186 protein-coding genes, 4 tRNA genes and 2 pseudogenes (1 of these 192 running past the window's edge) are annotated in these 230686 nt (G+C 36.1%); 106 read left to right on the top strand and 86 right to left on the bottom strand.

Going from position 1 to position 230686, the window contains the following annotated elements:
• A protein-coding gene (locus ES765_RS02620) for a superoxide dismutase (protein ID WP_138111037.1) crosses the window boundary here: on the bottom strand, nucleotides 1–431 show its 5' portion. The gene continues 172 nt to the left of window position 1, outside the view; only the first 431 of its 603 coding nucleotides appear in the window; the start codon lies at nucleotides 429–431; its stop codon lies off the left edge, out of view.
• A 196-nt stretch (nucleotides 432–627) separates the two neighbouring features.
• Between ES765_RS02620 and ES765_RS02615 the strand changes: the two genes are divergently transcribed.
• Nucleotides 628–1353 carry a metal-dependent transcriptional regulator gene (locus ES765_RS02615; protein WP_317131386.1) on the top strand — a complete coding sequence of 242 codons (726 nt, stop codon included), beginning with the start codon at nucleotides 628–630 and terminating at the stop codon, nucleotides 1351–1353.
• Nucleotides 1354–3293: 1940 nt separating this feature from the next.
• Here ES765_RS02615 and ES765_RS02610 read toward each other — a convergent pair.
• The 13 genes from ES765_RS02610 to ES765_RS02555 all read right to left on the bottom strand — a co-directional run bounded on the left by ES765_RS02610 (nucleotide 3294) and on the right by ES765_RS02555 (nucleotide 15484).
• Nucleotides 3294–5180 carry a hypothetical protein gene (locus ES765_RS02610; protein ID WP_138111036.1) on the bottom strand — a complete coding sequence of 629 codons (1887 nt, stop codon included), beginning with the start codon at nucleotides 5178–5180 and terminating at the stop codon, nucleotides 3294–3296.
• 331 nt (nucleotides 5181–5511) lie between these two features.
• On the bottom strand, nucleotides 5512–6372 hold the full coding sequence (locus tag ES765_RS02605; protein ID WP_138111035.1) for a universal stress protein: 861 nt from the start codon (nucleotides 6370–6372) through the stop codon (nucleotides 5512–5514).
• A gap of 49 nt (nucleotides 6373–6421) precedes the next feature.
• Nucleotides 6422–6805, bottom strand: coding sequence for a hypothetical protein (locus ES765_RS02600; protein ID WP_138111034.1), 384 nt, complete (start codon nucleotides 6803–6805; stop codon nucleotides 6422–6424).
• Nucleotides 6802–7221, bottom strand: coding sequence for a GreA/GreB family elongation factor (locus ES765_RS02595; RefSeq protein WP_138111033.1), 420 nt, complete (start codon nucleotides 7219–7221; stop codon nucleotides 6802–6804). The genes ES765_RS02600 and ES765_RS02595 overlap by 4 nt, the downstream gene beginning before the upstream one ends.
• Nucleotides 7222–7390: 169 nt before the next feature.
• The gene (locus ES765_RS02590; RefSeq protein ID WP_138111032.1) at nucleotides 7391–8683 is read right to left on the bottom strand and encodes a Glu/Leu/Phe/Val family dehydrogenase; all 1293 of its coding nucleotides are present in this window, start codon (nucleotides 8681–8683) and stop codon (nucleotides 7391–7393) included.
• A 308-nt stretch (nucleotides 8684–8991) separates the two neighbouring features.
• On the bottom strand, nucleotides 8992–9354 hold the full coding sequence (locus tag ES765_RS02580) for a hypothetical protein (RefSeq protein ID WP_138111030.1): 363 nt from the start codon (nucleotides 9352–9354) through the stop codon (nucleotides 8992–8994).
• Nucleotides 9355–9356: 2 nt separating this feature from the next.
• Nucleotides 9357–9845 carry a GreA/GreB family elongation factor gene (locus ES765_RS02575; RefSeq protein WP_138111029.1) on the bottom strand — a complete coding sequence of 163 codons (489 nt, stop codon included), beginning with the start codon at nucleotides 9843–9845 and terminating at the stop codon, nucleotides 9357–9359.
• Between the two features lie 273 nt (nucleotides 9846–10118).
• Complete coding sequence (locus ES765_RS02570; protein WP_138111028.1) at nucleotides 10119–11444, bottom strand: sigma-54-dependent transcriptional regulator; 1326 nt, start codon at nucleotides 11442–11444, stop codon at nucleotides 10119–10121.
• A 2-nt stretch (nucleotides 11445–11446) separates the two neighbouring features.
• Nucleotides 11447–12535 (bottom strand): sensor histidine kinase, encoded by a 1089-nt coding sequence (locus tag ES765_RS02565; protein WP_138111027.1) that lies wholly within the window; start codon nucleotides 12533–12535, stop codon nucleotides 11447–11449.
• Between the two features lie 187 nt (nucleotides 12536–12722).
• A complete protein-coding gene (locus ES765_RS02560) occupies nucleotides 12723–13109 on the bottom strand; it encodes an outer membrane beta-barrel family protein (protein WP_262710653.1) in 387 nt (128 codons plus the stop codon).
• Nucleotides 13110–13562: 453 nt separating this feature from the next.
• Entirely contained in the window at nucleotides 13563–13685 is a 123-nt protein-coding gene (locus ES765_RS22550) for a hypothetical protein (protein WP_262710652.1), read from the bottom strand.
• A 240-nt stretch (nucleotides 13686–13925) separates the two neighbouring features.
• Nucleotides 13926–14054, bottom strand: a complete 129-nt coding sequence (locus tag ES765_RS22545) for a hypothetical protein (protein WP_262710651.1) — start codon at nucleotides 14052–14054, stop codon at nucleotides 13926–13928.
• A gap of 191 nt (nucleotides 14055–14245) precedes the next feature.
• Nucleotides 14246–15484, bottom strand: a complete 1239-nt coding sequence (locus ES765_RS02555) for a 3-deoxy-D-manno-octulosonic acid transferase (RefSeq protein ID WP_138111025.1) — start codon at nucleotides 15482–15484, stop codon at nucleotides 14246–14248.
• A gap of 90 nt (nucleotides 15485–15574) precedes the next feature.
• Between ES765_RS02555 and ES765_RS02550 the strand changes: the two genes are divergently transcribed.
• The 4 genes from ES765_RS02550 (at nucleotide 15575) to ES765_RS02535 (ending at nucleotide 19551) form a co-directional block, all read left to right on the top strand.
• Nucleotides 15575–16729, top strand: coding sequence for a DegT/DnrJ/EryC1/StrS family aminotransferase (locus ES765_RS02550; protein ID WP_138111024.1), 1155 nt, complete (start codon nucleotides 15575–15577; stop codon nucleotides 16727–16729).
• Nucleotides 16730–16767: 38 nt separating this feature from the next.
• Nucleotides 16768–17784: a UDP-glucose 4-epimerase GalE gene (gene galE, locus ES765_RS02545; RefSeq protein WP_138111023.1), complete on the top strand. Its 1017-nt coding sequence runs from the start codon at nucleotides 16768–16770 to the stop codon at nucleotides 17782–17784.
• Between the two features lie 76 nt (nucleotides 17785–17860).
• A complete protein-coding gene (locus ES765_RS02540; protein WP_138111022.1) occupies nucleotides 17861–19132 on the top strand; it encodes a metal-dependent hydrolase family protein in 1272 nt (423 codons plus the stop codon).
• A 65-nt stretch (nucleotides 19133–19197) separates the two neighbouring features.
• Entirely contained in the window at nucleotides 19198–19551 is a 354-nt protein-coding gene (locus tag ES765_RS02535) for a hypothetical protein (RefSeq protein ID WP_138111021.1), read from the top strand.
• A gap of 43 nt (nucleotides 19552–19594) precedes the next feature.
• On the opposite strand, the gene ES765_RS02530 is transcribed toward ES765_RS02535, so the two are convergent.
• Nucleotides 19595–20698: an acyltransferase family protein gene (locus ES765_RS02530; RefSeq protein WP_138111020.1), complete on the bottom strand. Its 1104-nt coding sequence runs from the start codon at nucleotides 20696–20698 to the stop codon at nucleotides 19595–19597.
• Between the two features lie 218 nt (nucleotides 20699–20916).
• Nucleotides 20917–21255 (bottom strand): hypothetical protein, encoded by a 339-nt coding sequence (locus ES765_RS02525; protein ID WP_138111019.1) that lies wholly within the window; start codon nucleotides 21253–21255, stop codon nucleotides 20917–20919.
• A gap of 103 nt (nucleotides 21256–21358) precedes the next feature.
• On the opposite strand from ES765_RS02525, the gene ES765_RS02520 reads away from it, so the two are divergent.
• On the top strand, nucleotides 21359–24154 hold the full coding sequence (locus tag ES765_RS02520; RefSeq protein WP_138111018.1) for a 2-oxoglutarate dehydrogenase E1 component: 2796 nt from the start codon (nucleotides 21359–21361) through the stop codon (nucleotides 24152–24154).
• A 26-nt stretch (nucleotides 24155–24180) separates the two neighbouring features.
• On the top strand, nucleotides 24181–25437 hold the full coding sequence (odhB, locus tag ES765_RS02515; protein ID WP_138111017.1) for a 2-oxoglutarate dehydrogenase complex dihydrolipoyllysine-residue succinyltransferase: 1257 nt from the start codon (nucleotides 24181–24183) through the stop codon (nucleotides 25435–25437).
• 63 nt (nucleotides 25438–25500) lie between these two features.
• Here the strand turns inward: odhB and ES765_RS02510 are convergent, their stop codons facing one another.
• Both ES765_RS02510 and ES765_RS02505 read right to left on the bottom strand, forming a co-directional pair.
• A complete protein-coding gene (locus ES765_RS02510) occupies nucleotides 25501–26841 on the bottom strand; it encodes a cytochrome-c peroxidase (RefSeq protein ID WP_138111016.1) in 1341 nt (446 codons plus the stop codon).
• 66 nt (nucleotides 26842–26907) lie between these two features.
• On the bottom strand, nucleotides 26908–27345 hold the full coding sequence (locus tag ES765_RS02505) for a retropepsin-like aspartic protease (protein WP_138111015.1): 438 nt from the start codon (nucleotides 27343–27345) through the stop codon (nucleotides 26908–26910).
• A 38-nt stretch (nucleotides 27346–27383) separates the two neighbouring features.
• On the opposite strand from ES765_RS02505, the gene ES765_RS02500 reads away from it, so the two are divergent.
• The 8 genes from ES765_RS02500 (at nucleotide 27384) to ES765_RS02465 (ending at nucleotide 32533) form a co-directional block, all read left to right on the top strand.
• A complete protein-coding gene (locus ES765_RS02500) occupies nucleotides 27384–28151 on the top strand; it encodes a TatD family hydrolase (protein ID WP_138111014.1) in 768 nt (255 codons plus the stop codon).
• Between the two features lie 21 nt (nucleotides 28152–28172).
• Entirely contained in the window at nucleotides 28173–29204 is a 1032-nt protein-coding gene (locus tag ES765_RS02495; RefSeq protein WP_138111013.1) for an asparaginase, read from the top strand.
• Nucleotides 29205–29275: 71 nt separating this feature from the next.
• Nucleotides 29276–29363 (top strand) — tRNA-Ser (locus tag ES765_RS02490).
• Nucleotides 29364–29439: 76 nt separating this feature from the next.
• Nucleotides 29440–30189 carry a MotA/TolQ/ExbB proton channel family protein gene (locus ES765_RS02485; protein ID WP_138111012.1) on the top strand — a complete coding sequence of 250 codons (750 nt, stop codon included), beginning with the start codon at nucleotides 29440–29442 and terminating at the stop codon, nucleotides 30187–30189.
• Between the two features lie 26 nt (nucleotides 30190–30215).
• The gene (locus tag ES765_RS02480) at nucleotides 30216–30647 is read left to right on the top strand and encodes a hypothetical protein (protein WP_138111011.1); all 432 of its coding nucleotides are present in this window, start codon (nucleotides 30216–30218) and stop codon (nucleotides 30645–30647) included.
• A gap of 14 nt (nucleotides 30648–30661) precedes the next feature.
• Nucleotides 30662–31282: an ExbD/TolR family protein gene (locus ES765_RS02475; protein WP_138111010.1), complete on the top strand. Its 621-nt coding sequence runs from the start codon at nucleotides 30662–30664 to the stop codon at nucleotides 31280–31282.
• A 21-nt stretch (nucleotides 31283–31303) separates the two neighbouring features.
• Complete coding sequence (locus ES765_RS02470) at nucleotides 31304–31786, top strand: ExbD/TolR family protein (protein WP_138111009.1); 483 nt, start codon at nucleotides 31304–31306, stop codon at nucleotides 31784–31786.
• A gap of 72 nt (nucleotides 31787–31858) precedes the next feature.
• Nucleotides 31859–32533, top strand: coding sequence for a porin family protein (locus ES765_RS02465; protein ID WP_138111008.1), 675 nt, complete (start codon nucleotides 31859–31861; stop codon nucleotides 32531–32533).
• Here the strand turns inward: ES765_RS02465 and ES765_RS02460 are convergent.
• From ES765_RS02460 to pyrH, 6 genes are all read right to left on the bottom strand, one after another.
• Entirely contained in the window at nucleotides 32528–33133 is a 606-nt protein-coding gene (locus ES765_RS02460) for a hypothetical protein (protein ID WP_138111007.1), read from the bottom strand. The two genes, ES765_RS02465 and ES765_RS02460, sit on opposite strands and share 6 nt — an antisense overlap.
• Entirely contained in the window at nucleotides 33133–34590 is a 1458-nt protein-coding gene (rpoN, locus tag ES765_RS02455) for an RNA polymerase factor sigma-54 (protein WP_138111006.1), read from the bottom strand. The genes ES765_RS02460 and rpoN overlap by 1 nt, the downstream gene beginning before the upstream one ends.
• A 38-nt stretch (nucleotides 34591–34628) precedes the next feature.
• On the bottom strand, nucleotides 34629–36062 hold the full coding sequence (gene asnS, locus ES765_RS02450) for an asparagine--tRNA ligase (protein ID WP_138111005.1): 1434 nt from the start codon (nucleotides 36060–36062) through the stop codon (nucleotides 34629–34631).
• A gap of 96 nt (nucleotides 36063–36158) precedes the next feature.
• Entirely contained in the window at nucleotides 36159–38546 is a 2388-nt protein-coding gene (locus tag ES765_RS02445; protein ID WP_138111004.1) for an efflux RND transporter permease subunit, read from the bottom strand.
• 131 nt (nucleotides 38547–38677) lie between these two features.
• Nucleotides 38678–39232: a ribosome recycling factor gene (gene frr, locus ES765_RS02440; protein WP_138111003.1), complete on the bottom strand. Its 555-nt coding sequence runs from the start codon at nucleotides 39230–39232 to the stop codon at nucleotides 38678–38680.
• A gap of 44 nt (nucleotides 39233–39276) precedes the next feature.
• Nucleotides 39277–39984, bottom strand: a complete 708-nt coding sequence (gene pyrH / locus ES765_RS02435; RefSeq protein WP_138111002.1) for a UMP kinase — start codon at nucleotides 39982–39984, stop codon at nucleotides 39277–39279.
• A 155-nt stretch (nucleotides 39985–40139) separates the two neighbouring features.
• Between pyrH and ES765_RS02430 the strand changes: the two genes are divergently transcribed.
• Nucleotides 40140–42008 carry a peptidase M61 gene (locus ES765_RS02430; RefSeq protein WP_138111001.1) on the top strand — a complete coding sequence of 623 codons (1869 nt, stop codon included), beginning with the start codon at nucleotides 40140–40142 and terminating at the stop codon, nucleotides 42006–42008.
• Between the two features lie 92 nt (nucleotides 42009–42100).
• Here the strand turns inward: ES765_RS02430 and tsf are convergent, their stop codons facing one another.
• From tsf to rplM, 4 genes are all read right to left on the bottom strand, one after another.
• Entirely contained in the window at nucleotides 42101–42925 is an 825-nt protein-coding gene (gene tsf, locus ES765_RS02425) for a translation elongation factor Ts (protein WP_138111000.1), read from the bottom strand.
• Between the two features lie 68 nt (nucleotides 42926–42993).
• Entirely contained in the window at nucleotides 42994–44112 is a 1119-nt protein-coding gene (gene rpsB / locus ES765_RS02420) for a 30S ribosomal protein S2 (protein ID WP_138110999.1), read from the bottom strand.
• A 236-nt stretch (nucleotides 44113–44348) separates the two neighbouring features.
• On the bottom strand, nucleotides 44349–44735 hold the full coding sequence (gene rpsI, locus ES765_RS02415; RefSeq protein ID WP_138110998.1) for a 30S ribosomal protein S9: 387 nt from the start codon (nucleotides 44733–44735) through the stop codon (nucleotides 44349–44351).
• 1 nt (nucleotide 44736) lies between these two features.
• Entirely contained in the window at nucleotides 44737–45192 is a 456-nt protein-coding gene (gene rplM / locus ES765_RS02410) for a 50S ribosomal protein L13 (protein ID WP_138110997.1), read from the bottom strand.
• Between the two features lie 483 nt (nucleotides 45193–45675).
• Here rplM and ES765_RS02405 point away from each other — a divergent pair, with 483 nt between their 5' ends.
• The 5 genes from ES765_RS02405 to ES765_RS02385 all read left to right on the top strand — a co-directional run bounded on the left by ES765_RS02405 (nucleotide 45676) and on the right by ES765_RS02385 (nucleotide 50671).
• The gene (locus tag ES765_RS02405) at nucleotides 45676–45930 is read left to right on the top strand and encodes a hypothetical protein (protein ID WP_138110996.1); all 255 of its coding nucleotides are present in this window, start codon (nucleotides 45676–45678) and stop codon (nucleotides 45928–45930) included.
• A gap of 68 nt (nucleotides 45931–45998) precedes the next feature.
• Nucleotides 45999–46250 carry a hypothetical protein gene (locus ES765_RS02400; protein ID WP_138110995.1) on the top strand — a complete coding sequence of 84 codons (252 nt, stop codon included), beginning with the start codon at nucleotides 45999–46001 and terminating at the stop codon, nucleotides 46248–46250.
• A 234-nt stretch (nucleotides 46251–46484) separates the two neighbouring features.
• Nucleotides 46485–46991, top strand: coding sequence for a lipocalin family protein (locus tag ES765_RS02395; protein WP_138110994.1), 507 nt, complete (start codon nucleotides 46485–46487; stop codon nucleotides 46989–46991).
• A 120-nt stretch (nucleotides 46992–47111) separates the two neighbouring features.
• Entirely contained in the window at nucleotides 47112–48236 is a 1125-nt protein-coding gene (locus tag ES765_RS02390; protein ID WP_138110993.1) for a DUF4249 domain-containing protein, read from the top strand.
• Nucleotides 48224–50671, top strand: coding sequence for a TonB-dependent receptor (locus tag ES765_RS02385; RefSeq protein WP_138110992.1), 2448 nt, complete (start codon nucleotides 48224–48226; stop codon nucleotides 50669–50671). The genes ES765_RS02390 and ES765_RS02385 overlap by 13 nt, the downstream gene beginning before the upstream one ends.
• Nucleotides 50672–51113: 442 nt before the next feature.
• Here the strand turns inward: ES765_RS02385 and polA are convergent, their stop codons facing one another.
• A complete protein-coding gene (gene polA / locus ES765_RS02380) occupies nucleotides 51114–53960 on the bottom strand; it encodes a DNA polymerase I (protein WP_138110991.1) in 2847 nt (948 codons plus the stop codon).
• A gap of 103 nt (nucleotides 53961–54063) precedes the next feature.
• Nucleotides 54064–55050: an isoaspartyl peptidase/L-asparaginase family protein gene (locus ES765_RS02375; RefSeq protein ID WP_138110990.1), complete on the bottom strand. Its 987-nt coding sequence runs from the start codon at nucleotides 55048–55050 to the stop codon at nucleotides 54064–54066.
• Between the two features lie 41 nt (nucleotides 55051–55091).
• Between ES765_RS02375 and ES765_RS02370 the strand changes: the two genes are divergently transcribed.
• The 3 genes from ES765_RS02370 (at nucleotide 55092) to ES765_RS02360 (ending at nucleotide 57491) form a co-directional block, all read left to right on the top strand.
• Nucleotides 55092–55814, top strand: coding sequence for a copper homeostasis protein CutC (locus tag ES765_RS02370; protein WP_138110989.1), 723 nt, complete (start codon nucleotides 55092–55094; stop codon nucleotides 55812–55814).
• 56 nt (nucleotides 55815–55870) lie between these two features.
• Nucleotides 55871–57100, top strand: coding sequence for a metallophosphoesterase (locus tag ES765_RS02365; RefSeq protein ID WP_138110988.1), 1230 nt, complete (start codon nucleotides 55871–55873; stop codon nucleotides 57098–57100).
• Between the two features lie 94 nt (nucleotides 57101–57194).
• A complete protein-coding gene (locus ES765_RS02360; RefSeq protein ID WP_138110987.1) occupies nucleotides 57195–57491 on the top strand; it encodes a thioredoxin family protein in 297 nt (98 codons plus the stop codon).
• A 54-nt stretch (nucleotides 57492–57545) separates the two neighbouring features.
• On the opposite strand, the gene ES765_RS02355 is transcribed toward ES765_RS02360, so the two are convergent.
• On the bottom strand, nucleotides 57546–60896 hold the full coding sequence (locus tag ES765_RS02355) for a DUF2723 domain-containing protein (RefSeq protein ID WP_138110986.1): 3351 nt from the start codon (nucleotides 60894–60896) through the stop codon (nucleotides 57546–57548).
• Between the two features lie 168 nt (nucleotides 60897–61064).
• Between ES765_RS02355 and ES765_RS02350 the strand changes: the two genes are divergently transcribed.
• Both ES765_RS02350 and ES765_RS02345 read left to right on the top strand, forming a co-directional pair.
• A tRNA-Gln gene (locus tag ES765_RS02350) sits at nucleotides 61065–61135 on the top strand.
• 266 nt (nucleotides 61136–61401) lie between these two features.
• Entirely contained in the window at nucleotides 61402–61734 is a 333-nt protein-coding gene (locus ES765_RS02345; RefSeq protein ID WP_212744196.1) for a hypothetical protein, read from the top strand.
• A 21-nt stretch (nucleotides 61735–61755) separates the two neighbouring features.
• Here ES765_RS02345 and ES765_RS02340 read toward each other — a convergent pair whose 3' ends face one another.
• Nucleotides 61756–63120, bottom strand: coding sequence for a cation:proton antiporter (locus tag ES765_RS02340; RefSeq protein WP_138110985.1), 1365 nt, complete (start codon nucleotides 63118–63120; stop codon nucleotides 61756–61758).
• A 222-nt stretch (nucleotides 63121–63342) separates the two neighbouring features.
• Between ES765_RS02340 and rimP the strand changes: the two genes are divergently transcribed.
• From rimP to infB, 3 genes are read left to right on the top strand one after another with little or no spacing between them, the layout of a single operon-like run.
• On the top strand, nucleotides 63343–63804 hold the full coding sequence (gene rimP, locus ES765_RS02335) for a ribosome assembly cofactor RimP (protein ID WP_138110984.1): 462 nt from the start codon (nucleotides 63343–63345) through the stop codon (nucleotides 63802–63804).
• Between the two features lie 12 nt (nucleotides 63805–63816).
• A complete protein-coding gene (gene nusA / locus ES765_RS02330) occupies nucleotides 63817–65049 on the top strand; it encodes a transcription termination factor NusA (protein ID WP_138110983.1) in 1233 nt (410 codons plus the stop codon).
• A gap of 41 nt (nucleotides 65050–65090) precedes the next feature.
• Entirely contained in the window at nucleotides 65091–67979 is a 2889-nt protein-coding gene (gene infB, locus ES765_RS02325) for a translation initiation factor IF-2 (RefSeq protein ID WP_138110982.1), read from the top strand.
• 48 nt (nucleotides 67980–68027) lie between these two features.
• Here the strand turns inward: infB and ES765_RS02320 are convergent, their stop codons facing one another.
• Nucleotides 68028–68399, bottom strand: a complete 372-nt coding sequence (locus ES765_RS02320; RefSeq protein ID WP_138110981.1) for an SPOR domain-containing protein — start codon at nucleotides 68397–68399, stop codon at nucleotides 68028–68030.
• A 232-nt stretch (nucleotides 68400–68631) separates the two neighbouring features.
• On the opposite strand from ES765_RS02320, the gene ES765_RS02315 reads away from it, so the two are divergent.
• The 9 genes from ES765_RS02315 (at nucleotide 68632) to ES765_RS02275 (ending at nucleotide 81363) form a co-directional block, all read left to right on the top strand.
• A complete protein-coding gene (locus ES765_RS02315; RefSeq protein ID WP_138110980.1) occupies nucleotides 68632–70005 on the top strand; it encodes a cytochrome c3 family protein in 1374 nt (457 codons plus the stop codon).
• Nucleotides 70006–70040: 35 nt separating this feature from the next.
• A complete protein-coding gene (locus tag ES765_RS02310) occupies nucleotides 70041–73160 on the top strand; it encodes a TAT-variant-translocated molybdopterin oxidoreductase (RefSeq protein WP_138110979.1) in 3120 nt (1039 codons plus the stop codon).
• A gap of 32 nt (nucleotides 73161–73192) precedes the next feature.
• Nucleotides 73193–74938, top strand: a complete 1746-nt coding sequence (gene nrfD, locus ES765_RS02305) for an NrfD/PsrC family molybdoenzyme membrane anchor subunit (RefSeq protein WP_138110978.1) — start codon at nucleotides 73193–73195, stop codon at nucleotides 74936–74938.
• 2 nt (nucleotides 74939–74940) lie between these two features.
• On the top strand, nucleotides 74941–75471 hold the full coding sequence (locus tag ES765_RS02300; protein ID WP_138110977.1) for a DUF3341 domain-containing protein: 531 nt from the start codon (nucleotides 74941–74943) through the stop codon (nucleotides 75469–75471).
• A gap of 2 nt (nucleotides 75472–75473) precedes the next feature.
• Nucleotides 75474–76034: a c-type cytochrome gene (locus ES765_RS02295; RefSeq protein WP_138110976.1), complete on the top strand. Its 561-nt coding sequence runs from the start codon at nucleotides 75474–75476 to the stop codon at nucleotides 76032–76034.
• Between the two features lie 15 nt (nucleotides 76035–76049).
• On the top strand, nucleotides 76050–77384 hold the full coding sequence (locus ES765_RS02290; protein ID WP_138110975.1) for a quinol:cytochrome C oxidoreductase: 1335 nt from the start codon (nucleotides 76050–76052) through the stop codon (nucleotides 77382–77384).
• Nucleotides 77385–77416: 32 nt separating this feature from the next.
• Entirely contained in the window at nucleotides 77417–78520 is a 1104-nt protein-coding gene (locus ES765_RS02285; protein WP_138110974.1) for a cytochrome c oxidase subunit II, read from the top strand.
• A gap of 58 nt (nucleotides 78521–78578) precedes the next feature.
• Nucleotides 78579–80402: a cbb3-type cytochrome c oxidase subunit I gene (locus ES765_RS02280; RefSeq protein ID WP_138110973.1), complete on the top strand. Its 1824-nt coding sequence runs from the start codon at nucleotides 78579–78581 to the stop codon at nucleotides 80400–80402.
• A gap of 133 nt (nucleotides 80403–80535) precedes the next feature.
• The gene (locus tag ES765_RS02275) at nucleotides 80536–81363 is read left to right on the top strand and encodes a GIN domain-containing protein (protein ID WP_138110972.1); all 828 of its coding nucleotides are present in this window, start codon (nucleotides 80536–80538) and stop codon (nucleotides 81361–81363) included.
• Here ES765_RS02275 and ES765_RS02270 read toward each other — a convergent pair.
• Nucleotides 81360–83624, bottom strand: a complete 2265-nt coding sequence (locus ES765_RS02270; RefSeq protein ID WP_138110971.1) for an acyl-CoA dehydrogenase — start codon at nucleotides 83622–83624, stop codon at nucleotides 81360–81362. The two genes, ES765_RS02275 and ES765_RS02270, sit on opposite strands and share 4 nt — an antisense overlap.
• A gap of 130 nt (nucleotides 83625–83754) precedes the next feature.
• Between ES765_RS02270 and ruvB the strand changes: the two genes are divergently transcribed.
• The 9 genes from ruvB to ES765_RS02225 all read left to right on the top strand — a co-directional run bounded on the left by ruvB (nucleotide 83755) and on the right by ES765_RS02225 (nucleotide 99104).
• Nucleotides 83755–84777 carry a Holliday junction branch migration DNA helicase RuvB gene (ruvB, locus tag ES765_RS02265; RefSeq protein WP_138110970.1) on the top strand — a complete coding sequence of 341 codons (1023 nt, stop codon included), beginning with the start codon at nucleotides 83755–83757 and terminating at the stop codon, nucleotides 84775–84777.
• A gap of 2 nt (nucleotides 84778–84779) precedes the next feature.
• Nucleotides 84780–85700 carry a tRNA epoxyqueuosine(34) reductase QueG gene (gene queG, locus ES765_RS02260; RefSeq protein ID WP_138111065.1) on the top strand — a complete coding sequence of 307 codons (921 nt, stop codon included), beginning with the start codon at nucleotides 84780–84782 and terminating at the stop codon, nucleotides 85698–85700.
• Between the two features lie 167 nt (nucleotides 85701–85867).
• Nucleotides 85868–87187, top strand: coding sequence for an MFS transporter (locus tag ES765_RS02255; RefSeq protein ID WP_138110969.1), 1320 nt, complete (start codon nucleotides 85868–85870; stop codon nucleotides 87185–87187).
• 118 nt (nucleotides 87188–87305) lie between these two features.
• Nucleotides 87306–89600: an NADP-dependent malic enzyme gene (locus ES765_RS02250; RefSeq protein WP_138110968.1), complete on the top strand. Its 2295-nt coding sequence runs from the start codon at nucleotides 87306–87308 to the stop codon at nucleotides 89598–89600.
• A gap of 72 nt (nucleotides 89601–89672) precedes the next feature.
• Entirely contained in the window at nucleotides 89673–90254 is a 582-nt protein-coding gene (ruvA, locus tag ES765_RS02245) for a Holliday junction branch migration protein RuvA (RefSeq protein WP_138110967.1), read from the top strand.
• 93 nt (nucleotides 90255–90347) lie between these two features.
• Nucleotides 90348–97439 (top strand): cell surface protein SprA, encoded by a 7092-nt coding sequence (sprA, locus tag ES765_RS02240; RefSeq protein WP_249356195.1) that lies wholly within the window; start codon nucleotides 90348–90350, stop codon nucleotides 97437–97439.
• Between the two features lie 132 nt (nucleotides 97440–97571).
• Entirely contained in the window at nucleotides 97572–97952 is a 381-nt protein-coding gene (gcvH, locus tag ES765_RS02235; protein WP_138110965.1) for a glycine cleavage system protein GcvH, read from the top strand.
• Nucleotides 97953–97986: 34 nt separating this feature from the next.
• Entirely contained in the window at nucleotides 97987–98337 is a 351-nt protein-coding gene (locus ES765_RS02230; protein ID WP_249356202.1) for a VanZ family protein, read from the top strand.
• A 62-nt stretch (nucleotides 98338–98399) separates the two neighbouring features.
• The gene (locus tag ES765_RS02225) at nucleotides 98400–99104 is read left to right on the top strand and encodes an energy transducer TonB (RefSeq protein WP_138110963.1); all 705 of its coding nucleotides are present in this window, start codon (nucleotides 98400–98402) and stop codon (nucleotides 99102–99104) included.
• Nucleotides 99105–99847: 743 nt separating this feature from the next.
• Here ES765_RS02225 and ES765_RS21615 read toward each other — a convergent pair.
• Entirely contained in the window at nucleotides 99848–100021 is a 174-nt protein-coding gene (locus ES765_RS21615) for a hypothetical protein (protein ID WP_171017207.1), read from the bottom strand.
• A gap of 283 nt (nucleotides 100022–100304) precedes the next feature.
• Between ES765_RS21615 and cyoE the strand changes: the two genes are divergently transcribed.
• From cyoE to tsaB, 17 genes are all read left to right on the top strand, one after another.
• Complete coding sequence (gene cyoE, locus ES765_RS02220; protein ID WP_138110962.1) at nucleotides 100305–101207, top strand: heme o synthase; 903 nt, start codon at nucleotides 100305–100307, stop codon at nucleotides 101205–101207.
• A gap of 1 nt (nucleotide 101208) precedes the next feature.
• Nucleotides 101209–101790 (top strand): heme-copper oxidase subunit III, encoded by a 582-nt coding sequence (locus ES765_RS02215; RefSeq protein ID WP_138110961.1) that lies wholly within the window; start codon nucleotides 101209–101211, stop codon nucleotides 101788–101790.
• Between the two features lie 96 nt (nucleotides 101791–101886).
• On the top strand, nucleotides 101887–102861 hold the full coding sequence (locus tag ES765_RS02210) for a cytochrome c oxidase subunit 3 (RefSeq protein WP_138110960.1): 975 nt from the start codon (nucleotides 101887–101889) through the stop codon (nucleotides 102859–102861).
• A 54-nt stretch (nucleotides 102862–102915) separates the two neighbouring features.
• Nucleotides 102916–103299 (top strand): cytochrome C oxidase subunit IV family protein, encoded by a 384-nt coding sequence (locus ES765_RS02205; protein ID WP_138110959.1) that lies wholly within the window; start codon nucleotides 102916–102918, stop codon nucleotides 103297–103299.
• Nucleotides 103300–103422: 123 nt separating this feature from the next.
• Nucleotides 103423–104052, top strand: a complete 630-nt coding sequence (locus ES765_RS02200; RefSeq protein WP_138110958.1) for a hypothetical protein — start codon at nucleotides 103423–103425, stop codon at nucleotides 104050–104052.
• On the top strand, nucleotides 104052–104783 hold the full coding sequence (locus tag ES765_RS02195) for an SCO family protein (protein ID WP_138110957.1): 732 nt from the start codon (nucleotides 104052–104054) through the stop codon (nucleotides 104781–104783). The genes ES765_RS02200 and ES765_RS02195 overlap by 1 nt, the downstream gene beginning before the upstream one ends.
• 10 nt (nucleotides 104784–104793) lie before the next feature.
• Entirely contained in the window at nucleotides 104794–105327 is a 534-nt protein-coding gene (locus tag ES765_RS02190) for a DUF420 domain-containing protein (protein WP_138110956.1), read from the top strand.
• Nucleotides 105317–105532 (top strand): hypothetical protein, encoded by a 216-nt coding sequence (locus ES765_RS02185; RefSeq protein ID WP_138110955.1) that lies wholly within the window; start codon nucleotides 105317–105319, stop codon nucleotides 105530–105532. The genes ES765_RS02190 and ES765_RS02185 overlap by 11 nt, the downstream gene beginning before the upstream one ends.
• A gap of 109 nt (nucleotides 105533–105641) precedes the next feature.
• Nucleotides 105642–106889 (top strand): ABC transporter permease, encoded by a 1248-nt coding sequence (locus ES765_RS02180; protein WP_138110954.1) that lies wholly within the window; start codon nucleotides 105642–105644, stop codon nucleotides 106887–106889.
• Nucleotides 106890–106955: 66 nt separating this feature from the next.
• Nucleotides 106956–108215 (top strand): ABC transporter permease, encoded by a 1260-nt coding sequence (locus ES765_RS02175; protein WP_138110953.1) that lies wholly within the window; start codon nucleotides 106956–106958, stop codon nucleotides 108213–108215.
• Between the two features lie 34 nt (nucleotides 108216–108249).
• Nucleotides 108250–109365, top strand: coding sequence for an efflux RND transporter periplasmic adaptor subunit (locus tag ES765_RS02170; RefSeq protein ID WP_138110952.1), 1116 nt, complete (start codon nucleotides 108250–108252; stop codon nucleotides 109363–109365).
• A 106-nt stretch (nucleotides 109366–109471) separates the two neighbouring features.
• A complete protein-coding gene (locus tag ES765_RS02165; protein ID WP_138110951.1) occupies nucleotides 109472–110176 on the top strand; it encodes an ABC transporter ATP-binding protein in 705 nt (234 codons plus the stop codon).
• Nucleotides 110166–111401 (top strand): ABC transporter permease, encoded by a 1236-nt coding sequence (locus ES765_RS02160; protein WP_138110950.1) that lies wholly within the window; start codon nucleotides 110166–110168, stop codon nucleotides 111399–111401. The genes ES765_RS02165 and ES765_RS02160 overlap by 11 nt, the downstream gene beginning before the upstream one ends.
• 1 nt (nucleotide 111402) lies before the next feature.
• A complete protein-coding gene (locus ES765_RS02155) occupies nucleotides 111403–112665 on the top strand; it encodes an ABC transporter permease (RefSeq protein WP_138110949.1) in 1263 nt (420 codons plus the stop codon).
• 33 nt (nucleotides 112666–112698) lie between these two features.
• A complete protein-coding gene (locus tag ES765_RS02150; protein WP_138110948.1) occupies nucleotides 112699–113847 on the top strand; it encodes an efflux RND transporter periplasmic adaptor subunit in 1149 nt (382 codons plus the stop codon).
• Between the two features lie 34 nt (nucleotides 113848–113881).
• Nucleotides 113882–115240: a TolC family protein gene (locus ES765_RS02145; RefSeq protein WP_138110947.1), complete on the top strand. Its 1359-nt coding sequence runs from the start codon at nucleotides 113882–113884 to the stop codon at nucleotides 115238–115240.
• A gap of 81 nt (nucleotides 115241–115321) precedes the next feature.
• Entirely contained in the window at nucleotides 115322–115999 is a 678-nt protein-coding gene (tsaB, locus tag ES765_RS02140) for a tRNA (adenosine(37)-N6)-threonylcarbamoyltransferase complex dimerization subunit type 1 TsaB (protein ID WP_138110946.1), read from the top strand.
• A 112-nt stretch (nucleotides 116000–116111) separates the two neighbouring features.
• On the opposite strand, the gene ES765_RS02135 is transcribed toward tsaB, so the two are convergent.
• The 5 genes from ES765_RS02135 to ES765_RS02115 all read right to left on the bottom strand — a co-directional run bounded on the left by ES765_RS02135 (nucleotide 116112) and on the right by ES765_RS02115 (nucleotide 120955).
• Entirely contained in the window at nucleotides 116112–116645 is a 534-nt protein-coding gene (locus ES765_RS02135) for a hypothetical protein (RefSeq protein WP_138110945.1), read from the bottom strand.
• A 108-nt stretch (nucleotides 116646–116753) separates the two neighbouring features.
• Entirely contained in the window at nucleotides 116754–117578 is an 825-nt protein-coding gene (locus ES765_RS02130) for a mechanosensitive ion channel family protein (protein WP_138110944.1), read from the bottom strand.
• A gap of 77 nt (nucleotides 117579–117655) precedes the next feature.
• A complete protein-coding gene (locus ES765_RS02125) occupies nucleotides 117656–119701 on the bottom strand; it encodes a thioredoxin domain-containing protein (RefSeq protein ID WP_138110943.1) in 2046 nt (681 codons plus the stop codon).
• Between the two features lie 73 nt (nucleotides 119702–119774).
• Nucleotides 119775–119975 (bottom strand): dodecin family protein, encoded by a 201-nt coding sequence (locus tag ES765_RS02120; RefSeq protein ID WP_138110942.1) that lies wholly within the window; start codon nucleotides 119973–119975, stop codon nucleotides 119775–119777.
• A 71-nt stretch (nucleotides 119976–120046) separates the two neighbouring features.
• Nucleotides 120047–120955 carry a NifU family protein gene (locus ES765_RS02115; RefSeq protein WP_138110941.1) on the bottom strand — a complete coding sequence of 303 codons (909 nt, stop codon included), beginning with the start codon at nucleotides 120953–120955 and terminating at the stop codon, nucleotides 120047–120049.
• Between the two features lie 123 nt (nucleotides 120956–121078).
• Here ES765_RS02115 and ES765_RS02110 point away from each other — a divergent pair, with 123 nt between their 5' ends.
• On the top strand, nucleotides 121079–122101 hold the full coding sequence (locus ES765_RS02110) for a type IX secretion system membrane protein PorP/SprF (protein ID WP_138110940.1): 1023 nt from the start codon (nucleotides 121079–121081) through the stop codon (nucleotides 122099–122101).
• Between the two features lie 45 nt (nucleotides 122102–122146).
• On the opposite strand, the gene ES765_RS02105 is transcribed toward ES765_RS02110, so the two are convergent.
• Nucleotides 122147–123322, bottom strand: coding sequence for a vWA domain-containing protein (locus ES765_RS02105; RefSeq protein WP_138110939.1), 1176 nt, complete (start codon nucleotides 123320–123322; stop codon nucleotides 122147–122149).
• Between the two features lie 203 nt (nucleotides 123323–123525).
• Here ES765_RS02105 and ES765_RS02100 point away from each other — a divergent pair, with 203 nt between their 5' ends.
• The 7 genes from ES765_RS02100 to ES765_RS02070 all read left to right on the top strand — a co-directional run bounded on the left by ES765_RS02100 (nucleotide 123526) and on the right by ES765_RS02070 (nucleotide 135983).
• Complete coding sequence (locus ES765_RS02100; RefSeq protein WP_138110938.1) at nucleotides 123526–125724, top strand: histidine kinase; 2199 nt, start codon at nucleotides 123526–123528, stop codon at nucleotides 125722–125724.
• Nucleotides 125724–126455, top strand: a complete 732-nt coding sequence (locus tag ES765_RS02095) for a LytR/AlgR family response regulator transcription factor (protein WP_138110937.1) — start codon at nucleotides 125724–125726, stop codon at nucleotides 126453–126455. Before ES765_RS02100 ends, ES765_RS02095 begins: the two co-directional genes overlap by 1 nt.
• Nucleotides 126456–126697: 242 nt before the next feature.
• Entirely contained in the window at nucleotides 126698–127213 is a 516-nt protein-coding gene (locus tag ES765_RS02090) for a gamma carbonic anhydrase family protein (protein ID WP_138110936.1), read from the top strand.
• A gap of 70 nt (nucleotides 127214–127283) precedes the next feature.
• The gene (gene fabD / locus ES765_RS02085) at nucleotides 127284–128171 is read left to right on the top strand and encodes an ACP S-malonyltransferase (RefSeq protein WP_138110935.1); all 888 of its coding nucleotides are present in this window, start codon (nucleotides 127284–127286) and stop codon (nucleotides 128169–128171) included.
• 158 nt (nucleotides 128172–128329) lie between these two features.
• Nucleotides 128330–133072: a Calx-beta domain-containing protein gene (locus ES765_RS02080; RefSeq protein WP_171017206.1), complete on the top strand. Its 4743-nt coding sequence runs from the start codon at nucleotides 128330–128332 to the stop codon at nucleotides 133070–133072.
• Between the two features lie 5 nt (nucleotides 133073–133077).
• Nucleotides 133078–134061 (top strand): type IX secretion system membrane protein PorP/SprF, encoded by a 984-nt coding sequence (locus tag ES765_RS02075; RefSeq protein WP_138110933.1) that lies wholly within the window; start codon nucleotides 133078–133080, stop codon nucleotides 134059–134061.
• Between the two features lie 11 nt (nucleotides 134062–134072).
• A complete protein-coding gene (locus ES765_RS02070) occupies nucleotides 134073–135983 on the top strand; it encodes an OmpA family protein (protein WP_138110932.1) in 1911 nt (636 codons plus the stop codon).
• A gap of 17 nt (nucleotides 135984–136000) precedes the next feature.
• Here the strand turns inward: ES765_RS02070 and ES765_RS02065 are convergent, their stop codons facing one another.
• The 5 genes from ES765_RS02065 to mutS all read right to left on the bottom strand — a co-directional run bounded on the left by ES765_RS02065 (nucleotide 136001) and on the right by mutS (nucleotide 140977).
• The gene (locus tag ES765_RS02065) at nucleotides 136001–137251 is read right to left on the bottom strand and encodes an NRAMP family divalent metal transporter (protein ID WP_138110931.1); all 1251 of its coding nucleotides are present in this window, start codon (nucleotides 137249–137251) and stop codon (nucleotides 136001–136003) included.
• Nucleotides 137252–137309: 58 nt separating this feature from the next.
• On the bottom strand, nucleotides 137310–137945 hold the full coding sequence (locus ES765_RS02060) for a vancomycin high temperature exclusion protein (protein WP_138110930.1): 636 nt from the start codon (nucleotides 137943–137945) through the stop codon (nucleotides 137310–137312).
• A 150-nt stretch (nucleotides 137946–138095) separates the two neighbouring features.
• Nucleotides 138096–138179 (bottom strand) — tRNA-Leu (locus ES765_RS02055).
• A gap of 45 nt (nucleotides 138180–138224) precedes the next feature.
• Nucleotides 138225–138297 (bottom strand) — tRNA-Gly (locus ES765_RS02050).
• A gap of 97 nt (nucleotides 138298–138394) precedes the next feature.
• Nucleotides 138395–140977: a DNA mismatch repair protein MutS gene (mutS, locus tag ES765_RS02045; protein WP_138110929.1), complete on the bottom strand. Its 2583-nt coding sequence runs from the start codon at nucleotides 140975–140977 to the stop codon at nucleotides 138395–138397.
• 166 nt (nucleotides 140978–141143) lie between these two features.
• Here mutS and ES765_RS02040 point away from each other — a divergent pair, with 166 nt between their 5' ends.
• Nucleotides 141144–141674 carry an RNA methyltransferase gene (locus ES765_RS02040; protein WP_138110928.1) on the top strand — a complete coding sequence of 177 codons (531 nt, stop codon included), beginning with the start codon at nucleotides 141144–141146 and terminating at the stop codon, nucleotides 141672–141674.
• A gap of 115 nt (nucleotides 141675–141789) precedes the next feature.
• Here the strand turns inward: ES765_RS02040 and folK are convergent, their stop codons facing one another.
• On the bottom strand, nucleotides 141790–142935 hold the full coding sequence (gene folK, locus ES765_RS02035) for a 2-amino-4-hydroxy-6-hydroxymethyldihydropteridine diphosphokinase (protein WP_138110927.1): 1146 nt from the start codon (nucleotides 142933–142935) through the stop codon (nucleotides 141790–141792).
• 72 nt (nucleotides 142936–143007) lie between these two features.
• Here folK and sppA point away from each other — a divergent pair, with 72 nt between their 5' ends.
• From sppA to ES765_RS02020, 3 genes are read left to right on the top strand one after another with little or no spacing between them, the layout of a single operon-like run.
• Nucleotides 143008–144768, top strand: a complete 1761-nt coding sequence (gene sppA, locus ES765_RS02030; RefSeq protein ID WP_138110926.1) for a signal peptide peptidase SppA — start codon at nucleotides 143008–143010, stop codon at nucleotides 144766–144768.
• A 3-nt stretch (nucleotides 144769–144771) separates the two neighbouring features.
• The gene (locus ES765_RS02025; protein ID WP_138110925.1) at nucleotides 144772–145506 is read left to right on the top strand and encodes a queuosine precursor transporter; all 735 of its coding nucleotides are present in this window, start codon (nucleotides 144772–144774) and stop codon (nucleotides 145504–145506) included.
• Entirely contained in the window at nucleotides 145507–148239 is a 2733-nt protein-coding gene (locus ES765_RS02020) for an AsmA-like C-terminal region-containing protein (RefSeq protein ID WP_317131385.1), read from the top strand. It abuts the gene before it with no gap.
• Here the strand turns inward: ES765_RS02020 and ES765_RS02015 are convergent.
• A complete protein-coding gene (locus tag ES765_RS02015; protein WP_138111063.1) occupies nucleotides 148232–149026 on the bottom strand; it encodes a DUF2797 domain-containing protein in 795 nt (264 codons plus the stop codon). The two genes, ES765_RS02020 and ES765_RS02015, sit on opposite strands and share 8 nt — an antisense overlap.
• Before the next feature lie 79 nt (nucleotides 149027–149105).
• Between ES765_RS02015 and ES765_RS02010 the strand changes: the two genes are divergently transcribed.
• Complete coding sequence (locus ES765_RS02010; protein ID WP_138110924.1) at nucleotides 149106–150620, top strand: GH3 auxin-responsive promoter family protein; 1515 nt, start codon at nucleotides 149106–149108, stop codon at nucleotides 150618–150620.
• 254 nt (nucleotides 150621–150874) lie between these two features.
• On the top strand, nucleotides 150875–151432 hold the full coding sequence (locus ES765_RS02005) for a hypothetical protein (RefSeq protein ID WP_138110923.1): 558 nt from the start codon (nucleotides 150875–150877) through the stop codon (nucleotides 151430–151432).
• 82 nt (nucleotides 151433–151514) lie between these two features.
• Here ES765_RS02005 and clpX read toward each other — a convergent pair whose 3' ends face one another.
• From clpX to ES765_RS01975, 6 genes are all read right to left on the bottom strand, one after another.
• Entirely contained in the window at nucleotides 151515–152750 is a 1236-nt protein-coding gene (clpX, locus tag ES765_RS02000; protein WP_138110922.1) for an ATP-dependent Clp protease ATP-binding subunit ClpX, read from the bottom strand.
• Nucleotides 152751–152837: 87 nt separating this feature from the next.
• The gene (gene clpP, locus ES765_RS01995; RefSeq protein ID WP_138110921.1) at nucleotides 152838–153518 is read right to left on the bottom strand and encodes an ATP-dependent Clp endopeptidase proteolytic subunit ClpP; all 681 of its coding nucleotides are present in this window, start codon (nucleotides 153516–153518) and stop codon (nucleotides 152838–152840) included.
• An 87-nt stretch (nucleotides 153519–153605) separates the two neighbouring features.
• On the bottom strand, nucleotides 153606–154928 hold the full coding sequence (gene tig / locus ES765_RS01990; RefSeq protein ID WP_138110920.1) for a trigger factor: 1323 nt from the start codon (nucleotides 154926–154928) through the stop codon (nucleotides 153606–153608).
• A gap of 100 nt (nucleotides 154929–155028) precedes the next feature.
• On the bottom strand, nucleotides 155029–155376 hold the full coding sequence (locus ES765_RS01985) for a phage holin family protein (RefSeq protein ID WP_138110919.1): 348 nt from the start codon (nucleotides 155374–155376) through the stop codon (nucleotides 155029–155031).
• A 65-nt stretch (nucleotides 155377–155441) separates the two neighbouring features.
• Nucleotides 155442–156218, bottom strand: coding sequence for an alpha/beta fold hydrolase (locus ES765_RS01980; RefSeq protein ID WP_138110918.1), 777 nt, complete (start codon nucleotides 156216–156218; stop codon nucleotides 155442–155444).
• Entirely contained in the window at nucleotides 156215–156928 is a 714-nt protein-coding gene (locus tag ES765_RS01975; protein WP_138110917.1) for a pyridoxine 5'-phosphate synthase, read from the bottom strand. The genes ES765_RS01980 and ES765_RS01975 overlap by 4 nt, the downstream gene beginning before the upstream one ends.
• A gap of 92 nt (nucleotides 156929–157020) precedes the next feature.
• Here ES765_RS01975 and ES765_RS01970 point away from each other — a divergent pair, with 92 nt between their 5' ends.
• The 7 genes from ES765_RS01970 to ES765_RS01940 all read left to right on the top strand — a co-directional run bounded on the left by ES765_RS01970 (nucleotide 157021) and on the right by ES765_RS01940 (nucleotide 164220).
• On the top strand, nucleotides 157021–157677 hold the full coding sequence (locus ES765_RS01970) for a CBS domain-containing protein (protein WP_138110916.1): 657 nt from the start codon (nucleotides 157021–157023) through the stop codon (nucleotides 157675–157677).
• 1 nt (nucleotide 157678) lies between these two features.
• Nucleotides 157679–158566 carry an NAD kinase gene (locus ES765_RS01965; RefSeq protein WP_138110915.1) on the top strand — a complete coding sequence of 296 codons (888 nt, stop codon included), beginning with the start codon at nucleotides 157679–157681 and terminating at the stop codon, nucleotides 158564–158566.
• 107 nt (nucleotides 158567–158673) lie between these two features.
• Complete coding sequence (locus tag ES765_RS01960; RefSeq protein WP_138110914.1) at nucleotides 158674–159360, top strand: DUF6089 family protein; 687 nt, start codon at nucleotides 158674–158676, stop codon at nucleotides 159358–159360.
• A gap of 7 nt (nucleotides 159361–159367) precedes the next feature.
• A complete protein-coding gene (locus ES765_RS01955; RefSeq protein ID WP_138110913.1) occupies nucleotides 159368–160108 on the top strand; it encodes an isoprenyl transferase in 741 nt (246 codons plus the stop codon).
• A gap of 4 nt (nucleotides 160109–160112) precedes the next feature.
• Nucleotides 160113–162716, top strand: a complete 2604-nt coding sequence (locus ES765_RS01950; RefSeq protein WP_138110912.1) for an outer membrane protein assembly factor — start codon at nucleotides 160113–160115, stop codon at nucleotides 162714–162716.
• 104 nt (nucleotides 162717–162820) lie between these two features.
• Nucleotides 162821–163657, top strand: a complete 837-nt coding sequence (locus ES765_RS01945; protein ID WP_138110911.1) for an OmpH family outer membrane protein — start codon at nucleotides 162821–162823, stop codon at nucleotides 163655–163657.
• 53 nt (nucleotides 163658–163710) lie between these two features.
• A complete protein-coding gene (locus tag ES765_RS01940; protein ID WP_138110910.1) occupies nucleotides 163711–164220 on the top strand; it encodes an OmpH family outer membrane protein in 510 nt (169 codons plus the stop codon).
• Between the two features lie 49 nt (nucleotides 164221–164269).
• On the opposite strand, the gene ES765_RS01935 is transcribed toward ES765_RS01940, so the two are convergent.
• From ES765_RS01935 to gcvP, 4 genes are all read right to left on the bottom strand, one after another.
• Nucleotides 164270–165124, bottom strand: coding sequence for a glycosyltransferase (locus ES765_RS01935; protein ID WP_138110909.1), 855 nt, complete (start codon nucleotides 165122–165124; stop codon nucleotides 164270–164272).
• 12 nt (nucleotides 165125–165136) lie between these two features.
• On the bottom strand, nucleotides 165137–165661 hold the full coding sequence (locus ES765_RS01930; protein ID WP_138110908.1) for a class I SAM-dependent methyltransferase: 525 nt from the start codon (nucleotides 165659–165661) through the stop codon (nucleotides 165137–165139).
• Nucleotide 165662: 1 nt separating this feature from the next.
• On the bottom strand, nucleotides 165663–166721 hold the full coding sequence (locus tag ES765_RS01925) for a 3-oxoacyl-ACP synthase III family protein (RefSeq protein ID WP_138110907.1): 1059 nt from the start codon (nucleotides 166719–166721) through the stop codon (nucleotides 165663–165665).
• Between the two features lie 162 nt (nucleotides 166722–166883).
• Nucleotides 166884–169736: an aminomethyl-transferring glycine dehydrogenase gene (gene gcvP, locus ES765_RS01920; protein ID WP_138110906.1), complete on the bottom strand. Its 2853-nt coding sequence runs from the start codon at nucleotides 169734–169736 to the stop codon at nucleotides 166884–166886.
• Nucleotides 169737–169865: 129 nt separating this feature from the next.
• On the opposite strand from gcvP, the gene ES765_RS01915 reads away from it, so the two are divergent.
• Nucleotides 169866–170699 (top strand): hypothetical protein, encoded by an 834-nt coding sequence (locus tag ES765_RS01915; protein ID WP_138110905.1) that lies wholly within the window; start codon nucleotides 169866–169868, stop codon nucleotides 170697–170699.
• Nucleotides 170700–170918: 219 nt separating this feature from the next.
• Here the strand turns inward: ES765_RS01915 and ES765_RS01905 are convergent, their stop codons facing one another.
• Complete coding sequence (locus ES765_RS01905) at nucleotides 170919–171473, bottom strand: sigma-70 family RNA polymerase sigma factor (protein ID WP_138110904.1); 555 nt, start codon at nucleotides 171471–171473, stop codon at nucleotides 170919–170921.
• Between the two features lie 72 nt (nucleotides 171474–171545).
• On the opposite strand from ES765_RS01905, the gene ES765_RS01900 reads away from it, so the two are divergent.
• The gene (locus tag ES765_RS01900) at nucleotides 171546–171896 is read left to right on the top strand and encodes a rhodanese-like domain-containing protein (RefSeq protein ID WP_138110903.1); all 351 of its coding nucleotides are present in this window, start codon (nucleotides 171546–171548) and stop codon (nucleotides 171894–171896) included.
• Between the two features lie 63 nt (nucleotides 171897–171959).
• Here ES765_RS01900 and ES765_RS01895 read toward each other — a convergent pair whose 3' ends face one another.
• The 3 genes from ES765_RS01895 to ES765_RS01885 form a co-directional block, all read right to left on the bottom strand.
• Nucleotides 171960–173981 (bottom strand): M3 family metallopeptidase, encoded by a 2022-nt coding sequence (locus tag ES765_RS01895; protein ID WP_138110902.1) that lies wholly within the window; start codon nucleotides 173979–173981, stop codon nucleotides 171960–171962.
• A gap of 83 nt (nucleotides 173982–174064) precedes the next feature.
• A complete protein-coding gene (gene purE, locus ES765_RS01890) occupies nucleotides 174065–174556 on the bottom strand; it encodes a 5-(carboxyamino)imidazole ribonucleotide mutase (RefSeq protein ID WP_138110901.1) in 492 nt (163 codons plus the stop codon).
• 5 nt (nucleotides 174557–174561) lie between these two features.
• Nucleotides 174562–175716: a 5-(carboxyamino)imidazole ribonucleotide synthase gene (locus ES765_RS01885; RefSeq protein ID WP_138110900.1), complete on the bottom strand. Its 1155-nt coding sequence runs from the start codon at nucleotides 175714–175716 to the stop codon at nucleotides 174562–174564.
• Nucleotides 175717–175852: 136 nt separating this feature from the next.
• Here ES765_RS01885 and ES765_RS01880 point away from each other — a divergent pair, with 136 nt between their 5' ends.
• The 6 genes and pseudogenes from ES765_RS01880 to ES765_RS22825 form a co-directional block, all read left to right on the top strand.
• A complete protein-coding gene (locus ES765_RS01880; RefSeq protein ID WP_138110899.1) occupies nucleotides 175853–176962 on the top strand; it encodes an adenylate kinase in 1110 nt (369 codons plus the stop codon).
• 57 nt (nucleotides 176963–177019) lie between these two features.
• A complete protein-coding gene (obgE, locus tag ES765_RS01875) occupies nucleotides 177020–178021 on the top strand; it encodes a GTPase ObgE (RefSeq protein WP_138110898.1) in 1002 nt (333 codons plus the stop codon).
• 66 nt (nucleotides 178022–178087) lie between these two features.
• Entirely contained in the window at nucleotides 178088–178615 is a 528-nt protein-coding gene (locus ES765_RS01870; RefSeq protein WP_138110897.1) for a DUF4136 domain-containing protein, read from the top strand.
• Between the two features lie 126 nt (nucleotides 178616–178741).
• Nucleotides 178742–178960, top strand: a complete 219-nt coding sequence (locus tag ES765_RS22220) for a hypothetical protein (RefSeq protein WP_138110896.1) — start codon at nucleotides 178742–178744, stop codon at nucleotides 178958–178960.
• A gap of 107 nt (nucleotides 178961–179067) precedes the next feature.
• Nucleotides 179068–179274, top strand: a pseudogene (locus ES765_RS22215) (M13 family peptidase); the annotation flags it as partial.
• A 50-nt stretch (nucleotides 179275–179324) separates the two neighbouring features.
• Nucleotides 179325–179952 (top strand): annotated as a pseudogene (locus ES765_RS22825) (M13-type metalloendopeptidase); the annotation flags it as partial.
• Nucleotides 179953–180029: 77 nt separating this feature from the next.
• On the opposite strand, the gene ES765_RS01850 reads toward ES765_RS22825, so the two are convergent.
• The 14 genes from ES765_RS01850 to ES765_RS01785 all read right to left on the bottom strand — a co-directional run bounded on the left by ES765_RS01850 (nucleotide 180030) and on the right by ES765_RS01785 (nucleotide 205317).
• Nucleotides 180030–186119, bottom strand: coding sequence for an alpha-2-macroglobulin family protein (locus ES765_RS01850; protein ID WP_317131384.1), 6090 nt, complete (start codon nucleotides 186117–186119; stop codon nucleotides 180030–180032).
• Nucleotides 186120–186314: 195 nt separating this feature from the next.
• The gene (locus ES765_RS01845) at nucleotides 186315–186863 is read right to left on the bottom strand and encodes a DUF7010 family protein (RefSeq protein ID WP_138110894.1); all 549 of its coding nucleotides are present in this window, start codon (nucleotides 186861–186863) and stop codon (nucleotides 186315–186317) included.
• A 121-nt stretch (nucleotides 186864–186984) separates the two neighbouring features.
• On the bottom strand, nucleotides 186985–188010 hold the full coding sequence (locus tag ES765_RS01840; RefSeq protein WP_138110893.1) for an adenosine deaminase: 1026 nt from the start codon (nucleotides 188008–188010) through the stop codon (nucleotides 186985–186987).
• A gap of 352 nt (nucleotides 188011–188362) precedes the next feature.
• Entirely contained in the window at nucleotides 188363–188551 is a 189-nt protein-coding gene (locus ES765_RS01835; RefSeq protein ID WP_138110892.1) for a hypothetical protein, read from the bottom strand.
• Nucleotides 188552–188997: 446 nt separating this feature from the next.
• The gene (locus ES765_RS01830; protein ID WP_249356199.1) at nucleotides 188998–189501 is read right to left on the bottom strand and encodes a response regulator; all 504 of its coding nucleotides are present in this window, start codon (nucleotides 189499–189501) and stop codon (nucleotides 188998–189000) included.
• Nucleotides 189502–190619: 1118 nt separating this feature from the next.
• Nucleotides 190620–192350, bottom strand: coding sequence for an ATP-binding protein (locus ES765_RS01825; protein ID WP_138110890.1), 1731 nt, complete (start codon nucleotides 192348–192350; stop codon nucleotides 190620–190622).
• The gene (locus ES765_RS01820) at nucleotides 192334–195282 is read right to left on the bottom strand and encodes a chemotaxis protein CheB (protein ID WP_138110889.1); all 2949 of its coding nucleotides are present in this window, start codon (nucleotides 195280–195282) and stop codon (nucleotides 192334–192336) included. The genes ES765_RS01825 and ES765_RS01820 overlap by 17 nt, the downstream gene beginning before the upstream one ends.
• 222 nt (nucleotides 195283–195504) lie before the next feature.
• Nucleotides 195505–197640, bottom strand: a complete 2136-nt coding sequence (locus tag ES765_RS01815) for a response regulator (protein ID WP_249356192.1) — start codon at nucleotides 197638–197640, stop codon at nucleotides 195505–195507.
• Between the two features lie 977 nt (nucleotides 197641–198617).
• Nucleotides 198618–198995 carry a DoxX family membrane protein gene (locus ES765_RS01810; protein ID WP_138110888.1) on the bottom strand — a complete coding sequence of 126 codons (378 nt, stop codon included), beginning with the start codon at nucleotides 198993–198995 and terminating at the stop codon, nucleotides 198618–198620.
• Between the two features lie 628 nt (nucleotides 198996–199623).
• On the bottom strand, nucleotides 199624–200622 hold the full coding sequence (gene lpxD, locus ES765_RS01805; protein WP_138110887.1) for a UDP-3-O-(3-hydroxymyristoyl)glucosamine N-acyltransferase: 999 nt from the start codon (nucleotides 200620–200622) through the stop codon (nucleotides 199624–199626).
• A gap of 437 nt (nucleotides 200623–201059) precedes the next feature.
• Nucleotides 201060–201365, bottom strand: coding sequence for a hypothetical protein (locus ES765_RS01800; RefSeq protein WP_138110886.1), 306 nt, complete (start codon nucleotides 201363–201365; stop codon nucleotides 201060–201062).
• A 15-nt stretch (nucleotides 201366–201380) separates the two neighbouring features.
• Nucleotides 201381–202454: a cytochrome d ubiquinol oxidase subunit II gene (gene cydB, locus ES765_RS01795; protein ID WP_138110885.1), complete on the bottom strand. Its 1074-nt coding sequence runs from the start codon at nucleotides 202452–202454 to the stop codon at nucleotides 201381–201383.
• A gap of 3 nt (nucleotides 202455–202457) precedes the next feature.
• Entirely contained in the window at nucleotides 202458–203789 is a 1332-nt protein-coding gene (locus tag ES765_RS01790; protein ID WP_138110884.1) for a cytochrome ubiquinol oxidase subunit I, read from the bottom strand.
• 304 nt (nucleotides 203790–204093) lie between these two features.
• On the bottom strand, nucleotides 204094–205317 hold the full coding sequence (locus tag ES765_RS01785; protein ID WP_138110883.1) for a cyanophycinase: 1224 nt from the start codon (nucleotides 205315–205317) through the stop codon (nucleotides 204094–204096).
• A 428-nt stretch (nucleotides 205318–205745) separates the two neighbouring features.
• On the opposite strand from ES765_RS01785, the gene ES765_RS21605 reads away from it, so the two are divergent.
• Nucleotides 205746–205883 carry a hypothetical protein gene (locus tag ES765_RS21605; RefSeq protein WP_171017205.1) on the top strand — a complete coding sequence of 46 codons (138 nt, stop codon included), beginning with the start codon at nucleotides 205746–205748 and terminating at the stop codon, nucleotides 205881–205883.
• Nucleotides 205884–205953: 70 nt separating this feature from the next.
• Here ES765_RS21605 and ES765_RS01780 read toward each other — a convergent pair whose 3' ends face one another.
• The gene (locus ES765_RS01780) at nucleotides 205954–206739 is read right to left on the bottom strand and encodes an SDR family oxidoreductase (protein ID WP_138110882.1); all 786 of its coding nucleotides are present in this window, start codon (nucleotides 206737–206739) and stop codon (nucleotides 205954–205956) included.
• 57 nt (nucleotides 206740–206796) lie between these two features.
• On the bottom strand, nucleotides 206797–207114 hold the full coding sequence (locus ES765_RS01775; protein WP_138110881.1) for a cupin domain-containing protein: 318 nt from the start codon (nucleotides 207112–207114) through the stop codon (nucleotides 206797–206799).
• A gap of 100 nt (nucleotides 207115–207214) precedes the next feature.
• On the opposite strand from ES765_RS01775, the gene ES765_RS01770 reads away from it, so the two are divergent.
• Nucleotides 207215–208570, top strand: coding sequence for a UDP-N-acetylmuramate--L-alanine ligase (locus ES765_RS01770; RefSeq protein WP_138110880.1), 1356 nt, complete (start codon nucleotides 207215–207217; stop codon nucleotides 208568–208570).
• A gap of 196 nt (nucleotides 208571–208766) precedes the next feature.
• On the opposite strand, the gene ES765_RS01765 is transcribed toward ES765_RS01770, so the two are convergent.
• Nucleotides 208767–209210: a DUF1569 domain-containing protein gene (locus ES765_RS01765; protein WP_138110879.1), complete on the bottom strand. Its 444-nt coding sequence runs from the start codon at nucleotides 209208–209210 to the stop codon at nucleotides 208767–208769.
• Nucleotides 209211–209272: 62 nt separating this feature from the next.
• Between ES765_RS01765 and radC the strand changes: the two genes are divergently transcribed.
• From radC to ES765_RS01735, 6 genes are all read left to right on the top strand, one after another.
• A complete protein-coding gene (radC, locus tag ES765_RS01760; protein WP_138110878.1) occupies nucleotides 209273–209971 on the top strand; it encodes a RadC family protein in 699 nt (232 codons plus the stop codon).
• Nucleotides 209972–211267 carry a polysaccharide deacetylase family protein gene (locus ES765_RS01755; protein WP_138110877.1) on the top strand — a complete coding sequence of 432 codons (1296 nt, stop codon included), beginning with the start codon at nucleotides 209972–209974 and terminating at the stop codon, nucleotides 211265–211267.
• Nucleotides 211260–211949 carry a YjjG family noncanonical pyrimidine nucleotidase gene (locus tag ES765_RS01750; protein WP_138110876.1) on the top strand — a complete coding sequence of 230 codons (690 nt, stop codon included), beginning with the start codon at nucleotides 211260–211262 and terminating at the stop codon, nucleotides 211947–211949. The genes ES765_RS01755 and ES765_RS01750 overlap by 8 nt, the downstream gene beginning before the upstream one ends.
• 51 nt (nucleotides 211950–212000) lie before the next feature.
• A complete protein-coding gene (locus tag ES765_RS01745) occupies nucleotides 212001–212546 on the top strand; it encodes a hypothetical protein (protein WP_138110875.1) in 546 nt (181 codons plus the stop codon).
• On the top strand, nucleotides 212543–213988 hold the full coding sequence (locus ES765_RS01740) for a DUF5723 family protein (RefSeq protein WP_138110874.1): 1446 nt from the start codon (nucleotides 212543–212545) through the stop codon (nucleotides 213986–213988). The genes ES765_RS01745 and ES765_RS01740 overlap by 4 nt, the downstream gene beginning before the upstream one ends.
• A 77-nt stretch (nucleotides 213989–214065) precedes the next feature.
• Nucleotides 214066–214968, top strand: a complete 903-nt coding sequence (locus ES765_RS01735; protein WP_138110873.1) for a hypothetical protein — start codon at nucleotides 214066–214068, stop codon at nucleotides 214966–214968.
• On the opposite strand, the gene ES765_RS01730 is transcribed toward ES765_RS01735, so the two are convergent.
• Nucleotides 214965–216242 carry a replication-associated recombination protein A gene (locus ES765_RS01730; protein ID WP_138110872.1) on the bottom strand — a complete coding sequence of 426 codons (1278 nt, stop codon included), beginning with the start codon at nucleotides 216240–216242 and terminating at the stop codon, nucleotides 214965–214967. The genes ES765_RS01735 and ES765_RS01730 overlap by 4 nt on opposite strands.
• Before the next feature lie 138 nt (nucleotides 216243–216380).
• On the opposite strand from ES765_RS01730, the gene ES765_RS01725 reads away from it, so the two are divergent.
• The gene (locus tag ES765_RS01725; RefSeq protein WP_138110871.1) at nucleotides 216381–217124 is read left to right on the top strand and encodes a rhomboid family intramembrane serine protease; all 744 of its coding nucleotides are present in this window, start codon (nucleotides 216381–216383) and stop codon (nucleotides 217122–217124) included.
• Between the two features lie 6 nt (nucleotides 217125–217130).
• On the opposite strand, the gene rlmB is transcribed toward ES765_RS01725, so the two are convergent.
• From rlmB to ES765_RS01695, 6 genes are all read right to left on the bottom strand, one after another.
• Entirely contained in the window at nucleotides 217131–217868 is a 738-nt protein-coding gene (gene rlmB, locus ES765_RS01720) for a 23S rRNA (guanosine(2251)-2'-O)-methyltransferase RlmB (RefSeq protein WP_138110870.1), read from the bottom strand.
• A gap of 120 nt (nucleotides 217869–217988) precedes the next feature.
• Nucleotides 217989–219344, bottom strand: a complete 1356-nt coding sequence (locus ES765_RS01715; protein ID WP_249356191.1) for an arylsulfotransferase family protein — start codon at nucleotides 219342–219344, stop codon at nucleotides 217989–217991.
• 119 nt (nucleotides 219345–219463) lie between these two features.
• Nucleotides 219464–220867 carry a PQQ-dependent sugar dehydrogenase gene (locus tag ES765_RS01710; protein ID WP_138110869.1) on the bottom strand — a complete coding sequence of 468 codons (1404 nt, stop codon included), beginning with the start codon at nucleotides 220865–220867 and terminating at the stop codon, nucleotides 219464–219466.
• Nucleotides 220868–221056: 189 nt separating this feature from the next.
• A complete protein-coding gene (locus ES765_RS01705; RefSeq protein ID WP_138110868.1) occupies nucleotides 221057–221938 on the bottom strand; it encodes a hypothetical protein in 882 nt (293 codons plus the stop codon).
• 11 nt (nucleotides 221939–221949) lie between these two features.
• The gene (locus ES765_RS01700; protein ID WP_138110867.1) at nucleotides 221950–223641 is read right to left on the bottom strand and encodes a SusD/RagB family nutrient-binding outer membrane lipoprotein; all 1692 of its coding nucleotides are present in this window, start codon (nucleotides 223639–223641) and stop codon (nucleotides 221950–221952) included.
• An 11-nt stretch (nucleotides 223642–223652) separates the two neighbouring features.
• On the bottom strand, nucleotides 223653–226859 hold the full coding sequence (locus ES765_RS01695) for a SusC/RagA family TonB-linked outer membrane protein (RefSeq protein WP_138110866.1): 3207 nt from the start codon (nucleotides 226857–226859) through the stop codon (nucleotides 223653–223655).
• A 397-nt stretch (nucleotides 226860–227256) separates the two neighbouring features.
• Here ES765_RS01695 and rpsL point away from each other — a divergent pair, with 397 nt between their 5' ends.
• The 4 genes from rpsL to rpsJ are packed head-to-tail and all read left to right on the top strand — an operon-like array spanning nucleotide 227257 to nucleotide 230585.
• Nucleotides 227257–227631, top strand: coding sequence for a 30S ribosomal protein S12 (gene rpsL, locus ES765_RS01690; RefSeq protein ID WP_036152127.1), 375 nt, complete (start codon nucleotides 227257–227259; stop codon nucleotides 227629–227631).
• Between the two features lie 23 nt (nucleotides 227632–227654).
• Nucleotides 227655–228131: a 30S ribosomal protein S7 gene (rpsG, locus tag ES765_RS01685; protein ID WP_138110865.1), complete on the top strand. Its 477-nt coding sequence runs from the start codon at nucleotides 227655–227657 to the stop codon at nucleotides 228129–228131.
• A 6-nt stretch (nucleotides 228132–228137) separates the two neighbouring features.
• Nucleotides 228138–230270 (top strand): elongation factor G, encoded by a 2133-nt coding sequence (fusA, locus tag ES765_RS01680; protein WP_138110864.1) that lies wholly within the window; start codon nucleotides 228138–228140, stop codon nucleotides 230268–230270.
• A 9-nt stretch (nucleotides 230271–230279) separates the two neighbouring features.
• Nucleotides 230280–230585, top strand: a complete 306-nt coding sequence (gene rpsJ, locus ES765_RS01675) for a 30S ribosomal protein S10 (protein ID WP_007094989.1) — start codon at nucleotides 230280–230282, stop codon at nucleotides 230583–230585.
• Nucleotides 230586–230686 lie beyond the last annotated feature (101 nt).

Genomic DNA, 230686 nt, shown 5'->3' with positions numbered 1-230686 from the left:
GGCAAGATTTCTAGTTTTCCAGAGTCGTCTTGAGCAAGCCATGCCCAGCCAGAACCAAACAATTTGGTAGCCGTAATAGAAAATTGTTCTTTAAATTGCTCGAAACTTTGAAAGTCTCGTTCAATCAGATTTTTGATATTTCCATTAGGACCGCCACCACCATCGGGTGAAAGACAATGCCAGAAAAAACTGTGGTTCCAATGCTGTGCAGCGTTATTAAAGAGTCCCGATTCTTGTTTTTGATGCCCTTCCAAAATCAATTCTTTTACAGACATATCTTCACGATAAGAATCCTGTACAATACCTTTTAGATTTTTCACATAGGCTGCATGGTGTTCGCCATAATGATAATCAAAGGTTTCCTCTGTAATAAGTGGCGCCAAAGCTTTTTTATCAAAAGGCAGTTGTGGTAATTCTTGGGTAATGTTCATAGTTGCTTTCTCTTTTTAGATTTTAATGGCCATTTTCAGTTCTCTAGAGGCTTTTGTCACAAATCGGCACATTTAATCTTGCGCTCCATTTCTTTTTTATGTTCTTGAAGTAAACTGATTACAAAATCCATATGGCGTGCAGAAGTTTTTTACTCCTCCAAAGATATAATATTCATTACTATTAAAAAAATATTTAGTGTCAACTAATTATTTAATTATAAAACATGTAACTTGTTGTCGTTATACTATTGGAGAATATATGCTTACACATACTCAAGAAAATTACTTAAAAGAAATATTACGTTTACAGCAAGAATTAGAAAAGGGCGCATCAACCAAAAGACTATCGGAACTGATGGGAACGAGTGCCTCATCGGTCAGTCTTATGATTAGGAAACTGGCGACTAAAAAGCTTGTGGACTATCAAAAATATCAAGGGGCGACATTGACCGATACTGGAGAGAAACACGCCTTGGCAATAATCAGAAGGTATCGTTTATGGGAAACATTTTTAACGGCAAAATTAGGTTTTAATTGGTGCGAGGTACACGAACTAGCAGAACAATTGAAACACGTAAAAAGTGAAAAGCTTATCGATGAAATCGACCGATTGCTAAGCTACCCTACAGCTAATCCTTATGGTAATCCAATCCCCGATAAGAACGGAAATCTTTCCCAAATCAATAAATATCTGCTTGCGGAGTGTAATTTAGGTTCAAAATGTATTCTTATAGGTGTTAAAGATTCGTCTCCTAATTTCCTTAGATATCTGGACGCACAGCAGGTTAAACTTGGTTTGAAATTCGTATTGCACTACAAGGAAGATTTCGACAAGTCTATAGAAATAGCCATCAAGAATAAGCTGATAAAAATATCCAATAAAATAGCCTCCAACCTATATGTCTATGTAAAAGGCCAATAAAGGCAAAAGTGATTACACCTACATATGCAATACAAACAAGTAACTACTCGAATTAGATTATCTGAAAAATAATCTTATCATAAATAGAAGTTTTAGGTGCTTTGTTTTCAAGACAAAGGGTTCAATACAAATTTTAAAAATAATAATTAGAGTTGCAGACCTTGATTTGACATGCAATTTTAGGCTGATTGGATGGCCTCAAAAACGGCCGTATTATGGAAGTGTTCAAAAACCTTATAAAAATAGTTGTTCCCAGTTCCAATTGTGGTTTTTTTAATAATTCACCTTTTACGGAACTTAAAAAAGCACATTTAAACGATAAATTTTTAAACCTCTTCGGTAGTTGGTCGTCCATTCAATTGGGTTTCTCCCTATGCGGACGAGTTGAACGACTTACAAGAGAATATTTTCCATTTGTAGTTTGTTAGACACCATCGGTTTTGAACTAAAGGATATTCTACGAAATGACCGTTAGCTCTATCCACACCCTCTCCAATAACTAGCCTTAATATAGAAAATATATAATATTGGTAGATTTACTACCGTATGGCCGATATAATTAGTTAGGTATGCGATTAATTAACTACTTAATTAATGAAGAATTATAGATATTGATACGCAGTAAATTAATGTGTTATAAATGTCTATTTCGGATAGAGCCATATTGGTCCAAAAGCAATATATAAGTACAAGGATAAAGATGAAAGTTTTTATAGCCCTAATAAATTGGATCTTTCCAGAACATGTATTCCCCAAGCCCCTGCGTAAGTCGGGCAATCCTTCCACTCCAATCCACCCCATGCTGACACGCTACGCCGGTCCGCACTGGAAGTCATTCGTTCTAGTTTTGCCCGACCTCCTCGTAGCCGCGCAAAAGAACAAGGAGAGAAAAACCCCTTGATTTTTTATTTCCCTATCCACAAAAAAAATAGGATATCTCCAAAATTCCCAAACACCATATAAGACCAAGTTAATTACCGGATTGGTTCCATATAATCCCATAGGATTTAATCTGTATTTATCATTTAATATACTGATAATAAGATAGTAATATTCTTTATTTATCCGTGAAACGGATAGCAAGCTGTATTCTAAGTTACTTAGAATTGTCTACCTCTTGTGAAGTGGTTTTGCCTAAAAAGCAACGAAAATGGAACAACGTAAAAGAGGCCGAAAACGATTGGGATACAACAAGCGATACCATAATATAATGCTCCGTTTCAACGCTACGGAATATGATAGATTGAGGCAGATCTGCGAATCGTATCATCTGGATATTTCAGAAAGGGGAGTGATAAGTCCGCTTCTGAGAAGATTGGTTTTGAACAGCGAATAGGACGAAAAGCATATGCTTCCCGACACCTCGAACCTTGCCTACCTGGACTTGAAACAAAAAAGTGGACAATTAGACTAAGTCAGAATCTAGTGTAAAGCATGTGACTTTAACTTTGTAAACTATGTGCCTTAACGAACAATGTTGAACCGTCCTGAAATATGTATACAAAAATCAAATGTATATGTGAGACGTTATAGCGAAAGCTTTAAGCTCAAGGTATTGGCAGAAATCACCAAAGGAAACCACTCCAAAAGACAATTGCATTAACTTACGGTATACAATTCAGGGAAAGGATTACAATCATCTTTATTTTGCGAATAGAGAGAATGGAATTATAGACTTTCTTATTTATCAAAGGCCATATACCCAAGCCCATTCTGGCTTGAGGTTATTTTATGATATCTTAATTAAAAAAGAAACGATAAAAAAATTGAAGTACCTTTCAATTGAAATTATAATGAAATGCAATGTAAAATATTATAATGATTTTATGGTCTAACCTCTCTTTATTTATAAGTTAATGTATTGATTTACAATTTTTAACATAAGTTATATAATGTAAGTCGATTTTCTAAATTCGATATATTTTATATACTAATTCGGTTTATACTTTATGGATTCTATATGTTATTTTTCTGTTGGTAATCACTTTTTTTACTCTAATATTTAATTGTACTACTTCAGATGTAATGGGAGAGGAGCAGACATATCCCTCATTTATTAGTATTACCCGGAATAATAGTCCGTCAAAGCCCAAGTTGGTATCATGAACACTTAAAGTAGCTGTCTCGGTTCCTAAATAATTGGCAGAATCTACCATATTTGAAAAATTCATACCTCCATCAGTACTTATTTGCCATTGATATTGGCTAGTATTTGATGCTGTGATGGAAATATTGCCAGAATTGCCGTCAAAAATCAATGTATCCTGAGGGGCCACTGAAATATTGGGTGCTGAACTAAACTCTTGATAATCTGGTACGGTATTATTATCACCATCCATTGGATTGGTATAGCCACCTTGACCAGTAACCACTCCCCAAGAATTTGTCATGATTAGTGAAGTTCCTAAATATCCATCATTATCTCCATCTAAGAAACCTGCTTCCAGAACATCACTACATCCGTCAGAATCGCTATCAGATGATAAAAAGTCAAGTGTATTATCGTTATTAGAGTCCTTGATTTCGTAATTTATAGTTCCATTGTCATACTGTCCAACAGCCTGTACAACATCAGCTATGCCATCGGCACCAACGGGTCCGGTTAATTTGCCTGCTACAAGTGTTACCCCATGGCCAGCTTCAATACCATCATAGATACCATCATTATCACTATCTAGATCTAGACTGTTTGCTAGCCCATCCCCATCAGTATCTTGCGGAGTACAATTAGTAATAAGGCTATTATCGTTCACTACGAAAAATATAGGATCTGCATTTGCTGAAATTTCAAGACGAAATATTACCGCTTTGGCTCTCTCTGCTGGAGTAAGTCCAAACTCTGATAGTTCCACCGCTGCAAGACGAATATTCTTTTTGACATTTTTACCACTAGTGGAATCATCTGTATTGTATTGATCTACATGAGAGTTACCTACTACAGGAGTGTTATTCCAATTGACTTCAACACCATTGCCCAGATAATTACCATCTTCATCAAGCAGGTGCAACCTGTTGTAATTGTAACCACCTCCCAATTGTGCGCCCTGTGTTAATAAAATATCCATTTCTCCATCTCCGTAGGCAGGTGTATTTACTCCTCCTAAACGGAAGTACCATGCATTGTTAATGTTCGCAATGGCATAACCCATGTCGAGTCCTCTTTGCCCTTCATAAAGATATGGATTAAACGGAATTCCGCCTGATGTAAGTTGTGGCCCCACCGCATTTCCGTTGTTTCCATCTATAGCCCTTCCTTCTAAACGTATCCCTGACTTAATTTTTGTCACTGGTCTCAATGCAGTCCAAGAGGTTTCCGCTACGGTAACATCTCCCGTGCCGTTACCATCAGTGTCCATAGAATCATACAGTCCGTTACTATTACTGTCTATCATTGCACTTGCTCCAACGCCTGTAGCATATGTTTCACTGCCCACTTTAAATGCCAAAAGTTCAGAGACATTATCATAAGCCTTTGGATTGAGCGATCCTACAGATGAAGCCCAAAAACTACTGTAGTTTGTGTAAACGGAAGTAACATAATTTGTTGAAGTTAAACTTGAAGGAGGGGAGCTGAATGCTATATTCATTTCACAACCATCTTCATAGAGATCTGGAATACCATCATTATCATCGTCCTCGTCAATATCATCACCTAGTCCATCACCATCGGTATCCACAAAAGGTTGAAAATAGCTGGTGTTTATCGGTAGATTAGGGTTTTTTTGCTTGGAAATGGCCATATCATGGGAAACAACAGGTCTGAATAAAAGAATAAAAGAGATAATCGGAATAATCAGAAATAATTTTATTGATGTAGTATACCTCAATCTATGTAATATTTTGAAAAATCAGACTTGTAAAAGCCTGAACTACTTTTTTAAACCTAATCTATAAGATTTTGTAGAGATTGAAATTTAATTGTTGTTAATGGAATGCTTTACAGGGTGTACTAGATAAATGTTGTTGTTAACACTTAATTCAATACCCCTCTAAATTTTATGATAATGAACCTTACGAACCAACTAGAAAACATAGTAGTTTTTCAGTGTCTTCGATATAGGGAGCCTTTCTGCCTCCATCGCCATAGCCCCCATTTAATTGTGGCGATTAATTAATAAATTACTGTTATTTATACCAACAGTTGTGATTTTTAAATCCTTACTTTTTAATTCCTCCTCCATGTAATGCCAATACAGGGACATCTTTAAAATAACCCAACTTGCATAAGGTTCGTTTGCCGAATCCCATCTGTTCCCAAAAGGATGGTTTTTTGTCGATGTAACTAATCATATTGCTATGCCGAATTTCGACAAAGCAGCTTAAAGCGGTCTGCATTTGCACATTGTGCACCACATTGAAACTATGGTCTACTCCTTTAAGGTGTTTGCATAACCGCATTTTATTTTTTTTCTGTCTTAGGCTCAAGTCGCTATTGTCGGTTAGGCTCAAAACCTGTACGTTTGCATTGCTTAGCTTGGCGATTTCAGCTAGATGTTTAATTTCCGAAGCCTTGAAACTGGTTTTGAAGTCAGTAGTTAAAACGATTTCTTCGGGCATATTAAAGCTTACGTTTCTGGGTATCACCAAAACAGGACACATACGTATGTTCTCAATTACAGCTAGGGTGTTTTTTCCATAGTTATCCTTACTTTCATTGTTCATGCCCTTAGCGCCCATGATAATCATATTAATCTGCAAACTTTCTACTACATCTTTGACGGTATCTATATATAGTGTAGAACGAGAAAGCATATGAAACCGATGGTTCGGGTTGTCGTTTTCAAAAGTCAACTTGACCAAGATATCGCCTAACCCTTGCTTCGAACGCTTTTCTGAAAATTTATTAAACGCCTCATCGGGGTCTAATAACGTAATATTATCAAGGCCATGTACTTCTTTTGAATAGGTGTTTAAAATATAAAAATCACATTCATGATTCACATAGAGATTGATAGCGTATTGAATGGCATTCCATGAATTTTTTGAAAAATCGGTAGGCAATAATAGCTTCTTTCTCATGATGTTGAATTTTAGATGTTGATTTCTACTTGTTATTTTATTCTCAGTTTTATTTACCTTTTATGGTTGACAATATTTTTGAAAGCACTTTTAATTTAGCAGTCTTGTATTTTTTTACATGTTCGATATAAATGTTTCGAGTTTTTTCATGCTTGTGTAAATAGAAAGCATCACATTCGATAGTATCACATTCTATAGCTTTTTGAATGGTGCTTTCATACTTATATAGTACGCCTAATATTAGCTGGTTTTCTCTCTGTAGGTCTTGCAGCTGTTGATTGTTTAGCATTCGCTTTTCGATATCCAACAAATATTCAAGCTCTTCATTGATATATTCCAAATCTTCTGTCCAATTATTGACTTCGGCCCGATCTTTTTTAATCATGATATTGCTATCGGGTTCATGACTGTAAAATAATTTTGTATCGTTCATAATACGATGTTTGCATTGAGGTATTTATTCTCCTGTTCTACTTTTTCAATGGTCAATTTTTGTTCTCCTGATGGAAATTCCCATATTATGGAATCGCCTTCGGCATATCCCATAACGGCTGCACCCATTGGTGTGAGAATAGATATTTTGTAATTTTTCATATCGCTTTCATTGGGCATTACCAACGTAAATTTTTTATGCCAACCATTTTCAGAAACGATGGTAATCATAGTATTGAACCGAATAACATCTTTTGGCATATCGGCTACATCTAATATTTCAGCTGACTCCAATTCGCCTAATAATTTTTTAACCGATTTACGTAAGGTCTCATCCTTATAATATCCCGATAGGTTCATAAAACGTTTTAAGAGTACATACTCCTTTTTTTCTATAATTAGTTTCTCGTATTTCATTATTTTATTTTTTAGCTGCTCTCATTTATAAGAGGCAGAGAAGAGAGGGATTTGCTTGTGAAAAAGGGATGGTTTGATCTTAATACTAGTATCAACTACCCCATCAGCCTTTTTAAAGGGCCAAAAATCCTCAATTTTTTTAGTATTATTTTTTAACTCTTAATATTTTTCAAGGAAATATTCCGCGTTGTACATAGGCTTCCTCAAGTCGTTCGATTGCTATAATAAAGGCTGCGGTACGCATATCAACATTTCTATCTGTTGAGGTATTCATAACTTTTACAAAAGATTCTTTTAGCTTCTTTTCTAATTTTTGCATCACCTCATCTAACTGCCATATTTCGCCGTTACGGTTCTGAAGCCATTCGAAATAACTACCGATTACACCACCTGAATTGCAAAGAATATCTGGAATGATATCTATTCCTTTCTTTAACAAGACTTCTTCAGCTTCCACATCGGTAGGGCCATTGGCGCCTTCAGCAATGAGGTATGCTTTTATACGGGGAGCATTTATGGAGGTTATTTGGTTACCTAATGCCGCAGGAATAATAATGTCACAATCCAATCCGAAAAATTCTGAATTGTCGATAGATTGCGCAGCGCTAAACCCTAAAATACTTCCTTTGTTAGCTTGGGAATATTCTAATAATTTTTCTACAGGTATTCCGTTTTCATTGATGATACTACCGTAGGCATCTTGTACAGCAGTTAGTTTAGCTCCTTCTTTTTCTAGAAAATGAGCAGTCCAATAACCTACGTTACCAAAACCTTGCACGATAAATTTTTTGTCTTTCAGGGTAACATTTTTCTTTTCCGCCCAAAATTTTATGGTCAGAAAAACGCCATAACCTGTTGCTCGGTCTCTACCTTCAGAACCTCCTGCGCCTACAGGTTTACCGGTTACGACATGCATATTTTTAGAACGCTCTGACGGAGATTTGGTAGACATATAAGTGTCTAAAATCCAAGCCATGGTCTGTGAATTCGTATTTACATCTGGAGCCGGGATATCTAACTCAGGCCCGATATTATCGCCCAAGGCATATGTAAATCTTCGGGTGATACGCTCCAATTCGGCTAGTGAATATTTTTTAGGATCTAGCTGTATGCCTCCTTTCGCCCCTCCGTAAGGTAGGCCTGCTAACGCAGTTTTCCAGGTCATCCACATTGCTAATGCTCTTGCAGCATCAATATCTACCGTTGGGTGGTAGCGCAACCCTCCTTTGTAAGGCCCTAAAGAATTGTTGTGTTGAACTCTATAGCCCGTGAACACTTCCACCTCACCATTGTCCATCCGTGCCGGAAAATGCACGACTAGTTCGTTGTTAGTTACTTCGAGAATTTTTCTAATATTAGGGTTAAGTCCAATAATATCGGCCGCATTATCGAACTGGCGCATGACGTTATCCAACATGCCCTGTTTTAGTGCTTTCTTTTGTTTTTGTGTATTTGTTACCATTCGTTTATTTTAAAACTAATTGTCTGTTATTTTCATTAGGTGTATGCTGTAGTAGTAATTTTCTTGCATTATTTTTTTCTTGCGAATGTTGTAAATAATGTTCATACTCGCTACAACAATGAATGTTACTCTTGTCCCTAGTCAAACTGCAAAGGGATAAGTAACTACACGTAGAGCAAATGCTCCTGTAATATTGATGTTTCATAATTTGCTGTTGTTTGAGTTATAAAAATCTGCCCGACTTATGCGTAGCTATTAGAAAAAAACAAATTTTCCGAAAGCCGGGCAGATAGATTAACTAAATTGAATTATTTTGATAGTAGTTCTCTAGAGGAAACAGCCTCTGAGAAATTTGCAGTTACTGATGGGTGTGTGCCAAAAAAGCGGGTCCCATTGGTGCGTTTTATTTTAATTCTGGTCGTGCCGTCTTTCTGTTCTTTAACTGAGGTAATTATGACCATATTTCCCTCTACCTTTTTATAATTAGCAATGCCACCTTTCTTAATAATGAAATTTGCTCTTGGAAAGTTGATATGCTTATATTGATTTGCCTCAGGTCTGCCTATTTCATAAATATCTCCGACTTTAACTAAATTTTGAACTTCATCTGTACTAGATTGAGCAGTCAGTATACTTGCCGAAAACAACACTGTGATTATGTATTTAAACATATTTATGAATTTTGAGATATTAAATTATTATTATTATTATTATTATGTTTTGGAAGAACGTCTTTGAAAGTTTTTTCGGGGATAACTACCTTAAAGTATTGTTCGCTTTGTTTCACTTTTTGAACTGTTAAGGCGATTATGTATACAGGAAGTCCGTATTTTAGGGTGTCTCCTTCCGAAAGGCCGATAATCGATGCACCTAACGTACTCTGAACCGAAATTTTGTCGTTTTTAATGTCGTTCTCATAGGGTGGAACCAATTGAAAATTTTCGCTCCAACCCGATTCATAACTTAAGGTAACATAAGAATACATTCTAATAATATCATCGGGCATGTCTTCCAAATCGTAGATGAGGGCGTTCGACATATTCTCCTTAAGATTGTCCAATGCATCTTTGTGGGCATAATCTTCGATATAGTTGGTTAAGAGTTGATATCTTTTTATCATCACAAAATCTTTTTTTTCCAATACCAGACTTCCGTATTTCATAGCTCTTTGTTTTTTGGATTATTACTCTCTCTTGCATTAATCCAATCATTATACTTTCTGTTACGACTTTCAGCAATTTGGATAGAGTTGAAAAATAAAAGTATTTAATACCCTTATTACTTTTCATATAAGAGCAATTGGTATGCCTAAGAAATTAAAGAACATGCCAAAAAATATCAACTTACTGAAAATCAAAAGATTAATATTATATTAAAGAAGAAGAAGTAAAAATAAATCGAGTAAAATATACTCAGGCGGGGAGTTTTGAACCAGTTAGTTCAACTTATCTCTTAGGGTTTTCCGATCTATCTGAAGTATTTCAGCAGCTTTGGTCTTATTGCCACCGACATATGCAAGCACACGTTTTGTATATTCTTTTTCCATTTCACGAAGTGGAAGGAAACCAGCCTCGGGGAAATCAATTTGGAATTTCAGGTTGTCGGGGAGGTCTTTAACTTGAATAGTGCCATCGCACATTATAATCGCGCGTTGGATTAAATTTTCCAATTCTCGAATATTACCTGGCCAATGATAGCGTTGCAATACTTGCAGAGCATCGGGCGAAATTCTCATTAAGCGGTCTTTATATTCGATACCATATTTCTGAACGAATTTATCGACCAATAAAGGAATGTCAGACTTACGTTCCCTTAAAGGAGGAACGTTAAGTTCAACAACAGTTAAACGATAATAAAGATCTTCACGAAAATCCTTTTTAGCTATAGCTTCCAATAGGTTACTATTGGTGGCAGCGATAATGCGAATGTCTACCTTTTCTGCTTTACGTGAGCCTACCTTGGTGATTTCCTTTTCCTGAATGGCGCGTAGTAATTTTGTTTGCACGGAAAGAGGTGCTATACCAATTTCATCCAAAAAGAGCGTGCCACCAATAGCAGCCTGAAAGAAGCCATTACGGTTTTCGTTGGCGCCGGTAAATGCACCTTTGATGTAACCAAAAAGTTCTGCTTCCAATAAATTTTCGGGAATGGCTCCGCAGTTAACTGCTATAAATGGTGCTCGTGAAAATTCTCCCGAGTAATGAATGGCTCGTGCAACCAATTCCTTACCAGTACCACTTTCACCTTGGATTAATACCGTGGCCTTATTATTCTTGACCCTATCGATAATGTCCGTAATCTTTTGAAATGCTTTCGAGGTGCCTATCATGTCTGCATAGCCATTGTTTTTACGAACAACAGATGCGAGTTTCTGTGTTTTTTGTGCTGGATTACTTTCAAGGGACTTTTCTACAGCCTGTTTTAACTCGTCTTTTGTAAAGGGCTTGGTCAAGTAATCGGTAGCTCCAGATTTGAAGACCTCTAAAGCACCACTTACAGATGGGTAACCAGTAATGACCAATTTAGGCATTTCAGGGTAATGTTCATCGGCGAATTTCACCAATTGTAACCCGTCTACTTCGGGCATTTGTATATCGGTAATCAGAAGATCAATGAAGGTGTCCTTCAAAATGTACAAGGCTTGCTTGACCGATACGGCCCTGTACGTATGATAATCCATGGATTGCAGATGACGCTGCAACAGTTCTAAAATATCGATATCGTCATCGACTAGCAGTATGTTTTCTTTTCGCAGTCCCATTGCTATAATTTAGGAAAATCAATAGTAAAAACAGTTCCTTTTGGATTATTAACACTATGGGTAATTGTACCCTTGTGGCTATTAATAATACCATGCACTACACTTAAGCCTAACCCAGAGCCTTCTCCCAATGGTTTGGTGGTGAAGAAAGGTTCAAAAACTTTATCATCGTTTTTGGGATCTATACCCAAACCTTCATCTGAGATGCGAAACTGTATGTTTTTTTCGTTTTTATGGATATCAATATGAATACCTCCACCTTTAGATGAAAAGTAAATAGCATTCATAATTAAGTTGAAAAGTACTTGGGTTAATTGTACGTTATCGGCACGTAACTCTATCGTATCATCGCTAAAAGACTTTGTTAGTTTAATGCTTTTAGTCAGTAAGGAAGGTCCGAGTAATTTCAATACATTTTCCACTAACGGTATCACTTGTACTACCTTCATTTGCTGTGGCATCTCGCACGCAAAGAACATTAGTTTCTTGACCACTTCGCTACTAAAGATAGCATTATCCACAATTTTATTTAAATCTCGTAAGGCATCTGGGTCGGTTACTCGTTCTTTTAAAAGTTCGGTGAAACCTAAAATATTTGCAAGTGGCGTATTTATTTCATGTGCGATGCCAGCCGTTATTTCTCCTAAGATATGAAGTCTATCAGTACGTTCTACCTGTCGTTTAATAGCAGCTTCACTATCATGTACCTGTTTTCTTTCTAGTAAATTACCTACGGCCAAGGCAGCATTTTGAAGTAATTGTTTCTCTTCTTCTAAAAAGGAGGATTGCTCATATTTATCCTTTGGATACCCAACTTGTATAAAGCCGCTCGATTGGTTAAATACTCTGATATCAGATTTCATAAAAATCATTTCAGATAGATATCCTTCTGTTTCAATGTGATAGTCACCAGTTTTTAAAAGCACTTCGGTATCAACTTCAAATTGCCATGCTTTTTTTAAGCAAAACGTAACCGCTTCAAGTGAAGTTTCTAATTGACTATAATCGGAATTTACGATTATCGAAGTAACTTCATAGAGACATGTGAGTTCCTTAATACGTTCTTTTAGTTTTGCTTCAATGCTTGTCATTTCAATATTGGAATTGAATTGGTGAAGTTCCTAAATATTTAGTTAGAATAGAAATTTCACAATGAAAACATATTCCTGCATTTAGAAGTTCGAACAAGTAGGGGGAGTTTTACTAACTCGAGAACTCCTGATTCTATTTTTTGCCCAAAACCAATTTCTTTTAATGCCTGTTAAAACGAGTTTTTTCCTAAAACCGTTTTTGTCCTGAGAATTCCATCGCCTCCCTTTTACCGAAACCAAAACTTATACCTAAGGTTACAAAGCCACCTTGTTGGCTCAAATCTTTTAAATTTAAAGTAGGTTGATTAGAAATGCTTTCTCGAATTCGAGATCCAAATACATCACGAATTCTCAGATTAAAAAATGTTTTTCCCTTTAATATTTTCTTTCGTACATCAAAATTCATAAATAAGTTTTCGGTAATTTCTTGTTGTAAGATTCTATTGGCGGATTGATAATTCCCGATAAATTCTAAATCTATATCTGCATGTAATTTTAGCTTACTTGTAGGTATTGTTGACCACTGATAGCCCTTTAAATCAAAGGAGTTGCCATCAAAATTTGCCGAAAGGATAAGAACATCCAGATCATTAATATGGTAGTCTGTGCCAAGAATAAGGTTAAAAAATGTCTTGTCTTGTCACTTTGTCCAAAACTGTTGATATAAGTTTTGGTCATTTAACGAGTGGAGTTTTGTGGCGAACTCTAAGAGATGGGTAATTAAACGGATATGAAAAATGATATACAAATGATACTTGTTAGTCAGTAGTTTTTGGTGTAATTGAGCACGGGTAATATGCTAGATTCATACTCTGTATTAAATAAGGACTTTTATGCACTTTATAAGTGTTAAGAATTAGAAATATGAAAAATTAATCAAAACGATTTAAGTTTCTAGTTTTAGGATTTGAAATGAGCGAGCCTCTTAATATTGAGGTTCTGAACTAAAAATACTTAAAAGAAAACCCCTTATATAAGGGGTTTTCTTTTAAGTATTTTTTTTAACTATATGGGCATGGTTAAAAAGTTAAACAATCCCTATAAGGGCCAATAAAGTTCCTACTGCAACGACCGCTAAAAAGGCGTTCATTGCAATAATTAATACAGATAGATAAGAATCTACCCCCGTTTTAAATGATAAATGGTTCATAACATTACCTACTTTAAAGTTATATATTTTAAAGCTAGCTGTTAATTATAACAAAAAATTAAAAAAAGTTGTTAACGCCTATAAACATGTTGTTAAAACCAACTTTATTGTTGTGTGTAATAGGTAAATAACGTAGTTCATCGAAAAACGATGTAATTAAGTCGGTATTTAGACAATGTTCATTATATAGGGTAACGTGAGTTCCCTATAATTTTTAAGTAAAGGTGTTGATGTAAAATATTAAATCAATCCTAACCAATCAGCAATACCCGCAAGAGGTATTGCAATTAAAATGGCTATTAAGCAAGCAATCATTAATTTTAGAAAGCCATTGAGCATTTTAACTCCTGAAGAAAGTTCTTGTTCCATAATCATAATTCTATAGTTCTATACTCAATATAGTGAGATATGCGCTAACGTGCTGTGAAATAAGACGATAAATCGACCAACGTCTAAAATTACCTTTGTATAGTATGATCTCAATTTTTTTTAAACTAGTAAATTAACTACTTATGAGGTCAACATTTGATTCGTCAAAAAATAAATTTTCTCTATGATTATTACTTAAATACGGAGTTAATAGCACGTACTATTTTTTGGGTCGCACCTTTTTGTTCTTGAATGTAAGTGTAATTTATCTGACCTGTTTTGTGTTTGAAGTTCTCATTTTCATAACATCCATTCAATTGTGCATGAAATTCAGATGCATTGTTTATAGATAGAATACCCTCAAGCTGTACTAAATTTTCTGCTTCGGCAAATCCTTTAAATTCAGGCCCAATGATTACCGGAATACCAAAAACGGCAGGTTCTAGCGTATTGTGCAATCCCGTCTCAAAACCTCCGCCTACATAAGCAACATCTGCATAACTATATATTTTGGTCAATAGGCCAATAGTGTCAATTATAAGGACATCAAAGTCTTCAATCTTTGAATCATTTAATTCCGAATAACATAAAGTAGGTTTGTTTATTCCTTGTTTTAATACCTCAATGTGTTTCGGTTTAATGGTATGTGGAGCTATAACAAATTGAATGGGTAAATCATTTTGATTGATATAATCCATAATTATTTTTTCATCTTCTGGCCATGTACTACCAGCTACAAAGCAAAATTTAGACTGTTTAAATTGACTCATAAAATCCAATGAGTTATCCCGGTCTAAAATTTCGCTTACCCTATCAAAACGAGTATCCCCGGCAATCGTAACATTTTGAAAACCTATCGTATTCAATAAGTTATTTGATTTTTCATTTTGAACAAAAAAGTGGGTGAATTTTGTTAATGCCGTTCGCATGAAAGATCCATACCATTTAAAATAAATCTGATTTTCTTTGAATATAGCTGATATTAGAAAAGTAGGTATAGCCCTATCTTTTAGTGCTGATAAATAGTTGGGCCAAATTTCATACTTAATAAAAATAGCCAATTCAGGATGTGTAGCTTCTAAGAATAAGCTAACGTTCTTCTTAGTATCCATTGGTAGATAGCAAATCACATCTGCAGCTTTACTATTTTTCTTGACTTCATATCCTGAAGGCGAGAAAAAGGTAAGTACTATTTTATGAGTAGGGTAGTTGCGTTTTAGATTTTCCATTACCGGAAGGCCTTGTTCATATTCTCCCAATGAGGCTGCATGAATCCAAATAACCCGATCTTTTTTTGAAATACTACTCTGAATAATTGAGCGAGTCTCTTTTCTGCCTTTTACAAAAAGAGATAGTTTAGAATTTAGTAGTGCTAAAACCCTAAGAATAGTTGAAGCACTTAAGACAAGAAGATTATAAAGAAAGTACAAACCGATGCTTTTGGGCTAAATTACGTTTCTTTCCATAAAATTAGTGTCGCCTGTTTCGTATTTTTGTATCACCTCACGTAATTTCAAAGGATGAAAAAGATACAAATGGTTGACCTTAGTGGTCAATACCAAGAAATAAAAAATCAAATTAACTCTTCTATAACTCAAATATTAGAGACATCGGCCTTTATTAATGGTCCCGAAGTTCATGCTTTTCAAAAAGAATTGGAAGGTTATCTTGGGGTAAAGCATGTTATTCCTTGTGCTAATGGTACAGACGCACTTCAGATAGCCATGATGGGATTAGGTCTAGAGCCAGGTGATGAGGTTATCACTGCAGATTTTACATTTGCTGCGACGGTTGAAGTTATTGCTTTATTGCAGTTAACACCGGTTTTGGTAGATGTATATCCTGACACCTTTAATATTAATATAGAGGCATTAGAAAATGCAATAACCCCAAAGACCAAAGCAATTGTTCCTGTTCATCTTTTTGGGCAATGTGCAAATATGGATGCTATTCTGGCCTTGGCTGAGAAACATGACTTATTTGTAATTGAAGATAATGCCCAAGCTATAGGTGCTAAATATCGTTCTAAAAATGGCGAAACTTATATGGCTGGGAGCATGGGTCATGTCGGAGCCACTTCCTTTTTTCCTTCCAAAAATTTAGGATGTTATGGAGATGGTGGTGCGATTTTCACCAATGATGATCAATTGGCACATACATTAAGGGGAATTGTAAACCATGGTATGTATGAACGGTACCACCATGATGTAGTCGGAGTGAATTCTAGATTAGATTCCATTCAAGCTGCAGTTTTAAGGGTTAAACTTCCAAAATTAGACGGGTATTGTGAAGCACGAAGAAATACGGCACGCGCCTATTCGAAGGCTTTTGAAGGTCAAGAACACATCGTTGCTCCAAAAACAATAAATGGTTGTGAGGGAATTTGTGATGTTTGTGATTGTCATGTGTTTCATCAGTATACCCTAAAGATTACCAATGGAAAAAGGGATGAGCTAGCACAATATTTGGCTAAAAAGGAGATTCCTTTTGGAATATATTATCCTATTCCATTACACAAACAAAAGGCTTATTTGGATGAGCGTTATAAGGAAGAAGATTTTCCAGTTACGAATCAGTTGGTGAAAGAGGTAATTTCATTGCCAATGCATACAGAATTAGATGATGAACAGATTAACTATATAACAGCTATGGTTATTGGGTTTGTGAATAGATAGGGTGTACATGTTTTCTTTAAATTGAAATATTATAATAGATGAAAGTATTAGTAACAGGCGGATTAGGGTTTATAGGTTCACATACAGTAGTAGAACTTCAGAATAAAGGTTTTGAGGTCATTATTATAGATGATTGTTCCAATTCTGACGAAAAAGTGCTTAATGGTATTGAAACCATAACTGGTAAAAAACCACTTTTTGAAAAGCTAGATTTAAAAGAAAAAGATAAGGTAGAAGACTTTTTTAAAAGACATCAAGACGTTGCTGGTGTGATTCACTTTGCGGCATCAAAAGCAGTAGGGGAGAGTGTTGAAAAGCCATTACTTTACTATGAAAACAATATTGGAACACTAATTTATATCTTAAAGGAATTATGTAAGAAGAATAAAGCAAGTTTTATTTTTAGTTCTTCATGTACAGTTTACGGTCAGGCAGATAAAATGCCTATTACCGAAGATGCTCCTATAAAGGTTGCGGAATCTCCTTATGGCAATACAAAACAAATGGGTGAGGAGATAATTTCAGATACGTGCAAAGTGACCTCTGGTTTAAATGCAATTGCATTACGTTATTTTAATCCGATGGGCGCCCACCCAAGTGCTGAGATTGGAGAATTACCAATAGGAGTTCCACAAAATTTAGTACCATACATTACCCAGACAGGTATTGGGCTAAGAAAAGAATTATCGGTATTTGGAGATGATTATCCAACACCCGATGGTACATGTATTAGAGACTATATATATGTAGTCGATTTGGCTAAAGCTCATGTGGTTGCCTTAGAGCGTTTGTTTGAAGGAAAAAATAAAAAAAATTATGAAGTATTCAATGTAGGTACCGGTACAGGAAGTTCTGTGTTGGAGGCTATTCATAGTTTTGAAAAAGTTTCAGGTAGAAAGCTGAATTATAAAGTTGTAGAAAGAAGACTAGGCGATATCACTTCTGCTTACGCTGATACTACAAAGGCAAATGAAGTTTTAGGATGGAAAGCAGAATACACTTTAGAAGAGGCTATGAACTACGCATGGATTTGGGAACAGAAGATTCGTGAGTGAATTTCATTGTTTTAAAAAATTAAATGAGGGGAAATATAACTATATTTCCCCTCATTTAAATTACAGATAACTTCATATGAAAAATCCCTTTTTATTTTTATTGTTTTTGGCCATTGGTATAATGAACGCTCAAGAAACGTATCTCCAATGTGGTAATATATTGGATGTTGAATCTGGAAAATTATTATCTGAAAGGACTATAATTGTCTCGGGGAATAAAATTAAGAGTATTGTAAGTGGGTATGTCGCCGGAAATGATTCGGATAAGATTATTGATTTAAAGTCTAAAACAATATTACCAGGTTTTATAGACATGCATGTTCATATTGAAAGTGAATCTAGCCCATCGCGGTATTTGGAAAGCTTCACTAAGAACGAAGCTGATATTGCTTTTCAGTCTACCATTTATGCGAAAAAGACGCTTATGGCGGGTTTTACTACGGTTAGGGATTTAGGAGGATCTGGAGTGAATATCTCTCTTAGAGACGCAATTAATAAAGGTACCATAGTTGGGCCTAGAATTTTCACAGCGGGTAAAGCGCTGGCATCAACTGGCGGTCATGCAGATCCAACCAATGGAACTAGGAATGATTTAATGGGTGATCCAGGACCTAAAGAGGGAGTGGTGAATTCGCCAGGAGATGGTAGAAAAGCGGTACGTCAACGGTATAAAGAAGGAGCTGACGTTATTAAAATAACGGCTACCGGTGGTGTTTTAAGTGTTGCGAAAAATGGTCAAAATCCACAGTTTACAATCGATGAAATTCGAGCAATTACCAAAACGGCTGACGATTACGGAATGCTTACTGCTGCACATGCCCATGGAGATGAAGGTATGCAAAGAGCTATTTTAGGTGGAATAAAAACCATTGAGCATGGAACATTAATGTCGGAAGAAACAATGGACTTGATGGTAAAACATAAAGCTTTTATGGTGCCTACACTTTCTGCTGGAAGGGAGGCTGCTAGGTTAGCCAAAATACCTAATTTTTTACCGCCCGTTGTTGCTAAAAAAGCATTAGAGATTGGGCCTAAGTTAGAAGCTACATTTTCTAGAGCATATACAAAAGGGGTAAGCATTGCTTTTGGAACAGATTCTGGAGTTTCGCCACACGGAGATAATGGCAAGGAGTTTATTTATATGTATAACGCAGGAATGCCTATTATTGAAACGTTACAATCAGCTACGATTACCAATGCTAAGCTCTTGGGTGAAGACGAATTGGGGCAATTAAAAGAAGGGTACATTGCAGATATCATAGCAGTTGATGATAATCCTTTAAAAAATGTAGAAACACTCACCAATGTGGTTTTTGTTATGAAAGAAGGTATTGTATATAAGCAGTAGTGTTGTTAAGGGATGAATAAACTAGGGTAGGCTCACAAGTAATCTTAAAAAAGTATATCGGTCAAATGAAGCTTGATGTGGTTAATAGTGATCAATTGTTGCAAATAGCAGAAGAAAAGTTGCTAGTAAAAAAAATGTTACAACAAATCGAAAAAGACTTCAGTCTTGCGAATGTTTCTTTAACTATGCCCGTTAACCTCGAGCCACAATCAATTATTTCGACTATTCGTGAGAAGATTTATTACCTGATGATGGAACACTTCTCTGGCTATTTGAACCTACTGTATATAGTAGATGTGCCAGAAAGAGAATTTCAGTATATTGAGAGTACCGATACTGTTGAAGTAGCGAATCAGGTAACTTTCTTGCTTCTAAAACGTGAATACCAAAAAGTATGGTTTAAGGAGAAGTATAAATAGGTCTTAAGTTTAATTTTAACAACCTAGTGTTGGCTTGCTCAAATTAAACTTTTACATAGATTCCTTTTTTATCCATCAGATAACCGATAAACCAACAGGTTAGCATAACCCATAATGCAAATAGTAAGGATCCAAAATAGTCACCTGCTATAGAAATAAATAGGTTGTCTGCTATCCAGGTATAGGCATTTGTTCCTTTCATCGAAATTTCCGCTAGACTAATAATGAACAGCTCAGATAATAAGTAGATGAAAAGGGTGTTTTTTCCAAATACTTCAAAAAAGTACGTCCATTTACCGGGTTTAGACATGTCTAATAGATAGATTAATATGGCTATGATGAATACATCTATGCCACTTGTCAATAATACAAATGAACTGGTCCAAAGTTTTTTATTGAATGGTAATATTAAATCCCAAGCAAATCCAGCTAGAACAAGTACTGCCGCCACCATAAATAGTTTAGCTATAGTTTCATAATTCTGACCGCTCTTTTGAATGAATTTACCAGTTAGATAGCCTGCAATTACGTTTACGATTGCAGGTAATGTACTTAACAATCCTTCAGGGTCAAAAGCGACACCACCATTACCATGGTACATATGATTTGGACCAATTAGAAGTTTGTCTAATTTTAAAACAGCATTCCCGAATAAGGTTAGATCTCCAAACCCAATTAAAATTAAGTGATAGCCTACTAAAGCCAACACACTGAAAATAATGACTGTTCTTGTTTTAAAATAATGTATTAATACGGATGCAAATAGATAGCATAGCGCTATGCGTTGTAGTACTCCGAAAATTCTAGTCTCTGCGATGGGTTTTAAGTTTCCATCTTCGAAAAAAGGAAACCAGTACATCAAAAAGCCCAAAAGGAAAATAATAGAAAAACGTTTCAATATTTTTTTAAGGAAGGCGCCGTTTCCCATGGCTTCGTATTTTTTCATACTGAAGCTCATGGCGTTCCCTACTACGAACAAAAAGGTAGGGAAAACTAAATCGGTAAGCGTGAACCCGTTCCAGACTGCATGATTCAATATTCCGAAACTTGTATCACCATTGCCTGGCGAGTTTACTATAATCATTAGGGCAACATCCATCCCTCTGAAAACATCTAATGATAAATATCTGTTTTTTAATGTACTCATTTCGGTCAATTTGGTTGGTAACGAAAGGTAGAGAAAAAATTAAAAGTAAACACGTACAAATGGTATTAACGCATTACTATAAATACTTTTTCTATCAGTATAGAGTAAATCATACCGTAAGCCGAAGGTTACATTGTATGTGCTATAGCCAATACCGACAAAAAATGCTGGTAACCAATAGTTTTCCAAAAACATTAGCTGATTGAGTTAATAGTGTCCTATTTAATACGAAGTTGTTCGAATTCTGTTGAAAATTGTAGTTGTGGAATTGGGTTGTAAAGAGAAAGAATACTTCCGCCATAGGCTAAAAATTGAGTATTATCAAACTTTGCGTAATTAAAATTCAAACTAGTGCCTGCTGCAAATTGATTATTAAATTCATAAATAGCACTAGGCGATATAGAGCCATTGAATCCATTATTAGTAAATCCTAGACCTATGCTTCCGCCAAATCTAACGTTATTCCAGAAATCGGTTTCTTTACTGGAGATTTGCGAAATAGAGAAGGTAATATTTAGTGTGACTATGGGTATAAAAATTAAATTTTTAAAGCCCATTTAAAGTTTCATTTTTTTTCAATAATACACTATATTCTTCCGTTAGATATAGTTAATGTTGTAAATTTGTACAAATTTATTCTAAAGATACAGAAAGTAATTCATGGATAAATATTCCTTTTTGAATACCGCTCATACCTCTTTTTTTTCAGAGCTATATGATAAGTATTTAGTGAATCCGGATAGTGTAGAGCCAAGTTGGAGAGCCTTTTTTCAAGGGTTTGATTTTGGTCTAGAATCTTCGTTAGATGAACTGAGTATTGATGAGAATCGAACCACTGTTGTTGTTAATGGGGGTAAAAGTGAAATGCCAAAATCCCTTCAAAAGGAATTTGAGGTAATTCGATTAATCGATGGCTATAGAAGCAGAGGTCACTTGTTTACTGAAACAAATCCGGTTAGAGAGCGAAGACATTATGAGCCGACTTTAGAGATTCAAAATTTTGGATTGGAAGAAGCGGATATGGAAACGATTTTTAATGCCGGGGATATTATCGGTATTGGACCAATTTCGCTAAGAGAAATCATTACACACTTGCAGAGTATTTATTGCGACGCAATAGGTGTTGAATATATGTTTATCCGTAATCCGGAACGGGTTAAATGGATACAAGATTGGATAAATGTCAATGACAACCATCCAAATTTTGAGCCAGAGCGAAAGAAACATATTCTTAAAAAATTAAATCACGCCATTTCTTTTGAAACTTTTCTACATACCAAATATGTAGGTCAAAAAAGATTTTCATTAGAAGGGAACGAATCTTTGATACCAGCACTTGATGTGATTGTCGAACGTGCCGCAGAAATGGGCGTAGAGCAATTTGTTATGGGTATGGCGCACAGAGGAAGATTAAATGTTCTAACTAATATATTTGGTAAGTCTGCGAAAGACATCTTTAGTGAATTTGATGGAAAGGATTATGAGCAGGAAATCTTTGATGGCGATGTTAAATATCACTTAGGTTGGACATCCGATAGAAAATCTGACAACGGTAATAAAATAAAAATGAATATTGCACCCAATCCATCACATTTAGAGGCGGTTGGTGCTGTCGTAGAAGGTATTGCTAGAGCGAAGCAAGATGCATATTATCAAGATGATTTTTCTAAAGTATTGCCAATAGTTGTTCATGGTGATGCTGCAATTGCAGGCCAAGGTATCGTTTATGAATTGGTTCAAATGGCCAATCTTGATGGGTATAAGACCGGCGGTACAATACATATTGTGGTGAACAACCAAATAGGCTTTACTACTAACTATTTAGATGCGAGAACATCTACGTATTGTACTGATGTAGCAAAAGTTACCTTGAGTCCGGTTTTACATGTAAATGCCGATGATGCAGAGGCCGTTGTTCATGCTTCTCTTTTTGCATTGGAGTACAGAATGCGATTTTCAAGCGACGTTTTTATCGATTTGTTGGGCTATAGAAAATATGGCCATAATGAAGGTGATGAGCCAAGGTTTACGCAGCCAAAACTATACAAGGCTATTGCAAAGCATAAGAACCCAAGAGATATCTATGCTGAAAGATTAATTAAAGAAGGTGTAATAGACGATACTTTTGTAGCCCACCTAGAAAAACAATATAAAGACTCCTTAGAAGAAAAACTTGAGGATTCAAGAAAAGAAGATAAGACCGTTATCACGCCATTTATGGCTGATGAATGGAAAGGTTTTGAGAATGTGCGCGAATGGGAGATGATGGACCCTGTCGATACCACTTTTGATGCCGATAAATTAACCAAGATTGCTAAAGTACTTACGGAATTGCCGAAAGGTAAAAAGTTTTTACGCAAGGTCGAGAAATTGGTGAAGGACCGATACAGAATGTACTTTGAGTCTGATAATCTTGATTGGGCAATGGGTGAATTACTGGCCTACGGTACACTTTTGGAAGAAGGTTATGCAGTGCGTATGTCGGGTCAAGATGTGGAGCGTGGAACGTTTTCACATCGTCACGCAGTAATGAAAGTTGAAGAAAGCGAGGAGGAGGTGGTCTTGTTGAATCAGTTATCTGAGCAACAGGCTAATTTCCAAATTTATAATTCGCTTTTATCAGAATATGGTGTAGTAGGTTTTGATTATGGTTATGCTATGGCTAGCCCTAATACGTTGACTATCTGGGAGGCCCAATTTGGTGATTTTAGTAATGGTGCCCAGATTATGATTGACCAATATATTTCGGCTGCGGAGGATAAGTGGAAGCTTCAGAACGGATTGGTGATGTTATTGCCACATGGTTATGAAGGTCAGGGAGCAGAACATTCGTCGGCTAGAATGGAGCGTTATTTGCAGTTGTGCGCTAAAGATAATATGTATATCGCAGACGTGACTACACCGGCACAAATGTATCATATACTGAGAAGGCAAATGAAGGCTAACTTTAGAAAACCTTTAATAATATTTACGCCAAAGAGTTTGTTGAGACATCCAAAGGCAGTTTCGAAAGTTTCAGATTTGGCTGAAGGTGGTTTTCAAGAAGTTATTGATGATGTATCGGCAGAAGTCGAAAAAGTTAAAAGCTTGGTTTTTTGTACTGGTAAGTTTTACTATGACCTATTGGCGGTTAAAGAAGAACTAGAACGGGATGACGTAGCTTTGGTAAGAGTAGAGCAATTGTTCCCTTTGCCAGAAACACAAATGAAAGAGTTGATGACAAAGTATAAAAATGCAGATGACTTTGTTTGGGCTCAAGAGGAGCCAAGAAATATGGGGGCATGGAGTCATTTATTGATGCATTTTAGTGAAGTTCAGAAAATTAGGGTGGCCTCTAGACGTTTTTACGCTGCTCCAGCAGCAGGTAGCGCAGTTCGCTCTAAGAAGCGTCATCAGCAAGTAATAGATTATGTCTTTGATAAGACAAAGAATAATATGTTCAAACCCAAAAAATAAAAATAACATATCAAATTATAGAAAGAATGATTCTAGAAATGAAGGTCCCTTCCCCGGGAGAATCTATCACAGAGGTAGAAATAGCGGAATGGTTAGTTGAAGATGGGGATTACGTAGAAAAAGATCAAGCAATTGCAGAAGTAGATTCAGATAAAGCTACTTTAGAGTTGCCAGCTGAGGCAAGTGGTATAATTACCTTAAAAGCAGAAGTGGGTGATGCTGTAGATGTTGGGTCCGTCGTTTGTTTAATTGATACTAGTGCTGCTAAGCCAGAGGGAGCTAGTAAAGCTGCTACATCAGCTTCGGAAGGTGATGAAGATTCAGAAGGAAATGCACAAAATGAGTCTGCTTCCAATAAAAAGGATAGTGGAAACACTCATCAACCCGCACAAGCAAAAGAGACGTATGCATCTGGAGTTCCATCTCCGGCTGCAAAGAAAATTTTAGACGAAAAGGGTGTTGATAAAAGTGCGGTTGCTGGGTCAGGCCGTGATGGTAGAATAACCAAAGAAGACGCAATTAATGTGGTTCCTTCCATGGGTACGCCAACAGGAGGTAGTCGTGGTGAGAAAAGGTCAAAATTGTCAATGTTGCGTAGAAAAGTTGCAGAACGTTTGGTTTCGGCCAAAAATGAAACAGCGATGTTGACTACCTTCAATGAAGTAGACATGAGTGCTGTTTTTGAACTTCGAAATAAGTACAAAGAAGATTTTAAAAGCAAGCATGGAGTTGGTCTTGGTTTTATGTCATTTTTCACAAAAGCTGTTGTTAGGGCGCTGGAAATGTATCCGACTGTAAACTCAATGATTGATGGAAAGGAAATGATTTCTTATGATTTCTGTGATATTAGTATAGCCGTATCTGGTCCAAAGGGTCTAATGGTGCCTGTTATTAGAAATGCTGAAAACCTGACTTTTAGGGGTGTTGAGGCTGAAGTGAAAAGATTGGCAATTAGAGCTCGTGAAGGTGAAATTACCGTAGATGAAATGACGGGTGGTACTTTTACAATCACCAATGGTGGTGTTTTTGGTTCTATGTTATCTACCCCAATAATTAATCCACCACAAAGTGCGATTTTAGGAATGCATAATATTGTCGAACGACCTATAGCGCGAGACGGAGCTATTGCTATTGCGCCGATTATGTATGTTGCGGTTTCTTATGACCACCGTATCATCGATGGTAAGGAATCAGTAGGGTTCTTGGTGGCTATTAAAGAAGCTTTAGAAAGTCCAGAAGAATTATTGATGGACAATGATATTAAGAAAGCTTTAGAGATGTAATTCTTGAAGTTTTAAATAAAAAAATGTCCTTAATTTATTAGGGACATTTTTTTTGACCTCTATTTAATCACACCCCATATCCTCTTTAGATTGATTATCTGCCACTGGGAAACAGTTGCCTGTGGGTAAGGTTTCGGGCACGTACCTACTTAAATTTGGGTCGTAAAGAGCATTTTCAACAAATTCAGTCAATTGTTTGATTTCAGTTTCATTTAAGCCTAACGGCACAAAAAGTGAGGATAAATTAGTGCCGTTCATTTCTGAATTTTCATACACTGCTTCGTTTTTGTAATTTATAACAGATTCAATCGAATTGAAACTACCTCCATGTCCAAAAAAATTCACATCCTTTAAATTGTACAATGTTGTTGTTTTGAATTTGTAATCATCAGAAGGGTTTTTAGTGAAGCCACCTCTACCTTTTTTTGTTGCCAAGTCAACTTCTTGGTAAATATCTGACCCCGAGAAATCATTCATGCCAAGTGCATGGAATTCCATACCATTTAGCCCTGGTCCTTTGTGGCATTCAAAACATTTTCCCTTACCAAAAAATAAGAGTGCTCCTTTCACTTCTTGGACGCTCATTATATCTTTGTCACCTTTAAGCCATTTTTGAAAAGGTGCTTTGTTTGCTAATACTGTTCGTTCATAAGCTGCTATAGCAAGCCCTGCATAATGTTCTGTATATCTGATTGAAATATCTACGTCTGGAAACGCTGCGTCAAAATATGATTTATAGTCAGAATTCTCTATCATTTCAGGTAAGCACTTTAATCTGTGTACGCCCAAACCTGCTATTGCCTGTGTTTCTAATCCTTCAAACCCTAATTCATTTGTTTCTTTTGGCGTTCCTGCTGTCCAGTTGTTTTCTGTTCCTACATTAGTTTTTGTTCCTCCGAACTGACCATTCCATAGCATTGCGTCTTGATATGCTGTATTTAGAATAGTGGGTGATATAATAGGCTGTACGTCAATTTCACTCGGTAAATAGTCGGAAGAAATAATTCGTGCTTCGCCTGATAATCCAAATCCAAAACCGCCTTCTCCTATGCCTTGTTTCATTCCACTTCGGAAACCGGCTTTTGATTGATGGCAAGAAGCGCAGGAGTATGTGTTTCTACCCGCCGATTTTTTTGGATTTTTACCAAGTCCTGTTTCATGAAATAAAAACTTACCTAATAAAACTTTTTCTTTGGTTAACTGATTTTTTGGATCTGACGGTATTGAGCTTAGGTCATCTTCAAAAGGTATTTGTAAAGCCTCTAAAGAACCAATAGCTTGTATAATCTGACTTTCTAAAATTTCATGGTCGGGAATGATAGATAATTCTAAATCATCATCTTTTCCACATCCTAAAAAAATTGTGACTATTGCAAATAGGATGATGAACTTATTTTTATTCATGGTGGTATATCAATTAAGCTTTAAAGAGTGGTTAGTTTAGAGCATTGATAACGCCATTTGGTCTAACTATAGTATATAAAGGCACTTTTTATTATAATCGATTATTGCTTTTGTTTTTTTTAAAATATCAGCACCTAGTATACCATCTACTGGTTGAGCATTGTGGGCTATTAATGCTTCATTAACGTGCTTTAAGTCAAATAAAACTATTTTAAGCTTTTTGAATTTCCAGGATCCAAGTTCTATAGTGTTCTTTTTGGAAATGAGAGTTTCCATATTGGTAGCTCCAGCACCGGCGGCTTTTATTTTAGATTCTTTAGATATTAATTTAAAGTCATCAATTCGGTCTATGCCTATGCATGTATTTGAAGCGCCTGTATCTAGAATGAATCTGCCTTTTATGTTATTTATTCGTGCGTTAATCTCAAAGTGGTCGGTTGCTGTTAGCGTTAGGGGAATGCGAATGTAATTTTTTTTCTTCAGAAAGCTTTTGAGAGCGCTCATAATTGATTTTTTTACAAAGATAATTCTATTTTTGTGCCATGATGATAACTGATACGCATACCCATTTATATAGCGAAGCTTTCGACGAGGATAGAGATAGTGTTATTAGAAATGCTATAAGCAAAGGAGTTGGTAGATTTTTTATGCCAGCTATTGATTCAACATACACCCAACGTATGTTAGATTTGGAGAAAGATTTTCCAGATCATGTATATTTAATGACGGGGGTACATCCAACGCATGTGAAAGAGAACTTCAAAGAAGAGCTGCAGCATGTTGAGCAAATGTTGTCTAAACATAAATTTTATGCCATTGGTGAAATAGGGATTGATTTGTTTTGGGAGAAAAAGTATTTAAAAGAACAGCAAATCGCTTTTAAAAGTCAAATACGACTTGCAAAAAAAAACAAACTTCCCATTGCAATTCATTGTAGGGATGCTTTTGATGCTGTTTTTGAAATTTTGGAAGAAGAGAAAGGGGATAATTTAAGAGGAATATTTCATTGTTTTACAGGTACATTTGAACAGGCACAAAAAGCTATATCTTATAATATGAAGTTAGGTATTGGGGGTGTGGTAACTTTTAAGAATGGAAAAATTGATAAATTTTTACATGACATTGATATGAAGCATATTGTTTTGGAAACGGATGCGCCTTATTTAGCTCCCACTCCTTATCGTGGAAAAAGGAATGAAAGCGCCTATATTGTTAATGTCTTAGAGAAATTGGCGTTTATATATCAAACGACTGAAGATGAGATAGCCTTAAAAACAACTAAAAATTCAATTGAGGTTTTTGGGGTGTAACGGTATTTTAAATACAGAAATTTGAATTCAAAAAAGAGAAGTATTTTATTAGTGTATACTGGAGGAACCATCGGTATGATGAAGGATTATGCTTCTGGAGCCTTAAAAGCTTTTGATTTTTCTCAGTTGTTGAAGAATATACCAGAGCTTAATCAATTGGACTGTACTATTTCGAGTTTTTCTTTTAATGTCCCAATCGATTCATCTAATATGAATCCTACTCATTGGGTCGAAATTTCTGATATTATTGCTGAAAATTATAATAATTACGATGGGTTTGTAGTGCTTCATGGTAGTGATACGATGAGTTATACGGCATCTGCGCTAAGTTTTTTACTTGAAAATTTAGCAAAACCTGTGATTTTAACAGGTTCTCAATTACCTATTGGAGATTTACGAACCGATGCGAAAGAAAATTTGATTACTGCGATTCAAATTGCTGCTTTGCAGCAAAATGGAAAACCTGTGATTCAAGAAGTGGGACTCTATTTTGAGTATAAACTATATAGAGGAAATAGAACAACCAAAATAAATGCGGAACACTTTCAAGCATTTGCATCCTTAAATTATCCTCAATTAATTGAATCTGGAGTTCATTTGACGATATTCAAAGAATATTTACTTCCCCAAAAGAAGAAATCTGCGCTTAGAGCGCATCAAAATATGGATGATAATGTGGCAATTTTAAAACTTTTTCCAGGAATTAATGAGAATATTATTGACGCAATCTTGGCAGCTCAAAACTTAAAAGCACTCATTTTGGAAACTTATGGGTCAGGAAATGCCCCTATGGAGGAGTGGTTTTTGAAGAAATTAAAAAATGCAATAAAAAAGGGTGTTCATATTATTAACGTTACTCAGTGTTCTGGTGGGGCGGTTATCATGGGCCAGTATGAGACCAGTTCAAAGTTGAAGAAAATGCAAGTAATTAATGGTAAGGATATTACGACAGAGGCAGCCATAACAAAGGCTATGTATCTTTTAGGCAGTGGTGTCTCGCATGAGTTGTTCAAAACAGTATTTGAAACATCTTTACGTGGTGAAATGATATAAAATTAACACGAGTTTAATTTCTTTAACTAACATTTTTTTTGTTATTTGCCCACCCTTAAAAAGGGTAATTTAGAGAGGTGGCCGAGTGGTCGAAGGCGCACGCCTGGAAAGTGTGTATACCCCAAAAGGGTATCGAGGGTTCGAATCCCTTCCTCTCTGCAAGTAAGTTTTACTTTTTTTATATTGTTTTTTTTTTATCTTTAACCCTATTAACTAACTAATTTAAGTTCGAAAAATGAAAAAATTATTCCCAAGCCTAGCAATTGCTGGGGCATTTGTAGCAGGTACAAATATGGCAAGCGCTAAAGTAGCAGCAGTAACTTTACTACTTCAAGACGCAACTCCAGAAGCAGAGAGAGGTTTTACCCAAATGTTAAAAGAAATGTTCATTACTGGTGGTGCCGGTTTTATGGGTATCGTTCTTTTATGTTTAATTCTTGGTTTGGCAGTTGCTATTGAGAGAATTATTTATTTGAATATGGCTAGTACTAATACTACTAAGTTGAAGCAACAAGTTGAAGATGCTTTGGCTTCTGGTGGTGTTGAAGCAGCTAAAGAGATTTGTAGAAATACAAAAGGACCTGTAGCTTCTATTTACTATCAAGGTTTAGATAGAGCAGGTGATAGCGTTGAATCGGCTGAAAAAGCTGTTGTAGCTTATGGTGGTGTTCAAATGGGACAATTAGAGAAGAATGTTTCTTGGTTGTCATTGTTTATCGCAATTGCGCCAATGCTTGGTTTCATGGGTACGGTAATTGGTATGATTCAGGCCTTCCAAAAGATTGCTGCTGTAGGTAATTTGAGTGCATCTCTTATTGCAGGTGATATTCAAGTAGCATTATTAACGACGGTATTTGGTCTTATTACAGCGATTATACTTCAAATTTTTTATAATTATATTATCGCAAAAATTGACAGTATTGTTAATGATATGGAAGACTCTTCGATTACTTTAATCGATATGTTGGTAGAGCACAAAAAATAAGTAACACTTTTAATACCTAAAATAGTATGCAAAAAATTGTAAAAATAGCATTGGTAATAATAGGCGTGCTTGGTGCAGTACTTTGGTTCATGCTTCCTGAAAGGGATATGCCTGCAGCTGAAGCAGCTCAAAGTGGTGCTATGAACTTTATGTTTATTATAACGTATTTCCTTTTAGGAGTTGCCGTTGTAGTAAGTTTAGTTTTTACCTTAAAGAACTTATTTTCTAACTCACAAGGAATGAAAAAAACCTTGTTTGTAGTCGGTGGTCTTTTATTGGTAGTCGGTATTTCTTATGTATTGTCAAGTGGGACGGACGTATCTCCTGAGTTCTTGGCCATGTCTGATGAAAGTACAGTTAAGAATATTGGTATGGGATTAAATGTTTTCTTTATCCTTACGATTATAGCTGTAGCTTCTCTTGTATTGCCGGCAATTAAAAATATGTTTAGTAAATAATAAAATAGATAACTATGGCTAGAAGAGCAGGAGCACCAGAAGTAAGCGCTGGGTCCATGGCGGATATAGCTTTCCTTTTATTAATCTTTTTCTTGGTAACTACTACTATTGAAACAGATGCTGGATTGGATCGTATGTTGCCACCAATGGAAGAGCCGGAAAATCCACCTATTATCAAGCAAAAGAATATTTTTACGGTCAGTATAAACCGTAATGGTCAATTGTTGGTGGAGGATAATATACTAACGATTGATAAATTGCGTGAGAGAGCAATGGATTTTTTAGATAACGGTGGAGCACCGCAAGGTAGTCCAGAATATTGCAGCTATTGCAAGGGTAAACGTAACGGTGACTCATCTGATAATCCAAATAAGGCAATTATATCGTTAAAGAACGATCGAGAAACAAAATATGGCACTTACATCACAGTTCAAAACGAATTGGTAGGAGCATATAATGACCTTAGGAATAGAGAATCTAAGCGATTGTTTGGTAAGGTGTATGTAGATATGGAAGCAGAGTATTTGAACCCTGAAACATCAGATGCCGTCAAAGAGGAATTGAAGGAACAGGTGACGCGTATACAGGGTTTGTTTCCACAAAAATTATCTGAAGCTGAAACTTCACAAGAATAATTAATAACTAAAAGTAACACTATGTCAAAATTTGCAAAGAAAAAAGACGGAGAGATTCCAGCGGTTTCAACCGCTTCACTTCCTGACATTGTATTTATGCTTTTGTTTTTCTTCATGACTGTAACAGTTATGAAGGATAGTTCTTTGAAAGTGGATAACGTACTTCCAAATGCTAGTGAAGTCAAAAAATTGGAGAAAAAAGATCGTATAATCTATATTTATGTTGGAAAACCAACTAGAGAATATGAAAAGACTTTTGGTACTGAACCGAAAATTCAATTAAATGATAAATTTTCTAGTCCATCTGATGTCGGAGATTATATTTTGATGGAAAGGGCTAAAAAGCCACAAGAACTTCAAAATGTATTGACCACTGCACTTAAGGTTGATAAAAATGCTAGTATGGGATTGATATCCGATATTAAACAAGAGTTAAGAAAAGTAAATGCTTTGAAAGTAAATTATACTACGTTTAAAGGAGATGCTTTTAATAATCTACAATAGTTAGTGGTTTATAAATTATCAAAACGCTTCAAATTTATTTGAAGCGTTTTTTTATTTGATTAACTTTACTGGATGCGATTTGTTATTCTTTTGACCTGCCTACTAGTGACGATTTCTTCTGTTGCCCAAATTAGTAATGATAGCATTGATCATCGGCGTTATTTTGAAGATCAGTTTTACTTAGGCCTGTCATATAATTTCTTACTCAGCCCTCCAGAGGGTTCAAACCAACGTAATTTGTCATATGGTCTACAAGGTGGCTTTATTAAAGACATTCCTTTAAACCGAACGGGAACTAGGGCTATAGGTGTAGGTGTGGGTTTAGCGTTAAACAGTTATTATTCAAATCTCGTAGCTAATCTTGAGTTGAACACTATTACCTATAGTATTGATGATAATATTACTAGAAGTAAATTGGAAACACATCTCTTAGAGTTTCCTCTAGAATTTAGATGGCGTAATTCAACTTCAGAGGAGTACAAGTTTTGGAGGTTTTATACGGGTATAAAAGCTGCTTATATAGTAGGTACTCGGTCAAAATTTGTATTAGATACTACAAAAGATGGATTTTATAATACTGACCTTTCTGAGTTTCAATATGGTCTGACCCTAAGTTTTGGGTATAACACATTTAATTTCCATGCATATTATGCACTAACCGACCTTTTTGATGGTAAAGCAATGGTGAACGGCGAGGTCTTACAGTATAGGCCACTTCGTGTAGGGCTTATATTCTATATTTTATAGCCAAAAGCGTACGGTTAGTAATTGTGATAGTAGACCGATAAAAAGACCTGTTAACAGTTCGATTTTAGTGTGCGCTTTCAAATAAAGTCTTGCAGTTATCACACTACCGGTAAGCAGTACGAAAATACTAATTGCAATAATTAAATTGATTTCAAAATGTATGCTAAGATTTATTAGGTACATAAGTAATCCGCTAACGCCAACTACATGTAGACTTGTTTTAATGTTAAAAAATAACATGAGAAGACATGTCATTGCTGCACCTAAAAGTCCTGTGAAATAGAAGTATAACTCACTTATATAGTTATTAGGAATTACCTTATAGAGAATGAGAAGTATAATAGAAATATGGATGTATAGAGGGTATTTTCGCTCAGAAATAGTTTCTAGAAAAATAGAATTTACTATCCTAAGATTTTTTAAGATGAAAAATATAACGATAGGGATAATTACGGTTAATATAAATATGGGTAAGATGTTAGCGCTGCGTACTTCTAATGGGGTGTATTTGGGTGTTATTAAAAAATAGGCAATAGTACCTACTATTGGTATAAATAGAGGGTGAAGTAAATAAGAGATTAGATTGGAAAAAACTTTCATTAAATCTCTTTTCTCATTCGTGCTACAGGTATGCTTAGTTGTTCTCGATACTTTGCTACCGTTCTTCGGGCAATAGGATACCCTTTTTCTTTTAAAATTGAAGCAAGTTTGTCATCTGTTAAAGGTTTCTTCTTAATTTCATTTTGAATGACTGTTTCAAGAATTTTTTTTATTTCCTTTGTGGAGACATCTTCACCTTGCTCATTTTTCATAGATTCTGAAAAATATTCTTTTATCAGCTTTGTGCCATATGGAGTATCTACATATTTACTATTCGCTACTCTCGATACGGTCGAAACGTCCATACCAATTTCGTCAGCAATATCCTTTAAAATCATCGGGCGTAAATTACGCTCATCACCTGTTAGAAAATATTCATTTTGATACTGCATAATAGAGTTCATGGTTATAAACAATGTCTGTTGCCGTTGTCTTATCGCATCAATAAACCATTTAGCTGCATCTAGTTTTTGCTTAATAAACATTACCGTATCCTTTTGAGATTTGGATTTTTCTTTTGCCTCCTTATACCCTTTTAGCATATTACTGTATTCTCTTGAGACATGTAATTCAGGAGCATTGCGACCGTTAAGCGATAATTCTAATTCACCTTCAACAATTCGTATTGCAAAATCAGGAACAACATGTTCCACCATTCTATTATTACCAGAATAGGAGCCTCCTGGTTTAGGATTCAATTTTTCTATTTCGCCGATAGCTTGCTTTAGCTCATCTTCGGTAATAGTATGCTTTTGAATTAATTTTTGGTAATGCTTTTTAGTAAAGTGCTCAAATGATTTTTTAAGAATGGCGGTAGCCAATTCTACACTTGGTGTTAGTTCTTTGCGCTCTAATTGAATGACCAAACACTCCTCTAAAGACCTTGCGCCAACACCTGGCGGATCTAAGTCTTGGACTATGGATAGAATCTTTGAGATGGCTTGTTCATCAGTATAGATGTTTTGGGTAAAAGCCAAATCATCCATAATATCGGCAATTGGTCTTCTAATATAACCGCTTTCATCAACGCTACCGACAAGAAATTCAGCAATGCTCCATTCATCATCGCTAAGGTAAAAGGTGTTTAATTGATTTATCAGATACTGGTTAAATGAAATTCCGGCAGCATAGGGCACACTTTTCTCCTCATCGTCTGAACTATAATTGTTAGCCTTTGTACGGTAGTCGGGTATTTCATCGTCACTTAGGTAATCATCGATATTTATATCCTCAGTTTCGATGGTTTCATTTTCAGATTCCTGTTCGTAGAGATCGTCATATTCATCAGATAACGCTTCCGATTCTTCCTTTCCTGTTTCCAAGGCAGGATTTTCTTCTAATTCTTGACTTAAACGTTGCTCAAATGCCTGCGTAGGCAATTGAATCAGCTTCATCAATTGAATTTGCTGAGGGGATAATTTTTGGGATAGCTTAAAATTTAGGTGTTGTTTCAGCATTACTTTCTTCTAGTACATGTAAAAGTAACTAAATCTGCTTAGAAATCTGCATTCTGTGGTGTTCTTGGAAAGGGTATAACATCTCTAATGTTACCCATGCCAGTAGCGAATAGCACTAACCTTTCAAAACCGAGTCCAAAACCACTATGTTCTGCAGTACCAAACTTGCGTAAATCTAAATACCACCAAAGTTCTTTCTCGTCAATGCCTAAATCCTTAATTTTCTGTTTAAGAACATCTAAACGCTCTTCTCTTTGAGAACCGCCAACTATCTCGCCGATACCGGGGAATAAAATATCCATAGCTCTAACAGTCTTACCGTCTTCATTTAGGCGCATGTAGAAAGCTTTTATTTTTGCCGGGTAGTCGAATAAGATAACAGGACAATTAAAATGTTTTTCAACTAGATAGCGCTCATGCTCGCTTTGTAGATCAGTACCCCATTCTTCAATAGGATATTGAAACTGCTTCTTTTTGTTAGGCTTGCAATTTTTAAGAATGTCAATTGCCTCAGTATAGCTAACTCTCTTGAAGTTGTTGTCAACTACAAATTTGAGTTTTTCAATTAACGCCATGTCGCTTCGCTGAGCTTGTGGTTTGCTTTTCTCTTCGTCTATTAATCTTTTTTCTAGAAATTCTAAGTCTTCTTGGCAATGGGTTAATGTGTAGGAGATAACATTTTTTATGAATTCTTCTGCGAGGTCCATATTTGCTTCCAAATCAAAGAAAGCCATTTCAGGCTCTATCATCCAGAATTCTGCCAGGTGTCTCGAAGTATTCGAGTTTTCAGCTCTAAACGTTGGGCCGAACGTATAGACTTTTCCTAAAGCCATGGCATAAGCCTCAGCCTCCAATTGACCAGATACTGTTAGGTTAGTTTCTTTTCCGAAAAAATCCTCTTTATAATCAACAGAACCGTCTTCAGTTAACGGTGGTTTTTTTTCATCTAATGTGGTTACTCTAAACATTTCTCCTGCGCCTTCTGCATCAGAACCTGTTATTATCGGAGCATGAAAATAGTTAAAACCATTCTCTCTAAAATAATTGTGTATTGCAAAGGCTAGGGTAGACCTAACTCTCATTATTGCTGCAAAAGTATTGGTGCGAATTCTTAAGTGTGCTTTTTCCCTTAAAAACTCCAAAGAGTGTTTTTTTGGTTGAATAGGATACTCTTCTGGATCAGCAATACCTAATACGACTAAATTCATTACTTGAATTTCAACTGTTTGCCCCCTTCCTTGACTTTCTACAAGAGTTCCTGTAATCTCTAATGCAGCTCCTGTATTTACTTTTTTCAATAATTCTTCATCGAACTTTTCAAAATCCACAACACATTGTATCGTGTTCAAGGTAGAGCCATCATTTAAAGCGATGAATCTATTGCTTCTAAAGGTCCGTACCCAACCTTTAATCGTTATTTCTTGAAGTAAATTTTTACTTATTAATAGTTCTTTTATTGTTGCTAAACGCATGCTGAATGAATTGTAAATTAAAAGGCCAAAGATAAGATTTTGTTAAAAAACAAAGTGTCAAGTATCAATTTAAAACGTTTTCTAACGGAAATTTTTCTAGTTGCTATGTTCGTCTTGTGGTAGTATGTCTATTTGCGGCTTTTTAAGTGTTTGCTTATTCGCAATACTTTTCTCCAGGGATAATAATAAGGAGGGTAAAAGAATAAGGTTAGCTAACATGGCAAGTAGCAGGGTAGCCGAAACCAAAGAGCCTAAAGCAACCGTTCCTCCAAAGTTGGAAATAACAAAAACTGAAAATCCAAAAAATAGTACTATTGAGGTGTAGAACATACTTACGCCAGTCTCGCGTAATGCATTATAGACCGATTTTTCAATACGCCAATTATTCGCAGTCAATTCTTGCCTATACTTGGCCAGGAAGTGAATGGTGTCATCGACCGAGATTCCAAAAGCAATACTGAACACCAAAATTGTAGAAGGTTTTATTGGAACACCTACAAAACCCATAATACCTGCGGTTATTACTAAGGGTAGTAAATTAGGGATGAGAGAAATAATAATCATTCTAAACGACCTAAACAGATAGGCCATGAAAAGGGCAATTAATCCTATTGCTAAAGCCAGAGACATTATTAGGTTTTTGACTAGGTATTTTGTCCCTTTTAAAAACAATAAAGCACTACCGGTCATATAGACATTGTACCGTTCGGCAGGGAAAATTTTTGCTATATTTTCTAAGAGTCTTTCTTCAATTTGTTCCATGCGACTGGTAGTGACATCTCGCATAAACGTGGTTATTCTGGCTGATTGCCCTGTACTGTCTACAAAAGTTTTTAAGAGGTCGCTGTTGTTCGATGATTTGCGGGCAACATCCATAATAAAAGAATTCTCTTGGCTTGTTGGTAGTTGGTAATATTTCGGTAGGCCATTGTAAAAAGCCTGTTTAGAATATTTTATTAAGTTCACTACAGATACTGGAGTTGAAAGTTCAGGTATTTCCTCAATGACTTCTCCAAGTTGATTCATTCGCTTAAGCGTGGCGGGTTTTAAAACACCTTTTGGCGTTTTTGTGTCAACCACTATTTCAACAGGCATTATTCCCTTGAATTCTTTTTCAAAAAAACGGATGTCGTGAAAAAATTCAGCGTTCTTAGGCATGTCCTCAATCGGACTTCCTGATATTCTAATTTGATAAATACCGATAATACTTAATACCAAAACTGCTATTGAAACAATATACACCGATATTCTTCTATGTCTTACGATACTTTCCATCCAACTTACAAAGGCATCGATCCATTTTTTATTCAAATGTTTTAAGTGCTTTGTTTTGGGCAATGGCATAAAGCTATATGCGATTGGAATAATAAGTAGGGATATGATGAATATGCCTATGATATTAATGGAAGCTACAATACCAAATTCCTTTAAAAGTTTGCTATCTGTTATGATGAATGTTGCAAAACCAGATGCTGTGGTAATATTGGTCATTAATGTGGCATTACCGATCTTTGATATTACCCGCTGTAAGGATAGTGCCTGATTACCATGCTTTTTGACTTCTTGTTGGTATTTATTGATTAAGAAAATACAATTGGGGATTCCTATCACGATAATTAAAGGGGGAATAAGGGCAGTAAGAACCGTAATCTCATACTGTAATAGGCCTAGTAAGCCAAAGGCCCACATTACGCCAATAATAACGACGCACATCGAAATAAATGTAGCTCGAATACTTCTAAAAAAAAAGAAGAAAATTATTGAGGTAACGCCAAGAGCAGCCAAGATAAATTTACCGATTTCATCGATAATATTCTGCGAATTCATTGTTCTTACGTAGGGCATACCAGAAATATGAACGTCCAAACTGGTTTCCTTTTCAAAATTCTTGACCAGGGTATTCAAATCCTGTAGAATGAAGTCTTTTCTTACAGAGGTATTTACAATGTCCTTATCTAAATAAACAATGGTACGTAATGTGCGACTTTCCTTATTGTAGATTAGATTTTCATAAAAAGGAAGGTTGTTGAATAAATGATTGGTAATACTATCGATTTCTTTTTGAGTAGTTAATTCACGAGAAATTAAAGGTTGCATTTTAAATTCTTGCTTCTCATTATCCTTAACAAGTTCTTGTAAATTGTCGGTAGATAGAACAAATTCTACCTCTGGGAATGCACCTAGTTGCTTACTTAGTTTATTCCACCTATTAAAGTTTTCAGGTTTAAAAAGTGCACTGTCTCGTATGGCGAAAACCACTGCGTTACCTTCTTCGCCAAACTTACTAAGAAAGTCTTGGTATTGTTGGTTGACTGGGTGGTCATCTGGTAATAGGTTGGTCTGCGAACTGGAAAATCGCATATATTGCCATTGCATGGCCATGAAAATTGTAAATCCAGTGATTAAAAATATTATTAGGATCCTGTTACGGAGAATAATGTTTGCCGTTTTTGGCCAAAATCCCTTAGTAAGTTTAGCTGCCATAATTGTTTTTGCAGGTGCCAAAGGTAACCAATAGGTACATTTGTTCCTAAATTGAAAAGTTTAAAATTGACACTACTAAATCTAAACGACCTTGCTAGGATAGCATAGTTTTATGAATTTAATCTTCAATATTATACTTTCATAATTTCAGTTTCTTTCTTCATTAAGAAATCATCTATTTTTTTAGTAAAAACATCAGTTAAATCCTGTACGTCGGCAGTAGCATTTTTTTGAAGGTCTTCAGAAATGTCAAGATCTTTAATTTCTTTGTTGGCATCTTGTCTGGCACTACGTACGCCTACTTTTGCATGTTCTGCTTCAGTTTTTGCTTGTTTTGTTAATTGTATTCTTCGTTCTTCTGTAAGTGGCGGAACATTGATGATAATCATATCGCCATTGTTCATAGGGTTGAAGCCTAAATTTGCATTCATGATTGCTTTCTCAATCTCTTGAAGCATTCCTTTTTCCCATGGTTGAACCGAAATAGTACGTCCATCTGGTGTGTTCACATTGGCTACTTGCGATAATGGGGTTTGCGAACCATAATAATTAACTAAAACAGTTGACAACATAGCAGGACTCGCTTTTCCTGCGCGAATTTTTAAAAATTCACGTTCAAGATGCGATATAGCAGCATCCATGCTTTCTTTTGTTGAGTCTAAGACAAATTGTACTTCTTCGTTCATATAATGAGAATATTACTTTTTCAAACCATAAACTGTACCAAAAATTACACGTTGACCTTAGTGCCAATAGTTTGGCCATCAACAATTTTAAGTAAGTTTCCTTTTTTGTTCATATCAAAAACTACAATAGGTAGTTCATTTTCTTGACTTAAAGTGAAGGCCGTTGTGTCCATTACTTTAAGCCCCTTTGTCAACACATCTTGAAAGGATATTGAATCAAATTTAGTGGCACTTTTATCTTTTTCTGGATCTGCAGTATAGATGCCGTCTACACGGGTACCTTTAAGTATTACATCTGCTTCTATTTCTATGGCTCTTAATACAGCTGCAGAATCTGTCGTGAAATAGGGGTTTCCTGTACCACCACCAAATATAACTACCCTGCCTTTTTCAAGGTGTCTCATTGCTCTTCTTCGAATGAAAGGTTCAGCTACCTCATTAATCATTATTGCTGATTGCAGTCTAGTCTGAACGCCACTCAGTTCTAGTGAGCTTTGTAGGGCGAGCCCATTTATTACAGTAGCTAACATACCCATGTGGTCTGCTTGTACACGATCCATGCCTGTTGCGGCGCCAGTAAGGCCACGAAAAATATTTCCGCCTCCAATGACAATTGCTACCTCAATACCTTTTTCAACTACTTCCTTAATTTCTTCTGCGTATTCGTTAAGTCGATTAGAATCGATACCATATTGCTTTTCACCCATTAGGGCTTCACCGCTAAGCTTTAGAAGAATTCTTTTGTAGTGCATTTCAATTTTTTATTTGCCATCAAAAATAATGAAAATATTTGACGGGTGTTGGCAATATTGTATTCAACCGGTTCATTATTCTTTTAGAATGGGATCTGGCATATTTTCTATCTTTGGTATCCATATACTAAAAGTATATTTAATCGTTGCTTGCTATGAGAAAAACAGTAATAGTTTTTGCCCTTGCCTTAATTTTAACTTCTTGTGGTGCCGGAAAGGCACTTTTATCTATTGAAAACAGTCCAATTATCACAAAGATAGACTTGGTAAATGTTGTCGAGGACCGAGTGAAAGTTGAGTTGAATCCGGGTTCATTTACATCAGAAACAGTAGTATATAGAATTCCAAAGACAGTTCCAGGGACGTATAGTACTGATAATTATGGAAAGTATATTCAAGATTTTATGGCAATCGATTACGATGGTGCGCAGTTAATGGCCACTCAATTAGATGATAACTCATGGCGTATTTCAAATGGAACGCAACTTGATAAGGTACAGTATTGGGTTAATGATACGTACGATACTGAAAATGATGTGGTAGATGCTGTTTTTTCACCTGCTGGTACTAATATTTCACAAGGAAATAATTACATGCTCAACCTTCATGGTTTCGTAGGCTATTTTGATGGATATAAAGAGAAACCCTATCAAATAGAGATTATGAAACCAAAATCATTGGTTTCTACCACTTCACTAAATAATAAAGGAGATGCTGGTTTAGAAGGTAAGGATGTGTTCTTTGCTAATAGGTATTTCGAAGTTATCGATAATCCAATTATGTATGCAAAGCCGAATAGCGAAACGTTTGAAATTAATGGAATTACAATAACCTTAAGTCTCTTTTCACCAAACGGAGTTTATAAAGCTAAAGATCTGAAAGATAGGATGGTTACAATGATGGGCGCACAAAAGAAGTTTTTGGGAGAGGTGAATTCTACTCAAGTATATAATATTCTACTCTATCTATCTGACTTAAACAAGGCAGATGCGCAGGGTTTTGGTGCTTTGGAACATCATACTTCTACCGTGGTCGTTTTGCCTGAAGCTATGCCGCTAAAACAGTTGGAGGAGGCTATGATGGATGTGGTTTCTCATGAGTTTTTTCATATTGTTACACCGTTGACGGTACACTCCAAAGAAATACAATTCTTTGATTTTAATAATCCTATAATGTCTCAGCATTTATGGATGTACGAGGGTACAACCGAATATTTTGCTAACCTTTTTCAAATCCATCAAGGTTTAATTTCGGAAGATGAATTCTATAATAGAATGTTGATTAAGATGGACAATTCAAAAAATTATGACGACAACATGTCCTTTACTGTAATGAGCAAAAATATTTTAGAGGAACCCTATGAAGAAAATTATGCAAATGTTTATGAGAAGGGTGCTTTGATTAATATGTCATTGGATTTGTTATTACGTGAAAAAAGTAAAGGAGAAAAAGGAGTCTTGTGGCTATTAAAGGAATTGTCTGAAAAATATGGGGCTAACAATCCGTTTGAAGATGATGCATTGATTAATGAAATAGTGTCAATGACCTACCCAGAGGTTGATTTATTTTTTAAAGAACATGTGGTTGGTGATACTCCCATTAATTATGAAGTTTACCTTGAAAAGGTTGGCTTGTCAATTTTAGATGTAGAAGAACATACAGGCTATTTCTTTGATGGTGAAATTCCTTATATTGATGTAGATATTGAAAATGATAGTGTGATATTTATAAGAAAGGGAATTAAATTAAACTCTTTTTATACTGATTTAAATCTTCAAGGTGGCGATGTCATTAAAAAAATAGATGGAAAGGAAATCACAATAGAATCCTTACGGCCTATTATTGGTGAAAGTTTCGCATGGACTGCGGATAAGGTTATTCAAATAACCGTAGAACGAAATGGTGAGAGAGTAGCTATCGAAGGCTCGGTTGGGTCACCTGTAAAAAGGGTTAGAAAAATTATGCCCAAAAAAGAAGCGAATCAAAATAAACTCATCTTGCGTAAAGCATGGTTAAAAAAATAAGTACTGGATATTTGAATTCTGAATTAGGGTAAATAAAAAACCGTCTACTTTTTATAGTAAGACGGTTTTTTGTTGAGTTTGTTACCTTGTAATTAACCTAATGCAACCCTTTTGAAACCCGTAACTTCTAAGTTGGAGTCAACTGATTTTACATATTGGGAAACACTTTGTTTGCTGTCTTTGATGAAATCTTGATTCACCAAGGTGTTGTCTTTGAAGAAACGCTTTAATTTACCTTTTGCGATATTTTCTAACATTGCTTCAGGCTTTCCTTCTTGACGTAACTGATCTTTTGCAATCTCGATTTCTTTATCTATCACCGATTGATTTACACCGTCTTCGTTCAAAGCAACTGGGTTCATAGCTGCTGCTTGCATAGAAACATCTTTAGCTACTTCCTCTGCGCCATTAACTGCCGCTGAAAGTCCAGTTAAAACTGCAATTTTATTACCAGCATGAATATATGAGCCAACGAAAGGCGCACTTAATGTTTCAAAACCTCCAATTTCAATTTTCTCGCCGATAACACCAGTTTGTTCGATAAGCTTTTCTTGAACAGTCATGCCTTTAAAATCTGCAGTCAAAAAAGCTTCTTTTGAATCAAAATTGATTGCCAAGTCTGCTAATTCTGTTGCTAACGTAACAAAAGTTTCATTTTTAGCTACAAAATCGGTTTCACAATTAAGGGAGATGATAACACCATTCGTGTGATCTTCACTAACTTTTGCGATTGCAGCACCTTCAGAAGAATCTCTGTCGGCTCTTTTTGCTGCAACTTTTTGACCTTTTTTACGAAGAATTTCAATTGCACTTTCAAAATCACCTTCAGCTTCTACTAAGGCTTTTTTGCAATCCATCATTCCTGCACCAGTTGTTTTTCTTAACCTATTAACTTCTGCAGCTGTAATCTTTGCCATTTCTTTAACTTTTAGTGCACCCTTTTTAGGGGTTATTCTTAATTTATTTATATCAAAAATGTAGTAACTTATTCTACACCACCTTTAGTGTTTTCTTGCCATTCTTTAAGCTCATCCCATTTACCATCAGCAGCCATTTTTGCTTGCTTTGGCCAAGAAGTTGGATCCAAATGTGCCATTCTAGAACTAGCTTCTGTTAAGATTTCTTTTATCTTATCTGCATTTCCTTTTGAAAGGTCAGTATAAGTAGAAATACCTGCAGCAACTAATGCTTCTGCTGCTTTAGGTCCAATTCCTTCAACTTTTGTTAAATCATCCGCTTCCGCTTTCGCATCTTCAGCAACTGCTTTTTGAGTCGCCTCAACATCTACTTCAACATTAGGAACTTTATCAACAACTGGAGCTGGGGTTGGTTCTGGAGTCTCTACAACTTCCTTTTTCTTAGGAGCTTTTTCTTTTTTGCTTTCAGATTTACCTTCAGCTGCATCACCTTTCTCAGACTTACGTTCGGCAAGACCTTCGGCAACAGCGTTGGTTACTTCGGTCATAATGATATCAATAGATTTTGAAGCATCATCGTTAGATGGTATCAAATAATCTACATCTCTAGGATCACAGTTTGTATCAACCATTGCAAAGATTGGAATGTTTAATTTCTGTGCTTCTTTAACAGCGATGTGCTCTCTCATTGTATCAACAATAAATAATGCACCTGGTAAACGTGTCATTTCAGAAATAGAACCAAGATTTTTTTCCAATTTTGCACGTAAACGATCTACTTGAAGTCTTTCTTTTTTAGACAGCGTAAGAAATGTACCATCTTTCTTCATACGATCAATTGTAGCCATTTTCTTTACCGCTTTACGAATGGTAACGAAATTGGTCAACATACCACCTGGCCATCTTTCTGTGATGTAAGGCATATTTACATTTGCAGCTTTTTCAGCAACGATGTCTTTTGCTTGTTTTTTGGTAGCAACGAAAAGTATTTTTCTACCTGATGCTGCAATTTTGCTAAGAGCCTCATTGGTCTCGTCTAATTTTGCAACTGTTTTGTAAAGATTGATAACGTGAATACCGTTACGCTCCATGTAGATGTAAGGAGCCATGTTTGGATTCCACTTTCTTGTTAGGTGTCCAAAATGTACACCTGCTTCTAATAGTTGTTTTACTTCGACTCTCGCCATTTTAAATTTAGTTTACGTTCTTATGAATTAGCAATGATAAAGTGGTATTTGCATAAGCAAAAGCCTTTATCATTTAGATGCTAAACTAATTTACCTTCGATTTTAATAATCAAAGGATTTTTAATTGTCCGTAATAGACTTTCAATGAACTTGTTAATTTACTGGACGTTCCAGTATGATAAAAAATATATAAAACAGGCACCCATAAAAGGTGCCTGGTAATTTTATGATACGTATTAACGTTTCGAGAATTGGAATTTCTTACGGGCTTTCTTCTGACCGAATTTCTTACGTTCCACCATTCTTGGATCTCTTGTTAATAAACCTTCTGGTTTTAAGATAATTCTATTTTCAGCATCAATTTCACACATTGCTCTAGCTAGTGCAAGACGTATAGCTTCTGCTTGACCTGTCATACCACCACCGTAAACATTTACTTTTACATTGTAAGTGTCTAAGCTTTCAGTTAAGGTAAAAGGTTGTTTTACTTTATATTGAAGTGTAGCTGTTGGAAAATATACATTAAAATCTTTATTGTTAATGGTGATATCACCATTTCCATCAGAAATATATACTCTTGCAACGGCAGTTTTTCTACGGCCAATTTTATGAATAACGTCCATCTTATTTAATCTCTTTTAAATTAACTACAGTAGGTTTTTGTGCTTCCTGTCCGTGAGTAGTACCTGCGTAAACTTTTAAGTTTCTAAAAAGTTCTGCACCTAATCTTGTTTTAGGTAGCATTCCTTTTATAGCTTTTTCAAGTATACCTTCTGGGTTTTTATCCAAAAGTTGTTTTACGGAAGTAGTACGCTGACCACCTGGATAACCGGTATATCTTAAATATACCTTGCTAGACCATTTGTTTCCGGAAAGAACAATTTTCTCAGCGTTGATAATAACCACATTATCACCACAATCTACATGTGGAGTGAAATTTGGTTTATGTTTTCCTCTCAACAAATAGGCAACCTTGGAAGCCAAGCGTCCTAATGTTTCTCCTTCGGCATCTACCAATAACCACTCTTTGTTTACAGTTGTTCTGTTGGCCGAAACGGTCTTATAACTTAATGTATCCACTACTGCTATTTTTAACTATTATTATAATCAATCCCGTCAAACGGGCTGCAAATCTACAATTATTAACTTGAATTGCAAATACTTGTTTCTAAATTTTTTCTTTTTTATTTCAAATTCAATTTTTTAGTGCCAAAATACTATTAAACTTGATACTTTTTAAATCGATTCTGCAACCTTGCTAATTTTTAATCATCACTTAAATATCAAAATCAATCAACCAAATTAAGTCTTAATAATGATTAAAATATCTTTTGCGAATATCATGTTTTTTTTAGTTGTTTCAATTGTTTCCACGTAGAATAATCTAAATTAAGTACTCAAGGAATATACAACAACACCTTTATCTTTTTGTGAGTCAATCGTCGTTGCCATAGTTTTAAATGATGTTAGTAGGCATAATGTTACTTGGGGAGCCAATTTTACCGTATTTGACTTAAAACACTGGAAAATTAGCTAGCCAACCTACATAATTTAAGATTACATATGAAGCAAAATATCCATAATGTTGCCATTAAGTGTGTTGACAGTGACCCTTTTAAAATTGAAAAGCATTTAGCTAGAAGTGATAATTTTTCCGGCGATGGGCTAGAAGTGAACATTGATAGTTATAATAATAAACAAACGGGCTTTTCATATCATGATTTTGCTGGAGGTGTGAAGGGGATAAGTTTATTTCTCAAAACGGAGATTATTTTCATACAAGTTGGAATCTTATCTGGTACACGGCTTCCAATATAGACGATGAACAGCAGAAATGAAAACACCTCTAAGTCAATTAAAGTGTGGTTCTGAAAACAATCAAATCCATGGCTCCAAGTTCAAAAACAATTTTTCAGGAAGCAAGAGCGCTTAATATGGCAGCCTATTTCGTTAGTAGCCTCAAGTTGGGTAGGTTACTGAGTTATATTAAAATGAATAATAGATGTTCAGCCTCAAAAGCAACTAAAAATATAACGGTTTTGGTAAATCAGTTTGATTCTTATTTTGCTCAAGAAGGAAATCTTTTCAGAGATGCGCAGGACTACAAATTAGATACGGGGGTTAGCTGCAAAAACTGAATGAACAAATGATTTGACCGTAAACCCTGATTTTAGTTCTGTGGATACGGATTCTTGCGCAATTGCATTGGATGGGCAAATATTTGGGAAGAAGTAAGATAATACCTTTTTGTTAAAAGCTACGTATCGTTTTACTCTTTAGAAGGGATCTAATTTTATATGCAGTTTTATTTGGTTGTGAAATAATATGACGATAATTTCGTTTTAAGAGGTTGTTAACCAAATCTAACAATTATGTATAAAAATTTTTCAGCCCTTCTAGCGTTGATAATGGTGCTTTTTTCATGTAGTTCAGATAAAAATGATGCTATAGTAGAACAGGAAGTGGCACTTAATGCAATAATAGGAACATGGGACGCCACCGAGCTTGTTATTGATAATAATACAGCCAGCGATGACGCAAAATTTGGCAAACAAATACTAGATTTTTTAACCAATAAGGATTGCTATATCGTAACGCTACAATTTAATGAAGATTTGACTGCCACGGCTAGTAATTCAGCTAATTATGTAGAGATTAATGCAACTTCAACAGGTCTTGATATACCTTGCCCTACACAAACTGATGAAGAATCAAGTATATATACTTTTGATGGTAGTATTATTTCAATAGTCGATACTAATGGAGATACAGTACTAGTTGACGTGTCAATTGACGGTGCTATAATGATGGTAGATGCGGCAGATTTGGAAATTCCAGATTTTACGGATAGTGGTCAATTGATTTTTGTAAAGCGATAGTATATATGTTTAATATGATTATGACCTCTTCAATTTGTTGAAGGGGTTTTTTTGTGTAAAGTTGGATATGTTGTAATTAAGGGTACCTTTAAAACTTTCCGCAACATCGTTTTAAATCAAATGAATAAGATAAGTATCAAATATTTTTTTGCTTTATTATCACTTGTATATTTGGGTTGCATAAATCCTGTAGAGCCTGAATTTGAGTTTAAAGAAGGGCTGGTTTTTATAGAAGGTATTGCTACGACTGTTAAAGGTGGTTCATACGTGATAATTAACAAATCTGTAAATGAGTTTGGAATAAACAAAACAAAATTTGAAAAAGGTGCCTCAGTATCTTTTGTGAATTCTGTGTCTGGCCAAACAGTTGAATTGGTAGAATTAGAAGGCGCTTATGTACCTTCAATTGAATTTAAGGCTAATGTGGGTGAGCAATGGGAAATACAAATTACCTTGGAAGATGGAAGGCAATACTATTCACAATCAGAAACGGTATTAGAATCTGTTCCTATTACAAATATAAAGGCCACCTATAATCCTGAATTGCAATTTAATAACGGAACAGGATCTTTTGAACCTGGTCATGCTGTTTCAATAACTTTCAATGATCCGATTAGTGAAGAAAATTACTATTATTGGACATTCAAATCTTATGAAAACTTACTTATTTGCCAAGTTTGTTTTGATGGTATTTACCGTGGGGGATTATGTGGTCCGACAGATATAGCTACGCCAGATTATTTTAGTTACACATGTGATACAGATTGTTGGAAAGTTAGATACCCAGAAAGTATATCAATATTTGATGATAAATTTTCTGACGGAAAAACTACTACTGATTTGATAGTTGCCAATGTACCTCTATATACAAAAGAGAACATCGTGGTTGAAATCCAACAGTTATCATTGACTCCAGATGCATATGATTATTATAAAGTCTTAAAAGACTTGGTCGATAATAGTAGTGGGTTTAATGCACCGCCACCAGCCGCTTTAATAGGTAATATGTTCAACCCAAACGATGCCGACGATTTTGTGTTTGGAAGGTTCACTGCTGCTGCGACATCAACAATTGATATTTTTATTGAAAGAGGTAATATTCCAGAAAATCAGTTAGACCCTCAAATGCCCATGAGCATTGAGCCAACATTTATGTCCCCCTACCCAGCCCCTGCAACTATAGAAGCTCCTTGTAATGAAAGTAGATTTAAAACAGCGATACAGCCAGAAGTATGGATGAATTAAATAAAACAGGTAGTCATTTTATAAGGAAGGCCTTCTATTTTTTTTTAGGGTTGGTGTTTATAATTTTTTGTTCAAGTTCGCTTCAAGCCCAAGAATATAGTTTGGTTGTTGAGGTATTCGATGAGTTGACCAAACAACCTTTGGAGAGTGCTGAAATAACGATAGATCAATGTTCTTGCGGAGGAATTACCAATAACAATGGAATCTTTTCTATAAATCTTCCTCAAGATTCCTATTCGGTTAATGTCAATTATATAGGTTTTAAAAGTGAGACGGTTACCGTGAGCCTAAATTCTAGACAGAATATAAAAATCAACCTTATTGAAGAACAAGAACAGCTTTCTGAAGTAATAGTTCGAGCAAAGCGGATAAATGATAATTTAGAATTACCGCAAATGGGAGCATTACAATTACAAACACAAGAGTTAAAAAAAATACCATCAGGTCTTGGGGAAGCAGATGTTCTTAGAAGTATGACGCTATTGGCAGGTGTAAATAATGCAGGTGAAATCAGTAATGGGTTATCAGTTAGGGGTGGCGCCTTAGACCAAAATTTATTATTATTGGATAATGCACCGGTCTTTAACCCAACACATCTTTTTGGTCTTTTTTCTGTATTTACCCCAGATGTGATTTCTAGTGTTGACTTGTATAGGGCAAATATACCTGCGCGTTATGGTGGTAGAATAACCTCAGTTTTGGATATAAAGGTTAAAAATCCATATGTAGATAAATTTAAGTTAAGTGGTGGTATAGGTATTGTTTCAAGTCGTTTGAATATTGAAACACCTATCATTAAGGATAAGCTTATGATGACGCTTGGTGGAAGGGCAGGTCTAACAGATTTTTTGTTACCCTTGGTTTCAGAACGCTTAAAGGATACAAAAGCTAAATTTTATGACAGTACGTTAAAATTGTTATATCTACCAACAAAAGATGATCAAGTAACTTTTACGGGGTTTTATAGTAAAGATTATTATCAACTGGACTTGATAACTAAAATACAGAATATTAATGCAAAAAATAACCAGTATGATTTTAAAACCCTAAACGGCACCTTGAATTGGAGGCATTCTTTCAATGATCAAAGTAATCTTAGAACATTCTTGGTGGTGAGCGATTATTCGCCAAAAACTATCTTTCCTGAAGTCGATAATCCTAATGAAATTGAATTCGAATCGAAAATTAATTATCAAAGTTTTGCATCAGAATTTTCTAAAGAAATTAAGTCTGATCTAAACTATTATTTGGGAATTCAGGCAAACAAGTATCAGATTAGCCCGGGAGAATTACGACCAGGAAATAGTAATAGTGTTGAGGCCGTTTCTTTGGCTAAAGAAAATAGCTACGAATTTGCAGGATATGCTAATGTAAATTTTAAACCAGTTGAAAATGTGGCTGTTTCTGCCGGCTTAAGATTTAGTCATTATGTTCTTGTAGGGCCTTTTGAGCAGGCGCAAATAGATCAGACCACTGGTTTGTTGTTGGGTGTTACTGAATTTGAAAGCGGGGCAGGGGTTAAAACGTATAATGGGTTAGAACCAAGATTAGGGGCGAATATTAAGTTAAACAAAACTACCTCGATTAAGGCTAGTTATGCAAGATTGAATCAATACCTTCAAAATGTATATAATTCGACAACTCCTTTGCCCACTTCTAGATGGAAGACTGCTGATTCATATATAAAGCCACAAATAAGTGATGCATATGGTTTAGGGATTTATAAAAATTTTGCAAATAATACAATTGAACTGGGTTTAGAAGGTTACTATCGAGATTCCAAAAACAACTTAACATTTAAGCCTGGTGCCGATTTCTTTCTTGAAGAGTTTTTGGAGCGTGATGTAATTCAGGGAGATGGTCAAGCATACGGTGTTGAGTTTAGTATAAAGAAATCTAGCGGTAAGGTGAACGGCTGGTTGAACTACACTTGGTCAAGAAGTTTACTGAGGTCTAATAATGAAAAGCTTGCTGATAGAATAAACAATAATAAGTGGTATGCTTCAGATTTTGATAGACCACATGTAATCAATTCCACAATCAATTTTGAAGGGGATAAATATAATACATGGAGTTTTAATTTTACTGGTCAAACCGGAAGACCTTATACGGTAGCGAATAGTGTCTTCAAATTGGAGAATATTGATGTTCCAATTTTTATTGAACGTAACAATGCTAGACTTCGACCTTACCATAGATTAGATTTCTCATGGAATGTTAAATATGGTGAGAAAGTCAATAAGCGATGGGTCGGCGATTGGACATTTACCGTTTATAATGTTTACAGCAGGCGAAATCCATTTAATATTTATTATTCCCAACGTCAGCCAGGAGTAGATGCAGATGTTTTTTTAGGTAGCCCATTAGGATCGTATGAACTTTCCATTTTGAATAGTCCGTTGATTTCATTGACTTATAATTTTGTTTTTCAATAAGTGGAATAGTATTGCTTAAAAAATTTACGCTGTACCCGTTAGTGCTCCTATTAAATGGTTACAAGATATACTCCTTGTTCTAAATCCACTACTGAAATTTAAGTGCGTTGTGCTTAATAACGCACTGATACGAACTAACTTAGCTGCCGTGTATATCAGTTATACTAATTGGTGCGTTAGGTGAGTTTTAAGACCTAAAATATTAATTACGTTCGGAGCAGGGTTTGGGAATACTCTTTTATCGTGTTCTTAGTGTCAAAACTTGTTTCAGTCTTGTTTGATCGGGAAAACCTACATGAATAGTGAAGATAAAAAGTAAATACAAGACTAGATTTTTCATGGTATTTACACTTAGGTGCAATAAACCTGTAAATACGTAACAGAATTTGAAATGTGTTTCTTGTGATTTTAAGATGGTTTAACATCTCGATTAAAAATGGTGTTAATGTGCCACCAGCCAGTTTTCACCTAAACCAACTTCCACATCTAATGGAACATCTAAGGTGTAAGCGTTTTCCATTTCTGACTTGATTAGCGTTTTCATTTTTTCCAGTTCTGGTTTGTAGATGTCGAATACCAATTCATCATGTACTTGAAGGAGCATTTTAGATTTGTACTTGCCTTCTTCCAATTTTTTATGAATATTAATCATTGCAATTTTAATGATGTCAGCAGCACTACCTTGAATAGGTGCGTTTACAGCATTTCGTTCGGCAGCACCGCGAACCATGGCATTACTTCCATTAATATCTTTAAGGTATCTTCTTCTGCCTAGTACTGTTTGCACATAACCATTATCACGAGCAAAATCTACTTGTTCGCTCATGTAGTTTCTTAGCTTTGGATAGGTTTTGTAGTAGGTGTCTATCAATTCTTTTGCTTCTGAACGAGATAAATCTGTTTGATTGCTTAGACCAAAGGCCGATACCCCATAAATAATTCCGAAGTTTACGGTTTTTGCATTACTACGCTGTTCACGAGTAACTTCATCCAATGGTACATCAAATACTTTTGAGGCCGTAGATGCATGAATATCCTCCCCGTTTTTGAAAGCCTCTATCATGGTGGTTTCCTCGCTTAACGCGGCAATAATTCGCAATTCAATTTGAGAATAATCTGCCGCTAACAAGGTGTAATTCTCATCTCTAGGAATAAAAGCCTTGCGGACTTGACGGCCACGCTCCGTTCGGATTGGAATGTTCTGTAAATTGGGGTTGTTACTACTTAAACGGCCCGTTGCAGCAACTGTCTGCATATAATCTGTATGAACTCTGCCTGTTGAGGGTTTCACCTGTTCGGGTAAGGCATCTACATACGTGCTTTTTAATTTAGCTAGGCCTCTATAATCCAATACATTTTGAATGATTTCATGGTCTTTTGCTAAATAAGAGAGTACATCCTCCGCAGTGGAATACTGACCGGTTTTTGTTTTTTTAGGCTTATCGACAAGCTTCATTTTGTCAAATAGTATTTCCCCTAATTGTTTTGGAGAGCCTATATTGAATTCTTCGCTGGCAGCCTCGTAAATCTTTTTTTCTAATGTGGCTATGTCATTATTTAAATCTGAAGAAAGAGAATGCAAAAACTCATTGTCTAGATTGATACCTTCCAGTTCCATGTCGGCCAATACACGCAGTAGAGGGATTTCAATATCTTGAAATAATTTCTCTGTGTTTGCTTCTTTTAATTCTGGCCTAAAATGTTGTGCTAATTGAAAAGTGATGTCGGCATCTTCGACGGCATATTCTGTTTGTTTTTCTACCGGTACATCTCGCATGCTTAATTGGTTCTTTCCTTTCTTTCCAATTAGTTCTGTTATGGAAATCGGAGTATAATTAAGGTAAGTTTCTGCTAATATATCCATATTATGACGCATATCTGGATTAATCAGATAATGGGCCAGCATAGTATCGAACAAAGGTCCTTTTACATCAACCTTATATTTATCTAAAACCTTAATATCATATTTAAGATTTTGACCTATTTTTTCAATTTGCACAGATTCAAAGAACGGACGTAGTTCTTCTATGAGTGATTGTGCTTCTTTCGTATCTGCTGGGAACGGAATATAAAATCCTTTGGTTGCTTCCCAAGAAAAGGCAATTCCCACTAATTCCGCAGTTAAGGGGTCTAATCCTGTAGTTTCGGTATCAAAACATACCGAAGTTTGTTTCATTAAATTTTGAAAAAACAATTTTAAGGCCATACCGGGCGCTACACTTTGGTAAGCATGAGCCACATCGGCAATTGTCTGTCTGCTTGAGTAGTCTTTAATAGTTGATGGTGTGTCTCCACTACCTCCAAACAATGAAAATTGACCTGTTCCTGCATCCTGAGCCTCTTTTTTTGGTTTTGGTGTGCCAGAAACTTCTGTTTGGGTTTCTTCAGTTTCAGTTTCAGTTTCAGTTGAGAATAGCTTTATAAATTGGTCTTTGAGCCTTCTAAACTCTAGTTCTTCAAAGATTTTCTGAACTTTTTCAGCATTCGGTTCAGACATCTGATAATCATCAGCATTAAAAGTCACATCAACATCTAAACAAATAGTAGCCAATTTTTTGGATAATAGCCCCAATTCTTTGTTGGCTTCTACCTTTTCTCTCATCTTACCTTTAAGCTTATCAGTATTTTCAAAGAGGTTTTCCATGGTATCAAAATCAGCAATAAACTTTCTTGCTGTTTTATCACCAACACCAGGTAAGCCCGGAATATTATCACTTGCATCACCCATCATACCTAAATAATCAATAACCTGTTCTGGTCGTTCTACTCCAAAGCGTTTTTGTATTTCTGGTATTCCCCAAATTTCTATACCATTCCCCATACGGGCGGGTTTGTACATGAATATATTTTCTGATACGAGCTGGCCAAAATCTTTATCTGGGGTTACCATAAAAACTTTATAATCTTCCTTTTCTGCTTGTTTAGCTAAAGTTCCTATAATATCATCTGCTTCCCAGCCTTCTTTTACAACTACGGGAATTTGCATTGCCTTTAAGATATCTTGAATATAGGGTACTGCAATTCTAATGGCATCTGGTGTTTCTGATCTATTTGCCTTGTATTCTGGAAATATCTCGGTACGTTCTGCGCTTCCTCCTTTATCAAAACAAACGGCTAAATGGTCTGGTTTTTCTCTACGGATTACGTCGAACAAAGAATTCATGAATCCCATAATCGCAGAGGTGTCCATACCCTGTGAATTTATTCTTGGATTTTTTATCAGGGCATAGTAGCCACGGAATATTAATGCATATGCATCTAGCAAGAAGAGTCTTTTTTGATCTGCCATTTTGAAAATTAGATAGTATGGGGTTAAAAGTACAAATTGAAAGGGAAACAATGCGAAAGATTAGCCTTGCGGTTGGGTATTAAATCTTTCTAAAACGAATCGTTTAACTTTCTAAATAACTATTTGATGGGTTGTTTACATGTCCATCTTTGGTATACGTTCTATACGTGAAACCCGGATGGATGCAGTAGCCGCCCGTTTCGCCTTTTTTATTAATAGCAATAAATCCAATCTGAAAATCTTGCTTATCCTTATTTTTTGCGATAATACGTTTTACACCTTCTTCACAAGCTTCTTGAGGAGATTTTCCTTGTCGCATCAATTCTACAATTAGAAAACTACCAACAGTTCTAACAACCTCTTCACCAACACCGGTAGCCGTTGCTCCGCCAACCTCATTATCTATAAAAAGTCCAGCACCAATGATAGGCGAATCTCCAACCCTACCTGCCATCTTGTATGCCATGCCGCTGGTTGTACAAGCCCCGGCAATATCTCCTTTTTCATCAATAGCCAACATGCCAATGGTGTCATGGTTTTCTATGTTGATGATAGGTTTGTATTGAGATGTTTTTTTCCATTCTAACCAATCTTCCTTCGTTTTTTTAGTTAACAGGTTGACCTTTTCAAAACCCTGCTCGTAGGCAAATTGCTCCGCACCTTTTCCGGCCAACATAACATGAGGTGTTTCTTCCATTACTTTTCTAGCTACGGATATTGGATTGGCAATATTTTGCATAGCCAAAACTGCGCCGCAGTTCCCATCCTTATCCATGATACAAGCATCTAGGGTTACATTTCCATCACGATCCGGTCTTCCGCCATTTCCAACGGTAGTATTTCTTAAATCATTTTCTTCTATCATTACGCCTTGGTGAACTGCGTCTAACGAACTACCCCCGTCATGTAGTACCTCCCAAGCTTTGGCTGTGGCATTGCCAAAATCCCAAGTGCAAATGGCTATAGGTAGAATTGGTGTTATATCAGTTCTTTTTTCCGGTTGTTGGTCGTTACACGATGCCAAAATGGGAGCAGAAATTATTCCTGCAGCTACAGTGCTAGAATTTCTTAAGAATTTTCTTCTTTTCATGGGTTGGGTTCTTTACTTTTAGTGGCCTTAAATATAACAATATGCTAGTTGAAATTTGTGCTAATTCTTTGGAATCTGCCTTGGTGGCTGAACGCGCTGGAGCAGATCGTATTGAGCTATGTTCCGAGTTGGCCGTGGGTGGTTTAACGCCATCCTATGGAGTACTGAAAGCAGTAAAAGAACAGGTGTCTATTCCTGTTCACATATTAATTCGCCCAAGAAGTGGTGATTTTTCATATACCGATGTAGAGTTTGATATAATGATTACGGATATTGAATTATGTGTAGAAATGGGGTTTGAAGGAATAGTTTCCGGAGTGCTTTTTAAAGATTTCAGATTAGATGTTGAGCGTTTGCAAAGATTGAAGTCGGCAGCTCGTGATTTAACATTTACATTCCATAGAGCATTTGATTGGATTATAGACCCTATGGAAGCACTAAAGCAACTAGAAAAAGTACAAGTAGATTATATTTTATCTTCTGGTCAACAAAAATCTGCGCCCGAAGGCATTGATGTATTGATCGATTTAAATGAACGAAGTTCTCAAGTTCAAATAATGCCAGGCTCCGGAATCAACGCAACTAATGTGAACTTGTTTAAGGAAAAGGGTTTTAACGTAGTGCATTTATCAGGAACTGCAATGGTTAAACAATTACCAACAAAACCTTTGATTTCAATGAATTCAAGTAGTTTTCTAAGTGATGACCACCTAGCCGTTACTCAAATTGAGAATATTAAAGCGGTTTTAAGTAAGGTTAAATAAAATGTAAATGAGCAGGTATACCATTGTTATACAGATATCTTTGTGAAAAAACAGCTATGATACGTTGGATGATTTTCGCCTTAGCTTATGTAGCATTGGGTTTTTATGTGTTACAGGCATTAAAAACCATAGCGAAACAACCGTGGTGGTCTTACTTCTACATTATTATCTCTTTGACGGTAATGTTCAATTTTATATACCAATTCACGGTAGGTGAGGAGACAGGTAGGGTTTTGAGTATCTCTAAAAGTTATGCGTTTGGGTTTTTATTGACCATACTTACCTTCAATATTATCACGATTATATTTTTATTCTCTGAAGATATATATAGAATAATTTCTGGACTTTATATGAAAATTTATGGAGTGGATAAGGAATTTGGTTTACCCGCACGTAGGCGATTCTTGAGTTTGCTAGCGCTTGGTATAGCTTCCATACCCTTTGGTGCATTGTTGTATGGCATGTACAAAGGCAAGTACAATTTTAAGGTCTTGAAATATACATTAGAGTTTGAAGATTTACCGGATGGTTTTGACGGCTATCAAATTACCCAAATTTCAGATATTCATAGTGGTAGTTTTGATGATAGAAAGATGATTGAATATGGTGTTGATTTAATTAACAAGCAAAAGAGTGATGTGCTATTCTTTACAGGCGATATGGTCAATAATATGACCTCTGAAATGCTTCCGTGGGCAGATTTATTTTCAACTTTAGAAGCGAAAGATGGTAAATTTTCTGTGCTTGGCAACCATGATTATGGGGATTACATTCCGTGGGAAACGGAAGAGCTTAAGCACCAAAATTTAGAAGATTTAAAAGTTTTGCAGAAAGACATGGGTTTTGATTTGTTGCTTAATGAGCATCGTTATTTACAGAAAGGGTCTGATAAAATTGCCTTGTTAGGTGTAGAGAATTGGGGCAAAGGCGGTTTTAAAAAAGCCGGGGATCTTAAAAAAGCAGCAGCACAGATAGATAAGAATGATTTTAAGATTTTGATGAGTCATGATCCGTCTCATTGGGAGATGGAAGTAATCAATGACCCGTATCACTATCATTTAACCCTAAGCGGACATACGCATGGTATGCAGTTTGGAATTGAAATACCCGGTTGGATAAAATGGAGCCCAGTTAAATGGAGATATCCTTATTGGGCTGGTATTTATAAGGAAATGGGTCAATTTATCAATGTAAATAGAGGTTTTGGCTTTTTAGGATATCCTGGTAGGGTAGGTATTTGGCCTGAAATCACCGTGATTACGTTACGAAAAAAGGCATTAACATGATTTTAACCCTATTGCAGTGCTACAAATAGGTTGCTAAGGGTAGTGTTTTAACAATTTTTATTACATTTGGCTAACATAGTAAAGCATTTTTTTTATGTCTAAATTTGGTGAGCTTATAGATTTAAAAGTACCTGTTCTTCTGGATTTTTATGCAGAGTGGAATGAACAGTCTGCCGCAATGCATCCTGTTCTTAAGGATGTGGCCGCAGCTTTAGGTAATAAAGGAAAGGTAATTAAGATTGATGTAGATAAAAACAAGGAACTTTCGCAAGCTTTGCGTGTTAAAGGCTTACCAACTTTAATGATTTACAAACAAGGTGAAATGGTTTGGCGCCAAAGTGGCGAACAAGATGCCAATACACTTATAGGTATTCTGAAAGAATACGTTTAAATTCAAAACTAATTTTTAATTACTGCTAAAGCTTTGGACCTTGGTCCAAAGCTTTTATTGTTGTATTGATATACCAACGGTGTCTTGTAAGATGTCTGTTCTTGTGTTGTCTGGCAAAATAGTATCTGAAACGGGTAAAGTGTCTATCATGTCTGGGTCAGATTCAAGCCCCCGTTCAGGCACTTCCATGGCATCTTCATCTTTATAGAAATGTTGGAATTTATCGATGTATTCATTAAAGATCAACGTTTCTTTTTCAGCTACGCCCTCAGTATCATTAGTTATAATGATATCTATATTTCTTCTGTAGGCCTCCATATCGGCAATAATATCATCTATACTACTGTATTGTTCATCTAAACTTATGGAAGCATAATACGCTAAGCGTTCTTGATATTTTTTCTTTAAAACCTCAAATAGCGCTCGTGCTTTTTGACTTTCACCAACTTTATAGTAGCCATCAATAAAAGGTTCTACCAAGGTGTAATATCCAAACTTATCAACGGGCATATTGGTAATGGCAATTTCAATGATGTCTTTTGCCTTACCCATTTTATTCTCTTTGATCAAGGCCTCTGTCAATCGGGCTAAATTACCTCTAAAAGATACGCTTTGTATGCGTGTCTGGGTGTCATGGTAAATATCACCACCTGCATTACCCCAATCCCAATTTTTTACAATGTCGTACATCAATTCGGTATCAATTCTTCCTAATTCAAATGCATTAGGGCGTTCAGTACGAATAGGAACCAATTTGTACGCCAAACCATCCAATTGAAGATAATCTTTCATCCATAGGTATTCTGCATCATCAAAGCTACCACCAGAAAAATATAAAGGACGTTTCCAATCATTATTGGCTAAAATATCCAACATCATCATACTCTTTTTGGTTATCGCACCTGGTAAGTCGATGTCAATAAAATCAACAATCAAGTCTGCATCTTTTTGTTTAACCAAACCACTGCTCAAAACATTTTGTTTGTTAACGGGTACCCTTATTTTTTTAGTAGGATAGTAAACCATGTTTTGGGTATCCTCTGAATACTGACTTAAATCAGCACCATTTTGTTCAAAAAGATATTTGAGTTTAGTTCTTGGTTTATCACTATCAATCCAATTGATGAAGTCTTTAATAGGCCATCTGTTTTCGGTAATACCTTGGTGGTACAATACATCTCGAGACCCCAGCCTATATTTTTCATGTGATATTTGAGAAGGAATTGGGTCACTTTGATAGGCCTTTTTCTTCATCTGGTCTACATACCAATCTGTTTCAAAAAGACTGGTACAAACAATACGCACATCTGTTCTATATTTTTCTATTTCTTGGGCATACCAAATAGGGAAGGTGTCATTATCACCTATGGTAAAGAGTATGGCACCAGCATCTTCTTGACAGGAATCTAAATACGCTTTTGCAGATGAATTTGCGGTAAAACGATTAGATCGGTCATGGTCGTCCCAATTTTGCACTGCCATAACGGTTGGTACAGCAAGTAAGGTTAAAATTACTATGGCAGGAGCAAGAATTTTGGGTGCTATCCAATCCTTAAACCCATCATAAAGTCCATATACGCCTAGACCCATCCACAATGCAAAAATATAAAAGGAACCAACCAAAGAGTAATCTCGCTCCCTTGGTTGAAATATACCAGGATTGGTATAAAATTGAATGGCCAAACCTGTGAAAAGGAAGAAAATCAATAGTACCCAAAATTGCTTTTTATCTTTAGAGAATTGAAATACAATACCTATAATTCCTAAAAGCAACGGTAGAAAGAAATAGGTATTTCTGCCTGGATTATTTTTGATATCGCTCGGTAAATTATCTTGACTGCCAAGTCGCCAGCTATCTAAGAAATTAATGCCGCTTAACCAGTTTCCATTATCGTTATAGCGTCCTTGAACATCATTCTGCTTTCCAACAAAATTCCACATAAAATAACGTAAATACATATAGTTGAACTGAAATTCAACCATGTATCTTACATTCTCCCAAACTGTAGGCGGCTGAACTTCAATATATTCATCAAAACGTTTTAAAAAGCTAATGTACTGATCAGCCCCAATTTCGCCGTTATCAAAACCTGTTTTAACTTGATCTACAGCTTGTCTTAATTCCTGGTTAGTTTGTGTTATTTTAAAATCTAATGCTCCGAAATAGCGCATATAATTTTCCGCATTCTGGGAACTCCACATTCTAGGTAAAAGTCCTTTGTGTTTGGGGTTTGGGCCTTGTACAGCGTTCTTGAATTTATTGACGATGATGTATTTGCCCAGTGTGTAATCCTTTTCGTATTTTGGTTTACCATCTTGGTCTTCACCAGCAGGGGCGAACATATCTGAATAATAGGAGCCATACACAGGGCTATCTACCCCTGGATATTGTTCTCTATTATAGTAAGCCAAAAGTGCTCTTGCATCTTCGGGGTTATTCTCGTTTATAACGACATTTGCATTAGCACGTATAGGAAGCATTAACCAAGAGGAGAACCCTAGAAATAAAAACATTAAGCAAAGAACAATCGTATTTGCAATTCTATAATTGTTTTTTCGGGTATAGTTTAAGCCAAAATAAAAAGCAGCTATGAATCCTAATCCAATGATAATAGAGCCAGAATTAAAAGGTAATCCTATACTGTTGATGAAGAATACTTCTCCCCAGCCAAATAGTTGGAGTACATAGGTGAGTGAGAACTTGTATACGAGCATCAATAAGGTAATTACCACAATATTCGCAATAAGAAAGTTTTTAACCGTTGTCTCTTTATACGTTTTGAAATAATACAAAAGGCCTATAGAAGGTATTGCTAAAAAGCCCATAAATTGAATTCCAAAAGTAAGGCCTACAACGTACGATATTAGTATAATCCATCGGTTGCCACGCGGATCTTCTAAATTGTCTGTCCATTTTAAACCCAACCACAGCAACAATGCCATTATAAAACTGGCCGTTGCGTACACTTCAGTTTCTACAGCATTAAACCAAAAACTATCTGAATATGTAAATGAGAGGGATCCTACTAGTGCACTACCGAAGACTGCTATTGCTTTGCTATTGGTAAAAGGTCCATCTTTATCAATTAATTTTCTGGTAATATTGGTAATCGTCCAGAACATGAAAAGAATGGTAAATGCACTAGATACTCCAGAGACTAGATTTACCATCATGGCAATCTTGTTAGGTTCTAAGGCGAACATGGAAAAGAAAGCACCAATCATTTGTAATAAAGGCGCCCCTGGCGGGTGACCTACTTGTAATTTGGCAGCTGTTGCTATATATTCACCCGCATCCCAAAAACTATTGGTGGGTTCAACGGTAATAAAATAGGTAATAAGGGCTATAAAAAATACGGACCATCCTAATATGATGTCCCACTTCTGGTAGTTCTTTGAAAACATGAAACTTGGGTTAAACCTAAGTGGCGAATTTACTAATTAATATAGATATGTTTGTACTATTTTTATAAACCTTTAATAAGAAGAAAGGAGTATTTTTTTAATTATTACCGTAAAAAATGTTTGGTGAAACCAAACTTTGTTTTAAATTTGCACCCTCTTAGAAGATATTGGCCCATGGTGTAATGGTAACACTTCGGTTTTTGGTACCGTCATTCAAGGTTCGAATCCTTGTGGGCCAACTAATAAGAATAAAAAATCCCAATGTCATTTGATGTTGGGATTTTTGCATTTGATATGGTCTAACTCGAGATTCTTTGTATGATGGTTTTCTCCTGCAGTAGTGCGTCAATTTAGTGGATAAATAAGAGAACTGTTGAATAGGAAAGGGGCTATAGCATTAAGTTTATTTATTTACATTTAAACTGATAACGTTATTAATTCATCGGAAAAGAAACCATTTAGGCAATAGTATTTCTTACTTTAGCACTTTAATTAACCTTACTTTATGAGCCTTTCCCCAAAAGTTTTAAAGATTCTCCTTGTTGTTATTGTTGTTGGATTCAGTGTCGGTCTTTACCTTCAAGATGTCAAGCATGAGGAAAGTACTGCCCATGCATGGAAGGCCAATCGCTATAACTTGGATCGCTTTAATAAGATAATGGAGTTAAATCATAAAATGAATGCTAAAAATTGGCGTACCATGCAGGATAGCATAGGTAAGCAGTTAGATACACTTATGATTCTTAGATTCCGTAAAGAGGTTGACAGTTTGGGTGAGGCAGATTCACAAGCGTACATTGATAGACAAGAGGTGCAAGCTTCTTATATGCCTAATTAATTTGTGCCCTTCTGTTTTAAGTTAAGGTAGTTTATCGTCAGAATCTTCTTTGACGATTTTGTTACTTGATATATTATTTTCTTTTGCCTTACTAACGTGTAAACGTGTCGGGTGGTGTTCCGTGTTTTTAGATTCACGTAATGCATCTTCGGCTATATTGCGATCTAATATTTCTTCGTCAATTTCATCGAGCATTGTTCTCATCTGGTGTTTATCGCGAATCATTGCCCAAGTCATGACTAAACTTGTTGCAATAATTACAAATAATAGAATTCCAGATTCAAACCCCTCTATTTGTGCTTGTTCTGGTATAGCATAAAATAATAAGACCGTGATTAAACCTCGTGGTGCAATAAAAAGCTGTGGTAGCATATCCTTTCCGACGAAAACAACTAAGATTATAAATCGAATTGCATAGATTGATGCGATAATGAGTAGGCTAACTATAGCCACATTTACACTTAACAGTGTTGACAATACGATGGTGATGCCGAATATAACAAAGAAGAATGTGCGCACTACAAAAGCAGTTTCTAAGGTTATGATGTGTAATTCATGGTAAATTTGTTTCATCCGTTCAGATTCTAAAAAAATTTTGGTTTTTCCAGGGAAGAAAAGATTTACATTTTTAACGATAAGTCCAAAAACCAGAATAATAATTAAAGAAGATAAGTGCATCTTTTTGCCAATGGCGTAAAGGAGAAGTAAAACGGCAATGAGTAAAAATAGCTTTGCCTGACTCTTTATACGCTGAAATATCAATATGATAGCATAACTGGTGACTAAGGCTATTAGTATGGTTAGAATTAAATTTCCTGCAAAGCCTACTGCTCCTGTGTCTTCTGCGGGATTAAGCTTGCCGGTTAGAAAGTAGAACATCATTATGCCGATAATGTCTGAGAAGGTGCTTTCGTAAATGTGAAATTCTTTTTTCTTTTCACTCAGCCCTCCAACACTGGGGATAATTATTGCGCTTGATAGAATGGATAGCGGTGTTGCATATAGCCACGCAGACTCCATTGTCATGTTAGGGATGAATTGGTAGAGAATTAAAGCAGCTACATATGTTGAGCCAATTAACCCTATTAACGCAATGGCCATAGATTTAAGTATTGGCCATATTTTTTCCTTTTTTAGTTCTAATTCTAAAGCGGCTTCAAGTACAATCATGATTAGACCGACTGTGCCTAGTATTTCTAAGGAACCTTTAAAATTAGGAACTTCGGGTATGAAAAATTCTAATCCTATTTTAATAATTATACCTAAAACAATAAGCATCAAAACAGCCGGGATATTGGTTTTTTTAGAAATACCATTAAAAAAGAAGGACAAGACTACGATAAGTGATGCGCCAATAATAAGGTTATAAGAAGATAGAATTTCCATTGAGGGCGTTTTTAGGTTGGCCAAGAGTTAAAAATACCACAAATTAGGAACAGAGCTTATTCTTAAAGTATTATAATTTTACTTGATTGTATAAATTGTGAATTAATTAGGTGTTCATCTGCTATTGTAGGAAATTAAAATTATTGTATATTTGCATCGCTGAAAGGATATAAAAGTATTCATGAGGGGACAATTAGTCCCCTCTTTTATTACTTACTATTTATGCTAAAGGAAAAAGTAAAAGAATTATTGCAACAAGGTCTTGAAGAAGATCCATCACTCTTTTTGATTGATTTCACTATGGGGGCTGATAATAGCATCCAAGTGATAATAGACGGTGATCATGGGGTTACGGTAAGTGATTGTATTAAAATCAGTCGGGCCATTGAGCATAATTTAGATCGAGATGAACATGATTTTTCCCTTGAAGTTGCCTCGGCAGGAGCGGCTGCTCCATTAGTTATTCCGCGGCAATATTTAAAAAATATTGGAAGAAAACTTGAAGTCCGCACTAATGACAATACGTTTGAAGGTAATTTGACTGCCATTACGGATGATTCCATTGTTTTAGAGTGGAAGGCAAGAGAGCCTAAGCCGATTGGGAAAGGAAAGGTTACCGTTCAGAAAAAAGAGGAGTTAAATTTTTCAGATATTATTAAAGCAAAAGTTGTATTAAAATTTTAATTGTAATTACCAATGGAAAATATTGCGTTAATTGAATCTTTCTCAGAGTTTAAGGACGATAAGTTCATAGACAGGGTTACATTGATGGCCATTCTGGAAGATGTTTTTAGAAATGCACTTAAGAAGAAGTTTGGTTCAGATGATAACTTTGATATCATTATAAATCCTGATAAAGGGGATTTAGAGATTTGGCGTAACCGTATTGTAGTTAACGATGGCGAGGTTGAAGAACCGAATGAGGAGATTTCATTGTCAGAAGCTCGTAAGATAGAGCCTGATTTTGAGGTTGGTGAGGATGTGTCTGAAGAGGTGAAATTAATAGATTTGGGAAGAAGGGCTATTTTGGCATTACGTCAAAATCTAATTTCTAAGATACATGAGCATGACAATACCACTATTTATAAGCACTTTAAGGATTTAGAAGGTGAGATTTATACAGCGGAGGTGCATCATATTCGTCATAAGGCTATAATTTTGTTAGATGATGAGGGGAATGAAATAATTCTTCCAAAAGATAGACAGATACCATCTGATTTTTTCCGTAAGGGTGATAATGTAAGAGGTGTTATCGAAAGTGTGGAGTTGAAGGGTGCAAAACCTACTATTATAATGTCAAGAAGTTCTCCTAAATTTTTGGAGCAATTATTCTTCCAAGAAATACCGGAGGTTTTTGATGGTTTAATTACAGTGAAGAAGGTTGTTCGAATTCCTGGTGAAAAAGCAAAAGTGGCTGTTGATTCTTACGATGATCGTATCGATCCAGTAGGTGCTTGCGTGGGGATGAAAGGCTCTAGAATTCACGGTATTGTTCGTGAATTGGGTAATGAGAATATAGATGTAATTAACTGGACAGCTAACCCGCAATTATTGGTTACTAGGGCGTTAAGTCCAGCGAGAGTTTCTTCTGTTAAGTTGAACGATGAGAAGATGACAGCTCAGGTGTACTTGAAACCAGAAGAGGTTTCAAAGGCAATAGGTAGAGGTGGTCATAATATAAGATTGGCGGGTCAGTTAACAGGTTATGAAATTGATGTATTCCGCGAAGGTGTAGAGGAAGATGTGGAATTAACAGAGTTTTCAGATGAAATTGATGCTTGGATAATTGAAGAATTCAAGAAGATTGGAATGGATACAGCTCGTAGTGTTTTGGAACAAGATGTTACTGATTTAGTGAAGCGTACAGATTTAGAAGAGGAAACAATTGTAGAAGTTGTGCGTATCCTAAAAGAAGAATTAGAAGATTAGCTATATATTAGCACTTAAATAAAGAACGGGAATCAGTATTTATGGCAGACAATGCGAAAATAAGGCTTAATAAAGTTCTTCGTGAGCTTAATATTTCCTTGGATAGGGCAGTGGACTTTCTGAATGGAAAAGGACATGATGTGGAAGCGAGGCCTACCACTAAAATTTCGGATGATGTTTATCAGGTTTTGCTTGATGAGTTCCAAACGGATAAGAGCAAAAAAGTGGCATCTAAGGAAGTTGGCGAAGAGAAGCGTAAAGAAAAAGAGGCAATTCGAGTTCAATTAGAAAAAGAACAAGAAGATCGTCGCTTGGTCCGTGAGCGAAGAAACGCTGATGCTGAGAAGACTATTATAGTTGGTAAAGTCGAACTTGCCGGAACTAAAATGGTAGGTAAAATCGACCTTAATCCAAAAAAGAAGAAAGAGGACCCTGCTAAGGAAACTCCGAAAGTAGAGGTTAAGCCTAAGGCAAAAGTGCAGGCTAAGGAGCCTGTAAAGGATGTGGAGGAGGAGCCTAAGGAAAATCCAGTTGTTGAAAAGGTAGAATCTAAAAAAGTAGCGCCTAAAGTTGAAGAACCTAAAGCTGAAAAGCCGAAGGCTGAGGAACCTAAAAAAGTGGAACCTAAAGTTGAGGTAGCTAAAAAGGAAGAGACTCCAAAAGAAGCGGCTGAACCTAAAGTTGAGGCAGCTAAAAAGGAAGAAGTTGAAAAAGAGGCTCCAAAAGAACCTGCGGAACCTGGTCAACCAGAATCTGATCAGCCTATAACAATTGAGACTCAATATCAAAAGTTAACCGGACCGAAAATAGCGGGTGCAAAAATTGACCTTAGCAAATTTGAAAAGCCGAAGAAAAAGAAAGAAGAGAAAAAGCCTGCTGATAAAGCGATAGATCGTAAAAAGAGAAGAAGGCGTATTGTAACAAAGAATCCTGCTGCACCAAGGCAAAGTAGGCCACCTGCAACTACGGGTGACCGTAAAGGTAGAGGTCGGTTTGCAACTGTAGCTAAGGTGGAGCCTACAGAAGTAGATGTACAAAAACAAGTACGTGAAACCTTAGAGAAATTACAGGGTAAATCTAAGAAGGGTAAAGGAGCCAAGTACAGAAGGAGTAAGAGGGACCAACACCGTGAGCAAACGGAAAAGGATATTGAACAACAAGAATTAGAAAACAAAGTTCTTAAAGTAACTGAGTTTGTTACGGCAACTGAGGTCGCTACAATGATGGGTGTTTCTACAACTGAAATTATTTCGGCTTGTATGTCTTTAGGTATAATGGTAACTATGAATCAGCGTTTAGATGCTGAGACATTATCTATTGTAGCTGATGAATTTGGATATGAAGTAGATTTCGTTACCGCAGATATAGAGGAGAGTATTGTTGAGGTGGTGGATGCACCTGAAGATTTGAAACCAAGAGCTCCTATCGTTACCGTAATGGGTCACGTGGATCATGGTAAGACTTCATTGTTGGATTATATTCGTAAAGAGAATGTAATTGCTGGAGAAAGTGGAGGAATTACACAGCACATTGGTGCTTATGGTGTAACGTTAGAGAATGGTGAGCGAATTGCATTCTTGGATACACCGGGTCACGAGGCGTTTACTGCTATGCGTGCTAGAGGTGCCCAAGTGACCGATATTGCTATAATTGTAGTTGCTGCCGATGATGATATTATGCCACAGACGAAAGAGGCTATTAGCCATGCACAAGCTGCTGGTGTTCCGATAGTTTTTGCAATAAATAAAATTGATAAGTCAACAGCCAATCCAGATAGGATTAAGGAAGGACTGGCGCAAATGAATTTGTTGGTAGAAGACTGGGGTGGTAAAGTTCAATCTCATGATATTTCAGCAAAAACAGGAACAGGGGTTAAAGAATTATTAGAAAAAGTATTGTTAGAGGCTGAAATCTTAGAGCTAAAGGCAAATCCTGATAAACGTGCAACGGGTACAGTTGTGGAAGCGTTCTTGGATAAAGGTAAAGGATATATATCAACTGTCTTGGTGCAATCAGGTACACTTAAGATTGGAGATTATGTGTTGGCCGGTACCACAAGTGGTAAAATAAAGGCGATGCAAGATGAAAGAGGCAATATCGTGAGCGAAGTTGGTCCTTCTAGACCAATTTCTATTCTTGGTCTTGATGGTGCTTCACAAGCAGGAGACAAGTTCTACGTATTAGAAGACGAACGTGAGGCCAAACAAATTGCCTCTCGAAGATCTCAACTACAACGTGAGCAGTCAGTTAGAACTCAACGTCATATTACGCTTGACGAAATCGGAAGAAGGATTGCTCTTGGTGAGTTTAAGGAGCTTAATATTATCCTGAAGGGTGATGTTGATGGTTCTGTAGAGGCACTTACAGATTCCTTCCAAAAACTTTCTACAGATGAAATTCAGGTAAATATTATACACAAGGCAGTTGGTCCTATTACAGAATCAGACGTATTGTTGGCATCGGCTTCAGATGCTGTTATTATTGGCTTTAATGTGAGGCCAATGGGTAATGCAAAGGCTATTGCCGAAAAAGAAGAGATTGATATTCGCGTGTATTCTATTATTTATGCGGCAATCAATGACCTTAAAGACGCAATGGAAGGTATGTTATCTCCAGAAATGAAAGAGGAGATTTCAGGTACAGCAGAAATAAGGGAAACATTTAAGATTTCTAAAATTGGAACTATTGCCGGTTGTATGGTTACAAGTGGTAAAATATTTAGAAACTCTAATATCCGATTAATACGAGATGGAGTTGTGATTTACACAGGTACCTTCTCGTCTTTAAAGAGATTTAAGGATGATGTTAAAGAAGTTGCTAAAGGCTATGATTGTGGACTTCAAATTAAGAACTACAATGACATTGTTGAAGGTGATATTGTAGAAGCATTTCTAGAAGTTGCTGTTAAGAAGAAATTGAAATCAAAATAATAGATTGTGAGTTAACAGTTTCTTTATAATTGAATAAAAAAAATCGACCTATTTGGTCGATTTTTTTGGTTTTAATAACATGGCGTCTGGGTACTTTATTCTCACCTCGTTGAACTTGCGTTCCGCATCTAGTTTAGAAGTGAACTTACCAACACGAACTCGGTAGGTTGGTGAGTCGAAATCAATCTTAGATAGTAAGTCGGGAAAATCCACTTCAACGTTTGCCTTTATATTTTGAGCTGTGACGTAATCACCAAAACCAACTTGTATTCTGTAATACTCATTGTTGCTCAGAGAAGACTTATAAATCTCAAGCAGTTGGTCGATTTTTTGATCTTGTTGAATGTTCACTTTTGCACTTTGGGAATAACCAAAGTTTGTAAAACACGCAAAAAGTGCTATGGAGCTTAGTATTTTCATAACCTACAATATAGTTTTATTTTGAATTTTTACAAAAGTAAATTATTAAGGATTAAACAAATAAATCGAGGTTTATTTAGAACATTTCTAAATTGTAAATTATAAATACATTAACATTTTTCAAATAAATTCTATGTCGTATTTTTGTCATCGATTTAGGCATTTGATGAGTATTAATAGGTTTCATCTGTGACCAAAATTATGCCAAGATTCCGATAGAAATATTCGATATATGAAAAAGGTTCCATACCGAAATCAGTTTTCTAAAATTTTAGGATTTACCCTAATAGCTTTTTTACTTTTTACAGGTTCAGTACAGTCGCAAGATGATGTTACTTCTGAATCCGCTTCTATAGAAGCGGCCGCTGGTGGCGGTGATGCGATAAATGGAAAGGCTTTGTTCAATCAAAATTGTGCGGCATGTCATGCCTTGAACCGTAAAATGACAGGACCTGCTCTGGCTAATGTGGCTAGTAGGCTTGAAGAGGAAGAAGGTTTGGGTAAAGAATGGCTTTATAGTTGGATTAACAATAGTTCTGGAATGATTAAGTCTGGTGATGCATATGCAAATAAGATCTATGCTGAGTACAATCAGGCTGCTATGACTGCCTTTCCGACCTTGTCTAATGGTGATATTGATGATATTTTAGCGTATACCGCTGCTGCGCCAGCAGCTGCTCCGACAGCCGCTGTCGGTACTGTTGAGTCTTCAGCGAACAGTGCTGGAAATTTATCAGGTGTTTCTAATGAAATTATCCTCGCTGCTTTAGTATTGGTTTTTGGGTTGTTAGTGGTGATGTTATTGTTGGTGAATAAAACATTGCAACGAATTGCTGCTGCCAGTGGAATTGTTGTTGAAAAGGAAAAGGCAGAAAAGAGAACTCCGATTTGGAAGGCTTTTGCTAAGAATCAGTTCTTGGTATTGCTGACCACAATATTTCTTTTATTAGGTAGTGCATATTTTGCATATGGTTGGATGATGCAAGTTGGTGTGGATCAAGGTTACGCACCTATACAGCCAATACATTATTCTCATAAAATCCATGCAGGTGATAATAAGATTGAATGTAAGTACTGTCACTCTTCTGCAAGGGTATCCAAGCACTCAGGAATTCCATCCTTAAATGTTTGTATGAACTGTCATAAATCTATTTATGAATATACGGGTAATCCAGAAGGACCTTCTAAGGAGGATATTGAAAATGGGTATACGAATGAATTTTATACAGGCGAGATAAAGAAATTGTATAAAGCTGTAGGGTGGGATGAGGAAAATCAAAAGTATACGGGTGAGAGCCAACCAGTAGAATGGGTTCGTATTCATAACCTTCCAGATTTTGCATACTTTAACCATTCACAGCATGTTTCGGTTGCTGGTATTGAATGTCAAACATGTCACGGTCCAGTTGAAGAAATGGAAATTATGTATCAGTATTCACCTTTAACGATGGGTTGGTGCATCGACTGTCATAGAGAAACCAATGTTAAGGTTGAGGGTAATGCATATTACGAAAAAATTCATGCTGAACTTTCTAAAAAGTATGGTGTAGATAATTTGACAGCTGCTCAATTGGGTGGTTTAGAATGTGGAAAGTGTCACTATTAATAATAATATAAAGAAGCTAATTACAGATAATACGTATGGCATCAAACAAAAAATATTGGAAAAACGAAGCGGAGTTAAATCCAGATGATTCCATTGTTGAGGCGCTAAGACAAAACGAATTTGTAGAGCAGATTCCTGTTGATGATTTTTTGGGTGACAAGGAAACCTTGTCCACGACAAATACTAATCGTAGGGATTTCTTGAAATATGTTGGTTTTAGTACAGCTGCAGCTTCTTTGGCAGCGTGTGAGGGTCCAGTAATTAAATCTATCCCTTACGTTGTGCTTCCGGAAAACATTGTTCCTGGTGTTGCAAATTTTTATGCAACTACCATTGCGAACGGTTATGACTTTGCAAGCATTTTGATTAAGACCCGTGAAGGTCGACCTATTAAGGTGGAGAATAATACTATAGCTAAAGTTGGTGGCGCTGCTAATGCAAGAATTCAAGGTTCTATTCTATCCTTATATGATAGTACTAGATTGCAGGGGCCAATGGCTAATGGAGAGCCGATTGAATGGGATGTGTTAAATGCCACTATAAAAGCGAAAATGGAAGAGTTGAAAGGCTCTTCTAAGAAAATTGCTTTGATGACTCAGACTTATGCTAGTCCGTCTACGGATCGTTTGTTGGGGGAATTGTTGGTAGCTAATGAGAATGTGGTTCACGTAACTTACGATGCTATTTCTGAAGATGCTGCTTTAACTGCTTTTGAAAATAAATATGGTCAGCGTGCGTTAGTTGATTATGATTTTGAGAAGGCGAGTTTAATTGTTTCTTTTGGTGCCGACTTTATTGCTGATTGGCAAGGTGGTGGTTATGATGCGGGTTATTCTAGAGGGCGTGTTCCTAAAAATGGAAAAATGTCTAGACACGTGCAGTTAGAGGCGAATATGTCTTTGACCGGTGCGAATGCCGATAAGCGTATAGCGATGAAGCCTAGTGCTCAAAAAGTAGTATTGGCGAAGTTATATGGTAAATTAAACGGATCATCAGTTGGAGGAAATAGTTCAGAATATGATGCCGCTGTTGATACGCTGGCTGCTGAAATAAAGAAAGCTGGGTCAAGCGCAGTTGTTGTTACAGGTTTAGATGATGTTAATGCTCAAGCGGTTGTTTTGGCTATTAACGAAATGTTAGGTAGTAAGGCGTTTGACGTAACTGCTCCTAAATATACTAGAAAAGGTGATGTAAAAGCGGTCAATGGACTAATCGCAGATATGAAGGCCGGTAGAGTGGGAGCTCTTATTATGGATGGGGTTAATCCGTTATATTCTTTGCCTAATGCTTCAGATTTTAAAGAAGGGTTAGAGAAGGTGGATCTTTCAGTTGCATTTTCTACAAATTGGAATGACACTACAGAGGCTGTAGAATATGTTGCGGCTTCCAATCATTATTTAGAATCCTGGGGTGATACTCAAATTAAGAAGGGGCATTATAGCTTAATGCAGCCTACAATAAAAGAATTGTTCGATACAAAGCAGTTTCAAACTGTAGCATTGGAATGGTTAGGAAGTAATCAAACATATTATGATTACATAAAGCAGACTTGGGCAGCATCTATTTTGAACGGTGCTAATTGGAACCAAGCATTGCAGGATGGTGTTTTTAGTGCAGATACAATGAGTGTTGATGCAGAAGGGAATACTCAAGATATTGTTGCGTCAGCAAACGCTGCAGAGGCTTCTGCGATTGTGCCTATAGCTTCCGCAATTCGTAGTTTGGCCAATACAACTAGTGATGGCATGGAGCTTACGTTGTATTCTAAAATAGGTATGGGTGATGGTCAACAAGCAAGCAATCCTTGGCTTCAAGAATTTCCAGATCCTATTTCTAGGGTTTCATGGGATAACTATGTAACTATTTCAAAATCTGATGCAATTGAATTGGGTGTTGAGAATGTGAATGTTGCTAATGGTGGTATGGATGGAAGCTATGTTAAACTTACCGTTAATGGTGTGAGTTTGGACCAAGTTCCAGTTGTGGTGCAACCAGGTCAAGCTAAAGGTTCTGTTGGTTTGTCATTTGGGTACGGAAAGAAAGTAGGATTGAAAGAGGATATGCAGACAGGTGTTAATGCCTTTTTGTTATATGATGGTTTTAGTGCCAACCAATCGGTGAGTATTGAGAAAGTGACAGGTAATCATGAATTTGCCTGTATGCAATTACATAAAACTCTAATGGGAAGAGGGGATATCATTAAGGAAACTACCTTAGAGATATTTAATACAAAGAATCATTCAGAGTGGAATGAGGTTCCTATGGTTTCTTTAGATCATCAAGAAGTACCCGCTACTTCTGTTGATTTATGGGATAGTTTTGATCGATCTATAGGGCATCATTTTAATATGTCTATTGATTTAAATTCCTGTACTGGTTGTGGTTCATGTGTTATCGCATGTCACGCTGAAAACAATGTTCCTGTTGTAGGTAAAGCTGAGGTAAGAAAGTCTAGGGATATGCACTGGTTGCGTATCGATAGATATTATTCTTCAGAAGAAACGTTTGAGCAAGATAATACTAAGAAAGATGAGTTTGACGGGTTAACCGGCGATAAGGGGTCTTTAAGTGGTTTTGGGGAGTTAGAAGACCCATCAAGTAATCCACAAGTTGCCTTTCAGCCTGTAATGTGTCAACACTGTAATCATGCTCCATGTGAAACAGTCTGCCCAGTTGCGGCAACGTCGCATGGTAGACAAGGTCAGAATCAAATGGCCTATAATAGATGTGTTGGTACCAGATATTGTGCAAACAACTGTCCTTATAAAGTTCGTAGGTTCAATTGGTTCTTATATAACAATAATGATGAGTTCGATTTTCATATGAATAACGATTTGGGTAAAATGGTATTGAACCCAGATGTTAATGTTCGTTCAAGAGGTGTAATTGAAAAATGTTCTATGTGTATTCAAAAAACACAAAAGACAATTTTGGATGCCAAACGGGATGGGCGAGTTATTGAAGATGGGGAGTTTCATACCGCATGTTCTTCTGCTTGTAGTAGTGGAGCCATAGTGTTTGGGGACATTAATGATGAAAAGAGTGAAATTGCAGAATTAAAGGAGAGTGACCGTATGTATCATTTATTGGAACATGTGGGTACTAAGCCAAATGTTTTTTACCATGTTAAAGTTAGGAATACCAACGAAGCATAAGCAATACAAGAAAGTAATTATAACAAAAATCTATGGCGTCGCATTACGAAGCACCTATACGAAAACCCCTAGTACTTGGAGACAAAGGCTACCACGATGTTACCGTGGATATTGCTGCTCCTGTTGAAGGAAGAGCCAATAAGCATTGGTGGATAGTTTTTTCCATTGCCTTAGTGGCTTTTCTTTGGGGAATAGGTTGTATTATTTATACGGTCTCTACCGGTATCGGTACTTGGGGACTTAACAAAACCGTAAACTGGGCTTGGGATATTACCAACTTTGTTTGGTGGGTAGGTATTGGTCACGCTGGTACTTTAATTTCAGCAGTTCTATTGCTCTTCCGGCAAAAATGGAGAATGGCAATTAACCGTTCTGCCGAAGCAATGACAATTTTTTCAGTTATTCAAGCAGGACTTTTCCCAATAATTCATATGGGCCGTCCTTGGTTGGCGTATTGGGTACTTCCTATTCCAAATCAATTTGGTTCTTTATGGGTGAATTTTAACTCACCGTTACTTTGGGATGTATTTGCTATTTCAACTTATTTATCAGTTTCCTTGGTGTTCTGGTGGACAGGTTTGCTTCCTGATTTTGCAATGATACGTGACAGAGCTGTTTTGCCCTTTCAGAAAAAGATATATAGTTTATTAAGTTTTGGTTGGAGTGGTCGTGCCAAAGATTGGCAGCGATTTGAAGAGGTATCCTTAGTGTTAGCTGGTCTTGCTACACCATTGGTGTTATCTGTACATACCATTGTATCATTTGACTTTGCTACTTCGGTAATACCAGGTTGGCATACAACTATATTCCCTCCATATTTTGTTGCTGGAGCTGTTTTTTCTGGCTTCGCAATGGTGAATACATTGTTGATTATAATGAGAAAGGTGTGTCATTTAGAAGATTACATTACTATTCAGCATATCGAATTAATGAACATAGTTATTATGCTAACAGGTTCTATTGTAGGTTGCGCCTATATTACGGAATTGTTCATGGCATGGTATTCTGGTGTAGAATATGAGCAATACGCATTCTTGAACAGAGCTACAGGGCCTTACTGGTGGGCATATTGGTCAATGATGACTTGTAATGTGTTTTCACCGCAATTCATGTGGTTTAAGAAGTTACGAACAAGTATTATGTTCTCTTTCTTTATTTCTATTGTAGTAAACATAGGAATGTGGTTTGAAAGATTCGTAATAATTGTTACTTCATTACATAGAGATTATCTACCTTCTTCTTGGACGATGTTTTCACCAACTTTTGTAGATATTGGGATATTTATAGGTACGATTGGATTCTTCTTTGTCTTATTCCTTTTATATGCAAGAACGTTTCCTGTTATTGCTCAAGCTGAAGTGAAATCTATTTTGAAGTCATCTGGTGAAAAGTATAAAACGTTGAGAGATGCTGGTAAGCCTTTATATCAAATCACTAAAATGAGGTCAGATTCAAAAGAACCTATAACTGATGATGTTTTGATGGGAGAAGTGGTTCCGACAGTTGGTGACAAGGTTGGAATTTCCGACCTTCTAAGTGCTGTTGGTACGTTTGACTCTACAACGGATCAACCAGATAATTTGAAAAAGGTTAAAGGTATAGGTCCTCAAATGGAGGCTACCTTGAATCAAATAGGGATTTATACGTTTGCCCAAGTAGCTAGAATGACCGAACGTGAATATAATTTGTTGGATGCTATCACTAGTTCCTTTCCCGGTAGAGCACAACGAGATGATTGGGCAGGTCAGGCATCAATATTATTAAATAACAAAAGATAATTATGGCATCTAAAGTTATACATGCATTTTACGACGACGACGATGTTCTTATGCTTGCCGTTAAAAGGGTTAAAGCAGCGAAGCTTCATATTGAAGAGGTATATTGTCCTTTTCCTGTGCATGGTCTGGATAAGGCTATGGGATTAGCTCCTACAAGAATAGCGATAACGTCCTTCCTGTATGGTTGTGTAGGGTTAGTTGTTTCGGTTGTTATGATGAATTACATCATGATAGATGATTGGCCTCAAGATATCGGTGGTAAACCTAGTTTTAGTTATATCGAGAATATGCCTGCGTTTGTGCCTATTATGTTCGAGCTAACTGTATTTTTTGCAGCGCATTTAATGGTAATTACCTTTTACTTAAGAAGTAGGTTATGGCCTTTTAAAGAAGCTGAAAACCCTGATGTTAGAACTACGGATGATCACTTTTTAATGGAAATTGAAATCCATGATAATGAGCAAGAATTAAAGGATTTGTTGATGGATACTGGCGCAGTTGAAATTAATGTTACAGAAAAAAACAGTCATTAAATATGAACAGTTTTAAAAATATAGTAATTTTATTAGCTTTGGTAGTAGTGGCAAGTTCTTGTCATGATAAGACTGTACGGAATTATCAATACATGCCTAACATGTATGAGCCAGTAGGTTATGAAACATATGGTGAGGCAGATTTCTTGCCTAATCAGTCAGAGGCTTTGTTACCACCTGCTAATACAATAAACCGAGGTTGGTTGCCTTACGAAATAGAAAATTCACCAGAAGGAAAGGAACTTGCGAGGTTACAAATAAATCCTTTAGATTCGATGAAAACCGATAAGAATTTAGCCAAGGGTGGCCAGCTGTACACTATTTACTGTGCAATATGTCACGGTGGTAAGGGTGATGGTAAAGGTGATTTGGTGAAAAGAGAGAAAATATTGGGTGTTCCTAGTTATGCAGACCCAATAAGAAATATTACAATCGGTAGTACGTATTATACAATTCATTATGGATTGAATTCTATGGGATCATATTCATCTCAAATGAATACAGAGGAAATGTGGCAAGTATCGGAATATGTGATGCAATTGAAACAAGATTTAACCAAATAATAGGTAAACAATACTATGTATACGTTTTCAAATAGACTTAAAATAACTTCCATTGTTCTAATGATAATTGGTGCATTAGGAATCGTTGGTGGATTTGTTATGGCTCCGGGAAGTATAGAAGAAGCTAAAGCAATAGTATCAAGTCATGATGAAAGTCATGGCGATGTACATGTGGTTGAAGCTTCTCAAACGCCACAAGAAAATAATCACGCAGAAGCAGATACGCATGGTGAAGAACATGACGCTTCTCATGATCAGCATTTGTTAGATAAATTACAAAATAGACCATGGGCAGCATTATATGTTGCGGCATTTTTCTTTTTTATGATAGCATTGGGTGTTTTGGCATTCTATGCTATACAACGTGCCTCGCAAGCAGGTTGGTCACCATTATTATTTAGGGTAATGGAAGGTATAACTGCTTATTTAGTTCCTGGAGGAATTATTATTTTCGTGATACTCTTGCTTTCAATGTTGCACATGAATCATCTATTTATATGGGTTGATGAAGATGTTGTTGCTCATGATGCCCTGTTGCTGGGCAAATCAGGATACTTAAATCCAACATTTTTCTTAATTAGAGCAGCAATATTTTTAGCAGGTTGGATTGGGTATAGAGAGTACTCTAGGAAATTATCTTTACGACAAGATGAATCAGAAGACAACTCGAATTTTAAATTAAACTTTAGAATTTCGGCAGCATTCCTTGTGTTTTATTTAATATCAGAATCTATTATGTCTTGGGATTGGATTATGAGTGTTGAGCCACATTGGTTTAGTACCTTATTTGGTTGGTATATTTTTGCTAGTATGTTCGTGTCTGGTATTACCGTAATTGCAATGGTGACTATTTATTTAAAATCAAAAGGATTATTACCAGATGTGAATAACAGTCATATACATGATTTAGCAAAATTTATGTTCGGTATGAGTATATTCTGGACATACCTATGGTTTTCTCAGTTTATGCTTATCTGGTATGCAAACATACCTGAGGAGGTAACCTATTTTGTGACTAGAATTACTGATTATAATTTACCATTCTTTGGTATGGTTGCTATGAATTTTTTATTCCCTGTTCTACTTTTGATGAATAGTGATTATAAAAGAATCAATTGGTTTGTTGTAATGACAGGGATTGTAATCTTGGCAGGGCATTATATGGATATTTTTAACGCAATTATGCCATCAACTGTGGGGGATCAATGGTATATTGGTATTCCTGAAATTGGTTCTGTATTATTTTTTACGGGGTTATTTATATTCTGGATTTTTAGAGCTCTAGCATCTGCTCCTTTGCAGCCAAAAAGGAATCCATTTATTGAAGAAAGTAAAAACTTTCATTATTAATTGATAAGTAAAGTATAACATTTATATACACAATGACGACATTTTTAACTTTAGCTGTTCTTGTACTTGTAGCGATTGCCATTTGGCAGTTGACTAAAATATTTGAATTATCACAGCTTAAAACTGCTAAACATCAAATTGCTACAAATAGCGACAATAAGAATAATGGATACATGTTATTCGGTTTCTTGATATTCATATATGGAATTACTATTTTCAGTTTTTGGAAGTATAGTAAATTTCTCTTGCCAGAAGCTGGATCTGCACATGGGGCAGAGTATGATGATTTGATGTTAGTTTCTATGATCATTATTTTTATAGTTCAAACTATAACCCAAGGATTATTGCATTATTTTGGATATAAGTATAGTGGTAAAGAAGGTCAAAAGGCACTGTTTTATGCTGATAATGATCGTTTAGAGTTTATTTGGACAATCATACCGGTTATCGTGTTGGCAGGTCTTATCCTTTGGGGTCTATACACATGGACAAACATAATGGATGTGAATGATGAGGATGACCCATTAATTGTAGAGCTTTATGCGCAGCAATTTAACTGGACGGCAAGATATGGTGGTGCTGATAATGTACTAGGTGGTGCAAATGTAAGAATGATAGATATTGATAAAGCTAATGTATTAGGTTTAGATGAAGGCGATACGTACGCTCACGATGATGTTATCGTTAAGGAATTACACCTGCCAATAGGAAGAAAGGTTAATTTTAAAATGCGTTCTCAAGATGTTTTGCATTCTGCTTTTATGCCACACTTTAGGGCTCAAATGAATTGTGTTCCTGGAATGATCACTGAGTTTTCATTTACTCCAATCTATACGACTGAAGAAATGAGAGCTAATCCAGATGTGGTTGCTAAGGTGAAAAGAACTAATATAATACGTGCCGAAAAATCTGTTAGTACTGGGGAGGTTCTAGACCCTTGGAAATTTGATTATATCTTGCTTTGTAATAAGATTTGTGGAAAATCACATTATAATATGCAAATGAAAATCATTGTAGAAACTGAAGAAGAGTACAATGAATGGATGAAAGGGCAATCAACCTTTGCCGAAACGGTGATGCAAGATGATGCTAGCCCGGCGTTTAATACATTAGATTCGGCATCAGTAGAGGAATAATTACTCCTCAAATAGAAAAGGCTATAATAAGAAAATTAATAAAACAAAGATTACGGTTATGTCAGGAACAGCACATGTAGATGATCACGCACAAGATGATCATGGACATCATCACAAAGAAACATTTGTGACTAAATATATTTTTAGTCAAGACCATAAGATGATTGCCAAACAATACTTAATTACGGGTGTTTTGGTAATGGGGTTTATTGGTATAGCAATGTCATTATTGTTTAGAATGCAATTGGCTTGGCCTGGTGAGTCATTCCCTATTTTTGAAGCGCTTCTCGGAAAATGGGCTCCTAGTGGTGTAATGGATGCTGATGTCTATTTAGCATTAGTTACAATGCATGGAACCATAATGGTCTTTTTTGTTTTAACTGCAGGATTAAGTGGGACGTTCAGTAATCTATTAATTCCTTTGCAAATTGGCGCACGCGATATGGCATCCGGTTTCCTTAACATGGTGTCTTATTGGATGTTTTTTGTGTCTAGTGTGATAATGGTTATCTCTTTATTTGTTGAAGCAGGACCGGCAGCTGCAGGATGGACTATCTATCCGCCATTAAGTGCTCTGCCAATGGCTCAACCAGGTTCTGGTATGGGTATGACCCTTTGGTTAGTTTCAATGGCGATTTTTATTGCGTCTTCATTGTTAGGTTCATTGAATTATATCGTGACTGTTATAAATTTACGAACAAAAGGAATGTCGATGACAAGATTACCTTTGTCTATTTGGGCGTTCTTTGTAACTGCAATAATTGGAGTTATTTCGTTTCCAGTATTGTTGGCAGCAGCATTGCTACTCATAATGGATAGAAGTTTTGGTACTTCTTTCTTTCTTTCGGACATTTTTATTCAAGGTGAAGTTTTGCATTATCAAGGTGGTTCACCTGTGTTGTATGAGCATCTATTTTGGTTCTTAGGTCATCCGGAGGTGTATATTGTATTGTTGCCTGCATTGGGTATTACATCAGAAGTAATGTCAACTAACGCACGTAAACCTATTTTTGGTTACCGCGCCATGGTTGCTTCCATTCTCGCGATTGCTTTCCTTTCTACAATCGTATGGGGTCACCATATGTTCATTTCTGGTATGAATCCATTTTTGGGGTCTGTGTTTACTTTTACAACGCTTTTAATTGCTATTCCGTCTGCAGTAAAAGCATTTAATTATATAACAACCCTATGGAAAGGTAATTTGCAATTAAACCCTGCCATGCTATTTTCAATTGGTCTGGTGTCAACTTTTATTACGGGTGGATTAACGGGGATTATTTTAGGTGACAGTACATTAGATATAAATGTTCATGATACTTATTTTGTAATTGCACACTTCCACTTAGTTATGGGTATCTCTGCTCTGTACGGTTTGTTTGCCGGAGTTTATCATTGGTTCCCAAAAATGTTTGAAGGTAAACTGCTGAATAAGAATTTGGGTTACGTACACTTCTGGGTTACGGCAATATGTGCCTACGGAGTTTTCTTCCCAATGCACTTTGTAGGTATGGCTGGTGTTCCAAGAAGATATTATGAAAATACGGCTTTTCCGATGTTCGACGAACTTGCAGATATTCAAGTATTAATGACGGTTTTTGCTATCATTGCAGGGGCAGCTCAATTGGTTTTCGTAGCTAACTTTTTATATAGTGTTTTCTATGGGAAAGTTGGTCCTAAAAACCCATGGAAGTCTAATACATTAGAGTGGACAGCTGAACAAAAACATGTTCATGGTAACTGGGCGGGTGACATACCGGAAGTTCATAGATGGGCTTATGATTATAGTAAAGTGGATGACAATGGTGAGTATATAATTCCAGGTCAAGATTTCGTTCCACAGAATATTCCTCTACAGGAAGGTGAAGAAGAGATGAATCATTAAGAAATGATATATTTATAAAATGCCCAACTAGAAATAGTTGGGCATTTTTCGTTAGAGCTCTTAAGAAAATCCTAAGTTATTTTTTGATTACAGAAAAATGAATACCTTCCATCTTTATTTAAGAGAATAGTTTATGAAAAAGTTAGTCTTTCTTTTTTTAATTTCAATAGTTTCCGTGCAAGTTTATTCACAGCGTAAACCCAAAATTAAAGGCAATAAAAATGTTATAGAGGTACGCAAAGATTTGGAATCTTTTACGGCTATCGAATTGATTGACGATTTGGATATTGTACTTCAAAAATCTTCACAAGAGGGGTACGTACTGGAATTGGACGATAACCTGGTAGATGTATTAAAATTCAAAGTAGAAGATGGTACATTGATGATTTCTTCATTTTATAATATAACATCTAAGAAAAAGCTTGAAATTACTATTTTCTTTCAAGAGTTAAATTCCTTAAGGATGCTTAATGGTAAAATTAGCATGAAGGATGTTATTTCTACAAATACCTTAAAGGTGGTAACTTCTGGTACGTCGAGACTTGAATTAAATGCGACTTCAGATATAATGGATATTACAATGGATGAAATTAGTTCAGGAGATTTTAATTTGGCCAGTGATTCATTAACTATTACGTTAAAGGATAGAATTGATGTTAAAATGTACACTACTGGTGCTTATAACAAGATCTATATGTATAAGAACGCTTCTGCGAAAATTGAGGGAACAGCTGATATATTGAAGGCTAAATTATATGGAAACAGCTCTCTTAAGGCTTCTGATTTACAATCTCGGGAAGTCTATTTAGATATCGAAGATTCACCGGATGCTGAAATAAGGGCTCTTAATAACTTTATACTTAACTCAAAAGGAGCATCTAAAACGAAATTATACGGAGACCCTAAAATTACTATAGTAGACTTTTTGGACACTTCTCGTTTAGAGAAGGAAAAGAATTAGTTCGCTATAGGCGCTGTGAGGCAATGGTCTGGAATTCCGAAGCCATCTACTAGAATATCTAAATGAGGCCTTAGCTCTGTGCACAAACGCTCAACCCGTTGACGTATAGCTTTAGATTTTGTACCACCAAGGTATCCTTGTTCCAAATACCAAGATGACTCTTTTCGTATTTCATGCAATGCATACAAAGTTCCTAGTTTTTCAAAAAGCGCTTTGTATTCTGGATCTTTTATGCGGTTATTGTGCGCTAAAAATGATTTGTATGCCAATTCTACACTATAAGCCTTACCAAGGGTGATTAGGTGAGATTGTACCTTCAAAAATGCTTGGTAAGAGGGTATTCCTTTCTTAATGTAACCCCTAATACGCATTGCTAGTGTATACGTTAATCTTCTAGTTCTATGTTCAAATGCGTGAAGGTGAAATTTGGGGTTATAGAGATGGTCCTTGTCTACCTTATTGGTGTAAAGCGGATTTATTGTAGCTAGCTTATCACTTAATTGACTACTTAACAACTTTAATACTGTCACAAAACCGGCACTATTAAATTCAGCTTTAAAATCAGATAACACCCCTTTCGCTGCTAACTGTAATAAAACATTGTTATCCCCTTCAAAGGTGGTAAATATGTCAACATCACCTTTTAAATCTGCAATACGGTTCTCTAAAAGATACCCTTTGCCTCCACAAGCCTCCCTACACTCTTGAATTGCGTCATTTGCATACCAAGTTATAATAGATTTGAGCCCTGCAACTTGGGTTTCCACTTGTCTTTTGTCGGGTTGTGATTCGTCGCAGTATAAGTGCATCATTTTGTCAAGTGTAATATGGTAGACATATGCGCTTGCTACTAATGGTGTCAAGCGTAGTTGATGGGAAGGGTAATCCATCAATAAATCTTCTTGTATTTTTACACTATCATTGAATTGTCTTCTTTTTAAAGCATGTTTAATTGCTACAGTTAGGGCGTATTTTGCGCCTCCTAAGCCAGCTCTAGCTACGCAGATTCTGCCGCCCACTAATGTGCCTAGCATCGTAAAGAATCTTTTGTTCGGATTTTTAATCTCGGAGTAATAGGCGCCATTAGCCAGAATGGTCCCGTAATTATTGAGTAGATTCGCTTTGGGAACTGAAACCTGGTTGAACCATATTTTACCATTATCAACTCCGTTCAGGCCTAATTTATAGCCATTGTCTTCTATTCTAATACCTGGTAAAAGTACATGCGCATCATTTCTCAAAGGAACTAAAATTGCATGCACTCCTTCATTTTTGCCATCAACGATGAGTTGTGCAAAAACAGATGCTATTTTAGAATGTAATGCATTACCTATATATTCTTTATTGTCATTTTCCCCAGGGGTATGAATGACTAAGCTATCTGTGTTTTTATCAAATGTTGCGGTAGTTTTTATTCCTCTAACATTTGATCCGTGACCTGTTTCTGTCATGGCAAAGCAGCCTAATAGATCGGCAGAACCTGCTCTGTGAAGATATTTCTTATGATGCTTTTTGGTGCCTAGTTTCTGAATGCTCCCACCGAATAGCCCAAATTGAACGCCGAATTTTATAGTCAAACTACCATCAACGTACATAAGGTTTTCGAAAATTGCTGCATAACCTTCCATATCATTGGTTCCACCATAGGCTTCTGGGTAAGCCATAGCACCATAGCCTTTGTCGGCCAAAAACGCTACTTGTTTTAAAACATGATTTCGAAAATCCTCTTTGTCTCTACGAATTCTCCAAGTAAATATTGGATCATTTAAAACAGTTCTAAACGTATCGACTACATCGGCATTGTCTCCTTTTAAAATCGCATCTATCTTATTTGAGTCATAGTGAATTGAGTTTTTAGTCACATCAATTTGTACATCAAACAAATGATTGTAATGATTGGGTTGAATGCCTAAATTAACTTCTATTTGTTTGAGATGATCATTGAAAGAAATTTCATTATGATAGTGTGACGCAACTTTTTGACTAAAGGCTGTTAACGGGTATGTTTCATGTTCTACCAGTTTGACACCGCTATTTGCAATCAACTGTTTCCAATATTTAAATAATTGGTCTTTTGGTGGATGCTTTACGTCTAACCAGGTACGAAGCTGTTTTTTAGCTTCTGTTCCTAAGCTGTCATCCTCAGAAATAGCTTTTTCAACTACATTTATTTCCGATGCCGATAATAGGTTATCCGACCAAATGATATAAAAAACAGGAATATATTGGAGAATATCGGAAGTGTAATTTTCTTTAGTCATAAGATGAATTTACAAATTTAATGTTCAATCTTAGATAGTATTTAACGCTTACTTTAGGTATTAATAAAAACGGATTCAGAAAAATACTTACTGATGAAGTTGTCTTGTGTTTGTCTATCTTTGTTAGGATATGAACGAGTATTTAGACGCATCTGCCGAAGGTTTCTCCAATGAAGAGCTGGATATTGAAAGAGCTTTACGGCCAATAAACTTTGACGATTTTACAGGTCAAGAGCAGGTGCTTGAAAATCTTAAAGTGTTTGTAGAAGCTGCAAATAGAAGGGGTGAGGCGCTGGACCACACGTTGTTTCATGGCCCGCCGGGCTTGGGTAAGACAACGTTAGCAAATATTTTAGCGAATGAGTTGGGAGTGGGTATTAAAATTACCTCTGGCCCAGTATTAGATAAGCCAGGAGATTTAGCGGGTCTGTTAACAAACTTAGATGAGCGCGATGTATTATTCATTGACGAAATTCATAGATTAAGCCCTATAGTAGAAGAGTATTTGTATTCTGCAATGGAGGATTTTAGGATCGATATAATGATTGAAACAGGGCCTAACGCACGCTCTGTTCAAATTAATTTAAATCCATTTACGTTGATAGGGGCAACCACGCGTTCAGGATTATTAACTGCCCCAATGCGTGCTCGATTTGGTATTCAAAGTAGGTTGCAATATTATTCCACCGAATTACTTTCTACAATTGTTGAACGTAGTGCCGAAATATTACGAGTGCCCATTACTCAAGATGCGGCTATTGAAATTGCTGGTAGAAGTAGAGGCACACCTAGAATTTGTAATGCCTTGTTGCGAAGGGTAAGAGATTTCGCCGAAATAAAGGGGAATGGGTCAATTGATATGGAAATTTCTAGGTTTAGTCTTAAGGCATTAAATGTTGACGCACATGGGTTAGACGAAATGGATAATAAGATTTTATTGACCATTATCGATAAATTTAAAGGTGGCCCAGTTGGGATTTCTACATTGGCTACCGCAGTATCTGAAAGTTCTGAAACAATTGAAGAAGTCTATGAGCCCTTTTTAATTCAACAAGGATTTATAATGAGAACCCCTCGTGGTCGTGAAGTCACTGAACTAGCCTATACACACCTTGGAAGAGTTAAAGGTGGAAATCAACCAGGTTTATTTTGAGTATCGATATAAAATCTAAATGGTCAGCTAGTATTAAAACCGAAGCCAAACGCCTTGGTTTTTTATCATGCGGTATATCTAAGGCAGATTTTTTAGAGGAAGAAGCTCCTAGATTAGAGAAATGGCTTCATAAAAACATGAATGGCGAAATGGGGTATATGGAAAACCATTTCGACAAAAGATTGGATCCGCGTTTATTGGTAGAAGGTTCAAAATCTGTGATTTCGCTTCTCCTAAATTATTATCCAGAGGAAACACAAGTCGAAAACACCTATAAGGTCTCCAAATACGCCTATGGGCAAGATTATCATCATGTCATAAAATCTAAATTAAGAGAACTTCAAGAATTTATTTCTGAAGAAATTGGCGAAGTGAATGGTAGGGCGTTTGTAGACTCAGCTCCAGTATTAGATAAGGCCTGGGCGGCTAAGAGCGGTTTAGGTTGGATTGGTAAAAATAGTAACCTACTGACTCAACAGGTTGGGTCTTTTTATTTCATTGCAGAACTTATTGTGGATATAGAACTTGAATATGATCATGCGGTTACAGATCATTGTGGCACATGCACTGCATGTTTAGATGCTTGCCCTACTCAAGCAATCGTGGAGCCTTATGTTGTAGATGGTAGTAAATGTATTTCTTATTTTACTATCGAGTTGAAGAATGAGTTACCCATCGAAGTTAAAGGTAGTTTTGATGATTGGGCATTTGGGTGTGATATCTGTCAAGATGTTTGCCCTTGGAACAAATTTTCTAAACCACACGCTGAGCCGCTGTTCAATCCGAATCCAGATCTACTTTCCATGACAAAAAAGGACTGGGAGGAAATTACAGAAGATGTCTTTAAAAAAGTCTTTAAAAAATCTGCAGTTAAACGTACCAAATTTGCAGGGATCACCAGAAATATTGAATTTCTACAATAAAATTTTCTACTCAATCGTTTGCGCTAGTTTTTGTTTGTTGGATTAATTGAACAAAGACTTAATTATATTATATTGCTGGGCAGTAAATAGTATAAAATCCTAAATATTTATATCTATTTAATACGAATATCGTAATGGTGTTCTAGAGTAGAGATTAATCAATCGAGATGAAAATAAGTAAACCGAGTCTTAGTTTTTGGCAGATATTTAATATGAATGTTGGGTTTCTAGGCATCCAATATAGTTTCGGACTACAGCAAACAGCAATTAACCCAATATTTTTATATTTAGGTGCGCCAGAAGACATGCTTCCAATCTTAAATATTGCAGGCCCAATTACGGGATTGATTGTGCAGCCTATCATAGGGGCTATGTCTGATAAAACTTGGTCAGCTCGATGGGGCCGTCGTAAACCTTATTTTTTGATTGGTGCAATTTTGGGTAGTTTATGTTTGTTTGCCTTCCCAACAAGTCCTGTATTATGGTTTGCCGTAGGGCTATTATGGATTTTAGACGTGGGGAATAATATGGCTATGGAGCCTTATCGTGCTTTTGTTGGTGATAAATTACCCGAAAAGCAATTGAGTTTAGGATATCAAATGCAAAGTTTATTTGTTGGTGCTGGTATACTTTTGGCTAATGGTTCTATTGTTTTGTTTCAATACCTGTTTTCGGGTGAATCTGTAGAGGTAGTTGGATCTATACCCACTTGGTTGTATTACTCATTTTATATAGGAGCTATTCTATCGATTACTACCATTTTATGGTCTGTTTTAAAAACGCCTGAAATTCCGCCTAGTTCTGAAGAGTTGTCAGAAATTAATAAAGCGAAAGCAAAGCCTTTTGCTGAGCGAATCGCATTACCCTTCAAAGAGATTTCAGAGTCTATTCAGAAAATGCCAAAATTCATGTGGAAGCTAGGTGCTGTTTATCTTTTTCAGTGGTATGCTCTGTTTATTTATTGGCAGTATACAACCCCATTATTTAAGCTTACCATGGGGTATTCTACGGGTGAAGCGGCATCACAATCGGCACAAATGAGTTTGACTTATAATATAGTTACGATGCTTGTGGCGTTAGCATTAGTGCCTTTAACGCTTAAATGTGGCGGTAAAAAAGTGTACGCTTTAAGTTTGGCAGGTACAGCAATAGCTTTATTTTCCATTCCATATATTCAAGACCCTCTATTGGTTTTAGTACCTATGGTGTTGTTCGGTGTAGGGTGGGCCGCAATGATGGGAATACCATATACAATGGTTTCCAAAGTGGTGCCGCAAGAAAGGCGAGGGGTGTATATGGGAATACTAAATATGATGATTGTTATTCCTATGGGTATTGAAACCCTAACATTCGGACCTATCTATAAGTATCTATTAGGTAGTAACGCCATCAATGCAATGTTATTTGCAGGCGCCTTGTTTGCTTTTGCTGCTATTTTTGCAATGCGTTTGAATGAGGAAAATAAGGAAGAAGTTCTAGAATTATAATTAGTTTATTGATTTTAGAAGCGCTTATCTAGGTGCTAATTTTGTTCACATAAAAATACTTTCTTTTCACGCTTTTTTAAAGATTACCTTTAAATTTGATTTTTTAAAATACAAGAACATGAGCAAGGAAAAGCAAAGAAGGGAAGCGCTTATTTACCATGCAAAACCACAGCCTGGTAAGATAAAAATTGTTCCAACAAAACCGTATAGCACACAACGAGATCTTGCACTGGCATATTCGCCCGGAGTAGCAGAGCCATGCTTGGAAATAGCAAAGGATAAAGAAAACGTTTATAAATATACTTCTAAGGGGAACTTAGTAGCCATTATCTCAAATGGAACTGCTGTTTTAGGATTAGGGAATATAGGGCCCGAGGCATCTAAGCCTGTTATGGAAGGGAAAGCTCTTCTTTTTAAGATTTTTTCCGATATCGATGGTATAGATATAGAAATAGATACCGAAGATGTAGAGAAATTTATTGAAACGGTTAAGATGATAGCCCCAACCTTTGGCGGGATTAATCTTGAAGACATAAAAGCTCCTGAAGCATTTGAGATAGAACGCCGATTGAAGGAGGAACTTGATATTCCGGTAATGCATGATGATCAGCATGGAACAGCAATCATTTCTTCGGCTGCCCTGTTAAATGCATTGGAAATCTCTAATAAGAGAATGGATGAAGTTCGTATTGTAATTAGCGGTGCTGGTGCGGCGGCTGTTTCATGTACTAAATTGTACAAAGCTTTTGGTGCTAAGGCAGAGAATATTGTCATGCTAGATAGCAAAGGTGTTATTCGAAAAGACGCTGAAAATCTAGCAGAATCTAAGAAAGAATTCGCTACAGATAGAAAAATAGATACGCTTGATGAGGCCATGGTAAATGCAGATGTATTTGTAGGCCTTTCCATTGCGAATATAGTATCTCCAGAAATGCTAATCTCCATGGCAGACAATCCGATTGTATTTGCAATGGCAAACCCAGATCCTGAAATAGATTATAATATAGCAATTGCTGCCCGTAAGGATATCATCATGGCTACGGGAAGATCTGATCATCCAAACCAAGTTAATAACGTACTAGGTTTCCCCTTTATTTTTAGGGGAGCTTTAGATGTTAGGGCAACCGCAATTAACGAGGCTATGAAAATGGCTGCAGTAAAAGCATTGGCCGATTTAACAAAACAACCGGTGCCAGAGCAAGTAAATATAGCGTATGGTGAAACCAGGCTGACTTTTGGAAAAGAATATATTATTCCGAAACCTAATGATCAGCGTCTAATTTACGAAATACCCCCAGCCGTTGCCAAAGCGGCAATGGAAAGTGGTGTTGCAAAAGCGCCTATTCAAGATTGGGATAAGTATAGAGAAGAATTAATGCTACGTTCTGGCAACGATAATAAAGTTGTTCGTTTGTTACACGGTAGAGCTCGCACTAATGCGAAGAATATTGTCTTTGCAGAGGCAGATCACCTAGATGTTTTAAAAGCAGCTCAGATTGTACACGAAGAAGGTATTGCAGTTCCTATACTGTTAGGTAGAAAGGATGTCATTTTAGAATTTAAGAAGGAATTGGAGTTTGATGCCGATCTTGTTATCATTGATCCAATGTCAGAAGAATTTGATGAGCGTCATATTCGGTACGCCACTAAATATTGGGAGAGCCGTAAACGTAGTGGAGTTACCTTTTACAGTGCGAAAATAAAAATGCGGGAACGTAATTATTTTGGCGCTATGATGGTTTTAGAAGGTGATGCCGATGGAATGATATCGGGTTATTCAAGGGCATATCCAACGGTGGTGAAACCAATTTTGGAGGTGATAGGTAGGGCTGCTGGTGTAAAGAAAGTGGCTACTGTAAATATTATGATTACTGAAAGGGGCCCCTTATTTTTAGCAGATACCTCTATAAATATTGAGCCAAATGCTGAAGAACTTGCAGATATAGCTCAAATGACCGCTAATGTAGCTTCAACCTTTGGGTTCGACCCGGTTTTGGCAATGTTGAGTTATGCTAACTTTGGCTCTTCTACACATACAAATGCAAGAAAAGTAAGGGAAGCGGTTCGAATTCTGCACGAAAATAGACCTAACTTAGTTGTTGACGGTGAAATTCAAACAGATTTCGCGTTAAACAAAGAGTTGCATCAAAGTAATTTCCCATTTTCAAAACTTGCAGGAAAAACAGTAAACACATTGATTTTTCCAAATTTAGAATCGGCCAACATCACCTATAAATTACTAAAAGAATTAAATAGTGCAGATTCAATTGGGCCAATTATGGTCGGTTTGAGAAAATCGGTACATATTATGCAATTAGGGGCTAGTGTTGATGAAATTGTAAATATGGCAGCAGTTGCCGTGATTGATGCTCAAGAACGTGAAAAGCGTAAAAAGGCTAAAGAGACAAAATAGGTTAAATTCACAATAAAATAGAAATAGGGAAATAGGTGATAGACTTAATTTCCCTATTTAATTTAAGGGAATATGATACATCACTTAAGAGGAAAATTAGTAGAAAAAAATCCAACACATGTCATAGTTGAATGTGGCGGCGTAGGTTATTTTGTAAATATTTCATTAAATACCTTTTCGAAATTACCTGAAGATGAAAGTATTTCTCTATTTACCCACCTTCAAGTGAAGGAAGATTCACATACTCTTTATGGGTTTGTGGAAAAATCTGAACGTGAAATATTTCGGCTTTTGATATCAGTTTCAGGTATTGGATCTAACATTGCAAGAACAATGCTTTCTTCTATGTCTCCATCGCAAATAAGGGATGCAATTGCTAATGGCGACGCACCAGCCATTCAAGCGATAAAAGGAATAGGAACCAAAACAGCCCAGCGTGTTATTTTAGATCTTAGAGACAAGGTATTAAAAGTCTATGATATAGACGAAGTTTCACTAAGTGCAAACAATACAAATAAAGATGAAGCGTTATCTGCTTTAGAAGTTCTAGGCTTCGCACGTAAACAGGCAGAAAGGGTTGTCGATAAAGTGCTTAGTCAAGATACTTCCTTAAGCGTAGAGAATATCATCAAACTCGCGCTCAAAAATTTGTAATAAGTCTAAAAATACGGGGCGATTAAAAATCTTAAAACTTCTTTTAAGTATAATTTTTTATTCTTTATATTTTTTGCTTTCATGGGAGTCACCATGGCGCAAGAAATTGAGGAGCAGAAGATTGATTCTGTAAAAACTGGATACGATTTAGGTAGGATTTTAATAGAAAATCCTGAAAGTATCGTTTCTAAATATGTGTATGATCCTAAACTTGATCGCTACATATATAATGAAAGCGTAGGTAATTTTAATATTGGCTACCCAATTATTCTTACCCCAGATCAATATTTTGACCTAATTAAAAAGGAAGGGATTAAATCGTATTTCAAAGAAAAATCAGATGCTTATTCCGGAAAAAAGGAAGGTAGCGAAGAAGCGCGTAAAAACTTACTTCCTAATTTTTATGTAAACAATAACTTTTTTCAATCCATTTTTGGGGGTAATACAATTGAGATTATACCACAAGGTTCTGTTGCGATGGATTTAGGGGTGATTTGGCAGAAAAATGATAACCCTTCACTTTCTCCACGAAATCGAACCAATCTTTCATTTGATTTTGATCAACGCATCAGTCTTAGTATGTTGGGTAAAATTGGTGAACGTTTACAGGTTAATGCCAATTATGATACCGAAGCTACTTTCGATTTTCAAAATATAGTCAAGTTAGACTATATGCCTACTGAAGATGATATATTACAATCTATTGAAGTTGGTAATGTGAACATGCCATTAAATAGCTCATTGATTCAAGGAGCGCAGAGTCTTTTTGGTGTCAAGACCAAATTACAGTTTGGTAAAACTTCGGTTACAGCCGTATTTTCTGAACAACGTTCACAAAATAATACGGTTGTAGCTCAAGGTGGTGGAACACTAAATGAATTCTCATTGACCGCATTGGACTATGACGAGAATAGACATTTCTTCTTATCGCAATATTTTAGGGATAATTATGATCGTGCACTTTCTACCTATCCGTATGTACAGAGTCAGGTTCAAATTACACGTATAGAGGTTTGGGTTACAAATAGAAGTCAGCAAACATTGAATGTTCGTAATGTGGTTGCTATTCAAGATTTAGGTGAGGCAGATGCTACAAAAACTAGGGTGGGGCAGAATAATGGTAATGCTGCTGGGTTTTTTAATGGACCTAGTGATTTAAGGCCTAGGAACAATGCCAATGATTTTGACCCCGCATTAATTGGTAATGGCGGTGCGCTTAATGACAATATTAGAGAAATAGCTACCGTTGAAGGCGGTTTTAACGGAGGTAGCTTTTCAGGAGGGTATAATCCAAATCAAGGGTTTGATTATGCATTGTTGGAAAATGCAAGAAAACTTGAGCAGGGTAGAGATTTTGATTTTAATACCCAATTAGGGTATATCTCTTTAAGCCAACGGTTAAGTAATGATGAGGTATTGGGTGTTGCTTTCCAATATACGTTTCAAGGAGAAGTTTTTCAGGTTGGTGAATTTGCCAATGGGGGTTTAGATGCGACTACGATTTCTCAAGGTACTAATCCAATTATTGAAAACAATACGTTAATCCTCAAATTATTAAAAAGTAATATTACGAACATCAATGATCCTATTTGGGATTTGATGATGAAGAATATTTATGCAACGGGTGCATTTCGTTTAAGTGAGGAAGATTTTAAGTTGAATATTCTATATTCTAATCCTACACCAAGAAATTATATAACACCTGTTGAAGAAGGACCTGGTACTGGTTGGCCAGAAGGCTTTGATGAGCGAATTTTATTAAGTGTCTTTAACATGGATAGATTGAATGTCTATAATGATATACAACCTGGTGGGGATGGTTTCTTTGATTTTGTACCTGGGCAGACTATAGACATACAAGGTGGTCGAATAATATTTACCAAAGTAGAACCTTTTGGTCAGTTTTTGTTTGAGGAATTGGAGAACGGTAATAGTGGGCAGTACAACAATACATCCGCATATAACGCAAATCAAGAGCAGTACGTATTTCGGGATATGTACGAGTTAACAAAGTCAGCAGCTTTGCAAGACCCTGAAAAAAATAAGTTCCTTTTAAAAGGGAAGTATAAATCAGAAGGTAGTAACGGTATTCCTATAGGGGCATTTAATGTTCCCAGAGGTTCTGTTAGGGTAACCGCAGGAGGTAGACAATTACAAGAAGGAATCGATTATACCGTAAATTATCAAGCAGGAACAGTGCAAATATTAGATCCTAGTTTAGAGGCATCTAATGTTCCTATTAATATATCGGTAGAGAATAATGCTGTTTTCGGTCAACAAACACGTCGTTTTACGGGTGTTAATATTGAGCATCAATTCAGTAAAAATTTTATTTTGGGCGGTACATTACTGAACTTAAATGAAAGACCATTGACCCAAAAGGCCAACTTTGGTGTAGAACCAGTTAACAATACGATTTTCGGATTAAACGGTAACTTTTCTACCGAAGTACCTTGGTTGACTCGAATGGTCAACAAGCTTCCGAATATAGATACTGATGTTCCATCAAATGTATCGGTACGTGCAGAAATGGCCATGTTGAAGCCAAATTCTCCAAAGAATGCTAATTTTGAAGGAGAGACCACTACGTATTTAGACGATTTTGAAGGAGCACAGGCATTAATTGATATTCGGGCATCCCTTGGGTGGACTATTTCAAGTATGCCTCTGGAATTTGGAAATGGAGGTCAACTCTTTGGAAGTTCGCCAGAAGATCCAGATAATTTGTTAAACGGTTATGGTAGGGCCAAGTTATCTTGGTATACTATTGATCCTATATTTTATACCAATCAAAGTCCGGCGGGTATTAATAAGGATGATATTTCTATTAACCCGACCCGTAGAGTTTTTATCGATGAGGTTTTTCCGCAAACTGATGTTGCTCAAGGTCAGACACAAGTGCAGGGAACGTTAGATATGGTGTATTATCCAGCTACAAAGGGTCCTTACAATAACAATCCTAATTTTGAAAGTGAAGGGTCTAGTAATAGGTGGGGTGGTATGATGCGCTCGTTAAGTAGTACCGATTTCGAGCAGAGTAATGTTGAGTTTGTTCAGTTTTGGGTGATGGATCCCTATGTTGATGGTATATCTACGGGTGCTGGGGAACTGGTACTAAACTTAGGGAATATTTCTGAAGATATTTTGCGCGATGGTAAGAAGCAGTACGAAAACGGATTGCCAGGTGTAGATAGTAATGATTTTGTGGCACCGACCTCTTGGGGTGAAGTGCCGGCAACACAATCATTGATCTATGCGTTCGATGCTAGTGAGCCTAATAGAAGTTTGCAGGATATTGGTTTTGATGGATTAAACGATAGTAATGAAAGTACAATCTTCACGAATAATGAGGGTGATGATCCTGCCTTGGACAACTATCAATATTATTTGAATAGGGAAGGGAGTATTCTAGAGCGCTATGTTGATTTTAATAGTCCTGATGGTAATTCGCCAGTTGCCGTAACAAATACCAATAGAGGGTCAACAACATTGCCTGACGTAGAGGATATTGACCGCGATTTAACTATGAATACAGTAAATAGTTACTATGAGTATCGTATTGCTATAAAGCCAAATACAACCATTAATGATGAGTATGTAACTGATATTAGGGAGGGAGTAGCTTCTGGTAATAGAATACCTAACGGTGATGAGGTCAGTTACCGATGGATTCAATACAAAATTCCGTTAAGTGATTTTACTGATGCTGTTGGTGGTATTACCGATTTTAGATCAATCAGTTTTATGCGAATGTATATGACAGGTTTCAATAGCCCTACGGTACTGCGTTTCGCTACCTTAGATTTGGTCAGGGGAGATTGGCGTACATATACTAAAAGCTTGCAGGACCCAGATATCGATAATAATCCGGCAGATGATGGTGCTACCTTAGATGTGAATACGGTCAATATTGAAGAGAATAGTAATAGAAGTCCAATTCCTTATGTGTTGCCCCCAGGTGTTATAAGAGAGCAGTTAAATAATAACAACACTATAATACGTCAGAATGAGCAATCACTTTCATTATTGGTTGAAAATTTGGAAGCTCAAGACGCTCGAGGGGTATTCAAGAATCTAAATATTGATATCCGGCAGTATGAACAATTGAAAATGTTCATGCATGCTGAGAAAATTGTTGATAGTGATTATGCAGATACATCGACACCTTTGGTTGGGTTTTTACGTATGGGTACCGATTTTTCCCAAAATTATTATCAAATAGAACTTCCATTGCAGTTTACGCCATTTACGGCCGTTTCAGATAGTGAAATATGGCCAGAGATAAATGAGCTGAATGTTACACTTAGCGATTTGAATAAGGTAAAATCACTTTGGATTACGGGAGGTGATTTAAGTGAAATACGATTTTTCGAAGTGGATAATGGAGATGTTATTCCGGTAAACGAATTTGATATACGAACACCGGGAAGGGTACGAATTGGAATAAAAGGTAACCCTTCCTTGGGAAGTATCCGTACTATTATGGTAGGGGTTAAGAATCAAGATAATCTACCGGCTAGGGGAGAGGTGTGGTTTAATGAACTTCGTCTAGCAGGTTTAGATAATAACGGTGGTTGGGCAGCAGTAGCATCTGTTGATGCTAATATAGCAGATTTTGCAAATATAAGTGCGACCGGTAGTACAAGTACTTCAGGTTTTGGTACTATCGATCAGATGCCAAATGAGCGCGCTAGGGAAGATGCTATTTCTTATGATATAGTCACCAATGTAAACGTAGGGCAATTACTTCCAAAACAATGGGGAATTCAATTACCTTTTAATTACGGAATTTCTGAACAGATTATCACCCCAGAATTTGACCCTGTATATGATGATTTAAAACTCGATGATTTAATTAACGCTGCGCCAAATCAAGAAGCAGCTGACGAGATTAGGGAACAGGCTGAAGATTATACGAAAAGAACCAGCATCAACTTGATTGGTGTGCGTAAGGATCGGGGCGAAGAAGCAGATGCCAATTTCTACGATGTAGAAAACTTTACGTTTAATTATTCGTATAACGAAACGGATCATCGCGATTTTGAAATAGCGCAATTACGAGATCAAAGTATCAACACTGGTTTTGTATACAACCATAGTTTTGAACCGGTTGAATTTGCACCATTAGCTAAGAAAGACTCACTTTTTACAGGTAAATACTGGCAATGGTTAAAAGATTTGAATTTGAATGTATTGCCAGCTACTATTGGTGTTAACTCAAATATTAATAGACAATTTAACGCACAACGTTTTAGAGATGTGCGTGAAGAAGGCGTTGATAGGTTGGAGTTGCCAGAGCTGCAACAGCGTAATTACTTGTTCAACTGGCAATATGCCGTGAATTATAATTTGACCAAATCTTTACGATTGAATCTTACGGCTTCTAATAATAATATTGTTCGAAATTATTTTAATGAGGATAAGCCAACTGAATCCGTTGATAGAATAAATAATGAATTAGGGCTATGGGACGGATTCTTCGATATTGGTGAACCGAACAGGCATTCGCAACAGATGCAATTGAATTATGAAGTTCCATTTGCGAAAATACCGGCATTAGATTTTATTAGCACTCAATATACCTACACCAGTAATTTTGATTGGCAACGTGGTGGTGATGCCTTGAGGGAAGTTGTTGGTACAGATATTAACACCGTACAGAATGCCAATACACATACAATAACATCATCATTGACATTGCAAAAATTCTATGACATGTTAGGACTTAAAAAGCGAGAAGCGCCAAAAGCTTCTGCGGTTGGGCCAATAAGAAGAGACAAGGCTGGCGTGCTTGCAGAGGGTCAGGAAAAAATTAAAGGGAAGACAAGTGATATGTTCAATACCGTGGTCGATATTGTAACCATGGTTAAAAGGTTGAACCTGAATTATAGCGAAAATAATGGAACTGTGCTTCCGGGGTATACACAGTCTGTCGGATTTATCGGTACCGCAAGACCAACTATTGGTTTTATTTTTGGTAGTCAAGCAGATGTACGATTCGAGGCTGCACGTAATGGGTGGTTAACTACTTTCCCTGAGTTTAATGAGCAATTCATCCAAAGAACAAATAAACAATTGAACATTACGGCTACGGCTCAACCAACTAGGGATATTACTATTGATTTGGTTGCTGATAGACAATATTCAAATAGTTATCAGGAGAATTTTAATGTTACAGATCAAGATTATATTGTACAATTGGGTAATAATTATGGCAGCTTTAGTATTTCTACCATGATGATTGGTACTGCATTTGGTAAGAGTGATGAATTTGATTCGGATACGTTCGCTGAATTCAAGGAAAATAGAATAACTATCGCTAATCGATTAGTTGCTGATAGAGGTGAAGCAGCAGGTACTATAGATGAAGACGGTTTTCCACAATTATATGGTAAAACTCAGCAAGAGGTTTTGTTACCGGCATTTTTCGCTGCGTATACGGGTCAAGATGCAGGTCGTGTAAACTTAGATACTTTTAGAGATATACCAATACCTAATTGGAGTATTAAGTACACCGGATTGATGAAGAACAAATGGTTCAAAAAGAAATTCAAACGTTTTTCATTGAGTCATGGTTACCGTTCTGCATATAGCATTAACTCTTATCAGACCAATCTTGAAAAAGTTCAACTGCGTAATGATGGGTTGCCTCAAGTGAATAATGAGAATGGAGATTTATTATCAGATTTAATTTTAAATAATGTGGTGCTTACGGATCAATTTAATCCGTTGGTGCGGGTAGATTTTGAAATGAAAAACTCTATTAGTGTTTTAGCTGAAGTGAGAACAGATAGGGCTATGTCATTAAGCTTCGATAATAATCTTATGACTGAAATTAACGGTAAAGAATATACTCTAGGAATGGGCTATCGTTTTAAGGATGTTAAGTTTGTAACCAATATTGGTGGAAACAAAACAAGATTAAAGGGGGATTTAAACTTAAAGGCCGATGTTACCTTACGTGATAATATTACGATTATTAGAAATTTAGACATCGATAATAATCAAATTACCTCTGGGCAAAATTTATTATCACTTAAATTTACCGCAGATTATGCGCTTAGTAAAAGTTTGAATGCACTGTTCTTTTATGATCATTCATTCTCTCAATTTGCTGTTTCTACTGCTTTCCCGCAGACAACCATTAATACAGGATTTACAATTCGGTATAATTTTGGAAATTAAAACTGCATTTGGTTATTGCGAATTACGTGTTGTACCAATAACTTATTTCAGCCTATAACTACTATAAATTTTTTGATAACCTTATTGGAATACTATACATTTGCCGAAGTAAAAAAACATTAAACTCGAATAATGAATATACCAGCTGAATTAAAATATACAAAAGACCATGAATGGGTAAAGATTGACGGTGATATTGCAACCGTCGGTATTACTGATTTTGCTCAAGGCGAATTAGGTGATATTGTATATGTGGAAGTAGATACTTTAGATGAAACACTAGAGCGTGAAGCCATTTTCGGTACAGTAGAAGCTGTAAAAACGGTTTCTGATTTGTTTTCGCCCTTATCTGGTGAGATAATAGAATTTAATGAAGCATTAGAAGGTGATCCTGAAAAAGTAAATTCTGACCCTTATGGTGAAGGATGGATGGTGAAAATTAAACTTACGAATAGTAGTGAGCTTGATGATTTGTTGAGTGCTGCTGCTTATGAAGAAATCATAGGTGGGTAAAAACCTAGAGTATAAAGTAATATTCATAAGCTGGATGGTGTTGGTAACATTTTTCAGCTTATTTTCTTTTTCGGGGGTAGACACGTCTCGGTTCAATATTCCTCATATGGATAAGGCCGTTCATTTTACCTTCTATTTTGTAATGGTCATACTGGCTTTTGTAGCGAAAACCAAAGGAGAATGGCAAGGGAGTAATACGCTTAAGTTATTGTGGCACATTACTTTATTCTCAATTTTATATGGCATAGTTATTGAAGTATTACAACATGTAGCTACAGTTAATAGACATGGAGATTCGTTAGATGTACTTGCCAATTCTACCGGAGCTATTGTAGCAATGTTGCTCTTACGTTTTTTGTTTTTACGGAAACTGTCGTTAAAATGAAAATTTTAATTGCATTTTTATGGATTAATTAGTTAAATTAGCAATCACTAAATTGAATATATATGGAACCTAAAAAGAATCCCAAGGCGGATTTAACAAAGAATAGTAGTTTTTACTTTGTTATCGGACTGTTCGCAGTAATGCTATTTACTTATGTGGCATTCGAGTGGAAGACTTATGATGAAGTCAATGACTACGATATTTCTATGAATGTGGATGATTTATTGGATGAAGAGGTTCCAATGACTGAACAGATTAAAACTCCACCACCTCCACCGCCACCTGCTGCACCTGAAATTATTGAGGTGGTAGAGGATGAAGAAGAGGTTGAAGAAACCGTAATTGAGTCTACGGAAACTAGTCAAGAAGAAGAAATCGTTGAAGTTGACGATGTAATCGTTGATGAAATTGAAGAAGATATAGATGTTCCTTTTGCTGTTATTGAAGATGTTCCAATTTTTCCAGGTTGTGAAAACGAAAGTGATAAAAGAGCTTGTTTTAACACGATGATTCAAAAGCATATCGGTAAGAACTTCCGTTATCCAGAAATTGCTCAAGAAATGGGCGTCCAAGGTAGGGTTAGTATTATGTTCGTAATCCAAAAAGATGGTAGTATCGGTAACGTTAGAATGCGAGGACCTGATAAAAACTTAGAGGCAGAAGCTGCAAGAATTATCAACAAGCTTCCAAAAATGACACCTGGTAAGCAAAGAGGTAGAGCGGTTCGTGTTCCTTTTAGTATTCCAATTAACTTTAAGTTACAATAGTATATATAACCGCATCATAATATAAAAAAATCCCGAGTAATTTACTCGGGATTTTTTTTTATATTATGTTGAGACCACAGTGTACTGCAAATCTATTTTTTAAACTCGTTTAAAATGCCGTTCTCAGTCGTTGAGGATTAATGAATCCAGTCCCATAATTACCAGTATATTCCCTTGGTATTATTGCACTCATCTTTATCGTTTCTAAAATCTTTCCAGATGTTATGGTTGCTAGTATGTTCGCTTAATTATGCGCAAGCATGGCAATATTAGTTGTAATTTTTTGTTTGTTGGTCTTCCGTTGCAAGGTATAAATGTATTGTCGTTAATAATCATTAACGCCTTTTTCTGAGCCGCGATATAAACATTAACAGTTCCGCCATTATCTCAATCGGTAAAAGGATATCGACTTTAAAAATGGGGATCACTCATAAGATTGACATTAGTTTTATAAAGTAGATCATTGTGTCACTAATTAGTGCGAACGCTTTGTGCATTAAAAACCATTGGGGTTTCTTAATCTTCGTGAAATTTGAGTTCTTCAGAAAAACGTATCTCTAGTGGTATTTCTATGGTAAGTTCTGATTTTTCAGAAGTCAGTTTTTCAAAGAAATTCTAACAGTATTGCGTGGAATAAAATACACCTCTTTCGAATTGAATTTAGTATTTTCAGCGGTCTGGTTTCCATGCGTATGTATGTCGAATAAATAAACAGCTGGCTTGTTAGTAGGCGGTGCAATAGCTTAGTTGATTTTCTGATTTAATCGAGAAAATTGATTATCAAACATGTACGCTTGGGTTGAACTGGTATATAGGTCAAGATTACCTCTTTGTCCTGTGGTCATGTAGAGGTCTTTTGGCACACTGTCTGTTGTTATTGTTGTGGCATCCTCTTGACTCCAACAATAGAAATACATACGGATTAGTGTAGTAAGGGTTAAAAATGGATTTAATCAATAGAATTCCCCGATGCTCTTCATTAGGGGTATTGGAGGAAGTTTGAAAACGGATGGTTTTTATAGAATGTTAAATCTTTCTTCTGTTGGATACCTCGTCGGTTCTCATTCCAAGCGGTTCAAATCGTTCATTCCTAGGGCTAAAAAGCTTATTTTGTTTAGGATCAAATACAGAAGAAATAAAAGGTTAAGGTTGCAGAAATATCACTAGGGGGTTATCTTTGCGAATCTATTTAAATGAACTATGAAAACGGCCGTGGGTTTGTCGAAAAATAATGCGTTAGCGTTAATTTTTGCTGATTTTAAGGAGATTACCAAAGCTAGATTGGCAATTAGCGTCGTTTTTTCTTCTATTGCTGGGTACTTTTTGGGAGCCTATGAAATACAATGGATGCAGGTTCTCTTGTTGTCCTTTGGTGGTTACTGCATGGTAGGCGCAAGTAATGCATATAATCAGGTCATAGAAAGAGACTTGGATGCTTTAATGAAGCGAACAAAAAATAGGCCTATTCCAGCAGGTAGAATGACTGTTAATTCTGCTATGACTATAGCGGTAGCTCTAACTCTAATTGGAATTTTAGCGTTGTATTTATTGAATCCTAAAACGGCAATGTTTGGGGCAATTTCCATATTTCTATACACGAGTGTTTATACTCCGTTAAAGACAATAACTCCTTTAGCTGTCTTTGTTGGAGCGATACCTGGAGCAATACCTTTTATGTTAGGTTGGGTTGCAGCTACTGATGATTTTGGAATCGAATCGGGAACCTTATTTATGATTCAGTTTTTTTGGCAGTTTCCACATTTTTGGGCTTTAGGTTGGATGTTGAATGATGATTACCAGAGTGGTGGATTTAAAATGTTGCCTACGGGTAAAAAAGATGCTTCTACGGTACTACAGATAATAATGTATACCATTTGGATGATGGTTATTTCGGTAATACCTGTATTTGGTATAACAGGGCGATTGAAATTATCAGTTGCCGCGGCTATATTGGTTTTTTTGATGGGGGCTGTTATGCTTGGTTTTGCGTTTAAGTTATATACTCAAAAGGATAATGCTTCGGCAAGAAAATTAATGTTGGCAAGCGTTATTTATATTACGTTGATGCAAATAGTATATGTAATAGATAAATTTTTAGGTTGATATGGATTTAACACAAGGAACAGCTGAAGAGAAGAATGCTAGGGCAAAAAAAATGATGCTTTGGTTTGGTATAGTTAGTTTGCTAATGGGTTTTGCCGGTTGGACCAGTGCTTATATTGTTAGTAGCTCTAGAGAAGATTGGGCTAGTGACGTAGCTCTGCCACAAGCTTTTTTATATAGTACAATCATCATCATTATAAGTAGTTTTAGCTATATGTTAGCTAAAAAGGCGGTAAAGGAAGGGCAATCTAGTAGAGGTACACTTTGGCTATGGGTTACTTTAGCGCTAGGCGTTGTTTTTGTAGTGCTCCAATTCACGGCTTTTTCTCAATTGGTAGCAAATGGGTATTATTTTACTGGGCCTACCAGTAGTATAAAAATGTCTTATGTATTTCTAATCGCAATGGTGCATATTGTCCACGTCGTAGCTGGAATGATATCGCTTTTAGTGGTGTTGTATAACCAAAGTAAAGGGAGATATACTTCGAAGAATTATTTAGGACTTACTTTAGGAGCTACTTTCTGGCATTTCTTAGACTTATTATGGGTCTATTTGGTTTTATTTATGACCTTTGTAAAATAAAAAGTGTGTCAGAATAAGTTTTGAGCCAAATTCACCTTTTATATAGTTCAAAAAAATGTAAATTTGCTAAAGTTTTATTAAAACGATAATCAGTATATGGATTCTACGGTGACAACGGGACAGGAAACAAACGTATGGGGTGGAGGCAATCAACCTTTAGGAGTAAGCTACGGTAAGTTAATGATGTGGTTTTTCCTTGTGTCGGATGCCTTAACATTCTCAGGATTTTTAGCGGCATACGGTTTTTCAAGATTTAAATTTATAGAGTCATGGCCTATTGCGGACGAGGTTTTTACCCACGTTCCTTTCTTTCATGGTAATTATCCCATGATTTATGTTGCTTTCATGACCTTTGTATTGATCATGTCATCGGTAACGATGGTGTTAGCGGTTGATGCAGGGCATAAGATGAAACAAAATGCGGTAATCTGGTATATGTTTGCAACCATTATTGGTGGTGCAATTTTTGTTGGTTCACAAGCATGGGAATGGAGTACTTTTATAAAAGGAGATCATGGTGCTTTAGAAACTAAAGGAGGGAGAATTTTACAATTTGTAAAAGCAGACAGCGGTGAAAGGGCTTCATTGTCAGATTTTGCAGTTAGTATACCTGATGAAAGAGTCGTACATGAAAGTAAGAACGGTATTTGGTTTTTTCAAGAAGGTACATCGACAAGTTTTTCTTTAAATGAGGTTGTTGAAGGTTTCAAGGCAGATACAAATATTCTGATAAGAACAGAATTAATTAATGAAGAGGGTGAAAAGACTCTATTGGATAGACAATCTTCATTGGCGAAATTAGCTGATGCAAAAGAAGTTGTTGAGGGTGCGAATCTAATTCATAATGAATATGGTACTAGGCTTTTTGCAGATTTCTTCTTCTTTATAACGGGTTTTCATGGTTTCCACGTCTTTTCGGGTGTGTTAATTAACATTATCATTTTCTTTAATGTTATACTTGGTACGTATGAAAGAAGAGGACATTATGAAATGGTTGAAAAAGTCGGGTTGTACTGGCACTTTGTAGATTTAGTATGGGTATTTGTATTTACCTTTTTCTACTTGGTATAAACTTTTTAAAATTTACAAGTACTACGGTATATTTATATATTAGATTTTTACAAAATGGCACACGAACATAAATTAGAGATTTTCAGAGGACTTGTAAAGTTCAAATCCAACACACAGAAAATCTGGGGAGTTTTAGCTTTTCTAACCTTAATAACAGCTGTAGAGGTTGTTTTGGGTATAATGAAGCCAGATATATTAATCGATACTCTTTTCATGGGTATGAAGGTGTTAAACTGGATTTTCATTATCCTTACTTTGGTCAAAGCTTATTATATCGCTTGGGATTTCATGCATTTACGTGATGAGAAAGCATCCCTAAGAAGGGCTATCATATGGACACCGATTTTCTTGGTAATATATTTGGTGTTTATTCTTCTTGTTGAGGCTGATTATATTCATAATATATATAAAGACGGCTTTGTGAGTTGGAATTTCTAAGACATAATTAACAATAAAAAAGACGGTTTTATAGCCGTCTTTTTTACTTTTGTAAAGTATTAGTGGTACTGTTAATTATATCAGTATAGATCTAATACTGTCAATAACTTTCTTTTTTGAATTATGAAAAAGACCCTTATCCTTATTGTGTTATTTGTGCTTCCAATCGTTGCATATCTATTCTTTGCATCTGGTGTAAATAATTTCGGAAAACTACCTGAACTTACTCAAAATGTAAATGAGTTAAACTTTGCTAATGATATTAAATTCAAGAAAAAGATAACCATCTTAGGTTTTTTAGGCGACAATGTCGATTTGAGAAAAGGAAATGCTTTTAACTTAAATCAGAAAATATATAAACGTTTCCATGAATTTAAAGACTTTCAGTTTGTCATGGTAATGCCAATTGGTACTGAAGATATAATTCAAGAAATTAAAAAAGACCTTGCGAATTTGGCTGACATTGAAAAATGGAATTTCATATTCGCTACTCCACAGGAAATTGAATCGTTGTTTTTTAGCTTGAAAACAGATATTCAACTAGATGGTGATTTTGGAACTCCTTATGTTTTCATTATCGATAAGAACCTTAGTTTAAGAGGTAGAACAGCAGATGAAGATGAAGGAACTAAGTATGGTTTTAATTCTAATTCTGTAGCCGATTTGAATAATAAAATGGTGGATGATGTGAAAATTATTTTGGCTGAATATCGTTTGGCCTTAAAGAAGAATAACCCTGATAGAACGAAATAATGAATAAAAAATATACATATGTTTGGGTTTCGCTAATTGTTCTAATCTTTGGAATAATTGTAATTCCTCTCATCGTAGATAGAGTTTCATCTGGTACTGTTGTAGAAAATGATAGACTAAACAAAATCAATGCAAATTCAAAGGTAGATTTAGGCTTTGTACTATTAGACGGTAAAAAAAGAAAAGTACCTTCTTTTGAGTTTATCAATCAAGATAGTGTTGTTGTAAGCGATAAAGACTATTTAGGGAAAGTGTATGTAGTAGATTTCTTTTTTACAAGATGCCCTAGTATCTGTCCAACGATGACCACTAATTTAGTAGCACTGCAGACTTATTTTAAGGATAACGAAAATTTTGGAATAGCATCCTTTAGTATAACACCTCAATTTGATACTCCACATGTTTTAAGAGCATATGCTGAAAAATATAGTATCGATGATAAAGGTTGGAATTTATTCACAGGAGATAAGGAAGCTGTTTATGATTTAGCAAATGCGGGTTTCAATATTTTTGCTGCTGAAATGCCTGAGGTTCCAGGTGGCTTTGAACATTCTGGTTTGTTTGCTTTAGTTGATAAAGATGGGTTTTTAAGATCAAGGAAAGATGAATTCGGAAACCCTATTGTTTATTATAGGGGAGCTATTTTAGAAGAGGATGGTGTTAATGATCATGGTGAGACTGAGGAAATTGGTGTTTTAAGGACGGATATTAAACAGTTATTAGAAGAATAAGCGAAACAATATGCAGGAAAAGGTTTCAGATGAGCGGAAGTTTAATAAGGTTATAACGCTTGTTTCAATTGTTATACCTGTTGTAGTTGCTCTGCTTTTTGGTGTGAAAATACCAGATGTAGCTCCTTTATCGTTTCTGCCACCTATATATGCAACAATTAATGGCGTAACAGCAGTGTTGCTTCTGATAGCGGTTTGGGCTATAAAAAATGGAAATATAAAACTTCATCATAAATTGATGACCACTAATATAATCTTGTCATTGCTCTTTTTAGTGTTATACATTGGGTACCATATGACTTCAGACTCTACTTCTTATGGTGGTGAAGGCATGATAAGATATGTGTATTATTTTATATTGATCACCCACATTGTATTGTCCATTGCTTTAATTCCTCTAGTGCTTCGAACATATGCAAAAGCCTATTTAAGTAAATTTGATGAACATAAGGCTTTGGCCAAGTATACTTTTCCGGTTTGGTTATATGTAGCTATTACAGGCGTGGTGGTGTACCTAATGATATCTCCATATTATGAGTATTAAACGAACTTTATTTTTAGTAGTGATGGTAGTAGCAGCTTTTCCATTGGATGCAGATGCTCAATGTGCAATGTGTAGGGCGGTTTTGGAAAGTGAATCAAGTGGTAAGGCTGCTGAGGGAATAAACAATGGTATAGTTTATTTAATGGCTGTACCGTATGTTCTCGTGGCAGGACTATTCTATTTTATCTACAGAAAGATGCGGTAATATCTTTTTAGTACAATTTTAACATTCATAGTGTAACAATCTCCTGGTTGGTTAGTCTTATGATTGTGCAACACGTGTATTGCATTCATCAATCAAACCAATCAATCATATGTTCGACTTAGAACGTTGGCAGGAAATATTCGATACGATTCGCAAGAATAAATTGCGGACCTTTCTAACGGGACTTTCCGTTGCTTCAGGAATATTCATTTTGGTTATTTTATTGGGTTTTGGTCAAGGCATGCAGAATGGTATTGCCAAAGAATTTGAACAGGATGCAGCGACTAGTGTTTGGGTTTGGCCTGGCGTTACTACGAAAGAGTATAAGGGTATGAATCCTGGTAGGCGTATTCAATTACGAAATGAGAATTATGATTTTATAGCTCTATTACTAGAAGATCAAATTGAAAACAAATCACCTAGATTATTCATTAGAAATTCATTTGTTAATTATGGCAATGAAACCTTGGCTTATAATGTTCAAGGGGTGTCTCCTCAATTTCAATTTATAGAAAATGAATTCATATCTCAAGGTAGATTTTTGAATCAGAAAGATGAAGATGTAAAGTCTAAAATTGCCATTATAAGTAATAAAATTAATCGTGAGGTCTTTCAAAAGTTGGACAGTCCCATTGGAGAGTTTTTAGATATATCTGGAATATCTTTCAAGATTGTTGGGGTATATGGAGATGTTGGCGGTGAGCGTGAAGAAGACCGCATTTATATTCCACTAAGTACAGCTCAACAGGTTTTTAATGGTGCTAATCGCTTAAATAATTTAGCGTATACATTACCTCCAGTCGATGATTTTGACGCAGCAGTTGCGCAATCCATCAAATTTAAGAACACCCTTAAAACCTATTTACAGCAAGCACACACAGTCGCACCAGATGACACAAGTGCCATTCAGATATACAACCCTATGGAAGAAGCAAAACGCTTTTATTCCCTAATGGGTGGGATTAAATTTTTCTTTTGGTTCGTAGGCGTATGTACTATTATAGCCGGTATTGTAGGGGTAAGTAACATTATGCTTATTGTAGTTAAGGAGCGTACGCGAGAAATAGGTATTAGAAAAGCATTGGGAGCCAAACCTTGGTCTATTGTCGGAATGATTTTACATGAAGCTATTTTTATCACAGCTATTGCGGGATTTACCGGACTCATTTTAAGTATGGGATTATTAGAAATTGTTGGTCCGCATGTAGAAGTTGATTATGTACTTAACCCTTCAGTTGATTTCAACGTTGCTTTAACCACTGTTTTCGTATTAATTTTTGCAGGGGCCGTTGCTGGGTTTTTTCCTGCATGGAGAGCAGCCAAAATTCATGTGATTGAGGCATTAAGGGATGAATGAAATTAAAAGTACTGATAAAGTTGGTGTCATTTGAAGCGAAAGCCCACTAATAAATAAACTATAACCATGTTCAGCAAAGACCGTTGGGAAGAAATATTGGAGGTATTGTCTAGTAATGTTTTTAGAACACTGGCTACTTCTTTTGGTGTAGGGTGGGGTGTCTTCATTCTTATCATTTTACTTGCTGCAGGTAAAGGTATGGAGAACGGTATACGAGCAGATTTTGGTGACATAGCTACTAATACCATGTTTATGTGGTCACAGAATACTACAATTCCATATAAAGGACTGCCAAAAGGAAGAACTTTTAGTTTTAAGTTGGAAGATGTGCAAGCCATTAGGGACAATGTGCCTAATCTACGATTCATTTCACCGCGAAATCAACTTGGTGGTTTTGGTGGAGGAAACAATGTCATACGGGGCTTGAAAACAGGTGCATTTAATGTGTATGGCGATTATCCACAGATTATTCGCCAAGAGCCAATGACAATTACTTCTGGTAGATTTATAAATCAAAATGATATAGAAGACAAACGAAAAGTAGCGGTAATTGGTGAAGGGGTTAAGAATGAATTGTATGATAAAGAGGAAGATATACTAGGAACGTATCTTAAAGTACAAGGTGTGAATTTTATGGTGGTCGGCACCTATAAAAAGAAGAGTAATGACGGTGATGGAGAGGAGGGGCAAAAGGAATTATTTGTTCCTTTCACTGCTTTTTCTCAAGCATTTAATAAGGGGAATGATGTAGGTTGGATGGCCATAACGGCTGAAGATGGAAACTCAATTTCCAACTTAAAGGAGAAAATAGTAAACGTGGTAAAGGAGAAAAGGAAAATACACCCAGACGATAAACGTGCTGTAGGTTATTTTGATCTTTACGAACAATTTAATAGGGTAGAGAGCTTATTTGGTGCACTACGTTGGGTTGCATATTTTGTGGGAGTTCTTGTGTTATTATCTGGTATTATTGGTGTAAGTAACATTATGTTGATAGTAATCAAAGAAAGAACAAAGGAAATTGGTATTAGAAGAGCCTTGGGTGAAGCGCCATGGTCCATTAAAAAACAAATATTAATGGAGGCTATATTCTTGACAATCATTTCAGGTATGGTAGGCATTATTTTTGGTGCTTCATTTATTTATGGTGTTAACGTAGTGCTCGACTCTGTAGGGCCTGTTGATATGTTTGTAAACCCGAGTGTTAGTTTAGGGATAGTGATTAGTGCTTTTGTCATTCTGATTTTTTCAGGATTACTAGCCGGTTTTATACCTGCCCAAAGCGCTATAAAAATGAGACCTATAGAAGCGTTACGTACAGAATAAATTCATCGAATAAAAAATAGATAACCAATCAAAAATGAAAAAGTCAACAACAATTATCATTCTACTCATCATAGTTTTACTTTTCAGTGGAGCCATGTACTATTTGTATCAAAAGAATGCCGAGAATCCTGTGGTTTATAAAACAGAAGAACCATCCAAACAAACAATTATAAAAAAAACAATGGCTACGGGTAGTATACTTCCATTAGAAGAAGTATTAATAAAGCCCAATATTTCCGGAGTTATACAAGAGATTTTTGTGGAAGGTGGTGATTACGTAAAATCTGGTGATTTATTGTGTACTATAAAAGTGGTGCCAAATTTAACTGCATTGAACGATGCTAGGAATACTATTGACCAAGCCAAGATCAATTTGGATGATCAATTACGGAATTTAGGGCGCCAAAAAGGATTGTTTGATAAAGATGTCATCTCAAAAGTAGATTTGGAACGTGCACAAGTGACCCATGATCAGGCTAAACAATCTTATGCGGCCGCCAATAAAAGATATGATATAGTAAAAACAGGTACAACGGCTGGTTATGGAAACTCAGCAAATACTCAAATTAGGGCAACAGTAAGTGGAATGGTGCTTGAAGTTCCCGTAGAAGTTGGGAACCAGGTTATTGAAAGTAATACATTCAATGAAGGAACTACAATTGCTGCAATTGCAGATGTCGATAAAATGATTTTTGAAGGTAAGGTAGACGAGTCTGAAGTGGGGAAAATTAAAGAAAATCTGCCATTGGAAATTACCGTTGGAGCAATTGAGAATAAGGTATTTGATGCTGTTTTAGATTATATCGCCCCCAAGGGTAAAGAAGAAAATGGGGCAATTCAATTTGAAATAAAGGGAACGCTAAGAAAACAGGATACCGTCTTTATTAGAGCAGGACTAAGTGCTAATGCATCAATTATCTTGGCTCGTGCAGACAGTGTTTTGTCTGTAAAAGAAGCTTTAGTGCAGTTTGATGATAAAACTAAAATGCCCTTTGTCGAAATCGCAACAGGGGATCAGAAGTTTGAACGAAGAGATATTGAATTGGGTATTAGCGATGGAATTTTTGTAGAAGTAAAGTCAGGACTTAGTGAAAATGATAGCATAAAGGTCTGGAACGCTATCGAACGAGACGAAGAAGATTCAAATTAAATATAATCTAATAATTTTTAGTAAATTGTTTGTAACAATTTAAGAATTTGAGTGTCTAATTATCGATGACCTTAGGCACAGGCTGAATAAATCAAAACAAATAAATATGATAGAAATAAAAAACCTTCATAAATCCTATAAAATGGGTAGCAATAGTCTCCATGTTTTAAAAGGAATTAATTTTTCAGTAGAAGAAGGTGAATTGGTGGCTATCATGGGTTCTTCTGGTTCTGGGAAATCCACCTTACTGAATATTTTAGGTATGTTGGACGAGTTGGATGAAGGGTCTTACACCCTTGATGGAGTGCCAATTAAAAATCTGAACGAAACAAAAGCTGCAAACTATCGTAATAAGTTTTTAGGTTTTGTATTCCAATCGTTCAATTTAATCAACTACAAGAACGCCATGGAAAATGTTGCACTTCCGTTATACTATCAAAAAGTAGGAAGAAAAGAGCGTCAAGAGAAAGCCTTAAAATATTTAGATCAAGTGGGGCTTAAAGAATGGGCTACACATTTGCCGAGTGAACTCTCTGGAGGTCAGAAACAGCGTGTAGCTATTGCAAGGGCCATGGCTGCAGAACCTAAAGTTTTATTAGCAGATGAACCTACAGGTGCATTGGATAGTAAAACCTCTTATGAGGTTATGGACCTTATTCAAAAAATTAATGACCAAGGCAATACTATTTTAATCGTAACCCATGAACCTGATATCGCCAATATGTGTAAACGTATTGTTCATTTGAAAGATGGGATAATTATTGAAGATAAGAAGATAGAACAAATAAGGGCGGCACAGTATGTTCAGTAGAGACGTTTGGAAAGAAATATTTGAGGCAATACAGAAAAATAAGTTACGTACTTTTTTGACGGGGTTTACTGTTGCGTTGGGTATTTTCATATTCGTGACTCTTTTTGGAATGGGCAACGGGTTGAACAATACGTTCATGAAATTTTTCAGTAATGATGCTACCAATATTTTCAGACTTTATCCTACCCAAACCACGCTACCGTATGCTGGCTTTAAGGCAAAGCGGCAAATTGAGTTTGAAAATGGTGATTTAGATGATATTATTAAAGAATTTGGACCCTTAATCGAATATATTACCCCACGTATTCGACGTTCTGCATTGGTAACCTATAAAGATAAATCTGATAATTATAGCAACTTGGGCGTAGGTCCTGGTATGCAAACTGCCGAACAGACTATTATCATGAAAGGCAGGTATATCAATACAAATGATATTCGTAAGAAATTAAAATATGCCGTTATTGGTAGAATGGTGGAGAAGGATATCTTTAAGGGTGATGATGCCTTAGGAAAATACATTGATTTAGACGGTAGTGTTTTTAAAGTAATCGGTGTTTTTCAAGATGACGGGGGAGACAATGAGGAACGAAATATTTTTATTCCGTTCACTACACGCCAACTTTTAGAGGGGAATAATGATAAGATAGGTCAGATAACCTTAGCTTTCAACGAAGCTATTGGGTATAGTGGTGCCATGAAATTTCAAGGGCAGCTGGATGATTTTATACGTCAAAAAAAGCAAATCAGCGCTAAAGACTCGGGTGGTATACGGCTTGAAAATGTAGCTGATGACCTTAAAAGGAATCAGCAATTTGCCGGTGTCCTTAAAATAATTATTTCGGCCATTGCCTTTGTCGTAATTATTTCCGGTATCATCGGTATAAGTAATATCATGGTTTTTGTCGTAAAAGAGCGTACCAAAGAAATTGGAATTCGCAAAGCTATGGGAGCTACACCAAGAATTATTACGAGTACCATTTTACTAGAATCTGTTTTTATAACCGCAATTTTTGGCTTTACAGGTATGGTTTTAGGAATCATAGTATTGAACCTCATAGAGGGGAAAGTTTTGGAGGAAGATTATTTTATAACTAATCCTTCAATAAATATAGGGACGGCCGTATTTGTGACTATTCTTTTGGTTATCTGCGGTACCTTGGCTGCTTATATACCAGCCCGGAAGGCAGCTAAAATCAAACCAATTGTAGCACTAAGAGACGAATAAGATGAGACAACTATTTGATAGGGATACGTGGAACGAAATTTTTCAATCGATACGAAAGAATAAGCTTCGTACTTTTTTAACAATGCTTGGGGTGTTCATTGGTATATATATTTACATAGGTCTTTCGGGTGCTTCAAAAGGACTGGATAATGGCTTTGAAAGAGAATTTGAAAGTATTGCCAGAAACAGTATGTTCATTTTTTCTTCAAGTACAAGTAAACCTTATGCCGGTTTTAAGACAGGCCGTCAAATTCAATTGAAACTTAGTGATGTTGACGTACTTCGTCAACAGGTTCCAGAAATCATGGCCATAGCACCAAGAAATGTGAAAGGTATTTTTGGGAGTGAGCCAGGCGTGGTTAAACGAGGTGTAAAATCGGGTAATTACTCTGTTTTTGGTGACTTTCCGGAGTTTACCAAAATCGCAACTAAGAAAATTTACGATGGTGGAAGGTTTATTAATGATGCGGATATAGCAAAAGAACGTAAGGTATGCGTAATTGGAGAGCGTACACAAAAGGAACTTTTTGATCAAGATGAAGAGCCTATTGGGAGCTATATTGCTATAGAAGATGTAAGTTTTCAAGTAGTAGGGGTGCATAAGTTTGCAGGTGGTGGCCCCTTTGATAACGATAGCGATATCTTTATACCCTTTACAACCTTTAAGAAATTGTACAATACAGGAGATAATGTTTCTTGGTTTACAATTGCAGCATATGATGATGCTGATGTGATTCAAGCAGAAAAAGATATCAAGGCCACTTTAAGACGCATACACAAGGTAGATCCTACAGATGAAAAAGCCATTGGTGGTTTTAATTTAGGTGAGGTTTTTAAGAAAATTTTCGGATTTTCAAATGGACTTACATTTTTGTCACTTATTGTGGGTATCGCTACCATTTTAGCTGGGGTAATTGGAATTGGAAATATTTTATTGATTTCAGTAAAAGAACGTACTAAAGAATTAGGAGTGCGAAGGGCTCTAGGAGCTACACCTTCAGAAGTCAGGAATCAAATTATCATAGAAGCATTGGTATTGACCTTGTTGGCTGGTGTTATTGGAATTATTTGCGGAGCAGCAACCCTTTCGGCACTTGGAGCTGCTTTTGGTAACGGTGATTTTCCGTATGCAAATCCAACAGTGCCTATACCTTACGTTCTAATGTCGCTTTTCTTAATGGTTACCCTGGGTATTCTTATTGGGTTGATACCGGCACAAAGAGCAGTTAGTATAAGACCTATAGACGCATTAAGAGAAGAATAATTGAAACCACTAAATAACAAATACACTTAGAAAATGAACAAGATTGTAAAATATGTTTTAATTGGATTGCTAGTGCTTGGATCATTGTGGGCAGCTGCATTTTTCATAAAATCCAATAGTAAATCGGCGATTACTTATGAAACCCAAAAACCATTTATTTCCACAGTAGAAAAGAAAACTGTTGCTACGGGTAAGGTTGTCCCAGAAGACGAAATAGAAATAAAGCCCCAAATTTCAGGGATTATTGAAAAGATTTACTTGGATGAGGGAGTTGAGGTAAAAGCAGGAGATTTAATTGCTGTAATAAAAGTAGTGCCTAATGAACAGTCTTTAAATCAGGCTAGCGGTAGAGTGCGTACTGCTGAACTTTCACTTAATAATGCAAAGATTGAGTTTAATAGAAATAAGACCTTGTTTGATAAAGGCGTAATCTCCAGTCAAGATTTTAATACGCTTCAGCTCACTTACAGTCAAGCCGAGCAAGAAGTGAAAAATGCTAGAGCAGATTATCAGATTATAAAGGTTGGTTCTGCCGGAGGGTCTTCAAGTGCCAATACAAATATTCGCGCTACGGTGAACGGAACTATCTTGGAGATACCCGTGGAAGAAGGTGATCAAGTGATTCAAAGTAATAACTTTAATGATGGTACTACTATAGCAACCATTGCAGATTTAAGTAAAATGATTTTTGAAGGAAAGGTAGATGAAGGAGAAGTTGCAAAATTGAAAGTAGGTACTCCGCTGAAAATTACATTAGGGGCGTTGGAAGGCGAAGAATTGGATGCAAAACTTAAATTTATCGCTCCAAAGGGACTTGAGGAATCAGGTGCAGTACAGTTTAAGATAGAGGGTGATGTAACGGTCAATGATGATATTTTCATTAGAGCGGGCTATAGTGCAAATGCCGCTATTGTATTGGAAAAAAAGGAGAATATTTTGGTGATTTCAGAGGCATTGTTGCAATTTGATAAGACTACGAGCAAGCCCTATGTGGAAATTTCCATTGGTTCTGAAGACGAACAGAAATTTGAAAGAAGAGATATTGAAATTGGAATATCTGATGGGGTTAATGTAGAAATAGTTTCTGGGTTGACAGAAAATGACAATGTAAAGCAGTGGAATAAAACGGAGCCTATTAAAAATGGGGAAGAAGAAGATAAAGAGGGAGAGTCAGAAGAATAAGCATCAATCAAAATAATAATCAAATAATCAAAAAATGAAATTTAAATTAACCGGATTTCTGCTTTTTGCAGCAATTGTAATAGCATCTGCGCAAAGTAAGAAATGGACTTTGCAAGAGTGTGTTGAGTATGCCGTAGAGCATAACCTTACGATAGAACAGTTTGAATTAGACTTGGAGTCTTCACAAATAGATAAATCTGATGCCATAGGTAACCTGTTGCCTAATTTAAATGCCAATTCCAGTGCGTCAAAGAATGTGGGCTTTACCATTGTCAGCACTTCTAACCAACCGGTTGCTGGAAATCAGTCTACATTTAATGTGAGCGGTAGTATAAGCTCTAACATTACACTATACAACGGGCTAATAAATATTAAACAGTTGCAACGTGCAAAAATGAATGCTATAAGCAGGCAGTATAGGTTAGATGATTTAAAGGATGATATTCAGTTAAATGTTGCTAATAGCTATCTTCAAATTTTATCAAATAAAGAAGCATTGGTAGTTTCAAGGGCGCAATATGCCGTTACGGAACAAGATTTAAAACGCACTAAAGAATTGGTTAATTCAGGAGTCGTTCCTCGTGGTGATTTACTTGAAATTGAAGCGACAGCAGCCAATCAAGAACAACAAATAATCAATAATGAAAGCTTGGTGCTAATTTCAAGAATAAATTTGGCGCAACTACTGCAAATAACGGATTACGATAATTTTGATATTGCCGATGAATCTTTTGATATTCCACCATCGGATATTTTGAATAACTCTGCTAAAACAATTTTTGCTAAAGCCCTAGAATTTAGAAATGATATTAAATTTTCAAAATCTAATGTAGATTTGGCAGAAAAAGATCTAGAGATTGCAAAAGGAGCTTATGCGCCTACCTTGAATGGATTCTTTCAATATGGAGCAAGATATTCTGACGCAACACAACCATTGCCAGATGGAAATGGAGGTGTATTTACACCTGGATTCATAGATCAACTCTGGATTTTTGATGGAATCTCTTACGGTGCACAAGTAAACATACCTATTTTTAATGGTTGGAGTACCCGTAATAGTGTACAGCGTTCCCGAATTAGTTTGGAGAAAACCAAACTACAGTTTGAACAAGATAAACTAGATTTGGAAACTACGATAAACCAAGCCTATGTCGATGTTACTACTTTTGCTAAGGCCTATGAGGCAGCGGATAAAACGCTGGAGGCAAGGCGTTTGGCCTATGAATACACAAAGGAACGTTTCGATGTTGGGCTAATGAATTCTTTTGATTTTAGTCAAGCGCAGTCTAGAGTAGATAATGCAGAGGCTGAGGTAGTGAGAACAAAATATAATTATATCTTCAGATTGAAGATTTTAGAGTTCTTTTTTGGAATCCCAATATCCTTGGATTAAAAGTAAGAATAATTAAAAAACCCTGTAATTTTTTATGAATTACAGGGTTTTTCATTTTGGAGTATGTAATACCTTTGCGAGATGGGCTTAATACTGAATCTTGAAACATCATCGACTAATTGCTCCGTATGCGTGGCAAGAGATGGTGTTATTTTAGCAATGAAAGAACTAAATTCGGCAAACTATTCTCACGCCGAAAAATTACATATTTTTATTGAAGAGGTGCTATTAGAAGCCTCGTTGAAAACACAAGATTTAGATGCTGTAGCGGTGAGTAAAGGGCCAGGGTCATATACAGGTCTTCGTATAGGTGTTTCCTCTGCAAAAGGCTTGTGCTATGCTTTAGGGATTCCATTAATTTCTGTCTCTACGTTGAAAAGTATAGCATCGCAATTAAATTCTAATGAAGAAGTCGCGGTGATTATACCTGTATTAGATGCTCGGCGAATGGAAGTGTTTTCGGCAGTTTTTGATATTCAACTAAATCAAGTAAGGGAGACAAAAGCTGAAGTTATTGATGAAAACTCATTTAAGAAGTACCTTAGTTTAAAAGCGGTACATTTTTTAGGTAGCGGAGCAGAGAAAATTAAAGGGGTGTTCAATCAGGAGAATACTACCTATCACTGTGATGTAGTTCCATCAGCTAAACAAATGGCAGCTATTTCATTTGAAAAATATTCAACCAAGCAATTTGAGGATGTAGCTTATTTTGAACCTTATTATTTGAAAGATTTTATGCTTCAAACAAAAAAGGCTTAAAAAATTTGAATAAACCCAATACTACTTGTTTTAAAACATCATTTTTTAGTGGTACCTAATGTGTTTTTCTTAATAAAATCTTTCAAAATATCAATATGGTCTTCTAAAGAATTCAGAACCTTTTTTTAGATAATCTAATTTCTATTGCAGATTCATCACCTTTTTGAATGTAGTACGTTGAGATATCTTCATATTTTGCATAAGTAAAGCTGTTATAGCCATGATTAGGACTCTGTGCTTGTACAAATATTTTCTTCGGTCGTTTTAATATTCTGGCATATCCTTCAGTTATAGGATTAAAATAACCCATTTTATTCTCGCCTAATTCCAGGTATTCTCTAACTATATAAGTTTTCCCATCAATAATGGCGACGATGTTATTTCTTCTTAATAAAGTTCTGGCGACGCCATTTTCATTTTTTATTTCAATTGCGTCATAACGCATTAAGGCATCACTCGTGTAATTACCGTTAATCAGAGTTCTACCTTTTTTGAAAACTTCATCAACATAGGGTGAGCCTTGAATATCCACTTGTTTATAATACATGCCCGCTTGAGCTGGGGTAATGACACCACTCTTACTTCCAAATCCTTGAATTGCTAGAGAAACAACCAAATTGGAAATAGACAGTAATAAGAGTAACATGTTTTTCAATTCAAAACTTAGTACCTGAATTTAGGTGATAATGTATTGAATGACAAATAGTTGTAAATAATCCCCCCTATCTCACATAGGGGGGTATTTGTGGAGTGACTAATTCTTCAGTTGCGTAACCACACGTTGCGGAAATGGTATCTCAATACCAGCAGCATCAAATCGATATTTAATTTCTTCCATCACGTGAAAATGTGCAGCCCAAAAATCTGGATTATTTGCCCAAAAACGAAGGGTTAAGTTTACAGAGCTAGCGGCCAATTCACCAACATAAACCTCAGGGGCCGGTTCTTTAAGTATTGTCTCATACTCAGTACATACTGCCAAGAGTATTTCTTTTGCTTGTTTTATATTCGAACCATACCCTATACCAACATCAATTTTATCCCTTCTGGTATCCAAAGCGTTGTAATTGATAATTGTATTGTTAGAAAGTTGACCGTTTGGTATAACGGCAATTTGATTTCCAAAGGTGCTTACTTTCGTGGTGAAAATTGATATTTCCATTACCGTTCCATCAACGCTTTGAGCGGAAATCCAATCCCCAATTTTGAATGGTTTGAATAACAGTATAAGCACTCCGCCTGCAAAATTAGCCAATGAACCCTGTAGTGCTAGACCTACTGCTAACCCAGCAGAGGCAAGTACGGCAACTAACGAGGTGGTTTGTACGCCCAATTGTGTAATCACCAAAACAAACAAAATCATTTTTAAGGCTATACTTATAAAGCTCTGTAAAAATGATTCCAAGGCTAAATCATAGTCTTTCTTTACAAAGAACTTGTGTACCATTTTATTAATGAAACGTATTATGTACGTTCCTACAAATACAAGAACGAGTGCTATTACTAAATTGGGCAGTACGGCCCACATCCAATCTAATGCTTTATCTGCATGTTCTGGAAGATTCATTATTTTATCCATACTTACTTTTAAATTTAAATTTTTCGAAACTTAACCATTGGTAGTAATTCAATCAATAATTTGGGGCTAAACAATTGTTAAAATTTAGTTTTAATAAAATCCAATGCCTGGTTCGTTTCTTCTACTGGTAATTGGCAGGTACCTTGCTTACAAACGTATACCAATGTCTTATTTTTTACCTGTCTATTTGCTAATAAGGGTACATCTTTGGTGTCAGATTTTGAAGCGGCAAATATAACGTTTGGTAAGTAATTCTTCATTAAGGTTTCACATAGAGAATGATAATTTTTACCGACAATAGCGACTTCATAAAAATCTTGATTCATCAACAAGGATAAATGAAGCCAATTAGCATGGTTTTGAGGATTTTCAGTAATTGTTTTACGCATCGTTTTCATAATTTGATTCAACCGTATGCCAAAATTTTCTTCTGGATAATATTTAGAAAGTTTTAGAAGATTGTGAGCCATTATAGAATTAGACGAGGGAATGACATTGTCGGCTACCTCTAAAGTTTTTCGAATGAGAACTTCTCCATTATTCGAAGTGAAGAAGAAAAGACCGGTTGAAGTATCAGTGAAGTTATCGATAACGTGGTTTGTAAATTGAACACTTTTAGTAAGCCATTTCTCATCAAAGGTTGCTTCGTATAATCCTAAGAAGCCATCTATTATTGCAGCATAATCTTCTAAAAATGCAGGAATGCTGCTTTTACCATCTTTGTGATTATGGAATAATCCACCATTCTGGGTCAGTAAATTAGTTAGAATGAAATTTGCATTGTTCAGTGCGAGTTCTAGATATTCTTCGTTTCCTAAATATCTATAGGCATCGGTAAGTCCTTTTATTGCTAGTCCATTCCAAGAAGTCAAAATTTTATCGTCAAGTCTTGGTTTATCTCTTGTTTCGCGTTCATCTTTTAATAATGTCAAGCATGCTGATATTATTTTCAACAATTCATTTTCTGTTATCGAATGTTTTTCGGCAATTTCTGATGCTTCCCCATCTCTAATCAAAACGTAATTTTTATCCTCCCAATACCCATAAGAATTGATATTGAAATAGTCGCAAAAAACAGTGTAATCTTCTTGTAGAATATTTTGAAGTTGTTTTTTCTCCCACACGTAAAATGCACCTTCTTCAAGTTTACCAGTGGTTGTTAGACTATCGGCGTCCAACGAAGAGTAAAATCCATTATTTTTATCCAACAGTTCCTCTTTGATAAAAGAAATGGATCCTTGTACTACGTTTTTGTAAAGTTCATTTTTAGTGACTGCGTAGGCTTTTGCATACAGGCTAATCAATAATCCGTTATCATAGAGCATTTTTTCAAAATGGGGTACATGCCATTTGGTATCTACAGCGTATCTTGAAAATCCTCCGCCTACATGATCAAAAATGCCGCCCCACGCCATTCTAGTCAATGTTGTTTCAACATATTCATCACTAGTGGTATCCTCTTGTGAGTGACTATAATGCAACAGAAAATTTAAATTCACTGGCATCATGAATTTAGGTGCTCTTTTATAACCACCTAAGAAGGTATCAAAGTAGTTGGACCAATTTGAAACCATTTCTCTTATTTCAGAAGTTGTAATGAAATCGGTATTGTTGTTAGTTGCTATAGCATTTATTTCTTTTAGGCCGTGAGCCATATTTTCAGCATATCCTATTACTTTCTCAGGATTTTTTTCATAAAGATCTTGGAGCTGATTTAGTACTTGAATCCATTCTTGTTTTTTAACAAAAGTGGCTCCCCAGAACGGTCTGCCGTCGGGAAGTGCTAAAATGTTTAAAGGCCAACCTCCACTACCTGTCATGATTTGTAAAGCATCCATATAAATATGGTCGATATCAGGTCTTTCTTCTCGATCTACCTTAATGTTTACGAAATGGGTATTCATTGTCTCTGCAACTTCAACATCTTCAAAACATTCATGTTCCATTACATGGCACCAGTGACATGCAGCGTAACCAATACTTATTAATATAAGTTTTTGTTCAGTTTTGGCCCGTTGTAATACCGCTTGATTCCACCCTTCCCAATGTACAGGGTTGTGGGCATGTTGTAGCAAATAGGGGCTGCGTTCATGTATAAGATTATTGGTATATTTTTGGGGCATAGATGTAGAAGTGTTAGTTAAATTTAGGACAAAAAAAAGCGCCAAATGGCGCTTATGAAATTGTTAGTTTTTTTTATTTTACTTCAAATGTGATTTTAACATTTACTCTGTAGGTCTTAATGTTTCCGTCTTCAACAGTAGCACTTTGCTCATTAATGTAAACTGATTTTATGTTCTTCACAGATTTAGAGGCCTCTGAAACTGCTTTTTTTGCTGCGTCTTCCCAACCTTTATCAGAACTTGCTAATATTTCAATAACTTTTAAAACTGCCATAATGATGTGTTTTTAGATTCACTCTAAGATACAAAACCTGCAGGCAATGATTAATCCATTTCGATGAATAATTAACCGTTAACCGCAACAACTTCATTGACTTTGTCACCCATCATATTCTTAAGCATGGTTTCTATTCCATTTTTCAATGTAAAAGTTGAAGAAGGGCAACCACTACATGCACCTTGTAAGACTACATTTACAGTTTTACTCTCGGTATCATAAGATTTAAACATGATATTACCACCATCACTGGCAACTGCGGGTTTTACATACTCTTCTAAAATATCAACAATTTCTTGCGATGTTTCATCTAGCTCAATGGTGCTCTCTGTCGACACCGTTTCTGAAACTTGAACTTCTGCACTTGATTTGGCATTGTCGGCAACAATCTCTTTTCCGTCTGCTATGAAATTTCTAATTGCTTCTCGTAATTCTACAGTGATATCATCCCATTCTGCTACGTCAAACTTAGATACTGAAACATAGTTTTCATCAATAAAAACTTGTTTTACAAATGGAAACTGAAACAATGCTGTAGCTAATTTTGAATCTTTGGCTTCATCAATATTTTTAAATTCAAAAGATGAACCTACAATTTTTTTGCTGGCAACAAATTTCATGGTAGAGGGGTTTGGTGTCACCTCTGCATACACAGTAACTGGAATGGGTTTATCCATGTCCTCTTCGAGAACAATTGGCTCTCCGGAATTCAGATATTCAACTAATTGTTGAGCAACCTCATCTTTCACATCTTCCCACTGAACAATATCAAATCGTTCAAGGCCAATAAAATCACCAGAAATATAAACCGTTTTTATAAAGGGTAGGTAGAATAATTGCTGGGCCAAAGGTGAATTATTGGCATCATCAATATTCTTATACTCGTAATTTTTGCGCTGAACTAATAGGTGATTAGTTTCGAATTTTAATATATTGGGATTATTGGTCTTAACTACCGTAATTGAATACTCTTTCATTTCTACATTAATTTATGCAAAAATACAAAGGAAATCTTAGTTTAGGCATACATAATAATGTTGTGGTTAACCCGTTATACACTTTATGTTATCAAAACTAATTATTAGTTTTAACGTCCCGAGATGAGATACAACTTATTACTGTTACTATTTTTGCTTCTGATAGGTTCGAAATCTTCCGCTCAAGAAGGTATTCCTGTTTATTTTGATTATCTATCAGATAATTATTATTTGGTATTTCCTTCTATGGCTGGTATAAGTGAAGGAGGGAAAATACGGGCAACCGCAAGAAAGCAATGGTTTGATGTTGATGACGCTCCTAGTTTACAAACTATAAACGCACATTTTAGAATTGGTGATACCCCTAGTGGTGTGGGCGCTATTATTTTTAATGACGCTAATGGCTATCACTCACAAACTGGATTAAAACTAACCTACGCGCATCATCTACGAATGGGTAGTAATGATATAAGGGTGTTGAATCAGTTATCTTTTGGTTTAAGTGCAACTATTCTGCAAAGCAGTTTAGATGAGACCGAATTTAGGTCTGTGACGCCTGACCCAGCGGTTTCTGGTATTAAGTTGAGCGCATCGTATACCAATGTCGATATTGGTATCTCGTATAATTTTCAAGAATTCTATACGCATTTTGCGGTAACCAATGCTTTGACTGGGTCGAAGAGAAATGTATATTATAGAGATAGGCAAGACAATCCCGATGAATTGGTTATTGATAATATAAGAAGGTATCTTATTTCTACAGGATATGTTTTTGGAAGAAGTGAATGGCAATTTGAACCTTCTATACTATTTCAGATGACCGAGTTTACCAAAGAAAAAAGCCTGGATATAAATGCAAAGGTGTATAAAGATGTTGATTTTGGACGTATTTGGGGCGGACTCTCTTATAGGAGAAGCTTTGATGGTGCCCAATTTCAGAGCAATGGCTCTTTCGGTGAACAACGATTGCAATTAGTTACGCCAATAGTAGGGGCTAATTTTAAAAATTTCATGGTGTCTTATAATTATTCCTATCAAATGGGAGATATACGCTTTGACAACGGAGGGTTTCATCAAATAACCCTTGGGTATGATTTTGGACAAACGGAACGTAAATACGACTGTTATTGTCCGGCGGCTAACTAAATAATGGCCTATTTAAAATAAACAGGCCATTTGTGAATCCTAGCATTAATTCCAACTATAATTTTTTACTGCAGCTTGCTTTTTAATGGCTTGAATCATTGCATTTTCTAATTCACCCGAACTATTCTCTTGGTGATTTTTAGAAATATACGCTGTTCGTTTAGCGTTATATTCTTGAATTTCATTTTGAATTTTTTCACGTTCCGTTTTTTTAGCTTCCACGTAACGTTTAATTTCTACAATACTTTTATTCTGTAGTTCTTCGGGTAATTCATCTTTGTCTACAGATTCAATCTCAAATTCAGCATTTTCAGAGGCATCTACTAAATCCCAATTTTTATTATTGTAAAGCCTTGAACTTTTGCTTACGGCCCTTTTTATGGCAACTGCTTCTTGCAGTTCATAGGCATTGTTGTCTTGTTTCGTTTGTGCAGATAGCTTTGATTGACCCATTGCACCATACGATATATAGGTTGTATTCAATTTTGAATTCAGTTTTATTATAATCTCGTCGTATGGAGTATTAATATGTGCTATTTTTTTATTGTGGTCAATAGCTATATACTCACCACCAGTTAATGAAGCACCCTTTTTCCAATTGGTAGTGATACCTTGTTCGTAATCACCACAGAAAATGGTGTTCACCACAATGTCTTTTTCATTGGCATTGCTTAATGCGTTTTTATAGTTGTACCTACCTTGGTCAAATGGCTCGTTGCCTGCAATAAAAATTAATCGTAATTGATCAGGATTCTTATTCCAAGGTAATTGTTGTAATGAGGTTTGTATTACTTTGCCACAATATTCCTCTCCGCCATTGGTGGTCAATGAAAATAACTTTTCAGAAATCTCATCAAGGTCACTGCTAAAATCTAGTACCTGCTGAATATAACCTTCATCGGCAGAAAGGTTATCATTCCCATATTGATAGAGCGCAATTTGTAAATTGGGTCTAGAATTATCACCACATTTCGCTAGACTAAACTCGTTCACCATATCCCAAAGTTGTGACTTGGCTTGGTTTATAAGCCCGTCCATACTATTACTGGTATCCAATAGCAATGCTATTTGAACTGTGTTTTCTTCAATTTCTTCCAAAGTTTGAGTAGTATGAACGATACGTTGTTCTGTATTTATCTTCTTCTTCTCATTGCATGCAAATGCACTAGAAAGAGTTAAGAAGAGAAATCCTATAGAGGCTATTCTGTTGAGCGTTTTCATATTTTTTGATTTTAAATTCAGGACTAAACTATGTGCAATCTTTTTTAAATACTAGTTGTAATTAGGCAATGCGCCTTTTGGCTTAGGTAACTAGGTTCTTCAGTTTTTAAATAGGTTCAATAGGTGTATAGACTAGGTTGATTCGATGTTTTGTGATTTTTTAGTGCCATATAATTCAGCTAAGTTTACAGTAATCATATCGAATGAAAAATTTAATTTTAAACATAGTATTCTGCCTTGTCTTAGGTGCCTGTGTTGGTTTTGGTCAAAATCAAGGAGGCTCAAATAAGTTTGTTTTAAAAGGTAGGGTTGAGCTTAAGAAAACTAATCAACCGATTTCTGGGGTGTCTATATCCACGAATTGGGGTGAACATGCAATAACGAATGGATTAGGGGAATTTAAGATAAGAGTACGTATTGGTGATGAACTTGTCATAGAGGATGAGGAGATTGAGACCGTTAGATATCGAGTGAAAGGAATTGATGATGTGCTAATACTGGTTGAAGATTTTTCTACTGTTAATTTGAGTAGATCTAGAAGTTCTACCCATATGTTGCTAAGACATCAATCTTTATTGGATTCTGCTGAACAGTATAAAGACATCGATATCGAAAAAAGTATTGATTTTGTAGCACAATCAATTTCAATACTCGGCACATGGGGACAAAAAAAAGAGCTAGCTAGGTCACTGTCTAAATTGGGGGAAATTTACCAGTACCATAAACAGTTAGATTTAGCAATAGACAACTATGAAGATGCATTAGAGGCTAGCAAAACCATTAAAACTTCCCTGTTATTGGCCAAGGCGTATAATTTATCGTCTAGATATGATAAAACTGTTCAATTGTTAGATCCGTTATTGAATCTCAAAACAATGGTTTCTTATCAAAAAATTTCGTTGTATGAATTGCTAGGTGATGCTAAAAAGGGTGGTAGTAATATACCAGGAGCTATAGAATTCTATAATGAAGGGCTGTTGATTGCCGATAAAAATCAGATTACTCCCAAAATGATAGATCTGAATTCTAAAATTGCGGATGCCTATTCACGGGATAATAAAATTATGGAAGCCGAAGCTTATTATGGTAATTCACTAGAATTGGCCACTCAATCAGCTCCTAAAAGGGCAGTGCAAGAAAAAGAAAAAGTAGCTGATTTTTACAATAATAAAAGTAGATTTAATGAGGAGATTACAATGCGTAAAAAGAGTCTTCAAGATATTAAGAAGTTGAATCAACCTAAAGCGGGCATTTCAAAACTAGTTCAAGAGGATACAATTACTTCACAGCGCATCAATTATAAAATTGCCAATGCTTATATAGCTCAAGATAAATATAGCGAGGCAATACCTTTTTTGAAAAAGAGTATTGTTGAGGCGGGTTCAGAAGATGATATTGTTGTGCAAAAAGATGCGACTAGAAAACTATCAGAAGTATATAAAGAAAGAGGTGACTATACAAAAGCTTTAGATACATATCAGTCTTACGTTGCTTTGGTTGACACGCTTTACGTACGAAAAGAACAAGAAATTTCTAGGGCAAATCGGTTTAACCGAGACATTGCTGCCGCACAAAGTAGGTTGGTTGGGCTGGAAAATGAAAGAGAGCTTTCACAAAGCAAATATGCTTTGGCCTTGACCGAGCAGCAATTGGTGGAGGAAAGCTATAAAAGACAGCGATGGATTATTTACTCCCTGATTTTCGGATTACTCTTAACCGTATTGGCGGCTTTTTTCTTTTACCGTAGTAACCAACAACAGAAGTTGACGAATAATCTTTTGGCATTAAAGTCGTTGAGGTCGCAAATGAATCCGCATTTTATATTTAATGCACTTAATTCTGTGAATAATTTTATTTCGAAAAGTGATGAGCGCAGTGCTAATAGGTACTTAAGTGATTTTTCTACTTTGATGCGTTCAGTGCTTGAAAACTCAGAAGAGGATTTTATTCCATTGGAAAAAGAATTGGAGCAATTAGAATTATATATAAAATTAGAACATTCACGATTCGAGGATAAATTCGATTATCAGATTCATGTTGATGAAAATGTTCCTGTGACCAACTATCAAATACCGCCAATGTTATTGCAACCTTATATAGAGAATGCGATATGGCACGGACTTAGGTATAGGGATTCAAAAGGTGTATTGTCAGTTTCTGTGAGCAATAATAGTAATAGTTCAATAGCTATTTGTATAACCGATAACGGTATTGGGCGAAAAAAATCTGTGTCCATAAAAACCCAAAATCAGAAGAAACAAAAATCAAAAGGGTTGGGTATAATACAAAAACGTGTTGCGATATTAAATGATATGTATTCTGATAAAGTTGATATTAAAATTTCTGATTTAGAGACTGATGGTTCTGGTACCAAAGTGCTGTTCATATTAAAAAAAGAATAATGAATTTAAAAGCAATTCTGGTCGAGGACGAAGCCAATAGTAGGGAAATCCTCAGGAATTATATCGCTAAATATTGTCCGAATGTGACTTTGGAGGGCGAAGCTGCATCTATTAAAGAAGCGCTGGTTTTAATAGAAAATAACACATTAGATCTAGTGTTTTTAGATGTTGAGATGCCCTTTGGTAATGCATTCGATTTATTGGATAAATTACCCGAACGTACTTTTGAAACGGTTTTTGTTACTGCATATGACCACTATGCAAAAGATGCGTTAAATAACCATGCAGCTTATTATTTGACAAAACCTATAAATATTGATGAATTGATCAACGCTGTAAACTATGTGGAAACGGTTCGGGAAAAGGAGGCCTCTTTAGAGGGTGAAATTTTAAGTTCCAAAACAAAAGGAGTCACAGGTAAGTTGACCTTACCACAACAAGATGGTTTTCAAATATTGAACGTTGCAGATATATTATATTGTAAAGCAGATGATAATTATACCGAAATCTATTTGCTGAATAAAAAGATTTTAGTCAGTAAAACCTTAAAATATTTTGAAGATGCTTTGGCAGCATTTCCTTTTGCACGTGTACATAAATCGTATTTGGTGAATGTAAATGAAGTAGTGAAGTATAGAAAAGGAAAAGGAGGTAGTGTAGTCATGTCAAACGGTAAGGAATTATTGGTGTCTGCATCAAAGAAAAAAGAATTTCTAGCGTATTTTAATTAAACAAAAACCGTTGTGCATTTTGATTGGATTATCTAAAACGGTTGTTAATTCGAGTATTTTTCGGGAATATACTGTATGAAAAAGGTGTCGAGAATTGCTTGGGTCCTAAAAAGTTCTCGATAGTTCAACTAAGGTTTGCCGAAGTACATTAGATTTCCAATGAAAGAATTTGAAAATTCAGCAGTCGAACTGACTTTAAAATATAAATTAAATACATAATAGGTTAAAAAAGAGTACTAAATATGATAAAAGCAGTTAGAGGGAAAGAACCGAAAATTGGAGAAGATTGTTTTATTGCGGAAAATTCCACGATTGTAGGAGAGGTTGTAATGGGTAATCAATGCAGTGTGTGGTTTAATGCCGTGCTAAGGGGCGATGTACATTATATTAAAATAGGGGATAAGGTCAATATTCAAGACGGAGCGGTAATTCACTGTACCTATAAAAAATCACCAACGACCATAGGCAATAACGTATCTATTGGTCACAATGCCATTGTACACGGGTGTACCATTCATGACAATGTTTTGGTTGGAATGGGTAGTATATTAATGGATGATTGCGTGGTAGAGAGCAATAGCATTATTGCTGCTGGAGCTGTTTTAACCAAAGGGACGCATGTGCCATCAGGTAGTATTTTTGCAGGAATGCCAGCAAAAAAAATAAAGGATATTAGTCCAGAATTAAGTTCAGGAGAAATAAATAGAATTGCCGAAGCCTACATCATGTATTCAGGTTGGTTTAAAGAATCAGAATAAAGGCTATTAAAAGTTAGCATATTGGAATCTGTCTAAAATCCGTATTTTTGCCGCACCAAAACTAAAAGTTATGAACGCATATGTTTTTCCTGGGCAAGGTGCTCAATTTGTTGGAATGGGTTTCGATTTGTATGAAAAATACCCTGTCGCCAAAGAATTGTTTTTAAAGGCAAATGATATTTTAGGCTTCGACATTACAGAGGTAATGTTTAATGGTACTGCCGAGGGCTTAAAGGAAACCAAAGTAACTCAACCTGCAATATTTCTTCATTCGGTCATATTGAGTAAGGTTATGGGTGCTACTTTTAAACCCGATATGGTTGCAGGTCATTCGTTAGGGGAATTTTCGGCATTAGTAGCGAACAACACCCTAAGTTTTGAAGATGGATTGAAATTGGTCTCACAACGCGCCTTGGCCATGCAGAAAGCATGTGAACTACAACCTTCTACCATGGCTGCTGTTTTAGGATTGGAAGATAGTATCGTAGAAAAAATATGTGCAGAAACGCCGGGTATCGTGGTTGCGGCAAATTATAATTGTCCAGGTCAATTAGTGATATCGGGCGAAGTTGTAGCTGTTGAGCTAGCATGTGAAAAATTAAAAGAAGCTGGAGCAAGAAGAGCACTGATGTTGCCGGTGGGTGGAGCATTCCATTCTCCATTAATGGAACCTGCTAGAGAAGAACTTGCAGCGGCAATTGATAATACAAGTTTTGCAAACCCAAGTTGTCCTATCTACCAAAATGTGACGACTACAGCTATACATAGTTCCATAGAGATTAAGAAAAACCTCATGTTGCAGCTTACAGCGCCCGTAAAATGGACGCAAAGTGTACAGCAAATGGTGAAAGATGGGGCTTTGTTGTTTACGGAAATAGGACCCGGAAAGGTTTTGCAAGGTTTAATTAGAAAAATTGAGCCTTCTGCAGAAACACAATCACCAGTACTCGATAACTAAGCTTTTAACCTTCGAGTATGCCATTCAACCTAAAAATCTTTTTTTCAACTGTTTGTGAGGGGTTTAGCTTGCTTTTTTTGTAATATTGAGGCCCTTATATTTGGTTGGTTCTACCCATGTATTTTCCAAATGAGAAAATGGAAATGAATATTTGTGCTATGAAAATAAAATTATATTATAGTTTGTTATATTCTAATATTAGTGGAGATTTTAAGAGGTTTCTATTAATTTTTGGATTCTTATTTTTATGTGTCTCATTACAAAGTATTTTTGCCCAAACTGTTTCTATTGCAAATAATCGAAACGCTACTGAGGGTAGTGCAACTCCAGGTAGATTTATAGTTTCGGTAGCTCCCTTTTCTAGTTCTGGAACAATTACGGTCGATTATCTTGTTTTGGTAGGCACAGCTACTCCAGGTTCAGATTATGAATCATTACCTAGTTCGGTAGATGTCACCTATAATGAATTTGGAGGTTTTGCATATATAAATGTAAGTACAACCCTTCAAGATGTATTGGTTGAAGGGACCGAAACAGTGAATGTTGAACTGATTGATGGTACAGGTTATACTGTAAGTGCGAATAACAAAGCTACAGTTACTATTGCGGACGACGACTTTGCAACTTTGACGATTGCAGATGCCTCAGCAGTTGAAGGTGTTGGTCTGGTATTTACTATTACTTCTGACAAAGCTGTGCAATATGATTATGATGTAACAGTTGATTTTTCTGGAGGAACTGCAACTAAAGGAGGAGCTGGTTTGGCAGTGCCTGATGATTATGATGGTAGAACTCAAACTGTCACCTTTACTGTAAATTCTCAAACTCAGAGTTTTTCAGTGCCTACATTAAATGATAATGTTATTGAAAATAACGAAACGTTTAACGTCAATCTCAATGCTAACAACCCTAATGTTGATGCAACAGATACAGCTACTGGAACAATTAATGATAACGATGTAGGGAATATTACCATAGAGAATGTAACTGAAACCGAAGGAGATAGAATGCGTTTTAGAGTTATTAATAATTTGGCAGTCCCTAATCCATTTACCGTTACGGTGAATTTTACAGATGTAAGTGCAACTGGCGGTGATGTAGATTATGAAAGTGATCCACAAATATTGAGTTTTAGTGGTTCTGCAGCTCAAGGTAGAAATGTAGATGTAGATACCGAAAATGACAATTTGGTTGAAGGGACTGAAACATTTACCGTATCGTTAACTTCTAGCGATGCATTAGTTGATGATTCTGATACTGCGACTGGTTTCATTGAAGATGACGACATATATATCGCTACAATAACAGCAAATGATCCTAATGCATCCGAAACCAATACTGCTACAGGCCAATTTACGATTTCTTTAGATAGCCAAAATACAACGGGTTCAGCTATTCCAATTACGTATTCAATAGGCGGTAGTGCTTTAAATACAACAGATTTTGCAACCTTATCAGGTACGGCAAATATTCCTATAAATGGTTCTTCGGTTTTAGTTACTGTTACTCCTGTAAATGATGCTTTAGTTGAAGGGAGTGAAACGGTCTTATTGACACTCACAGATTCATCAAATCTATATGATTTAGGAGCTGTAAACACCCAATCTGACACGGTTACTATTTTAGATAACGATAGTGGCACAGTGAGTGTTCAGTCTCAAAATGCAACTGCAAATGAACAAGGGTCTGTTAGTGGGTCTTTTAGGCTTACTTTAGATAAGCCCAATAATACAGGGTCAAACCTAACGGTTAATTATTCTTTAACTGGTACTGCAATTTCAGGAACGGATTATACGGTAACTGGTACTGCTGTTTTTAATGCTGTTCAAACAACTAGAGATATTACAATTGTTCCGATTGATGATAATTTGGTTGAAGGGACCGAAAATGTTAGACTTACAATAACGGGTACTAGTAATGCAGTCTTTGGAATAAATTCACAAAATATAGCATTAGTTACAATTTTAGATAATGATGACCCTGTTGCGAGAATAACAGCAACTGACAATACTGCTGCAGAAAGTAATGGTAGTATTGTACCTGGTGAATTTACAGTTAGTTTGAGTGTGCCTAATATCACAGGGAGTCCTATAATCGTAAATTATGTGATTAGTGGTACTGCTTTAAATACTACAGATTATACAGCAATCGATACTAACACTGTACGTATTGAGGATGGAGAGCAGAATGCTAAAATAATAATAACCCCATTAAATGACCAGATACAAGAGGGTCAGGAAAATGTTATAATTACCCTAGGTACAGGGTCTGGTTATGACTTAGGGACACCTGCAAGTCGTACTGCAACCGTAAATATTAATGATAATGACCAAGCCTCATTAAGTGTGGCTAATGTGACCGTAAATGAAGATTTAGCCTCTGGAGAATTGTTGTTCAATGTGATACTTGATATTGTCGTTGTTGGAGGAACAACAGTTACCTATTCATTTGAGGATGATACGGCAATTGGTGGTGGAACAGATTATACAGGCACGGCAGGTACCTTAACTTTTACAGGTACAGCCAATGAAACAAAGACCATTAACGTATCTATTATAAATGATCAACTTCTAGAGGATACAGAAATTTTTACTATTGAATTAGGAGTACCAACAAATAACGTACAAACAGCAAATAGTGGCACGGCGACAGGTACCATAAATGATGATGATAATTGTGTAGCTGCCCCAATTTTGGATGATTCCGTTTCTTCGGTGTTTTGTTTGAATGAAAGCCAAGAATTATCGGTAAACTTATTTTCTTATACGAATACTCCAGCCCCTGATGGAACAGTTTTAACTTGGAGTAGAGTTTCTGAACCTTTAAATATTGAATCTCATTTAGTACCTGCAGAAGCCCAGAATATAAGCTCACAGGGCTCTTTTTATGGATTTTTTTATGACGAAGCTAATAATTGTGCAAGTGGAACGATTGAAGTGCAGATTGTAAGTAATGTCATTCCAACGTTGGTCAGTGTCACCGATAATGAACGTTGCGGCCCAGGAACAGTTTTGTTAAGTGCTGAATCTAATGATGGAGCTTCCATAAATTGGTATGCCACTATTGACGCAGACACACCTCTAACAAGTGGAAATGATTTTACAACTCCAGCTTTAAATGTGACCCGTTCATATTTTGCTGAGGCTGAAGAGAATGGTTGTTTTTCAGAACGTGTCGAAGTTATAGCAACCATCGGTTTTCAGGCCACTACAGGAACAGCTTCCAACACCTCTATTTGTAACATAGCTGCAAATGGACCAACAATAGTAAACTTAGGTGATAGACTGGTAGGTGAAGGTGAAGGGGTATGGACTATTAGCACAGATCCATCACAATCTATAACCATTCCAACTTCTAATAGTATTGATTTTTCGGATTTAATTGCCGGGGATTATATTTTTACGTTTACGACCACAAATTCTACATTGCCTTGTGCAAATGTTGCTGTAGATGTGACCATATTGGTGAGTAATTGTGAGACGGATGATGATGGAGATGGTTTATTGGGTGGACAAGAAGCTACCTTGGGAACCGACCCAACGAATCCTGATACCGATGGTGATGGTATTAATGATGGTGATGAGGTTGGTGTGGATGTTGCAAACCCTTTAGATGAGGATAATGATGGTATAATCGATGCGTTGGATTCTACTATTGAAGATGCCGATAATGATGGTGTGAATGACCAACAAGATCCTGCAAATAATAATCCGTGTTTGCCAAACCGGCAAAACGGGCTTTGTGATTTCGACAGCGATGATATTACGGATACCGATGAGCTTGCGAATGGCTCAGACCCAGACAATCCTTGTGACCCAAATGCTGAGCATCCTAATTGTTTGCCCATTGATTTAGAGATAACGAAAAGTGTAGATAGTATAGATGCCGTTCTTGGCGATACGGTTGTTTTTGTCATCAGCGTAACAAACTTAGATCAATCTAGAGCTGCAATTGATGTGATTGTGGGTGATTTATTGGGAATGAGTTTTGAATTTGTAGCTAGTGAAGCTACGTTAGGCACCTATTCAGAGGTTTCCGGTGAATGGGTTGTTTCTGAACTATTACCTGCACGAACAGAAACACTTCAAATAACAGTAATGCTAACAGAAGACGGTGATTATAGCAATACTGCTGAGCTTTTGGCCTCGCTACCTATTGATGAGAGTCTTGAAAACAATATAGATACAGTTCAATTGAACGTTGATGTGCCGGAAGGTGTAGATTTAGAAATCACTAAAGAGGCGAGACCTGAAAAAGTGTTAGTAGGGGATGAGATGGAGTTTTTGATTCGGGTCACTAATAGTTCCCAATCAGATGTTGTGAACGATATCGTAATTCGTGATTTGATTTTGATTGAAAACGGATTTGAATTTATTTCTGCTGAATCAGACTTTAATGGTACGTACAATGAGGCTACTGGAGAATGGAGAATACCAGTGTTAGACCTTGATAAAACAGCCACCTTGCGTATAATGGCTAGAGTACCAGTAAAAGGTACATTTAACAACACGGCAGAACTATTGCGTTCATCTCCTAGAGATGGTAACCCTTTAAACGATGCTGCAACGGTTGAGGTTGAAGTCATAGGAAAGAGTCCGGCAGACCCAGGATTTCTTTACAATCAATTTTCGCCAAATGGGAATAATCAGAATGAAATATTACGTATCAATCTAGAAGATCCTGAAACTAACCTTAACGTTTCAATTCGATATAAGATAAAAATCTATGATCGTTATGGTAATCTTGTATTTGAGACCGAGAAGGTGAACGATGGAGATGTTTGGGATGGGACTTATAAGGGTAATGAAGTGCCTAAAGGAACCTATTTTTATATTATGAATTATAGCCTTAATAATGAACCCGAAATTCTTGATAAGGGTTGGATACAGCTTATTAGATAAAATATATGATAGATTATAACTTTAATAAATCAAGTTATATTGTAGCGTTTTTGCTATTTTCTCTGATAGGCTTTCAAGCATTTTCACAGAAAGAACCACAGTATACCCAATATATGTATAACATAGGTAGTTTTAACCCAGCCTATGTGGGTACGGTAGAAACACCAGAATTATCAGGATTATATAGAGCACAATGGATAAACATACCTGGGGCTCCAAGAACCTTTCGGTTTGGAGCTAACCTACCTTTTAAAAATGAAAAAGTAGGGATAGGGCTTAATGTAATTAGCGATCAATTAGGCCCTGTGTCGCAAACTTATGCCGATATATCATACTCTTATCAGGTAAGGGTTACCGATGATACTAAATTGTCATTTGGTATCGATGCAGGGGGGTCTTTTTTAAACGTTGATTTAACAAAAGGAACTTTCGAGAATCCAGGGGAAAACCTTAATGGGGAAATGTTGAGTAAATTCTACCCAACCATTGGTGCGGGTGCTTTTTTGTATTCCGAAAATTGGTATTTGGGAGCTTCTGCACCTAATTTCTTGACTGAAGGGGTGTATAATGATGATGTTGCTTCCATAGTTGAGGATAAGCTTCAGTTTAATTTTATTGGAGGCTATGTCTTCGATATTTCAGAGAACCTTAAGTTTAAGCCAGCATTTTTAATCAATTCGCTTAAAGGCGCACCACTTAATGTAAACGTATCAACCAACGTGCTGATTTCCGATGTAGTTACCGCAGGTGTATCTTATCGTTTGGAGAATGCTTTTAGTGGGTTGGCGGGTTTTCAAATTTCCAACGCATTATTTTTAGGCTATTCGTATGATTACAACACAAATTTACTTGGAGAATTTAATAATGGATCACATGAAGTTATTCTCAAATTCTATTTAGGCAAAGGTGGTAGTGCTAGATCTAAAGGAGGTAACGAAAAGAATGCTAAAGGCAAACCAAAACAAATTGATTCCCCTCGATTTTTTTAAAGTGAACAACAATGAGATTTAAATTAATCATAGTAATTCTATTTAGTGTTCCATTAATGGTAATGGCTCAGGTTAAAAAATCTAAAGCCGATAATCTATATTTTGGATATCAATACGAAAAAGCAATAGCAGCGTATAAAGGTGAAATGGATAAAAGTCCGTTAACGAATCACCAGTTATTAAACCTAGCAGATTCGTATTTCAATACTGGCAGTTTTAACAATGCGGCCGAACTCTATTTAGAGGTGAATAAGAATGATACTATAATATCTGTTCATCGGTTTAATAAAATGCTTCAAAGTCTTTCCAAGAATTCTGAAAAGGATAAGGTCAAAACTTTTCTAAGGTCTAAAACGGATTTATTGTCTCCTGAGCTTTTAGAAAATGCGGAGTTTAATTACAGCCTTTTAGAGCTTCCAATTGAAAACAATAATAGTTTGATAAAAAATATAGGACTTAACAGTCCGCAAGGTGATTTTTCACCTGCCTTTTTTAAAAATGGATTACTTTTTAGTAGTAGTAGAATACAGAAAGCTAAAAAGGTCTATGAGCCTTCAGGAGAGTCGTATTTGGATATTTACTTTGGAACGTTGAATGCCAATGGCGATTTGACCGAAGTAGCGCCTTTTGATAAAATACCTGAATCACAGTTTCATCAATCCACGCCCTATTTTTCGGATAAATTAGCGACGTTCTTTTATGTTTTGTCTAACACAGAAGATGGAGAACTTGCGTATAATGAAAATGGAAAAAATGCATTATCTATTGGAACATTGACAAATAGCGGGCAGTTTAGATTTTTGCTAAAGGATTTAAGTACGTCTTTTTATTATCCTTTCTTTGATGACAAAACGGAACGACTTTATTTTGCGGCTAATTTTGACGATAGTTATGGAGGTACAGATTTGTACTACGTATATACCAATAACGGTCAGATAATGTCTGCTCCAACAAATCTTGGACCAAGAATAAATTCACCGGGTAATGAAATAGCCCCTTATATTTTTAATGGGAGTTTATATTTTTCTTCCGATATTTTTTATGGCCTTGGAGGAATGGATGTTTATAAATCAAATATGATAGTAAATGATTCGTATACGATACCTGTCAATCTTGGAAATGGAATTAATTCATCATCCGATGATTTTGGCTTCATTATAAAAGAAGGTCAGAATAAGGCCTTATCTGGATATTTTTCTTCCAATAGAAAGGGAGGTAAAGGGGGTGATGATATTTTTAGTGTTACGATGCAGGAGGTTCCTGGTCTAAAGACATTTGCACTAAGGGGAAAGGTTGTTAATCTAACCAATAAAGTTGGTTTGGAAGGAACTCAAATTAAGTTGTTAAACAATCGAGGCGAAGTAATAAGGGAAACGTTTTCAACTGCAGGTGGTGATTTTAGGGTTGAAGTGCCATGGCAGTCGCAACTGACTATACAGGCGAGCAAAGATGGGTATTCGATTTTTTCAACCGCATACTCCGAGGAAGTTATGGAGAAAATTCAAATTATCCCTTACAACATTGGATTGGTTAAAATGGAAGACTTATTGGCTGAACAGGAAGGGAAAAACGTATTAAAACTGAATAAGTTTTATTTTGATAAGGGCAAAGTAGAAGTAAACACTCAAATAGCAGCTGAGCTTGATAAGATAGTAGATGCTGTGCTACGATTCCCTCAACTAAAATTACGAATTGAGACGTATACGGATAGTAGGGGCAGTAACTCATACAATAAAAAACTATCTCAAGATAGATCTAATGCTATCAAGAATTATTTATTGAAGAATGGTTTATCGTCCGGTGCTATTATGGAAACCATTGGGTATGGAGAAGAAATGATTCAGAATAATTGTACTAATGGGGCGTATTGTTTGGATTTTCTTCATAAACAAAATGAACGTACTTTAATCGTTGTTGATTGATTACCGTTTTAGTGCGGTTAAAATATCACGGTATAAAAATAATACAGCGAAAAACAGGACAAGAAGAGTATGCCTATGTACGTCAATAATTTAAGATTTTTACTAGGCCTGTATTTTGGATCCAAATCATTACTAGTAACATTTTTTAAATTCATATAGCCGATTATTGGGGCTACGATGAAGGATACGAAGGTGGCCAAAGCGACTAAATCACCCATATTAGCGCCAAATGCAGCGATTACGATAAAGTTGATCAACGCTAAGAGGAGAACACCAACGCCAAATGCTATTTTACTACCGCTCAGTTGTTTTGTAGGAATTAATAGGTCTAAGATGTCCAAGCTGACCCTCGTTACAGCATCATGGGCAGTCATGCAGGTGCTAAACATAGTTGCGAATGCAGATATCGCAATAAAAATATAGGCCCAAGAACCAATATGTTCAGTAAATAATAGCACTACTTGGTCTGCGAAACTTACAGCGTTATTACTGAGTTGTATATTGGTTCCATACAAGGTAAACCAACCAATTATCATAAAGAAGACAGCTAGTATAGCAGTAATACTATAGCCAATATTGAATTCCTGCAATGATTCTTTAAGGCTTGGCTTTTCCTGATTTTTCCATTTTTCGATACTCCAAAGACTAATCCAGCTTGAAGCTTCTACAGTGGTGGGCATCCATCCCATTAATCCAATTAAAAACAGAAGACCTACTTCATTAAAAATAGGTGTAGGTTCAAAATTGGGAATATGCTGTACCGGTCCTTGAAATAATACTAAAACTGTGGTCACCACTAAAGCAATGAATAATATGCTAACTACAAATTTTAGGCTTAGTTCTAAGAACTTGTATTTTCCAAAAATAAGAATAGCGCTTATAAGAGTGAAGAGCCAAAGGGCAACAGTTACAATAGAACTATTACTGACCTTAAAAAGGTTAATGAATAACCCCGCTGTAACCGTATATAAGGCTGCTAATATTGTAAACGTTGTCAATAAAGTGATTCCTGCATAAAACCATAAATAACCTTTTCCACGGTTTAAATAGCCTTCAATTAATGTTTTATTCGTAACACTGGTATAGCGAACTCCAAATTCAAAAAATGGATATTTTAAAATATTGGATAAAATAATTGGGATAACCATAATCCAACCATATTGTGCGCCAGCCTTTGTAGATAGCACTAAATGGGAAGTTCCTATGGCCATACTTGCGAATAATAGCCCAGGTCCTAAATTTCGTAGTAGTATTTTGGTTTTTGACACGGTTCATGGAATTGGTTGGTGCCCATAAATTTAAACTATTTATGTAATGCCTTGAAAACTATTTAATTTCTATGGAATCTCCATAAAATTTAGGTTGTGTGTTTAATAGAATGTCTATAAAAACTTTCACACGTGCAAAGTATTCTCTTAACTGAACCTTGAACCCTTGGGTAGTAGATAGATCTTCGGCGTTAAAACCAATTGCGTTTAACCCTTTTTGCTGCGCTATATAAATAGCCCTTTCGTTATGAAATTTTTGGGAGATTACAGTAACCTTATCTAGGCGAAAAATAAACTTGGCACGAACCATAGAATCTAAAGTCCGAAATCCCGCATAGTCTAAGAAGATGACGTGTTCAGGAATACCTGCCTTAACCAAATCTTTTTTAATTGTATTTGGCTCATTGTAATAAATGGTTTCATTATCACCACTAACCAATATGAATTTAATCTTACCTGCCTGATATAGTGTTATCGCAGCATCTATTCGGTGTGTATAGTAAGGGTTGGAGGAGCCATCAGTAGTTCTACTAGACGTTCCTAATATCAGGCCCACTCTATTCGTTGGGATTGTATTTATATCAGAGTACGTTTTGTCTTCAGTAGTATTAGATATTGTGAAATTACAAGCTACAATCAGCGTGAATAACACAAGTAATAAGGTTCCTATAACTTTAAATATATTTTTTAGCATCTAATTAAAATCTAATTAAAATCAAATTTAAAGGTAATGAATACCGTATAATTTCAAATTTAATTAGGTTAAAAGAATCACGTAGTAAATCTTACCATTAAGGATAAAATAAAAAACCCTTGAAAATCAAACGATTAACAAGGGTTTTAGTACTCGAGGCGGGACTTGAACCCGCACGCCCCAAAGAGCACAGGATTTTAAGTCCGGCGTGTCTACCAATTCCACCACTCGAGCATACTTGGTATTTAAATAAAAAATGCTGATAATCAACATTTTATGAGCGAAAAACGGGATTCGAACCCGCGACCTCCACCTTGGCAAGGTGGCGCTCTACCAGCTGAGCTATTTTCGCAAGTTATAAGAACGTACATCTCTGAAAAGATGCGGGTGCAAATTTAACACAATTATGTAAAAACCAAAGTAATTTTAAGCAAAAGAAATAAAAAATATTAAGAGGTCGCTTTCTGGTTCTTCGTAAGCAATCGTTTAATCTCGTTTAATTTCATTAATGCTTCTACTGGAGTTAAGGTATCTATGTCTAAATGAGTGATTTCCTCTTTAATTTCTTCCAATAATGGATCATCTAAATTGAAAAAGCTAAGTTGCATTTCATTCGATGTGCTTTTAAGTTGGTCGCCCAATTCACCATTTGCATGCGAACTTTCTAGCTTTTTTAAAATTTTATTGGCTTTTTGAATTACTTGTTGTGGCATTCCTGCCATTTTTGCAACATGAATACCAAAACTATGTTCACTACCACCAGGCACCAATTTTCGCAGAAATAAAACAGTATCCTTCAATTCTTTAATTGACACATTAAAGTTTTTAATGCGATTAAAAGTATTCGTCATCTCATTAAGTTCATGGTAATGGGTGGCGAACATTGTTTTAGCTCTAGCAGGGTGCTCATGTAGATACTCGGAAATAGCCCATGCTATAGATATACCATCATACGTACTAGTACCTCTACCAATTTCATCTAATAAAACGAGACTGCGTTCAGAAAGATTATTAAGTATAGATGCGGTTTCGTTCATTTCAACCATGAACGTTGATTCTCCCATCGAAATATTATCACTTGCACCCACCCGTGTAAATATTTTATCGACTACACCTATTTGTGCGCGCTCAGCAGGTACAAAACTCCCCATTTGTGCAAGTAGTACAATCAAGGCAGTTTGTCGCAATAATGCGGATTTACCACTCATATTGGGGCCGGTAATCATAATGAATTGTTGGTTAGATCGATCTAACTGTAGGTTGTTGGTGATATATTGTTCTCCTAAAGGAAGTTGTTTCTCGATAACCGGATGCCTACCATCAGTTATTTGTAAATCTGTGGAGTCATTAAGTTCGGGGCAGTTATATGCATTTTCTTTTGCTAACTGGGCGAAACCACAGAGGCAGTCAAGCTGTGCAATAAGCTGTGCGTTACGCTGTACGGGGGCAATATATTCTTGCATCCATACGACCAACTGAGAAAATAATTGTTGCTCCAAACTTAATATTCGGTCCTCCGCACCTAGTATTTTTGCTTCATATTCTTTTAACTCTTCTGTAATATAACGTTCTGCATTAACTAAGGTCTGTTTACGGGTCCAAGTGTCTGGCACTTTATCTTTATGGGTGTTCCTAACTTCTATGTAATAGCCAAATACATTGTTCGAGGCAATTTTAAGAGAGCTTATACCGGTTGCGGCGGTCTCCCGTTCTAACATGCTTTTTAAATAGTTTTTCCCTGAAGTAGCTAATCCTCTAAGATCATCTAACTCTTCAGAAAAACCAGTTGCAATTGTGCTACCTTTTGCTAGATTAACGGGAGCATCTTCGCTAAGCATTTCTCTGATTTTCGCTCTCAAAAGGTCGCAAGATTGTAGTTGATCGCCTGTAAGTGCTAAAGCTTCATTTTTAGAAGCGGTTGCCAATTGTTTGATTGGAATCAAAGCTTCCAATGAGTTTTTTAGTTGAACTACTTCTTTAGGGTTTGCCTTTCCTGTTGCGATTTTTGAAATTAAACGTTCCAAATCGCCCATCTCTTTAATATGGTGCTGAAATTTTTCGAGAGTTACATCTTGATCATATAAAAAAGATACAATCTGTTGTCTTCTTTTTATTTTCTCTAGGTTTTTTAAAGGTAAGGCCAACCACCTTTTGATCATACGCCCTCCCATTGGCGAAATGGTCTTGTCAATAACATCTAAAAGTGTTACCGCATTTGCGTTGTTTGAATGATAAAGTTCTAGGTTTCTAATGGTGAACCGGTCCATCCAAATATAATCATCTTCTGCAATACGTTGTAATTTAGAAATGTGTTGTAATTGCCGGTGTTGGGTTTCTCCCAAATAATGTAGTATCACGCCAGCAGCAATGACACCACAAGACAAATGATCAACACCAAAACCTTTTAAGGTGTTTGTTTTAAAGTGTGACCTAAGGTTTTCAAGAGCATAGTCTTCTTGAAACACCCAGTCTTCTAGATAAAATAGATGATGGTTTTTACCAAATACTTCAGTGAACTCTTTTTTATGTGTCTTTGAAAGCAAAACTTCATTTGGAGCAAAGTTCTGTAGTAATTTATCGATTTGTTCTTCCCCGCCCTCCGAGGTTAAGAACTCACCTGTTGATATGTCGACAAAAGAAATTCCGATTTTTTTTCTTCCAAAGTGAATCGCACAAAGAAAATTATTTGTTTTGGCGTGAAGTATGTCATCGTTCATTGCCACGCCTGGGGTTACCAATTCGGTAACACCTCTTTTGACAATAGTTTTAGTTTGTTTTGGGTCCTCTAGTTGGTCACAGATAGCTACCCGTAGTCCTGCTTTCACCAGTTTGGGTAAATATGTGTTCAAGGAATGGTGGGGAAAGCCAGCCAATTCGGTACGTTCGCCGCCATTATTTCTGTGGGTTAGAATGATGCCTAAAATACGTGATGCCTTAACAGCATCTTCACCAAAAGTTTCATAGAAATCGCCTACACGAAAGAGTAATAATGCATCAGGATATTTGGTCTTGATGGTATTGTACTGTTTCATTAAAGGGGTCACCTTTTTTGTCTTGCTTTTATCCACCACTTTGTCTTTATCTCATTAATTTTGCACCTTCACGAAAGTAAGATTTTATCCATGGATTTTAAATCATTGTTGATATTTGCGGATAAGTTTATCGTATTGATTTACCAATAGTAATGAAAAGAAAAGTATGAGAAAACTTAGAAATGAGGAATTGGATAGAAAGGATGTTCAAGCATTTAAGCTTGCTGGGAAAACTCCTGTTATTATTGTTTTAGATAATATTCGCAGCTTGAATAATATTGGTTCTGTATTTAGAACGGCCGATGCTTTTCTAGTAGAAAAAATATATTTGTGTGGTATTACTGCGCAACCACCGCATAAAGACATACATAAGACCGCTTTGGGGGCTACTGAAAGTGTAGATTGGGAATACGTGACCGATACTTATGCATTGGTGGAAAAGTTGAAGGCTGAAAACTGTTATGTTGTTTCAGTGGAACAAGCCGAGAATGCGACTCAATTAAATTCTTTTATTCCTGCAAAGGATAAAAAGCAGGTGCTTATTTTCGGAAACGAAGTTAAGGGAGTGTCCCAAAATGTGGTTTCTGAAAGTGATGAGGTGTTGGAGATTCCTCAATTTGGAACAAAGCATTCCTTGAATATTGCAGTCAGTGTAGGCGTAGTGGTTTGGGATTGCTGGAGTAAATTAAACGCATAAAAAAACCTAGTCGTAGACCAGGTTTTTAAGTATAGTTTGAGTTAGTTAGTTGCTATTAGCAAGTTGCAATAAAGTGAAACCTTTTCATTTACGCAAGAAATTGCGTAAATATATGTTACGATAAGGAAGCTAATGCAAAATCTTCAATTTGAGTCAATATGTTTTTATAATCACTTTTCTGGCTTACAAAATCTAATTCGCTAACGTTTATAACTAATTGATTTTCTTTAGGGTAGGTTTTTAGAAAATCAAAATAACCTCTGTTGATTCGTTCCAGGTATGAGAGATCAATGTTCTGTTCATAGTCCCTACCACGTTGTTTGATTTGTTGTAATAGCCGTTCTGTGGTTTGATATAGATAAACGTATATTCTTGGTTTTTTAACCTCTTTGTACATGAAGTTAAACACTTTACGATACAGTTCAAACTCATTCTGTTGTAGGGTTACTTTTGAGAAAATGAGAGATTTGTAAATATCATAATCACTAACCATAAAACTTTTAAATAAATCTAGTTGATTGGTGTCTTCTGTAAATTGTTGATAGCGATCTGCTAAGAATGACATCTCTAATGGAAAAGCATACCTGGCTTGGTCTTCATAGAAGCTTGGAAGAAATGGGTTTTCGGCAAATCGTTCTAAAATCAATTTAGCATTAAAATCATCAGCAATTTTTGTTGCTAAAGTTGTTTTCCCTGCACCTATATTACCTTCAATGGCTACATATTCTAAACTAGCGAAAAATGAATGTCTGTTTATAAATAGCTTTTTTGTTGATCTTGTAATCACACTTTTATCCTTGCATTCTTGTAAAATATTTCTAGTGTCTTTGTTTAGTATGGGGTGGTAGAATTGTGGTGTAATATCTGCCAAAGGCTTTAGAATGAATTTACGGTCTTGCATTTTAGGATGTGGTACCGTTAAAATGGATGTTTCAATGATATCCTTCTCATAATAAATAATATCAATGTCAAGTGTTCTACTTTGATAGCCTTCGCTATCATTTCGTAGTCTACCAAATTTTTTTTCAATTTCTAAAATGGCTGATAATAGATTTTCTGGCGTCAATAACGTTTGAATTTCTACACATGCATTTAAAAAATCTTCGGCTTTAAAACCCCAAGAAGTTGTTTCGTAAATAGCCGAGACCTGTTTAATTTCTCCGGTTTTTTTGACTATTTCGAAAATAGCTTTTTGTAATAGGAATTCCCTGTTTCCTAAATTACTTCCAATAGATAAAAATGCTGATTTGTATACTCTCATAATAAGAGAACAAAATAAGTAAAACATATTCACATTGGTTATCTTTGTTGACTATTTAAAAGAAAAATTTACATGAATTTTTTGAGAAATTTTTTAGCTTCTATTTTGGGTTCCTTGTTCGCTTTTGGAATCTTATTCGTAATGTTTTTGATTTTTATTAGTCTTTTGGGTAGCAGTGAAGATACGGTTGCCATTGAAGATAATTCTATATTAGAACTTCAGTTACAACGTCCTATTTCAGACTATACCGGTACGAACGAGTTGGATCCTTTTTCGGGCATATTTGAGAAATCACAAGGGTTGGACGAAATAATTCATGCGATAGAGGTTGCGAAAAATGATGACCGTATTAAGGGGATAAGCATAAATAACAATTTCATTATGGCTGGCTTAGCTCAGACCCAAGCGATTAGAAGTTCACTAGAAAATTTTAAGGTAGACGGTAAATTTATATATGCGTACGCAGATTTCTATATGCAACGTGATTATTATTTAGCAAGTGTGGCAGATTCTATTTTTATGAATCCGGTAGGTGTGCTTGATTTTAAAGGGTTGTCAACTGAAGTGCTTTATTTTAAAGAATTACAGGAGAAATCTGGCGTTAAAATGGAGGTAATTCGTCATGGTAAATATAAAAGTGCAGTCGAACCCTATTTGGAGAATATGATGAGTGAAGCAAACAGAACTCAATTATCTGCCTTATTACAATCTCTGTGGAATTCTATGGTGGCCGATATTGCACGAACTAGGTCAATTTCTGAATCTGATTTAAATGTTATAGCAGATACATTAGGGGGAAGAATGCCTAAGTATGCTAAACAATCTGGTTTGGTCGATGACGTTATTTTTTACGATGAATATGAGAGGAAATTGTCTAAAGCTTTAGATGTTAAAAAAGATAATGACATTAATTACAGCACCTTAGATGATTATGTAAAGTATTCCAACAAGAAGAATTTAAAAAACGGCGATGACAAGATTGCTGTTGTTTTCGCACAAGGAGAAATTTTCTATGGAGAAGGTGGTCCGAATATTATTGGTCAAGGAATAATCAATGAGGCGTTAATAAAAGCACGTGAAGACGACAATGTGAAGGCTGTAGTTTTAAGAGTGAATTCGCCTGGTGGTAGTGCCTTAACTTCTGATATTATTTGGAGGGAAGTTTCGCTTACTAAGAAAGTAAAGCCAGTGGTGGTTTCAATGGGTAACGTTGCAGCGTCTGGTGGATATTATATTGCCGCTGGTGCTGATAAAATATTTGCGGAACCAACTACGATAACTGGGTCAATAGGTGTTTTTGGAATGGTGCCTAATATGACTGAACTCGCAGACAAAGTTGGGATTAACGCAGAACAAGTTGGGACCAATAAAAATGCTGTTGAATACTCACTCTTTGAGCCCATGCAAGAAAGCTTCAAGAATCAAGTTCAAGAAAGTATAGAAGAAACCTATCAAACGTTTTTGCAGCGGGTTTCAGATGGTAGAAATATGACGATGGCTCAAGTGGACAGTGTTGCGCAGGGTAGGGTGTGGAGCGGAACCGAAGCGGTAGAAATTGGCTTAGTGGATGAATTAGGTAATTTAGATGATGCTATAGCGGCCGCGGCTAAAATTGCTAAATTAGAGTCTTATGGTGTTAAGAAGTTTCCAAAATATAAAAGTGGCTTTGAACGTTTTATGGAAGATTTGGAGGGCGCAAGTATACAAATCAAAGAGAATTTGATTAAGAATGAAATTGGTGATGAGGCCTATTTAATTCTGAAGGAATTGAAATCTTTTAAAGAACGAAAAGGGATACAGGCCAGAATGCCTTTTACGTTAGATATTAAGTAGAAAATGACGTTAAAGGATAGGAAGCTGGCGTATCGTATTTATTTGTATTTGGGAGCTTTGTTTATCACTTCCTTGGTGGTTTCTAATCTTATTTTCCAGAAATTTTTTTATTGGAATCCGTTCGGTGGGTTTACTGTCTTTGGTGTTTCCTTATTCGAAGTATCCGTAGGTATTTTGCCGTATCCAATAACCTTTTTAATTACAGACCTTATTTCTGAAATTTATGGTAGAAAAATGGCGAATCAAATCGTGACCGCCGGTATTTTTGCATCCTTCTTTTCAATGGGTATTATTTTATTGGCCGAGTTAGCGCCTGCTATTCCTACGTCACCTATAAATGATGAAACGTTCACTCAAGTTTTTGCTTTATCACCTATAGCAGTTTTAGCATCAATGATTGCTTATTTATTAGCTCAATATGTAGATGTTGCCATTTATCATTCTTGGAAAAAACTTACGAACGGAAAGTATTTGTGGTTGCGTAATAATTTTTCAACTTTTCTTTCGCAGTTTTTAGATACGTTTACCGTAGTGGGGCTCTTGTGCGTTTTTAAGGTCTTACCATGGGATATTTTTTTCGGTCTTGTGGTAAGTGGATTTATTTTTAAGATTTTTATAGCATTTTTAGACACCCCTTTTCTCTATTTCTTCGTATATATATTAAGAAGACGTTTTAAGCTAAAACCAAATGAAGAATTGGAGTTAGATAATTTTGAGGAAACACATAAAGTAAAATAGATGATGGGTAAAAAAATATTGAAAATTGTTGGAACAGTGTTATTGTTGGTAATAGCAGTATTAATTGCTGCCCCGTTTTTCTTGGAAGCTAAGATTGGGGAAATTATTAAAAACAACGTAAATAATAATGTTAAGGCCACGCTAGATTTTTCAGATGCAGATTTAAGTTTGTTTAGTAGTTTTCCTAATGCTGAAGTAAAATTCTCAGATGTTGTTTTAATCAATAAGGCTCCCTTTGAAGGTGATACGTTGTTCAAAGTAAATAATTTGAACTTGACCATGGGTATTATGCAATTATTCAAAAGTACTGGTGACCCAATCGCTATCAATACGATCAACTTGGAAGGTGCATTTTTAAATATAGTGGTCGATAAGGAAGAAAATGCCAATTACGATATTGCATTAGCTTCAGAAAGTAATGCGGTCGAAGAGCTAACAAATACTGATGGTTTTGCATTTGACCTTCAGTCATATAAAATTTCTAATTCAAGAATTTATTATACGGATAAGTTTGCGGGTATTACGTTGATGGTAGATGACTTTCAGCATAAAGGGACGGGTGATTTATCGTTGGCGACATCAGAATTGGATACACACACCGATGCTTTGGTTTCATTTGAAATGGATAGCGTCAATTATCTGAATAAAAACAAAGTAAAACTAGAAGCTTTGATTGGAATTGATTTAAATCAGAACAAATATTCCTTCTTAAAGAACGAGGCTTTAGTGAATCAACTGCCACTTGTATTTGACGGTTTTGTAGTTATTAACGATGATAATCAAGAAATAGAGTTAACCTTTAAAACACCTTCTTCAGATTTTAAAAATTTCTTAGGTGTAATTCCAGCAATCTATTCGAAGAATATTCAGAATGTAACTACTACGGGTGAATTTACGGTTAACGGTAATTTTAATGGTATTGTAGATGAAACTCATATTCCTAAATTCAATATTGAGATTAAATCAGATAATGCATCTTTCAAGTATCCAGATTTACCCAAGGTAGTACGTAATGTATTTCTAGACATCCAATTAAATAACACTACTGGTAGTACAGAAGATACGTATGTGGATATACATAAAGCTTCGTTCATGATCGATGAGGATCGGTTTAACCTTACCGCTAAGGTTACAGAGTTAATGGGTAATACAAAAGTAAAAGCCCATGTAGATGGAGCAATGAATTTGGTGAATATTTCAAAAGCGTATCCAGTTCCTGCTGAATATGATTTAAAGGGGTTGTTGAAAGCTGATATTACCACTGCTTTTGATATGGCTTCCGTAGAAAAAAACCAATATGGAAAAACCAATACAGTAGGTAATTTAAGTGTTGATAATTTTGAATATAACTCTGGGGAACTGACAAATCCTGTAAAGTTTACAAAGGCAAGTTTAACCTTCAATCCGACAACGGTTACACTAAACAGTTTAAATGGAACTACAGGAAAAACTGATTTTGACGTAACGGGTACCATTAAGAACCTTTTAGGGTTTATGTTTAATGATGAAAAGGTAGAAGGTGATTTCAACTTAAAATCGAACACATTTGCACTGAGTGATTTCATGGTAGCGGAAACTACAACCACATCTGTTAAGAGTGCCAATAATAGTGGGGGAGTGGTGAAAGATGAAAAAATCAAAATACCCTCTTTCCTAGACGCCACTATTAATGCAAATGCAAAGCAGGTTATTTATGATAATATAGTTTTGAAAGATGTCAGCGGAATATTGAAAATAAAAGATGAAACCGCTACTTTAACTAATATGACTTCTGAATTTTTTGGAGGTAAGATGGGGTTTAATGGTGAGGTGTCAACTAAAAGTGAGACTCCAACCTTCGCAATGAAATTAGATTTGAATCAGGTGGGAATTGAAGAAACCTTTAAATCAATCGACTTATTTAAGTCATTGGCACCTATAGCACAAATGTTGAAAGGAAAGCTTACTTCTGATATTTCGTTGTCGGGTAATTTGACTGACGATTTATTACCCAACTTATTATCAGTAAGTGGTGATCTGTTTGCAGATATTGCAACCGATGAGATTAATACGGAATCAGCTCCTTTGTTGAATGCGCTTGTTGGTAAATTAAGTTTTATCGATATAAAGCAGTTGAATTTAAAAGATTTGAAAACCTCTTTAACTTTTAAGGATGGTGTCGTTACGGTGAAACCTTTCAAAATCAATTATAAGGATATCGCCATTAACGTGAATGGTAGTCATACATTCGATAAAAAATTAAATTACAAGGCGACATTGCAAGTTCCTGCAAAATACTTAGGTGCTGAGATTTCTAAATTGATAGCTCGAATAGATGATACAGCCTTGCAAAATTTGACTATACCAATAACTGCTGCTATTGGTGGTATTTACAATAGCCCTCAAGTAACGACAGATTTATCTTCTGGTATTAAACAATTGACTACGAAGTTAATTGAAATTGAAAAACAGAAGCTTATTACTAAAGGTACCGATAAGGCTAAGGATTTAATTGGTGGTATTTTAAGTGGTAATCAACCAAAAACGGATTCAGTTAAAAAGGATATGACCTCGAATAAGCAGAAAGCGAAAGATGTTTTAGGAGGTATTTTAGCTACCAAAAAACCAGCAGATACTACAACGGTTAAAAAAGACTCAACCGCAGTTAAGACTGATCAAGAAGTTGTAAAAGAAAAGGCTAAAGATATCTTAGGGGGGTTGTTCGGTAAGAAGAAAAAGGATACGGTTAATTAACAGTAAGACCAACAAAGTAACCTTCGCTCCCTCTTACATTGAAAACGGTGTTGTCTTCAAAAATAAGATACTGGGCTTTAATGCCTTTTAATTTTCCTTTAAATGAGGGGGTTTTACTAAGATTTAGGCTTTTTACCTTGGTAGGGTACTGCAATACGGGAAATTTAATTTGGGTTTCAATCTTATCATCTAGATAATAAGGTAGTGCTTCTTCAGGGATGTATTGTTTAAGTTTATCACGCCATTCTAGCAAGTTTTCGTCTACCACAGTATTCGTCAACATGGTACGCCAATTCGTTTTATCACCCACATGGTTTTTTAAAGCAACTTCAGTAATACCGGCCAGATACCTATTTGGAACTTCTGCGATTTCAATAGCTTCATGTGCGCCTTGGTCAATCCATCGAGTGGGAATTTGTCCTTTTCTAGTTACACCCACCTTAACGTTGCTTGAATTAGCTAAGTAAACAATATGTGGTTGTAGTTGTACCTTTTTTTCATATACTAAATTTCGGTCTTCTTGGTCTAAATGGGCCGTACTTAACTCTGGACGCATGATCCAATCTCCTGCGGAAGGTATCTCAAAAAAACATTTTTTACAAAAACCTTGTCTATAGATAGGTTTGTCATTACCACAATTAAGGCATTGAAATTTAATAAATTCTATTTTTAGATTTTTATCAAGAACTTGATTTACATTTAGAAAATCTGAGTCAAACAACATATAGTATTGAATTGGGCTCCCAATTTCTGTCTGCATTTTTTTCAGTACGCCTTGGTATTGCATGTTGAGTTTTCTTAATGTATAATCAATTTGAAAATGATACTTAGATACGCTATTTTTAGCAACACAAAGATACCTATAAATGCCAATTACTTTATTTAATTCCATTGCCTCTTGGTTGTTGAAAAAACGCTTTCATCAAATCGAACTTTTTTTAAAATATCCTGAAGAGGTACAGGAGGAGGTTCTACTACAGTTATTGGAATTTGCGGAAGACACTGAAATTGGTAGACAATATGAATTTGAATCCATCGAATCTTATAGATGTTTCAAAGAACGAGTGCCGATAGTAACGTATGAGGAATTTGAGCCGATTATAGAGCGTACCCGCAAAGGAGAACAAAATCTCTTCTGGCCCACTAAAGTAAAATTGTTCGCCAAAAGTAGTGGAACAACAAACGCCAAGAGTAAGTTCATTCCTGTTAGTGGTGAGGCCCTTGAAGATTGTCATTATAAATCTAGTAAAGATTTATTATGCCTTTACCTGAACAATAATGAAAATTCACAATTATTTACCGGTAAAAGTTTGCGATTAGGTGGTAGTAAGGAGCTTTATGAGGATAACGGATCCTTCTTTGGGGACTTGTCTGCGATACTAATCGATAATATGCCATTATGGGCAGAGTATAGTAGTACGCCTAGTAATAAGGTTTCCTTGATGAGTGAATGGGAAAGTAAACTAATGGCGATTATCCATGAGAGTGTTCAGGAAAATGTTACAAGCCTTGCAGGTGTTCCTTCTTGGATGTTGGTGTTGATGAATAAGGTTTTAGAGGAAACAGGAAAGGAAAACCTATTTCAGGTATGGGGAAATCTGGAAGTGTACTTTCATGGTGGCGTAAACTTTAACCCTTACAAGGAACAGTATAAAAAAATACTTCCGAATGATAATTTTAGGTTTTACGAAATCTATAATGCATCAGAGGGATTTTTTGCAATTCAGGACAGGAATGACGCAGATGACCTTTTACTTATGTTAGATTATGGGATTTTCTATGAATTCATTCCAATGGATGTGTATGGTTCATTACAAGAGGAAGCTATTCCATTATGGGATATTGAACTTGGAAAGAACTATGCGATTATCATAACGACCAATTCAGGATTGTGGCGCTATAAAATTGGCGATACCGTGCGCTTCACTTCTAAAAGTCCTTATCGCATTAAGGTAACAGGTAGAACTAAACATCATATAAATGTTTTTGGAGAAGAACTGATTATAGAAAATGCCGAAGAAGCTTTAAAAATAGTATGTATGCAAACTGGAGCTGAAATAATGGATTATACTGCCGGACCAGTTTTTATGGTAGATAATAAAAAAGGAGCTCATGAATGGATTATAGAATTTAGAACCTTACCTAAAGATTTGGATATCTTTATTGAAATTTTTGATAGCGCTTTGAAATCCCTTAATTCTGATTACGAGGCCAAGCGAAATAATAATATCACCCTAAATTTACCGTTGGTTCATGTAGCCCGCACGAATTTATTTTATGATTGGTTAAAGTCAAATGGTAAACTTGGAGGTCAACATAAAATACCACGACTTTCCAATAAAAGAGATTATGTAGAAGAGCTTTTACGAATGAACAGCTAGTTCGTGCAATACACACTAAATTTTAACCTAATCACAACAATCTTATATTTTTGCTCAGTAGTAGAACTAACTTTGTCATGATTTGATATGCTTATTTGTTAGTAATTTAATACAGCTATTTTATTTCAAGTACCTTAATATTAGGAACTACACCGATAATTTAAGCGAATAAACAAATAAATAACACTATATGAGGTTAAAAATCCAACTTGCTGTAGGGGAAAAACTTAACCAAATAACAAAACACCATTATTATGGCAGAGAAATTAGTAATTGTTTCAGACATGTGGGGCGTTAAGAAAGGTTTATGGATAACTTCATATTTAGGCTACCTTCAACAATATTTTGATATAACCTTTTATGATAGCCAACAATTAGCGAATTTAGATATAGTTGTACAATCAGAAGAGAATGTGCATAACGCTTTTGTGGCTGGTGGTATTGAAACCGCTGTGTCTCATTTATTAAAAAAGGAGAAAGAACCATGTTATTACCTTGCATTTAGTACAGGGGGCACTATAGTATGGGAAGCTGCAAAAAAGGGATTGCCAGTCAAATCATTGTACAGTGTTTCTGCTACAAGAATTCGGTTAAAAAACGAAAAACCTAATGTACCATTTCAATTACTTTATGGCCAAAATGATCAATTTAGGCCAAGTGAAGATTGGTCTAATAGATTAGGGATTGATATGGAAATTTCACCCAATTACGCACATACATTATATTCAGATGAAAAAATCATTCAAAAAGTCTGCCTAGATTTATTGCAAGAGGTAACTCAAATTGCGCCTGAGATTAAAAAGGTAGGATAAGTAAATAAAACACAGTTTAGCACATAAAAAAAGCGTGAAAATCAATTCACGCTTTTTTTATGTGCTATTTTCAGTTAAATGCTTAAGAAACTGCTTTTAACTTTTTTATTGTATCATACGATAACATTTGTTCTGCATATGGTTTTGTAACCTTGAATTTTGTTTCGCCTGTACTTGGCATATCAAACATAGCATCTGTAAATATTGCTTCACAAAGCGATCTTAAGCCCCTAGCTCCAAGTTTATACTCAATTGCTTTATCTACAATATAGTCTAAAGCTTGCTCTGTGATAGTAAATGTAATATCATCCATCGCAAACAGTTTTTCATACTGCTTTATAATTGCATTTTTAGGCTCGGTCAAAATGGCCCTTAAGGTCTTTTTATCCAACGGATTCATATGGGTAAGAACAGGAAGTCTACCAATAATTTCAGGTATAAGTCCGAACTCTTTTAAATCTCTAGGGATGATATATTGCAACATGTTGGTAGTGTCCAAGAAATTGTCTGCTTTTGAAGCGCTATAACCTACAGCCTGCATATTCAAGCGTTTAGTAATCGCACGTTCAATACCATCAAAGGCTCCACCAGCTATAAAAAGTATGTTTTCAGTATTGACTTCAATGAATTTTTGATCAGGATGTTTTCTTCCTCCTTTAGGCGGAACATTTACAACAGTCCCTTCTAATAATTTTAGTAGCCCTTGTTGCACCCCTTCTCCAGAAACATCTCTAGTAATTGATGGGTTATCGCCCTTACGAGCTATTTTATCTATTTCATCGATAAATACGATTCCTCTTTCAGCCTTTTCAAGATTGTAATCAGCTGCTTGTAATAGACGGGTCAATATACTTTCTACATCTTCACCTACATAACCTGCTTCGGTCAATACTGTAGCATCAACGATGGCCAAGGGTACGTTGAGCAATTTTGAAATGGTTTTTGCCATTAGGGTTTTACCTGTTCCGGTTTGCCCAACCATTATAATATTACTTTTCTGAATCTCTATATCATCTTCTTTTGAAGAAGGTTGAAGCAATCGTTTGTAGTGATTGTATACGGCTACCGACATTACCTTTTTTGTACGCTCTTGCCCAATGATATAGGTGTCTAAAAATTTCTTAATTTCTTGTGGTTTTTTTAGGACCAGTTCAGAAGAAAGATCATTGGTCTTTGTCTGTTTTGATTCTTCAGCTACAATGCCGTGAGCCTGTTCAATACAGCGATCACAAATATGAGCATCAAGCCCTGCAATTAATAAATTTGTTTCTGGCTTTTTTCTACCACAGAATGAACACTCTAAATTTTCCTTTGCCATTATCTATCTTCTCTATTCTATTCCTAAACGAATGAAATTCGTTTTTGGTTTAAAAATCATTTATTTATTCAATTCTATTCGTAACACTTATTCTTTATCCCTTACTAATATTTCATCAATCATACCGTATTTAAGGGCTTCGTCTGCCTTCATCCAGTAATCACGATCACTATCGTCACGTACTTTTTCAATATCTCTACCTGAGTGTTCAGCTACAATTTGATATAATTCTTCTTTTAGCTTTAAAATTTCTCTGGCAGTAATTTCAATATCACTTGCTTGACCTTGTGCACCACCCATTGGTTGGTGTATCATAACGCGAGAATGTTTTAAGCCACTTCGCTTTCCTTTTTCGCCAGCGCATAATAAAACAGCACCCATTGATGCAGCCATACCGGTGCAAATGGTTGCAACATCTGGACTGATAAATTGCATTGTATCATAAATACCTAATCCAGCATAAACGCTTCCTCCAGGAGAATTAATGTATATCTGAATGTCTTTTTTTGAATCAACACTTGCCAAAAACAGCAATTGCGCTTGTACGATATTTGCGACTTGATCATTAATACCTGTTCCCAGGAATATAATACGATCCATCATCAATCGCGAATAGACGTCCATCGCTATAACGTTCATAGATCTTTCTTCAATAATATTGGGTGTCATGTTAACCGGGTACACGCTACTCATTATTTGGTCGTAATATGTGCTGCTAATGCCTTGGTCGTTTATAGCGAAATTCTTGAATTCTTTTCCGTAATCCATAAATTGTATGTCTATTTTTTTGAGTAAAAAAAGGTGCCGAAAATTTTATTTTCGGCACCGTAAAGATACTTAATTTATTGTTTGAAATTATCCGTAAACTTCTTTCACGAAGTTTTCATAGGTAACCTCCTTAGTCTTAAGGTTTGCTTTCTCTTTATAAAGATTCAATAGCTTTTGACTCATTAGTTGTTCTGAAAGTCTTTTTACTTCATCTTGATTGCCAAGAACACGTGCTGCAATAGTATCCAATTCTTCCTCTTTTGGATCTAATTGACCAAATTGGGCCATCTGTGAACGAATGAATCCTTTTGAAAATTCCTTTAATTCGTCAAACTGAACTTGAAGTTCATTGTCACGAATTATTTTACCTTCTATTAGTTGGTATCGTAGGCCTTTTTCTGATTTTTCATATTCCTCACTGGCTTGTTCTTCAGATAACGGTTCTTCACCTGTCATTTGAATCCATTTGGTCAAGAAACCAGTAGGTAACTCAAACTTGGTATTTTCAATGAAATATTCAGTTACATCGTTCAGTAATTTTTGATCGGACTGTTGCTCGAATTGTTTTTCTGAATCATCTTTAATACGCGCTTTAAGCTCTTTCTCAGACGTAACAGAATCTGGCCCAAAAAGTTTGTTAAATAATTCCTGATTTAATTCGGCAGCTTCTCGTTCGTTTATTTCGGTAATCTTAAAAGTAACCTCAATATCTAATTTTTCCGCTTTTTGCTTGTCAATGCTTAAAACACTTGAAAGCATATGGTCTTCACTGAAAAGACCTTTTGTTTTCAAGATGATTTCATCTCCAACTTTCTTGCCTTTTAGAGCGTCTATAGCTTTTTTGCTTTTTAACTGATCAACTTCCAACATTGCTGTAGTGTCGATTTCTTCAGCCTCATTGGTGAAAGAACCACTAACCTCATCATTTTTGCTTACAACATCTTTACTTACTAGTGTGCCATATTGCTTTTGAATGCGCTCGATTTGCTCTTCAACCGTTTTCTTGTCTGCAATAATCTTGTATTGCGTAATGGCTTTTTTTGTTTTCAATGAAACTTCAAAATTTGGCGCCAAACCAAGTTCGAATTCAAAAGCTAATTCCTCTTGATCCCAATCAAAATTATCTTGTTGTTTTGGAAGAGGGTTTCCAAGAACATCTAATTTTTCTTCGGTAAGATATTTGTTTAGATTTTCTTGCAACATTTTGTTTACTTCATCTACCAGCACCGATTTGCCATATTGTTTTTTAATAAGGCCCATTGGTACTTGACCTTTTCTAAAACCAGGAATATTAGCTTGCTTCTTATAATCCTTTAAAATGGTATCTACCTTATCTTGGTAATCGTCTTTTGTGATAGCAACTTTAACTACTGCATTTAAATCGTCTATCTGCTCTTTAGTAATATTCATTCCTTAATATCTATTTGCATGTGTAAAATCGGATGCAAAAGTACGATTTTTTGCAAAGTCAACCAATTTTTTAAAGTATTGAATTTCAAATCAAAAGCAACTATGATTTGTCTTCTTTTAACAGTGTGAAAAAGATAGATTGTAAAAAAGAAAGTAAGAGACTAAAAATCAATGCCCACCAAATATTGCCTACTGCGAATCCATCAATAAGTTTATCTGCTAGCAAAATTATTATAGCATTGATAATCAATAAGAAGAGGCCTAATGTGACTATGGTAACAGGTAGTGTTAAAATAACTAAAATCGGTTTCACTAAAATGTTCAATAGGCTCAGAACAACTGCTACTATAACTGCGGTCATAAAAGTGTCTACAGACACATTGGGTAAAACATTAGCTAAAATTATAACGGCCAACGCGCTTAAGAGTATTCTTAGAATTAGTTTCATAGTGTTTTATTTAAATTGATTCTTATTGATTTTTGTGAATATAAAATTTGAACGACGTGGCGTATTTAATCCCGGTTGAAAAAGGCCAAAGATTTTACGAAAAATTGTTCTGGGTTTTCAGCGTGCAGCCAATGTCCCGCATTATCGATTGTTTCTATACGGGCCTTCGGAAAATGTTTATGTATTAGTTCTGTATCATTTTGTGTAACATATTCTGAACGGTCACCTTTTAGAAAAAGGGTAGGACCACCAAAGCTTTCAGAGCTGTTGATATTACCTCCGATCTCCTCCATCTTTTGGCTAAGCACTTCTAAATTAAAACGAAAACTTAATTTTTGACTTGCGTTTCTGTAGAGATTTTTCAATAAAAATTGCCTTGTGCCATTATCTGAAATATGTTTTTTTAGCTGATTGTCTGCATCTTTTCTTGATTGTAAACCTGAAACGCTAATAGCATTGAGGCCGTCCATAATAGTTTGATGATGTGGGGGGTAGAATTTAGGAGCAATGTCGACAATCAATAATTTTTCGATACGTTCAGCATGCGAACATGCGAATTGCATTGCTGTTTTACCTCCCATAGAATGACCAATTAATATGGTTTTGTCAATAGCGTGATAATCCATATAGGCTAATAAATCATCGGATAGTATGTCGTAATTAAAATCAGTAGAATGAAAACTCTTACCGTGATTTCGTTGATCGATTAAATGAACACAAAATCCATTATCAGCATACAACGAACCTAAGGTTTTCCAATTGTCGAGCATTCCTAAAAACCCATGTAGAATACAAACAGGTTTTCCTTCTCCTACTATTATAGAATGTAAGATTTGTTTCATTTCAGTTTATGTAAATACATATTCACAATATTTTCTAGCCCAAGATAAAGAGCTTCGCAGATAAGTGCATGGCCAATTGAAACTTCCTTTAAGTTTGGAATCTGCTTCCTAAAATATTGAATGTTATCTAAACTTAAATCGTGACCGGCATTAATTTCAATTCCTAATTCATCGGCGCGTTTTGCAGCTTCGATAAACGGTTGAATAGCTATTTCCTTATTTTTAATGTAAGCTAAAGCATAGCTTTCCGTATACAATTCAATGCGATCTGCGCCTATGGCTTTTGCTCCCTCAACCATTTCTGGGTCTGGGTCAACAAAAATTGATGTTCGAATTCCAGCTTGTTTAAAAGTCTCGATTACATCAGTTAGAAAATCCTTGTTTTTAATCGTGTCCCAACCTGAATTTGATGTTATTGCGTCAATTGAGTCGGGTACTAAAGTAACTTGTTCTGGCTTTATTTCTAGAACTAGATCAATAAATTTAGAAATAGGATTGCCTTCTATGTTTAATTCGGTTTGCACTATTTTTTTTAAATCTCTGGCATCTTGGTATCTGATATGACGTTCGTCAGGTCTTGGATGTATCGTAATGCCTTGCGCTCCAAAATCTTCTAAGTCTTTCGCAACCTTTAGTAAATCAGGAATAGTTCCGCCACGGGCATTCCTAAGGGTTGCTATTTTATTTACGTTCACGCTAAGTTTTGTCATTATGTCTGATTTACCTTTTGAGAGATTCAAAAATACGAATAAGGCACGCCTTTTGATATTATTAATTGTTATTTTGCGTTATATATAAGCCTATGCATATTCAAGAACATATCATTACGAATATCCCTGTATTTGAGATAAAGGATACTTTTGGAAAAGTTTTAGAATTTTTTCACGATACGACCTATTCTCATATAGCGATTGTGGAAGAAGGACGGTTTTTAGGGGTTTTTTCTGAAAATGATTCCGAAGCACTTCTTCCTGAATCTAAAATAGAAGAATTTAGATATGAACTGCAGAGCTTCTTTGTACGTGACGATATGAATTGGCTTGATGTTTTAGAGGTGTTCGCTCGAAATGAAGCAAATATTTTACCTATTTTAAATAACACAGAAGAGGTGGTAGGGTACTATAATCTTATTGATATAGTCGCTGTTTTTATAAATACTCCATTTTTCACTGATCCGGGTAGTATGCTTGTGGTGGCGACAGGAGTTAATGATTATTCATTTAGTGAGATTGCTCAAATTGTTGAGAGTAATAACGCCAAGCTTATCGGTGGTTTCATTACCGATACACAAAACGATATCATACAAGTGACCTTAAAGATTACTTCTAACAATTATAATAAGGTCGTACAGACTTTTAGAAGATATAATTATCAGATACTTTTTGGGAATAGTGATGATCAATTTCTGGAAGATCTTAAGAATCGCTCAGATTATTTAGAAAAATACCTAAATGTCTAAAATGAAAGTAGCTATTTATGGTCAAACATATCAAGATAACGCCATTGAATATCTAATAGAGTTGTTGGATGAGCTTAATAAGGAAGCCGCAGAGGTGTCTATCGAAAAGGATTTCTACGAGCTTTATTCTGCCACAGGGTCTTCTAAAACATTTCCAACCTTCACGATGAATAGTGGGTTGGATTCAACCTTTGATATGTTCATTAGTTTTGGAGGTGACGGTACGATTTTAAGGGCTACAACCTTTGTGAGAGACTTAGGCATTCCCATAGTTGGGGTGAATACGGGTAGGTTAGGTTTTCTTTCTACTTTTAAAAAGGAAGATGTAAGAAAGGTAGTTCAAGAATTCAAGCAAGGTGCGTATGCAGTGGTTGAGCGTAGTTTGGTTCAACTAAACACTAAAATATTAGATGTGGAATTCGGTGATCTCAATTTTGCCCTAAACGAGATTACGGTTAGCAGAAAGGATACTACTTCAATGATTACTGTAGAAACTTATTTGAACAACGAATATTTAACTTCGTATTGGGCAGATGGATTAATTATTTCAACACCTACTGGCTCAACGGGATATTCGTTAAGTTGTGGTGGTCCTGTGATAGTACCGACAGCAAAATCATTGGTTTTGACACCTATTGCCCCGCATAATCTTAATGCAAGGCCTTTGGTGATTACAGATGACACCGTTATTCGCTTAAAGGTTTCGGGTCGAGAGGAAAATCATTTGGTTTCACTTGACTCTAGAATAGCATCATTGGAAAATGGAGAAGAGATTTCGATAAGTAAAGCTCCCTTTACCGTTAAAATGATAGAATATTCTTCAGAAAGTTTTTTTAAGACCCTTAGAAATAAGCTTCTTTGGGGTGAGGATAGGCGAAATAGAACCTAGTTTTAAACAATAAATGGCCTTAATCGTTGTTTATCCATTGAGAACTTAAACTTTGTTCAAGTTTCTATTGTTAATAGGAGTTGAACAACAATAGCAAAAACTATTTTATGCGTTACATAACGTTAGTATTACTGCTTTTTTTACTTAGCGGACTTCAAGCACAAACTTATGAAGTAGGTGTTTTTGCAGGCGGAGCAAATACGATTAGCGACGTAGGAAGAACCAACTATATTTTACCTTCCGATATTGCTTTTGGTGGATTGTTCAAATGGAACATTAGCAAAAGATATGCATGGCGCGGAAGTGTAATGTATGGTCAGTTTACAGCCGATGATACGAAATCAAGTTCAACGGCTAGACAGGAAAGAGGATATGTTGTAGATAATTCTGTTTTAGAGGGCTCGGTCGGTCTAGAGTTTAATTTCGTCGAGTATAATTTACATAAATTGGGGCCGGCTTTTACACCATATTTATATACCGGATTAACCTATTTCAGGTATGATTACGAGTATTTTAATGGAGATGTGTTGCAGGAGATTGGGCAAAAAGATGGCGGTTTTGCAATACCAATGACTGCGGGTTTTAAGTATCGTATCAATCAGTTTCTTATTTTTGGAGCAGAAATAGGCGCCAGATACACGTTTACTGACAATTTAGATGCCAGTAACCCGAAAGGTTCAAATTTTGAAGAATTTCAGTTTGGAAATATTTTCAGTGATGATTGGTATGTTTTTTCAGGGTTGACCTTGACATATACCTTTGGTAGAAAGCCCTGTATGGATTGTTTTGAGTAAAATAGACATGAGTGATATAAGTGATATTGATAAACTAAATGTCCCCAAGCATCTAGCTATTATTATGGATGGTAATGGCAGGTGGGCAAAGGAGCGCGGTAAACTTAGGGTTTTTGGACATGAGCATGGCGTGAAAACAGTTAGAATTGTAGTTGAAGAATGTGCTCAAATAGGTGTAGAATTTTTAACCCTTTATACCTTTTCTACCGAGAATTGGAATCGCCCAAAGGTTGAAGTACAAACGCTTATGCGTTTATTGGTATCTTCCTTAAAGAAGGAACTTAAATCTTTTAACAAAAACAATATCCGTTTAAATACAATAGGGAATATTTCCGCATTGCCATCAAAAGCTTATAAAGAATTGATTGAGGTAATGGACCAAACAAAGGAAAACACAGGCATGGTCCTTACCTTGGCATTAAGTTATGGCGCACGCGAAGAACTTCAATCTGCGGTTAAAGCTATAAGTGCCAAAGTTAAAAATAATATAATTTCAATTGAAAATATTGACGAAACCATTATAAATAACCATCTTTACACGCACAATTTACCAGACGTAGACTTGCTTATCCGTACTAGTGGAGAACACCGGGTCAGCAATTTTTTATTATGGCAAATTGCTTATGCCGAGTTATACTTTATAGATGTATTTTGGCCCGATTTTAGAGAACACCATTTGGTGGAGGCCATTAAAAATTACCAGAACAGAGAACGAAGATTTGGAAAAACTAGCGAACAACTCACTTAATGATATGACCAGGTTCATATCCTTGAACCACATTTTATTCACCTTTTTATGTTTATTCACCTTTATTACTACCGCACAGGAAACTCCCTATGAGGATAGTAAAAGCTATATTCTTGGTGGATTAGATGTAACCGGACTTGAAAGTTATAATGAGCAAACTGTCAAAACCTACACAGGTCTTAGGGTTGGTCAACCAATTACCTTGCCGGGTGAACAAATTAGTGAGGTAATCAAAAAATTATGGGGACTAGAGCTATTCAGTGAAATTGAATTTTACATCACTAATATTGATGATAATACCGTTTTTTTAGAATTAAATATAATTGAACGTCCAACCTTAACTAGCGTAACATTTTATGGGGTTAGAAAGGGTAAGATAGAAGGTTTGATTAAGGATACCGATTTAAAAAAAGGAAAGAAAATTACTGAAAGCCTTATTTCAAATTCTAAAAATTACATTACGAATAAGTACAAGAAACAAGGTTTTTTAAATGCCCAAGTAAACATTGCAACAGTTAAGGATACAGCAGAAACGAATGCACAAAGCATGGCGGTCAATGTTAAAAAGGGAGATAAGGTTAAAATACGGGAAATAATTTTCGAGGGTAATGAGCAATTGGCTGATAAAAAATTACGTAAAGCATTAAAAAGTACGAAGAGAAAAAGTTTTGGTAGATTTTGGAAAAAATCGAAATATATCCAAGAAGATTACGAGGAGGATTTAGGTCTGTTGGTAGATAAATTTGCAGAAAATGGTTATCGTGATGCGAGGGTGATTTCAGATACTATCATCAAGGTTGATGAGAATAATATAGACCTGCGAATTAAGGTTGAAGAGGGAGATAAATATTACTTTGGTAATATTGACTTTGTCGGAAATACGGTGTATACTGATCGTCAACTACATCAAGTCTTGGGTGTTAAAAAAGGCGATACCTATAATGGTGTTTTGTTACGAGAAAGAATTGCTGACAATTCAAAACCAGATCCAGAAGATGTTACCAGCTTATACCAGAATAATGGATATCTATTTTCTACCATTAATCCAGTTGAGATTTCTGCAGCCAATGATACTATCGATTTTGAGATAAGAATTATAGAAGGTAAGGAGACATTCCTTAACCATGTCACCGTTTCTGGGAATGACAAGACTAATGATCATGTGATTTATCGTGAGTTGCGCACTAGACCGGGTCAAAAGTATAATAAGTCAGATATTATTAGAAGTATTCGTGAATTAGGTCAGTTAGGATTTTTCGATGCAGAACAAATAACACCAGATGTATTAAATGCTAATCCGAACGAAGGCACTGTTGATTTAGCTTGGAGTTTGGTAGAGTCAGGGTCAAGTCAGATAGAATTACAAGGTGGTTATGGTGGCGGTGGTTTCATTGGTACATTAGGCCTATCATTTAGTAATTTCTCTATTCAAAATTTGTTTAAAGGTGAGAAATATAAGCCGGTGCCTATGGGAGATGGTCAAACATTTGCGCTGAGGTTACAGGCAAGTAGAACTTTTAGAGTGTATAGTTTGAATTTTTCAGAGCCTTGGTTAGGTGGTAAAAAACCTGTACGTTTTAATTTAAGTTTATCAAGAACGCAACAATTTGCCGCTTCCTATGGTGGTAGTAATGGCATTGAGGTTAACAAAGATCAGCAATTCTCTATTACAGGTGTTACCGTTGGTTTGGCCAAACGGGTTCAATGGCCGGATGATTTCTTTACAATATCACATTCATTAGGGTATCAGTTGTATGATTTTAGAAATTATAATATTGGCCTGTTTAACTTTGGTAACGGTAAGGCAAATTCATTAGCGTATACTTTTGGTATCTCTCGTAATGCAACACAAGGTGGTCGTATATTCCCTAGAGGTGGTTCTAACTTTGAAGTGACTGCTAAATTTACTCCGCCATGGTCGCTTTTTGGAAATAAAGATTATAGAGCATTGAAAAATAGATCAGAAGAGTTAGATGATAAGAAAAATGTTCAAACAATAACGCAAGCTGAAAATAATGAATTACAGGATGTAGATCAAGAACGCTTTAGATTATTGGAATATTATAAAGTTAAATTTAAAGGCGATTGGTATACTACATTGGTCGATAAATTAGTTTTGCGTAGTAATGCTGAATTTGGCTTTTTAGGCAGCTATAATAGTTCGGTAGGTAATGTTCCTTTTGAACGTTTTTATGTAGGTGGAGACGGCTTAGGAAACTTTACTTTAGATGGTAGGGATGTTGTGCAATTAAGAGGATATGATAATCAATCTATTACTCCGTATTCAGAGGGAGCAACCACCCCAGATGGTGCTTTAATTTATAATAAATTCTCCTTAGAGTTGCGTTATCCATTAACATTGAAGCCTTCTGCGTCTATCTATGGTCTTGCATTTTTAGAGGGTGGTAATGCCTTCAACAATTTTCAGGACTTTAATCCGTTTCAATTAAAACGATCGGCCGGTGTGGGGCTGCGAATCTTTATGCCAGCATTTGGTTTGTTGGGTATTGATTTTGGTTATGGATTTGACGAAGATTTAAAACCACAATCAGCAGGTCAAGGGCCTAGCGGATGGCAAACTCACTTCATTATTGGTCAACAGTTTTAATTTTAACTAAAATAAAATAGTTGTTAATTATTCTAAACCTTTCATTTTAAAAGATTTAGTATTTTTGGCACGATATTTTCTATTAGGATTAAACGATATCAGCAATGAGTTCAAAAACAAAAGTTCTTTTATTAGTTTCAGTCATGTTTATGACGATTGGGAGTATTGCCCAAAGAGGGGTTAGAATTGCCTATGTAGATATGGAATATATCCTGGAAAATGTAGATGAGTACAGGGATGCAACTGAACAGTTGGAAACCAAAGTGCAACGATGGAAAGTTGATGTGGAGCAGAAGCAAAGTATTGTGGAGCAAATGAAAAAGGATTTAATGGCAGAAAAGGTGTTGTTGACTCCAGAGTTGATTGCTGAGCGTGAAGAGGAAATTCAAATTTTAGAAAGAGAGATGATTGAATATCAACAGGATCGTTTTGGGCCGCAAGGAGATTTGGTTTTGCAAAAAAGAAGATTGATTCAACCAATACAAGATCAGGTATTCAATGAAGTGCAAAAAATAGGAGCAAATAAAAAGTATGATTTTATTTTTGATAAATCTGCGGATGTTGTAATGTTGTATTCTGAAAAAAGACACGATATCAGTGATTTGATATTAAGAGGTATTGCTAGGACTAGGAAAGTAAGCGCACCGTCTAAAAAAGCTAGTAATAGAGATAGATTAGGTGCTTTCGAAGATGAGGATGATTCAGAAGTAGTAAGTGAGGCGTTACAAGAACGATTGGATAAAGCTACAGAGGCAGCTGAGGCAAGGAAGAAGTCGGCTACTGATACAAGAACAGAGCAATTAAAGCTAAGAGAAGAACGTAAGAAGGCGTATGAGGAGCGAAGAAAAAAATTATTAGAGGAACGAGAAGCTAAAAAACAAGAGAAACTTAAAGAAAGAAATAACGATACCGAAAAAGACGATAATAACGGTACCGTTTAAATAGGTTTAGTAACCATAAAATTAACACTCAAATTAGATTTAAATTAGAACACATGAAACAAGTAAAAAAAATAGTAGTAGCCTTATTGTTGTTCGTAGCGACAACAAGTTTTGTAAATGCACAAAGTAAGATTGCGCATATAGATGTTACTCAATTATTATCGGCGATGCCAGAAATGAAATCTGCAGAGGCTGAACTTAAAAAATTACAAGAAACGTATAATGCCGATATACAAGCTTCAATGACTGAATTGCGTAATAAATTTACGCAATATCAAAATGAGGCTCCTTCTAAATCAAAAGAAGAAAATGATAAGAGAGCTGTTGAATTACAAGGTTTTGAAAAGAATATAGGTGAAGCGCAACAAGCAGCTCAGCAAGAGTTTCAGAAAAAGCAAGCGGAATTGTTTGCTCCTATTTCAGAAAAGGCAAAGGCGGCTATTGAAAAGGTTGCCACAGCTCAAGGGTTTGATTATGTCATCGATGCACAATCAGGCGGTGGACTAATCGTAGCTAGAGGTAAAGACCTTCTGGTAGATGTTAAAAAGCAACTAGGCTTCTAATCTACAAACTTTAGAATAAAAGAAAAGCCATCTATATAGATGGCTTTTTTTATGCGAAAATTTTAGTTTTAATGTTTCTCCAACGTAGAGTTCTTATATAGCTTCCTTCTTCTTCGCTAACGATGTAAGGAGTGTTGCTTTGAGTGGCATTAATATACCCCGCCATATTGTTCCAGAATGATTTAATTGAATTGTTTTTCGAAGCCATTTTGATAGAGGCGATACAGGTAATCATAAATCCATAGCGCATGGTGTACATGGCTTTTCCCTGAAGTCTTTTAGCGTTGATGTTATACGCATTACCTGTGGGCCTTAGGTGCTTTATTTTAAGCGTAGAATCGGTATGTAGGGAAAATCCATTATAGGTAGCTAAAAGTTCATCTACAGTATCCCATCCCATGACATTTTTTAATCCACCAATAGCTTTAAAACAAGTTTTGGAATACGCCTTAAAAGCGCCTCTAATATGTTCTTTGTCCATTGGGTGACTTAATTCCCATTGTCCATATTCGGTTTGTTCGTAAATAAATCCTCCACAAATACCAATACTAGTGTCTCTCCTAAAATGAGTACTTATAGATTCAAAATAATCGTGTGGTAAAATAATATCGGCATCAAGTTTTACTATAAAATCATACGCATCATCTAAAGTTTCTAATCCCCTATTAAAGGCATTGATTACTTTGCTGCCTGGCATATGTTGTATAGATGATACAACATTCAATTTTTGAAAAATGGCACTTTTCTTTAAATAGGAATCTATGATAGCTTCCGTGGCATCTGTAGAGTTATCATTAACTAGAATTGCTTTTTTAGGAAGCAATGACTGATCTAATATGGAATCTAAGGTGCTTGTTAAGAAGGCCTCTTCGTTATGTATAGGAATAACTAAATAGTAATCCATTTTTGATGTGGTCTATTGTTTTCTAGTTGCGTATACGATATAATACCTCGGAGTAAACAATCTAAGAAGAGGTCTTATTCCAATTTTTTTCACTGGATTAGTCCATTTTTGCCTATCCTGTATCTCCCATCCTGCTTTTTCCAACAACCAATCAAATTGCCAATCTTCGAACTCATGATAGTGCCTATCCCATTTATCTGTCTTGCTTCTATAGGCTGAGGAGAACCATAGTCTTAAAGGTATACTGGCTACTAGCTTATCAGCTTTAATGTTAGATAAGATGTGTAGTGGTGCTAAAAGATGTTCAAAAATCTCAAATGCGGTTACTACATCCGTATTGGAGTTTATAACAGATGAAAGATCAACATCTAAGTCTTCTCCAGTTGTGTTTTTAACCTTGTAACCATCTTGTTCCATTAGCTGGGTAAACGGATTTTTAACGCCTAAATCTAAAATGGATTCATTTTTGCTAATATGCTTTTGCAAAAAATGTAAAGTATGTTGGTATCGTTTGTTTGGAAAGCTTTTTTCGTACATGTTAAATTCTGTAAACCATTGCATTGACATTCATTCCTGCGCCAACACTAGCAAAGATAACAACATCTCCCTTTTTAACTTCTTGATTTTCTAATTTACCATTTCTGACTAAGTCAAATAGTGTTGGTATAGTTGCAACGGAGCTATTTCCTAATTTTGAGATACTCATTGGCATAATGCCTTCTGGCATTTCCTTATTGCAAAGTTTGAAAAAGCGTTTTACTATGGCTTCATCCATTTTTTCATTTGCCTGATGGATAAATATTTTTTTTACATCATCTATGGGAACGTTACTCTTCTCTAGGCACTCAGCCATGGCCTTCGGTACCTGAGTTACTGCAAACTCATATATCTTTCTGCCGTGCATTTTTATGTAATTGGTACTATTTTTATCGCTTTTATTATAGGTGCCCCCAAAAAACAAATAATTAGCTTCATCAGTAGCAAAAGTAGCTGACTCGTGGGATAAAATTTCACCACCGTCTTCTGTTTCTTCTACTATTGCTGCCCCTGCACCATCAGAATATATCATGGAATCACGATCATAGTCATCTATAACTCTAGATAATGTCTCTGCGCCTATTACTAAACATTTTTTGGCAATGCCACTTTTGATAAACGCATTCGCCTGTATCATGCCTTCTAGCCAACCTGGGCAACCAAACAATAAATCATACGCTACACATTTGGGGTTTTTAATCTGTAATTGATGCTTTACCCGAGTCGCTAAACTTGGTAAAGTATCCCCTTGATTTTGACCATAAGTAATGTCTCCAAAATTATGGGCTACAATGATATAGTCTAGTGTTTCTTTATCTATTTGTGCATTTTTGATCGCTTTTTCTGCTGCAAAATAAGCAAGGTTAGAGGTGGTAAGTTCTTTTTCTGCGTACCTTCTTTCTTCAATACCTGTAATCGCTTTGAATTTTTCGATGATGACCTTATTGTCATGATTAAAAGCTGTTCCATCTAAATTAAGAAATTGATGGTCGTTAAAATCGGTATTGGTAATGGTGAGGGATGGGATATAGCTTCCTGTTCCCGTTATTGCTATACTCATTGTGCGTTATTGGTTAATTTTTAAATATAATAAACCTGTTTTAATATTTTATGCATGCATAGCAAATATTACGACGTTCATAGTATATTTCTTTATCATTTTTTAAATAAAAAAGCCTTTTCGATATTTCGAAAAGGCTTTGGTAGGTACTATGAATATTGATTATTCTATATCTGCATATGCTTCAATTGGAGCACAAGTGCATATTAAATTACGGTCTCCATAAGCATCGTCAACTCTTCGAACTGCAGGCCAAAACTTATTTTCCTTAATATAAGGTAAAGGGAAAGAGGCCTTTTGTCTTGAGTATGGAAATTGCCAATCATCTGAAGTAATCATTTCTAGCGTATGGGGTGCATTTTTAAGAACGTTGTCAGGTTCATCTATCGAAGATTCATCTATTTCTGTACGTATTGATATCAGAGCTTCACAAAACCTGTCAAGCTCTTCTAGGCTTTCGCTTTCGGTCGGTTCAATCATTACGGTTCCAGCTACCGGGAAAGATACGGTCGGTGCATGAAAACCATAGTCTATTAGCCGCTTCGCAATATCGGTAACCTCGATACCATTTTGTTTAAATGGCCTGCAGTCAATAATCATTTCATGTGCTGCTCTTCCTTTTTCGCCTGTATATAAAACTTCAAAATTACCACTTAATCTGTGCTTGATGTAATTGGCATTTAAAATAGCAATTTTGGTAGACTGGGTCAAGCCCTGTTCGCCAAGCATCTTAATATATGCGTAAGAAATAAGGCATGCAAGTGAACTGCCCCAAGGCGCTGCTGATATAGCAGTAATTGCTTTTTCACCTCCCGTTTTAATTACCGGATTACTTGGTAGGAATGGTACTAATTGAGGTGCAACACAAATTGGGCCTACACCTGGTCCGCCACCTCCATGAGGTATGGCAAAAGTTTTATGTAGGTTTAGGTGGCAAACATCTGCTCCAATTGTTGCCGGATTTGTCAAGCCGACCTGAGCGTTCATATTTGCACCATCCATATAAACTTGTCCGCCATGGTCATGAATCAATTTTGTGATTTGCTTGATAGACGATTCAAATACGCCATGAGTTGAAGGATAAGTAACCATTAGGGCTGCTAGTCGATCTGCGTGAAGTATAGCTTTATTCTCTAAATCAGCTACATCAATATTTCCTTTTTCATCTGTTTTGGTGACGATTACCTTCATGCCGGCCATAACGGCGGATGCAGGGTTGGTGCCGTGTGCAGATGAGGGTATCAAACAAATATTTCGTTCTGATTCTCCCCTAGATTCATGATAAGCCCTTATGGTCATTAAACCTGCATACTCACCTTGTGCTCCAGAATTTGGCTGTAGGGAAGTGTCTGCAAATCCAGTAATTACTGATAAATCTTTTGCCAATTCTCTCAATACAATTTGGTACCCTTCTGCTTGATCTATCGGAACGAAGGGATGTATATTTCCCCAATTTGTCATGCTTAATGGTAGCATTTCTGTCGCTGCATTTAATTTCATGGTACAACTTCCTAAGGAAATCATACTATGGTTTAAAGCCAAATCCTTTCGTTCTAATTTTTTAATATATCGCATTAATTCCGTTTCCGAGTGATAGGAATTAAAGACTTTATGTTCCATGAAGGTACTGGTTCGCTGAATACTTTCAGGAACTGAAGTTTTGTTAAGTAAGGTGGTAACTTCAGTAGCTGATTTACCAAGAGCTTCAGAAAATATAGTGATAATCTGATTAAGGTCTTTTAATGATGTAGCTTCATTTATTGCAATAGAAATGGTATCGCTATCGACGTAAAGGAAGTTGACTTCATTCTTTTCGGCAATCGGTTTTATTTTTTCAGCATCGGCCTTAATGGTAATCGTGTCAAAAAATGCATTATTTATTCGATGAAGGCCTAATTTTCCCAAAGCATCCGCCAATGTTACAGCTGTTGTGTGTACCTTTTTTGCGATATATTTCAAACCTTTAGGTCCATGATAAACGCCATACATACCTGCCATTACAGCCAATAATACTTGAGCTGTACAAATATTTGAAGTTGCTTTATCTCTTTTAATATGTTGTTCTCTGGTCTGCAATGCCATACGCAATGCAGGTTTACCATCCCTATCTTTTGTTAGACCAATAATTCGACCCGGTATACTCCTTTTGTACTCATCTTTTGTAGCGAAGAATGCTGCGTGTGGTCCACCATATCCTAATGGTATGCCAAAACGTTGTGTAGTGCCAACAACCACATCAACACCTAATTCTCCTGGAGGAGTTAATAGCACTAAACTTAAAATATCCGCAGCTACAGCTACTTTTATATCATTTGCTTTCGCCTTAGCTACAAAGCCAGAATAATCAATTACTTGGCCATGTTTTCCAGGATATTGTAATAACGCTCCATAAAAATCATTCCCGAATTCAAACTCTTCGTGATTTCCAACGACCAATTTAATTCCTAAGGGAAGTGAACGTGTATTTAAAATTGATATCGTTTGTGGTAATACTTCTTCTGAAACAAAGAATTTTAAAATCTCGTTCTTCTTCTGATCACGACTTCGAACATCGAATAACATGGTCATTGCTTCCGCCGCCGCTGTACTCTCATCCAATAATGAAGCATTGGCGAGTTCCATACCGGTCAATTCAGTAATAATAGTTTGAAAATTCAATAATGCTTCTAGCCGGCCTTGAGCAATTTCTGCTTGATACGGCGTGTACGCCGTATACCATCCCGGATTTTCAAGAACATTTCTTTTGATAACGGATGGGGTTAGACTCTCATGATAGCCCAATCCAATATACGAACGAAACACTTTGTTCTTTTTTGATAAGGCTTCAATATGTGCCAGAAAGCTGTGCTCACTCAATGGAGGATCCAATTGTAACGGTTTTTTTAGTCTGATATCCTCAGGTATAGTTTCGTGAATTAGCTGTTTCAAATCCTCAACACCAACTGTATTGAGCATGTGTTTTAAATTTTCTTCCCTTATGCCTATATGGCGTAGTGCAAACACGTCAGTCCTCATAGATGTTTTTGTTATATATAGCACAAAATTACCAATTTTATATCGGTAATTTGGACAAGGCAACGACCTATCTATTTAAAGTTTTCAACCAAAACAAGAGGTTATAAACACTTTACCTACTTTTGTTCAATGACCTTGTTCAAAAGGATATTTGATTTTTACCTAGATGCAAGTATTCATGGGGCTTTGGCGATATTTAGCCTAATCCATATTACAGCGCTTACCCTAAACATAAATGTTCCTTCAGCCCTTTATTATTTTGTTTTTTTTGGATCTATCAGCTGTTATAATTTTGTCAAGTATGGTGTAGAGGCTGAGAAGTATATTCTTGTAGCTAATAGATATCATAAAAACATTCAATTTTTTAGCATAGGATGTTTGCTCGTAGCACTCTATCATATCTTTTTTTTATCGGAAATGATATTTTTAGGGCTTTTAGTTTTGGGAGGTGTGACCGCTCTTTATGCACTTCCAGTCTTACCAAAACATAAAAATTTTAGAAGCTTTAGTGGGTTGAAAATTTTAATAGTTGCTACGGTCTGGGCCGGTACAACTGTTATATTACCGGCACTTTCACAAATGGAGTTTATCTCTTGGGATGTTAAGGTCGAGTTTTTTCAGCGGTTTTTATTCGTGCTAATACTTTTGGTGCCGTTTGAAATACGAGATTTAAAATATGATAAACCCGAATTAAAAACCTTGCCGCAACGAGTAGGGGTAAAAGGGGCTAAACGTATTGGATTGAGCTGGGCAGTTCTTTTTTATGTGTTCTCCTTTTTTAAAACCAATTTAGATGTGATATCTATTAGTGCTAAAACAATACTTTTTGTGGTTTTAGTTATTATGTTGTTTAAAACTAAATTAAATCAAGGGAAATATTTTTCTTCATTTTGGGTAGAGTCAATTCCTTTAATTTGGTGGCTGGTAATTGTGTTAGCAATGAGGTTTGCTAATTTTTTTTAGGTAAGGATTCTTTCATTTTCTCTTTGTCTTCCTCAGACAACACAGCGAAATTTGCTTTATCGCAAAGTGAAGTCAGCTTATTGTTTCTTTGACTGTGCTTAGAGCAAGTCTTACACAATAATAGATGAAACCTTAACTTTAAAATGGACCAAATAGAAGCTTCTTTATATTGAGCTTTGTTGCAGATACATGCTGCTTTTTCACAAGAAATCATCATAATTAAAACCAATTTTGATTTAAACAACCCATTAGACCTGTTCTGGCCCTATGTATCATTACCCAAAGATTAGACGCATTAATTCCTAGGGCATTACAAATATCTTCTGTTTCCATACCCTCTATAGTTTTCATTGTGAATACTTGAGCTTGTTTTTTTGGTAATTTAGAAATGCAATTTTGAATGGCCAGGCCTAATTCTTCGTTCTCCATTGCGTCACTCTCAAAATTGCTGTTGGGGTCGGCTATTCGTTCCTCTAACCAATCTCCTTCTGCATCCGTTTGCGAGCTGTAGCTCATTCGAACCTCTGCTTTGCCTTTTTTTGAGTTTGTTTTACGGTAATGATCTATAACTTTACGCTTTAATATAGCAATAAGCCACGTACGTTCGGCTGCATCACCTTTGAAGTTTTTTGCAGATTTTAGACCTGCGATAAAGGTGTCTTGAACCAAATCTTTTGCAATTTCAGCGTCACTTACCCTCGTAACGGCATAATTGAATAGATAGTCTGCGTAAAGATTTACCCATTTATCTGGATGAAGTTGGTGTGTTTCCATTTTTTATTCTGCCTTTCAAAAGTAAATTAATTTTAGCGATAATGCTTACTTTTGAATACAATCCCAAGAACCATGAAAAACATACTTCTTTTTATTCTTTTTAGTAGTGCTCAAATTGTTGTAGGACAAATGGAGTCTCAATCTATTTCTGAATTCATTAGCTATGATTCATCCAAAGAAATACTTCTAGATGTTCGAACACCGAACGAATACGCAGAAGGTCATATTGATGGTGCTGTCAATATCGATTGGTTTTCGAATAATTTTAATGCACAAGTAGCATCGATGGATAAAACTAAAACGATCTATGTCTACTGTAAAAAGGGAGGCAGAAGTTTAAAATCTCAAATTCGTTTAGACCAATTAGGATTTTTGCATGTGATAAATCTAGACGGAGGTTATGATGTTTATGTTCAAAAGTAATAGTAATGACAATTTTATTGGTATTGTCATTACTATTCTATGTTCGGTCATGTAATTTGTAGTCTAAAGTAGTCCCGCTCGTTCCAATAAGGCCTCAACCTTAGGTTCAGCTCCTCTAAACCTCTTATAGAGTACCATCGGATTTTCTGTGCCACCTTTAGAAAGCACATTATCCTTGAATTTTGTTGCAACCTCTTTATTGAAAATGCCGTTTTCTTTAAAATATGCAAAGGCATCGGCATCTAGAACTTCAGCCCACTTGTAGCTATAATATCCAGAGGAATATCCACCTTGGAAAATGTGGGAGAATGCAGTACTCATGCAAGTTTCTGTAGTATCAGGGAAAAGTTTTGTGTTTTTAAATGCTTCGTCCTCATGCTGCTTAACGTTCGTGATATTTGTCGGGTCAACTCCATGCCATGACATATCCAATAATCCAAAACTTAATTGGCGAAGCGTTTGCATTCCTTCTTGAAATGTGGCTGACTCTTTAATTTTCTGTACAAGTTCCATGGGGATGATTTCGCCAGTTTTGTAATGCTTGGCAAACAATTCAAGGGCTTCTTTTTCATAGCACCAATTTTCCATTATCTGACTTGGCAATTCTACAAAATCCCAGAACACGGAAGTTCCTGATAGACTAGGGTAGGTCGTGTTTCCAAGCATGCCATGAAGCCCATGTCCAAATTCATGAAATAGCGTGGTGACTTCATTAAAGGTTAATAAAGAAGGCTTGCTTTTTGTGGAAGGGGTGAAATTGCACACATTTGATATATGTGGACGTACATTTTTACCATTCTTTTTCCATTGCGATTTAAAGGTCGTCATCCATGCACCGCCACGCTTGCCTGCTCGTGGGTGGAAATCTGCATAAAATAAAGAAATGAAATTTTTATCGGTGTCGTAAACTTTATAGGTCTTAACCTCTTCGTGGTATTTATCAATATCGTTCACTTCTTCAAAGTGCATATCGAATAAGTTCTCGGCTACTTTGAAAACGCCGTTAATTACATTCTCTAGTTTAAAATAAGGCTTCAATTTCTCATCGTCTAAATCAAACAGTTTTTGCTTTAATTTCTCGGAATAAAAACTACTATCCCATTTCTCTAATCGGTCAATACCGTCCAGTTTTTTAGCGAAACGTTCTAACTGCAGAAATTCGCGTTCTGCCGCAGGCTTTGCTTTATCAAGTAGTTCTTTCAAAAACGAATGTACTTTCTCGGGCGTCTCGGCCATGCGTTCTTCCAATACAAAATGAGCATGGGTTTTATATCCTAAAAGATTGGCCCGATCATAACGTAGCGTTGTGATTTCAAGTACATTTTCTTGGTTATCCAAAGCATCGTTATGAAAAGCTTTACTGCCAAATGCCATTGAAAGCTCTTTGCGTAACGTTCTGTTTTTTGCATATTTCATGAAAGGAATATAGCTGGGGTAATCTAATGTAATCATCCAGCCGTCCTCTTTTCCTTTAGAAGTAGCTAATTGTGCTGCAGCCTCTTTTTCACCTTCCGGTAATCCGTCCAAATCAGCTTCATCCGTTAGGTGTAATTGGTATTTATTTGTTTCAGCCAGAACATTTTCGCCAAAAGTCAAATTTAATTTTGCTAGCGTAGCATCTATTTCCCGTAAACGAGTCTTTTTTTCTTCAGATAAATTGGCTCCGTTGCGACTAAAGCTTTTGTATTTTTTATCTAACAAGGTTTGTTGCTCTACCGTTAAATCCAAACCACCTTTTTGCTCATGAATTGATTTTACTCTTTTGAATAATGCTTCGTTCAACGTAATGTCATTACTGAATTCTGACAGTAAGGGAGAAACTTCTTGGGCAATTTTTTGTATCTCTTCATTCGTTTCGGCAGAATTCAAATTAAAGAACACGCTTGATATACGATCTAATTGCTGACCAGAAAACTCCAAGGCCTCAATGGTGTTTTCAAAAGTAGGCGCTTCTTTAGTTGAGGTTATAGCATCGATTTCTTGTCTAGCATCTTCAATGGACTGTAAAAATGCAGGTTTAAAATGTTCGTTTTTTATTTGTGAAAAGGGTGCAGTGTCGAATTGGGATAATAAAGGGTTACTCATAAATTTTTAAATTTTTTTAGATTGATTTTCTAATGGTTTAGAAAACTCAATTTCACTGTCAACTGTCAACTGTCAACTGTCAACTACTTTTTGCCGTTCACTTCTTTTGCGCCGTCAATAACTTTCTGTTTAAGGCCTTCTTTGTATATAATAATCTTGTCTAAAACACATTTATCAGAACTTCCAATAATCTGTGCGGCTAGAATACCTGCATTTTTTGCTCCATTAAGCGCTACAGTTGCAACGGGTACGCCTCCAGGCATTTGAAGAATAGATAAGATAGAATCCCATCCGTCAATAGAATTACTGCTTTTTACGGGTACGCCTATAACGGGTAAGGGAGACATTGATGCAACCATGCCAGGTAAATGTGCTGCACCACCGGCTCCGGCTATAATAACCGAATAACCATTAGTATGTGCGTTTTTACTAAAATCGAAAAGCTTCTCTGGAGTTCTGTGTGCAGATACTATATCTACATCTACTTCTATATCAAAACCTTTTAAAATATCTATGGCTTCTTGCATTACGGGCATGTCACTAGTACTTCCCATTACTACGGCTACTTTGCTCATGTTTTTTATTTTGAAATCACTTGAATCGTTTCCTTTACTTTTTGGGCAATCGCTCTTGCCTTGGCTAAATCATTATTTACAATGGTTACGTGACCCATTTTGCGAAAGGGTCTTGTTTGTGCCTTTCCATAAATGTGTGGGGTTACGCCTTCCATGGCCATAATCTCTGAAATATTTTCATAAACCACGTTTCCTGTATAGCCTTCTGCTCCAACTAGGTTAACCATTACTCCTGCAACTTTGCTATCGGTGCTTCCTAGTGGAAGCCCAAGAATGCTACGTATGTGTTGCTCAAATTGATTTGTGTAACTGGCTTCTATACTATAATGCCCACTGTTGTGTGGTCTTGGCGCTACCTCGTTTACTAGTATTTCGTCGTCTTTGGTCTGGAACATTTCAACGGCCAATAAGCCGGTAAGTCCGATCTTTTCGGCAACATTCAACGCTAATGATCTAGCTTTTTCGGCTACTCTATCTTCAATACGAGCTGGGCAAATAACATACTCCACTTGATTGGCTTCTGGGTGAAATTCCATCTCAACTACGGGATAGGTTTTTATTTCACCCTTTGAATTTCTAGAGACAATTACCGCTAATTCATTTTTAAACGGAATCATGGTTTCTGCAATACATTCTCCTGCAGGTAGTCCTTTTAAATCTTCTAAGCTTCTAACGACTTTTACCCCTTGGCCATCATACCCAAATTGTGCGACCTTCCAAATGAATGGTAGTTGTAACGCACCGTTTTCTATACAATCCTCAATTTCACTCAAATAAGCAAAACGTTGAAAATCTGCAGTGGGAATATTATTGTCTATGTAAAACAGTTTTTGTTTTGCCTTATTTTGAATAATTCGTAAGGCTTTTGGCTGTGGAAATACCTTTACGCCTTCAGCTTCTAACTTCTCTAAAGCATCTAGGTTTACATTTTCTATTTCGATGGTAAGGACATCAACGTCTCTCCCGAAGTTATAAACGGTATCAAAATCGAGAAGGCTACCTTGTACAAATTCATTACAAGACATACGACCTGGAGCTTCGGCAGCATTGTCTAAAACTTTGGTGAAAATATCCCATTTGCGTGTTTCGTAGAGCATCATTTTACCTAGTTGGCCACCGCCTAATATCCCTAATTTAAAATTTGATGAAAAGTAATCCATATAAATATTGCTTTTAGCAGTTAAAAAAACGCCTTAAGTCCCACAAAAATACGGTTAAAACTTAGAAACCAATTCCTTTCTAATTAAAAACACAAGGCAATACCTTATCTTTGCAAACCTTGATAATTTAAGAAAATTGATACAAATTCACGACAAGTTTTTTAAACCTTTTCTAAGCGAATTAGAAATTCAACAGGCCGTTAAAACCGTCGCTGATAAAATTGCTGCGGATTATAAAGACGAGACTCCAATTTTTGTTGGCGTTTTGAACGGTGCATTTATGTTCGTTTCAGATTTCTTGAAAGCATATCAACACCCATGTGAAGTTTCATTTGTAAAGTTAAGTTCTTACCAAGGCTTAACCACGACAGGTATTGTAGAAACTTTATTGGACTTACCAGAGAATATAGAAGGGCGTAGTATTATTATTTTAGAGGATATTATAGATACCGGGCGAACTTTACAACAATTGGTTCATCTGTTTTCAAAGACCAATGTAAAAGAATTCAAAATAGCAAGTCTATTCTATAAGCCAGATATTTATAAGGGTGAATATGCCATTGATTATTTTGGTTTGGCCATACCAGATAATTTTATTGTAGGGTACGGTCTAGATTATAAAGAACAAGGAAGAAATTTAAAAGAAGTATACCAACTAAACCAAAAACATATGATCAATCTTGTACTCTTTGGTAAGCCGGGAGCCGGCAAGGGCACGCAAGCAGAATTTCTAAAAGAGAAGTACAACCTAAAACATATTTCTACCGGAGATGTGTTTAGATACAATATCAAGAATGGAACAGCGCTAGGAACTTTAGCTAAATCGTATATGGATAAAGGTGATTTAGTACCTGATGAGGTTACCATACAGATGCTGCAAGAAGAAGTAGAGAAAAATCAGGATGCGGATGGTTTTATATTTGATGGTTTCCCAAGAACTGCGGCGCAAGCAGAAGCGTTAGATAATTTCTTGGAATCAAAAGATATGGCGATTCATGCGACCGTCGCTTTAGAGGCCAACGATGAAGTTTTGATAGAACGTCTGTTAGAGCGTGGCAAAATAAGTGGGCGTAGTGATGATCAAGATGTAAGTAAAATTAGAAATCGTTTCGACGAGTATAACCAGAAAACTACTCCGGTTAAGGAATTCTATGAGGCACAGAGTAAATTTCATAGCGTAAACGGAATTGGTACCATTGCAGAAATAACCGAGCGACTTACAGAAGTAATCGAAGACTTAAAATAACATCAAATCTCTAGAGTTGGAATAGGACTTTAAGGAAACTGAACTGAACTAAAATCAATGACCGAAGGTAATTTTGTAGACTATGTAAAAGTGGGGTTGACTTCTGGAAAAGGAGGCAAGGGATCTGTGCATCTACACCGTGAAAAATTTATTACCAAAGGTGGTCCCGATGGTGGTGATGGTGGCCGAGGTGGTCATATTCTCATTCGTGGCAACGAAAACCTATGGACCTTGGTTAATTTCAAGTTCAAAAAACATTTTAAAGCCGGTCACGGGGAGCATGGTAGTAAAAGCCGTAGTACCGGGGCAGATGGTGAAGATATCTATTTAGATGTGCCGTTGGGTACCGTGGTCAAAGACTTAGAAACAAAAGATGTTCTTTTTGAAATTACTGAGCATGGTGAGGAAAAGATAATCTTGCAAGGTGGTATGGGTGGTCGTGGAAACTGGCACTTTAGAAGCGCAACCAATCAGACCCCTAGGTATGCACAGCCCGGTGTTGAAGGGCTAGAGGGAGACTTTTTAATGGAATTGAAGATATTGGCAGATGTTGGCTTGGTCGGTTTTCCAAATGCGGGTAAGTCTACCTTGTTATCGGTTATAACTTCTGCAAAACCTAAAATTGCAGATTATGAGTTTACAACATTAAAACCCAACTTAGGAATCGTGGAATACCGCGATTTTAAGAGTTTTGTTATGGCAGATATTCCTGGTATCATTGAGGGTGCTGCAGAAGGCAAAGGATTAGGTCATTATTTCTTAAGACATATCGAACGTAATGCAACCCTACTCTTTCTTATACCTGCAGATAGTAAAGATATAAGTAAGGAATACGAGATTTTGCTCGATGAGTTAAGACGGTACAATCCAGAATTATTGGATAAAGAGCGTTTGATATGTATTTCTAAAAGTGATATGTTAGATGATGAGTTAATGGACGAAATGAGGACTGAATTAAATACCGAATTTAATGATACGCCATTTATGTTTATATCATCGGTAGCTCAAATGGGCATAATAGAATTAAAAGATAAGCTTTGGGAAATGCTTAACGCTTAGTCGAATACCTTCTTAAAATCACGTTTTAAGCTTTAATTTTCTTTAATTTTAAAGAAAGACAATATCATGAGATTTTTCCTTTTTAGTGTTATACTTATTCTTCTAACATCCTGCGGAGCGGCAAAGGTCAGTTATGACTATGATAATCAGACCGATTTTAGTTCGTATACTACTTATAACTATTTTGACGATATGGAAACTGGTCTGAGTGAATTGGACGAGAAAAGGCTATTAGATGCCATGGATGCTTCTTTGAGTGAAAAAGGATTTATGTTCGCTGAAGAACCAGACGTATTTATTAATATAACGAGTTCCGTGTTTAGGTCACAACCTGGGAACAATGTAGGCGTTGGTCTAGGTGGCGGTGGCGGTTCCTTGGGTGGTGGCGTTTCTATCGGTATACCCGTTGGTAGCCCGAAACTTAGGCGTGAGATTCAATTAGACTTTGTAGATGCCAATAAAGACCTACTAATTTGGCAAGCCTTGAGCGAAAGCTCTTTTCGTGAAGCAGATGCTCCACGTGAAAAAGAAGAAAAGCTACAGATATTGGTGGCGGAAATGTTCAGTAAATATCCTCCTGCGAAACGTAATTAATCACGTTTTGATACTTTACCTTTTTCTATTTATTATGTATTGATTTTTTTCAGTCATTAGATTCCATCCTTTTATTGTTTGTAACAAAATTCAAACAAATCGTCTTAGCTAGTCAATAGATTTGTATTGATCAATCAAAATCATAAAATCTATTTACTTGCTGCTGGTTTGGTGGCTTTAACGTCTTGTAAAGAAGAGGCTAAATCTACCGCTGAAGTAGAAGAAATAGCAGGTACCGTTTTAGCGAATATGGATACCACTTTGAATCCCAAATCAGATTTCTACAACTACGTGAATGGGAATTGTATGAAATTTACTGAAATTCTAGATGATAGAACGAGTTGAGGTGGCTTTAGTGTACTTTGTTAATCTAATGATAACAATGTTTTTAACATATTGCAACGGCCAAAGAAAGTGGTAACTCTACTGCAGATACAGCTCAAGCCAATGCTTTGGCCATATTTGATACAAAATTAGAGACTGCGTTAATAAATAAACCTGCTTTGGAAGCTATTACTTCAGTTAAAAACTTAAAGGACCTACATACTATATTGGCTACGAATCCTGTTGTTTCTTTTCCATTTTTAAGTATAGGTGCTGGGACAAATTTGAATAATAGCAGTATGAACGCTGTTTATATAGAAGCTAATGGATTGGGACTTCCAGCTCGGGATTTCTATTTGGAACAAGATGATAAATCAATTGAGATACAGTCAACAATGCTACAGGTAAACTTACTAAGATATCGAAACTGCTAGTTGGTAGTTTTACAGTAAAAATTTACGTGGTGCAAAGGAACAACGTCCAGCTGATGAGCATGCATTATCCACCGTAAACGGTACGGTTTGTGAAGCTTTGGATAAGTTGTATGTAGATGCTAAATTTCCGCCTGTGGCAAAGGCAAAGGTAGAGAATATGATTGCCAATGTTATTGAGGCTTATAAAGTGCTCATAGCGAAATTGGACTGGAAGGGAGAGGAGACCAAAACCAAGGCCATAGAGAAGTTGGATACGTTCACCGTAAAAATTGCCTATCCAGATAAATGGTAAGATTACGCGACTATGGATGTTTCTTTGGATAAATCCTATTTTGAAAATATGTCTGCGGTAGATACGTGGGGTCACGTAAAGAATTATGCTGAAATAGGGGAGCCTGTTGATAAAACAGAATGGAGTTTGTCTCCATAAACAGTCAATGCTTATTTTAATCCACTTAACAATGAAATCGTTTTTCCGGCTGCTATTCTACAACCTCGTTTTTATAATTATACTGCAGATGAGCTGTCAATTATGGGGGTATTGGAGCGGTAATCGGACATGAAATTTCACATGCCTTTTTTATTCCAAGCGAGAACATACCGAGAAGCTTACCCAAGGGAAATTCACGGATTTACGTTCAGCCTAACGTATTAAACTAGTTACTTTCAACAGCAATGCGTACACCTTCACTATGGCTACTGAATTCTGGGGCATACATACTTTGTATGGTTGTGATACCATTACTGAACACACCGGCATTATTAACCCGAACATCATATTCGAACACATATACACCTTTAGGTACATAGTCAAAAAAGAAATTTGTACTTGCATCTTTAGTGCTTTCATAATAGCCTAAACCATCTTGCCATTTATAGTGTGATATCACGTTAATAGGCTCAAAACTTGCGGCGCGCATATCTTTCATATGTACAAATTCCATATCCCGGTCCGATTTTAATTCGATTCGAACCCGAACAAGGTCTCCAACTTTTAATGCTGTGTCCGCTGTGATTTCTGAAATTAATTCACCCGTCTCCGTATTCTTTTTAAGAAATAATTTTTTCTTCAATTTTAAAGGGGTTTCTGCACGTGTGATGTTATCCAAATCCTCAAAATATTGCCAGTATAGAGCGCCCCAAGCAATACCCTTTCCTTTCTTGCTGATTTGTACTTCACCCATTCGAGGTTGTACTTCAGTTCTATTCCAAGACGTTTTAAAATAACCTGTTCCGGCTTCTGTTTTTACCTCTTCTAATATGGATGGGTCTATTTTCTGTCCTCCTACCAAAACATCTACGGCATCGGTAACCGATAACCAGTCACTACCTTGCAGTAATAACGCATAAACAGCTTCTGTGGTTGCCTTAGTAGTGCTCCATTGATTTGTCTGCTTGTTTTTTAGTAGCCAAACTTTAAGGTTATCAATAGTTTTTAGATCTGTTGGATGTATTTCAGAAAATGCGGCTATCAATAGTGATTGGGTTTCTATTGGAGCCTGATACCAATTAAACGAACTCGTGTTTTTCTTCCAATACATACCTAGTTCTTCACTGGTAATGCTATTCTCTTCTAATGAGCGTAGTATCGTATTGGCTGTTTTAGTATCATCCATACGGTGCAGAGTCAAAGCCAACATTCCTTGTTCGTATAACCCTTGGTTCATCCAATATTTTTGAGACTGCCTTTTATAATATTTAGTAGCTTCATTTACTTTTTGTGAAGTCTTATACTCCTTGAAAAAGCTTCGCATATACAAGAACTGAACCTGTACACTACTCAAATGATCTTCGCTTATGTTTGAGCTATGTTTTTTCATATGCTCGTAGGTCTTAACGAACTCATCCTCAAGGTATGCTAAAGCATTTTTAAGCATTATAGATTGATTGCTACTCGTTTCTGATTGGCTATTGAGCTTATCCGAAGGAACATTCAAGAAATTTAAGTGCCCCAAACCAGTAACTATATGTTGGGTAATGTATCGATTATCTGGCCCACCATTAAACCAAGGCCATGCACCGCTTGCTTTTTGATTTTGTCTTAATTTAGATAAAGCTGCTTCTTGCTCGTTCTGCATCTTGTTCAAGTTGAACAATAACCCAATGCGTTTCTTCTGTTCACTTTCAGATTGGGCGTCACGCAACCACGGTGTTTCTTGAATTAACAAGGATTTTAATTCCTCATTTTTTTCAAAATTACTCAACAATGCATCAGAATGTGCCCATTGTTCGAATACCTCTTTAATTCTTGGGTTGCTATTGACAATATGGCTCGCTACCGTATTTGCGTAATATTTTGAAAATGTTTGTTCATTGCATTCGTACGGATACTCCATTAAATAGGGTAGTGCCTGTACTGCATACCATGCCGGATTGGAGGTGATTTCCAAAGTCAACTTATGGTGCTTCAATGTTCCTTGAGCGGCGCCGATGGGTAGGTTCTTCAATTTATCTAACGTAAACGTCTTGGTCTGATTACTGCGAACCCACATTGGCATTGATTCGGTCACTAAGGTTCGGTTCGTTAATACAGGTAACATATTTTGTTCCCCATCACCAAAGTCACCTGCTTTTGCCACAATTTTATATTGAACCGATTGTAGCCCTTCGGGTATTTTTAAGTGCCATGAAACTTGGGTATTCCCCATGGAGTCTACTTCAAAAGGTCGTTCATTAATAGGATAAGTCATTTTTCCGGCAAGACTGTCAATCAGTCCACCCAAAATATCTAACCCGGTCACGGCATCTACCAATTCTATTTTAGCTTGACCAGAAAGTGCCTTTTTAGTTAAATTGGAGATTTTAGTGCTGATGATGATTTCATCACCTTCCCTTAAAAAACGAGGTGCGTTCGGTATCACCATCAATTCTTTTTGAGTTACCGTGCTGAGGTTTTTAATGGAACTTTCTACGTTCTTATTATGGGCGAGTAGTTGTACATTCCATCGGGTCAATGCCTCCGGAGTTGTAAAACTAAAGTTTACATTACCCTCTTTATCCGTTTGAAGTTGAGGAAAGAAAAATGCAGTTTCTTGAAGATTCTTGCGAATGGTAACCGAATCAAAATCTGTTTTTTCTGTTTCGTTTGGTGAATTTCTATCCTGCTCTTTTTCTGCTGAAATACTTGAACCAGTAATTAGAACCTCTTCTAAGGCTGCAGAGTCTTCCATTATTTCTGAAGCCATTGGCGCAGCTGAACTTACCATTTTTTTTGATCTTGATTCATAAAACATTCCAGTATAACCAAAGTGAAGCCCAAACCAATTGAACGAATCGAACGATAGTGGTGTGTAACTAGAACCGCCATAGTTTTGATAGGTATAGAAATTGCTTTCAGAAAAACTGTTATAAGCATTTGTTGTTCTGGTAGAGTAATACGAAGGCTTACTTAAGGGATTAAAGCTCCATAAATGTCCTTTAAATTGATCTAACGACGCATCGTACATACTCGCCAAGAGTTCGGCCGCTACTTGATTTCCTTTAGGTCCTTTTATTTTAAAGGACCATGTTTCTTCTGTGCCAGGTGCTAACTTATCTCTAAACGTACGTGTTTCAATCTGTACGTTGTTGTTAGGGTAGGGCACATGAATATCTTGGCTTTGTGATTGAAAATAATTATGAAAAGCATAACTGTAGTTGATTGCAAAGCCACCTAAATCTTTATCGGTTACAGGTACCGTAATTGTTTTAGAATTGTTGTTCAATGTAATTAGCATCGAATCTACTACGCTATGTGCTTTTTCAACGGTTACCGTAATGTTTAAATGTTTAGCGTTAGAAAGAAAGGTGATTTTAGCTTGGTCACCAATCGAATAGTCGCTTTTGTCCGTTTTAATTTGAAATAATTGATTATCCGCTAGTTCGTCTTCATTCCCTGTCAAGGTAATTAGTGCAACATCTTTTACGGTTTGCCCGAATGTATCTTCTGATTCTAATTCCATTATATATTTACCAGAACTCCAGTTCTTCATCTTCCCAAAAGTTACCTCAGAAGCTTTTCCAGTATCAAAGGATGTTTTCCAAACCATTTTACCTTTCTCCCAGTTAACCGGATCGTCTTCATCTATGAAAGCATCATGTGGATACAGTTCTTTGAAGTGCTCTTTTGTAAATCCTGGATAATCTGGAGCAGGCCATTTTCTAGGGCGCACAACATGTTCTGGTGCTTGTAACTTATATACTTTAATACGACCAGTTGCAGCTACAAATTCACCATTCAAATTGGTACTTGCAATACTTAATTTAGTATCCTTTGCGTTCTTGTCGATTGTTTCTGCAACTACCAAGTGTATCTTTAAGGCGTGGTACCCGACAAAGATATTTGTCGTAGTGCTATGCGTTTCTCCATTGATATCCGTTACATCGGCCGTTACTTCATAATTGAACGTTGGCAGATTAGCTTTCTTGATACTTGTATCCGGTAATGCTTTAAATTTTATCTCATAAGTACCAGAAGCATCGGTTTTGGTTTCGCCGTGTGCTATTTCTTGTGGTGTGTCATTAAAAAATGGTCTTGACCAATACTTCCATCTAGGTAGATTTGTAATTCTCTTTACACGGTATACTACGTTAGCATCAGAAATAGAACTACCTGCATAGGCAGTTGCTTTTCCTGTAACTTTTACGCTGTCATTGATTCTGTAAGTTTCTGAAATTGATTCAATAGAAGTCTCAAATTTCGGGCGTTTATATTCTTCAATAGAAAAGCTTGTATAGCCGTCTAAATCAATCTCGTCTGAATAGACATTCATAGAAAATATACCGGTAAGACCACTTGCTGGCAATATAAATTCTCCTGAAAACGAACCAAATTCATTGGTGCTAAACGATTGGTTTCCTACCTCTTGCCCGTTAACATCAAGGAGGTCAACATGTACCTTGGTCTTCTCCAACAGACTCGATTTTCCATTTTCTTGTCGTACTGCAATGCCTTTAAAATAAAGCGGCTGACCGGGTCTGTAGATACTGCGGTCCGTAAATAGAAAACATGCGTTATCAATTGTGTCCGTATTTTGCGCATAGCTTCTATTTATATAGTAATTGTCAAAAAAAGCTATGTGCTTATCTTTTTTGATGGTGATATCAATACTGCTCCAAGAATCCTCATTTTTTTCAATAGAAATATTCCCTTGTGTATCGGTAGTAAAAGTTTCACGCTTTAATGGGGCATTATAGTTTTTACGATAACTAAAGATTACCTCAGCATTCGTAATAGGTTTACCGTTCGTGCGATCTAGTACTTGATAGATTTGGTGTGTATCCGTTTGCGTCTCACTAACTGCAAAATCTGTTGCCTGTACTGTTGTGTAACTAAAGAATGAATCATCTTTAGCTATTGAATTAGCTACAATGGCGTAATATCCATTAGCCAATGCAGGCATAAAAATTTCGGTATTATGTGACTGATAATCGCTTTCGGTTTTAAGAGTTGCAGTCCATGTTTTTGCAATGGGTAAATTTTTAAGGAATGATTGCTTTTTTGCTTCGGGATATACTTCGTTCAGTTCTTTTAATTCTTGTTGTGAGATTTTATAAGCGGTTAATGTTAGATGTTCATAATTCTTATAATCAATTAGCAAACGACTAATAGCATTATTTGGGATGTGATTTTCGGCCAGTAATTGAACGGAAGGAGATACTATTTGAGATTTTAGTGCTCTGCATTTATCTGCAGCTAAACTTTCAGGAAATGCTGCAATGACCTTATCACATAAGGCAGTAGCTTCTTTCAATTTCCACTGATGTTCGGTGTTGGTTTTAGGGTTGTACGATAGCCCCATTTGTTGATATCGATAGGCTATCTCATAGGTGTAAAGACCTGAGAGTGGACTATTTTTAATGCCTTCTGCCGAATTTTGAAGTACTTCAAAAAATACATTGTCCTTGTCAGCAAATGTGGCAAATTGATAGGTAAAAAGTAAACGTTCAATATCAACTAATACTAATGGTTGCAGTTCAAGGTTTCCGAAGTGAAAGGAAACTAGTTGCTGGTATATTTTTAAGGCTTTTGATTGTAGCGATGTAGTATTCTGGTTATCAAAATTCAGGAAGCTGAATGGGTATGCTTCACACAATACATCTGTAGTGTCAATTTCAAAGGCATCTATTGGTTCTTGTATGCTATTTTCACTGGTTGTATAAAAGCTGAGTGCAGTATGCGCTAATAGATCGAATAATGTTGGTCTAAACGCTAAAGATTTTTTATGGTTGTTTAAGATTACATCGAATTGGGAAATGGGTAATTTCTGTAATTTTGTTGGATTCTCTAGAGATGCTTGAAAATGAAAATCTATTTCGTTAAATAGCGTACTTAAGTCCCAAGTTCTGAAATCAACTGTGTCTATTTTTGTTTCGGTGGTTGTGCGATTGTAAAACTGGTATCTATTTTGCTGAAAATATTGCCAATAAATAGAAGCTAAATAACTGTGTAGTATGTTTTTAGTTGCACCTTCAGCTAATGATACTGCAGCTTTAAAATCATTAACAATACTCAATTGAGCATCTTCCTCCAAAATCAAAGCGAACTTCGATGTATAGAGAAGTGCCTTTACGATGTGAACTTCGTTTTTTTCGAGTCGCGCTTTCGTTGCTATAATAGCAACTAATTTTAAGGCTGACTTGGTTGAATTGTTGGCCTCCAAATTTTCAACCTGTTTCCAAAGCGAATCAAAAGATTCATTTTGTTGCGCATCGCCAACTTGGGCAAACAGACATATGCCGAGAAATAGATATAGTTTTTTCATCATAGTAAAATTACAATACAAAACTGTGCTATTTATATATTTGAAACAATGAAAAATGAGTAAAAGGCAGTTTTGAGTTAGTCATTGAATTATTCGTTAGTGGAAATGAAATTTGTGATTTCGAGGGTGTAGTTTAAACATGGCAATTATGAATGAATTATTAGAAGAGGAAAGCGTGGTTGTATATGCGTATGTTCACTATCTGGGAATAGATAATGTCCTTTTTTTTTCAAAGTACATTATTAGCAATGAAAATAAGATTTCTATGACTCCCCCAATTATACCAATTAAATAAAATGGTAGATTAAGAAGCAATCCACCAACTCCTGATAAAATTAATGTTGCCCCAAATACCCAGTACATGCGCATTCCATAAATTGTAGAAAATAGTAAGTACCGCCCACCAATAATTAAAATCATAATTGAAAAAAACCAATCAGGACGAATTTGTACTACCGAATAAGCTATGAATAGTCCAATAAATAATAGGATAGTACTCTCTACTGCGAGAGCTGATAACGGATTCCCTTTTTTATGTTTCCCAGAGCGCTTTAAGGCCTTGGATAGGATGATACCCATTGGATGAATTAGCATTCCCCCAAAGAAGAAGATGAGCACACTTGTTTGTGCTGTGTTTACTACTGCGGTAATTCCAGCGGTAAGCCATACAATGCCCGAAGCGAAAGCTCCTGGGCCACCGCCAAAATAAGATTTACGCATATCTTCTTGTGCTTCTATAAAATTCATTTTAGTTAGATTGAGTGGTTTGTGTAACTAGAGGGTGGTTTTTTTGAATCATTGATTCTTTCCAATATTTAGAGCGTTGTATACTTCTTGTTTTACAATTCATATTCCGTTTTGATTCCATTTAGGAGTTCAAGGACTTAAAATAGGTTTTTACTTGGGAAATATGTTTTGCCTTAGCTTCAGAGCTTAACCAACTTGCCTCAAATGCATTGATAGCCAATAGCATCAATTGATCTATGTTTAAGTTTAAGGCTTTTGCTATTTCATAATAGTTCTCATTCATATAGCCTCCAAAATAAGCCGGATCGTCTGAGTGAATGGTTGCTAAAATTCCTTCATCGAGCATTTTTTCAATGGGATGGTCCTTCATGTTCAGAATGACCTTGAGCGCTACATTACTTAGTGGGCACAAGGTTAAAGGCATCTGTTCGTCACGTAATCTTTGAAGCAAAACTCCGTCATCTAGACAGCGATTACCATGGTCTATCCTTACCACGTTCAAAAGATCAAGTGCTTCCCAAATGTATGCTACCGGACCTTCTTCACCGGCATGAGCGACTAATTTGTACCCGTGATTTGCAGATGCTTTAAATACATTCACAAACTTACTAGGAGGATTGCCTATTTCAGAGGAGTCTAAGCCTACGCCATCAATCCAATGCTTAAATGGTAGCGACGATTCAAGTGTTTTGAAAGCTTCTTCTTCGCTTAAGTGCCGTAAATAAGACATGATAAGTTTGTATGAAATATTTAATTCTTGCTTAGCTTTTTCAAGTGCTTTATATATACCGTTAATTACAACAGCAAACTCAACCCCTCTATCGGTATGCGTTTGTGGGTCGAAAAACACTTCTACATGGAGTACATTCTGACTGTACACTTTGCACAGGTAAGCCCAAGTCAAATCGAAAAAATCTTGCTCATGGATTAGCACTTTAGCGGCTATATAGTAGATGTCTAAAAATTCTTGAAGGTTATTAAACATGTACCCCTTCTTTAATGATTCGATGGAGTCAAAATCTAAGGTTATCTTATTTCTTTTGGCTATTTCGAACATGAGTTCCGGTTCAAAACTCCCTTCGATATGTAGGTGTAGTTCTGCTTTGGGAATGCCTTGAATAATTTTTTTTAGGTCAGATGATTCCATGTGATTCATAACGGTTTAGTTCGTGTAAAAATCTTTTGATGGCCGGTGCGGTAAATTTTAATTTGTTTTTTCTTGTCCAAAGCAACAGCTCAAAGATTTTTCTACCTCATAAAAATACGCAAACTATCGATGAAGCCTGTAGGCATCATTAGTTGTTGATTTGCTAAGTCTGGCAACGTGCTTGTTCTATGACCACTACGGCATATGCAGTAGTAAGAACATCCATTTCTGTTGACGTTAGTTTTTAGCAAATTTTAGTACGGGTTTATATTCCCATGGTCTGCTTCCCGTAATGCGGTACTATAGGTCTTTCTTGTTTCATCCGCGTTTACCATAGTAATCGTGTGCCTGCTTAAAATATCTTTTCCGAAAATATTTCAATACTTAAATCAGTCATTATTCTCGAGTGTCTTCCGTTTCTATTCGGAAAACGATAAATTACTACAACTCGATGTTTAAAGCTTCTAGCAATTTCTTCAGATGAATCGGTTTTAAGTGCTATCCAATAATGGGTATCGTCAATACGGTATTTTAATTCCATTCCGATTGGTGTACAGTTCTATTTCAATTATAAACAGCTGGTTTGGCCCATACAAACCGAATATAACATCTGTAGAATTTTATGGGTACACATGAATCAAGCAAGAACATATAGCCCTTGTGTTCCCAGCATGGGCCTTTTACTGTAGAAATGTAGTTGTTTGCTGGCGGGTGCATGTCCCTTGTGGAAAACCAGTGAATATATCATTAGCTAGCACGGTTTTTAGGGTCAACAATTGGCACAAGAGCGAAGTTAGTAGCGTTCATAGTACCCGTGATAAATGAGGCGAAAAAATGTATAGGTCTGTAAGTTATGTAATTACCGTACACAATTCTTCTAAATGTTATTAATGGAAGGAAGGGCTTTCACTACTTCAATGACCGATTTCAAAGAATACCTATAGCTTTGGAAGAAGTGCAGAAAGGGTCAATTTATCAGGTAACATATTATGCTTTGAAATGCTTTTCTAGTAAAGTAAGTAAATTGGCTTTGTTCACTGGTTTTGACATATAGCTGTTGCATCCTGCTCCGATCGCTTTTTCTTTGTCGCCTTTTAGAGTAAAAGCCGTCTGGGCAATAATAAACGATTTTTTATTAAATTGACGTATCTGTCGGGTAGCTTCATACCCGTCCATAACGGGCATTTTAATATCCATTAACACCAACTCTATATCAGGGTCGCTTTTTAGCGTTTCAACGGCTTCCAATCCGTTTTCAGCATTTAAAACTTCACTACTAATATTTCCTAGCATTTTAGCTAAAAGCCATCTCGATATTTCATCATCGTCTACTATTAATACTTTTAGCTTTTTTAAAGTCGTTTCCAATCTGTTAGCTGTTTTGTCAATTAAACGTCCTTCTTTACTTTTTATTTTAATGCCATAGGGGGGGAGTGTAAAATAAAAGATAGAGCCTATTCCTTTTTTTGCTTTGTACCCATAATTTACCACCAAGTATCTCCACATAGGCTTTTAAGATAACCATGCCTAAACCTGCGCAGTGAAAGGCTTTTTTATCAGAAATATCAGCCAGAACGAATCATTCAAAAATTCTTGCCTGGCCATCTTTATCAATGCGAATACCTTGTGTTTTTTTGTAAAATACTATGTATTGGCATTTTTGGTGTACCCTACTTCTATTGTACCGTTTTCGTTATGCTTAAGGGAATTTTTTACAAGATTTGTAATAATGGCAAATCCTTCTCTCGGTTGGTTGTAACAATGGGTTTTTCTAGGGGTAATAAATTTTTGAATGAAAGCGTAATTCCTTTTACTCCCGTTTTAGGTATGAACAAAGTATAAATATATTTGATTTTCTCGTTAATTTTTGACGCTATCAAACAAAGATCTATTCGGTCCGCTTCTATTATTGAAATGCTCCTGACATCATTCATGATATTGAGCATACGAATACCGCTCATTTAGTGATTTCGATAATATCAATATGTTTCTAGTGCTCCACACTGATAAGATTAAGTGTTTTGAGTAATTCTGAAAAACCAAGAATACCGTTCATAGGCATTCGAATTTAATACGATTTATTGGCTAAAAAAGCGAACTTTAAACGGTCGCGTTCTTCGGCACGTTCTTTAGCTTTAATCAATTGTTTATCATATTTATCGAATTTATTGATACACCTGTCTTAACTACCCTGTTATATATTTCTAACCAATAGGCTTCAACTATTCCAAATAGGTCTTTTGTACGATTACCAATAAGTTATTTTCTTTTTTTAGAAATGAACTTTTGCCAAAGAGTGGTTTACACCCCTAAAACAATACGTTATAGCAGAGCCGTTAGTATCATAAATCAACTCGATAATTTGAAATAGTTTAGACATATTGGTGAAAACATCAGGCTGGTAGCTATCTCTTTCCAAAGTGCTTTCTTTAAGAAGTTTTTCAAGTTCAATAATCTAAATTTCTAAGGCTTGATATGATGGTTTACGCGCATTGTTAACTAGCTCTAGCTGTCTAGTATACCAAACGTAGCGTGTAATAAGATGCTAATTTTCAGGGTCAACAGAGCTTTGTTTTTTTTAGGCAGGTATGTTTTTTTAAGACAGCGTACTATTCTTTGAAATGCTTTTGTAATAGGGCAAGTAAATTAGCTTTGTTCACTGGTTTAGACATATAGGCGTTGCAACCTGCCTCAATTGCTTTTTCTTTGTCGCCTTCAAGGGAAAAAGCCGTCTGAGCAATAATAAATGTTTTTTTGTTGAATTTACGAATCTGTCGGGTAGCTTCATACCCGTCCATAACAGGCATTTTTATATCCATTAGCACCAAATCTATATCAGGATTGTCACGAAGAATTTCAACGCCTTCCAATCCGTTTTCGGCATTTAAAACTTCCTTACTTATCTTTCCTAGCATTTTATCTAAAAGATATCTCGACATTTCATCATCATCAACTATGGCTATTTTTAGCTTTTTTAATGGCGTTTCCAATCCTTTAACTATAGGGTCAATTACAAGTTCTTCTTCTTCCCCTGTTTCAATCCCATAAGGGAGCGTAAAATAAAATATGGAACCTATTCCTTTTTTGCTTTCCATCCATAATTTACCTCCTAGCATCTCCGCATACGCTTTTGAAATTGCCAAGCCCAAACCTGCACCTTGAAAGGCTTTTTTATCAGAAATATCAGCCTGAACAAAGCGTTCAAATATTGCTGCTTGCCTATCTATATCAATGCCTATACCTGTGTCTTTCACATAAAACTCAAGGTATTTGCCCTTTTTAGTATACCCTATTTCTATAGTACCTTTTTCAGTAAACTTAAGGGCGTTTTTTACAAGGTTTGTAAGAATGGCAAATACTTTCTCCCGGTCGGTTGTTACAATGGCTTTTTCTAGCGGCAATGAATTTTCGAATGAAAGTGTGATTTCTTTTACTTCTGCTTCAGGCTTGAAGAAGGTATATATATATTCTATTTGCTCATTAACATTAGACTCTGTTATGTACATATCCATCAAACCTGCTTCTATTTTTGATATGTTCATGATATTATTAATGATATTGAGCATACGCTTACCACTAATTTCAATAATTTCAATAAACTTTTGTTGCTCCTCCCCAGAAAGGTTAGGTGTTTTTAGCAAGTTTGAAAAACCAAGAATACCGTTCATAGGTGTTCGGATTTCATGCGACATATTCGCTAAAAAAGCGGATTTTAAACGGTCTGATTCTTCGGCGCGTTCTTTGGCTTTTATTAATTCATTTTCAATAATTTTACGCCCACTAATATCAACAACTGTTAAGAAGTATTTTTGTTCCGTTTCAGCAAAAACCCCTTCAATGTGAGCATAAATTGTAGTATTAATAGGTGCCGTAAATTCTACTTCACAACTTTGTTTAGTTTTCGTCTCTGCTACACGCTCTAAAAAATCGATGAAATGGGAACGTTTATCTGGTGCGATAAACAACGTAATAGTGCTATGTATCAATTTTGAACGTTCCTTGCCAAGTATTTTAGCGCCATTAAAATTTAATTCGAAAATTCTAAAATCGCTATCAAGTGTAAAATATCCTGAAGGGGCAAAATCGTAAATAGTGGTGTATTTTTCGGCAATGGTTTCTGCTTTTTGTTTTGCAAGTTGCAGTTCTTCGTTCTGCATTTCCAATTCTATTTGGTGAACTTCAAGATCGTGCAAAAGTTTTTTGGTGTCGGCTTCACTACTACTTGGCTCAGCACCGGCTAAGGGGTCTGTCGTTGTTAATGCATACTTATTTTTTAATACCTGTTCGGCTTTTTTGCGCAATGAAACGGCATTATCTGAATTTTTAAGTGGTTTTTTCATAGCTCGTAATGTTTTCGCCAATGGTAATAATTCCGGTTACAACACCTTTTTCATCATATTGTTTGTGTGCTGACCACTCAATGTTTAGTTGGTCGCCAGTTGATGATTTCACAAGGTTCTCAAATCGGTTGGGTAAATTACCCGACAATATCAGTTTCATATCTGATTCCACTTTTTTTCTTAGTGCTTTAGGGATAAACAAATCGAAATAATTTCGACCTATTACATCACTGCGTTTACGACCAAAAACTTTTTCAGCCTCTGGGTTAAACTCAATAAGTTCTCCATTAGATGACAAACCAATAATAACACCAGGTACTTTGCCTATGAAAGATTTAAGGACACTTTGGGTTTCCAAAAGAGCAATTTCTATTTTTTTTGCCTTTGTAATATCGATAAACGTAATTACCAGCCCTTCAATTTTATCATCGAATGTGCGATATGGCATAATACGAATGGTATAGTAAAGACCTTCGGTGCTTGAAATGGTTTTCTCAACAAACATCAGCGTGCGCAAAACTTCTTTGGCATCGTGAAGCATTTCCGGATACTGTAAATTGTTAGCCAAATCGGTATAATGACGCCCTATATCACTTTTTCTGACTTTAAAAATTTTTGCAGCGTGTACGGTAAACTGACGTATGTTCATTTTCTTGTCTAAGAACAAAGTAGCTATTTCGCTGCTATTCAGTAAATTGTTCATATCATTGGTGACATTTACTGAATCATCAATCTTACTCAGAAGTTCAGCGTTAACGGTATGAAGTTCTTCGTTAAGGCTTTGCATTTCTTCTTTTGATGTGGTAAGTTCTTCATTGGCACTCTGTAACTCTTCGTTTGATGATTGCAACTCTTCATTGGTCGATTTTAGCTCTTCCTGCGAAGTTTGCATTTCTTCGTGTGTCGTTTGCAATTCTACATTTAAACGTTGTATTTCTTGTTTAAACTCTGATTGCAATACAGTGCCTTTCGAAGTGTCTATTTTTTGTAGTACCGATTCTTGTTTTTCTATGGGAACATCGGAAAAAGCAACCATTATTTTTCCTTTTAAAGCTAAAGGGGTTTCTATTTGTTGAATGGTAATAGTGACAATTTGCGTACCGCCGTTCGTTCCTACTTTTATATTGGGCAAAATTAATTTTTCGTAATTCTGTAATACTTTTCGAAATGCACTGGGTAATTCGATATCTAGCCCTGTGCGTGCCATTGTAAAAATATTCATGCTTGCTTTACCAGCTGCCGGTGTAAGATATTTACCAGTATTGCCCGTTAAATAAAGTATTTCGCCTAGGTTACTGGCCAATACGCTGGCAGGTGAAAATTGTTGCAAAAGCAAATCGTCAGCTAGGTTTTTAATATTATCGGGAACATTGGTTAATTCTCGATTTTTTGGATATTTTTTTTTAGTATCTGCAAATGCGCTAGGGAAATCAAAAAGTTCTTCTGATTTTGGAGCACTGGTACTTTGATATATATGCAGTTTTGAATCGACGGTAGTGAACAAGTTGTTGTTTTCGCCTTTGGTTTCGGCACTTCCTAATAACAGAATACCTCTGTGGTTTAAACTATAATGGAAAAGTGATACTAATTTTTTTTGCAAATCTTTTTCCATGTAGATGAGCATGTTTCTACACGATAATATATCGAGTTTTGTAAAGGGAGGGTCTTTAATTATATTTTGAGCGGCAAATACGACCATTTCGCGTATTTCTGCATTTACCCTGAACTGGTTTTCGGTTTTTACAAAAAAGCGGTTCAGTCGGTCTTCTGATACATCGGCAATAATATTATCTGAATACACTCCCTTTCGGGCTATATTTATTGCACCGATATCAAGGTCGGTAGCAAATAGTTGCAACGTTAAATTCTTAGTGGGTTTTATTTTTTCAATTGCTTCTTTAAAAATAATAGCCCACGTATAGGCTTCTTCGCCTGTTGAACAACCTGGTATCCATGCCCGAAGTTTTTGACCATGCTTCAATTCTGTAAACATAGTGGGTAAAACCTTATCTCTTAAGAGGTTCCAAACGGCACCATCGCGAAAAAAGTTGGTCACACCAATTAATAACTCTTTAAAAAGAATTTCTATTTCTAAAGGGGTCTCTTGTAAATAACGTACATACGAAGATATTTTATCGATTTGGTGAACACCCATGCGCCGTTCGATGCGGCGGTATAACGTTTTCTTTTTGTACTGTGAAAAATCGTTACCGGTTTGTATGCGTAGAAGAATAATTATTTTTTCGAGCGAACTGTCTTCTATTTCTGGTGTATCGGTATTGCGTAAAATTGTTTTCGTAATGCTTAATAATTTTGAGGGTAGTTCGTTGGCCGATGCAATAATATCAACGGCTACAGATTTAATTGCAGCGCGTGGCATACTGTCAAATTTAGCTGATTCTGGTTCTTGTACCAACACAAATCCGGCTTTTTCTTTTATTGCTTTTAATCCTAAACAGCCATCAGAACCCATACCTGAAAGAATGATTCCGATGCTCTCTTCATTCATATCATCTGCAAGTGAACGGAAAAAGTAATCAATTGGTAACCTTAAACCGTGTTTTTTAAGCGGCTTAAATAAATGCAATGTCCCGTTTAACAGAGACATGCTTTTGTTTGGTGGAATTATATAAACACAATTTGGTTTTATTTTCAGATAGTCGGTAACAGTAATTACCTCCATTTCAGTATCGCGCTGCAATAACTCTTGCATCATGCCTTTGTAATTTGGGGCGAGATGTTGAATGATAACAAATGCCATTCCGCTATTTTCGGGCATGTTTGCTAAGAACTGCTCCAATGCTTCCAAACCTCCTGCAGAAGCACCAATACCAACTATTGGAAACTGACTTTTTTTTGAATTGACGGTCGTACCTACTCTTAAAGCAGATGTTTTAGTATGTTCTGTTTTCCCTTTAGAGGGCTTTTTCATTATTTTTATTTTAAAGAAAATGGGTGTACTGTTCAGTACAAAATCGGGAATGATTTTGTGGTCATAGTAAATATACGTAAACCCTATAAATAACATTAAAGCCCTTATTATACATAATAGGTTACTTGCACGCCCTAGCATGGGCATTTTTTTAACGATAGAACTGTCTACGCAACTTTAGATCCGTACCTTGTTTTTGACGTTTAGTTAGCATGCAAACTATTAATTTTTGGAACACTTTTGTATTAATACAAGTAATTGGGCTTTGTCAATTGGTTTTGAAATATACTCATTGCAGCCTGCCCCAATTGCTTTTTCTTTATCGCCTTCAAGAGAAAAAGCCGTTTGGGCAATAATACATGATTTTTTGTTGAATTTACGTATCTGTCGGGTCGCTTCATACCCGTCCATAACAGGCATTTTCATATCCATTAACACCAAATCTATATCAGGATTGTTGCGAAAAATTTCAACGGCTTCTAATCCGTTTTCAGCTTTCAAAATATTATTACTAACCTTTCTTAGCAAATTACTTAAAAGCTTTCTGGATGTTTCATCATCATCAACTATAAGTGTTTTTATCATTTTTAAAGGCATTTTCAAAACTTTAGCTGTAGTTTCTACTTCTACTTCTACTTCTACTTCTACTTCTTTAGTACCATACGGGAGTGAAAAGTAAAAGGTCGAGCCTTCTCCTTTTTCGCTTTCCATCCATAATTCGCCACCAAGTATCTCTACATACGCTTTGGAAATGGCCAAGCCTAAGCCTGCGCCTTGAAAGGCTTTTTCATCAGAAATATCAGCTTGCACAAAGCGTTTAAAAATTGCTGTCTGTCGATTTTTATCAATGCCTATACCGGTATCTTTCACATGAAATTCAAGGTATTCCCCCTTTTTAGTATACCCAAATTCTATTGCACCCTTTTCGGTAAATTTCAGGGCATTTTTTATAAGATTTGTGAGAATGGCAAATACTTTCTCTCGGTCGGTTGTTAAAACGGCTTTGTCTAATGGTAATGAATTTTTAAATGAAAGTTTAATACCTTTTGTTTCCGCTTCAGTCTTAAAGAAGGAATACATGTATTCCAATTGCTTATTTATATTCGACTCTCTCAAGTTCACCTCCATTAAACCTGCTTCTATTTTCGAAATGCTCATAATATCATTAATAATATTGAGCATACGCTTACCGCTGATTTCTATAATTTCAATATATTCTTGTAGCTCTTCCCCTGAAAGATTAGGTGTTTTGAGTAAGTCTGCAAAACCAAGAATACCGTTCATAGGCGTTCGAATTTCATGAGACATATTCGCTAAAAAAGCTGACTTTAAACGGTCTGATTCTTCGGCACGTTCTTTGGCTTTAATCAACTCTGCCGCACGTTTTTCTTTTTCTTCGTTTTGGTAGGCTAGCTCTTTATTGGCAATGATTAACTCTGCTGCGCGTTTTTCCCTCAATTGGTTTTGATGGGCTAGCTCTTTGTTGGCAATGATTAATTCTGCAGCGCGTTTTTCCTTTAATTCGCTTTGATGTTCAAGCTCTATGTTAGCAATGACCAAGTCTTCAGCTCGTTTTTCTTTCAATTCACTTTGAAATTCAAGCTCTTTGTCGGCAATAACTAATTCTGCAGCCCGTTTTTTCTTTAATTCACTCTGAAATTCAAGTTCTTTATTGGCAATGAGTAAGTCTTCAGCACGTTCTTCTTTCAATTCGCTTTGAAACTCAAGCTCTTTATTGGCAATGATTAAGTCTTCTGCCCGTTCTTCTTTCAATTCGCTTTGAAGCTCAAGCTCTTTATTGGCAATGATTAAATCTTCTGCCCGTTCTTCTTTTAATTCGCTTTGATATTCAAGCTCTTTGTTGGCAATAATTAATTCATCAGCCCGTTTTTCCTTTAATTTTTGTTGAACTAAAAGTTCTTTGTCGGCAACGATTCGTTCTGCAGCCCGTTCTTCCTTCAAACGGCTTTGAAATAGAAGTTCTTCATTGGCAATAATTAATTCTTCAGCTCGTTTTTCCTTTAATTCGACTTGATGGGCAAGTTCTTTATTAGCAATGATTAACTCTTCGGCCCGTTTTGCTTTTTCTTTATTTTGAAATACAAGTTCAATATTAGCAATAACCAACTCGGCTGCACGTTTTTCTTTTTCTAGGGTCTGAAACTTAAGTTCTAAATTAGCAATGATTAATTCGGCTGCACGTTTTTCTTTTTCTTCTTGTTCAAAGTGAAGTTCTTTGTTGGCAATGATTAACTCTTCATTCCTTTTTTTTCTCTCTGATTTTAAAAAAATACTCTCATTATTTACTTTCTGTAATTCATTTAATAGTTCTTCCCTGCTTTTTTTCAGGAGGCTCATAGTCTATTTATTTTAGCGATTAATTCATATGTTCTACTGGTATTTATTGAACATATTTTTGGTAAGATTGGCTTTTTTAAATAGTTGTATTCTTTCAATTTACATCTTTTTTTGTTAAGATTCTTCATTTAATAGGTATATATCCACTATTGTCATTGGGTTTTCATGATTTTAAACTAAAAAAATGGATTAAGAATAGTAGCATTATTAACAACACACAAACCTGTATTTTGTATAGTTTTTCACTATAGCATTGCGAGCTTTTCTTTTATTTTGAAGGTGGTCAACTACTATGTGTTTTAAATTGGAACCTGCTTATTATACAACTTTTTGGCAGGGTAGATTTAGTTCTATCATCCTTATGTTGTTATACATTGTTTACGTTATAGTGCGCCAATTTCAGTAGTGACCAGAACAAGCAAGTATGCAAAGCCATTGTGGGTGCCAAGTATTGGCATCTTTATACGTACAGAAATGTAGTTGGTCATCTCGAAGGTGCAGGCACCTTTAAAGCCAGGGGTTACCCTTCAACGCTGCTCAAGACAGGCTTTTTGAACCCTTCGTAAGCCACTCAAGGTTGCTGCCAGCGAGGTTAAGTCAGAAGACTAGCTACCGCAAAGCTGTAAAGAGAAGATTGCCTGATGAGGTTTCTATACCCACAGGTTAGCATGGTGCATAAGCCGGTAGACGTTATCGTGTTTGCAGGAAAAGAACCAAGGCAGTACTATAGCGGCTTCACACGTAAGTAAAAAGAAGGTTACCTCACGTATGGCTGTGTATAGTAACCAATTTGCCTTATATCAGACGTATAGAAAGGAAAGAACAGTAAAAGTTGGGCTCTAACGTACCGCCGTATACTCGGGTAGTACCAGTATTTTTAGCCCTATAATTAAATTTTGATACAAGTGATGCTCTAATGGTGTTTCTGAGTTTATCATTGACTTGTTTGTTCAATTCAATTCAAGCAGGTATCACAGTTATTTTGGTTTTATAAGTGAGGTATATTTTTCCTTATAATGAACTAGAAAAACAATATTTAGAATTAATAAAACTAAAGCACCATAGATTTTCTGTGGATCTAGAAATAGATGAAAAAGGACGGCGTTAATAGATACACTCATTAATATGAGTGCCATTAGTGCTCCAAATCTGTTACCTATAAATGCTAAGCCAGCAGCTACTTCTACGAGGCCAACAAGGTACATAGCATAGGTAGACAATAGGTTTGCAAAGTATGCATTTGCTTCTGGGGCCATTTCAGGAAATGGAATGTAATTAAAGAAGTGGTCTAACCCAAAAAAGAGTAAAAAAACACCAAAAAATACACGGAGAAAAATAAATAGTTTTGAATTCATGATAAGTGATTTTTTGAACTAAGGTATCAATATTTAATCTGTACTTATTTTTTATACTACCTATATTTTAGTTTTATCCAAACTAAATAGAGCTTCTCAGCGATGAAAAACGTACGAGTTCAATATGCTTTGAAACATGTTCTATACTTAGAAACTTGAGGTTAAATTAATTTCTAGCGTGTTTAATTACCTATGTTTCCAAACGTCACTTTTACCAGTACGCTATTAAATTATGAATATAAAGCAAGGTTCAATTTTCGGCTACCTATCTCAAGAGGGTACTGAGTTACTATTGGTATTAACGCTTTAGATGTGAACCGTAAGAAAGCAGCGTATGTACTTCACATTCAGTTTGGTATTTAGCAAAAGCTTTTTACTCGCCTACCGGTAGGGTAGGTTATTATTTTTTTCTTGTCCACAAAATTTCATAAATTTTGTAGACATCAGACAGCAACACAGACCTTGGCCCAACACCCAACGTACGCAATAAGTATAGGTTTCTTAAGTTCGTATTCTGTTCACGTATCGTGTGGAACAAAAGAACAATAGAGTGACATCGACGTAAAAATGGCGAGCCACATACAAGACAACAGCTTGCCACGTTAAACGGTATACGGGAATATAAAGGCTACCTATTCTTTTTTGTTAACTGTCTTACAGTGGCCCATTGCCTTAACATATCATTGGCATCTTGAGCAGGGTAACCTAAAACTGTTTTTCCTGCTTCCACATCATTCATCACTCCAGAGCCAGCACCAATGGTAGCACCAGAATGCAAGGTGGTATGGTCTTTTATAGAGGCACTCCCGCCAATAATAACACCATCACCTAAAGTAACAGAACCTGCAAGCCCGCTATGACCAGCCATAATACAAGAACGCCCCATAATACTATTGTGAGCAATTTGCACCAGGTTGTCAATTTTACAACCATCACCAACAATAGTGGATCCAAATTTAGCTCTATCAACACATGAATTGGCGCCAATTTCAACATAATGCCCAATTATAACATTACCTATCTGAGGTACCTTAACCAGACCTCTACCATCTTCACTAGGTGTGTATCCAAACCCATCAGCTCCAATACTTACATTCGTGTGAAAAACACAATGACTGCCAATAATACTGCGTTCACGTATAATAGTCCCTGACCAAACAATTGTGTTAGCGCCGATACTAGTTTCATCGAACACACAAACATTTGGATATAAAATAACTTCATTTTCTAACTCAACATCTTTACCTACATAACAATTTGCACCAATCTTACAACCATCCCCAATTTTTGCAGTTTTATGTATCACGGCAGTTGGGTGTATATCTGTGTCGAATACCGGTGATGACGGATTAAAAAGCGCTAATATTTTGGCCATTGCCAAATCGACATTTTTTACTTTAATAAAGGCACGATTGTCGCCAAGGTCAATATTTAAATTAGAACTTATAAGGGCAGCACATGCTTTTGAATCTGGCCAAAATTTTGCATATTTTTTAGTTCTAATGAATGTAATCTGATTGCTGCTTGCTTTTTTTAATTCTTCGGGGCCTTCAATTTTTTGGTTGGTATCACCTATTAATTCACCTTTTATAATGGTATTGATTTCATTTATAGTATACGATGCCATTTGAAAATTTTAGTTGTTTGTAAAAGTAAAAAGTGAAATCTAAATTATTTTAGAGATTAAACACGCTTTTATGTGACTTAATTTTTTTGTCTTTTTTTAAAATCCAAATAGTATTCTTATAAAAATTCAAAATTCTGGGAAAAATACATACCCCTTTTTGAGATTTGGAGCATTCGTTTGATGAACGTTTAGTTACAGTAAATTTTGCACACGCTGTATTTTTATATCTGTTCTTACTTTTACTTTTTTTTGCTTGTGTCCTTCTAAAAATAACAGAAGCCGTTCATCTTTAACGTTAGCTATGTGAAGCATTTTGTAGTCTAACATGTAATTTTGGTGTTCTCGCCAAGGCCTTTAATTTCCTTATCAGTGTTTCATTCTCTGTTGATTACTACCATTGTATTAATCACTAATTGTCCACTGATTGATACATTTTGTTATCCGTTTTTCTGATTCATTTTGTTCTTTAGTTTAGAAATTAAAATCACAGCCAAGCTTCCGCCAAAAAACGAAACAGTAGCATTTAGTACAAATAAACTAAGATTAACATCTCCAAGTAGCAGTATTGATACAGGGTCAAAACCTAATCTCCCAAAAGATTTAATGAATAAGATACTCCCAAAAACACCTGCAATAGTATTGCCTACACTACCAAATGAGTATTTTTTAAAAATGAAGCCTATACAATTAGCTCCTATTATTCCTATAAGAATACTGATTAATGAAATTAACGTTGCGGTCATAATCGTATGTGTATGCTAATGGCCATAATCCATTTTATCTATTTTCCCTCCCATTAATCTTTTTTGGATAATCATGTACACAAAAAGAAGGATAAAGCCAATAATCCCCCAAGTTAATGCTACAGATAACCCATATTCTGATGCAGCAGTATTGTAGATGGTTAAAGGCTCATTAATGGTATTAACAGAAGGTAATATTACTGGGAATAATGATGCTAGAGATGATGTGATTCCTCCTACGATTAATAAGGTTGATAATACAAATGCATGGCTGTCTTTTTTTATTTTTTTAATAAAAAACAGCCCAAATAATCCGGTTAAATATATAATAGGAAATACGACTAAATAGGGTTTATTAATAAAATTATCTAAAGAAGTGGGGTTCACTATTTGCCATACGATTAAAGAAAATAATGTTAGTGCTGTTAGCACTATGTTTAACTTGAAAATGATGCTTTTAAGGGTGCTGTTTATGGATGAATTGGTTTTTAAAATCACCCAATTAGCACCATGAATGGCTAAGGTGACAACAGCTATTAAACCTATAATTAGTGTAAACCAATCTATAACTCCTGGTGTTTCGCTTAACGGACTAAAACTACTATCCCATAAGGGTAAGAAAAAATAATGCCCTTCATAAACAGACACTCCATTTTCAACACCACCTAAATTCACACCTCTAACGATATTACCCAAAGCAATACCAAAAAATAATGCCAATAATAAACTAGAAACTCCAAAAGAGGTATCCCAAATATCTTTCCACATTTGAAACTTAAATTGGCTTCTAAATTCTAACCCAATAGCTCTAAAAATAATTAACCACAATACGATTATCAATGGCAAGTAAAAACCACTAAAAACGGATGCATAAAACGTTGGAAAAGCCATAAAAAGCATGCCTCCGGCTACAACCAACCAAACCTCATTAGAATCCCAAAACAACCCTGCAGCTTTTGTAAGTACTTCTTTGTCTTTTTCCTTTTTCGCAAAAAATAAATGAATGATTCCTGTTCCAAAATCATACCCATCTAAAACAAAAAATACAGTTAAAACAACTCCTATTATTATATACCAAAATAGCTCCATAATTTAATGTGTTTGAGGTTTTGGGCCTTGGTGAATAGTTTTACCAACTAAGACTAAAAATAATAACCCTAGTAGCATGTATAAAGCAACAAAACCAAGTAATGTAAATAATGTATTACCAGATGAAACTGTAGGGGAAATACCCTCGCTTGTTTTTAATAAACCATATACCAAATACGGTTGTCTTCCTAACTCTGCCGTATACCAACCCGTAATGTTCGCTATATAGGGAAAGGGAACTAAAAACATAATTGTCCAAAGTAATGGTTTTAGGGTGTACAATTTTTTTCGCCATAAAAAGAAAAGTGCTAATGCCATAACACCAATAAATATTGTGCCCAAACCAACCATGATATGGTAGGAATAGTAGAGTGCAGGAATATTATCTGGCAGTTCTTCTTTTTTAAATTGATCCATCCCTGGAATTTGTTTATGCCATTCTTGATAAGTTAAGAAACTTAATATATTAGGTACTGCAATTTTATTGTCTAACTTTTTTTCAACCATATTTGGTTGACCAATCAATACAATTTCAGCTCCAGTCTCTTCTGTCTCAAAAATTCCTTCCATAGCAGCAAAAGATGCGGGTTGGTATTTTGCAACATTTTTAGCATTCCAGTCTCCTGTAGGAAAAGCTACTAGAATACTAGATATTAAGCCAAAAATGACCCCTGTTTTTAAAAATAGTTTTCCATATTCAGGTTGTTTATTTCTTAAAATGTAAAAAGCACCAATACTTGCCATAACAAAGGAAGAGGTGACAACAGAGGCTAGTTGATTATGTAAAAAGGCTGGTAGAAGCCAAGGATTACTAAATAATGCTGAAAAATTTTGCAACACAAATTTACCATTATCTAAAATTTCATACCCTACAGGATGTTGCATCCAAGCATTGGTTGCTAAAATAAACCAACCACTTGCCCAAGAACCTAAAAACACTAAAAAGCCTGTTACGAAGTGTAGTTTTTGTCCCATTAATTTTTCACCAAAAATAAATAGTGCTAAAAAGGAGGATTCTAAAAAGAAAGAGAACATGCCTTCCATTGCTAATGTTTGGCCAATTATGCCACCTGTTAGCTCCGAAAATTTTGCCCAGTTGGTGCCAAATTGAAATTCCATAGGAATTCCTGTTACGACTCCCATTGTGAAATTAATAGCAAAAATTTTCATGAAAAATTTTGCTGCATCATTATATTTTTCAATTTTATTTCTTAAGTAGGTCCCCTTAAAATAGACAATCAATAGTGATAATCCCATTGTTAATTGCGGAAATATATAATGAAATGTGATCGTAAACGCAAATTGTAATCTATCGTAAAAGAGCATGTCTTCCATAAATACTAAAATTTAGAAACAAAAATAATTCATATAGTTCACTAGTTGGGTAACATTAATTACACAACTTAGGTGTAATTTCAGGATGTAGTTTTTAATACTAGGTAACCGTATTGTGTACACATTGTTACGAGATAAAAAATACCAACGAAATTTTAATAAGTAGTGTAGGACAAGCAATTAAGTCTACAGTTTATGTATGCCCAGTATGGGCATTTTTTCAACTACAGAAAAGTAGTTTATTGATTTAGAGGGGCAGGCTGTCAATTAATGGTGAACCATTCTACTCGATTACCACACGGTTTTATTCCACAATCTTATTAAATTTCTGGTTTTGGCTATTTATAAATTTATGTGTTCTTTTTTCAAATCCAATAATTTCCCCTAAACTATCTCTTGTAAAATGAAACCATAATTCTGCGTCTGTGTCAAAAAACAAATCTTTCTCGTACGCGTATATTGGTATAGGGTCTCGAACTATATTTCGCCTTACAATTTGAACTTTCAATGTGTCACTTTCAATCACGATATTACTCCAAAAGACCTTGCTTTTTTCAAAAAGGTAATTTCCAATATATTCTTTTTGGTCATTGGACGTAATTTTTTTTGGTTCTATAAATTTATTCCGTTGAACACGCCTCATTTTTAAATTGTATTTATCTCCATTTTTTAAAACATAGAATTTATTTTTTCCAGTTTCGAGTGTGTCAATTTCATTGAAATAGGGCGACCAAAATGTTTCATCATAAATTGAAACATATTTATTACCGATTACTTCAAATTCATTTCCTTGTACTAAAATTCCAGTATCTTCATCTATACCAACACCTAATAATTCTGGTCTGATTTTTAATAAATCAAACATATCATAGTGCCTGTTTCTATCAAGATGATGTTGGTCGAAAGCGGTGTTGGTAACAAAACCAAAGCCAACTTCAGGATTGCTAATGATTTTATAATTGCTTTCTAAACCGCGTCCGCCTCTCGCTAAATAAGAACCTTGAATGGATGCACCTGCCGAATGGCCACCAATAATCCCGCCACGGTCTAAAACGTTTTTCAATGCTGTGTGAGTTTTGGTGTGCACATAAGCATCGGCCGTTCGCCATTGTCTTCCACCTGTTAACCAAACCGCGGTTGCTGTTTTTAAGGGTTTCACAAACGCATCGCTATTCGCGACCAGCGTATCTCGTGTATGCATAAATTTGATATTTTCAAAGCCACGACCTGTAAATTGGCTTTTTAAAATTTTAAATTCAGGATCGTAGTGTATCGAATTTTCATCAAAAGCAGTTGGGATTATTACGAGTTTAGCTGACTTACCACCGGCTAAATTAAAAAATACGTGCCACATTTCGTCCGTCATTCCGCCACCACCAATTAATAACGCTCCGTTTTTTGGTCCGATAGATTGACTTTTAATTGAATTTGACTTTTTCGCAGAATTTTCGCAAGAAATAAATAAAATCAGAAATGAAAATAGGAATAAGGTTTTAAGAAGATTTAATGTTGATTGCCTGACTTTCATAGACTGCGGACTATTTTTTAGATGTTCATTAAGGCAGCTAGTTGATAACAATAAAGGCTCAATGTTTATATATAAGGTATGTTAGGGAATTTTTTTATTCCTGATTAATTTAATTTTTTTTCTGAAATTAAGGATAAAAAATACGATAGGGTAAGATATCGTATAGTTATACTGTGTTGTTTTTTAAGATTCCCTTAGGCTCTGTTTTCTTCAGAGTACAAGAAACGTTGGCTAGTGCAGTACACCTCTGCGCTGGATTGTTGTGATAAATCCCAAAAAATTGACATTATTTTTTTTTCGTCCTTAAAACACTTGTGGGTGGCCTTACTAAAGTCAGATTTGAATACAACAACAATTAAGAGCTCTGCCGTTTTTTCTTCTCAACATAACTCAGCAACTATTGTGATATAACACTTAACCGTATCTAAATGACCTGCAACGATTGGATAGACGTACATAAGTATCTTTTTTATAGAGGGTACATCGTCAATCCTGAGGTGATGTTAATATTTATGGATATTTACGGATATTTATGGGTGTTGTATAGGGGTAATATGCGTTTGTAAACGATTACCTCGTGCTAACCTCAAGAGGTGTAGGCCTGTTTGGGAATACACGTTAATGGGTTGGAAATAATTAAAGGGATTTTAAGAGTCCGCCATCAATAGGAAGGTTTATCCCTGTAATATATGCGGCTTTGTTAGAGGATAGAAAGGCAGCTAAATACCCATATTCTTTAGGGTCCCCGATACGTTTTACAGGCACCTTCGATTCCATTTCTTTTCGCACCTCGTTTTGTTCGATGCCCAATTGCTCTGCTTTGGTCGCATTTAATTGTGCAATACGGTCGGTATCAAAAAAACCAGTAAGCACATTATTTACCGTGATATTATGTTTACCAACATCTGTAGCCAAAGATTTTGCCCACGTCACCACTGCAGCTCGTATTGAGTTTGACAGTACTAGGTACGAGAGTGGTTCTTTTACGGAAACAGAAGCCACATTAATAACACGGCCCCAATTATTATGTATCATAGACTGTAGCGCCAATTCGGTTGTACATACTACGGTCTTAAATAAAAGGTCGAACGCCTCTTGGTAATCACCTAATTTTTTTTCAAGTGCACTTCCTGCTGCGGGACCTTGGGTGTTATTGACCAAAATATCCACGGAATTATGTTCGAAATAATCGGTTATAATTTTACGATAACCGTGAAAATCATTGAAATCGACTACTAGATATTGATGTTTTTGCCCTTGGTCGTTTGGTAATTCGGCAATGATTCGTTGTAGTTTTTCTTCGCTATGGGACATGAGTGTGACACTAGCACCGCTTTCTGCCAATTGTTGGGCAATGGCCTTGCCGATACCGCCACTACTACCACCAACCAATGCTTTTTTATTGTTTAAGGATATAATCATTTTTATAGGTTAAAAATCTAATTCTGTTTATTAAGCCTGCCTCGTCGAAGTAGACAATTATCGATACTCTTCCCTAGTCGGACTAAAAACATCTAATAATTTACAAGAGGTCAATGCCTTACCACTATGTTTCTTGTGCGGTGCAATGATTACAATATCGCCTGGGTGGTACACGTTGGTTTGCCCATCTAACGTAAATTCAAAATCACCTTCCATTACGTGCATAATCTGTTCGTTCATATGGGCGTGTTCAGGGATTTCCGCATCCTTTTTTACCTCCCAGAATGCAATGCTCATCTGTTCAGAGTGGACCAGTTTACCGTGATACCCTGGAATAATTTCTTTTGATTGAATTTTAGCGAGTTTTAGCAACATACATTTCTTTTAGGCTCTAAGGTAAAAAGAATAAAGCGCTTCCAAAAATGATTTGTCCTGGCCGGGTCAATATGTATCTTTACTGAATTAATACGTTGAGATGAAAATACATTTTATTGCGATAGGAGGAAGTGCCATGCATAATTTAGCGTTAGCCCTAAAACAAAAAGAATATATCATTACCGGTAGTGATGATGTTGTTTTTGAACCTTCAAAATCGAGATTGGAATCAAAAGGATTATTACCCGTTGAATTTGGATGGTTCCCTGATAAAATAACTGCCGATTTAGATGCCATTGTATTGGGGATGCATGCAAAAGCAGACAATCCTGAATTGCTACAGGCCCAAGAATTAGGACTCACCATCTATTCTTATCCGGAATTTTTATATGAACAATCTAAGAACAAAACTAGAGTCGTAATCGGCGGTAGTCACGGTAAGACCACGATTACTTCTATGATTCTTCATGTGCTCAAATTTCACGGCGTTGAAGTCGACTATATGGTAGGGGCACAGTTAGATGGATTTGAACGAATGGTTCATTTAACAAAGGATAATGATTTTATAGTTCTAGAGGGCGATGAGTACTTATCCTCACCTATTGATAGCCGACCAAAATTTCATGTATACAAACCAAATATAGCATTGTTAAGCGGAATTGCTTGGGACCATATCAACGTTTTTCCAACCTTTGATAATTACGTGGAGCAATTCAAAATTTTTGTAGATAGTATTGTAAAAGGCGGGTCCATTACATATAATGAAGAAGATGAAGTAGTGAAAGAAATAGTTGAAGCATCTGAAAATGCCATTCGTAAATTACCGTATACAACTCCCGAATACACGGTAGAAAATGGGGGGACACTTTTAGATACTTCTGAAGGACCAATGCCCATTGAAGTGTTTGGAAAACATAATCTGAGCAATCTGGCTGGGGCCAAATGGATATGCCAAAATATGGGAATTGATGAAGATGATTTTCATGAGGCTATTGCCACTTTTAAGGGGGCGTCAAAACGGTTGGAAAAGATTGCTGAAGGACCATCAAGTATCGCCTATAAAGATTTTGCGCATTCACCAAGTAAAGTGGCGGCAACTACAAAGGCGGTAAAAGAACAATATCCCGATAGAAAGCTACTTGCTTGTTTAGAACTGCATACGTATAGTAGTTTTAATCCGGAGTTTTTAAAGGAATATAAAGGCGCATTAGATGCAGCCGATGAAGCGGTGATTTTCTTTTTACCAGAATCGGTCACCATTAAAAAATTGGATGCGGTTACACCAGAACAAATCTCTGAAGCATTTCAACGAGACGATTTAAATATTTTTACGGATGCTACATCCTTTCACGAATTTATTGAACATAGCACATATGAAAATTCGACGTTGTTATTGATGAGTTCTGGTAATTATGGTGGATTAGATTTAAATAAGTTGCAAGATTTGATGAACTAACATAACAAGAACAGTAAAAAGTAATGAGTACAAAGGGTATAGAAATAAGTTATCCTAAAAGCTAGGAAAGTAGGTTTGTAGAGAAGATTAAGTTGAAAATAGGGGTGAATTTTTTTAGATATTTATTTTCACCATCAACCATCAACCATCAACCATCAACCATCAACCATCAACCATCAACCATCAACCAAAAAGTTTAAACTCCAAACTGTCGTAAATGATGATCTAGATGCTTGTATTCCAATTGGCCCCATTGCTTCTTAGTAAAGCTGCCAAATGCAGGATGTGGATACCAAACGTCACGACTCTTAGTTTGATGAAATTCGTCAACCAATTTATGTACACGCTTATATTCGTTATCGAATTTTTTTTCGACCTTAGTTTTTAGCTGAGGTGCAGTAGGTAAGCCTTTACGCCAAAGCGTGTCATTATAAAGTGATTTTTTAAAAAAGGTCTTTACGAACCAATTTCCTTTAGAAGAATTGGGTCGGTTCTCAATAGCTAACTTTAATGGATATTGACAATGCCAACACATTTGGGCTACCGACATTTTACCCCAGTGCCGTGTTGAATTTTCATCGACTTGATTAAGCCTTGCCTTAATATCCGTATATCCCTCTTCATCTAAAAGTGATTTCATACTGGTTTTTTTAATTGATGTTTAAATTTAGTACAAAATAATTAGTTCTGTATCTTTAGCCTATGCAGGATAAACCCACTTCATTCTCTATTAAAAATTGGTCTGATGATGACAAGCCAAGAGAAAAATTGGCTCAAAAAGGGCGTTCGATTTTATCTGATGCAGAATTGATTGCTATTTTGATAGGTTCAGGCAGTAGGGCTGAAAGTGCTGTTGAGCTCTCTAAACGTATTTTGGCCTCAGTTGATAATAATCTGAATGAATTGGGTAGACTATCCATTAAACAACTAATGACCTTTAAAGGAATCGGTGAGGCAAAAGCAGTTACGATTGCCGCAGCGTTAGAAGTGGGTAGAAGGAGAAGAGGAGAAGATTCATTGAAAATCGAAAAAATAGGTAGTAGCCAAGATGTCTATTACCTCTTACAACCCATACTTGGAGACTTGGAGCATGAAGAATTTTGGATTCTTTTCCTAAATAATTCCAACAAGGTATTGCATAAGGCACAATTGAGTAAAGGTGGTATTACGGGGACTTTGGTCGATGTTCGTTTAGTTATGAAGCAAACCTTAGAGCTTGGCGCAGTGGCAATAATTTTAGCACATAACCACCCATCGGGCACCTTAAAGCCAAGTGCTGCAGACAAACAGATTACTCAAAAGATTAAGGTGGCATGCGAAACTTTAGACATTAAGGTCTTAGATCATTTGATCATTACCCAGAAAAGTTATTATAGCTTTGCAGACGATAAAATTTTATAAATGTTATTAATCTATACGCATAAGATAACACCACGGCTAACCTATGTCATGAGGCATATCTTTGTAAATATATTAGGTGTTGAGCTAGATTTCACTACAAAGGTAGAAGAGTTCATCAAGCATACTGGGCCAAAAATCACATATACCAAACAGCCATTACAAAACGAATTTTTTATTCGAAGTAATGAGCTATTGTTCGAACAAGGTATTAACGATATTCAATTAAGTATATCGGAGTGGAGTGGTACACCTTGTTTTTTTCCTACAGGGGAACGGAGTAATTTACCCTTCGATATTTTTGCGGCTAGTTTCTTTCTAATTGCTAGGTATGAGGAATATTTACCGCACGTAAAAGATATTCACGGAAGATTTTCACCTAAGGATAGTGTTGCATTTCAAAACGGATTTTTACAAAAGCCGGTTGTTGATATTTGGGCCTATAAACTGTTAGCCGCATTGAAAGAACGATTCGTTGATTTTGAACATAAAAATAGTTCATATGACTACATATCAGTTTTAGATGTCGCTACTTCTCATTGCTATGCCAATAGAGGAATTGCACGCGGTTTGGTAGGCTTGGTAATGGATATTGGCACGTTCCAACTCAAGCGAGTTTATGATCGCATTGCGGTGGGGTTAAATAGGCAAAAAGACCCGTATAATAATTTTGCAGAATTAATTGCATTACACAAGCAGTATAATGTGAAATGCAACTTCTTTTTTCAATTTGCAGATTATTCCAAGTATGATAAAAACGTTTCTACCAACAACATAAAGTTTAAGTCGCTTATCAAATATGTAGCAGATTATGTCCCCGTCTCTTTGGCAGCTTCTTACAGTTCCTTTACGAATCTAGAATTGCTAAAAAAGGAAAAAGCAAATTTAGAAGTCGTTATCAATAGGCCTGTGAATAATTCTAAAATGCGCTACAATAGAGTTGATGTGCCAGAAACCTATCGAAATTTAATTGCAGCCGAATTTACCGATGATTTTACAATGGGCTATACATATGAGTTGGGCTTTAGGGCAGGCACCTGCACTCCGTTTCAGTTCTATGATATTCCCTTAGAGGTAAAGCAACCGATTAAAGTACATCCCTTTGCAATACATGATTATGCCTTATCAAAAATAAAAAGAGATGAGGTGATATTACAACAGGTACGTAAATTAATGAGGGAAGTAAAAGAAGTTAATGGCACCCTAATAGCAATGTTCACCAATGAGTTATTAGGGAATAAAGATGAGCATGATTGGATGTCTATTTATGCTGAAATAATAAAAGAGCAACATGTTTAAAAATAAGGTAACGGATGTTTTTTTCGATTTAGACCATACACTTTGGGATTTTGATAAAAATTCTGCATTTACGTTCCAAAAGATATTTCGGGAGCAGCAAATACATTTAGAACTTGAAACTTTTCTGGCGGTTTATATGCCGGCGAATCTCAAGTTTTGGAAAATGTATCGGGAAGAAATAATTACGAAATCAGAATTACGGTATCAACGGTTGAAATCGGTTTTTGATACCTTAGAATATGCTATTTCAGATAGCGTCATAGATATTTTATCCGAAGAATATATCAACTATCTATCCTCCTTCAATAATCTTTTTCCTAATACGGTTGAGGTTTTAGATTATTTAAAACCAAAGTACAAACTTCACATTATCACCAATGGATTTCAGGAAATACAAGAGAAAAAGTTGATAAATTCTGGAATTCACGGCTACTTTAATCAAATAATAGATTCTGAAATGGCTGGTGTTAAAAAACCTAATCCAATCATTTTTGAACTTGCCTTAGATAGGGCAGGTGTAGCACCACATAGGTCTTTAATGATAGGTGATAATTTAGAGGCTGATATTCTTGGGGCAAAAGCAGCCGGTTTTCATACCCTACATTTTAATGCCCATAAAGAGGAACGTCATAATGAGGCTCCTATAATTTACGATTTACAAGAAATAAAATCACTTTTATAGAGTTAGTACTACTACAAGGTTTTGCCTTAGTTTTTATAATATGTAGTAGCTATGAAAGTCGTGCGCATTTTAATACCTGTTCTCTTTGGCCTTATGTTGGGGGTTTCTTGTTCTGAAAAGCAAGATTTCGAACAGTTAGATGACTTAGAGATTACCCCTAGTTATGAAGCTAGTGTTTTTTATATAAAAGCTCAGGAAAGTCTTATAAATAGAATATCTGGGCTACGTTTTTTCTCTCAAGATTTTAATTTTGATGCATTTGAAGAAGCATTTTTCGCTAATAGGGTGCGCTCTGGGGTCTTAACGTATGAACTTGAGAATACGACGAGTAAGCCCATTGAAATAAGCCTTGAATTTTTAGATGAAAATGAAGAGGTACTTGATACAGAAGAATTTATAATGGATGCCGCCCCAACAGCTACCCTCATACGTGATGTTGCCTATGGTGCTGCCGGCAAGAGTCTTGATTTTATCAGAAATACATCAAAAATAAGATTGATTGCCCGCAATTTAGGTGACAATAGTAGTACATCAAATCTGCCAGATCCAGCTATTATTCTTCGTTCTAGCGCTAAATTTACTCTAGAATTAAAATGAGATTAACCTACTCTCTAATACTATTTGGCTTTTTGTTTAGTTTTGGGATTTGTGCCCAGAATAAGCAAGTGCTTTATGATTTTAATGAGATTCCACAATCCTTATCATTGAATCCTGGTATGGAAACTGATTTTAAATGGTATGTTGGTGTGCCTTTACTGTCGGGTATTTCAGGATATGCCGGTTCTAACGGTATTTCGGTACATGATATTTTCGTCGATGATGGGGTAGACATAAATGTGAAAGTTAGGGAAAGGGCATTAGGTGGGCTTACACCAAACGATGAATTTAGTGCTACCATACAATTGGAATATTTCAATGCTGGATTTAGAGCGTCGAATCCTGCGATATTCTACTCTTTTGGAGGGTACTTCGAAATAGATAATAGTACCTATTGGCCACAAGATTATGCGGCTTTAATTTTTGATGGTAATGCAGATCAGCTGAATAGAAAATTTGATTTAGGAGATTTGAAGTCCAGAGGTTCAATGGTAAATGTTATGCATTTCGGTATCAATAAAAAGATGGATAGGAACTTAACGGTCGGTATTCGCGGAAAATTATATTCTGGTATCGTCGATTACAATACCACCTCAAATAAAGGGTATTTAGTGAATTCACTTGGGGAAAATAATAGAATTGCCACTACGTTAGATGCAGATTTGATGCTACGTACTTCTGGTATTCAAGCTTTAGATGAAGCTAGTGATTCAGGTTCTTCGACAAACGCATTTGTTAAAAGAGCATTTTTTGGAGGTGACCTTGGTTTAGGGTTCGATGTTGGTTTTACCTATCATTTATCTGAACGTACTTCAATTACTGGAAGTATTTTGGATGTCGGATTTATATACCACGGTAATGACGCTAAAAGTTACAGCCTTAACGGCAGGGCGACTGTTGAGGGCATAGAAATAAATGTTTTAGAAGATTTTGGAAATCTTGAGAGAGATTTTTGGCAAGATTTAGTTGATGAGGTAGAGGTGTTGGTGCCTTTTGAAACCGATACCAAGAGCTATGTTACCTTCAGGCCAACTAAACTATATGGTTCTATTCGAAATGATTTTGGTCAATCAGTAGGTGGTGGAAATGGTCAACTAGAATGTGATTGTACCGCTGGGTCCACTGGTGGTGGAGAACTTCGCACGAAGTATAGAAATTCAATTGGCGCACAAGTATATGCAATCAATAGACCAAGGGGGCCGCAAGTAGCATTATCAGGTTTTTATACCCGTAGAATTGGAAATATTTTAGCATTGAAAGCGATCTATACCGTAGATAAATTTAGCTATACTAATATAGGATTAGGAATGAATCTTCAGGCAGGGCCAATTAATCTTTACGTGATGGCAGATAATTTGCTCTCATATCAAAATATAGCAGCCAGCAACTACGCTTCCTTTCAGTTTGGGCTGAATATTATATCTTGGGGTAGCACTAAGTAACCGCTCTTCTTAACTGGATAATATTTTTTTGGCATGCTTTTTTCATATATTACGATGAATTTAAAATTCTAGATATTTTGAAAATAGTTATTGCATTACTAGTTACATTCATAGGGGTTTCGGCATTTTCCCAAACCGAATTGAATGATTATAAATACATTATCGTTCCTAAAAAGTTTTCTAACTTTAAAAATGAAAACCAGTACCAAACCAGTACTTTGATTAAATACCTTTTTAAGGGTAAGGGCTTTAATACGGTATACGATGATGAACTACCAACAGATTTGAATTCAAATAGATGTTTGGGTCTTTTGGCAGATTTGCAGGATGACAGTTCTATGTTTACTACAAAAACTAGTATAACGCTTAAAGATTGTAATAGCAATGTAGTCTTCAAGACCATGCAAGGTCTTAGTAAAGAGAAGGTGTACAAAGCTGCGTATACAGAAACTGTGAGGGAGTCAATGCGTTCATTCAATGGTGCTAGTTATACTTATAATGGAAAGAGTGAGAAAAATGAGCCGATAACCGTCAGTTTTAAAAATGACATTAAGAAATTAGATACTCCAAAAATCGCTAAAGTTACCCGTGTAGATTCAACTAAAGAAAATGTAAAAACAGTTCATACTTCTGCGGTTACTGAGAAAGCTACCGAGACAAATCAGTATTATAAAAATGCGGAACCCGTAGAATCCAATATTAAAAAAGCAAATCAGAAAGAACCATCTTTAAAAAAAATAGCCCTTAAAAAACTGAATGTAAAAGATATCTGGTATGCACAGGCTACTGATAATGGCTTTCAATTGGTTGATAGTACGCCTACTATAAGAATGAAACTATTGAAAAGTTCGGCAGACAATGTCTTTATGGCTCAGACGGAAGCAAAGAATGGAATGGTGTATCAGAAAGATGGTAAATGGGTTTTTGAATACTACGAAAAGGACCAACTCATTCAGGAAGAATTGAATATAAAATTCTAAAAATCATATTTATCTTTCCATCTATTCTTTAAAAATTCACTCAAAGTTTTTTCGCGTTGATTGTTGCCTGGGGTATAGAACGTAGTACCTATAAGTTCATCGGGTAAAAATTCTGCGTCAACAAAATTGTTTTGATAATTATGGGCATATTTATATTCTTGGCCGTACCCTAAATCCTTCATTAGTTTGGTGGGAGCGTTTCGTAACGGTAACGGCACAGATAAATTACCTGTTTGTTTAACTGCTTGTTGCGCTTTACCTATGGCCATATAGCTCGCATTGCTCTTAGCAGATGTTGCTAGGTAAATGGCACATTGGCTTAAGGTTATTCGTGCTTCTGGGTAACCGATTATGCTTACAGCCTGAAACGTGGTGTTCGCTATGACCAAAGCAGTAGGATTTGCCAATCCAATATCCTCAGAAGCTGATATAAGCATTCTTCTAGCGATGAATTTTACATCTTCCCCACCTTCTATCATTCTTGCTAACCAGTAAACGGCACCATTTGGGTCACTTCCGCGTATAGCTTTAATAAAGGCGGATATGATATCATAATGCTGCTCTCCCGTTTTGTCATAGAGCACCGTGTTTTTTTGAACTTTAGAAAGTACTAGTTCATTCGTAATAATGATGTCGTCATTTTGTTCGGAATTAACGACCAATTCAAAAATATTCAGCAATTTTCGTCCATCTCCTCCCGATAAGCGTAGTAAGGCTTCGGTCTCTTTGATTGTTATTTTTTTAGATTTTAGAAAACTATCCTTTTCCATTGCTCTTGTAATCAGATTTTCCAAATCTTCTTTTCCAAAAGCGTTTAAAACATACACTTGACAGCGTGATAATAATGCAGGTATAACTTCAAAACTAGGATTTTCGGTTGTAGCACCAATTAAGGTCACCCAACCTTTTTCAACAGCCCCTAGAAGTGAATCTTGTTGAGATTTACTAAATCGATGAATCTCATCAATAAACAGAATTGGGTTTTTAGAGGTAAATAGGCCGCCAGACTGCTTTGCTTTATCAATGACTTCACGAATATCTTTAACGCCACTATTGATGGCGCTGAGCACATAGAATGGTCTTTTGCTTTCTTGTGCGATAATATGAGCTAAGGTAGTTTTTCCTGTGCCAGGGGGTCCCCAAAGAATAAGTGAAGGAATAATTCCTTTTTTAATTTGATGTGTCAATGAGCCTTTTTCTCCAACTAAGTGATGTTGACTTATATATTCATCTAAGGTTTTTGGCCGTACACGTTCAGCTAAAGGTTCATTCATAGTACAAAAGTATGATAAACTTAAAAGAGTAGATACTACTTCGTTAGCGAATCAATAACTTTAAAGCGTATAATGACAATTTGACCAGTTTAAGTAATTTGGATTCATAATTGCAAATTTCATTTAAAATGTAAGTTCATGTCAGAAATGGGACATTTTAAATTTTCCAATAAAACCATCATAATTCCGCTGTTGGCGATGATATTGATATGGGCAGTTTATTGGTTAGAACTTATTCTTGGGGTAAATTTTAATACGTTGGGAGTGATGCCTCGAACCCTTTCTGGTCTTAAAGGGGTGTTTTTAAGCCCTTTTATACATGGCTCGCTTGAACATTTATATAATAATACCATTCCGCTAGGAATACTTTTTTCTGCCCTTTGGTATTTTTATAGGGATGTTGCCTGGCGTATTTTGATATATGGCATTTTAATTTCTGGTTTTCTAACGTGGTGTATTGGCCGTACTTCGTATCATATTGGGGCAAGTGGTCTAATTTATGTTTTGGCAAGTTTTATCTTTTTCAAGGGGATATTTAGTTCCTATTTTAGACTTATCGCCTTATCATTGATTGTTGTCTTTGTGTATGGGAGTTTACTTTGGTATATTTTCCCCGTGGAGGAAGGAATATCTTGGGAGGGTCATTTAGCTGGTTTTTTTACTGGATTACTTTTGGCAAGTATAATCAAAGCGAAAGTTCCAAAACCAAAGAAATATGAATGGGAGCTAGATGATTTTAAGGAGGAAGATGATGTATTTTTAAAGCATTTCGATGAGGCAGGTAATTTTAGGGAATTACCTGCCGAGGAGGAGACCTACGAAGATGATTTTAAAATAAATTATATATACAGGTCAGCGCCCCCAAACGATAAAACTGAATAATAATAGTTATTGTGTTCGTTGGCGAACTGCTTCGTATAAAAATACAGCACAGGCTACAGATACATTAAGAGATTCAATCTCGCCTAGTAAGGGTAGTTTAGCGCAATAATCAGAAGCTTTTAGAATGGAAGGTGAAATTCCACGGTCTTCAGCACCCATCACTATCGCAATTGATTCTTTAAAAGAAACATCATAGACCGAGTCTTTGGTCTTTTCGGTCGCTGAAACTATTTTAATTCCTGATGCTTGTAGGTAAAAAACAGCGTCTTTTAAGTGGTCTACTTTGGCAATTGGTACTTTGTATGCTGCACCAGCCGATGTTTTAATGGTGTCGGCCGTTACGGGAGCGGCACCTTTCTTTTGAACAATAATACCATCAACACCGGTACATTCGGCCGTTCTAATAATAGCGCCAAAATTTCGAACATCAGACAGTTGATCCAATAATAAAAATAAAGCAGGACCTTCTTTTTGACTTGATTTATCCACTAATTCTTCTAGCGTATGAAATGCAATAGGGGAGATGTTGGCAACCGCACCTTGATGGTTACTTTTTGTTAGCCGATTTAATTTTTCAACAGGCACATACACCAGGTTGATCTCATTACGTCGCAAAAGACTTTCCAAATCTTTCATAAGCTCACCTTTAAGACCTTTTTGAAGGAAGACCTTATCTATCTCTTCGTTTGAGTTAACGGCTTCTATAATGGCTCTTAATCCGTAAATCTGAGTGGTTTTTTCCATGAGGTAAAGGTAAATAAAAACCGCTCAACAATTGTTGAGCGGTTGTAAATCTTAATTTTTAAAAGGCATTTAATTGGTATGGATTGATTTTTTGTTTTTAGATGTAAGAATTGTTGCAAATTAAAGATCTAAGGCTATAATAGCTGGATCATCTTTGGCATAATGATAGGCTCGCCAAAAGAACCCTTGTGCTGAGAACTTCCATACTACTTCTCCTTGTTGGGTTACTTCCCAAAGACCAAAATCACCTTCAGTAATCAAGGTGTTTCCATTGGGTAGCCTTACGGCACCTGAAACTTTTGGAGCATATAATTCTGAATCAGTAAAGCTCCATAGAATTTCTGGAGCGGAAGCTTCTGGAATTGCTTGTTGTGTGAGTGCTGTTGGAAGTTTAAGTTCATAAACAGTAGATTGCTCAAGGTTGCCTCCATTGGTATATATCAGCATCTTACCTGGCTCAAATAAATTCGGATAGTGATTATTTACGAATAGGCGTTCTGAACTAGCATCATTCTGAGTAGACGGATTCCCAAATCTGTAGATTAAATCACCTCCTTTACCAAAGTTTCCGCCAGCATGGGTGGCAGAATTTTCTGTAGTTGTTGAATGGTCTATGACCCAAACTTCACTATAGAAATTTACACTGAGATATATTAAATCATTTATACTATCATATCCTATACCATTTGCATGCATAATGTTTCCGTTTAACGCATCCACATAATTTAAATGTATTAACTGTGGATTTTCTTCGATACTTCCGAAATTCAATTTGCTTTCATCAAAATCTTGAACTAAATGGTCTTTAGCATGCCATTCCCACACTATTGTGTCTGTGGTAGGGTTAATTTCTATAATCGATTCTGGGTAAATAGCTGTATCTAGCATAGAGCCATTGGCAAGTGCTTCTTCTTGCGTCATTTTCTCCCAAGCAATGGCCAATACATGGCCGTTTGGCAGAAGTTCAACGTCGTGGTGAGACCTATGCTCGGTATTAGAATAGTTAAAGTCCCATAACGCTTCTCCATCCTTTTTTATAAATTGAATTTTACCTCCAAAACCACCAAACTGTATTTCAGGGTTGTCAGCTTGAAGAGAAGCGAGCAACGTACCATCTTCCAACAAAAGAACATCATTGCCAATTTTTCGGTCGCCTAATGGCCATTCATAAACGTTATTAGCATTTTTATCCATTAAATATACTCTATTAGCTGCGGCATCATTTACTAGAATGTAATGGTCTTCAACAAGCTTTTTGTTGTAAAAAGTTACCGTTCCTAGTTCTCCAATCGTTGTTTCTACAGTGTCTTTAACGGTTTCTTCTATTTCCTCCTCGTTCTCTATTTCCTCTTCGTTCTCTATTTCTTCTCCGGGAATTACCGTTAGTTCATCCTTATCGTTAGAGCACGAAAATAACAGTAGAATGAATAGACTAAAGACTATATTTTTGATAATTATTGTATTTATGCGTATCATAAGGGGTCATTTAATTTTCTAAAGCTATTTTAATATATTACATAATGACAAGAAAAGTTGATTGTTTTCTTCATAGTATAACCTATAAATTCACAAGAAATTAAAGTTTGATTTTAATATTAATTTAATTCTTCTGGCGTTTTAAGATAAGATTTTGATTTTCGACTCTTCATTTCTAAAAGTTGTTCGTCTCCAAATGCTTCTTTATTCCCACTGAATTTTACGCGCCAAATTTTACCTTGTTTTGATTCTGAAATGTAAAGGGAACCATCACTACCCTCTGCCAGACCCATAGGTCTATATTTTGCGTCAGGCATTGTAACAATGGTGTTTACGCCTGCAAAACCATCAGCAAATACTTCCCATTTACCAGTTGGTTTTCCATCTTTAAATGGAATAAATGCTACAATGTATCCGGCTTGTGGGTAAGGTGCCCTATTCATAGAGCCGTGAAAGGCAATGAATGCGCCTCTTTTATATCGTTCTGGGAATGCATCGCCTTTATAAAATAATAAATCATTAGGGGCCCAATGTGCAGGAAGACCCATTATGGGTTTTTTATATGCTGTAGCTTCTTTTTGTCCATCGCCACCATATTCGGGGGCTAGAAGTTTTTTACTTTTAAAGTGATCATAATAACTATAGGGCCAGCCAAAATTATCACCTTCTTCAATTTTCATAAATTCTTCAGCGGGTAGCACCGCTTGATCCCATTTACTATAGTATTGTGGAGCATGGTTATGTAAATAATCACGGCCATGTTGTACACCATACAAACTATTGTCCTCATCATTCCATGAAATGGCTACCATACTTCGCACACCGGTAGCATATAGTGTTCCATCTTGTTGCGACTGATTTAATTTATTCTCATCAAATTTCCATATACTGCCAAGAACTTCAACCCCAGGACACGGGTTTAAGCCTTTAATTTGCCCTACTGAATTTGGGTCTTCACATGCGTTGGTTGGAGCACTAAAGGTGACGTACATTCCGCCATGATTATCAAATGCCAAAGATTTAGCATTATGCCATCTTTTTGGGAAATAATCGGTTAAGATGACTTCAGGTTTGCCTTCGGGGATTAAATTAGTAGGGGATAGTTTCTGTCTGTAAATAACTTGTTCTGAACTAAAATAGAGATATTCATTATGTATGCGCATCTCAGTTGCAAAAGTGCCGTCGTTTGGATAATCGCCAAATCTTTGTATAATGTCAGCAGCACCATTTCCTGTCGTATCACGCAAGGCCATATTACCGTTGGTGCCGGTTGGCACCCTTAATTTGGCATAGATATCACCATTAGTGTTTACTGCTATATGTCTTGAGGGTCCAATACTATCTACAACAACAATAGCAGAAAAATTTTTTGGAAAATACAGGCCACCGTTGATTTCTATTTTGGCAGGCGTATTTTTTATCGTTGGGGTATTGGCATTATCGGAGGTACTAGGTGTTTTTTCTGAACTGTTTTTACAGGAGAAGATAAGTATTACAAAGAGTAAAAGTAGATAGCGGTTCATTTGCTTTTTTTGAAAAATGTAGTGGTATTTATAATGTATAGGCAAATTTCATACCTGATACTTATTTTAATTGTTGATTGAAATAAGTAATATATTGAATATAATAAAAGGTTTTCAATTGCTTACGTACAAAATGAAAAAGGGTGTAAACTATGTTTACACCCTTTTTATAATTAAATCAATCTTATGTTATAAATTCAATGGTAAACAGAAATCAAACAAGTTTCCTTTTGCTGGAGAAGGTCCTAAATCTAGAACTGTTTCGCCATTGGCAGATACTACTTGGAAAGAATTCTCCTCATCATACGAACCAGTGTTATGTACTATTTGAATAGATTCCGTACCAGCGGGCACATCGAATGCAAAAGTTGTTTCGGCACCACCATCATGAGTATAATTGGTAGATGTACCATCAATAATAACATCTAACGACGCACCATTCCAAGAATCTCCATAAGAGTCTTGTAGAGCTAACGTCCATTCCCCAGCTGTTGGGACAATCGGTGGGCAAACTAATGGTATAGTATATTGAAACGGTGATCTAAAGTAAGATCCACCAGATACAGTATTATTTAGGTTTCCATTTGAAAATGCTCTTCCATCAGTAAGATTTAATACATATCTTATGATAAAGGAATCCCCACCAGTATAGTCACTTGCTGTTAAACCAGAAGCTGCTGCTAGCTCACCTAATGTGTATGCAACAGTAATGCTTGGTAATTCATCAGCATTCGGTGAGAAAGCTGATGCAGGTAGCGTTGTTATCAAAACTTCTGCTACAGAAGAATCAGGGTCAGCAGCACTTGTAAAAGAGCTATACACTTGTACGTCTTGTAAAAGAGCTCCTTGTGCATTGTCTTCAACTTCAAACGTAGTTGAGAATGAAGAAGAAGGGTCTGAGAAACTTAGTGATTGTGCTGCTATGTCTGCAGTTGGTGTCGTAGCTCTAAAAACAGCCCCACGAGTTACTGTGTCGAAGACATCATTAATCGCTTTATTGCTGGACTCACAGGCTATAAAGCCTGTGGCTACCAACGAAAGTAACATTATGTTCTTAATATATCTTTTCATCTTTGTTTATTTTAGTTTGATAGTGGAAATCCAGCATCAGGGTTATTGTCCCAGAAAACTTTAACTGTAACCGTTTCCTTTTGTGTCACATTGCTGTTATTATTCGCATAAACTGACGGATAAAGGAATGATCTCATGAAAGCACCTGGATTAGGTTCTCTATTTGGTTGTAAATCATTTGGATACCCCGTTCTTCTATAGAAGTTATAGGCATCTATTCCATTACCAAATAATGAAACGAAGAATTCCTTAGCAATTAAGTTAAGTTTTTCATCACCAACCGCAGCATCGTAAAGTGCGTCAACTTCAGCAATATAATCAGCTACATCATCATCTGATGGAGCAAGTGATAAATCGGCATCGGCATCTAATTCTCCGAAGGCTAACGTTTTATCCATTGACTTTTGAATTCCACTAGTTAAAAATATCTTTGCCCCAGCAGCATCGTTACTGGCATACGCAATTTCTGCTCTTAGGAAGTCAACGGTTTGTGCCAAGAATATTGGCATGATACCAGCTCCACCGGCACCAGTACCTAAATCGACTGATTCAAACGTACTGTCATCAAATTCACCACCTGCAGGATAAACTCCGTATGTAGTTTTTAACTGGCCATCTGGAGGTGTACCATCGTCATCACCATGGTCTCTTCCCCAGTACCCATTTGGTAGGTAGCAGAATGTGAATCCACCAGTCACGTAATGTGGAGGTGCAGGTTCTACACTACAAGAAAGATTTTGTTGATTAGGACCATCTGAATCTACAGCACCTGGTGTAGTTTCGGCTTGTCTGTAATAATAGTATCTAATTCTTGGGTCACTACCTTCGTAAGTAGCATCACCATTGTCAACTTTAGAATTATCCATGTAATTCATCATCCAATGACTCATGTAGTCATCTGAACCTTGTGGTGTATAGTTGTCTATATAGTTAGGATGTCTGGAATCTGGATTTACCACATTGGTTCCCCAAGAAAATTGAAAATCCTCGTCAACAGAAGTAATGTAGTTACCACCCGTAATAATAGCATTAAATGCGCCAACTGCTCCTGCATCTACCAATCTACTTTGAGCGTAGATTTTTAATTTTATGGAATTCGCTAGTTTTACCCAAGTATCCCAATCTCCTGCATAATAATAATCATTATCAGGATCTGCTGCGTTATCGGTAGTTGTGAAGTTGACTTTTGCTGCGTCTAATAGGCCAAGTGCGGCTTCGTAAATTGAAGCACCACTATCTACAGCAGGGTTTAAATTCTCAATACCTCCAATAGCTTCAGAATAAGGAACGTCTCCATAAAAATCTACCAAAGTAACAATGGTAAAGGCTTCCATTACCTGACCCATACCAATATGACGTTTGAAATTAGCATCTGTTGCCAATACATTCATTGCTCCGATATCCGTTAACATGGAAGAATAAGCAAATTGCCATTCTGCATCTTGTCCCGCTGGGGAGTATGCTTGCTGATACAAACGAGTTTGCATGCTTTCCATTCTAGTTAATTCAGATCCATTGGTGCCAAAGGCATCATTGAATCGAGCGAATTCTTCTTGCACACGATTCAGATAAAAGTCTGGTGTTGCTTGCTCTGGACTAACCGCATTTGGGTCAGTAATCAAATTCAGTTCAGTAGTCTCACACGAAAGGACAAGCCCTGCGGAGAATAATGTTAGAACTACGTTTTTAATAAATATTTTCATTTTTTTATTTTTTAGAATGTTGCTTTTACTGACATACCGTATCGTACAGAACCTGGACTGTTGATAAAGTCAAACCCTAAGGCATTACCTACACCAACTCCAAGATTTTCTGGATCAAAATTAATTCCATCAGGTGTATTGAGACCTTTAAACCAAAGGTTTTGTCCACTCAATGTAAAGCTTAATGATCCGAATGGGGTTTGCTCAAGTGATTTGCTTGGTACAGAGTATCCTAATCTAAGTTCTCTTAAACGAAGTGTACTCCCATCATATACCTGTAATTCACTAGGTCCAAAAGCAACGTTACTGAAATAATAATCAGAGTTGTTGATTTGAATGTCATTTACAGAACCATCTGCTTTAACACCTGGTAAGATAAACGTAGATACACGATCTTGCGTGTCTGTCGTTAAACCTCTACCTACAAGTGCAGAAATAGTGTTCGAGTATACATCACCACCATGTCTGTAGGAGATGTCAAAGTTGAATGAGAAGTTTTTAAAGGAAAATCCATTACTTACGTTAAGTCTCCAATCGGCATTAGGATCACCGATTTCAAATAAACCATTTTCTTCAACAAAACTACCTGTACTGGCAACTACTCGGTTACCATTATCATCTCTTAACACTCTACTACCAAGAATGACACCAAAAGGTCTATTTGGTACAGCAAAGTTTGAAAGGTCAGAGAATAAGCCACCTATGTTAATGTTATCTGTGTCTTGACCTAAATCAATAACGGTAGATTCATCAGCAGTAAAGTTTGAGTTTAAATTCCAGTTGAAACCTCCTGGGTTATCGTTACGAAATAAGGTCACCCCTAAATCAGCTTCAATACCTCTCACTTGAACCTCACCAATATTGGTAACTGTTGTAGTATACCCAGATGATGGATCTAATGGTTGTTCTGAAATTAAATCGGTTGTAGTTTTCTTATAGACTGAAAGATCTAGGGATACTCTGTTTCCGAATAATCTTGTCTCTAAACCAAATTCAATTTCTCGTAACAATTCTGGGCTAAGACCTGGATTTGCCAATTCATCATCCACAGTAATTGAGGAAACTAACGTACCGTCTTTCAAAAATTCTCTAGTATCTAACGTCGCAGTATTCGCTACTGGGTAACCGCCGAAGAAACCTGCAGAGGTACCGTAACCAGCTCTTAATTTCAAGAAATTAAGTCCGTTTTGCGATTGTAAACCGTCGATAAGAGCGGTAGGTAATATAGATAAACTCGCAGAAGGGTACGTTATTGAATTTTCAATAAAATTGGAAACCCAATCATTTCTTGCAGCCAATGTTAAATATGCAAAATTATCATATCCAAATTCTGCTTGGGCATAAACCCCCATAATGTTTTGAACTTGATCAAATTGAATAGGTGCTTGTGTAGCAAAATTATAATGTTTAAAAACATTGAATATAGACTGTTGATCACTCGTGACCCCTTGTCTAGAAAATTCTGTTCTTCTAGAGGTAGCACCTAAGTTGACGTTCATGTCTAACTTTTCAGATAATTGCCACATACCATTTATTTGTACCGTATGATCCCAAATAGTGTTTTTATTATCAAACGTTTCGTACCTACCTTGAATGTAGCCTTCCGCTCCACCTTTGTTTTGACCTATTTCGTTACGTTCTGTATAGAAATCTAAGCCTGTTCTCCAGAATGCGTTGATATTGTCACTTATTTTATACGTGAATTGTGTACTACCAAATACTCTATTCGTTACTTGATTTGCGAATGCATTTGCTGCAGTCCATCGAGGGTTTTGAATATCATTACCACCTCTATAGTATACACTTCTACCATCCGTAGGGCTTTGAAAAGGAAGACCCATTAAATCGATACTTCTAGGGGTAAAGAACAAATGACCAAAGATAGAAGATCCATCACCGGTTGAACCATTTCCTAAACTCGCAGCAATTGGCGGTGATTTTACATCACTCTTCGTGAAGTTCATCGTTCCATTAACGGTAAACCTATTACTTAATTCAGCTTTACCACCAACACTTATAGTAGTCCGTTGTAGTTTGTTTCCAGGGGTAAATCCTTCATCCCTTAAATTACCAACACTAGCGTTGTAAGATATTTTTCCATCCTCTGAACTTCCTGATGCATTCACAGAATTGTTAGTAACAGTACCTGTACGGAAGAAATCCTGAACACCTTGATATGGTTTAAATTCGTAAGAAGCACCTTGAAATTCCGGAAAAGCTGCACTTACACCGGCATTTACCGAATAAGGATGATTGATTAAAAGCGTACCATCAGAAGTTGTACCTGCATAAACAGATCCAAAGCTATTAGGGCTGTCAATGTTGAAATCAGGACCCCAGTTACTAAAGAAAGCTCCATAAGCTTGATCAAATCCACCACCATATTGGTTTTGGTAATCAGGTAAAGTGGAAATTTGGTTAAAGAAAAGTGAAGAACTAACTGTAATTTCTGATTTTCTCTTTCCTGATCCAGTTGATCCAGCCTTGGTAGTAATTAATATTACACCGTTTCTACCAGCAGTACCATATAGGTTAGCCGCAGCCAAACCTTTTAACACGTTTACATTAGCAATGTTGTTTGGATCTAAATCCAAAAATCTACTAGAACCAACATTACCATCAATGGCATCACCTTGATTGTTCGTATCAGAAGCAAAAGGAACACCATCTACAATAAATAAAGGTTGGTTAGAACCGGAAATAGAGGTGAATCCACGAATAATAATGTTCGTTGCAGAACCTGAAACACCACTAGATGCGTTAATCAGCACCCCAGAAGCTTTACCGTTAAGGACTCTACCAACGTCACCTTCAGCTCTTTGTTCTAAATCTTCTTCTCCTACAGAAGATACAGCATAACCAAGAGATTTTTTCTCTCTTTTAATGCCTTGAGCAGTAACAATTACTTCCTCTAACGCCTGGGCATCTTCCTGCATTTGTATATTAATCGTATTACCGGCACCAACTAATTTGCTGACGGCTTTTTGACCAATATAGGTAACTAGTAAGGTTTGCCCTTGAGAGGCAGCAATGGAATAATTTCCATCAAAATCTGTTTGGGTACCGGTCGTGGTACCCTGTACTACAATGTTAACTCCAGGCAAAGGAAGCCCTCCTTGATCAGTAACCGTACCGGATACTGTTTTTTGTTGTGCAAAAGAAATATGCACAACTAACGCTAAAAGTAGCGTTAACAATCCATTTAGTTTTGTTCTCATTTTTAAATTATTTGAATTAGCTAGGTACAAACTTCACAATAAACAGTTAATAAAGCAAGTTAATTTTAATAAAATTTTAAGGAGGTGCCTGTGAATTGTCAGTTACAGATAAAACACTGTTCTTGTTTTAAGTTATATAATTTTAATATACGAATATTGTGAATTTAATAATTTATCAATGAAATATACCTTTTCTGGCGTTTTCCATAAAGTTTTAAGGTTGAAGGTCTTTTTAGATGAACACAGTTATAGAACAAATTATTTAGGCCTTACTTTGGGTATTTTGGAAAGGGTTGAAAAAAAAACGAAAATAAATCGACCAAGGTTTGAATTATTCTGAAATATCACTACATTTGCCGACCCTTAAAGTAGGGGTAAATTTATATATCATTATAGTATGCCAACAATATCACAATTAGTACGAATAGGAAGAGAGACGATTACTAAGAAGAGTAAATCGGCTGCTTTGGATTCGTGTCCTCAAAGAAGAGGTGTTTGTACACGTGTTTATACTACAACGCCAAAGAAACCAAATTCAGCTATGAGAAAAGTAGCAAGGGTTCGGTTAACTAATGGTAAAGAAGTTAACGCTTACATTCCAGGAGAAGGACACAATTTACAAGAGCACTCGATAGTATTAGTAAGAGGCGGAAGAGTTAAAGATTTACCAGGGGTTAGGTATCATATTGTACGTGGTGCATTGGACACAGCAGGTGTGGCCGGTAGAACACAACGTAGATCCAAGTATGGTGCAAAAAGACCTAAGAAGTAATTAAACTTGTTTAAAAGGAAGTAATGAGAAAAAGACAGGCAAAGAAAAGACCACTTTTACCAGATCCAAGATTTCACGATCAATTGGTAACACGTTTCGTTAATATGATGATGTGGGATGGTAAAAAATCAGTCGCATTTAGCGTATTTTACGATGCAATTGATATCGTAGATGCTAAAAAGACCGATGAGGAGAAAACGGCTTTAGAGCTATGGAAAGATGCATTAAGTAATGTAATGCCTCATGTAGAGGTTAGAAGTAGAAGAGTAGGTGGAGCTACGTTTCAGATTCCAATGCAGATTAGGCCAGACAGAAAAATATCAACAGCAATGAAGTGGTTGATTAGTTATTCTAGAAAGCGTAATGAGAAAGGTATGTCTCAGAAATTGGCAGGGGAAATTTTAGCAGCGGCCAAAGAAGAAGGTGCGGCGGTTAAGAAAAGAACTGATACACACAAAATGGCTGAAGCAAACAAAGCATTCTCTCACTTTAGATTCTAATCAGAAATGGCAAGAGATTTAAAATATACAAGAAATATAGGTATTGCGGCTCATATTGATGCTGGTAAAACCACTACAACAGAGCGTATACTTTTTTATACGGGTGTTAGTCATAAAATAGGGGAGGTTCATGATGGTGCTGCCACTATGGATTGGATGGAGCAGGAACAGGAGAGAGGTATAACTATTACTTCTGCAGCAACTACCTGTGAATGGAAATTCCCGAAAGAGAATGGTGAGCCTACTGCTGAAGCAATGGATTATCATTTTAATATTATTGATACTCCAGGACATGTTGATTTTACTGTAGAGGTGAATCGTTCATTACGTGTTTTGGATGGTTTGGTTTTCCTTTTTAGCGCGGTTGATGGTGTTGAGCCACAATCTGAGACTAACTGGAGATTAGCTGATAACTATAAGGTTCCAAGAATTGGATTTGTGAATAAGATGGATCGTCAAGGTTCAAACTTTCTTATGGTGTGTAAGCAGGTTAAAGAAATGCTTGGTTCTAATGCAGTTCCTATTGTATTACCAATTGGTGATGAATCTGATTTTAGAGGTATCGTTGATTTGGCGAAGAACAGAGCAATTGTATGGCATGATGAAGGTTTCGGAGCAACTTTTGATGTAGTTGATATACCAGAAGAAATGAAGGCTGAGGTTAAGGAGTATAGAGCTGCCTTGATTGAAGCTGTTGCGGAATATGATGAGGAATTGATGGAGAAATTCTTCGAAGACGAAGATTCTATATCGGAAGATGAAGTGCATGCGGCTTTAAGAGCTGCTGTTATGGATCGTGCAATTATACCTATGATTTGTGGTTCTTCCTTTAAGAATAAGGGGGTTCAGTTTTTATTGGATGCAGTTTGTAGATACTTGCCTTCGCCAATGGATAAAGAGGCGATAGAAGGAACCAATCCAGATACTGGAGCTGTTGAAAAACGTAGACCTAATGTAAAGGAGCCTTTTGCTGCTTTAGCTTTTAAAATTGCAACGGATCCATTCGTGGGTCGATTAGCCTTTTTTAGAACATATTCAGGTCGTTTAGATGCAGGTTCTTATATTTTGAATAACCGTTCAGGTAAAAAGGAGCGTATCTCTCGAATTTATCAGATGCACTCTAATAAGCAGAATGCCATCGATTATATCGAGGCTGGTGATATTGGAGCGGCAGTTGGATTTAAAGACATCAAAACTGGTGATACTTTGTCTGATGAAAAGCATCCAATTGTTTTGGAAAGCATGAATTTTCCTGAACCAGTAATAGGTATAGCTGTTGAGCCTAAGACTAAGGCAGATGTTGATAAATTGGGTATGGCCTTGTCTAAATTGACCGAAGAGGATCCTACTTTTCAAGTTAAGACCGATGAAGCTTCAGGGCAGACAATTATTTCTGGAATGGGCGAACTTCATTTAGATATAATTGTGGATCGTTTAAGAAGGGAATTTAAGGTTGAAGTAAACCAAGGAGAACCTCAAGTGGAGTATAAGGAATCATTAACTAAGACTGCGGCACATAGGGAGACCTATAAAAAGCAATCTGGTGGTCGTGGTAAATTTGGGGACATTGTATTTGAAATGGGTCCTGTGGATGAAGATTTTGAAGGAGATGGACTTCAGTTTGTAGATCAGATAAAAGGTGGTCGTATTCCAAAAGAATTTATACCATCTATTGAAAAAGGGTTTAAAACTGCAATGCAAAATGGACCTTTGGCTGGATATGAAATGGATACAATGAAAATTGTTCTTAAGGATGGTTCTTTTCATGCTGTGGATTCTGATGCTATTTCTTTTGAATTGGCGGCGAAAATGGGTTATAAAGCTGCAGGTAAAGCTTCCGGCGCTGTAATTATGGAGCCAATAATGAAATTAGAGGTTATTACTCCAGAAGAGAATATGGGTGATATCGTAGGGGATTTGAACAGACGAAGAGGTACTATTGGTGACATGAGTGATAGGGCTGGTGCTAAAGTTGTAAAAGGTACTGTGCCATTATCTGAAATGTTTGGATATGTTACGTCGCTAAGAACATTGTCTTCTGGACGTGCAACCTCAACAATGGAATTTTCACATTATGCCGAGACTCCTTCTAATATATCAGAAGTAGTTATCAAGGCAGCAAAAGGAATAACAGCATAAATTTAGGACATGAGTCAAAAAATAAGAATTAAACTAAAATCCTACGATCACAATTTGGTGGATAAATCTGCTGAGAAGATTGTAAAAACGGTAAAGACTACCGGTGCTGTTGTTACAGGACCAATTCCTTTACCAACGCATAAAAAGATATTTACGGTTTTGCGTTCACCTCACGTGAATAAGAAATCAAGAGAACAATTTCAATTAAGTTCGTATAAGAGGTTGTTGGATATATATAGTTCTTCATCTAAAACAATTGATGCACTTATGAAGTTAGAACTTCCTAGTGGTGTTGAAGTTGAGATTAAGGTGTAATTACATTTGTTTATTCTTTTATGGAATAGGCTACATGTCCTAAGCTGCGCGCTAAGGAAAAACGGAATAAATAATTTAGGGTTAAATTATTTGGCCCTATT

Source organism: Maribacter sp. ACAM166, from assembly GCF_005771495.1.
GTDB lineage: Bacteria > Bacteroidota > Bacteroidia > Flavobacteriales > Flavobacteriaceae > Maribacter.
This window is presented reverse-complemented; position numbering and strand designations above follow the sequence as displayed.

What these genes read in the sequence shown, in the direction of transcription:
- rlmB (WP_138110870.1), bottom strand. Translation starts at nt 217,868, where the DNA reads ATGGAAAAAACCACTCAGATTTACGGATTAAGAGCCATTATAGAAGCC.
- ES765_RS01945 (WP_138110911.1), top strand. Translation starts at nt 162,821, where the DNA reads ATGAGTTCAAAAACAAAAGTTCTTTTATTAGTTTCAGTCATGTTTATG.
- ES765_RS02145 (WP_138110947.1), top strand. Translation starts at nt 113,882, where the DNA reads ATGAAATTTAAATTAACCGGATTTCTGCTTTTTGCAGCAATTGTAATA.
- ES765_RS02540 (WP_138111022.1), top strand. Translation starts at nt 17,861, where the DNA reads ATGAAAAATCCCTTTTTATTTTTATTGTTTTTGGCCATTGGTATAATG.
- ES765_RS02280 (WP_138110973.1), top strand. Translation starts at nt 78,579, where the DNA reads ATGTCAGGAACAGCACATGTAGATGATCACGCACAAGATGATCATGGA.
- lpxD (WP_138110887.1), bottom strand. Translation starts at nt 200,622, where the DNA reads ATGGCATCGTATACTATAAATGAAATCAATACCATTATAAAAGGTGAA.
- ES765_RS02360 (WP_138110987.1), top strand. Translation starts at nt 57,195, where the DNA reads ATGTCTAAATTTGGTGAGCTTATAGATTTAAAAGTACCTGTTCTTCTG.
- ruvA (WP_138110967.1), top strand. Translation starts at nt 89,673, where the DNA reads ATGATACATCACTTAAGAGGAAAATTAGTAGAAAAAAATCCAACACAT.
- ES765_RS02115 (WP_138110941.1), bottom strand. Translation starts at nt 120,955, where the DNA reads ATGAAAGAGTATTCAATTACGGTAGTTAAGACCAATAATCCCAATATA.
- ES765_RS02530 (WP_138111020.1), bottom strand. Translation starts at nt 20,698, where the DNA reads ATGAGTACATTAAAAAACAGATATTTATCATTAGATGTTTTCAGAGGG.
- mutS (WP_138110929.1), bottom strand. Translation starts at nt 140,977, where the DNA reads ATGAAACAGTACAATACCATCAAGACCAAATATCCTGATGCATTATTA.
- ES765_RS01840 (WP_138110893.1), bottom strand. Translation starts at nt 188,010, where the DNA reads ATGGAATCATCTGACCTAAAAAAAATTATTCAAGGCATTCCCAAAGCA.
- frr (WP_138111003.1), bottom strand. Translation starts at nt 39,232, where the DNA reads ATGAACGAAGAAGTACAATTTGTCTTAGACTCAACAAAAGAAAGCATG.
- fabD (WP_138110935.1), top strand. Translation starts at nt 127,284, where the DNA reads ATGAACGCATATGTTTTTCCTGGGCAAGGTGCTCAATTTGTTGGAATG.
- ES765_RS01725 (WP_138110871.1), top strand. Translation starts at nt 216,381, where the DNA reads ATGTCAGAAATGGGACATTTTAAATTTTCCAATAAAACCATCATAATT.
- ES765_RS01955 (WP_138110913.1), top strand. Translation starts at nt 159,368, where the DNA reads ATGAGTGATATAAGTGATATTGATAAACTAAATGTCCCCAAGCATCTA.
- ES765_RS02130 (WP_138110944.1), bottom strand. Translation starts at nt 117,578, where the DNA reads ATGGATAAAATAATGAATCTTCCAGAACATGCAGATAAAGCATTAGAT.
- ES765_RS01770 (WP_138110880.1), top strand. Translation starts at nt 207,215, where the DNA reads ATGAAAATACATTTTATTGCGATAGGAGGAAGTGCCATGCATAATTTA.
- ES765_RS02230 (WP_249356202.1), top strand. Translation starts at nt 97,987, where the DNA reads ATGGTGTTGGTAACATTTTTCAGCTTATTTTCTTTTTCGGGGGTAGAC.
- rpsL (WP_036152127.1), top strand. Translation starts at nt 227,257, where the DNA reads ATGCCAACAATATCACAATTAGTACGAATAGGAAGAGAGACGATTACT.
- ES765_RS01960 (WP_138110914.1), top strand. Translation starts at nt 158,674, where the DNA reads ATGCGTTACATAACGTTAGTATTACTGCTTTTTTTACTTAGCGGACTT.
- ES765_RS02520 (WP_138111018.1), top strand. Translation starts at nt 21,359, where the DNA reads ATGGATAAATATTCCTTTTTGAATACCGCTCATACCTCTTTTTTTTCA.
- ES765_RS01930 (WP_138110908.1), bottom strand. Translation starts at nt 165,661, where the DNA reads ATGTACGAAAAAAGCTTTCCAAACAAACGATACCAACATACTTTACAT.
- ES765_RS01900 (WP_138110903.1), top strand. Translation starts at nt 171,546, where the DNA reads ATGAAAAACATACTTCTTTTTATTCTTTTTAGTAGTGCTCAAATTGTT.
- sprA (WP_249356195.1), top strand. Translation starts at nt 90,348, where the DNA reads ATGGCGCAAGAAATTGAGGAGCAGAAGATTGATTCTGTAAAAACTGGA.
- clpP (WP_138110921.1), bottom strand. Translation starts at nt 153,518, where the DNA reads ATGGATTACGGAAAAGAATTCAAGAATTTCGCTATAAACGACCAAGGC.
- ES765_RS21615 (WP_171017207.1), bottom strand. Translation starts at nt 100,021, where the DNA reads ATGTATTTCTATTGTTGGAGTCAAGAGGATGCCACAACAATAACAACA.
- ES765_RS02060 (WP_138110930.1), bottom strand. Translation starts at nt 137,945, where the DNA reads ATGCTAAAAAATATATTTAAAGTTATAGGAACCTTATTACTTGTGTTA.
- ES765_RS01710 (WP_138110869.1), bottom strand. Translation starts at nt 220,867, where the DNA reads ATGAACCGCTATCTACTTTTACTCTTTGTAATACTTATCTTCTCCTGT.
- ES765_RS01715 (WP_249356191.1), bottom strand. Translation starts at nt 219,344, where the DNA reads ATGATACGCATAAATACAATAATTATCAAAAATATAGTCTTTAGTCTA.
- pyrH (WP_138111002.1), bottom strand. Translation starts at nt 39,984, where the DNA reads ATGCACTACAAAAGAATTCTTCTAAAGCTTAGCGGTGAAGCCCTAATG.
- ES765_RS02370 (WP_138110989.1), top strand. Translation starts at nt 55,092, where the DNA reads ATGCTAGTTGAAATTTGTGCTAATTCTTTGGAATCTGCCTTGGTGGCT.
- ES765_RS02570 (WP_138111028.1), bottom strand. Translation starts at nt 11,444, where the DNA reads ATGGGACTGCGAAAAGAAAACATACTGCTAGTCGATGACGATATCGAT.
- ES765_RS02355 (WP_138110986.1), bottom strand. Translation starts at nt 60,896, where the DNA reads ATGTTTTCAAAGAACTACCAGAAGTGGGACATCATATTAGGATGGTCC.
- ES765_RS02595 (WP_138111033.1), bottom strand. Translation starts at nt 7,221, where the DNA reads ATGAAATACGAGAAACTAATTATAGAAAAAAAGGAGTATGTACTCTTA.
- rpsJ (WP_007094989.1), top strand. Translation starts at nt 230,280, where the DNA reads ATGAGTCAAAAAATAAGAATTAAACTAAAATCCTACGATCACAATTTG.
- ES765_RS02565 (WP_138111027.1), bottom strand. Translation starts at nt 12,535, where the DNA reads ATGACAAGCATTGAAGCAAAACTAAAAGAACGTATTAAGGAACTCACA.
- folK (WP_138110927.1), bottom strand. Translation starts at nt 142,935, where the DNA reads ATGAGAGTATACAAATCAGCATTTTTATCTATTGGAAGTAATTTAGGA.
- ES765_RS02275 (WP_138110972.1), top strand. Translation starts at nt 80,536, where the DNA reads ATGAAAAAGTTAGTCTTTCTTTTTTTAATTTCAATAGTTTCCGTGCAA.
- galE (WP_138111023.1), top strand. Translation starts at nt 16,768, where the DNA reads ATGAAAGTATTAGTAACAGGCGGATTAGGGTTTATAGGTTCACATACA.
- ES765_RS02200 (WP_138110958.1), top strand. Translation starts at nt 103,423, where the DNA reads ATGAAAAAGACCCTTATCCTTATTGTGTTATTTGTGCTTCCAATCGTT.
- rpsB (WP_138110999.1), bottom strand. Translation starts at nt 44,112, where the DNA reads ATGGCGAGAGTCGAAGTAAAACAACTATTAGAAGCAGGTGTACATTTT.
- ES765_RS01755 (WP_138110877.1), top strand. Translation starts at nt 209,972, where the DNA reads ATGTTATTAATCTATACGCATAAGATAACACCACGGCTAACCTATGTC.
- ES765_RS02090 (WP_138110936.1), top strand. Translation starts at nt 126,698, where the DNA reads ATGATAAAAGCAGTTAGAGGGAAAGAACCGAAAATTGGAGAAGATTGT.
- ES765_RS02475 (WP_138111010.1), top strand. Translation starts at nt 30,662, where the DNA reads ATGGCTAGAAGAGCAGGAGCACCAGAAGTAAGCGCTGGGTCCATGGCG.
- ES765_RS01965 (WP_138110915.1), top strand. Translation starts at nt 157,679, where the DNA reads ATGAAAGTAGCTATTTATGGTCAAACATATCAAGATAACGCCATTGAA.
- ES765_RS02100 (WP_138110938.1), top strand. Translation starts at nt 123,526, where the DNA reads ATGAAAAATTTAATTTTAAACATAGTATTCTGCCTTGTCTTAGGTGCC.
- ES765_RS01950 (WP_138110912.1), top strand. Translation starts at nt 160,113, where the DNA reads ATGACCAGGTTCATATCCTTGAACCACATTTTATTCACCTTTTTATGT.
- ES765_RS01870 (WP_138110897.1), top strand. Translation starts at nt 178,088, where the DNA reads ATGAGATTTTTCCTTTTTAGTGTTATACTTATTCTTCTAACATCCTGC.
- ES765_RS02575 (WP_138111029.1), bottom strand. Translation starts at nt 9,845, where the DNA reads ATGAAATACGGAAGTCTGGTATTGGAAAAAAAAGATTTTGTGATGATA.
- ES765_RS02340 (WP_138110985.1), bottom strand. Translation starts at nt 63,120, where the DNA reads ATGGAAATTCTATCTTCTTATAACCTTATTATTGGCGCATCACTTATC.
- ES765_RS02170 (WP_138110952.1), top strand. Translation starts at nt 108,250, where the DNA reads ATGAAAAAGTCAACAACAATTATCATTCTACTCATCATAGTTTTACTT.
- ES765_RS01915 (WP_138110905.1), top strand. Translation starts at nt 169,866, where the DNA reads ATGACCTTGTTCAAAAGGATATTTGATTTTTACCTAGATGCAAGTATT.
- ES765_RS01700 (WP_138110867.1), bottom strand. Translation starts at nt 223,641, where the DNA reads ATGAAAATATTTATTAAAAACGTAGTTCTAACATTATTCTCCGCAGGG.
- ES765_RS21605 (WP_171017205.1), top strand. Translation starts at nt 205,746, where the DNA reads ATGACCTGCAACGATTGGATAGACGTACATAAGTATCTTTTTTATAGA.
- clpX (WP_138110922.1), bottom strand. Translation starts at nt 152,750, where the DNA reads ATGGCAAAGGAAAATTTAGAGTGTTCATTCTGTGGTAGAAAAAAGCCA.
- ES765_RS02210 (WP_138110960.1), top strand. Translation starts at nt 101,887, where the DNA reads ATGGATTCTACGGTGACAACGGGACAGGAAACAAACGTATGGGGTGGA.
- ES765_RS01820 (WP_138110889.1), bottom strand. Translation starts at nt 195,282, where the DNA reads ATGAAAAAGCCCTCTAAAGGGAAAACAGAACATACTAAAACATCTGCT.
- ES765_RS02390 (WP_138110993.1), top strand. Translation starts at nt 47,112, where the DNA reads ATGAATAAGATAAGTATCAAATATTTTTTTGCTTTATTATCACTTGTA.
- ES765_RS02320 (WP_138110981.1), bottom strand. Translation starts at nt 68,399, where the DNA reads ATGAAAATACTAAGCTCCATAGCACTTTTTGCGTGTTTTACAAACTTT.
- ES765_RS01850 (WP_317131384.1), bottom strand. Translation starts at nt 186,119, where the DNA reads ATGATGAAAAAACTATATCTATTTCTCGGCATATGTCTGTTTGCCCAA.
- ES765_RS02095 (WP_138110937.1), top strand. Translation starts at nt 125,724, where the DNA reads ATGAATTTAAAAGCAATTCTGGTCGAGGACGAAGCCAATAGTAGGGAA.
- ES765_RS01885 (WP_138110900.1), bottom strand. Translation starts at nt 175,716, where the DNA reads ATGGATTACTTTTCATCAAATTTTAAATTAGGGATATTAGGCGGTGGC.
- ES765_RS01745 (WP_138110875.1), top strand. Translation starts at nt 212,001, where the DNA reads ATGAAAGTCGTGCGCATTTTAATACCTGTTCTCTTTGGCCTTATGTTG.
- ES765_RS01790 (WP_138110884.1), bottom strand. Translation starts at nt 203,789, where the DNA reads ATGGAAGACATGCTCTTTTACGATAGATTACAATTTGCGTTTACGATC.
- rpsG (WP_138110865.1), top strand. Translation starts at nt 227,655, where the DNA reads ATGAGAAAAAGACAGGCAAAGAAAAGACCACTTTTACCAGATCCAAGA.
- odhB (WP_138111017.1), top strand. Translation starts at nt 24,181, where the DNA reads ATGATTCTAGAAATGAAGGTCCCTTCCCCGGGAGAATCTATCACAGAG.
- ES765_RS02040 (WP_138110928.1), top strand. Translation starts at nt 141,144, where the DNA reads ATGAGAAAACTTAGAAATGAGGAATTGGATAGAAAGGATGTTCAAGCA.
- fusA (WP_138110864.1), top strand. Translation starts at nt 228,138, where the DNA reads ATGGCAAGAGATTTAAAATATACAAGAAATATAGGTATTGCGGCTCAT.
- ES765_RS02270 (WP_138110971.1), bottom strand. Translation starts at nt 83,624, where the DNA reads ATGACTAAAGAAAATTACACTTCCGATATTCTCCAATATATTCCTGTT.
- ES765_RS02250 (WP_138110968.1), top strand. Translation starts at nt 87,306, where the DNA reads ATGAGCAAGGAAAAGCAAAGAAGGGAAGCGCTTATTTACCATGCAAAA.
- ES765_RS02120 (WP_138110942.1), bottom strand. Translation starts at nt 119,975, where the DNA reads ATGGCAGTTTTAAAAGTTATTGAAATATTAGCAAGTTCTGATAAAGGT.
- ES765_RS02075 (WP_138110933.1), top strand. Translation starts at nt 133,078, where the DNA reads ATGATAGATTATAACTTTAATAAATCAAGTTATATTGTAGCGTTTTTG.
- ES765_RS02150 (WP_138110948.1), top strand. Translation starts at nt 112,699, where the DNA reads ATGAACAAGATTGTAAAATATGTTTTAATTGGATTGCTAGTGCTTGGA.
- ES765_RS02430 (WP_138111001.1), top strand. Translation starts at nt 40,140, where the DNA reads ATGAGAAAAACAGTAATAGTTTTTGCCCTTGCCTTAATTTTAACTTCT.
- cydB (WP_138110885.1), bottom strand. Translation starts at nt 202,454, where the DNA reads ATGGAGCTATTTTGGTATATAATAATAGGAGTTGTTTTAACTGTATTT.
- ES765_RS02405 (WP_138110996.1), top strand. Translation starts at nt 45,676, where the DNA reads ATGAAGCAAAATATCCATAATGTTGCCATTAAGTGTGTTGACAGTGAC.
- ES765_RS02300 (WP_138110977.1), top strand. Translation starts at nt 74,941, where the DNA reads ATGGCATCTAAAGTTATACATGCATTTTACGACGACGACGATGTTCTT.
- ES765_RS01765 (WP_138110879.1), bottom strand. Translation starts at nt 209,210, where the DNA reads ATGAAATCACTTTTAGATGAAGAGGGATATACGGATATTAAGGCAAGG.
- ES765_RS02590 (WP_138111032.1), bottom strand. Translation starts at nt 8,683, where the DNA reads ATGGTAACAAATACACAAAAACAAAAGAAAGCACTAAAACAGGGCATG.
- ES765_RS02125 (WP_138110943.1), bottom strand. Translation starts at nt 119,701, where the DNA reads ATGCCCCAAAAATATACCAATAATCTTATACATGAACGCAGCCCCTAT.
- ES765_RS22545 (WP_262710651.1), bottom strand. Translation starts at nt 14,054, where the DNA reads ATGGAACAAGAACTTTCTTCAGGAGTTAAAATGCTCAATGGCTTTCTA.
- ES765_RS02155 (WP_138110949.1), top strand. Translation starts at nt 111,403, where the DNA reads ATGAGACAACTATTTGATAGGGATACGTGGAACGAAATTTTTCAATCG.
- ES765_RS01940 (WP_138110910.1), top strand. Translation starts at nt 163,711, where the DNA reads ATGAAACAAGTAAAAAAAATAGTAGTAGCCTTATTGTTGTTCGTAGCG.
- ES765_RS01785 (WP_138110883.1), bottom strand. Translation starts at nt 205,317, where the DNA reads ATGAAAGTCAGGCAATCAACATTAAATCTTCTTAAAACCTTATTCCTA.
- ES765_RS01905 (WP_138110904.1), bottom strand. Translation starts at nt 171,473, where the DNA reads ATGGAAACACACCAACTTCATCCAGATAAATGGGTAAATCTTTACGCA.
- sppA (WP_138110926.1), top strand. Translation starts at nt 143,008, where the DNA reads ATGAATTTTTTGAGAAATTTTTTAGCTTCTATTTTGGGTTCCTTGTTC.
- ES765_RS02505 (WP_138111015.1), bottom strand. Translation starts at nt 27,345, where the DNA reads ATGAGCGCTCTCAAAAGCTTTCTGAAGAAAAAAAATTACATTCGCATT.
- tsaB (WP_138110946.1), top strand. Translation starts at nt 115,322, where the DNA reads ATGGGCTTAATACTGAATCTTGAAACATCATCGACTAATTGCTCCGTA.
- tsf (WP_138111000.1), bottom strand. Translation starts at nt 42,925, where the DNA reads ATGGCAAAGATTACAGCTGCAGAAGTTAATAGGTTAAGAAAAACAACT.
- ES765_RS02310 (WP_138110979.1), top strand. Translation starts at nt 70,041, where the DNA reads ATGGCATCAAACAAAAAATATTGGAAAAACGAAGCGGAGTTAAATCCA.
- ES765_RS02135 (WP_138110945.1), bottom strand. Translation starts at nt 116,645, where the DNA reads ATGTTACTCTTATTACTGTCTATTTCCAATTTGGTTGTTTCTCTAGCA.
- ES765_RS02550 (WP_138111024.1), top strand. Translation starts at nt 15,575, where the DNA reads ATGAAAAAGATACAAATGGTTGACCTTAGTGGTCAATACCAAGAAATA.
- ES765_RS02105 (WP_138110939.1), bottom strand. Translation starts at nt 123,322, where the DNA reads ATGAAAACGCTCAACAGAATAGCCTCTATAGGATTTCTCTTCTTAACT.
- ES765_RS02605 (WP_138111035.1), bottom strand. Translation starts at nt 6,372, where the DNA reads ATGAGAAAGAAGCTATTATTGCCTACCGATTTTTCAAAAAATTCATGG.
- ES765_RS02025 (WP_138110925.1), top strand. Translation starts at nt 144,772, where the DNA reads ATGACGTTAAAGGATAGGAAGCTGGCGTATCGTATTTATTTGTATTTG.
- ES765_RS02525 (WP_138111019.1), bottom strand. Translation starts at nt 21,255, where the DNA reads ATGGGCTTTAAAAATTTAATTTTTATACCCATAGTCACACTAAATATT.
- ES765_RS01825 (WP_138110890.1), bottom strand. Translation starts at nt 192,350, where the DNA reads ATGAAAAAACCACTTAAAAATTCAGATAATGCCGTTTCATTGCGCAAA.
- ES765_RS02225 (WP_138110963.1), top strand. Translation starts at nt 98,400, where the DNA reads ATGGAACCTAAAAAGAATCCCAAGGCGGATTTAACAAAGAATAGTAGT.
- nrfD (WP_138110978.1), top strand. Translation starts at nt 73,193, where the DNA reads ATGGCGTCGCATTACGAAGCACCTATACGAAAACCCCTAGTACTTGGA.
- asnS (WP_138111005.1), bottom strand. Translation starts at nt 36,062, where the DNA reads ATGCGTTTAGCAACAATAAAAGAACTATTAATAAGTAAAAATTTACTT.
- ES765_RS02345 (WP_212744196.1), top strand. Translation starts at nt 61,402, where the DNA reads ATGAGCCTTTCCCCAAAAGTTTTAAAGATTCTCCTTGTTGTTATTGTT.
- ES765_RS02315 (WP_138110980.1), top strand. Translation starts at nt 68,632, where the DNA reads ATGAAAAAGGTTCCATACCGAAATCAGTTTTCTAAAATTTTAGGATTT.
- tig (WP_138110920.1), bottom strand. Translation starts at nt 154,928, where the DNA reads ATGAATATTACTAAAGAGCAGATAGACGATTTAAATGCAGTAGTTAAA.
- ES765_RS01975 (WP_138110917.1), bottom strand. Translation starts at nt 156,928, where the DNA reads ATGACAAAACTTAGCGTGAACGTAAATAAAATAGCAACCCTTAGGAAT.
- ES765_RS01970 (WP_138110916.1), top strand. Translation starts at nt 157,021, where the DNA reads ATGCATATTCAAGAACATATCATTACGAATATCCCTGTATTTGAGATA.
- ES765_RS02205 (WP_138110959.1), top strand. Translation starts at nt 102,916, where the DNA reads ATGGCACACGAACATAAATTAGAGATTTTCAGAGGACTTGTAAAGTTC.
- ES765_RS02190 (WP_138110956.1), top strand. Translation starts at nt 104,794, where the DNA reads ATGCAGGAAAAGGTTTCAGATGAGCGGAAGTTTAATAAGGTTATAACG.
- radC (WP_138110878.1), top strand. Translation starts at nt 209,273, where the DNA reads ATGCAGGATAAACCCACTTCATTCTCTATTAAAAATTGGTCTGATGAT.
- gcvP (WP_138110906.1), bottom strand. Translation starts at nt 169,736, where the DNA reads ATGAGGACTGACGTGTTTGCACTACGCCATATAGGCATAAGGGAAGAA.
- ES765_RS01845 (WP_138110894.1), bottom strand. Translation starts at nt 186,863, where the DNA reads ATGAATTTTATAGAAGCACAAGAAGATATGCGTAAATCTTATTTTGGC.
- ES765_RS02215 (WP_138110961.1), top strand. Translation starts at nt 101,209, where the DNA reads ATGGATTTAACACAAGGAACAGCTGAAGAGAAGAATGCTAGGGCAAAA.
- ES765_RS01740 (WP_138110874.1), top strand. Translation starts at nt 212,543, where the DNA reads ATGAGATTAACCTACTCTCTAATACTATTTGGCTTTTTGTTTAGTTTT.
- ES765_RS02600 (WP_138111034.1), bottom strand. Translation starts at nt 6,805, where the DNA reads ATGAACGATACAAAATTATTTTACAGTCATGAACCCGATAGCAATATC.
- ES765_RS02165 (WP_138110951.1), top strand. Translation starts at nt 109,472, where the DNA reads ATGATAGAAATAAAAAACCTTCATAAATCCTATAAAATGGGTAGCAAT.
- ES765_RS01730 (WP_138110872.1), bottom strand. Translation starts at nt 216,242, where the DNA reads ATGAATGAACCTTTAGCTGAACGTGTACGGCCAAAAACCTTAGATGAA.
- ES765_RS02535 (WP_138111021.1), top strand. Translation starts at nt 19,198, where the DNA reads ATGAAGCTTGATGTGGTTAATAGTGATCAATTGTTGCAAATAGCAGAA.
- ES765_RS01895 (WP_138110902.1), bottom strand. Translation starts at nt 173,981, where the DNA reads ATGAGTAACCCTTTATTATCCCAATTCGACACTGCACCCTTTTCACAA.
- ES765_RS02185 (WP_138110955.1), top strand. Translation starts at nt 105,317, where the DNA reads ATGAGTATTAAACGAACTTTATTTTTAGTAGTGATGGTAGTAGCAGCT.
- purE (WP_138110901.1), bottom strand. Translation starts at nt 174,556, where the DNA reads ATGAGCAAAGTAGCCGTAGTAATGGGAAGTACTAGTGACATGCCCGTA.
- ES765_RS02445 (WP_138111004.1), bottom strand. Translation starts at nt 38,546, where the DNA reads ATGGCAGCTAAACTTACTAAGGGATTTTGGCCAAAAACGGCAAACATT.
- ES765_RS02485 (WP_138111012.1), top strand. Translation starts at nt 29,440, where the DNA reads ATGAAAAAATTATTCCCAAGCCTAGCAATTGCTGGGGCATTTGTAGCA.
- ES765_RS01985 (WP_138110919.1), bottom strand. Translation starts at nt 155,376, where the DNA reads ATGAAACTAATTCTAAGAATACTCTTAAGCGCGTTGGCCGTTATAATT.
- gcvH (WP_138110965.1), top strand. Translation starts at nt 97,572, where the DNA reads ATGAATATACCAGCTGAATTAAAATATACAAAAGACCATGAATGGGTA.
- ES765_RS02010 (WP_138110924.1), top strand. Translation starts at nt 149,106, where the DNA reads ATGCCAATTACTTTATTTAATTCCATTGCCTCTTGGTTGTTGAAAAAA.
- ES765_RS02005 (WP_138110923.1), top strand. Translation starts at nt 150,875, where the DNA reads ATGGCAGAGAAATTAGTAATTGTTTCAGACATGTGGGGCGTTAAGAAA.
- ES765_RS02500 (WP_138111014.1), top strand. Translation starts at nt 27,384, where the DNA reads ATGATGATAACTGATACGCATACCCATTTATATAGCGAAGCTTTCGAC.
- ES765_RS01695 (WP_138110866.1), bottom strand. Translation starts at nt 226,859, where the DNA reads ATGAGAACAAAACTAAATGGATTGTTAACGCTACTTTTAGCGTTAGTT.
- ES765_RS02480 (WP_138111011.1), top strand. Translation starts at nt 30,216, where the DNA reads ATGCAAAAAATTGTAAAAATAGCATTGGTAATAATAGGCGTGCTTGGT.
- ES765_RS01815 (WP_249356192.1), bottom strand. Translation starts at nt 197,640, where the DNA reads ATGAGCCTCCTGAAAAAAAGCAGGGAAGAACTATTAAATGAATTACAG.
- ES765_RS02385 (WP_138110992.1), top strand. Translation starts at nt 48,224, where the DNA reads ATGGATGAATTAAATAAAACAGGTAGTCATTTTATAAGGAAGGCCTTC.
- ES765_RS02180 (WP_138110954.1), top strand. Translation starts at nt 105,642, where the DNA reads ATGTTCGACTTAGAACGTTGGCAGGAAATATTCGATACGATTCGCAAG.
- cyoE (WP_138110962.1), top strand. Translation starts at nt 100,305, where the DNA reads ATGAAAACGGCCGTGGGTTTGTCGAAAAATAATGCGTTAGCGTTAATT.
- ES765_RS01835 (WP_138110892.1), bottom strand. Translation starts at nt 188,551, where the DNA reads ATGGAATTAAAATACCGTATTGACGATACCCATTATTGGATAGCACTT.
- ES765_RS01775 (WP_138110881.1), bottom strand. Translation starts at nt 207,114, where the DNA reads ATGTTGCTAAAACTCGCTAAAATTCAATCAAAAGAAATTATTCCAGGG.
- infB (WP_138110982.1), top strand. Translation starts at nt 65,091, where the DNA reads ATGGCAGACAATGCGAAAATAAGGCTTAATAAAGTTCTTCGTGAGCTT.
- ES765_RS02160 (WP_138110950.1), top strand. Translation starts at nt 110,166, where the DNA reads ATGTTCAGTAGAGACGTTTGGAAAGAAATATTTGAGGCAATACAGAAA.
- ES765_RS02510 (WP_138111016.1), bottom strand. Translation starts at nt 26,841, where the DNA reads ATGAATAAAAATAAGTTCATCATCCTATTTGCAATAGTCACAATTTTT.
- ES765_RS01980 (WP_138110918.1), bottom strand. Translation starts at nt 156,218, where the DNA reads ATGAAACAAATCTTACATTCTATAATAGTAGGAGAAGGAAAACCTGTT.
- ES765_RS02015 (WP_138111063.1), bottom strand. Translation starts at nt 149,026, where the DNA reads ATGCAATACCAAGGCGTACTGAAAAAAATGCAGACAGAAATTGGGAGC.
- nusA (WP_138110983.1), top strand. Translation starts at nt 63,817, where the DNA reads ATGGAAAATATTGCGTTAATTGAATCTTTCTCAGAGTTTAAGGACGAT.
- ES765_RS02375 (WP_138110990.1), bottom strand. Translation starts at nt 55,050, where the DNA reads ATGAAAAGAAGAAAATTCTTAAGAAATTCTAGCACTGTAGCTGCAGGA.
- ES765_RS01810 (WP_138110888.1), bottom strand. Translation starts at nt 198,995, where the DNA reads ATGAATTCAAAACTATTTATTTTTCTCCGTGTATTTTTTGGTGTTTTT.
- obgE (WP_138110898.1), top strand. Translation starts at nt 177,020, where the DNA reads ATGACCGAAGGTAATTTTGTAGACTATGTAAAAGTGGGGTTGACTTCT.
- ES765_RS02290 (WP_138110975.1), top strand. Translation starts at nt 76,050, where the DNA reads ATGTATACGTTTTCAAATAGACTTAAAATAACTTCCATTGTTCTAATG.
- ruvB (WP_138110970.1), top strand. Translation starts at nt 83,755, where the DNA reads ATGAACGAGTATTTAGACGCATCTGCCGAAGGTTTCTCCAATGAAGAG.
- ES765_RS02080 (WP_171017206.1), top strand. Translation starts at nt 128,330, where the DNA reads ATGAAAATAAAATTATATTATAGTTTGTTATATTCTAATATTAGTGGA.
- ES765_RS02195 (WP_138110957.1), top strand. Translation starts at nt 104,052, where the DNA reads ATGAATAAAAAATATACATATGTTTGGGTTTCGCTAATTGTTCTAATC.
- ES765_RS22550 (WP_262710652.1), bottom strand. Translation starts at nt 13,685, where the DNA reads ATGAACCATTTATCATTTAAAACGGGGGTAGATTCTTATCTATCTGTA.
- ES765_RS02470 (WP_138111009.1), top strand. Translation starts at nt 31,304, where the DNA reads ATGTCAAAATTTGCAAAGAAAAAAGACGGAGAGATTCCAGCGGTTTCA.
- rpoN (WP_138111006.1), bottom strand. Translation starts at nt 34,590, where the DNA reads ATGCTGAAACAACACCTAAATTTTAAGCTATCCCAAAAATTATCCCCT.
- ES765_RS02110 (WP_138110940.1), top strand. Translation starts at nt 121,079, where the DNA reads ATGAGATACAACTTATTACTGTTACTATTTTTGCTTCTGATAGGTTCG.
- ES765_RS02460 (WP_138111007.1), bottom strand. Translation starts at nt 33,133, where the DNA reads ATGAAAGTTTTTTCCAATCTAATCTCTTATTTACTTCACCCTCTATTT.
- ES765_RS02175 (WP_138110953.1), top strand. Translation starts at nt 106,956, where the DNA reads ATGTTCAGCAAAGACCGTTGGGAAGAAATATTGGAGGTATTGTCTAGT.
- ES765_RS01925 (WP_138110907.1), bottom strand. Translation starts at nt 166,721, where the DNA reads ATGAGTATAGCAATAACGGGAACAGGAAGCTATATCCCATCCCTCACC.
- ES765_RS02465 (WP_138111008.1), top strand. Translation starts at nt 31,859, where the DNA reads ATGCGATTTGTTATTCTTTTGACCTGCCTACTAGTGACGATTTCTTCT.
- ES765_RS02070 (WP_138110932.1), top strand. Translation starts at nt 134,073, where the DNA reads ATGAGATTTAAATTAATCATAGTAATTCTATTTAGTGTTCCATTAATG.
- ES765_RS01705 (WP_138110868.1), bottom strand. Translation starts at nt 221,938, where the DNA reads ATGAAAAGATATATTAAGAACATAATGTTACTTTCGTTGGTAGCCACA.
- ES765_RS02365 (WP_138110988.1), top strand. Translation starts at nt 55,871, where the DNA reads ATGATACGTTGGATGATTTTCGCCTTAGCTTATGTAGCATTGGGTTTT.
- ES765_RS01780 (WP_138110882.1), bottom strand. Translation starts at nt 206,739, where the DNA reads ATGATTATATCCTTAAACAATAAAAAAGCATTGGTTGGTGGTAGTAGT.
- ES765_RS02400 (WP_138110995.1), top strand. Translation starts at nt 45,999, where the DNA reads ATGGCTCCAAGTTCAAAAACAATTTTTCAGGAAGCAAGAGCGCTTAAT.
- ES765_RS01935 (WP_138110909.1), bottom strand. Translation starts at nt 165,124, where the DNA reads ATGGATTACTATTTAGTTATTCCTATACATAACGAAGAGGCCTTCTTA.
- ES765_RS02395 (WP_138110994.1), top strand. Translation starts at nt 46,485, where the DNA reads ATGTATAAAAATTTTTCAGCCCTTCTAGCGTTGATAATGGTGCTTTTT.
- polA (WP_138110991.1), bottom strand. Translation starts at nt 53,960, where the DNA reads ATGGCAGATCAAAAAAGACTCTTCTTGCTAGATGCATATGCATTAATA.
- ES765_RS02255 (WP_138110969.1), top strand. Translation starts at nt 85,868, where the DNA reads ATGAAAATAAGTAAACCGAGTCTTAGTTTTTGGCAGATATTTAATATG.
- ES765_RS01800 (WP_138110886.1), bottom strand. Translation starts at nt 201,365, where the DNA reads ATGACCGCAACGTTAATTTCATTAATCAGTATTCTTATAGGAATAATA.
- ES765_RS01750 (WP_138110876.1), top strand. Translation starts at nt 211,260, where the DNA reads ATGTTTAAAAATAAGGTAACGGATGTTTTTTTCGATTTAGACCATACA.
- ES765_RS02295 (WP_138110976.1), top strand. Translation starts at nt 75,474, where the DNA reads ATGAACAGTTTTAAAAATATAGTAATTTTATTAGCTTTGGTAGTAGTG.
- ES765_RS02285 (WP_138110974.1), top strand. Translation starts at nt 77,417, where the DNA reads ATGACGACATTTTTAACTTTAGCTGTTCTTGTACTTGTAGCGATTGCC.
- ES765_RS02020 (WP_317131385.1), top strand. Translation starts at nt 145,507, where the DNA reads ATGATGGGTAAAAAAATATTGAAAATTGTTGGAACAGTGTTATTGTTG.
- ES765_RS02580 (WP_138111030.1), bottom strand. Translation starts at nt 9,354, where the DNA reads ATGTTTAAATACATAATCACAGTGTTGTTTTCGGCAAGTATACTGACT.
- rimP (WP_138110984.1), top strand. Translation starts at nt 63,343, where the DNA reads ATGCTAAAGGAAAAAGTAAAAGAATTATTGCAACAAGGTCTTGAAGAA.
- rpsI (WP_138110998.1), bottom strand. Translation starts at nt 44,735, where the DNA reads ATGGACGTTATTCATAAAATTGGCCGTAGAAAAACTGCCGTTGCAAGA.